Here is a 228,037-nt window from a genome sequence, read left to right on the forward strand (position 1 = left end):
TCCGGCACCCCGGCGATCATGCACACCCGGGGCAACGCGGACGGGCACCTGGTGCTGCGCGGCGGGGGCGGCCGGCCGAACTACGACGCGGAGTCGGTGGCCGGGGCGCTGGAGCTGCTGCGGGCGGCGGGCCTGCCGGAGCGGGTGGTGGTCGACGCCAGCCACGCCAACAGCGGCAAGGACCACCGCAACCAGCCGCTGGTCGCCGCCGACGTGGCCGCCCAGCTCGCCGCCGGTCAGCGCGGGATCGCCGGCATCATGCTGGAGAGCTTCCTGGTGCCCGGCCGGCAGGACCTGGACCCGACCCGGGAGCTGACGTACGGCCAGTCGGTCACCGACGCCTGCATCGGCTGGGACACCACGGCCGAGGTGCTGGAGCACCTGGCCCAGGCCGTCCGGGCCCGCCGGGCCACGCTCCCGGCCCGGGCCTGAGCGGGGTTGGGGCGAGTTTGACCGGTTCGGTGCCGGGTAGGTGGTCGGCGTGACCGATGACGCGCCCGTGACCGAGCAGCCCGACACGCGGCCGCTCGACGACCTGCTCGACGACATCTACCACGGCCAGGAGCGAATCACCCAGGCGGACATCTACCGCCGGGCGGTGGCCGCCGAACTCCCCGCGGAGCTGCTCACCCGGATCGCCGCGCTCCCCCAGGGCGAGTACGCGGCGGACGAGGCGGCCGATCTGCTGGGCGGCACGGTCGCCTGAGCCCCCCGCCGACGAGAGGACGCGAGATGACCCACCACGACCGCGAGCACGAGCACCTGGCGGCGCTCGGCCAGCCCCCGGAGGGCGTCGACACGCTGCCGGAGCCGGACTTCGCCAACGAGCACGACCGGACCGCCGTGGACCGGGACGTCGTCACCGGCGAGGACGAGGACGAGCGGGAGCCGGAGGCGTCGCGCGGCTGGGCCGGCGAGGACCACGGCACCACCCCCACCTGACGGTGGAGACAGACGAAAGGGGGCCGGCGCCCGCGCGCCGGCCCCCTTCGTGTCCGCGTGTCACGCCTCGTGGCGACCGCCCTCGGCCGCCTGCTGGGCGACCGCGTACCCCATCTGGAGGAAGTCGGAGGCGGCCACCGCGGTCAGCGCGGTGGCGACCAGCCGGGTCAGCCGGGGCGCCAGGACCAGGCCGCCGGTGAGCCCGGTGGCCACCCAGACCGCCAGGCAGAACGGGCAGCTCACCAGCTCGCCGAGCGCGTGCCGGGTCGGGCTGCCCTCGTCGCGGACCTGCTCCATCACCTCGCCGCTGCCGATCGGGTGGTCGTAGCGGGTGAACGGCGCCCGCAGCGGGCTGGTGATCGCATCCTTGGACAGCAGCCGGCTGAGCTTGTGCGTGGCGATCGAGAGCAGCACCACGTCCGCTGGCGTGGGCCGCTCGGGCACCGGCCGGCCGGTCGCCCGGACCAGGCCGACGAGCGCGGCCGTCACCCCCGCGTACGTGCCCATCGCCTTCAGGTAGCCCTCCAGCGGCCGATGCTCGTGCGGCGCGTACGCCTGGCGCAGGCGCGCCACCTTCTGCTTCAGGCCACTCCCGGTCAACCCGGCCTCCTCGTGCTCGTCGTGCGGGCCGGGCTCAGCCGGCGGTCAGGTTGTCGGCCACCTCGCGGTCGAGGTTGGCCAGGATCTCGTCGGCCAGGTCGTGGTCCGGCCCGGCCAGGTCCAGCCGCACCCGGGCGCCGCCCGCGCCGGCCGGCTCCACGTCGATCTCGGCGGACCAGTCCGCGGCGCTCCACCGGGCCCGCATGTCGTCGGCGTCGACGACCTCCACCCGGCAGGTGCCGGAGTTGCGCAGCCGCTCGGGCAGCCAGGCCGAGGAGCGGTCCGGATCAGTGGCGGTGTTGAACACCACCTCCGGCGGCGCGGACATGCCGCGCTCGGCGTGGCTGGCCATCAGGCGTCCCGCAGCCGGCTCGGGTCGACCTCCCGGCCGGGGTGCCGGGCCAGGTACTCCGTCTCCAGTTCGGCGGTGCGCCGCAGGTGGTTGGCGAGCGCCGAGTCGGTGGCGTGGCGCAGCGTGTCCAGCCGGGTGCGGTGCAGGCTCTGCATCTCCCGGACCAGGTCCTCGTCGCCCAGCTCCACCGGGTCCACCCCGAGCTGATCGCCGTCGACGGTGCGGGCGTGATCGCCGTCCCACTCCGCGACCCGCTGTTCCGGGCTCGCGTCCCGGCGTACCGATTCGGTCATCGTCGCCCCCTCGTCTCGTTCGGGTTGGCACCTGTTCGGATGCCCACCGGGCGTGTCACCAAACCACCGCCCGGACTACGACGCCGTGTCGGAGACACCCGGGAGTCCCGGTACTCTCGTCGGCATGGAACGGCTCTGGACACCGGCGTGGATCGTCCGCCACGTGGCCATGGTCGTGCTGGTGGCGGGTTGCCTCGGCATGGGCTGGTGGCAGGTCACCCGCGCCGCCGGGGGAAACGCGATCAGCTTCGGTTACGCGATCGAGTGGCCGGTGTTCGCCGGTTTCGTGATCTTCGTCTGGTGGCGTGAGGTCCGCCAGACGCTGCGGGCGACGCCGCCGGGCGACGCGCAGCCGGCGGCCGATCCGGCACCGTCGGCGGCCGCCGGCGCCGCGCCGGTCGCCACCACCCCTGCGGTACGCCGGCCGGTGCGCGTCGTGCGGGCGCCGGCCGCCCCGGCCGACGGGGCGGACGACGCGGAGCTCGCCGCGTACAACAGCTACCTATCCTGGTTGAACGCCAATCCGGGCGCCCGGCCCGGCGACTATCCCGGCTGAGGCCGGTGCGGAAGGACGGACGACGGTGGGCGGAGCCCTTACCCGGTACCGCGTGATCGCCTGGATCGTGGGCGTGGCGCTCGTGGTGCTGGTCCTGATCGGCATGCCGCTGAAGTACGGCTTCGACAACCCGAGCGTGGTGGGCGTGGTCGGCGTGGCGCACGGTTGGCTGTACATGCTCTATCTGGCGCTCACGTTCGACCTGTCCCGCCGGGCGAACTGGCCGCTGAAGCGGATGCTGCTGGTGATGCTCGCCGGCACCGTGCCGTTCGTCTCGTTCTACGCCGAGCGTCGGGTGAGCCACTGGGTGGCCGCCGAGGCCCGGCCGCGTACGCCGGAGCCGGTAGCGGGCTGACCGCCCGTCACCGGGCCGGCCGCCACGGCTCGGCCGCCGGCGGGTCGGCCCAGCCGCCCAGCCGCGCCGCCTCCCGGGCCCGCCCCAGCGCGCGGGCGACCTGGCCGAACTGCCGCTCGTCGTCGCTGCTGAACAGCAGCACCTCGGTGCCCCGCACCCGGCCCCACAGCTCGTGCGCCGGGGGCCGTACGCGGTCGCCGATCAGCACCAGCAGCATCGGCACCAGCCCGACGGCGCCGAGCAGGAGGTACGCCCCGGCGGTGAGCCGGTGCAGGCCGCCGGTGAAGCCGAGCAGCAGGCCGACCGCGGCGATCATCGCGGCGGACACGGCGACGGCCCGGATCGCGAGCCGGTCGTGCGGCCCGCGGTCGATCCGGAGCTGGGTGATCTCGGCCACCGGCCAGGTGTTGCGGCCGACGGTGAAGCGCTCGGCGGTGACCACGATGCCGGGCCGGGCGTAGAGCAGCCTGGGTCCGGCCGGTCGCGGCGAGCGGGGCGGCTGGGTGGCGGAGCGGTCGGTCTGCACGGCGGCCTCCCGGGAGCAGGGATCCCGTGGTGGGATTTCCCGTCCGGGCTTCATTGTGTTTGCCTCGCGCCACCTGACCTCGGGGTTTCGCCTGTCGCGGGTTGACCGGCCCGCGCGCGCCCGCCGGAAACAGAGAATGATTTCCGTCTTTGTCATGACTTCGCCTGGCGTGGCCTGGCGACATCCGCCCAGAACGACGAATCGGGCGAGTCGCCTCATCCACCCACCGGCTCCCCCTCATCACTTTCCGCCACTTTGCCAACTTTCGCCCCTGCTTGAACTCCCGGCTACTGCGATCACGGGTTAGGTTGTCCAGGTCGGCCCGGTCGACAGCCGTCCACCCGGACGGCCCCGGGCCGGTGTCGCCGGGTCGCGAACGCGCCCGGCGACCGGTGGGAGAGGAGCTTTCCGCTCTTGTCGTCCTTACGGATGCTGCTCCGCTCGCTGGCGGTGGCCGGCCTATCGGCCGCGCTGCTCGCCCCGGCGCAGGTGGCCCGGGCCGAGCCGACCCCCGCCGAGCTGACGAAGCAGATCGAGAAGTCCTCGACTGAGCTGGAGCGAATCGTCGAGTCCTACAACAAGCTCAACGAGGACATCAAGGCCAACAAGGCCACCGCGGCCAAGTTGGAGGCCCGCATCGGGCCGCTGCAGGAACAGGCCGAACGCAGCCGCGCCGATGTGGCCGTACTGGCCGCGACGGCGTACAAGACCGGTGGCATGCGCACCGCGGCGGCCCTGCTGGACCCGGGCGGCCAGGCCACCCTGCCGGAGCGGCTGGGCACGCTCGACCAGCTCACCCGCCAGCGGCAGCGCACCATCAACAGCTTCACCGCCGACCAGAAGCGGCTGATCGACCAGAAGACCGCGCTGGACGTCACGCTCGCCCGGGAGGCGGCGCAGGCCAAGCAGCTCAAGTCCGCGAAGACGCGGATCGAGGCGGACCTGTCCGACCTCTACGAGATGCGGCGCAAGGCGTACGGGCGGGCCACGGAGGCACCCGGCAACCCCAGCTCGGCGGGCAAGCCGCCGGCCGTCTCCGGCGACGCCGGCACGGCGGTGCGATACGCCTACGGTGCGGTCGGCAAGCCCTACGGCTACGGCCAGGACGGCCCCGGCAGCTACGACTGCTCCGGTCTGACGCTCGCCGCCTGGCGGGCCGCCGGGAAGTCGTTGCCGCACAGCGCGGCGCAGCAGTGGGGGGCCACCACGCGGATCAGCCGCAGCCAGCTGCAACCGGGTGACCTGGTGTTCTACTCCGGGCTCGGGCACGTGGCGCTCTACGTCGGCAACGGCCAGATCATCGACGCGCCCAGCGCCGGACGCAACGTCAGCAAGCGCGGCATGAACATCATGACGATCGCCGGCTACGGCCGGGTCTGAGCACCGCGAAGACGGCGAACGGCCGGCGTCCCCCTGTCGGACGCCGGCCGTTCGCCGTTCATTGTTACCAGGTCAGGCCGCCTGGAGCCCCTCCGCGCGAGCCAGCTCACGCAGCCGGCCGAGAGCCTGGATCTCCAGCTGGCGGATGCGCTCCCGGGAGAGCGAGAACCGCGACGCGACCTCGGTCAGCGAGTGCTCGCGCCCGTCCTCCAGGCCGTACCGGGCCCGCATGATGCCGGCGGAACGGTCGTCGAGGTGGTTGAGCAGACCCTCGATCCGCTGCCGCTCCAGGCCGGTGAGCACAATCTCCTCCGGCGACGGCGCGTCGCTGTCGGCGACCAGGTCACCGAGGTTGGTGTCGCCGTCGTCGCCCACCGGGGTGTCCAGCGAGACGGTGTCCTGCGACCAGCGGACCAGCTCGTTCACCCGCTCGACGGTGACGCCGAGCGCGGTCGCGATCTGCTCCGGCTCCGGGTCGCTGCCCAGCTCACGGGTGAGCTGGCGGGCCACGTTGCGCATCCGGTTGACGTCCTCGACCAGGTGCACGGGCAGCCGTACGGTCCGCTCCTGCTGGGCGATCGCCCGGCTGATGGCCTGACGGATCCACCAGGTCGCGTAGGTGGAGAACTTGAATCCGCGCTCGTAGTCGAACTTCTCGACCGCCCGGACCAGGCCGGTGTTGCCCTCCTGGATCAGGTCCAGCATGGGCATCCCGGAGCGCACGTAGCGCCGGGCGATCGACACGACCAGTCGCAGGTTCGCGCGGATGAACAGGTCCTTCGCGCGCTCACCCTCGACGACCAGCCGCTCCAGGTCCTCCCGGTCGGCGCCCTCGGGGATCCGGTCCTCGTCGAGCAGGTGCTCGGCGTAGAGGCCGGCCTCGATCGCCTTGGAGAGGTCGACCTCCCGGGCGGCGTCGAGCAGCGGCGTCCGGGAGATCTCGTGCAGGTAGACGCCGACCAGGTCCCGCTCCTCGGCGACCTCGTCGGTACGCATGCCGATGTTCTTGTCCACGATTGCCACGGTCCCCTCGCTCGCGCCGGTTGCCCGGTTCCTTGCCATCCCCACGTTCATCAGCCCTCCCCGTAACCTCCGCTGTGCCCGTAGGTGCTGACACCTACACAACAGATGTGACGCGTCGGGGATTCCATGTCGTGAGTCGAAACTGTCACGAATGCCTGAGTAGTAGCTGAGAGCCCGGTCCATGTTTCCTGTTACCGGCCCGGTTCGGGCGGCTCGTGGGCGCCGTTTTCGGCGCATACCGGAGCTGCGAAATCGCCGTTCGCCCATGGAATGGCACCATTGCCTGTTCCATGAACACAGCGAGCCGCGTCACCGAGTCGTTGCGATCCTGGTCACTGCGAGATACGCGCCTGGGGACCGGTCGGTTCAGCCATGCTCAAGGATTACCCTCCGCCTCGTTGAACAATCCGTGCCGGAGGAGTCGTCCCCCTCCCGCACGTGATACGCGTCGCACCCGCCGGGCGGATGCGCCGGGCGGGTGGATCGGGCGGACGGGGCGGGACGGACCGGGACGGGCCGGGCTCGCGGCGAGGCCGGAGACGTCAGGAGGCGAGCAGGGCGAGCGCGCCGCGTACCTGGTGGGCGGAGCGGGCCAGCGCGGCCCGGGCGGCGGGCACCTCGGCGCCGGACACCAGAGCCACGAGCGCGGTCTTGAGGTCGCCGTCGGCCTCCCGCAGGGCGACCCGGCACACCTCCTCGGCGCAGCCGGTGGCCTCCACGAGAATCGAGATCATGCGGCCGCGCAGTTTGGCGTTCGTCGCCACCATGTCGATCATGAGGTTCGAGTAGACCCGGCCCAGACGCACCATCACGGCCGTGGAGAACGTGTTGAGCACCAGCTTCTGCGCCGTGCCGGCCTTCATCCGGGTCGACCCGGTGACCACCTCCGGTCCGGTGTCCACACCGATGAAGACGTCCACCGACGCGGCGGCCTCGGCCTCCGGATTCGCGCAGAGCAGCACCGTACCGGCCCCCTGCGCCCGGGACGCGGCGAGCGCCCCGAGGACGTACGGGGTGCGCCCGCTGGCCGCGAGGCCCACCACGAGGTCGCCGGGGCGTACGCACTCGGCGGCGTCGGCGGCGCCACCGCGCTCGTCGTCCTCGGCGTCCTCGACGGCGCGCCACATCGCCTCCGGGCCGCCCGCGAGGTGCGAGCAGAACCAGTGCCGCGGCGAGTTGAACGTGGGCGCCAGCTCGGCGGCGTCGAGCACGCCGAGGCGCCCGGAGGTGCCGGCGCCGAAGTAGTGCACGCGGTGCCCGTCGCGCAGCGCGGCCACGGCCAGGTCGACCGTCTCGGCGATCTCGTCCAGCACCGCGGCGACGGCGGCCGGTACGCGCCGGTCCGCCTCGTTGATGACCGTGAGCACGTCCCGGGTGGACATCAGGTCGAGGTCGACGCTGTGCGGGTTGCGCCGCTCGGTCGGCGCGCCGACGCGCACCACCGGCCGTACCGCCGCCACGCCGTCCCGCTCCACCCGACCCGCCGTCATCCCCGCCTCCGCCCGGGACCGACCCGGTGCGACTGGACCGCCTCGGCGGTGGCCTCCAGGGCCTTCTTCGTGCGGGCCCGGCTGCGGGCGGCCACCCCGACGAAGAGGCAGTCGACCACTGTGAGCTGGGCCAGCCGGCTCGCTGTCGCGCCGGAGCGGTAGGTCGTCTCCCGGGCGGCGGTGGTGAGCACGTGGTCCGCGACCTCGGTGATCGGCGAGCGCGGGAAGTTGGTGAGCGCCACTGTGGTGGCGCCGCGCGCCCGCGCCTGCTCCAGCACCTCGATGACGTCGGAGGTGGTGCCGGTGTGCGAGATGCCGACCGCGACGTCGCCGCGGCCCAGCAGGGCGGCGGAGGTGAGCGCGGTGTGCACGTCCGGGAAGTAGAACGCGATGCGGCCGATGCGGTGCAGCTTCTGCTGGAAGTCGGAGGCGACGAAACCGCTGGCGCCCGCGCCGTAGACGTCGATCCGGCCGGCCGCGGTGATCGCCTCGACCACCTGCTCGCAGACCGCCGGGTCGAGCTGCTCGGCAGTCTCCTCGACGGCCCGGGCGTCGTTGAACGCGATCGTGGCGATGATCTGGGCGAGATCCGCGCCCGGCGGGATGTCGCCGCCGACCACCCGCGCGTCCGGCGGCTCGACCCGGCGGGCGGCCTCGGCGGCGAGCCGGATCCGCAGCTGCGGGTAGCCGTCCATGCCGACCGAGCGGCAGAAGCGGATCACCGTCGCCTCGGACGTCTCGGCGGCGGTGGCGAGGTCGGTGATCGTGCGCCGGGCCGCATCCGCCGGATCGGCGACGACCAGCCGGGCCACCCGCTGTTCGGCCGGGGACAGCGAGGGCAGCAGGCCGCTGATGTGGACGATCAGTCCACCGGGCTCGTGACTCGCAGAAATCTTCGGACTCTTCGCCACGGATGAAACTTACTTTCACGAGGCGTGAGCGTCAACCATGACACCGCGTATCGGGAAATTTACTGTCTTCCGTACCCGCCCCCGGGCCAAGGATCCCATTGTCGCAGCCCCACTGCCTCATCCGGTCCGGTCGAGTCACTCCTGCCGCCCGACGTGCCGGTCCGCCGTCGCGCGGCAGGTCCTGCCTGGTCGGCCTCGGCCGGGCGGGCCGGACGGCCCGTGCGGGTCACCGGTCGGTCGGCGCGACGGTTGGCTAGCGTGTGTGTCCATGACGGAACGCACGGTGCTGGTGACCGGAGGCACGGGTGGGCTCGGCGGCGCGGTCACCGCCGCCTTCCTCGACGCGGGTTGGCGGGTGGTCGTACCCCAGCGGGAGCCCGGGGCGGACGACGGCCCGGTCCGGGTCGTGGCCGACCTGCTGACGCCCGAGGGGGCCGCGCGGGCGGTCGAGGCGGCGACCGCCGAGCCGGCCGCGCCGCTGCGCGCGGTGGTCAACCTCGTCGGCGGGTACGCCGCCGGCGGCCTGGTGCACGAGACCCCGGTCGAGGACTTCGAACGGATGCTGCGGCTCAACCTGCGCCCCACGTACCTGGTCACCCGGGCCGCGCTGCCGCACCTCGTGGCGTCCGGCGACGGCGCGGTGGTCTGCGTCTCGGCCCGGGCGGCGCTCTCGCCGTTCCCCGGCGCCTCCGGCTACGCCACCGCCAAGGCGGCGGTACGGGCGTTCGCCGAGACGGTGGCGGTCGAGTACCGGCAGCGCGGCGTGCGGTGCAACACGGTACTGCCGAGCGTCATCGACACCCCGGCCAACCGCGCCGCCCAGCCCGACGCCGACCATGCACGCTGGGTGCCGCCGGCCGAGATCGCCGCGGTGATCCGCTTCCTGGCCTCCCCCGAGTCCGCGCCCACCAGCGGCGCGAGCATCCCGGTCTACGGGCGGGCCTGAACCGGCACCGGCCCGTCCCGCCCGGCGCCACCGGCCGGCGTCGGACCGGGACCGGCGGACGGGTCGTCGGGCAGCCACTCGCTCAGGTGCGCCCGGATCCGGCGGGCCACCTCCTCCGGCGGGCCGTTGCCGTCCACCACCACGAAGCCGCCGTACTCCGGCAGCTCGCGGTAGGCGGCGTCCGCGGCGGTGAGCCACGCCATCGTCTCGTGGTCGGTGCCGCGCCGTTCGATCCGCCGGTACGCCTCGGCGGGGTCGACGGTGAGCAGGAACGTCACCCTCGGCGCCGGGAAGATCCGGTACCCGGCCCGGGCCAGCCGCTCCCACCGCTGTCCGCCGTGCGCCCGGATGCTGGCGTACTGGCAGGCCGACCACCTGTCCATCACCGCGGTCCGGCCGGTCACCAGGCAGCTGAGCAGCGCGAGCGCGATGGCCAGCCAGCGCAGCACCGACTCGACCACGAGCAGGCCGTCGCGCCCGACGAGCCGCTGCGCGTCCGGACGGCCGAGCCGCTGCGCGATGCGGCCGAGCCAGCGCCGGCCACCGGCGTTGCGGTGGTACGTGGCCGGAAGGCCGGCGGCGGTGAGCGCCTCGGCGAGCCGGTGGGCCTGAGTGGTCTTACCCGAGCCGTCGATGCCGATCAGGGCGACGGCACGCAGTCGGGCCCTGCCCCGCCGCGTCCGCAGTGAGCTGGCCACCCTCCCGAGGTTATCCGACCGATGCTCACACCGGCCCGTATGTCGCTTTCCTGCCCTGACGGGCCGATCGCGCCGCAACAGGTGTGACCGGAGCGTCCGCCGGGTACGCATCGTGGTCCCACCGCCCAATGACGACGAGGGAGCCGCAGATGGCCGAGCGCGGGGACGAGACCCTGGTGCACACGCTGAAGAAGGTCGCCGCCGTGCTCAAACAGTCCGACATCCCGTTCGCACTCGGTGGCAGCTTCGCGGTGTACGCGCACGGCGGCCACTCCAGCGACCACGACGTGGACTTCCTGCTCCGCGAGGCGGACGTGGAACGGGCGCTGGAGGCGCTGGTCGAGGCCGGCTTCACCGCCGAGCGCCCGCCGGAGGACTGGCTGGTCAAGGTCTACGACGAGGACCGGATGGTGGACCTGATCCACCGGCCGGTGGAGACCCCGGTCACCGAGGAGACGTTCGCCGACACGATCGTGCGCCCGGTCGACGCGATCCACATGCCGGTGCTCTCGGCCAGCCAGCTCATGGTGCACAAGCTGCTCAGCTTCTCCCAGCACTACTGCGACTTCGCCCGGGCCCTGCCGCTGGCCCGCTCGCTGCGGGAACAGATCGACTGGGAACGGGTACGGAAGGAGACGCAGCACTCGCCGTACGCCGAGGCGTTCCTGGTGCTGCTCGACCGGCTGGACGTGCTGCCCGGCGGCGCGCCCGGAGGAAGGGAGACCCTGTGACCGGACTGTCCGGCGACATTCCCCCCGACGAGTACGTCGAGGCGGAGATCCAGAGCATGCTGGCCGAGGACCCGACGGTGGCCGAGCAGGGCATCACCGTGGTGCGGCGGGAGAACGGGCTGGTGCTCTACGGCGAGGTGGAGAGCCCGCACCGGCGGGAGGAGATCCTGCGCCGGGTGGCCGAGCGCTTCCCGGACACGCCCGTGACCAGCGACATCGGGGTGATCCGCACGCAGGCGCCCACCCAGGTCGAGGAGTTGCCGTGAGGGAGGTTCGATGGTGATCCGGATCGCCGCCGTGGGCGACGTGCATCTGGACCAGGACGTGGTGGGCCGGTTCCGTCCGGCGCTGGAGGAGCTGCCCGGCTGCGCCGACGTGCTGCTGCTCGCCGGTGACCTGACCCGGCACGGCACCGAGGCCGAGGCGCGGTGCGTGGCCCAGGAGTTCGGCGACCTCGGCGTACCGGTGATCACCGTGCTCGGCAACCACGACCACCAGTGCGACGAGGTGCCGCAGGTGGTGAAGGTGCTGGAGGACGCCGGGATCACGGTGCTGGAGGGCACCGGCACGGTGGTGGAGACCCCCGGCGGGCGGCTCGGGGTGGCCGGCGTGAAGGGGTTCGGCGGCGGGTTCGCCGGGCGGTGCGCCAGCGACTTCGGCGAGCCGGAGATGAAGGCGTTCGTACGGACCACCCGGGAGAGCGCCGACGCACTCACCGGCGCGCTGCTCTCGCTGGAGTGCGACGCGCTCGTCGCGCTCACCCACTACTCCCCCGTGCCGGACACGCTCGCCGGCGAGCCGCTGGAGATCTACCCGTTCCTCGGCTGCTACCAGCTCGGCCAGGCGATCGACTCCGCCCCCACCGCGCTGGCGCTGCACGGGCACGCCCACCACGGCACCGAGCGCGGTACCACACCGGGCGGGGTACGGGTCCGCAACGTGGCCCACCCGGTGATCAAACAGGCGTACAGCGTCTTCCACCTGGGCGGTGATCAGCTCGACTGACCGGGAGGTTTCCGGTATCGGGCGGCCGGGTATTCAGCCGACATGGAGCTGATTCTCTGGATTCTCGCAGTCGTACTGGTGGTCGCCGGAATTCTCGCCCTGTTCCGCCGGCAGATCCTCTGGGGCATCGTCCTCATCGTCGTCGGCCTGCTGGTCGGCCCGGGTGGCGTCAGCATCTTCAACACGTAACAGCGGTTCCCGTACCCGCCGGGGTCACCCGGCCCGGGTGTTCCGTCCTGCCGGACCGGAACACCCGGGCCGGGTGACCCCGGCTTTTCCGCGCCCGGCGGCTCCCGGGCGTTTGCCGGGCCGGTCGAGCGGAAACATCTCGACCATGGAGATGTCGCAGAGTGCCGCCCGGCGTACCACAGGCGCCCGCACGTGGTTGGCGCTGCTCGCCTTCGGCGCCGCCACCTTCACCGCCGCCGCGATCGGCGGGCTGGGTGTCCAGGGCACCTCCGCCGAGTACCAGAGCCTGGAGCAGCCCGCCTGGGCGCCGCCGTCGTGGCTGTTCGGCCCGGTCTGGACCGTGCTCTACGTGCTCATCGCGATCGCCGGCTGGCTGGTCTGGCGCCGGGCCGGGTTCGGCCCCGCGGTCTGGGCCTGGGTGGTGCAGCTCGTGCTGAACGCGATCTGGGCCCCGCTGTTCTTCGGCGCCGGGGCGTACGGGCTGGCGTTCGCCGAGATCGTGCTGATGTGGCTGGCGATCGGGGTGACGGTGGCCCTGTTCCGGCGGATCTCCCGGCCGGCCACGCTGCTGATGCTGCCGTACTGGGCCTGGGTGACGTTCGCGTCCGCGCTGAACTTCGCGGTCTGGCGGCTGAACTCCTGACCGGTACGGGCGCGGGGGCCGCTCGCCTCCGCGCCCGCCGGGTTCAGCAGCGGGGTACGCCCGGGATGTAGCCGTCGTACCCGGTGTAGACGTAGGCGTCGGAGATGAACCGGCCGGAGCCGATCCGGTCCCAGATCGAGCTGGTGCCGTACGTGCCGGTGACGCTGGTGCCGCTGGTCTGACACTGGATGGTCACCTTCGCCCCGTCGGCGACCGTGCCGACCGAGCTGTAGCCGGTGCCGGGGCCGGAGCGGACCGTCAGCGGGGAGCCGGCCGTGTTGACGGTGCCCTCGCCGGTGTTCGTCCCGCCGCAGCCGTTGTCACTGGTGTAGGTCTTGGTGCCCCAGTAGAGCGCCTGGACGCCGTTGAACTTGATCTTCACAGAGCTGCCGTCGATGCGCTGCTCGTAGTGCAGGTGCGGGCCGGTGGAGCCGCCTGTCGTGCCGACGTACCCGATCACCCGGCCGTAGCCGACGGTCTGCCCGACGGAGACGTTGAAGGCGTTCAGGTGGGCGTAGTAGGTGGTGTGACCGCCACCGTGGTTGATCCGGACGTACTTGCCGTAGCTGGTGTCGCCGAGGTTGGTGACCACGTCGACGGTGCCGGGCGCGCTGGCGACCACCGGGTCGCCCAGGTCGTCGGTGCGGTTGAAGTCGATGGCGTTGGCCGGGCTGTGGTTGGTCCGGGTCTGACCGGACCAGGACTGGTTGCACGGGAACGGGACCTTGAACGTCGGGGCGGCCATCGCCGGCGCGGCCGGCACGAGCGTCGCCGCCAGGACCGCGGCGCTCGCCCCGAGGGCGAGCCATCGCTTACGCATCCACTGCCTCCAATGTTGAAAGTCTTCAATGTGATGCGGACATCCTGACAGAAAGTTCCGTTCCCGGGAAGTTTCGTGGGAGCGCACCCACCGCCGGTGGCCAGGGTTTCGGGATTGTTACCGGGCCGTGTCCGGCCAGGGGTGGACCCGACACGATGCAAGCGCTTACATGTGAGGACGACCATCGGACCGGCGCGGGTTCGATCCCCCCACGCGCCGGCAAGGAAGGAGATCGGCATGGCGTTTGCCAGATCGCGCCAGGCGCTCGCGGTCGCCGGCGTCCTGGGGCTGGCGCTCGGCGTCGCCGCCTGCGGCACCGGCAACGACAAGAAGAGCAGCAACGCGGGCTCGGCCGAGTGCGGCGCATACGAGAAGTACGAGGGTCACGACGGCAAGAAGGTGACCATCTACTCCTCGATCCGTGACATCGAGGACGAGCGCCTCCAGCAGTCCTGGAAGCAGTTCGAGGACTGCACCGGCATCGAGATCGACCACGAGGGCTCCGGCGAGTTCGAGGCCCAGCTGCCGGTGCGGGTCGACGGCGGCAACGCCCCCGACCTCGCCTTCATCCCGCAGCCGGGTCTGCTGAAGCGGTTCGTCGACTCGGGCAAGCTCAAGCCGGTCGGCGCCGACACCAAGGCGATGGCCGAGCAGAACTACTCCGCCGACTGGCTGAAGTACAGCACCGTCAACGGCCAGCTCTACGGCGCCCCGCTCGGCTCCAACGTGAAGTCCTTCGTGTGGTATTCGCCGAAGACCTTCAAGGAGAAGGGCTGGACGGTCCCCACCACGTGGGACGACATGATCAAGCTCTCCGACCAGATCGCGGCGAGCGGCACCAAGCCGTGGTGCGCGGGCATCGAGTCCGGTGACGCCACCGGCTGGCCGGCCACCGACTGGATCGAGGACGTGCTGCTGCGCACCGGCGGCCCGGAGGTCTACGACAAGTGGACCACCCACGAGATCCCGTTCAACGACCCGCAGGTGGCTGACGCCCTCAACCGGGCCGGCACCATCCTGAAGAACGAGAAGTACGTCAACGGCGGCTTCGGCGGCGTGAAGAGCATCGCCACCACCTCCTTCCAGGAGGGCGGCACGCCGATCACCGCCGGCAAGTGCGCGCTGCACCGCCAGGCGTCCTTCTACGCCAACCAGTGGCCCGAGGGCACCAAGGTGGCCGAGGACGGCGACGTCTTCGCGTTCTACTTCCCGGCCATCGACCCGTCGAAGGGCAAGCCGGTTCTGGGTGGTGGCGAGTTCGTCGCGGCCTTCGCCGACCGTCCCGAGGTCCAGGCGGTGCAGACCTACCTGGCCTCCGGCGAGTACGCCAACAGCCGCGCCAAGATCGGTGACTGGGTCTCCGCGAACAAGAAGCTGGACCTGAACAACGTCCCGAACCCGGTGGACAAGCTCTCCGTGGGCATCCTCCAGGACGAGAAGACGGTCTTCCGCTTCGACGGCTCGGACCTGATGCCGGCCGCGGTCGGCGCCGGCACCTTCTGGAAGGGCATGGTGGCCTGGATCAACGGCAAGGACACCACCGCCGTCCTGAACGACATCGAGGGCAGCTGGAAGTGATCTGGCAGGTGGCCCGGTCCGGTTCTCCGGACCGGGCCACCTCTGCTAGCCGAACCCTTGAAGGAGGGTCGATGGAGTTCGACTTCGCGGCGGAGCAGCCGAAGTTCCTCATGCTGATGTACGGCTTGATCGCCTTCGTCGCGGTGGTGGGCGGGCTGCTCCTGCTCCTCGACGTGGTGCCGTCGTACTTCGCCCGGCGCCGGGAGGCGCAGCTCGTCGCGGCCTCGGCCAGCGGCGCGCCGCTGGCCCGGCCGCGCAAGCGGGGCGAGGGCGCGTTCGCGTTCTTCTTCCTGTTGCCGACGCTGCTGCTGCTCGCCGTCGGGCTGGTGGTCCCCGCCGTCCGCACCACGCTGCTCTCCTTCATGGACTCCGGCAGCAACAACTGGGTGGGCCTGGACAACTACCGCTGGATGTTCGCCGAGGACTCGATCGTCCGGGTCCTGATCAACACGCTGATCTGGGTGCTCCTGGTGCCGCTGGTGGCCACCGCGTTCGGCCTGATCTACGCGGTCCTGGTGGACAAGGCCCGGTTCGAGGCGGTCGCCAAGTCCCTGATCTTCCTGCCGATGGCGATCTCGTTCGTCGGCGCCTCCATCATCTGGAAGTTCGTCTACGCCTACCGGGGCGAGGGCGACCAGATCGGCCTGCTCAACCAGATCGTGGTGAGCCTCGGCGGCGAGCCGAAGCAGTGGCTGCTGGACTCGCCGCTGAACACGTTCCTGCTCATCGCGATCATGGTGTGGATCCAGGCCGGTTTCGCGATGGTGGTGCTCTCCGCGGCGATCAAGGCCATCCCGGCCGACATCGTCGAGGCGGCCCGGCTCGACGGCACCACCCCGTGGCAGATGTTCTGGCGGATCACCATTCCGAGCATCCGGCCGGCCCTGATCGTCGTGGTGGTGACGATCTCCATCGCCACGCTCAAGGTCTTCGACATCGTCCGGACCGCCACCAACGGCAACTACGACACGAACGTGATCGCGACCGAGATGTACAACCAGGCGTTCCGCTACCAGGAGAACGGTCAGGGCTCGGCGCTGGCGGTGTTCCTGTTCGTCCTGGTGATCCCGATCGTGATCTACCAGATCCGCAACCTGCGCAAGCAGCGGGAGGGCTGAGATGACCACCGCCACGCCCACCGTCGGAGTCGGCGCCCAGGCCACCGGACCGACCACCCGGGGCGCCCGGGTGCGCAAGCGCCTGAACAGCCGTACCGCCACGCTCGTGTCGATCGTCATCGCGATGCTCTGGACGATCCCGACCTTCGGCCTGTTCATCTCCTCGCTCCGGCCGGAGAACGAGATCAAGACCACCGGGTGGTGGACGTTCTTCACCAACCCGCAGATCACGCTGGAGAACTACCAGGAGGTGCTGTTCAGCCGCGGCTCGTCCGGGCAGCTGGCCAGCTACTTCATCAACTCGCTGGCGATCACCATCCCCTCGGTGCTCTTCCCCCTGGCCTTCGCGTCGCTCGCCGCGTACGCGCTGGCGTGGATGAACTTCAAGGGGCGGGACTGGGTCTACATCGGGATCTTCGCGCTCCAGATCGTGCCGCTGCAGATGGCCCTGGTGCCGCTGCTGCGGTTCTTCTCCACCGGTGTCACAGTCGCCGGCGTGCAGATCATGCCCGCGTGGGACCTGGTCGACGAACAGAAGTTCGCCCAGGTGTGGTTCGCGCACACCTGCTTCGCGCTTCCGTTCGCCGTGTTCCTGCTGCACAACTTCATCTCGCAGCTGCCCGGCGACCTGATGGAGGCGGCTCGGGTCGACGGCGCCACCCACCCGAAGATCTTCCGCACCATCGTGCTGCCGCTGATCATGCCCGCGCTGGCGGCGTTCGGCATCTTCCAGTTCCTCTGGGTCTGGAACGACCTGCTGGTCGCGCTGATCTTCGCCGGTGGCGGCGACGAGACCGCCCCGATGACCGTCCGGCTCGCGGAACTGGCCGGTACCCGGGGCAACGAGTGGCAGCGGCTGACGGCCGGCGCGTTCGTGTCGATCGTCGTACCGCTGATCGTGTTCCTGTCCCTTCAGCGCTTCTTCGTGCGAGGTCTGCTCGCCGGCAGCGTCAAGGGTTGATCCGGTGCCCCGCCGCCGGCACGGCCGGCGGCGGGGTCCGGGTCACAGCGGGGAGATCACGATGACCAGGATTGACGACGTCGCCCGGCTGGCCGGGGTCTCCACGGCCACCGTCTCGCGGGCGCTGCGGGGCCTGCCGACGGTCTCGGCCGCGACCCGCCGCCGGGTGCTCGCCGCCGCCGAACAACTCCAGTACGCGGTGTCGCCCAGCGCGAGCCGGCTGGCCGGCGGCCGGACCGGCACCGTGGCGGTGGTGGTGCCCCGGATCACCAGATGGTTCTTCGGCACCGTGGTCGAGGCGGTCGAGGAGTTCCTCCAGGACAGCGGCTACGACCTGCTGCTCTACAACCTCGGTGGCCGGGAACGGACCCGGCAGCGCGTGCTGCGCACGGCGAGCCTGCACAAGCGGGTGGACGCGATCATCCTGGTCGCCACCCCGCTGCGGGCCGCCGACGTGCACGCGCTGACGAAGCTGGACCTGCCGGGCGTGACGATCAGCTCCGGCAGCGAGGTGCCCGGGTGGCCCTGCGTCCGGATCGACGACGTGGCCGCCGCCCGCACCGCCACCCGCCACCTGCTCGACCTCGGCCACACCCGGATCGCGCACATCTCCGGCGACCCGGACGACGAACTGGCCTTCACCACCCACCTGGACCGGCGGCGCGGCTACCAGGAGGCGCTGCGGGCCGCCGGTCTGCGGCCCGACCCGAGCCTCGACGTCGAGTCGCGGTTCACCATCGACGGCGGCACCCGGGCCACCGCGGAACTGCTGGCCCGGGGCGAGCCGCCGACAGCCATCTTCGCCGCCTGCGACGAGATGGCGATGGGCGCGGTCACCGCGCTGCGCGACGCCGGGCTGCGGGTGCCGCAGGACGTGAGCGTGATGGGCATCGACGACCACGACCTCGCCGGTGTGCTCGGGCTCTCCACGATCGCCCAGCCCGCCGCCGACCAGGGCCTGCTCGCCGCCCGCATCCTGCTCGACCCGCTCGGCGTACGGGCCTCCGAGCCGTACCCCGGCCTGGTGCCCGCCCCGCGCGGCCCCGACACCGACGGCGGTACGCCGTCGCCGGTGATCCTGCCCACTCGCCTGGTGGTGCGCGAATCGACAGCGCCGCCCCGGGCACACTGAAGAACTCGCTGGTCCCGCACCACCCAGACAGGAGTAAGGCGCTGAACACCGACGCGACGCAGCAGACCCCGGGCACCGGCTGGTGGACCGAGGCGGTGATCTACCAGGTCTACCCGCGCTCGTTCGCCGACTCCGACGGCGACGGCATCGGTGACCTGCCGGGCATCACGTCCCGGCTCGACCACCTCGCCGAGCTGGGCGTCGACGCGCTCTGGCTGTCCCCGTTCTACCCGTCCCCGCAGGCAGACGCCGGGTACGACGTGTCCGACTACCGCGACGTCGACCCGCTGTTCGGCACGCTCGCCGACGCCGACAAGCTGATCGCCGAGGCGAAGGCGCGCGGGCTGCGGGTGATCGTCGACCTGGTGCCCAACCACACCTCCTCCGCGCACCGCTGGTTCACCGCGGCCGTGGCCGCCGCGCCGGGCAGCCCGGAGCGGCAGCGCTACGTCATCCGCGACGGCAAGGGCCCGGACGGCGCCGAGCCGCCGAACGACTGGGTGAGCGTGTTCGGCGGCCCCGCCTGGACCCGGCTGCCCGACGGGCAGTGGTACCTGCACCTGTTCGACTCCGGCCAGCCCGACCTCAACTGGGACAACCCGGAGGTGCGCGCGGAGTTCCTCGACGTGCTGCGTTTCTGGCTGGACCGGGGCGTCGACGGCTTCCGGGTGGACGTGGCGCACGGCCTGATCAAGCAGGCCGACCTGGCCGACTGGCAGGAGCCGCAGGAGATCCTCTCCGGCAGCGAGGTGGACAAGCCGCGCCCGCCGATGTGGGACCAGGACGGCGTGCACGAGATCTACCGGGAGTGGCGGCGGGTGCTCGACTCGTACCCCGGTGAGCGGATCCTCGTCGCCGAGGCGTGGGTGGAGCCGGCCGAGCGGCTGGCCCGGTACGTGCGCCCGGACGAGATGCACCAGGCGTTCAACTTCGAGTACCTGCTGGCCGCCTGGACCGCGCCGGCCCAGTACGCGGTGATCACCCGCTCGCTGGAGGCCACCGACTCCGTCGGCGCGCCCACCACCTGGGTGCTGTCCAACCACGACGTGGTCCGGCACGCCTCCCGGCTCGGGCTCGGCACCGGCGGCGGCCGGGCCAACGGCGTCGGCGTGGACGACCCGCAGCCGGACGCCGCGCTGGGCCTGCGCCGGGCCCGGGCGGCCAGCCTGCTGATGCTCGCGCTGCCCGGCTCCGCCTACCTCTACCAGGGTGAGGAACTGGGGCTGCCGGAGCACACCACGCTGCCCGACGAGGCCCGGCAGGACCCGACCTGGAAGCGCAGCGGGCACACCGAGCGCGGCCGGGACGGCTGCCGGGTGCCGATCCCGTGGGAGGCCGACGCCCCGTCGTACGGCTTCGGGCCGACCGACGCGAGCTGGCTGCCCCAGCCGCCGGTGTGGGCCGAGTACGCACTGGACCGGCAGCGCGGCGTTCCCGGCTCGACGTACGAGCTGTACCGGACCGCGCTTCGGTTGCGCCGCGAGCACGCGCTGGCCCGGGGGCCGCTGCGGTTCCTGTCCTCCGGCGACGAGGTGCTCACGTTCACCAACGGCGACCTCACCGTGCTGACCAACTTCGGCGCCGACCCGGCACCGCTGCCGGCCGGCGCGCAGGTGCTGGTGTCGAGCGCGCCGCTCGACGGCGACGTCGTGCCGACCGACGTGACGGTCTGGTTCCGGAGCTGAGGCAGTGGCCCCGCCGGGCGGTCACCGTCCGGCGGGGCCCTCGCTCTCCAGCCGACCGGCGCGGGCGTGCAGCAGGTCGTGCACCTGCGCGATGTCCCGGGGTGAGGTGCGGGCCGCGAGCCAGTACATGATCCCGGTCGGGATGAAGAAGAGCTGGAAAGCGGCCAGCCCGACCGCGTAGTTCAGCGGCGGCGGGAACGCCGCCCGCAACCCGGCGAACGCCACCCCGACCAGCCCGTTGCCCGCCGCCCGGCCGACGCCGTTGACCAGGTTGCCCAGGCTGTAGACGGTGCCCCGGTGCTCGGGCGGGTTGACGTCGGCGATCAGGGCGAACCAGTTCGGCGAGTTCGCCGAGGTCAGCGCCAGCGCCACCACGGCGGTGAGCAGGCTCAGCCCCACCGACGGTTCGGTCAGCACGCTGGACAGCACGGCCGTGACCACCGCGCCGGAGCTGGCGCCGTCCGGCACGTCGATGCGGATCGGCACGAAGAACAGGACCAGGTAGAACGGCAGCGCCGCGAGGATGCCGACGGCCGCGACCACGGCCCGGCCACTCGGCGTACGCCGTTGCAGCGCGTCGCCCACCAGTCCGCCCACGATGGACAGCACGCCGCCGAGCTGGAACAGGGTGGCGAAGACGCTGCCCACCACCACGGCCGTGGCCGGTGAGTAGCCCTGCGCCTCGGCCCGCTGACTGAACAGCACCGGCAGCCAGACCAGCGAGCCGAACGCGGCCTGAGCGGTCAGCCCCTGCAGGATCAGCCAGCGGTTGGTCCGGCGGGCCAGGATCCGGGGCAGGTCGGCGCGGCTGATCCGGTAGTCGTACTCGTTCCCGGCGTCGATCGCCCCGGCCAGCTCCGGTTCGCTCTGCCCGCGCCGGATGTCGTAGGTGAACAGGTACGCCACTGTGGCGGCCAGGCCCACACCGGTCAGCAGCAGGAACGGCCGCCGCCAGTCGGTCGCGCCGAGGACGCCGCCGAGCAGCGTTCCGGCCAGCGTGCCGACGCCCTGCGACAGCCCCCAGAAGCTCATCACCAGGCCGCGGCGGCGCGGTGAGATCAGGTCGGTGACCACGGAGAAACCGACCGAGCCCACCGCGCCGAGCCCGACCGCGCCGACCAACTGCGCGATCAGGAACGTCGCGTACCCCCCGGCGAGCGCGCTGCCGGCGGTGCCGGCGGCCCACAGCAGCGTGCCGACCATGAGCAGCGGCTTGCGGTTGGTGCGGTCCCCCACGTACGCCCAGCCCACCGCCGCCACCGCGCTGACCAGGAAGCTGACGGCGGTGACCAGGCCGAGCATCCGCTGGGGTACGTCGAGGGCGGCGGAGATCGGCCCGTACAGCGGGGGCACCAGGCCGATCGCCACGTTGTCCAGCGAGGCGAGCACCACGAAGACCACGACGCTGTAGAACCGGTGTGCCGCGTTCCCGCGCCGGGAGATCCTGGTGCCCGTCATGCCGGGCAGCAAATCAGGTGCGGGTCACCTGCGCAGCACGACCCCCCGTACCGGCGTCATCCCCGCGCCTCGGCGTAGCGCTCGCGGATGGCGGGGACCGCCTCGCCCGTGTACTCCTCGGTGTCGCCGATGGACCAGGCGGGCGGGGTGTCGCCACCGAGCGCCACCCAGGCGGCCTGCCGGGCCGCGCCGTCCGCCACGTACTCGCCGGGCGGCGGCACCACCACCGGGCGGCCGAAGACCTGCGGCGCGATCCGGCGTACCGCAGCGGACCGGGCGCCGCCGCCGACCAGGATGATCCGGTCGGCGCGGGCGCCCTGCGCGATCAGCGCGTCCAGGCCGTCGGCCAGCCCGCAGAGCATGCCCTCCACCGCGGCCCGGGCCAGGTGCGCCGGGGTCGAGGTGCGCAGCGTCAGGCCCTTCAGCTCGCCGGTGGCGTGCGGCCGGTCCGGTGTCCGCTCCCCTTCCAGGTACGGCACCAGCACCAGCCCGTCCGCGCCGGGCGGGGCGGACAGGGCCAGTTCGCCGAGCGTGTCGAGGTCGACGCCGAGCAGCGTCGCGGCGGCGTCCAGCACCCGGGCCGCGTTGAGCGTGCACACGAGCGGCAGGAACCGGCCGGTGGCGTCGGCGAATCCGGCCACCGCGCCGCTGGGATCGGCGGCCGGCGTGTCCGCCACCGCGAACACGGTGCCGGAGGTGCCGATCGAGACGATCACGTCGCCCGGGCCGGCTCCGGCACCGAACGCCGCGGCGGCGTTGTCCCCGGTGCCCGGCCCGAGCAGGACCGGGCCGGACGCCGCGCCGTCGCCGAGCACGGCCGGGTCGAGGTGCCCGGCCGCCTCGGCCGGGCCGAGCACGACAGGCACCGTCACGCGCCGGCCGAAGGCCCGTTCCAGCAGGTCCAGCCGGTACTCGCCGGTGCGCGGCGACCAGTAGCCGGTGCCGCTGGCGTCGCCCCGGTCGGTGCGCAGCGCGTCCAGGCCGGGAGCACCGGCGAGCCGCCAGGTGAGCCAGTCGTGCGGCAGGCAGACGGCGGCGACCCGGTCGGCGTTGTCCGGCTCGTGCCGGGCCAGCCACCGCAGCTTCGTCGCGGTGAAGCTCGCCACCGGCACCGCGCCGGTCGCCTCGGCCCAGAACCGGCGGCCGGTCTCCCCGCCGCCGGCCTCCTCGACCAGGTCCCGGGCCGCGTCGGCGGACCGGGTGTCGTTCCACAGCAGCGCCGGCCGGACCACCTCACCGGAGGCGTCCAGGCAGACCATGCCGTGCTGCTGGCCGCCGACCGAGACGGCAGCCACGTCGGCCAGGCCGCCGGCCTCGGTCACCGCCGCCCGCAGGGCCTCCCACCAGGCGTACGGGTCGACCTCGGTGCCGGGCGGGTGCGGCGCGCGGCCCTGCCGGACCAGCGCGCCGGTCTCCGCGTCCCGGACGACCACCTTGCAGGACTGGGTCGACGAGTCGACCCCCGCGACGAGCGGCATGGCGGCCCGCCTCAGCGCGCGCCGAGCACGTGCTCGACGGCGAGCTGGTTGAGCCGGACGAAGCCGAAGCCCTTCGCCCCGGCGGCCTCCGGGTCGAACTCCTCGAACGCGGTCCGGTCGGCCAGCAGCTCGCGGTAGCCCTCACCGGGGTTGAGCGTCGGGGTGGCCAGCTCGGCCACCCGGGCGGCGGCGAGCGCCTCGATCACCTCCGGGTCGGCGCGGAACGCCGCGGCCCGCTCCTTGAGCAGCAGGTACGTGCGCATGTTCGCCTCGGCGGAGGCCCACACGCCGGTCATGTCCTCGGTGCGGGACGGCTTGTAGTCGAAGTGGCGCGGGCCGTCGTAGGCCGGGCCGCCGTTCGGGCCGCCGTGCTCCAGCAGGTCGACCAGGGCGAACGCGTTGAGCAGGTCGCCGTGGCCGAAGACCAGGTCCTGGTCGTACTTGATGCCGCGCTGGCCGTTGAGGTCGATGTGGAACAGCTTGCCCTGCCAGAGCGCCTGGGCGATGCCGTGGGCGAAGTTCAGCCCGGCCATCTGCTCGTGCCCGACCTCCGGGTTGAGCCCGACCATCTCCGGGCGGGCCAGGGTGGAGATGAAGCCGAGCGCGTGGCCGACGGTGGGCAGCAGGATGTCGCCGCGCGGCTCGTTCGGCTTGGGCTCCAGGGCGAAGCGCAGGTCGTAGCCGTTGTCGACGACGTACTCGCAGAGCAGGTCGACGGCTTCGCGGTAGCGGTCCAGCGCTGCCTGGACGTCCTTGGCGACGTCGTACTCGGCGCCCTCCCGGCCGCCCCACATGACGAACGTCTTGGCGCCCATCTCGGCGGCCAGGTCGATGTTGCGCAGCACCTTGCGCAGCGCGTACCGGCGCACGTCGCGGTCGTTGCTGGTGAAGCCGCCGTCCTTGAACACCGGGTGGTTGAACAGGTTGGTGGTGACCATCGGCACGACCAGGCCGGTCTCGTCGAGGGCCTTGCGGAAGCGGCTCAGCCGGGCGTCGCGGGTGGCGGCGTCCGCGCCGAACGGGACCAGGTCGTCGTCGTGGAAGGTGATGCCGTACGCGCCCAGCTCGGCGAGCCGGTGCACCGCCTCGACGGCGTCCAGCTCCGGGCGGGTGGCGTCGCCGAACGGGTCACGGGCCGGCCAGCCCACCGTCCAGAGACCGAAGGAGAACTTGTCCGCGGGGGTGGGGCGGGGTGCCATGGCAGACCTCCAGGTGGTGGTGTCGTCCGCGATTTGTTCAGCGGTTGAATTAAATGGCGGCGATGTGGCAGTGTCAAGAGGTGACAAGCACCAGCACCGCCGGGGCGGTCCGGCAGGGCAGCCTGCGCGAGTTGAACCTCGCGGTGGTGCTGCGGCGGATCGCCGCCGCCGACCGGCCGCCCTCGCGCGCCGGAATCGCCGCCGACACCGGCCTGACCCGGGCCACCGTCTCCGCCGTGGTGGACGACCTGATCGCCGGCCGGCTGGTCGCCGAGGCGGAGCCGGAGCCGCGTACCGGGGCGGGCCGCCCGGCCCGGGGCCTGGTGCTCGCCTCCGACGGCCCGGCCGGGCTCGGCCTCGAGGTGAACGTCGACTACCTGGCGGCCTGCGTGGTCGACCTGACCGGCGCGGTCCGGCACCACCTGGTCCGCCGCGCCGACCTGCGCCCGGTCTCCCCCGCCGACGCGCTCGCCCGGCTCGCCGCGCTGGCCGCCGAGGCGCGCGCCGCCGCCGTACGCGACGGGCTGACCCTGGCCGGCGCGGCGCTCGCCGTGCCGGGCCTGGTGGGCGACGGCGGCCTGGTCCGGCTCGCGCCGAACCTCGGCTGGCGGGACGTGGACGTGCCGGCCCTGCTCGCCGGGCACCCGCTGGCCGAGCCGGTCGACGGGGTGCCGCCGCTGGTGGTCGACAACGAGGCCAACCTGGCCGCCCTCGGCGAGTTGTACGCGGGCCCGGGCGGCACGCGCAGCTTCCTGCATGTCACCGGCGAGATCGGCATCGGCGCCGGGATCGTGCTCGACGGCGCGCTCTACCGGGGCGCGCGCGGCTGGAGCGGAGAGATCGGTCACTTCCCGGTGCAGCCGCAGGGGCGGCCGTGCCGCTGCGGCGGCCAGGGCTGCCTGGAGCGGTACGCGGGCCAGGAGGCGATCCTCGCCGCCGCCGGGCTGCCCGGCGCGGAACTGCCTGCTGACACCGCCGCCACCCGGCTCGCCGACCTGGCCGAGGCCGGTGACCCGGCCACGCTGACCGCCCTGACCGACGCCGGCACCGCCCTCGGGGTGGCGGTGGCGGGCGTGGTGAACCTGCTGGATCTGGACACCGTGGTGCTCGGGGGCGGATACGCCCGGCTCGCGCCCTGGCTGCGGCCGACGGTGGAGGCGGAGGTCTCGCGGCGGGTGCTCACCGCCGCCTGGGCACCGGTGACGGTGCGCCCGGCAGTGCTCGGGGCGCAGTCCGCCGCGGTCGGCGGAGCCGGCTCGGTGGTCCGCCGGATCGTCGACCGGCCGGTGGGCTGGCTGGCCCGGGCCGGCTGACCGGATGACCGGATGACCGGATGATCCTCGACGGGCATTCCGTGCCTGCGCTCGGTACGCTTGCCGCCAGGCAACCTGTCCGCCGAGTGAGGGGTGCACCGACAGCATGCGCACGGGTCGACCGACCGAAGCGCCCGGCCACCGGAGGTGACCGCCGCGCGCCGGGGCGGTGTCGCGGGGCCGGTCAGCGGCGGTGGACACGCTTCGCGGAGACGGCCCCGGCGGATTGCCGAGGCCGCGCTACCGGCTGACGACCATCTGGCCCGGGAACTGCTCGACGGGCTCGCCGAGGCGGTCGTGACAGTCGACCACGCGGGCGTGGTGACGCTCGTCAACGCGATGGCCGCCGACCTGCTCCCCGAGGTGGCGCCCGGCGTCGACCTGGCCGCGTGCCGGGTGCCGGCGCTGGCCGACGCGGCCACCGCCGGATCGGACGCGTTCGAGACCGACCACCACGGCCGGCGGCTGCGCGGCGTGCGGCGGCCCCTGGCCGACGACCGCAGCGCCTGGTACGTCCGCGACGTCACCGAGGAACACGCGCGTACCGACGCACTGCTGGCCGAACGGTCGCGCACCGCGTTCCTCGCCGAGGCGGGCAGCCGGCTCGGGCTGTCCCTGCACCGCGAGCAGACGCTGCGTACCGCGGTGACGCTGCCGGTGCCCTACCTGGCCGACGTCGCGGTGGTGGTGCACCGCCCGCCGCCGCCCGCCGAGGACCAGCCGCACTGGATCCGGTACGCCACCGGCGATTCCGGCCCGGTCACCGGCCTGGCCGGCTGGCCGACTGTGGAGTCCGTACCCGGCCTGGTCGAGGCGCTCGACGGCGACCTCACCGAACCGAGTCCCTGGCTGGATGCCGAGCTGGCCGACCTGGCCGAGGTGCTGCCCGCCGGGTTCGGCCGTCCGGGCACCGTGTTGATCAGCCCGATGCCGAGCGCCGGTGGGCCGGCCGGCGCGCTGGTGCTGGCCCGGCGCCCGGAGCGGCCCGGTTTCGACAGGCGGGAGATCGGCCTGGCCCGGGAGTTCGCCGGGCGGGCCGGCGCCGCGCTGGCCGCCGCCGAGCTGTACGGCGAGCAGGCCCACCTGGCCCGGGTGCTGCAGAACAGCCTGCTCCCGCCGGAGCTGCCGCGCCTGCGCGGGATGACGCTGGCCGGCGGTTATCGCGCCGCCGGGGACAGCCTGCGCATCGGCGGCGACTTCTACGACCTGTTCCCCACCGGCGACGGCGGCCTGTTCGCGCTCGGTGACGTCTGCGGCAAGGGCGTCGGCGCAGCAGTGCTGACCGGCCGGGTCCGCCAGTCGCTGCAGACCCTGCGCCTGGTCGAGCAGCGCCCCCGGGAGCTGCTGGAGCTGCTCAACCGGGCGCTGCTGGACGCCCCCGACGCGGCCCGCCGGGCCCAGTTCACCACACTCCTGCTGGGTGCGCTGCGCCGCGAGGCGGACGGCGGGCTGCTGGTACGACTCGCCGGTGGCGGGCACCCGTCCCCGCTCGTCGTCCGCGCCGGCGGCGAGGTGGAGACGGTCCGGGTGGGCGGCATGCCGGTGGGCGCGCTCACCGACGCCCGGTTCACCGGCACCGAGGTACGGCTGGCGCCGGGTGACCTGCTGCTGGCGTACACCGACGGGGTGACCGAGGCCCGCGGCGGCCCCACCGAGCCGGCCATGTTCGGCGACGCCCGGCTGCGTCAGGCGCTCGCCACCGGCACCGGGCTTCCGCCCGCCGCGCTCGTCGAGCGGGTGCTCCAGCTCGTCGACGAGTGGCTGGACGGGCAGCCCCACGACGACATCGCCATGCTCGCCGTGGCGGCCGGGTGACACCGCCGCCGCCGGACCCCCCCGCCCCCGCGGCCGGGCGCCGGATCGGGCCGGACACGCTCGCCGCGTACCTCGAGCACCTGGACGCCGCCGACCGGACCGGCGCGGTCACGCTGGCGCGCGGCCTGCTCGCGGACGGCTTCTCGGTCGCGGACGTCCTGGTCGACCTGGTCGCGGTGGCGCAGCGGGAGGTCGGCCGGCGCTGGCTCACCGGCTCGTGGAGCATCGCCCAGGAGCACGCCGCCACCCACGTCAGCGAGCAGGTGGTGGACGCGCTGGGCGCGACGGTCGGCCCACCGCGACGCGGGCACGTGGTGATGGCGTGCGTGGAGGGCGAGTGGCACGCGCTTGCCGCCCGCATCGTCACCGAGGTGGTCCGGGCGGCCGGCTGGCGGGTGACGTTCCTCGGCGCCAGCGTGCCGGCCCGGCACCTGGTCTCCTACCTGCACCAGACCGGTCCGGACGCGGTGCTGCTGAGCTGCGTGCAGCCGAACCGGCTGGTCCGGGCGGCGCGGATGGTGGAGGCCAGCCGGGCGGCCGGGGTGCCGGTGCTCGCCGGTGGTCCCGGCTTCGGCCCGGACGGCCGGTGGGCCACCGCGATCGGCGCGGCGGGCTGGGGCGCCAGCGCCCGGGACGCGGTGGAGCTGCTGGAGCGGCCGCTGTCTACCGAGCACACCGGCGCGCCGCCGCCCCCGCCCGACGACGCGTACGTGGCGGTGCTGCACCGGCGACGTGAGCTGGTGCGGCTCGCGCTCGCCGCGGTGGACCCGCCGCCGGAGAACGCCGAGGACGTCGCCGCCGGTATCGCGCACCTGGTGGACGCGCTGATCGCGGCCGTGCGGGTGGACGACGACCGGCTGCTGCGTGACTTCGTCGGATGGCAGGAGGAGGCGCTGACCTCCCGCGGCGGCCGGGCCCTGCTGGACCGGGTGCTCGACACGCTGGAACGGGCGCTGACCGAGCATCCCCGGGTGGTGGCCCGGCTGCGGGCCGCCCGCGAAGCGGTGCCGGACGATCCAGGCCACGCCGGCTGAGTCAGGCGGTACGGGCCACCGGAGTTTCGCCGGACGGCCGGGCCGGGTCGCCGATCCGTTCCCCGGAGGGTTGCAGCATCGGCCAGCCCTCCGCCACGGTGGCCTCCCCGCGCCGGCCCACCTCGTCGAACTCGCGCATGCCGCGTACCAGCGCGGCCCGGCCCTCCGGGCTCATCCCGGCCAGGATCCGCTCCAGCCGGTGCCGCCGGTCGGCACGCAGCTCGGCGAGGAGCCGGAGGGCGGCGGGCGTGAGGTGCAGCGAGATCTCCCGCCGGTCGTAGCGGCCCGGCTCGCGCTCCAGCATCCCGGCCGCGACCAGCCGGTCGCACAGCCGGCTGGCGGAGGAGAGCAACATGTCGGTGAGCGTGGCGAGACGGCGGAGGTTGATGCCGTCATACTGCTCGACGACCATGATCGCGCGTAGCTGGGCACTCGACAGCCGGCTGGTGGTGCGCTCCCGGGCCGCCTCCCAGACGGCGAGCAAGGTGCCTGCCGCCTCGTCCAGGGCGGCGGACATACTCGTTACAGGTTCCCGGGTACTGCGCTCTTCGGTCATGGTGGGGCCGAGACTACTCCCCGGATCTGCCCGGCGACCTGTGCAAAGGAGCAAAGATGAGCGGAGCGGAGGGCCGCGCTCGCCGGGTCCTGACCGAGGCGCCGACGGATCTCATCGTGGACCGGCTCGCCGCCGAGCTCGCGCGCACGTACGGCGTCACCCACACCGAGCTCTACCAGGTCGACTACCGGCTCGCCGAGCTGCTGCCGCTGGACGACGGGCCGTCGGTCACCGGGCCCGGCCACCCGGCCTGGCGCGCCTTCGACCACCAGGAGCCGGTGATCGCCGACGGCGTCGGCTGGTTCCCGGTGGGCATGCGCGGCGAACGCCGGGGCGTGCTGAAGGTCTCGCCGGTGCCCGCCGACCCGGACGCCCGCCGGGAGCTGGACACCATCGCCACGGTGCTCGGGCACGAACTGAGCGCGGTCATGGCGACCACCGACATCTACCGGACCGCCCGGCGCAGCCGGCGGCTCACGCTGGCCGCCGAGATGCAGTGGGAGCTGCTGCCCGGGCGCAGCCGGATCCGGCCGTCGTTCAGCCTGGCCGGGCAGCTGGAGCCGGCGTACGCGGTGCGCGGGGACAGCTTCGACTGGTCCGACGACGGGCACCGGCTCTGGCTGGCGGTGCTGAACGGCTACGGCGAGGGGGTGGCGGCGGCGCTGCTCGCCTCGCTGGCCACGTACGCGCTGCGTAACGCACGCCGGGCCGGGCTGGACCTGGCCGACCAGGCCGCGCTGGCCGACCAGGCCATCTACGCCCAGCACCGGGGCGAACAGCACGTCTCGGTGCTCCTGATCGAGCTGGACCTGGCCTCCGGCGAGATGACAGTGGTGGACGCCGGTTCGCCGCGGCTGCTGCGGCTGCGGAACGGCGAGGTGACCGAGCAGGAACTGGAGAAGCAGTTCCCGCTCGGCATGTTCGAGGGCACCGACTACCGCCCGCAGCGGTTCCGGCTGGAGCGCGAGGACCGGCTCTTCGTGGTCAGCGACGGCGTGATCGATGCCGCCACCGAGCAGGTGCGCTACGGCGAGGTGGCGCTGGACCGGTTCCTGCGCCGGACCGGCCCGATGGAGCCGCTGGACGCGGTCCGGTCGCTGATCGGCGACCTGCGCGCGTTCGTCGCCGGGGACCTGGTCGACGACGCGGTGGTGGTCTGCCTGGACTGGCTGGGGCCGCAGCCCTGACCCGCCCGGTCAGTACGCGCCGCGGCTGTTGACCACCGCGCCGAACGTCTTCCACAGGATGGTCAGGTCGGCGGCCAGCGACCAGTTCTCCACGTAGTAGAGGTCGAGCCGGATGCCGTCCTCCCAGCTCAGGTCGGACCGGCCGCTGACCTGCCAGAGGCCGGTCATGCCGGGCTTGACCAGCAGCCGGCGTGCCACGTCGCCGTCGTAGCGGGCCACCTCGGACGGCAGCGGCGGGCGCGGGCCGACCAGGCTCATCTGGCCGAGCAGGACGTTTGCGAGCTGGGGCAGCTCGTCCAGCGACCACTTGCGCAGCAGCCGGCCGACCCGGGTGACGCGCGGGTCGTCGCGCATCTTGAACATCAGGCCGTCGGTCTCGTTGCGCGCGGCAAGCTCGGCGAGCAGGGCGTCGGCGTTGACCACCATGGTGCGGAACTTGAAGACGCCGAACTCCTCGCCGCCCTGGCCGACGCGGGTCTGCCGGAACAGCACCGGACCACGGCTGTCGATCTTGATGGCGAGCGCGATCACGATCAGCAGCGGCGCCAGCACGAGCAGCGCGATCGACGAGATCGACCTGTCGACGAAGCCCTTTACCAGCTTGCGGGCGCCGCGGAACTCGGGTGCCTCGACGTGGATCAGCGGCAGGCCGGCGACCGGGCGGGTGTGGATGCGGGGGCCGGCCACGTCGGTGAGCGCCGGCGCCACCACCAGGTCGACGCCGGTGCCCTCCAGCTGCCAGCCGAGGCGGCGCAGCCGCGTCGCGGTCAGCTCGCCGGAGGCGGTGACCGCCACGGTGTCGGCGCCGATCGCGGTGGCCGCCTCCGGGATGCCGCGGAAGCTGCCGACCACGGGCACGTCGCCCAGGCGTTGCGGCACCGGGGCGAGCAGCGCGTCCGGGATGCACGCGCCGACCACCTGGTAGCCGGCGTACGGTTCCCGGCGCAGCGTGTGCACCAGCTCCAGCACGTGTGCGGTGTCGCCCACCACGAGCACCTTGCGGGACCAGCCGGCGCCCCGGTCGCGGGCCCGGTGCAGCCGCTTGCGGGCCGCGAACCGCGCCACCTCCAGGCCGATCGTGCCGACCGCGAAGGAGATGGCCAGGAAGCCCCGGGAGACGCCGACGTCGGCGATGTACCCGGCGATGGCGATGCCGCCGGCGAGTCGCATGCTGGCCGCGCTGACCCGCCGGTACTCGTCGGCGCCGTAGCCGAGCACCTGGTCGTCGTAGCACCGCATCGCCTTGAGCGAGACGAGCCAGACCAGCAGCAGCGCCGGGGCGACCACCACGTACGGGATCTCGGAGCCGGTCGGTTCCTCGTCGCCGAACCGAGCCAGGTAACCGACCAGGATGGCCACCGCGAGCACGGCGGTGTCCAGCACCACCAGGACCCGGATGTAGGCCCGCTCCGCCGCTCGCGTCGTCTTGCCCGGGCGTTCACCACCGGGTCGCGACGACGTGGCAGGGGTCAACAGCGTCGCCGAGGTCACCGGCCCTCCCCACTTCGCTCAGGACCGCCCCGTCCCCGCCCGGCTCCGGTGTGGAGCCCACGGTCGAGGCACCCGGTCATCATGCCTGGACAATTATGGTTACCGATTGATTCGGACGCATTACCGTCAGTTCTCATCCCGTGTCTTGACCCGGGAAGCCTTCCGCCGTACCGGATTTCCGGTACGGCGGAAGACTAGCGCTGAGCTTCAGGTCAGCGGGGAGCGGGCGGCCGCAGCGCGATCGCCCGGAGGAAGATCTCGCCGATCTTGCTGGGGTCGGTGGTGACGAACGCGCCGCCGCCGGTGACCTTGGTGATCGACTCCAGCTCGGCCCGGTTCACCTCGGTGCCGATGCCGATGATGACGACCTGGACCGGCTGCTCGTCGTCCTTCAGCTTCTTCAGCTGGTCCAGCAGTTCCTTCTGCGAGATGCCGTTGTCGTCCTCGTTCTTGCCGTCGGTGAACAGCACGATCGAGTTGACCTTGCCCGGCTCCCAGTCCTGCTGCACCTTCTTGTACGCCGCGAGCATCGTGTCGTACAGGCCGGTGTCGCCGCTGGAGGGCTTGATCGAGGCCAGGCCGCGCTGGAGGGCGCCCCGGTTGCTGGACAGAGGCTTTATTCCGACCAACTCGCTCCAGTCCTGTGAGCCCTGCAGGTTGGTGGAGAACGTCCAGAGGCCGATCGACCAGGAGTCGTCGAACAGCCCGAGGCCCTGGCTCGCGGCGGCCACCGTGACCTGCTCCCGGCTGGCGCCGTTGGCGGTCGCGACCGGCTTCTTCATCGAGCCGGAGACGTCGATGACGCAGAGCATCCGGCCGGACTGGGTGGCCACCGACCAGGTGGTGGTGGCGGTCGAGATGGCACCGGGGTCGAGGTCGGCCGCGCCGCCCTGGCCCGACGGCGGCACCTGACGCTCGCCGCCGTTGGCCGGGCTCGGCGCGCCGGTCGGCGCCTGGAAACCCCGGCCCCAGTTGCCGTCCGGCGCGCGCAGCGCCTGCGCGGCGAGCCGGTCCTTGAAGCCCGGCGTACGCAGCACCTCGAAGAGCACCTTGGCGGCGGACGCCTTGGCCGGCTCGATGCCGGGCAGCACCGCGAACGGGTAGTCCAGCGAGATCGGCGGCGGCTGCAGGTACAGCGCGGCGAGCCGGATCGGCGGCTTGGTGCTGTTGTAGGCGATCACGTCCTCCTCGGACAGCGCCGCCGCCCCCAGCCCGTTGGCGATCGCCGTCGGGTCGGAGGAGCGCGGGAACCGCGCGAGGAGGTCCTGCCGCAGCGAGGACCGGTTGGTGGCAAGGGCCCGCAGCGCGCCGACCATCGCCTCCTGTGCCTTCGGCGAGCCGGACTCGCCGGCGGAACTGGCCGCGGCGGTCAGCGACAGCAGGCCGGACAGGCCGGCCGCGTCCTGGGTCGGCTCGACGATCCCGGCCCGCAGCGGCTTGCTGGCGGTGACCTGGGTGAGCAGGTCGGACCAGCGGAGTTCCTTGTCCGGCCACCCTATGCGGGAGGCCACCGGCTCGGGCAGCGCCACCACGACCGGGCTGCGTGCGATGGACGCGCCGTTGGTCGGCGCGAACGCGCTGGCCCCGCCGCTCTTGAGCCGGACCAGCCAGGTCGAGGAGTCCGGCACCCAGACGTCGGGGGTGACGGCGGTGCCGCTGGCCTGCCCGACGCCGGCGAGCGTGGCACCGTGCTTGCTCGCCACCGCGGCGGCCACCTCGACCGGCTCGGCCGAGGAGACGTTGACCGCGATGCAGGTTCCGCCCACCGCGGCGCCGTCGGAGACCCACTGGTCGGCGGCGGCGCGCACCGCGGGGGCGATCTCCGGGGCGGTCGCCACCGACAGCTCGACGCGGCCCGAACAGTTCGGGCCGGCCAGCTGCTGGTAACCGAACCAGGAGCCGGCTACGACGGCGACCAGGGCGGCCGCCACGGCGGCGGCACCTGCTCCGCGGAGGTGAGAACGCATGCGATGGCGGCCAGACACGGTGACCATCTTGCGTACCTCGTGGGGTTACCACCACAACCGTTCGGACGAAAGTTACGCAGCAGAAACAGTTGATCAGCTAACCCATACGCTAAGTTACCAGTCAGTCATTTATGGTGATGTCAATCCACTTCGGACTTTCACTTGGTGACCGTCCGGTCACGGCCGGACGCACGTCGGGCTCGCCATCGGCACCGGTTCCCCCACCGGCTCCGGCACCCCGCCGTCCGGATCGACCCGGAAGATCCTGATCATGTCGGCCCGCTCGTCGGCCACGTACAGGTGCTCCCCGGCGAACGCGAAGTGCCGCGGCCACTCGCCGCCGGTGTCGACCTCGGCCACCAGCTCCGGCGCCGGGCCGTCGAGCGCGAAGACAGCGATCGTGCCCACGCCGCGGTTGCCCACGTAGAGGAAACGCCCGCCCGGTCCGACAGTCACCTCGGAGGGCTGGACGTGCCCGGTCCGGCCGCTGGCGTCGACACGCGTCCGCTGCCGCGGCCCGTCCGGCGTCAGCTCGTACGCGGTGACGGTGGCGTCCAGCTCGCCGACCAGCCAGCAGCGCCGCCCGTCCGGGTGCCGGGCCAGGTGCCGGGGACCGGTTCCGGGCGCCGTCCGCAGCCTCGGCTCCCGCTCGGCCAGCCGGCCGGTGGCGTCGTCGACGTCGTACCGGTAGACCGAGTCGGTGCCCAGGTCGACGGCGAGCAGCCCGCCGCCGGCCGGGTCGGGCGAGACCATGTGGCAGTGCGCGTGCTCCTGCCGCTGCGGGTCGGCTCCCTGGCCGGAGTGCCGGACCAGGTCGGCGCGCTCCCCCGGCACGCCGTCGGCGTCCAGGCCGAACACCGCCACGCTGCCGCCGCCGTAGTTCGCCACGAACAGGTGCCGCCCGTCCGGGGCGACGGACACGTGGCACGGCTCCGCGCCGCCGGTCTCGCGGACGCCCAGCGGTGCGAGGTAGCCGTCCGGGGCCACCCGGAACGCGCTCACCTGACCGTCGGGCAGCTCGTTGCACGCGTACAGCACCGGCAGCGCCGGATGCCGCACCAGGAACGACGGCGACGGGGTGACCGCCACGACGCCCAGCGGGGTCAGTTCCCCGGTCGCCCGGTCCCGCCGGGCCGCCACGACGCCCTCGGCCCGCCCGCCCGTCTCCGCCGTGTAGCCGCCGATGTGGACGATCTCGTCCTGCCCGGTCACCGCACCCACCTCTCGTCGGTCCTGCCTGCGATCCAACCAGAGGCTTCCCGGTGGCGCGCCCGGTCAGTCCCACCAGGCCCGACGGATCGGGTACGGCGTGCTCAGCCCACCGGCACCGGCTCGCCGCGCTGCCGCGCCACGTGCTCGACGAGCGAGATCAGCACCAGCTTGCCGGACTGCCGGTCCCGGGCGTCGCAGAGCACCAGCGGGACGTCCGGGTCCAGGTCCAGCGCGTCGCGGACCGCCTCCATGCCGAACCGGCGGGAACCCTCGAAGCAGTTGACGCCCACCACGAACGGGATGCCCCGCTGCTCGAAGTAGTCGATCGAGGGGAAGCAGTCGGCCAGCCGCCGGGTGTCGGCGAGCACCACCGCACCGAGCGCGCCGAACGCCAGCTCGTCCCAGAGGAACCAGAACCGGTCCTGGCCCGGGGTGCCGAACAGGTAGACCTGAAGGTCGTCGTTGATGGTGATCCGGCCGAAGTCCATCGCCACCGTCGTGGTCGACTTCTGCTCGACCCCGGAGACGTCGTCGGTGCCGAGCCCGGCCCCGGTCAGGACCTCCTCGGTCTGCAACGGCCGGACCTCACTCAACGCGCTGACCAGCGTCGTCTTTCCGGCGCCGAAGCCACCGGCGATGAGGATCTTCAAAGCCAGCGGCACTCGTGGCGCCCCCGGCTCCCGGTCATAGCGCACGGAGTCCACTGACCACCGCCTTGAGGATGTTGTCGTCGGGCAGGTACGCGGTGGCCGGTGGCCGGTGCACCGCGACGAGCTCATGGGCGAGGAGGTCGCCGAGCAGCACCCGGACCACGCCGACGGCGAGGTCCAGGTCGGCGGCGAGGTCGGCCACGGCCTTCGGCCGCCGGGCCAGCTCGATCAGGCGGCGGTGCTCCGGCTGGAGACCGGGCGTGCCGGCCGGGTCCGCGCCGCTGGTGGCGAGCACGAACGCCAGCAGGTCGAAGCCGTCGACCGGCGGGCGCACCCGGCCGCCGGTGAGCGTGTACGGGCGCACCACCGGTCCGGCGTCGGCGTCCAGCCACTCGTGCTGCGGTCCCGGCGACTCAGCGCGCATCGGTCCGCTCCCCCGCCACCCGGCTCGGCGCGGCCAGGTTCTCCCCGACCCGGATGACGAGCATCGCCATCTCGTACGCCACCAGGCCGATGTCGGCGTCGGCGTCGCTCGCCACGGCGAGGCAGGCGCCCTGCCCGGCGGCGGTCACGAACAGGTAGGCCGACTCCATCTCCACCACGGTCTGACGGACCGCGCCGCCGCCCAGGTGCCGGGTGGCGCCCTTGGCCAGCCCGGAGAAGCCGGACGCCAGCGCGCACAGGTGTTCCGCGTCGGTGCGGTCCTGGTCGGTGGAGGCGCCGAGCAGGAGCCCGTCCGCCGAGAGCACCACCGCCTGACGGGCGGCGGGAACGCGCTCCACCAGGTCGTCGAGCAGCCAGTCGAGATCGGCGTTCTGCCGCGTCGTGTGCACCACTAGGCGTCCCTCTCAGTCGCGGTTCGTTGGTCCGGCGCCGGCGGGGCGGGCTGAACGGCCGGCCCCGCGGTGGTGGACGGCGTACCGGTGTCACGCGTTTCGGTGGCGGGGGTGGCCGGATCGGTTCCGGCGGCGCGGGAGCCGTCCCGGCGCCCGCGCGCGGTGCCGGCCTGCAACGCCGACATGGCCCGGCGGGCCTCCTCCGGGGTGCGGTGGGCCGGGGTGTCGGCGACGGCGGCGCGAGGACGCGCGGTCGCGCCGCGGCGCCGGATCCGGCGGGGCAGGCCGTCGTCGTCGGCGGGTGGCTCCACCGTCGAGGCCCGTGCCGACTGCAGCGGGACGACTGTGCTCTCCGACCGGTCCCGGCCCGGCCGGACCGGCCGCCCCGGCCGCGGCACGGTGGTCAGCCGGGTCACCTTGGCCAGGCGCCGCCGTTCCGGCCCGGCGGAGGCGTCCGCGCCCACCGGCGGCTCGTCGGTGATCAGTTCCGACGGTACGAACACCGCGGCCACGATCCCGGCCGGGCGGGACGGCCGCAGCTCCACCCGGACGCCGTGCCGGGCGGCCAGGCGCGCCACCACGAACAGCCCCAGCCGGGCGCTGCCGGCCGGGTCGAACTCCGGTGGCTCGGCCAGCTTGCGGTTGGCCTCGGCCAGGGCCGGCGCGGACATGCCCAGCCCTCGGTCGAGGATCTCGACGGTGTAGCCGCCCGGGACGCTCCGGCCGGTGACGTCCACCCGGGTGCCGGGCGGGGAGAACGTGGTCGCGTTCTCGATCAGCTCGGCGAGCAGGTGGATCACGTCGCCGACGGCGCGGCCCAGCACCCCGGCCGGTGCCACCTCGCCCACGTCGACCCGGTCGTACGCCTCGACCTCGGAGATCGCGCCGCGCATCACGTCGACGGCGGCGACCGGCCGGCGCCAGCCGCGTCCGGGCGCGGCCCCGGCGAGGATTACCAGGTCCTCGGCGTGCCGCCGCAGCCGCGTCGCCAGGTGGTCGACCTGGAACAGCCCGGCCAGCTCGTCCGGATCCTCGGTACGCCGTTCCAGCCGGTCCAGCAGCGCCAGTTGCCGGTGCACCAGCCCCTGGCTGCGCCGGGCCAGGTTGAGGATCACCTCGTTGAAGCCCCGGCGCAGCGTCACCTCGTCGACAGCGGCCCGGACCGCGGTCCGGCGTACCTCGTTGAAGGCGCGCGCCACCTGGCCGATCTCGTCGCCGCCGTGGTCCAGCTCGGGCGCCTCCCGGGCCACGTCGACCTCCTCGCCCCGGCGCAGCCGCGCGACCACGTCGGGCAGCCGGCGTTCGGCCACCTCGGTCGCGGCCGCCCGTACGCCGCTCAGCCGCTGCGCCAGCGACCGGCCGACCCGCAGCGCCACCAGCACGCACACCACGATCGCGACCAGGCCCAGCACACCGGCGGCGGCGAGCTGGACGAGGATCCGGGTGGCCATCGGCACCGACCGCTCGGCGAGGGCGTCCGCGCCGCGCAGCTCGAAGTCGCGCAGGCTCTGCCACACCTCGGCGTGGCCGGTCTCCCACGCCCGCATGTCGAACCGGGCGGGCAGCCCGGGCGAGCGGATCAGGCTGTCCTGGAGCGCGCGCAGCCGGAGGAACCCGGCGCCCTCGGTCATCCGCTGGTAGGCGGTCCGCTCCCCGGCCGGCAGGTCGGCGACCGCCGTCTCGGCCAGGAAACGCTGGTTCTCCACTGTGCGTACCAGTTGCTCGTGCTCGCCGTCGGCGTACCGCCCGGCCGTGACGGCGCCGGCCAGCAGCGCGTCGGCCTGCCCGAGCAGCTCCCGGGAGCGGCCCAGCGCGGTCAGCGCGGTGGCCTCCCGGTTGAGCTGCGCGTCGGGCAGCGCGGCCATCGCGCCGAACGCCTGGAACGCCGAGCCGATCATCCCGCTGTAGAGGCCGACGGCGCCGGCCCGGTCCACCTTGCGGTCGTCGATGAACGCGCGTCCGGCGGGCAGCGCGTCGAGCGCCGAGACGAGTTGGTCGAGCCGGTTGTCGAGCTGGGCGTCGGCGACGTCGCGCAGGTCGCCGCCGTCGACCTTGCGGCGCAGCTCGACGATCGCGTCGTCGGTGCGTACCCGCTGCTCGGTCAGCTCGGGGAGGGCGCGGTCGCCGGCGAGCTGGACCACCGACAGCCGCCGCTCGCGTTGCAGCTCGGCCACCACGGCCTCGCCGGGACGGCCCAGGTCGTAGAGGAGGGTACGCGCGGAGAGCAGATCGAGCGCGGGCCCGAAGGTGAGCGTGGTGGCGAAGATCCACAGGGCCAGCAGCCCGGTCACCGGGCCGATGACCAGCGCGGTCAGCTTGGCGCGGATCGGCCAGTCACGGGTGTTCAATCAGACCTCGCCCGGGAAGGTGTCGCTCGGTGGCGCCGGCAGCGGCCGTCACGTTCGCCGGCCACGACGCCGGGCCCCGGCCCGGACGCCTTGGGCAGGATACGTAATCCGGGGCGGATGCACTACCGGCCGTCTCGGCTCTCACTACGGTCCGAGACGGGCACGGCGGGCGCAGTCGGACACCGGTCCGGCACCGGACGGCGGTCGCGACACCGCGCCTATTTCCAGAAGCGGGGCGGAAAGTGCCGCACAACGGGATTGGCGATCACCCGCACGAGGGAATACCAGCGTGCGAAGGAGGAGCCATGTCGTCCACCCAGGTAGTCGTCATAGTCATCGTCGTCGCCGTCATCGCCGCGCTCGTCGCGGTCGCCGTGGTCGCCAGCCGCCGCCGGGCGCTGCGCGAGCGCTTCGGCCCCGAGTACGACCGGGTCGTCGCCGAGCAGGACAGCCGCAGCGCCGCCGAGCGCGAGCTGCGGGAACGCGAACGCCGGCACGCCGAGCTGGAGCTGACCCCGCTGAGCCCCGAGTCCCGGGCCCGCTACGCCGCCGCCTGGGAGGAACTCCAGGTGCGCTTCGTCGACTCCCCCGCGGAGACCGTCGGCGAGGCCGACGAGCTGGTCAGCCGTCTGATTGCCGAGCGCGGTTACCCCACCGGGGACTTCTCGGACCAGATCGCCCACCTCTCCGTCGAGCACGCCCGCACCCTCACCCACTACCGCGACGCCCACGAGATCCGGCAGCGCAACGAGCGCGGTGAGGCCGGCACCGAGGACCTCCGGCAGGCGCTCGTGCACTACCGGGCCCTCTTCGCCGACCTGCTCGGCGAGGAGCCGGTGCCCATGTCCACGCAGCAGCCGGAGCAGCGCCACCCCGACCACGACCACGACCACGACGTCCCGAGCCGCTGAGGAGGCCGCCGCCATGCGCCAGGATGAACAGCAGGTCACGCAGGACCACCCCGAGGCCGTCCGGTCCGCACCGGTGCCGGTGCCGCAGCCGGGCGAGCACGCCGACACCGACCGCCGCGACACCGACCGGGCCGACGTGCCCGAGGACGCGCTGGACGACCGCGGCACCTTCGACGACCCGGCGGTCACCGACGAGCGGCGCGACGCCGAGGTGGACGAGACCCGCGCCTACGACGCCGGGGAGCTGCGCGACGCGGCCGACCGGACCGACGACGACGGGCGTGCCCCGTACGCCGAGCCGGCGCCGCTGCCGACGGCGTTCGGCGCGGCCACTGTGGGCGACGCGGTGGCCGCCTCGGCCCTGGCCGGCGGCCGTCCGCAGGACGAGCGCGACGCGCGCGACGAGGACACGGCGGCGCCGGGCGACGGCGCGCCGGGACGCACCGACCCGCTGGACGACGAGCGGGCCGACCCGACCGCCGGGGACCGCCTGCACGACCGGGACCGCTGGGACGCCGAGCACCCCGGCGCCGGCGACCGTGACGTGGACGGCGACGGCCGGGACGACCGCACGGTGGACACCGACGCCCGGGACGACCGCATCGACGGCGTCGTCCGGGACGACGCGGCCGCCGACGGCGCGGTCGGGTACGGCAGCGCTGAGCCCGGCCTGGTCGACCCGGACGCCGAGCCGGTCCCCGCCACCGACGACGCCGACCGGCGGCACGACCGGGTGGACACCGCCACCGCGGCGGCGGGCGCGGCAGCCGCCGGCACGGCCGGCGCGAGCCTGGGCGGCGCGGACCGGCCCACGCCCGGCGCGGTACCCGCCGACGCGGCGACGCTGTTCGCGCCGGAGGCCGCCCAGGGCTTCCGGGACCGCTGGCGCGACGTGCAGCTGCGCTTCGTGGACGACCCGCGCGCCGCGGTCGGCGAGGCCGAGTCGCTGGTCGAGGAGGCGATCGAGGCGCTCTCCACGGCCCTGCGCGAGCAGCGCACCCGGCTCGGTGCCTGGCAGGAGTCCGGCTCCACGGACACCGAGCAGCTCCGGGTCGCCGTGCGCGGCTACCGCGACTTCCTGGACCGCGTGCTGGGCCGCTGAGAAACCGCCACGAAGCCCCGGCCGGTGACCCGGCCGGGGCTTCCGCACGTCCGGACCGAACAGCAGGTATGAAACTTCCCAATCGGGGTACGTGCGGTCAGCGGTGCACACGAGGGGAGCACGGTCATGGGCGGTGGCGGCCTGCGATTGAACATGAACGCCCTGGACTATCTGATTCTGGCGCTCTACTTCGTCACGGTGCTCGGCGTCGGTTTCGCCGCCCGGCGCGCGATCCGCACCAGCGTGGACTTCTTCCTCTCCGGCCGCTCGCTGCCCGCCTGGGTCACCGGCCTGGCGTTCGTCTCGGCGAACCTGGGCGCCCTGGAGATCATCGGCATGGCCGCCAACGGTGCCCAGTACGGCATCATGACCGTGCACTACTACTGGATCGGCGCCGTGCCGGCGATGGTCTTCCTCGGCATCGTGATGATGCCGTTCTACTACGGCTCCAAGGTCCGCAGCGTCCCCGAGTACCTGCGGCTGCGCTTCAACCGCCCCACCCACCTGCTCAACGCGATCAGTTTCGCGGTCGCGCAGGTGCTCATCGCGGGCGTGAACCTCTACGCGCTGGCCCTGATCATGCAGGCGCTGCTCGGCTGGCCGCTCTGGTTCGCGATCATCGTCGGTGCGGTGATCGTGCTGGCGTACATCACCGTCGGCGGGCTCTCCGGCGCGATCTACAACGAGGTGCTCCAGTTCTTCGTGATCATCGCCGGTCTGGTGCCGATCACGGTGATCGGGCTGGTCAAGGTCGGCGGCGTGAGCGGCCTGATGGACGCGGTCCGCGACTCCAGACTCGGCGAGGCCGGCCTGCACGCCTGGGAGGGCACCGGCAGCACCGGCAACCCGCTCGGCGCGCACTGGCTGGGCATCGTGTTCGGCCTCGGCTTCGTGCTCTCCTTCGGCTACTGGACCACGAACTTCGCCGAGGTGCAGCGCGCCCTGTCCGCGCGGAACATGAGCGCCGCCCGGCGTACGCCGATCATCGCCGCGTACCCGAAGCTGCTCATCCCGGCGGTCACCGTGATCCCCGGCCTGATCGCCCTGGTCACCGTGAAAGGGCTGGGCGCCGACGAGGGCGACCTGGTCTACAACAACGCGATCCCGCTGCTCATGCGCGACCTGCTGCCAAACGGCGTGCTCGGTATCGCGGTCACCGGCCTGGTGGCCTCGTTCATGGCCGGCATGGCGGCGAACGTCAGCGGCTTCAACACCGTGTTCACGTACGACATCTGGCAGGCGTACTTCCGGCGGGACATGCCGGACGAGCACTACGTGAAGGTGGGCCGGCTCGCCACCGTCGGCGCCGTGGTGATCGGCATCGGCACCGCGTTCATCGCGGCCGGATTCAGCAACATCATGAACTACATCCAGGCGCTGTTCTCGGTGTTCAACGCGCCGCTGTTCGGCACGTTCATCATCGGCATGTTCTGGCGGCGGATGACGCCGCTGGCCGGGTTCTGGTCGCTGCTGTCCGGCACCGTCGTCGCCACCGCCACGTACCTGCTCTACAAGGGCGGCGTGATCAGCTTCAACTCGGACCTGGAGGAGAGCTTCTGGGGCGCGGGCCTGGCCTTCGCCACCGTCGCGGTGGTGGCCGCGATCGTCACGCCGCTGACCCGGCCGAAGACCGACGACCAGCTGACCGGGCTGGTGTACGGCCTCAGCGACACCACGCTCGCCGACGACACACTGGCCGGCGACGCCGCCTGGTACCGCTCCCCGGTGCTGCTCGGCGTCGTCGCGGTGATCCTCGCCGCCCTGTTCTACATCCCGGTCTTCTGAAGGAGGGGACGCACACCATGCCAGACGACGCGGACCGCCACTACCAGGGCGGCGAGGCGCACGACCCGCTGGTCGACGAGACCGAGGACGCCCGGGAGGAACGCTCCGCCGCGGCCCGGCTCTTCGACATCCGCCGGGTCATCGGTGGCCTGTTCGTGGTGTACGGGCTGATCGTCGGGCTGATGGGGCTGTTCGACACGTCCGCCGAGATCGACAAGGCGCAGGGCGTCCGGATCAACCTGTGGGCGGGCGCGGCGATGCTGGTGTTCGGCCTGCTGATGCTGCTGTGGCTGCGGCTGCGCCCGACCGAGACGCCGGAGCCGCACCGCGACGAGTCCTGATCCCCGCCGCCCGCATGGCGCGGCCCGCACCGGGTACGCCTCGGGGATCAGGCGGAAGGGACAGGAGGGCAGCAGCATGACCGATCGTGACCGCGGTGGCGAGCGGCCGCTGGAGGAGACCCCCGAGGTGGCCGCGGCGGTGGACGACGACAGCACGGTGCCCCAGTTGCGCGGCGGCGGCACCGACCCGGACAACCCCGTCTTCACCGAGCCCGACGGGGCGGTGCCCGACACCGGGTCGCCGAACCTCATCGGTGACCCGTACGCGGCCGGTACCGGCGCGACAGGCACCGGCACCGGTGCCGCACCGGACGACATCCGCACCGGAGCCGAGCAGCCCTGGGATCCGGAGGACCTGGTGCAGGCCCGGGGTCAGGACGTGACGCCGGAGAACCTGGAGCGGGCCCGCCGCGACCTGGCCGAGCTGGGCCGGGCGGCGATCGAGCGCACCGTGCCCTGACACCGGCACGGCCGAGGGCCCCTGGCCGACGTGGGCGTCGACCAGGGGCCCGGGGAACCCGCGCGGCGGTGCCTCACTCCCGCCGCCGCGGGTGGCCCGTACCGCGGCTCAGGAGAGCGGCGGGTACGCGTTCTGCATGAGCTGCTGGAACTGGGCGGCGAACCAGGCGCCGGAGATCGGCGCGTCCGGCAGGGCACCGGACATGCTGTTGCCGTTGCGGGCGTTACCGGTGTAGGTCGGGTCGCACATCCGGTCGAAGCCCTTGCCCTCGTTGTTCGGGATCTCCTTGCTGGAGCCGTCCGACTCACCCGGAGGCTTCACCCAGACGTAGGCGTCGATCCCGGGCTCCGGGTTGGCCTGCGGCCGCTCGCCGAGACCCGCGCCGGCCTGGTTGCACCAGTTGCCGGTGTGGAAGCGGCGGTCGACCCGGCCGCCGTCGACGTACGCGTCCACGCTGGTCGACGGGCCGGGGCCGGTCGGCCGGGCGGCGCCGCCCCAACCGTTGCGGGAGGTGTCGATCAGCATGCCGATGTTGCTGTCGAAGCCGATCGAGACCAGCTTCTGCCGGAACGCCTGGGCGAACGACAGCTCGTCGAGGTACTGGTTCCAGTCGGCCCACTTGGACTGCCGGACGGTCTGGCCGTTCACCGTGTCGGTGATCTTGACGTACGGCTCCTTCAGCGCGGAGTAGTTCGCCGTGTTGACGATGAAGCCCTGCACGTTGGCGACGGTGCTGCCGGACGCCACAGCGGCGGCCTTGAGCTGGTCGGCGACCGGGCCGAAGTTGCTGTCCCAGCCGATCCAGCCGTGGTGGGCGGCGTCGATGTAGTTGTAGACGTTGCCGATCGCGCCCAGCTTCGCCAGGGCGTAGCCGACACCGTTCACGTACGCGCCGTTGGCCTTCACCGTGTCACACATGACGGTGCCACCCGCGTTGCCCGAGGTGTTGGTCACCAGGTTGGGCAGCGAGTCGATCTCGATGATGTTGACGATGCGCAGGTTCCGGTACTTCGCGTCGCCCTGGATCGCGGCGATCGGGTCGATGTACTCGGCCTTGTAGCGGGGCAGCTCGTCCGGGCCCAGCTCACCGTTCGAGGCGAGCGCGGAGCAGTCCCGGCCGGGCAGGTTGTAGATGACGAACTGGATGTAGCCGGCGCCCTGGGCGAGCGCGGCGTCCAGGTGGTCACGGACGCCCATCGCCCCGTTGGAGCTGCTGTCCGGCGTGCCGTTGATGGCGGCGATCCGGTCGATCCAGACGGCGGTCGGGTTGTTCGACACCCGGTTGCCGCCGGACACCGACTCGGCCTTGGCCTTCCACTCGGGGTTCACGTACCCCTTCACACCGGCGTACGGGTTGTCGACCCGCTGCCCGGGCGGCGGCGGAGTGGTCGTCGGCGGCGTCGAGGTCGGCGGGGTCGACGTCGGCGGGGTGCTCGTGGGGGGCGTGCTGGTCGGCGGCGTGCTCGTCGGCGGGGTGCTGGTGGTCGGCGTGCCGCCGTTGCACACGGTGCCGTTGAGCGTGAACTGGGTCGGCTTGGGGTTGCTGCCGCTCCAGGAGCCGTTGAAGCCGATGGTGGTGCTGGCGCCGCTGGCGAGCGACCCGTTGTACGACTCGTTCTGCGCGGTGACGTTCTGGCCGCTCTGGGACCACCGCGCGGACCAGCCGTTCACCACCCGCTGCGAGCTGTTCGGGAAGGTGAAGCCGAGGTTCCACGAGCTGAGCGCGTCACCGATGTTCTTGATGGTCACGGTGCCGGTGAATCCACCGGGCCAGTCGCTGGTCGTGTAGGTCACGCTGCACTGCGTGGCGGCCTGCGCCGCGGTGACCGGGAGGGTCACCAGTCCACCGGCTACCAGGACGCCGGCGCTGGTGAGCGCAAGCGTCCGGTTCCGGCCGGACAGCCTTCTCCACAGATTCATGCCACTGATCTCCTTGGGCGAGACCGGATCCGCGTACGGCCCGGCGCAATGGCGGCTGCGGGCGTCCTGCGGGAACGACCGTGCGCGCCACGGGTTACTTCGGGGGACGCCCGACCCGGACGGGCGTTGTGGGGGTGGTGGTGCCGACCGGTCCGCAGGACCGGCCGATGGAGCCGGACGTCGGCCGGTGGTGCCGGCTGCCCTCGACGTCTGAGCTCGCGGTGTGGCTCCCCGAACCGCGTGGAACGATTCTTGCATGGGAGCGCTTCCATGACAATGGCTCGATGCGCCTCGCCCCACCGTACCGCCCGCCCCCACTCGCGCCGCCCCACCGACGCCCCTCAGCTCGGGTGGAACACCACGGGTGTCAAAACGGCCCGGAGACACCCATGACGTTCCACTCGGCGCGCGGACCGCGGTCGCGGCGAAGGGCATTCGATCCGCGCGCGACGTCGGACAGGGCACGCATCCGCCCCAACGTCAGCAAATCCCTAAAAGCGAATCTTTCCCCGAATAACTCGCGAAAAGGTCTAACGTCGGTCTTAGCTCGACTGACGTCGGGCTCAGGACGAACAGGGATGGAGACGCTGGTCATGGCTAAGAAGATGCTCGGGAAGGTGGTCGCGGGCGCCGCTCTCGGCGGAGCGGGCCTTCTCGCGTTCACCCCGGGAATGGCCTACGCGGGCGGGCACGACGAGGGCAAGGTCATCGCCAAGCCGCACGTGGTGAAGGCGGGGGACACCGTCGAGCTGCTCGCGATCTGCTCCGAGCCGCAGAAGCACGCCACCGTCTGGTCGAAGGTCACCGGCAAGGTCGACCTGCACCCGGCCCGCGACGGCGAGCACGGCGACTGGGCCGACCGCGGCGGCGACTGGGGCGGCGACAAGGACTGGGGCTGGGACGACAAGGGCCCGGACGGCAAGGACGACCACGGCAAGGGCCCGGACGGCCGCGGCGAGCCGGGCGGGGACGGGCACGGCCCGGACGGCAACGGCCCCGGTGGCAACGGGCCCGGTGGCAACGGGCCCGGCGGGAACGGCCCGGGTGGCGACGGCATGCCGCAGCCTCCGGCGAACCAGCCCCAGCCGCCGGCCGGCCAGCCGGAAGGGCAGCCGCAGCCGGGTGGCGCGGGCGCCGGCGCGGCCGTCGACCCCGGCGACTGGCAGGGGCACGACGAGTACGGCCAGGACGCCGAGCCGGGCTGGGAGAAGGAGAAGCCGGGCGGGCCGGACTGGACCAAGGACGAGCACGGCCCCGACGGCAAGGACCGGCACGGCAAGGACGCCAAGGACGAGCACGGCAAGGACGACCGTGGCGCTCGGCCGGACGACAAGGGCAAGGACGGCAAGGACGAGCACGGCTCCTGGCAGGGCGGCAAGGACGACTGGCAGGCGAGCGGAGGCGCCTGGCAGGAGGACAAGGGCGACTACGGCAAGGACGCCGAGCGCGACTACGGCAAGGACGAGTGGGAGCACGGGAAGGACTTCGTCTACTACGGCGAGGCCACCGTGTCGCACGACGCCCGGCCGGGCCGGTACGAGCTGCGGGGCACCTGCGGTGAGGGCGAACTGGTGGTCCTGCCGCGCGGTGGGGTCGACGGCGGCGACGGCGGCATGACGACCACCGGCGTGGACCGCAACCTCGCCACCGGCGGCGCGGGCATGATCGGCGCCGCCGCGCTGGGCGGCCTGGTGCTGCTGCGCCGGCGGCGGGCCGGTGGCCTGGTCTGACCGGACGACGACCCGGGCCAGCGGCCGCCACGGAAGTCCGTGGCGTGCCGCTGGCACGGCCGTCGTCGTCCTGCTCGCCATGGCCGGGGCCGGTCTGATCGGCGCGTCCGTCCGGACCGTCCCGCCACCGTCACCGCCGCAGCCGCTCGGTCAGGCGGCCCCGGTCACCACCGGCCCGCAGAGCGATCCGGGTGGCGCCTACGCCGACCCGGACGCCGAGGGCCAACCCGCACCGGGCGCCGAGAGCCAACCGGCACCGGGCATCGGGCAGTCCACACCGGGTGGCACCGGCCGGCCGGCAGCGGGCCCCGCCGGGGGCGGCCCGGCGACGCCGGGCCCACCGAACGCCGCACCCGGCGCCACTCCGGGCGCCGCAGCCGTCCCGGGCGTCCCGAACACGACGGGCGCCGCCCCGGCCCCGCTGCCCCGGTCGGCGCCGGTCACCATCTCGATCCCCCGCATCGGGGTGCAGGCGCCGATCATGTCGCTCGGCACGAACCCGGACGGCACGGTCCAGGTGCCCCCGCTGGACCAGGCCATGAACGCCGGCTGGTACTCCCCCGGCGCCAGCCCGGGCGAGGCCGGCAACGCGGTGATAGTGGGTCACGTCGACTCCGCCCAGCTCGGCCCGGCGGTGTTCTTCAACCTCGGCGCGCTGGTGGCGGGCGACACGATAGTGGTCGCCCGGCAGGACGGCTCGTCCGCCACGTTCACGGTGCGGGAGGTCGCGTCGTACCCGAAGACCGCCTTTCCCGCCGCGCAGGTCTACGGCCCGTCGGACGTGCCCGCCCTGCGCGTGGTGACCTGCGGCGGGGTGTTCGACAAGACGGCCGAGAGCTACCTGAACAACATCGTCGTCTACGCCCCGATGACGAGCTGAGGGGCGGAAACGGCAGTGGCCCGGCGGTCGGGGAACCGACCACCGGGCCACTCGCGTCGAGCGGTCAGGCCGCCGCCGAGGTCCGGACCAGGGTACGGATCTGTCGCAGCAGCACCGACAGCGCGGACAGGTCGGCGCGGGACTCGTCGAACTCCCCCATCGCCCGGTGCGCCCGGTGGATCGAGGTGGCGTTCGCCTGCTCCCACTCCTGCACCCGCTCCACCGGCGGCACGTCCTCCGGTGTGGACCCGAGCACCTCCGCGGTGAGCGCGGCCAGCGCGGCGTACAGGTCGTAGCGCAGCGCCATCCGGGCCAGGGTCTGCCACCTGTCCTCGCGGGGCAGCAGGGAGATCTTCGACAGCAGCGCGTCGACCCGGAACCGGTCGGAGAGCACGAAGTAGACCGAGGCCACCTCGCTCACGTCCCGCCCGGTCGCCTGCGCCGTCTCGACGATGTCCAGCAGGCCGAAGCTGTACATCAGGCGAGTCGCCTGCTCGGCCAGGTCACGCGGCAGCCCGCGCTCGACAAGCGACTCGATGTGCGCCGCGATGGCCTCCCGCTCGGTGCCCCAGAACCGGTTCTCCAGGTCCGGCAGGAGCCGGGCCACACCGTCGCGCAGCCGGGCGATCTCCGCCGGCACGTCGATCGGCGAGCGCCGGTTGGTGACCAGCCAGCGCACCGCGCGGTCGAGCAGCCGCCGGGTGTCCAGGTAGACAGCGGTCTGCAACTCGGGCGAGACCTTGTTGTCGAGCGCCTCGACCGCGTCCCACAGGTCGCGCAGGCCGAACACCTCGCGGACCACCACGTACGCCCGGAGCACGTCGGCAGCGGACGCCGCCGTCTCCTCGACCACCCGGAAGACGAACGAGATGCCGCCCCGGTTGATGGCCTCGTTGACCAGGACCGTGGTGACGATGTCCCGGCGCAGCCGGTGCCGGCCCATCCGCTCGGCGAAGCGCTGCCGCAGCGGCGTCGGGAAGTAGTTGACCAGGACCTCGGTCGTCCACTCCTCGTCCGCCAGGCCCTCGCCGACGATCTCGCGCTCCAGCACGATCTTGACGTACGCGAGCAGCACCGCGAACTCCGGCGCGGTCAGGCCGCTCTCGGTGCGGACCGCCAGTTCCTCGTCCGAGGGCAACGCCTCCAGCGACCGGTTCAACGCGCCGGACCGCTCCAGCTCGTTGATCATCCGCCGGTGCACCGGGAGCAACGAGGCGGCCTGGGCCTGGGCGTTGTTGAGCGCCCGCGCCTGGTCGTAGTTGTCCCGCAGCACCAGATCGGCGACCTCGTCGGTCATCTGGGCCAGCAGCTCGTCGCGCTCCGGCCGGTCCAGCTCGCCGTCGGCCACCGCCGTGTTGAGCAGGATCTTGATGTTGACCTCGTGGTCGGAGCAGTCCACACCGGCCGCGTTGTCGATGAAGTCGGTGTAGATGCGGCCGCCGGTCGAGGCGTACTCGATCCGGCCCTGCTGGGTGAAGCCCAGGTTGCCGCCCTCGCCGACCACCCGGCAGCGCAGGCCCTTGCCGTCCACCCGGATGGCGTCGTTTGACTTGTCCCCCACCTCGGCGTTGGTCTGGCTGGACGCCTTGACGTAGGTGCCGATGCCGCCGTTCCAGAACAGGTCGACCGGCGCGGTGAGGATCGCCTTCATCAGCTCCTGCGGGCTGAGCTGCGTGACGTCCTCGTCGAGGCCGAGCACCGCGCGGACCTGCGGCGAGATCGGCACCGACTTCGCCGTACGCGAGTGGACGCCGCCGCCTTCGGAGATCAGCTCGCGGTCGTAGTCCTCCCACGACGAGCGCGGCATGTCGAACAGCCGCTTGCGTTCCTCCCAGGACCGGGCCGAGTCCGGATCCGGGTCCAGGAAGATGTGCCTGTGGTCGAACGCGGCCACCAGCCGGATGTGCTTCGACAGCAGCATCCCGTTGCCGAACACGTCGCCGGACATGTCGCCGACGCCGACCACAGTGAAGTCCTGCGTCTGGGTGTCGTGGCCCAGCTCCCGGAAGTGCCGCTTGACCGACTCCCAGGCGCCGCGGGCGGTGATACCCATCTTCTTGTGGTCGTAGCCGGCCGAGCCACCGGAGGCGAACGCGTCGCCCAGCCAGAAGCTGTGCGCCTCGGAGATCTCGTTGGCGATGTCGGAGAACGTCGCCGTGCCCTTGTCGGCGGCCACGACCATGTACGGGTCGTCGCCGTCGTGCCGGACCACGTCGTCGGGCGGCACGATCTCGCCGCTGACGATGTTGTCGGTGACGTCGAGCAGCGCGGAGATGAACTCCTTGTAGCAGATCACCGCCTCGTCCCGGTCGCCCGGCTTCTGCTTCAGCACGAAGCCGCCCTTGGCGCCGACCGGCACGATCACCGCGTTCTTCACCATCTGCGCCTTGACCAGGCCGAGCACCTCGGTCCGGAAGTCCTCGCGCCGGTCGGACCAGCGCAGGCCGCCGCGGGCCACCGGCCCGTACCGCAGGTGCACGCCCTCGAACCGGGGCGAGTAGACGAAGATCTCGAACTTGGGCCGCGGCGCGGGCAGGTCCGGGATGGCCTGCGGGTCCAGCTTGAACGCCACGTACGCCTTGGGCCGCCCGCCCACCGGCTTCTGGTAGAAGCTGGTGCGCAGCGTGGCCTGGATCAGCGTCAGGTAGGCCCGCAGGATGCGATCCTGGTCGAGGCTGGCCACCTCGTCCAGCGCCTCACCGATCGCGTCGACCAGCTCGCCGCTGCGCTGCCGCCGCTCGTCGAGCGTGGTCGCGCCCGGGGCGAACCGGGTCTCGAACAGCTTCACCAGCAGTTCGGCGATCTGCGGGTACGCGATGAACGTCTGCTCCATGTACTCCTGGGAGAACACGGTGCCGGCCTGGCGCAGGTACTTCGCGTACGCGCGCAGCACGACGACCTGCCGCCAGGTGAGCCCGGCCCGCAGCACCAGCTCGTTGAAGCCGTCCACCTCGGCCTCGCCCCGCCAGGCGGCGGCGAAGGCGTTCTCCACGTGCGGACGCACCTCGGCCAGGTCCTGGTGCCGCTCGGGCAGCTCCAGACCGAAGTCGTAGAGCCAGATCCGGCCGTCGACGCGCTCCACCTCGTACGGGTGCTCGTCGACCACCTTCACGCCGAGCGAGTGCAGCACCGGCAGCACGGCGGAGAGCATCATCGGCTCGCCGTACCGGTAGACCTTGAACCGCACGTCCATCGTCTCGTCGGCGTCGGCGGCGCGGGCGGCGTACGGACGCGGCGGTGCCTGCTTGCGGAACAGGTGCATCTCCAGCTGGCCGGGCTCCTCCAGCAGCTCCAGCTTCGCCAGGTCCTTCATCGCCTCGTACGGCGTGTGCCCGTCCTTGTAGCCCTCCGGGAACGCGTCGGCGTACCTGGCGAACAGGTGCTTGGCCTGCTCGTCGCCGAGCTTGCGCTCCAGCACCAGCCGGTAGTCGTCGTCCCAGAGGCGGGTCGCGTCGGCCAGCTCCTCGGCGAGCAGGTCGGCGTCGATGTCGCCGGGCGGGTTGTTCGGGTCGGTACGCACGATGAAGTGCACCCGGGCCAGCATCGACTCGGTCACCCGCGTGGTGTAGTCGACGCCGACGCCGTTCAGCTCGCGCAGCAGGATGTCCTGCATGCGCAGCCGGTTCTGGGTGGTGAAGCGGTCCCGCGGCAGGTAGATCAGGCAGGAGATGAACCGCCCGTACGCGTCGCGGCGCAGGAACACCCGCAGCTGCCGTCGACCCGCCATCCGCAGCACGCCGATCACCGCGTGGTACAGGTCGTCGGTCTTGATCTGGAACAGCTCGTCGCGCGGGTAGGTCTCCAGGATCTGCAGCAGGTCCTTGCCGGAGTGGCTGCGCAGGCTCAGGCCCGAGCGGTCGAGCACCTCGGCGACCTTGCGCCGGACCACGGGCAGCTCCTGCACGCTGGTCCGGTACGCGGCGGTGGAGAACAGACCCAGGAAGCGCCGCTCCCCGACCACCTCGCCGGCCTCGTTGAAGATCTTGAAGCCGATGTAGTCGAGGTACGCCGAGCGGTGCACAGTGGCACGCGAGTTGGCCTTGGTGATGATGAGCAGGCGCTTCTCCAGCACCTTCTCGTGCGCCTCGGGCGTCATCGAGTTCAGCGACCGGGCCTCCGGCGAGTCGGAGCGCAGGATGCCAAGCCCGGTGCCGAGCACCGCCTCCAGGGCCTGCCCGCCGCGCGCGCCGTCGGTGTCGACCAGGCGGTACTCCCGGTAGCCGAGGAACGTGAAGTGGTCGTGCGCCAGCCAGCGCAGCAGCTCCACCGAGTCGGTGATGTCCTTCTCCGGCACCGGCGGGCGGTTGTCCGACGTCCGGGCGGCGGCCAGCTCGTCGGCGAGCGCGAGGGCCCGCTGCCGCATCTTCGGCCAGTCCTCGACCGCCTCGCGCACGTCGGTGAGCACCCGCTGCAACTCGCGCCGCAGCGTCTCCCGCTCGGCCGGGTCACGGACCGGGTCGATCTCGATCCGCATCCAGCTCTCGACCAGGTCACCGGCGATGGCGTCGTCCGGTTCCACGTCCGCCGACACCTCGGTGAGCCGGCCCAGCGGCTCGCGCCGCACCACGACCAGCGGGTGCACAAGCAGGTGCACGTCCAGGTGGTGGGAGTTCAACAGGGCGGTCACCGAGTCGACGAGGAACGGCATGTCGTCGGTGACGATCTCCACGACCGTGTGGTGCTGCTCGGCGTCCGGCTCGTGGATGCGGAGCTTCAGCTCGCCCGGCACCCGCTGCTGGGCCAGGTCCCGGTGCGCCCGGGCCGCCTCCAGCATCTCCTCGGCGGTGAAGCCGATCAGCTCCTCGTCCGGCGCGAACCGCCAGAAGCGGTCCACCAGTGTGGCCGCGTCGTGGTCGTCGCCGGCCAGCGCGACCGCCTGGGCGACCAGCCGCTCCGCGTTGGGAACGGGCTCGTCCAGCTCGGCGTCCTCCGACTCGTCGGCCAGCGCCTGCGCAGGCAGGCCCAGGTCGTAGAGGGTGTCGATGCTGGAACCGGTCATCCCGGTCACTCCTGTGTCGAGACGGCTGAAACCGTCCCCGTCGGTCGCCGAATCGAAGCTGTCGTCGTCCCGGCCGGTGTCAGCCTGCCGGAGGTCGGGTCCCGGTTTGATCGCCGGACGCCGGTCCATCGGTGCCACTCCCCTCGACCCACCGCGTTGTGGGTCACTCTGCCGCCCAGCCTAGGCCCTACCGCGCGGTACCTCCCGCGGCGGATCACTGGCCGGACGTCCGGATCGGGACTCTGTCCTTTCACCCGTTGCGGGTCCGAGGTCGGCCGCTCGCGGAGTACCCCGACTGGCGATGTTCATCACACTGCCACACGCTGCTTCTCGCGCTGCCGGAGGCCGTGGCGGGGCGGTGGGGAGCGCCGGGCCGTACTAGCGTGCAGGGCAGTTGAGCACCGGAGGGACCGCTTCATGCCCGTGTCGTACCCCGTCCGCCCCCACCGCCACACCCGTCACCGCGCCCTCGCGGCACTGGCCGCAGTCCTGGTCACGGCCGGTGCGCTGACCGGATGCTCCGGGGACGACGGCCCGGAGACGGCCGTCGAGGCGTTCCTCGGCGGCTGGCGCTCCGGCGACCTGCAGGCGGTCGGCTTCGTCCAGCCGGCCGGCGGGCGGGTGCCCGCCGGCGACGTGACCAAGCAGATCCAGGCGCTCGCCGGCGCGCTCGCGGCGAACCCGCCGGAGCTGGCGCGCACCGGCGAGATCACCACCAAGGGCGACGTCGCCACCGCCCGGGTCAAGGTGAGCTGGGCGCTGCCCGGCGGCGGCACCTGGGCCTACGAGAATCCGGTACGCCTCAAGCGCGGCGGCGACGACCAGTGGCAGGTGATCTGGGAGCCGTCGGTGGTGCACGAGAAGCTGGAGAGCGGCGACCGGATCGCGCTGCGGCGGGAGCCGGCGCAGCGCGCCGGTGTGCTGGACGCGGCCGGTCAGCCGATCGTCGCACCGCGCCCGGTGGTCCGGGTGCAGCTCGTCCCCGGCGAGGTCACCGACGTGCCCGGCACGGTCAAGAAGCTGGACGCCGCGTTCAAGGCGATCCGGCCCGCGCTCACCCCGCCGGTCGACCTGGGCGACCTGCCCAAGCGGCTCAAGGAGGCGAAGGCGGACGGGCTCGTCGAGGTGGTGACGCTGCGCGACGAGGCGTACCGGCAGATCAAGCCGCGCATCTACGACCTGCCCGGCACCCGGTTCGTCTCGGAGCAGCTCATGCTGGCGCCGACCCGCGAGTTCGCCCGGGCGCTGCTCGGCTCGGTCGACCAGGCCACCGCCGACGACCTCCAGGCCCACCCGGAGCGGTACGCGCGCGGCGACCTGGTCGGCCACGGCGGCCTTCAGGGCCGGTACGACGAGCGGCTGCGCGGCGTCCCCGGCGTCACCGTGATCACCGAGCGGACCACCCCGGACGGCAAGGTCGAGCCGACCGGCACGGAGCTGTACCGCGCCGACCCGAAGCCCGGTCAGCCGGTGAAGACGACGATCGACGCGGCCACCCAGAACGCCGCCGACGCCGCGTTGCGCGGGCAGACCCGCCGGTCCGCCCTGGTCGCCGTGCGGATCAGCGACGGCGCGGTGCTGGCCGCCGCGAACGGCCCGGGTGCGGCGGGCGAGAACCTCGCCTTCACCGCCCAGGTTCCGCCCGGCTCGACGTTCAAGATGGTCAGCGCGCTCGGCCTGCTCGACCGCGGTGCGGTGACCCCACAGACGACTGTGAACTGCCCGAAGACGGCGACCGTCGAGGGCCGGGTCTTCAAGAACTCGGACAACTTCGAGCTGGGCGCGGTGCCGTTCGCCACCGACTTCGCCGAGTCCTGCAACACCGCGTTCGTGGCGCTGGCGCCGAAGCTCGGCCCGGACGGGCTCGCGCAGGCGGGCCGGTCGCTCGGCCTGGAGGCCGCGTGGGATCTGGGCACCGACGCGTTCACCGGCAAGATCTCCGCCAACGGCCCGGCCACCGAGCAGGCCGCCGCCGCGATCGGTCAGGGCACCACGCTGGTGAGCCCGCTGGCGATGGCCAGCGCCACGGCGGCGGTGGCCCGGGGCAAGTTCGAGCAGCCCAAGCTGCTGCTCGACCCGGCGCCGGCCAAGCCCGCGCCGGCCGGCGAGGCGCTCAAGCCGGAGTCGGTGGCGGCGCTGAAGTCGATGATGCGCGGGGTGGTCACAGCGGGCAGCGGCAGCGCGCTCGCGGACGTGCCGGGCGAGCCGGTGCACGGCAAGACCGGCACCGCGGAGTACGACAACAACCCGGCGCACACGCACGCCTGGTTCGTCGGCTGGCAGGGCGACGTGGCCTTCGCCGTCTTCGTCGAGCAGGGCGGGGCGGGCTCGAAGGTCGCCGCGCCGATCGCCGAGAAGTTCCTGCGCGGCCTCGCCGCGAGCTGAGCGGGTCCCGCGCCGCCCGGCCGTGAGCTGAGCCCGGTCCTGCGCGGCGGGACGGCGCGCTGAGGCGTACCGGTCAGGCGATGTCGATGCCGGAGCGGGCCGGGTCCGGCTCGTCTCCGGCGGAGGCGCGGCGCAGCAGACCGGGCCCGAGCGGGTCGTCACCGAGGTCGTCGTCGGCGGTCGGGTCGGGGCCGATCGGCTCCACCGCGACCGCCGGCGCCGGTACGGCCGCCGGGGCGGGCAGCGGCTCGGGCTTCGACCGGCTGTCGGCGGCGCGGGGCTGCGGTGCGACAGGTCCGGCCGGCAGCAGCCGGGGCGGCACGGCACCCGGCGCGACGACCGGGGCGAGCCCGGCCACCACCGTGTTCACGATCTCGGCGGCGTACGCCCCGTCCGGGTCGTAGTCGGGGTCGAAGACGGTCAGCTCGACGCCGAGGCAGTGCGGGGTGTCGACCAGCCCGGCGAGCAGGATCTCCAGCTCGGCGAAGGCGATGCCGCCCGGGTCGGGTGCGTCCACTGCGGGCATCACCGCCGGGTCGAGCACGTCCACGTCGATGTGCACCCAGTAGCCGGCGCAGTCGACGAGCTGCTCGTGCGCCCACTGGGCGGTCCGGGCGGCGCCCTCGGCGCGCAGCGCCGGCACCGGCCGGGTGGTGATGCCGGCGGCCTGGAGGTCGAGCCGGTACTCGTCCTGTGCCCGGATGCCGAGTACCACCACGTCGATGTCCCGGAAGTACGGCCGGCGGCCCTCGATCGCGGCCAGGTCGGGCTGCCCCCGGCCGGTGACCAGGGCGAGATCCTCCCCGGCGGCGGCGCCGACGTACGAGGCGTTGCCGGGGTGCCGGAAGTCGGAGTGGCCGTCGACGAAGACCAGCCCGATCCGCCCGCCGACCGCCTCGCCGAGACGGTGCATGGCCAGCGCCGAGCCGAGCAGCACCGAGCAGTCACCGCCGAGCACCAGCGGGAACTCGCCCCGGTCGATGATCGCGCCGATCCGGTCGGCGAGCGCCACCGAGTACGCGGAGATCTCCGGCGCGTGGCAGACGCCGTCACCGGGTCGCCAGTCGCCCGGGTCGTACCGGGGCGGGGTGAGGCAGCCGGCGTCGCGGGCCCGCAGCCGCGCGAGCAGGCCGTGGTCGCGCAGCGCACCCGGCGCCTTGCCGCACCCGGGGACGGAGCTCGCGGTGGGCGGGCGCAGTCCGAGGTTCGTCGGCGCGTCGAGGACGGCGATCCGGCGCATCATGGGCTCCCGTCCTCGGCGGTCGGGCGGGCCGGCGGTGCGCCGGCCCGCGCGGGTTGACTCAGAACAGCGCGCTGGCCAGGGCGCGTCGGGCGGAGGCCACGGCGGGGTCGTCCGGGCCGGCGATGGTGAACAGGCCGAGCAGGTGCTGGCGTACCCGGTCCCGGTCGTCCCCGGCGGTGCGCCTGACCAGGCCGACCAGCCGCTTGTACGCCTCGTCGGCGAGGCCGCTGAGCACCTCGATGTCGGCGGCCAGCAACTGGGCGTCCACGTCGTCGGGGGCGGCCGCAGCGGCGTCCAGCGCGCCCTGCGGGTCGGCGCCGGCCACCCGGCGGGCCAGCCCGACCTGCGCCAGGCCCGCCTCCGCCGCCGCGTCCGCCGGCGACTCGGCCAGGATCTTCCGGTACGCCGCCTCGGCCGCGTCGAGGTCACCGCTCATCAGCGCGTCGTCGGCGGCGTCGAGGCGCGGGTCCTCCGGTTCGGCGACTGTGACGCCACCGGCCTTGAGTACGGCCTGGAGCCACTGTCGCAACTGCGACTCCGGCACCGGGCCGGGGAAGGCGTCGATCGGGCGGCCACCGACGATGGCGTACGTGGTGGGCAGCGTCTGGAGCTGGAACATCTGCGCGAGCCGCGGCTGCTGCTGCACGTCGACCCGGGCCAGCAGCCACGCTCCGCCGCCCTCGGCGGCCAGCTTCTCCAGCACCGGGGCGAACTGGTCGCTCTCCGGGTAGCCGGCGGCACCGAAGAAGACCACCACCGGTGTGGTGAGCGAGCGTTCGAGCACCTCGGACTGGATGTTCGCCTCGGTCACGTCGATCACGGCGGCGGAGCCTGCGGGGCTGCCCGGCAGCCCGGTCGGCCCAGCGCCCTGGGACGGTGTGGCGGAGGAGGTGTCGGCCGGTGCGGGGGTGCGCAGCGCGCTGAGGTCGACCGCGCCGCGGGTGAAGATCGACGAGGTGATCCGTGGGTCGCTCATGGTTGTCTAGTCTCGCACGTACCCCGGGGATCTCCGACCACCCGCAACGCCCACGTCGCCACTCTCACCCCTGCTCAACCCCCGCGCCGCCCCCTCACCCCCACCTCCCCGCGATCTTGCACTTTCCGCCCCGGCAAATGCGACGAACTGCCACACGCGGAGGGCTCGAACTGCAAGATCGCGGGGGCGAGGGCGGGGGCGGGGGTGGGGGTGGGTGGGTCAGAAGCGGGCGGGTTCGCGGTAGACGCCCCACTCGGCGCGGAGTGCGTCGCAGATATCGCCGAGGGTGGCCTCCGCGCGGACCGCGTCGAGCATGGCGGGGATCATGTTCTCGCCGGTCCGCGCCACCTCGACCATCCGCGCCACGGCGGCGGTGACGGCGGCGTCGTCGCGGGCCGACTTGCGCTCGGTGAGCACCCGGCGCTGCTCCAGCTCCACCTCGTGCGAGATGCGCAGGATCTCCAGGTCCTTGGCGACGGTGCCGGTGTGGCAGTTGACGCCGACGATCTTCTTGTCGCCCTTCTCCAGCGCCTGCTGGTAGACGAACGCCGACTCGGCGATGTGCCCGGTGAACCAGCCGTCCTCGATGCCGCGCAGGATGCCCGAGGTCATCGGGCCGATGGTGTGCGGGCCCTCGCCGCCGAGCTGCTTGATCCGGGCGAAGATCTCCTCCGCCTCGGCCTCGATCCGGTCGGTGAGCGCCTCGACGTACCAGGAACCGCCGAGCGGGTCGGCCACGTTCGTCACCCCGGTCTCCTCCATCAGCACCTGCTGGGTACGCAGGGCGATCTCGGCCGACTCGTCGGTGGGCAGGGCGAGCGTCTCGTCGAGCGCGTTCGTGTGCAGCGAGTTGGTGCCGCCGAGCACCGCGGCCAGGGCCTCCACGGCGGTACGGACCACGTTGTTCACCGGCTGCTGCGCGGTCAGCGACACCCCGGCGGTCTGCGTGTGGAACCGCAGCCACTGCGCCTTCTCGCTGGTGGCGCCGTACACGTCACGCAGCCAGCGGGCCCAGATCCGGCGGGCGGCGCGGAACTTGGCGATCTCCTCGAAGAAGTCCACATGGGAGTCGAAGAAGAAGCTCAGGCCGGGGGCGAACGTGTTCACGTCCAGCCCGCGCGACAGGCCCAGCTCGACGTACCCGAACCCGTCGGCCAGCGTGTACGCCAGCTCCTGCGCGGCGGTCGAGCCGGCCTCGCGGATGTGGTAGCCGGAGACGGACAGCGGCTTGTAGCGGGGGATCTCCCGGGCGCAGTACTCCATCAGGTCGCCGATGAGGCGCAGGTGCGGCTCGGGGTCGAACAGCCACTCCTTCTGCGCGATGTACTCCTTGAAGATGTCCGTCTGGAGCGTCCCGTCCAGCGTGGACAGGTCGGCGCCCTGCCGCTCGGCGGCGACCAGGTACATGCAGAAGACCGGCACGGCCGGGCCGGAGATGGTCATCGAGGTGGTCACGCCGGCCAGGTCGATGCCGTCGAACAGCACCTCCATGTCGGCGGCCGAGTCCACAGCGACGCCACAGTGGCCGACCTCGCCGAGGGACTGCGGGTCGTCCGAGTCGCGGCCCATCAGCGTCGGCATGTCGAAGGCGACGGAGAGACCGCCGCCGCCGGCACCGAGGATCATCTTGTAGCGCTCGTTGGTCTGCCGGGCGTTGCCGAAGCCGGCGAACTGCCTGATGGTCCAGGTCCGCCCGCGGTAGCCGGTCGGGTACAGACCCCTGGTGTACGGGAACTCGCCCGGCCAGCCGATCCGCTCGAACCCGGGGTACGGGGTGTCCTCCGGCGGGCCGTACACCGGTTCGACCGGCATTCCGGACAGCGTGGTGAAGTCCGCGTCGCGCTTGCGGGCGGCGTCGTAGCGGGCCTGCCAGCGGGCCCGACCGGCGGCGATCTCGTCAGCGTCCATGCGCGGAGCTCCTTCTCAAGTCGTCGTCCCGAGTCCGAGTGTAGAGCGAGATCCTGAACGATCCTTAAGGGCTCGCGTACCGGCCGGTAACCCCGCCACTGCCCCGCCGGGACGACCCATCACCGTCGATCCGCAGGTCAGGGCGCTGTCTCACGTGGCGGACGACTGCCCGGCGCAGCCTCCCGGGGACCGGGTTCCCGTGCCAGACTCCGGCCGTGGGCAATCGAATCGCGACCCGGCTGATTACCTAGGCGGCGTACGCCTCCGCGTGCGTCGCCGGCCAAGCAATCCTGTCGGCTCGTCCTAGTGAGGCCCCCCGTGAGCGTGTCCGCATCCACCCCCGCAACCGTCGACCATCCCCGGCCCGCCCCCGGCCGCCCGTACGACGAGCCCGCCGCCGAGCACGGCACGCCGTGCACGATGGTGGTCCACCTCGGCGTGGGTCACTCCACGACCGGCCTGCTCAAGGTGCTGTCCGTGCTGCACTCCCGCCGGGTCGCCGTCTCACACGTCCAGTACGTGCAGTGCCCCGACCGGTCCGCGGTGATGATCGTGGAGTGCTCCCCCGCCACGGCGCCGATGGAGACGGTCCGCAAGAGCGTCGCGAACGCCGTACCTGTGGTCAGCGTCAGCGTGCACAGCGCGCCGGCCCGCGACGGCGTCCGGCGCCTGCGGTCGGGCCGCGGCACCCACAGATGACCGTCAGCCGGTGGGCTCCGGGCCACCGGCGCGCATGACGTCCCGGGCGGTGAGCGCCACGTGCAGCGACAGGCGCCGTTCGCTCGAGTCCAGGTCGACGCCGAGCACCCGCTCGATCAGCTCCAGCCGCTGGTAGAGCGCCGACCGCGACAGCGACATCGCGTCCGCCGCGCGCCGCTTGTTGCGCCCCTCCACCAGGTACGTCTCCAGCAGCGCGACGTGGTTCGTGCCGTGGCGCTGGTCGTACGAGAGCAGCGGGCCCAGCTCGCGCTCCACGAACGTCTGCAGGCGCACGTCGTCGCGCAGCAGGTACAGCAGGCCCCGGAGGCGGACGTCGTGCAGCCGGTAGAACGGGCGCGGTTCGGCGGTGTGCACTGTCGCGTCGGCCACCTGCGCCGCCTCGGCGAGTGAGCGCCGGGCCAGGTCGAGCGTCCGGACCACCGACCCGGCGGCGACCACCACGTCCGAGCCGGCCCGGTGGCCCGCCCGGGTGAGCGCGGCGGACAGGCCGCCCAGCGCCGCCTCGTCGGAGCCGGTCTCGTCGAGCGCGACGAGGAGGGTGACGCCGGTGCCGCCGGCCGCCTCGTCCACGTCGCCGGCGAGCGCGGCGAGCCCGCACTCGCGTACCGCCGTCTCCACCGCGTCGAGCAGTTCCCGCCGGTTCGCGGTCCCGTCGGCGCCGGTGCCCGGGGCCGGCCGGCGCCGCCGGACCACGACGCCGAACAGCCGGCGCTGGTCCAGGACGACACCGAGCCCGCGCGCCCGCAGCGCCACGTCCCGGGTGGGCGCCGAGTGGGTGACGATGCTCAGCAGCAGGCTGCTGCGCGCCTGCCGCTCGACCGACGAGGAGTCCCGGGCGACGAGCTGGTTCAGCGCGATGGTGGACGCGGCGCGTTCCAGCAGCACCCGGGTCCGGGCCGGTGGCTCCTGGTCGCACAGCAGCACGAGCCGCCCCCACCGGTTGCCGCGCGCCTCGACGCTCGTCACCAGCCAGCCCGAGCGCGGCTCGTAGCCGGTGCCGGACGGCATCTCGACCGCGCGGGAGCGGGTCTCCCAGCGGTCGAGCAGCTCCTCGGCGGTCAGCGGGCCGGTCTCGTACGCCAGCACCTGGTGGGCGAGGTTCTCCAGCACCGCGGGCCGCCGGGACAGGCGGGTGACCTCGCGGAGCACCTGGCGGGGCTCGGCGCCCTCCACCGACAGCTCGGTGAAGATGCGGTGGATCTCGTCCTTCGCGAGCAGATCCGCCGTCTGCTCCTCGACGATCACCGAGTGGACGACCTCGGTCACGGCCACGAACCGCATCTCGCGCCGCAGGGCGATCAGGGGCAGGTTCCGGCTGCGGGCGTGCTCGACCAGCCCGGCCGGCAGCGTGCCGCCGAACCGGCGGCCCAGCTCGACCACCACGCCCGCCACCCCGACGGCCGCGAGGCCGTCGATCCACCGGCGCAGCCCGTCGTCGTCGGGGGGCAGGCCGATGCCCGTGGTCAGGACCAGCTCGCCACCGCGGAGCAGGTCGGCGATCTCGGGGATCTCGGCGACGTGCACCCAGCGCACCGGCGCGTCCAGCCGGTCCCGGCCCGCCAGGACGCGCGGCCCGGCCTGCTGCAGAGCCGGCAGTTCCAGCACGTCACGGACGGTCATCGGCATCGGAGCGCCTCCCCCTTCCCTCCGGCGCACAGTATGTGCGCTTCCCGCGGACGGGAACGACACAGTGCCCATTGCCCGGACCTGGGGAAGCGCAGATGATCCCGGGCATGACCCAGACAGCACCCGGCACCGCGCCCGCTCCCGTCCCGCTGGAGCGGGTGACCCACTGGATCGACGGCAAGCCGTTCGCCGGAGTCACCGAGCGTACGGTCCCAGTCTACGATCCGGCGCTGGGCGCGGTCCGGACGGAGGTGCCGCTGGCCTCGGTCGACGAGGTGGACCAGGCCGTCGCGTCCGCCGCCGCCGCATTCGCCTCCTGGCGGACCTCGTCGCTGACCAAGCGCACCCAGGTGCTGTTCGCGTTCCGGGAGCTGGTCAACCAGCACAAGCAGGAGCTGGCCGAGCTGATCACGGCCGAGCACGGCAAGGTCGTCTCGGACGCCCTCGGCGAGGTCACCCGCGGCCTGGAGGTCGTCGAGTTCGCCTGCGGCATCCCGCACCTGCTCAAGGGCGGCTACTCGGAGGGCGTCTCCACGAACGTGGACGTCTACTCGATCCGGCAGCCGGTCGGCGTCTGCGCCGTCATCTCCCCCTTCAACTTCCCGGTGATGGTCCCGATGTGGTTCGTGCCCATCGCCATCGCGGCCGGCAACACCGTCGTGCTCAAGCCCAGCGAGAAGGACCCGTCCGCGTCGCTGCTCGTGGCCCGGCTCTGGGAGCAGGCAGGGCTGCCCGCCGGCGTGTTCAACGTCGTGCACGGCGACAAGGTCGCGGTGGACCGCCTGCTGGAGCACCCCGAGGTCAAGGCGGTGTCGTTCGTCGGCTCCACGCCGATCGCCCGGTACGTGTACGAGACCGGCACCCGCAACGGCAAGCGCGTCCAGGCCCTCGGCGGCGCCAAGAACCACATGGTGGTGCTGCCGGACGCCGACCTCGACCTGGCCGCCGACGCGGCGGTGAACGCCGGCTTCGGTTCGGCCGGCGAGCGGTGCATGGCGATCTCCGCCCTGGTGGTCGTCGAGCCCGTCGCCGACGACCTGGTGGCCCGGATCCGGGAGCGGATCGCCACGCTGAAGGTCGGTGACGGGCGGCGCTCCTGCGACATGGGTCCGCTGGTCACCAAGGAGCACCGCGACCGCGTCGCGTCGTACCTCGACGCCGGTGCCGAGGCCGGTGCCGAGCTGGTGGTGGACGGCCGCGAGGTGCAGGTCGACGGCGACGAGTCCGGGTTCTGGCTCGGGCCGAGCCTGCTGGACCGGGTGTCGCCGGAGATGAGCGTCTACACCGACGAGATCTTCGGGCCGGTGCTGTCGGTGGTGCGCGTCGGCAGCTACGACGAGGCGCTCGCGCTGGTGAACGCCAACCGGTACGGCAACGGCACGGCGATCTTCACGAACGACGGCGGCGCGGCCCGCCGCTTCCAGAACGAGGTCGAGGTCGGCATGGTCGGCGTCAACGTGCCGATCCCGGTGCCGATGGCCTACTACTCCTTCGGCGGCTGGAAGGACAGCCTCTTCGGCGACTCGCACGCCCACGGCGCCGAGGGCGTGCACTTCTTCACCCGCGGCAAGGTCGTCACGTCCCGGTGGCTCGACCCCAGCCACGGCGGCATCAACCTCGGCTTCCCCGAGAACGTCTGAGCAGCGGAGAGAGAACGCCGATGAGCAGCAGCGCACGCACCTACGAGCTCGACCGCGCGCACGTCTTCCACTCCTGGTCCGCCCAGTCGCTGCTCGACCCGATGGTGGTCGAGCGCGCCGAGGGGTCGTACTTCTGGGACGGCGACGGGAACCGCTACCTGGACTTCTCGTCGCAGCTCGTCAACACCAACATCGGCCACCAGCACCCGGTGGTGGTCGCGGCGATCCAGGAGCAGGCGGCCCGTCTGTGCACGATCGCGCCCTCGTACGCCAACGACGTTCGCGGCGAGGCGGCCCGGCTGATCACCGAACTGACCCCGGCGGGGCTCGACAAGGTGTTCTTCACCAACGGCGGCGCGGACGCGATCGAGCACGCCGTCCGGATGGCCCGGCTGCACACCGGCCGGCCGAAGGTGCTGTCGCAGTACCGCAGCTACCACGGCGGCACCCAGACGGCGGTGAACCTCACCGGCGATCCGCGCCGCTGGCCCAGCGACAACGGCACCGCCGGGGTGGTGCACTTCTTCGGCCCGTTCCTGTACCGGTCGGAGTTCGGCGCCACGACCGAGGAGGAGGAGTGCGCGCTCGCGCTGCGCCACCTCGAACGCGTCGTGGAGATGGAGGGCCCGTCCACCATCGCCGCGATCGTGCTGGAGACGGTGCCGGGCACCGCCGGCATCATGCCGCCGCCGCCGGGCTTCCTCGCGGGCGTACGGGAGCTGTGCGACAGGCACGGCATCCTCTACATCGCCGACGAGGTGATGGCGGGCTTCGGGCGTACCGGCGCCTGGTTCGCGCTGGACCACTACGGCGTGACGCCCGACCTGATCACCTTCGCCAAGGGCGTGAACTCCGGTTACGTCCCGCTCGGCGGTGTGGTGATCGCCGACCACGTGGCCGACACGTTCGCCACCCGCGCCTACCCCGGCGGCCTGACCTACTCCGGTCACCCGCTGGCCACCGCCGCCGCCGTCGCGACCATCAACGTGATGCGCGACGAGCGGATCGTCGAGAACGCCGCCACGATCGGCGCCGACGTGCTGGGCCCGGGGCTGCGCGAACTGGCCGACCGGCACCCGAGCGTCGGTGACGTCCGCGGGCTCGGCGTGTTCTGGGCGCTGGAACTGGTACGCGACCGCGAGACGAAGGAGCCGCTGGCGCCGTACGGGGCGTCGTCGCCGGAGATGAACGAGGTGCTGGCCGCGTGCAAGCGGGGCGGCCTGGTCGCGTTCGCGAACTTCAACCGGATCCACGTGGTGCCGCCGTGCACCGTGTCGGAGACGGAGGCCAAGGCGGGCCTGGCGATCCTCGACGAGGCGCTGACACTCGCCGACCGCCACACGGTCTGAGGCACTGCCCACCACCGCCCGCCGGGTCCACCCCGGCGGGCGGTCCCGTATCCGAGATCCGCGAGACGGCCGGCGACCCCGGTGACGCGGAGACCGACGCACCCAGAAGGTGACGAATGACTACCGTAGATCTCGCCGACCCACCGGTAACCAACCCCTTCGCCGGCACCACCGGCCTTCCGCGTACGTCCGAGGGCTGGACCCAGCTCGTCACCTCGGACGGGCGCCTGCACCCCGAGGTCGACGCCGACCGTGACGCCCTCGGCCGCCTCACCCGCGACCTGTACCGGGGGATGCGGCTCGCCCGCCGCCTCGACGACGAGGCGTTCGCGTTGCAGCGACAGGGCGAGCTGGGCCTGTGGCTGCAGTGCCGCGGCCAGGAGGCCGCCCAGGTCGGTTCGGTCGCGGCGGTACGCGCCGACGACTACGTCTTCCCGAGCTACCGGGAGCACGCCGCGGCCCTGTGGCGCGGCATCGGCCCGGCCGACCTGCTGCGCCAGTGGCGCGGCGTCGCGCACAGCGGCTGGGATCCGGAGCCGTACTCGTTCCACATCTACACGCTGGTCCTGGCCGCCCAGCTGCTGCACGCCACCGGCTACGCCCTCGGGGTGCAGCGCGACGGCAGCGACACGGTCGTCGTGACGTACTTCGGTGACGGCGCCGCCAGCGAGGGCGACGCGAGCGAGGCGATGAACATCGCCGCCGTCAACGCCGCCCCGATGGTGTTCTTCTGCCAGAACAACCAGTGGGCCATCTCCACCCCGACGGCGTCGCAGACGCGTACCCCGATCCACCGGCGCGGCGCCGGGTTCGGCCTGCGCAGCGAGTGGGTCGACGGCAACGACGTGCTGGCGGTGTACGCGGTGACGTCGGCGGTGACCGCGCACGCCCGGTCCGGCGCCGGCCCCGCGATCGTCGAGGCCACCACGTACCGGATGGGCGGGCACAGCACGTCGGACGACCCGACCCGGTACCGCACCGACGACGAGCTGGCGGCCTGGCGGGCGCGGGATCCGCTGGCCCGGGTGGAGGCGCTGATGCGTGCCGAGGGCTGGAGCGACGAGGCGTTCCTCGGCGAGATCCAGGCCGAGGCGGACGAACTCGCCGACCGGACCCGCCGGGAGTGTCTGGCCCTGACGGCGCCGGACCTCGCGGACGCCTTCGCCACGGTGCTGGCCGACGTGCCCCAGCTCCTGCGGGAGGAGCGCGAGGCGTTCGTCGCCTACCGCGCCTCCTTCCTCGACTGACGCCCGCCTGCGATCGGAGAACTCGTTCATGCTCACCCTCTGTCAGGCACTGAACTCCGGCCTGCGCCGCGCAATGGAGGACGACGACAAGGTCCTCCTGATGGGCGAGGACGTCGGCCGGCTCGGCGGCGTGTTCCGGGTCACCGACGGTCTCCAGAAGGACTTCGGTGAGGCCCGGGTGGTGGACACCACCCTCGCCGAGTCCGGGATCGTCGGCACCGCCATCGGGCTGGCGCTGCGCGGGTACCGCCCGGTCTGCGAGATCCAGTTCGACGGCTTCGTCTACCCCGCGTTCAACCAGATCGTCTCCCAGCTCGCCAAGATGCGGGCCCGCACCGGCGGCCGTACCGCCCTGCCGGTGGTGATCCGGATCCCGGTGGGTGGCGGAATCGGTGCGGTGGAGCACCACAGCGAGTCGAACGAGGCGTACTTCGCGCACACCGCCGGGCTGCGGGTCGTCTACTGCGCCAGCCCGGACGACGCGCACTGGATGATCCGCCAGGCCGTCGCCGGTGACGACCCGGTCATCTTCTACGAGCCGAAGCGCCGCTACTGGGTCAAGGGCGAGGTGACCCCCGCCGGGCCGCCGCTGCCGCTGGACCGCGCCCGGACCGTGCGGCCGGGCACCGACGTGACGCTGCTGACTTACGGCGGCACCGTCGCCACCTGCGTCGCCGCCGCGGAGGCCGCGGCGCAGGAGGGCCGCGACATCGAGGTGATCGACCTGCGGTCCATCTCCCCGCTGGACGTGGCGACCATCGAGGAGTCGGTGCGCCGCACCGGCCGGGCGGTGGTGGTCCACGAGGCCCCCACGTTCGCCGGGTTCGGTGCCGAGGTCGTCGCGCAGGTGACGAGCCGGTGCTTCTACTCGCTGGAGGCGCCGGTCGAGCGGGTCGGCGGCTTCAACCTGCCGTACCCACCGGCCAAGGTCGAGGAGGAGTACCTGCCCGACCTGGACCGGATCCTCGACGCCGTCGACCGCGTCCTGGCCGCGTGAAGGGAGAGGTACCCGTGACCGTTCAGCAGTTCCGTCTGCCCGACGTCGGCGAGGGCCTCACCGAGGCCGAGATCGTCACCTGGCGGGTCGCCCCCGGCGATCCGGTCGGCCTCAACGACGTCATCGTGGACATCGAGACCGCCAAGGCCGTGGTCGAGCTGCCCAGCCCGTACGCCGGTGTGGTGGACCGCCTGCTGGCCGAGGAGGGGCAGACAGTCGAGGTCGGCGCGCCGATCATCGCGATCCGGGTGCCGGGTGACGGCCCGGCGGCGCCGTCCGCCGACGAACCGCCGACCGGCGACGAACCGGCCGCCGAGGAACCGGCGGCGGAACGCACCGCGGTGCTCGTCGGCTACGGGGTGTCGGCCCAGGCGCGGACCCGCCGGCCGCGTCGCGGGCCGTCCGTCCGCCCGGCCGAGCCGACCCGCCCGGCGCACACGTCCCGGCCGCCGGTGCTCACCAAGCCGCCGCTGCGCAAGCTCGCCAAGGACCTCGGCGTGGCGCTGGCCGACGTGCGCGGCACCGGCCCCGGCGGCCGGATCACCCGCCAGGACCTGCTCGACCACACCACCGGCCCGGCACCCGTGGCCGACCAGCGGCGGGACGTGCGCCTGCCCGTGCGCGGGGTCCGCAAGGCGACCGCCGCCGCGATGGTCGCCAGCGCGTTCACCGCGCCGCACGTCACCGAGTTCCTCACCGTCGACATGACCGGCACCGTCGAGTTCGTGGACCGGCTGAAGCAGGACCCGGCGTTCCAGGGCGTGAAGGTCAGCCCGCTGCTCGTGGCGTCGCTCGCGGTGCTGGACGCCGTCCGCCGGTACCCGGACGTCAACGCCCGGTGGGACGAGGAGAACCAGGAGATCGTCCGGTTCGCCGACGTCAACCTGGGCGTCGCCGCCGCGACGCCGCGCGGCCTGCTGGTGCCGAACGTCAAGGCCGCGCAGAACCTTCCGGTACGGGACCTCGCGGTCGCGCTGAACGAGCTGGCGAGCACCGCGCGGGAGGGCCGTACCCGTCCCGCCGACCTGTCCGGCGGAACGATCACCATCACCAACATCGGCGTGTTCGGGGTGGACGCCGGCACCCCGATCCTCAACCCCGGTGAGGCGGCGATCCTCTGCCTCGGCGCACTGCGCCGGATGCCGTGGGTGGTCGACGAGCAGGTCGTTCCCCGGTGGACGGTGCAGTTGTCGCTGTCGTTCGACCACCGGCTGGTGGACGGGGAACTGGGCAGCCGGGTACTCGCCCACGTCGGGCGGTTCCTGGAGGACCCGCTGTGGGGTCTGGCCCTGCGCTGAGGCCCCGGCAGACGGACGGCGCGTGGACGGACAAGGAGGTCCGTCCACGCGCCGTCGCCGTACGCGGGGCGCGCGTCAGTCCACCACCTCGAACCCCACGCCGACGGACGGTCGCGGCGCGACGCCGCCCGCCGGGGCGATCGGTTCGCCGACCTCCTCGGACGCGGCGAGGCGGAACCGCACGTACTCCAGCTCGCCGGAGAACTCGTGCCGGGCCGGGTAGCTCGGCGACACCGGTGAGTGGATGCTGCGCCCGACGTCCATGCCCGCGAAGCCGTGGAAGAACGGCAGCAGTCGCGGGAACAGCGCCTCGCCCGCCGCCTCGCCGTCCACGTAGAGGCGGCCGGTGCCCTGGCAGTCGGCCGTCTTGGTCAGCTCGAAGGTCAGCTCCACCGGGCCCAGCGGCAACTCGCCCTCGGACCGCAGCACGTAGTGGGTGCCGAGGTGGTTGTACTCGTACACCAGGTGGTTGTCCTTGATGTGCAGCACGTAGCCGCCGCTGACGTTGCCGAGCACCACGATCACGCCGCCCTGCGCGGCGTCGGTGCGGTGCACCCGCGCGGTGATGGCGTGCGAGCGGTTCATCGTCGGCGGCACCGCCGCGCCGGAGATCGTCGGCACACCGGCCAGGTACGTGAAGTCCAGCCGGTCCCGCACCGATCCGGGTCGCGGCACCCGGGCCCGGATCGCGAACCCCCTGTCGTCCAGCGGCAGCACGTCGTAGCGGGCCGCCTCGATCCAGAACTCCTCGATGAGGCGCCGCAGCACCTCCGGATACTCGGCGGCCAGGTCCCGGCTCTCGGTCGGGTCCTCGTCGATCCGGTACAGCTCCCAGCGGTCCTCGTCCCAGGAGGTGCCCCGCTCGTGGAACGCGACAGCCTTCCAGCCCTGGTGGTAGATGCCGCGGTGGCCGAACATCTCGAAGTGCTGGCGGTTCCGCGACGGCGGCGCCGCCGGGTCGCGCAGCCCGTCGCGGAAGCTGCGGCCGTGCAGCGGCATCTGCGGGATGCCCCGGCGCACCGCCGGCGGCCGCACCCCGACCAGGTCCAGCACCGTCGCGGTGACGTCGATGCTGTGCTGGAACTGCGTCCGCACCTCCCCGCCGGGTACGTCACCGGCCGGCCAGCTCAGCACGAACGGCACTCGGACTCCGCCCTCGTGGGTGTGCTGCTTGTAGCGGCGGAACGGGGTGTTGCTGACCTGCGCCCAGCCCAGCGGATAGTTGCTCTGCGCCCGCGGGCCGCCGATCTCGTCGATCCGGTCCAGGCTGTCCTGGAGGTTCTCCGGCACCCGGTTCTGGAAGGCCGTCGGGTTGAGCGTGCCGAGCGGCGTGCCCTCGGGGCTCGCGCCGTTGTCCGACATGACCACGAAGATCGTGTCGTCCAACCGGCCGATCCGTTCCAGGAAGTCGACCAGGCGCCCGAGCTGGGCGTCGGTGTGGTCGACCATCGCCGCGTACGCCTCCTGCATGCGGGCGAACAGGCGCCGCTGCTCCGGCGGTACGTCGTCCCACGGCACGACGCCGGGGTTGTGCGGTGGCAGCGGCGCTTCCGGCGGGATGATGCCCAGCCCGATCTGCCGCCGGTGCCGGTCCGCCCGGATGACGTCCCAGCCGGCGTCGTAGCGGCCCCGGTACTTCGCCAGGTACTCCGGCGGGGCCTGGTGCGGCGCGTGCGCGGCGGCGTACGCCAGGTAGAGGAAGAACGGCTTCTCCGGGGTGAACGAGGTCTGGTCCCGGACGAACCCGATGGCCCGGTCGGTCAGGTCCTCGGTGAGGTGGTAGCCCTCCTCCGGGGTGGCCGGCGGGTCCACCTGGTGGTTGTCGTACACCAGCTCCGGATAGAAGTTGTCGGTCTCGGCCTCCAGGAATCCGTAGTACCGCTCGAAGCCGCGGCCCAGCGGCCACTGGTCGTACGGGCCGGACGGCGTGGTCTGCTCCAGCGGCGCGACGTGCCACTTGCCGACCGCCATCGTGTTGAACCCGGCGTCGGCGAGCATCTCCGCGACTGTGGCGGCGGCGTGGGTGATCCGCCCCCGCCCGCTCGGGAAGCCGCTGTCGAAGTTGGACAGCATGCGCATGCCGACGCTGTGGTGGTTGCGGCCGGTGAGCACGCTGGCCCGGGTCGGCGAGCACAGCGGCGAGGTGTGGAAGTTGGTGTACCGCAGCCCGGTGGCGGCCAGCCGGTCGATCGTCGGGGTGTCGATCTCGGCGCCGAAGCAGCCGAAGTCGGCGAACCCGACGTCGTCCAGCAGCACGTACACCACGTTCGGCGTACCCGCGGCGGCCGACGGCGGCGCGCTCCAGTGCTCCGTCGACTCGTCGTAGGTGCGTCCGATGGTCCCCTCGTACGGAGGGTCCGCCAGAGGTCCGGTCACGGTACGCCTCAGCCGGCCGTCGTGCCGCCGTCGAGGACGAGCGTGTGGCCCGTGATCATGCGCGCCTCGTCGCCGGCGAGGAACACCACCGCGTCGGCCGAGTCTCGTGGCGTCGCCATGCGGCCCAGCGGGATCGACGCCCGGAAGTTCTCCCGCGCGCTGTCCGGCACGTCGCCCATGCCGCCCAGGAACGCCGACAGCATCGGCGTCTCGGTCGCCGCCGGGGCGATCGCGTTGACCCGGACGCCGTGCGGCGCGAGTTCCAGCGCCAGCGCCTTCATCAGGCCGATGACGCCGTGCTTGGCGGCGGTGTACGGCGCGTACCGGGGGCGGGCGATGACGGCCTGGAGCGACGCGGTGAACACGATCGCGCCGCCACCGGCCTCGATCAGCGCGGGCGCGGCGGCCTGCGCGGTCCAGAACGCACCCTTGAGGTTGACGTCGACCACGCGGTCCAGCGTCGCCTGGTCCACCTCGTCCAGCGGGCCGGTGAACGGCGTACCGGCGTTTGCGTGCATGAGGTCGAGCCGGCCGAACCGCTCGACGGCGGTCTCGACGGCGGCGCGGCAGTCGGCGGCCCGGGTGACGTCGCAGGCCACGCCGACCACGGCGGACCCGAAGCCGGCGGCGGCCTCGGCGGCGCGGTCGCCGTCGAGGTCGGCGATGACGACTCGCGCGCCCTCCTCGACGAGCCGGCCGACGGTGGCCAGTCCGATGCCGCTGGCGCCTCCGGTGACGACGGCGACGCGGTCAACCAACCTCATGTGCTGCTCCTGTTGAATCGGTCCAGGAGGTCGCCGCTCAGGGTGGGCACCGCGGACAGCAGCCTCTGGGTGTAGGGGTGCCGGGGGTCGGAGTAGATCGATTCGGTGTCACCCGTCTCGACGATCCGGCCCTGGTTCATCACCGCGATCCGGTCGCACAGGTACCGGACCACGGACAGGTCGTGGGAGACCAGGATCAGGGTCAGCTTGAACTGCTCGGCCAGGTCGGTGAGCAGGTTGAGGATCTGCGCGCGGACCGAGACGTCGAGCGCGCTGACCGGCTCGTCGCCGACGATGACCTTCGGCCCGGCCGCGAGGGCGCGGGCGATGGCGATGCGCTGCCGCTGGCCGCCGGAGAACTGGTGCGGGTAGCGGGTCACCGCCTCCTCGGGCAGACCCACCGAGTGCATCAGCTCGGCCACGCGGGCCCGGTGGTCGCCGGGCAGGCGCAGCGCGCGCATCGGCTCCGCGATGATGTCCGCGACGCGCATGCGCGGGTTCAGCGACGACATCGGGTCCTGCAGCACCATCTGCACGTCGCGGCGCAGGAATCCGAGCCGCCGCTCCGGTACGCCGCTGATCCGCTGGCCGTTGTAGTACGCGGTGCCGGAGGTCGGCTGGTCGAGTGCCATGAGGATGCGCGACAGCGTGGACTTGCCGGAGCCGCTCTCCCCCACGATGCCGAACGCCTCGCCCTCGTGGACCTGCACGCTCACGCCGTCGAGCGCGCGGATCGGCCGGCCCGGCGTACGCAGCGACCGCCGCGGGGCGCGGTACTCGCGCACCACGTCGACGGCTTCCAGCAACGGGGTGGTGGTCATGCGCTGGCCTTCCCGCTTCCTAGGGGCTGGTCGCTCTCGATCGGGTGGTGGCAGGCCGCCCGCTGGGTGCTGCCGGGCGGCGCCGTCAGCAGCGGCACCGTGCCGCAGACGTCGTCGGCGCGCGGGCAGCGGTTGCGGTAGACGCAGCCGGTGGGGAACGAACCGAGCGACGGGACGCGGCCCGGGATCGTCGACAGCCGGCCGCTTCCGTCGGTGCTCTCCAGCACCGTGGACGCCCGCAGGCCCGCCGTGTACGGGTGCCGGGGCGAGTCGAACACCGTCGCCACGTCGCCGTGCTCGACGATCGAGCCGCCGTACATGACGAGCAGTTCCTCGCAGATGCTGGCGACGACCGGCAGGTCGTGCGTGATGAGCAGCAGCGACGCACCCTCCTCGCGCACCAGCGTGTCCATCAGCCGCAGCATCTCCGCCTGCACCGTGACGTCCAGCGCGGTGGTGGGCTCGTCCGCGACCAGCACGGCCGGGTCGCACGCCAGCGCGATGGCGAGCACGACGCGCTGGCGCTGGCCACCGGAGAGCTGGTGCGGGTACTTGCGCGCGGTCCGGTCGGGCTCGGGGAGCTGGACCCGTTCGAGCAGTTCGACGGCCCGGGCCGAGGCCGCCGCGCGGCTCATCCCCTTGTGCAGCCGCAGCGACTCGGCGACCTGGTTGCCGACCCGCATCAGCGGGTTGAGCGCCGTCATCGGCTCCTGGAACACCATGGCGATGTCGTTGCCGCGGACCGCGCACATCTCCTTGTCGGAGAGGTCGAGCAGGTTCCGGCCGTTCAGCAGCACCCGGCCGGACGCGGTCACGCCGTGGGGCAGCAGGCCCATCAGCGCGAGCGCGGTCAGGGACTTGCCGCAGCCGGACTCGCCGATGAGCCCCATCCGGCGGCCCCGCCCGATCTCGAACGAGACGCCCTTGACGGCCTGGATGTCGTGGACCTTGACGACGAGGTCCTCCACCACGAGCCCGCTCACGCCGCTCACCGTCCTCTCAGCCGCGGGTCGAGGGCGTCGCGCAGCCCGTCGCCCATGAGGTTGAAACCGAGCACCGACAGGGCGATGGCCAGACCGGGCCAGACGGCGAGCATCGGCTGCACGACGAAGTAGTTCTGGGCCTCCTGGAGCATCCGGCCCCAGGTGGGGGTCGGTGGCGGGGTGCCGTACCCGAGGTACGACAGCGCCGCCTCGGCGAGCACCGCGTGCGCGAACGACACCGACGCCTGCACGATGAGCAGTGCCGCGATGTTCGGCAGCACGTACCGGACCATGAGCACCACGCCCCGGCGGCCGTAGCTGCGCGCGGCCAGCACGAAGTCGCTCTGCAGCACCTGCATCGCGCCGGCCCGGGTGAGGCGGCCGAACACCGGCACGTTGGCGACGCCGATGGCGATCATGCCGGTGAGCGTGGAGGCGCCGAAGCCTGCGGCCAGGATGATCGCCAGCAGGATGGCCGGGAAGGCGAACACGATGTCCAGCGCCCGCATCACCGGCTCGCTGAGCCAGCGGTGCCCGGTGGCGGCGAGCAGACCCAGGGGTACGCCGACGGCGGCGGCGATCGCGACGGCGACGACACCGACGAACAGTGTGGTCCGCGCGCCGACGAGGAGCTGGCTGACGATGTCCCGGCCGAAGTGGTCGGTGCCGAGCCAGTGGTTCCCGCCCGGGGAGAGCAGCGTCTGCGACGGGTCGACCCGGGTGGGGTCGTACGGCGTCCAGAGGAACGACACGAGCGCGGTGAGGACGACCAGGCCCACCAGGCCGGCGCCGATCACCAGCGTGAGGTTCCAGCGGCGGCGCGGCTTGACGGGGCCGGCCGCGACGACGTCGGCGGTGGCGTCCGGTGGGGCGTCGGCGACCGATGTCATGCCTTGCTCCTCAGCCTGGGGTCGACCGCGTGGTACACCACGTCGACGACGAAGTTGATCAGAAGCACCGCGGCGGTCAGCACCATCACGGTGCCCTGCACCTTCAGCAGGTCGCGGTTGCCCACGTCCTGCAGCAGCATCCGGCCGAGACCGGGCAGGCCGAAGACGTTCTCGATCACGACGGTGCCGATGAGCAGCGTCGCGAGTTGCAGGCCGAGGACGGTGATGACCGGGATGGCCGCGTTGCGCAGCGCGTGCCGGGTCAGCGCCTGCGAGCGGCTGAGGCCCTTGGCGCGCGCGGTCTGGATGAAGTCCTCCTGCATGACCTCGACCACCGCGGACCGGACGTAGCGCATCAGGATCGCGCCCTGGGCCACGCCGAGGACGAGCGCCGGCATCAGCAGGGCCTGCACGGCGCCGCCGACGTCGTCCCATCCGGTGAACCCGCCGGCGGGCAGCCACTGCAACTTCACCGCGAACACGGTGATGAGCAGGATGCCCAGCCAGAACGACGGAACGGCGATGCCGACCTGGCTCAGCGCCGACAGCGCCGTCCCGATCGCGGTGCGGCTCTTCACCGCGGCGAGGATGCCCAGCGGGACGGCGATGAGCAGCGCCAGCGTCATCCCGGCCAGGATCAGCGGCACCGTCACGCCGAGCTTGTCGGCGATCTCCGAGCCCACCGACACCCCGCTGAGCGGCGAGATGCCGAAGTCACCGCGGATCAGGCCGCCGGCCCAGTCGAGGTACCGCTCGGTGAACGGCCGGTTCGTCCCGAACTGCTCCCGCAGCGCCTCCAGCGCCTCCGGCGTGGCGTTGACGCCGAGCATCGCCTGCGCCTGGTCGCCCGGCAGCAGCGACAGCATCGTGAAGACGAGGATCGACGCGGCGAACAGGGATACCGCGAGGATGGCCAGCCGCCGGACGAAGTAGATCACCATGCGTGTGTGCTCCCACTCCGAGTCATGGCCTGATCATCACCATCTTGGTCACGGTCAGCTCCTCCATGGCGAAGCGCGGTCCCTCCCGGCCGGTGCCGGAGTCCTTGACGCCGCCGTACGGCATGTTGTCGGCGCGGAAGCCGGGCACCTCGTTGACCAGCACACCGCCGACGTCGAGCCGGCGCACGACGTCCAGGGCCACCGCCAGGTCACGGGTGAAGACGGCAGCCTGGAGCCCGTACCGGGACCGGTTCACCAGCTCGACCGCCGCGTCCATGTCGGGCACCGACCGGACGCAGACCACCGGGCCGAAGATCTCCTCCGCCCAGCACTCGGCGTCCTCGGGGACGTCGACGAGCACGGTCGGCTGCAGCACCCGGCCCTGCGCCGTACCGCCGGCCAGGCAGCGCGCCCCGGCGGCGACCGCGCGGTCCACCCACGAGTGGACCCGCTCGGTGGACGCCTCGTCCACCAGGGCGGACACACGGGTGTCGGCGGACCGGGGGTCACCGGTGGTGACCGTCGCCAGCAGCGGCTGGAGGCGTTCCAGCAACGCCTCGCGGACCGGCTCCTCGACGATCACCCGCTGCACGCTGATGCACGCCTGACCGGAGGCGTAGAACCCGCCGCGTACCACCGCTTCGGCCGCCCGGTCGAGGTCGGCGTCGCGGCCGACGACGAGCGCCGCGTTGGACCCGAGTTCCAGCAGCACCTTGCGCGGGGCCGCGGCGCGGGCGATCTGGTGGCCGACCTGCGCCGACCCGGTGAACGACACGGCTGCGACGCCGGGGTGCGTGGTCAGGAGCTTGCCGACCTCGACGCCACCGGTGACGAGCTGGACGCCCGCCGCCGGGCAGCCCGCCCGCCGGAACAGGTCGACGAGCACCAGCGTGGCCAGCGGCGTGTTCGGCGCCGGCTTGACGATCACCGGGCAGCCCGCCGCTACCGACGGCGCGACCTTGTGGGCGGCCAGGAGCAGGGGGTAGTTGAATCCGGTGATGCCGACGACGACACCGACCGGGCGGCGTACCCAGAAGCCGAGCATGCCCTCGCCGGCCGGCTGCATGTCCAGCGCCACCGTCTCGCCGGTCAGGTGCCCGACCTCCTCGGCGGCCGTCTCCAGCGTGACAAGCGTGCGGGCGACCTCGACCCGGCAGTCGACCAGCGGCTTGCCGGTCTCCAGGACCAGCAGTTCGGCCAGCGAATCGGCGCGGGCGCGCACCTCGGCGGCGACTGCCGTCAGGATCGCGCGCCGCCGGTGACCGGGCAGCCCGGCCATCTCCGCGGCGACCCCCTGCGCGGCCTCGACAGCCGCCTCCGCGTCGGCGATGTCGCCCCACGGCGCCTGGGTCACTGTGCTGCCGTCGTACGGGAAGCGCACCGGCGCGGTCTGCGCGGTGCTGGTCCAGCCCGCGCCGATCGGCAGGCCGGCGGGCAGCGCGGTCAGCAGCTCCTGCGCGGTCACGACGCCACACCCGTCCGGGCGCCGGTGGCACCGGTGAGGAAGGCCAGCGCCGCCTCGGCGTACACCTTCGTCTTGCGGACGATGTCGTCGACCTCGACGTACTCGTCGGGCTGGTGGGCGATCCACTTCGGACCGGGGCCGTACACCACGTTCGGGATGCCGCTGTCGCGCCACAGGATGGTGCCGTCGGTCGCGCCGGGCACGCCGCCGAAGACGGGCTCGGCACCGGTGACGGTGCGGTGCGCGTCGGCCACGGCGAGCGAGATCGGGTGGTCCTCCGGGGTGACCGCGCACGGCCGGTCGTCGACGACCTCGACGGCGAAGGTGACGCCGTGCCGGGCGCCGATGGCGTCGGCGTCGGAGCGCACCCGCGCGGCGAGGGCGGCGTGGTCGACACCGGGTACGGTCCGGCAGTCCACGCCGAGGACGGCGCGACCGGGGATGACGTTGAGCTGATCGGCGGAGCCGGCGTCCAGGACCGTGGGGGTCAGGTACGTCGGGCCGAGGTGCACGTGCTCACCCGGGTCGGCCTGCAGTTCCTTCTGGTACCGGCCGAGCGCGGCGACCAGCTCGGCCACCGCGGGGACCGGGTTGCGGCCGTGCTGCGGCATCGCGCCGTGCGCCATCTTGCCGGTGCAGGTGACAAGCAGCCGGACGGCGCCCTTGGCGACCGCGCAGATCTCCTCCGCCTCCGGCTCACAGATGATCGCGGCGTCCACCTCGCGGGCCAGCGCGGTGGTGGTGAAGTGCTTCGCCCCGAGCATCTGGCCCTCCTCGTCCACCAGGGCCGCCACCACGATCCGGCCCGGGAACGGCCCGGCCAGCTCGACGGCCCGGGCCGCGTGGATCATCGCGGCGACACCGGCCTTCATGTCGGCGGAGCCGCGACCGTACAGGCGGCCGTCGACGATGTCACCGCCGAACGGGTCGACCGTCCACTCCTCGGGAGCGCCCTCGGTGACGACGTCGGTGTGCCCCTCGAACATCAGCGTCGGGCCGGGCAGGCCACCGTCCACCACGGCGACGACGTTGGGGCGCCCGGGGACGACCTCGGTGACCTCCGGCCGCCAGCCGAAGCCCCGCATGACCCGCGCGACGAGGTCCGCCGCGGGCTGCTCGCTTCGCCCCTGCGCGGCGTCCCAGGTCGAGGGGATGCGGACCAGGTCCTGGGTCAGCGACACGACGGCTTGCTCGTCCACGAGATGGCCGGCGCGGAGGGAGGCGTGGGTGTCCGACGTCATGGCGTCGGAGGTTACGAACTCCGCCCCCGGAGGGGAACGTCCAGTTTCCGGGTCGGTGGGGGTACCAGTCGCGGCCGGACCTGGTCTTCTACCGCCTCGACGACCCGTCGCACCCCCTCGTCGATGCGGTCCAGCGGCATCACCTGGTACCCCAGGCGCAGGTGGTGACGCGGTGCCGGCCGGGCAGCCCAGTACGGCGCGCCCGGGTCCAGCAGCACGCCCTGCCGGCGCAGTTCGCGGGCCAGTTCACCGGCGTCCAGCCCCGGCGGGCCGGTGATCCACCGGGCCAGTCCACCGCGCGGCACCGGCTGCGGTCCCCAGCGCACATGCCGCTCGACCGCCCGCACCATCTCCTCGTACAGCCCCAGGTAGTGGGCGCGGACGCGGCGCACGTGGCGGGCCAGGTCGCGGCTGGCGATCATCTGCGCGAGGGCGCGTTGCATCGGGCCGGGCGGGTGACGCAGCACGTAGCGGGAACGGGCCCGCATGGCGTCCACGAGCGCCGGGGACGCCACCACGTAACCGAGCCGCAGGCCCGGCGCCAGCAGCTTGCTGAAGCTGCCGAGGTAGACCACGCGGTCCTCGTCGTCGAGCGCCCGCACCGCCACCGCGGGCATCCCCCGGAACGTCATCTCCGGGTCGTAGTCGTCCTCGATCACGACCGTGTCCGCCGCCCCGGCCCGGCGCAGCAGCTCCTCCCGCCGGGACGCCGACATGGTCGCGCCGGTCGGGTACTGGTGGCTCGGCGTGACGTAGACGAGCTGGGCGCCGTGCAGGTCGGCCGGCAGGTCCTCGACGACCAGGCCGTCCTCGTCGACCCGGCCGGGCACCACGTCGGCGCCGGCCATCTGCATGATCGTCCGGGCGTCCGGGTAGCCGGGGTCCTCGACGAGCACCACGCTGCCCGGCCGGACGAGGACGCTCGCCAGCAGGTGCAGCGCGTGCGTCGAACCCAGCGTGATCATCACCTGGTCCGGGTGGGCGGAGATGCCGCGCGCGGGCAGCACGTGCTCGCAGAGCTGACGCACCAGCTCCGGGTCGTCGGCCTGGCCGGCGTCCCCGATGACCCGGGACAGCCCGTCCTGCCGCAGCGCCTCACGCTGCGCCCGCTCCCACGCGCCGATCGGGAACATGGACGGGTCGGGCTGGCCGACCACGAACGGGAACGGCGCCCGCGACCAGGCCGGATCCCGGTGTACCGGAGTGGGCGGCGGTTCCGGCAGCCGCGCCGCCCAGTCGATCGGCTGCATCGGCGAGCGGGCGGTCCGCCGCGCGGCCCGCATCCGCACCACCGCGTCGGAGGAGACGTAGAGACCGCGGCGCGGAACGGTCACGATCAGGCCCTGCTCCATGAGCCGGTCGTACGCGGTCAGCACCGTGTTCCGGGAGACGCCGAGCGCCTCGGCCAGGCGGCGCGTGCTCGGCAGCGGGCCGTCGTCGTACTGCCCGGCGAGGATGGCGTCCTCGAGCCCGGTGATGATCTGTTCGTAGAGCGGAACCGTGCTCTGCGGGTTGACCGGCAGCAGGAAATCCGCCACCTCGACCTCCCACTTCCGCGGGGGCCTCGCCTCGTCCCGTCGTCGTACGCCCTGCACACGCCCTGTGCGTCCCGCTGGTACCAGCCTAGCCGGAGACCTGGACCTGTTGCGGAGGGCCCGTTCCCGCCACGCTTGGCCGGGCGATGGCAGGTGACGGTCTCCTGCACGCGGACAGGGGTGGACTCATGAGCGCCCAGCGAATCGCGCTGGTGCCCGGCGACGGCATCGGACCGGAGGTCACCGCGCAGGCGGTCAAGGCGTGCGACGCCGCCGCCCGACGGTTCGGGATCGACCTGGTCTGGGAGGACTACGAACTCGGCGCGGACTACTGGCGGATAACCGGCCAGGTCGTACCGCCGGACGTGGAGCAGGAACTGGCAAAGGCGGACGCCATTCTCTTCGGCGCCGTCGGCGACCCGTCGGTGCCGCCCGGCGTGCTCGAACGCGGCCTGGTGATCCACCTGCGGACCGCGTTCGACCAGTACGTGAACCTGCGGCCGGTCAAGCTGCTGCCCGGGGTGCCCACGCCCATCGGCGGCCTGCGCCCCGAGCAGTGCGACCTGGTGATCCTGCGGGAGAACACCGAGGGCGCGTACGTCGGCGCCGGCGGCTTCATCCACCGGGGCGGGCCGGACGAGATCGCCACCCAGGAGTCGGTGAACACCCGCAAGGGGGTCGAACGCCTCATCCGGCACGGTTTCCGGCTGGCCCTGACCCGCCGCAAGCACGTGACCCTGGTGCACAAGGCGAACATCCTCACGTACGCCGGCGACCTGTGGCAGCGGACCTTCGAGGAGGTCGCCGCGGAGTACCCGGACATCGCTGTGGACTACGTACACGTCGACGCGATGTGCCTCTACCTGGTGACGCAGCCGGAGCGGTTCGACGTCGTGGTCACCGACAACCTGTTCGGCGACATCATCACCGACCTGGGCGCCGCCGTGCAGGGCGGTCTCGGTCTGGCCGCCAGCGGCAACCTCAACCCGACCGGGTCGGCGCCGAGCATGTTCGAGCCGGTGCACGGCTCCGCGCCGGACATCGCCGGCCGCGGCTGGGCCAACCCCGCCGGGTCGATCCTCAGCGCCGCGCTGATGCTGGAGCACCTGGGTCACCCGGAGGCGGCCCGCAGCCTGGAGGACGGCGTGAAGGCGGTGCTGCCGCGCCTGGGCGCCATGCGCGGGCCGGAGATGGGCATGTCGACCGAGGACTTCGGCGACGCGGTCGCCGCCGCCATCGGCGAGGGCGCGCACCAGGCGGACGCCCTGCCGGCGTGACACGGATGTGAGCACCGAACCGGTCGATCCGGGCGACGGCGGGGGCACTCCCCCGCCGTCGCCGTGTTGCGCGCCGAAACGCCCGCCCACCGCCGCCGACACCGGCGCCGCGGCGGGCGCGGTCCGCTCACCACACGGGGGTACGGACGACCTGATCGCGCTGCCCGGCGGCACCTTCCTCATGGGCACCGACGACCCGGAGGGCTTCCCGGAGGACCTGGAGGGACCGGTCCGGCCGGTGACCGTGGGCCCGTTCGAGATCGGCGCGACGCCGGTGACGAACCGGCAGTTCGCCCGCTTCGTCGACGCCACCGGCTACCGCACGGACGCGGAACGGTACGGCTGGTCGTTCGTCTTCCACCTGCTGCTGGCGCCGTCCGCGCACCGGTACGTGCTCGACGCGTCGGTGCCGCAGGCGCCGTGGTGGCTGGCCGTCGAGGGGGCGTACTGGGCCGCCCCGGACGGGCCCGGGTCGGACGTACGCGGACGCGAGCGGCACCCGGTCGTCCACGTCTCGCACCGGGACGCCGAGGCGTACTGCCTGTGGTCCGGCACCCGGCTGGCGACCGAGGCCGAGTGGGAGTACGCGGCACGCGGCGGCCTGTCGCAGGCCCGCTACGCCTGGGGCGACGAACTGACCCCGGGCGGGCGGCACCGCTGCAACATCTGGCAGGGCGCCTTCCCCACTGTCAACACCGCGGACGACGGGTTCGCGGGCACCTCTCCGGTGACCGCGTTTCCGCCGAACGGCTACGGCCTGTACGACGTCGCGGGCAACGTTTGGGAACTCACGGCCGAACCCTGGCGCGACCACCGAGGCCGCATCTCACCAGGTGAGAGCGTCATCAGGGGTGGTTCGTACCTGTGCCACGACTCCTACTGCAACCGATACCGCGTGGCAGCACGGAGTCGGACCACCGTCGACTCGTCGACCGGCAACACCGGGTTCCGGGTGGCCCGGTAGCCGGACGCTGATTGGTACCTGCCGACCCCGCTGAACTGGCCCTTTTGCATCGGGTACCACGCTCATAGTGTCCCGCCTCACAGGCTACGAGCGCCCTTGGCGTTCTTCGCGATGGGACACACGAATGAATCGGCTGAAGATAACGCTGCCCGCCGTGCTGCTCGCCACGGCGCTGGCTCTGACCGCGTGCAGTAGCGACGGCGACTCGGAGAGCACCACCGGCGGTGGTTCCGGCAACGGAACGGTCACCCTCGGCGCCTACCTCGAGCCGGTGAGCCTCGACCTGACCGCCGAGGCCGGCGCCGCGATCCCGCAGGTCCTGCTCTACAACGTGTACGAGGGCCTGGTGCGCCAGAACGCCGGTACCGGCGAGGTGGAGCCGCTGCTGGCCAGCGAGTGGAAGGTGTCCGAAGACGGCACCAAGTACTCGTTCAAGCTGCGCGACGGCGTGACCTTCCACGACGGCCAGAAGCTCACCGCGCAGGACGTGGTGTGGAGCTTCAAGCGGGTCACCGCCGAAGGCTCGACGAACCCGTTCAAGTCGCAGATGACAGTCGTGAAGACCGTCGAGGCGCCGGATGCCTCCACCGTGGACGTGACGCTGTCCCGGCCCAGCCAGAGCTGGCTGTTCGACGTCGCCGGCCGGGTCGGCGTGGTGCTCAAGGAGAACGCCACCGACCTGGGCACGAAGCCGAACGGCACCGGCCCGTTCAAGTTCGACAAGTGGAACCGCGGCGACAGCATCACGCTGGTGCGCAACGACGGCTACTGGGGCGAGAAGGCCAAGGTCGGCACCGCCGTCTTCCGGTACATCACCGACGCCAACGCGCTGAACAACGCGATGCTCTCCGGCCAGCTCGACATCGTGGCGAACATCCAGGCGCCGCAGCTCCTCGAGGTGTTCAAGGGCAACAAGCAGTTCGAGGTGGTCGAGGGCAAGACGACCGGTGAGGTCGTCCTGGCGATGAACAACGCCAAGGGCCCGCTGGCCGACGCCCGGGTGCGCCAGGCCATCCGCCACGCGATCGACCACGACGCGCTCATCAAGACCGTCTGGTCCGGCTACGGCACGAAGATCGGCAGCATGGTGCCGCCGAGCGACCCGTGGTACGAGGACCGCACCGGCGACTTCCCGCACGACCCCGCCAAGGCCAAGCAGCTGCTCGCCGAGGCCGGTCACGCAGGCGGGCTCACCCTGACCATGGACGTCCCGCCGCCCGGCTACGCCCGCGCCTCGGCGCAGTTCGTCGCCTCGCAGCTCGCAGAGGTCGGCATCAAGGTGACCCAGAACAACGTCGAGATGCCGCAGTGGCTCGACAAGGTGCTCGGCAAGGCCAACTACGACCTGTCGATCATCGCCCACGTCGAGCCGCGTGACCTGGTTCGCTACGGCCAGCCGGAGTACTACTACCGCTACAAGAACCCGGCCGTCACGCAGCTCATGAACGAGGCCGACACGGCCCTGGACGCGGCGACCCGGGACAAGAAGTTCGCCGAGGCCGCGAAGGTCATCTCGCAGGAGGCAGCCAGCGACTGGCTGTTCCTGCTGCCGAACCTCGCGGTGATCCGCGACGGCGTCGAGGGCTACCCGAAGGACGCGGTGACCCAGTCCTTCGACGTCACCAAGGTCTCCAAGAAGTAACTCGGTTCCACGCGCAGAAGGACCTGGTGGGCTCCGCCCACCAGGTCCTTCTGTCATCCCCCCGCTCCCCGCTCCCCGTCCCCGCTCCCCCCTCCCCGCGATCTTGCACTTGCGGCCCCTGGCGCGGGGGATTTGACCCCGTTCGCCGGGGCACCAAGTGCAAGATCGCGGGGCGGGGGGCCGAGGACGCCCGAGGAGCCGCGGTCGGTGCGGAGTGGACTGACGCGGTCGAGGTGCTGCCCGCGTGTAGCCCTGCGCGTCCGGGACCGCGGGGCGTCGACACAACGCACTGCCGAGCGAGGACTATGCCGCGGTGGACGTGTTCCGCCCGGCCGACGACCACGTCTGGCCCTACGGTGCGGCCTCTGCGTTGGAGCGCGATGCACCGGGCTGCCGAGGGACGGCGCAATCCCGCTCGCACTCCACACGCCAGGAGCTGACGTGCTGCGAAGTGGGTCGGCGTAGAACGCCCCGCGCCCCGTCGATCTTGGACTTGTGGCGCCTGGGATGCCCCGTATGCGAGCTGTGCGAGGTGCCACAACTCCAAGATCGGCGGGCTAGACCGAGCGCGGACGCGCCACCGGGCGGCGGGGCGGGAACGACGTGAGGCGGGCCCAGTCCGGGTGGACGGAGCCCGCCTCGATCGTCACGCGCCTACGGTGCCGGCGCGAGGTGAGACAGCGTGCGTGTCAGCTGAGCCGGGTGGAGGGCGTCCGGCGGCGTCCCCGCAGGTGCATCCCCAGCAGGCCGACACCGAGGATGGCGGCGGCCAGCAGGCCCGTGGTCACACCCGTGGAGAGCGTGGGGCCACCGGTGTTACCGGAGGCGAGAACCATGCCGTTCTGCGACTCCTGAGCGGCGTCGTTCGTGGTGTTGCCCGCCGGAGCGGCCTTGGGCTTGGGCTTGTCCTTGCCGTTGTCGGCACCGGCCGGCGCGGGGACCGGGGTCTGGGCCAGCGCCTGGGTCGCCTGGGCGAAGGTCTGCGGGGTCACGTCCGGGGCGTTGCCCTGCGTACGCCACTGCTTGAGCTGCTTCATGCCCTTGCAGGCCGAGGGGTAGCGGTCGCAGTAGCTGGTGGTGTTGCCGATGCTCTCGGACGAGAGGACAGCCTTGGCGATGGCCCGGGCGAGCGTGCTGGCGCCGGCGTTGAAGATGGCGTTGAGCTGGCGGCTGTCGGCCGGGTCGTTGATCTGGAGCGCCTCGCCCTTGCCGGTGGACACCGCGAACACGGTGTCACCGTCGCCGAGCGTGTGGATCGGGCTGATCGCGCGGGCCATGCCGTCGTGCGCGTTGCCGGACATGCGCTGCGCGGCGGCCTTCTCCAGCGGGGCGTTCGTGGCGACCACGGCGATCGTGGTGTTCGCCGGCTGCTCGGCGGCGGCGGCCGGCGGGGTCGGCGGGTTGCACTCCTTCTTCTTGGGAGCCTTGTACCCGGCGAACTCGTCGCCGATGCCGTACTTGACGCCGTACAGGGTGCAGTCGGCCGGGTCGACCGGGGAACCGGCCGGGTTCACGATCACCATCGCGCCGACGTAGATGCCGTCGCCGAGGTGGACGCTCGCGGTGCCGACGCCGCCGCGCATGCCGCCGCCCCGGGCGCCGGTGCCACCGCCGACACCGCCCTGGCGAACGGGACCGTCCGAGGTGGCCTGTGCCGCGAGGTAGCCCCACTCGGCGGAGGTGCGGGCCTTCGGGTCGCCGCCGCGGCCGAGGTCGAAGATGTCAGCGGCCGGCACGATCGGGGCCACACCGCCGGCGCCGACGCGTACGCCCTCGCCGCGGTCCTCCAGCCAGCGGATGATGCCGTTGGTGGCAGACAGCCCGTACATGCTGCTGCCGCCGAGCTGGATCGCGTTGACGCCCGGGTTGGAGTTGAGCGGGCTGAGCAGGTCGGTTTCCTTGGTGGCGGGGGCGCCACCACGCTGGTCCACACTCGCCACGGACATCTGCGGCATGTAGACGACCGAGGTGCCGGTCAGGTACGGAGCGGTGTCGGACTGGACCTGGCCGACCTGGATGCCGGGAACGTCGGTGATGGCATTGTGGGCGCCCGGGGCACCGGCGGCGGGGTTGGCCGACGCGGGCGACCCGACGAGCACGAGTCCCGGACAGACCAGGGCTGCCGCGGCGAACGCGGCGAATCTGGACGACTTCATGCAGCTTCTCCCATGTGAAGCGGTGCGACCTCCGCCCCGATCCGGGGCGGTCGATGCATTGGGCAACTGGTGGTCCCCCGTGGTACACGACGAGATGTGACGGAGGCTACTGGTCAGACCAGTTGAAGGGAAGAGCCTGCTCAGCTGATGGCCGACTCGAATAATCCGAGGTCAGGCCACATCAGGCGGATTCAGAGCAATACGTCCACCATCGAGCGGCGCGCCTCCGGCACGTACTCGGCGTAGTAGTGGTGCAGCTCCTGACGGGTCAGCCGGGCCACCTCGTCGGCCTCGCCCGCCCGCATCGCGTCGATGACGCGCCGGTGGTGCGCGAGCGTGCGCTCCATCAGGGCCTCCGGGTCCGGAGCCTGGGCGAGCTTGGTCGAGATCAGGTCCAGCACCATGCTCCGTACCGCGTCGAGGCAGAGCACGAGCAACTCGTTCCCGGACAGCCGGGCGACGTACTCGTGGAAGCGGAGGTCCGCCGCGCTGAACGCCTCGTATCCCTCGGCGACCGCGTCGCGCATGCCCGTCAGCGCCTGCTCCAGCTCGTCCAACTCGGACGGTGACGCCAGCCGGGCGGCGACCGACCCGGCCGCCGATTCGATGATCATGCGGAACTGGAGCAGCTCCGCCACGCCGAGCCGCCGACTGTCCACGACCCGGGCGAACAGCTTGCGCATCGCCGAGGCGGTCGACGCGATCACCTGCGGCCCGAGCGGGTCACCGGGGCGGGAACGGATCAGGCCGCTGCTCTCCAGCACGCGCAGCGCCTCACGCACAGTGGACCGGCTGACGTCGAACTGGGTCGTCAGTTCGCGCTCGCTCGGCAGGCGGTCCCCCGGCCGCAGATCCCCGGCGGCGATCCGCTCCTCGACCTGCCGGACGATCCCCTCGTACGCCCTCACGGTGCGCACTGGAGCGAACGAGACACCCTTCGGCATGGCGAACCTCCCGACGCACGGCGGCCTCGCGCCGCTGGGAACAACGGTACGGTGCATCGACCCGCGCGGTGGTCAGCCCCCGCCCGCCACGACGAGTGCGCAGGCCGCGCGGCGGGTCACCGGAGCAGCCGGCGGGCGCACGGGCCGTCGTGGTCGGCCCGCAGCAGGCAGCGCCGGCCGTCGCCCATCCGAAGATCGCAGAAGACCCGATGGCGTACGCCCTGCTCGTCCTCGGCCGAGACGGTGGTCTTGCCCGGGTCGGCCTGGGCGAGCACGCCCGACCAGCGGGCGACGACCCGGGCCAGGCGTACGGCGCCGGCCAGGTCACCGGCGACGACCGGCAGGTGGATGACGAACCGCTCGCGGGAACTCATCGACGGTACGCTCCCGCGTTCATCCGCCTCTGCGCCTGCTCGGACTGCCAGCACCGCAGCGCGTCCCGGACCCGCGCGGTCTCCTCCCGGCTGACGCCGAGCGCCCGGTAGACGTCGGCCAGGTCGAGCGCCACCCGGTCGAGGAACTCGTGCACCTCGGCCGGGTCGAGCCCGCGCCGGCCCCGCCGGGTCGTCCGGAACCGCCGTTCCCGCACCTGCCAGGGGCGCAACGGCGTGTAGTTGGCCGCCCGGTAGCAGCCCGGCTGGGTGGTGCCGCGACCGGCTCGCGCGCGCCGACCGGGCCACCGGAGGTTCCACCGCACGAACGCCTGCCTCTCGTGGTCGAAGGGACTGGAAGGGCGGGACCACCCGCCCGCCGCGCGCGGGCGGACCCGCCCGCCCCGCCACCGCAGCGTCACTTCGCGGTACGGCACCGGGGCAGTCGAGATTGAGCACTCGAAGGAGTCATGTGCGCCGGTTACCGCACGAACACGCTCCGACCATAGCAAGAATCCAACATGGCTACAACCCATCATCGCCATAAAGCCTTGATGGATCAGATCTACCGGGGCACAAGGCTTACGTCATGACCATCGATCCGCGCTCGCACACGCCGGTCTACGTCCAGCTCGCCGACCTGATCCGAGAGCAGATCGAATCGGGCGCGCTGCCGCCCGGGGCGAGCGTCGGCAGCGAGTCGCGGCTCAGCCAGGAGCACCAGATCGGCCGCGACGCGGTCCGGATGGCGATTTCGCTGCTGCGATCGGAAGGGCTCGTCACCACCAGCCGTCCGCTCGGCACGCGGGTCCGGGAGACGCCGCAGCGCAGGCAGGTGGAGCTGGCCGCGGGCGCGAGAGTCGTCGCGCGGATGCCTACCGGCGCCGAGCGCCGGAACATGCTGCTGGACGAGGGCGTACCGGTGCTCGAGATCCACGGCCCGGAGGGCGACGTGGAGTTGCTGCCGGGCGACGAGGTGGAGCTGACCCGCCCGGCACACGACTGAGCCGGGCGGCGCGCGTCAGGCGGTGGGCGTACCCATCGCCACGTCGTCGACCTTGATGTTGATCTCGGCGGCCCGCAGCCCGTACGCCTCGATCGCGGACGCCACCGCGGCCCGGACCTCACCCGTCACCTGCGGCACCGGGTACCCGGCGTCGATCACGAGGACGAGGTTGACCACTGCCGACCCGTCGGTGACGTGCGCCGAGCAGCCGCGCCGCGCGTCCCCGACCTGCTCCAGCCCGACCCGGTCCAGCACGGCGTTGAAGAAGCGGGCGATGTCGCCGCCCAGCTCGGCAACCCCGGGCACCGACTTCGCGGCGGCCACCGCGATCTTCTCGACCACCTCGTCCGAGACCGAAGTGCTCCCGCCCGCCACGGTCTCAGGCATCGCCGGCAGCTCCTGAGTAGCGTCGTGCTCCACGCGCCCACCCTCCTTCGTCCGAGGGAGCGTACATCGACCGTCGATCATGGAGTTACGGCCCCGGCACAAGCCGCGAAGCAGGCGCAACCGGGGCCGCAACTGCAAGATCGCGGGGTTTGTGGGAGCGCCTCCCGTCACGCGAGATCGGCGTTCCGTCAGGTGGCAGCGGTGGACGGGGCGGGGGCGGGTCAGGAGCCTAGCTGGGAAAGCAGCTCGTCCGCCGCCGCGTACGGATCGATCGCGCCCTCGGCCACCTTCGCGGCGAGCGTCGGAAGCTGCGTACCGTCGCGCAGTGAGCCGATCCGGGCGCGCAGCACGCCCAGCGCGATCGCCTCGATCTCGGCGGCGGCCCGCGCCTCCCGGCGGCGGCGCAGCTCGCCGTGGCGCGCCAGCCAGTCGCGGTGCTTGTCGATCGCGGCGGCGATGTCGTCGATGCCCTCGGCACGGGCGGCGATCGAGCGCACCACCTGCGGACGCCACTCCCCCGGCCCGCGCTCGCCCAGCGCGATCATGCCCTGGATGTCGCGGACTGTGGCGTCCGCGCCGTCCCGGTCGGCCTTGTTGACCACGAAGACGTCGGCGATCTCCAGGATGCCTGCCTTCACGGCCTGGATCGCGTCACCCATGCCCGGCGCGAGCAGCACGAGCGTGGTGTCGGCCAGCGAGGCCACCTCCACCTCGGCCTGCCCGACGCCGACGGTCTCGACCAGCACCACGTCGCAGCCGGCACCCTCCAGCACCCGCACCGCCTGCGGCGTCGCCGCCGAGAGCCCGCCCAGGTGGCCCCGGCTGGACATCGAGCGGATGTAGACGCCCGGGTCGGTCGCGTGGTCCTGCATCCGGACCCGGTCGCCGAGGATCGCGCCGCCGGTGAACGGGCTGGACGGGTCGATCGCCAGCACGCCGACCCGGTGCCCGCGCGCCCGCAGCGCCCGGACCAGCTCGTTCGTGGTGGTCGACTTGCCCACACCGGGCGAGCCGGTCAGGCCGACCACCTGGGCGTGCCCGGCGTACGGCGCGAGCGCCGCCGCCACCTGCGGCAGCACCTCGTCGCCGGACTCGACCAGGGTGATCAGGCGGGCCACCGCGCGGGGGTCACCCGCGCGGGCCCGCTCCACCAGCATGGGTACGTCCCGGCTGCGGCGCACCGGGCCGGTGGCCGCCGCCGGGGCGTTCTGTGCATCGTTCACAGGTATCAGCAATCAGCTCTCGGCGCCGTTCGGCACGTGGATGATCAGCGCGTCGCCCTGCCCGCCACCGCCGCAGAGCGCCGCCGCGCCGGTGCCGCCGCCGCGCCGCTTCAGCTCCATCGCGAGCGTGAGGACGAGGCGGGCGCCGGACATGCCGATCGGGTGGCCGAGCGCGATCGCGCCGCCGTTGACGTTGACCTTGTCGGGGCTGATGCCGAGGTCACGGGTGGACTGGATGCCCACCGCCGCGAACGCCTCGTTGATCTCGATGAGGTCGAGGTCCTCGATGCTCAGGCCGCCCTTCTTCAGGGCGTGGTTGATCGCGTTGGACGGCTGCGAGTGCAGGGAGTTGTCCGGGCCGGCCACGTTGCCGTGCGCGCCGATCTCGGCCAGCCAGGTCAGGCCCAGCTCCTTGGCCTTGGCCTTGCTCATCACGACCACGGCGGCCGCGCCGTCGGAGATCGGCGAGGAGCTGCCGGCGGTGATGGTGCCGTCCTTGGTGAAGGCGGGACGCAGCTTGCCGAGCGACTCGGCGGTGGTGTCCGGGCGGATGCCCTCGTCCTCGCTGATCACCAGCGGGTCGCCCTTGCGCTGCGGGATGACCACCGGGGTGATCTCGTCGCCGAAGTGGCCGTTCTTCTGCGCGGCGGCGGCGCGCTGGTGGCTGGCCGCGGAGAACGCGTCCTGCTCCTCGCGGGTGATGCCGTGCTTCGCGCCGTGCCGCTCGGTGGACTCGCCCATCGAGCAGCAGTCCCAGGCGTCGGTGAGGCCGTCGAGGGCCATGTGGTCCTTGACCGTCACGTCGCCGTACTTGTAGCCGGAGCGCTGACCGAGCAGCAGGTGCGGGGCGTTGGTCATGGACTCCATGCCGCCGGCCACCACGACGTCGAACTCACCGGCCCGGATGAGCTGGTCGGCGAGCGCGATCGCGTCCAGCCCGGAGAGGCAGACCTTGTTGATGGTCAGCGCCGGGGTGGACATCGGGATGCCGGCCTCGACGGCCGCCTGCCGGGCCGGGATCTGCCCGGCGCCGGCCTGGAGCACCTGGCCCATGATCACGTACTGGACCTGCTCGGGCGCGACGCCGGCGCGCTCCAGGGCCGCCTTGATCGCGATGCCACCGAGCTTGGTCGCGGGGAGGTCCTTGAGGTTGCCCAGCAGGCGCCCCATGGGGGTCCGCGCGCCGCTGACGATCACCGAAGCCATTGCCTGCCTCCGAGGGGGTGCCGACCTGTACGCCTTAACGATTGTTCGGTCAGACTAGCGTCATGGCTGAGAACTCCCCCGTCGAGCCCGCTGCCGAGTTTGTCACAGACATCGGCCTGCGCCGCATCGACCACGTCGGGATCGCCGTGGCCGACCTGGACGCCGCGATCGACTTCTACCAGCGCACGTTCGGGATGCGCTGCGTGCACACCGAGACCAACGACGAGCAGGGCGTACGCGAGGCGATGCTCGCGGTCGGGCCGGACGCCTCCGGCGGCATGGTGCAGCTGCTCGCGCCGCTCTCGCCGGACACCACGATCGGCAAGTTCCTGGACAAGCGCGGTCCGGGCATCCAGCAGGTGGCGTACACGGTGGCGGACATCGACGTGGCATGCGCGGCGCTGCGTGAGCGCGGCGTCCGGCTGCTCTACGACGCGCCCCGGCGCGGCACGTCGGACTCCCGGGTCAACTTCGTGCACCCCAAGGACGCCGGCGGCGTGCTGATCGAGCTGGTCCAGCCCGCCTGACGCGCGTGGAGGGGGCCGGTCGCGGCCCCCTCCCGGCATGTGAGAAGGCGCGCGGCAGTGCGCACTTGCACGTTCCCACGGACACCTCCACGCATCGGTGGATGCAGTTTTTCACAGAGGGGTTCCCGCTTTAGCTACCGTTCAGTAACGTCCGCCCGAACAGCAGCGGCGACCGGTTGCCGAATGTGTCGATTGCCGACATGGCGGTCCCGTCGCACCGGCGCCGACGATGGCAGCACCCCTGCCCGCGTCGTGCGGGTGTGGACAAACGGGAGGTCACCGTGCAGGACATCCTCGAAGCGATCATGGCGGCGGAGGGTTCGTCGCAGCCGGAGCGGGAGCTCGCCGGCCTCGCCGGCCTGCCCGTGCCGGAGAGCTACCGGGGCGTGGTGGTGCGTGCCGAGGACACCCGCATGTTCGAGGGCATGGCCACCCGCGACAAGGACCCGCGCAAGGCGCTGCACGTGCAGGAGGTGCCCACCCCCGAACTGGGCCCGGGTGAGGCGCTCGTCGCGGTGATGGCCAGCGCGATCAACTACAACACGGTGTGGACGAGCATCTTCGAGCCGCTGCCCACCTTCAAGTTCCTCCAGCGCTACGGCCGGCTCTCCGAGCTGACCCGCCGCCACGACCTGCCGTACCACGTGGTCGGCTCGGACGCCGCGGGCGTGGTGCTGCGCACCGGGCCCGGCGTGACCAAGTGGAAGGCCGGCGACGAGGTGGTCGCGCACTGCCTCTCGGTCGAGCTGGAGGACTCCGCCGGCCACGACGACACGATGCTCGACCCGCAGCAGCGGATCTGGGGCTTCGAGACCAACTTCGGCGGCCTGGCCGAGCTGGCGATCGTCAAGGCCAACCAGCTGATGCCGAAGCCACGCCACCTGAGCTGGGAGGAGGCGGCCAGCCCGGGGCTGGTCAACTCCACCGCGTACCGGCAGCTCGTCTCGCACCACGGCGCGAACATGAAGCAGGGCGACGTGGTGCTGATCTGGGGTGCCTCCGGCGGCCTCGGCGGCTACGCCACCCAGATGGCGCTCAACGGCGGCGCGATCCCGGTCTGCGTGGTCTCCTCGCCGGAGAAGGCCGAGCTGTGCCGCAAGATGGGCGCCGAGCTGGTCATCGACCGGACCGCCGAGGGGTTCAAGTTCTGGTCCGACGAGCAGACCCAGGACCAGGACGAGTGGCGGCGCTTCGGTGAGCGCATCCGCGAGCTGACCGGCGGCGAGGACCCGGACATCGTCTTCGAGCACCCGGGCCGGGAGACCTTCGGCGCCAGCGTCTACGTCGCCAAGAAGGGCGGCACGATCGTCACCTGCGCCTCCACCAGCGGCTTCAACCACCAGTACGACAACCGCTACCTGTGGATGCACCTCAAGCGCATCGTCGGCAGCCACTTCGCCAACTACCACGAGGCGTGGCAGGCCAACCGGCTGGTCGCGCTGGGCAAGGTGCACCCGACCGTGTCGAAGACGTACGCGCTGGAGCAGACCGGCCAGGCCGCGTACGAGGTGCACCGCAACGCGCACCAGGGCAAGGTCGGCGTGCGGTGCCTCGCCCCCGCCGACGGGCTCGGCGTCCGGGACACCGAGATGCGCTCGCGCCACGAAAGCGCCATCAACCGGTTCCGCGGTCACTGACCGTACGGTCGCACCGGATTGCCTTTCCGGCGGAGCCGGGCACCATTCGACCGGCGTACGCACAAAGGGCCGCGGGTACCCACCCGCGGCCCTTTTCGCGCCGCCTTCCCCGCAGAAGCCCGACCCGCCCCACCCGCCCGGGAGCTGCCAAGATCGCCAATTGGTCCGGTCTCACCGGCCGACCGAGTTGACCATGTAAACAGGACGCGAAAGGTGCCGACCGCTCTTGCGAACCACCCTGGGGCGTCTGCCAGTATGTCCCAATGCCCCAGCAGCAGTCCTCCCCTCTTGCGTTCTTCGATAACGCGAACTCACAGCCCGATTTCACCGTTGGCCTGCGTGGTTACAACACCAACCAGGTCGACGACTTCATCGGCCGCCTCAGCGCCGCCCTGAGCCAGTCCGAACAGGCCCGCGCCGAGGCCGAGCAGCGGATGAACGACGCCCAGCGCCGGCTGCGGCAGGCCGAGCAGCGCCAGAGCGCGCTGGAGCAGAAGCTCACCGAGACCAACAAGCAGCTCGAGGAGAACAGCCGGCCGACGCTCTCCGGCCTGGGCACTCGCGTCGAGCAGATCCTGCGGCTGGCCGAGGAGCAGGCCAACGACCACCGCAACGAGGCCAAGCGCGAGTCGGAGGGCATCCTCTCCGCCGCCCGCCTCGAGGCGCGTGAGATCACCGACAAGGCCCGCGCCGAGGCCGCCGCCATGAAGGCGACCGCCGAGCGTGAGGCCGGCAGCGTCCGTACCGCCGCCGAGCGCGAGGCCGCCGAGGTCCGCGTGCAGGCCCGCCGCGAGGCCGACACGCTGCGCGCCGACGCCGACCGGGAGACCAAGCAGCTGCGTACGGTCACCGCGCACGAGGTGGCCGAGCTGAAGTCGACCGTGGAGCGCGAGGTCGCCACGCTGCGCGCCACCGCCGAGCGGGAGATCACCCAGCAGCGGGCCAAGGCCGCCCGGGAGGCCGAGGAGAAGCGGGCCGAGGCGACCAAGCTGCTCACCGACGCGCGCGACAAGCGCGACAAGGACCTGCAGGCCCTGGAGCTCCAGCTCGCCGAGCGGCGCGAGAAGGCCGAGCGCGAGGAGTCGGAGCGGCACGCCGCCCAGGTCGCGCAGACCCAGAAGCTGGTGAACGAGGCCGAGCAGCGCGCCCGCGCCGCGCAGGAGCGGGCCAAGGAGATCGAGCAGCGGGCCGAGGCCCGGCGGGTCGAGTCCGAGCGCACCGCCAACGAGACCGTCGACAAGGCCAAGGCGCTGGCCGACAAGACGCTGAACGAGGCGCGCGCCGAGGCGCAGCGGGTGCTCAACGAGGCCCGCACCGAGGCCGAGCTGACCACGCAGGCGGCCCGCCGCGAGGTCGAGGACCTGACCCGTCAGAAGGACGCGGTCACCTCGCAGCTCGGGCAGATGCTGTCCGGCCTGGCCGGCATCGTGCCGGGCGTGCCGGCCGGCGGCAAGACCGAGGCGCCGAAGGGCGACGCCGCCGCGCAGAAGGTGACGGCCGAGTCGGCCGGCTGACCGTTACACCCGCTGTCGGGGGCATGAGCCACGGCGCGGGGTGACGCCGGGTGACCGGTGTCGCCCCGCGCCGTCATGCTTGTGCGGCCCGTTTCGCCAGGAGGGTGAAGTAGCTCCCAGAAGGGGCGTCCGTATCGCCCCAGCAGAGCCGGATGCGTGTGAGGATGGGGGCATGTCGCACGGCGAGGAACTGTTCGCGCTCGGCGGGGACGTGACGACGGAGCCCAGCTTCGAGTCAGCCCTGCGGGGATACGAGAAACGGCAGGTCGACCGCTACGTCGCTCGCGCGGAGCACGAGATCGCGGCGTTGACCACCGAGCGGGAACAGGCATACACCCAGATCCACAAGCTGGCCGGTCAGGTCGAGGTGCTCCAGCGCGACCTGGCCCAGGTGCGCAAGCAGGCGGCGGTGGTGGACCGGGCGTCGTTCCGGCACCTCGGTCCGCGCGTCGAGCAGATCCTCACCATGGCCGAGGAGCAGGCAGACGACATCCTGGCCGCCGCCAACGAGGAGATCGAGGCCCGCCGCGCCGCCGCCGAGCACATCGTCGAGGAGGCCCGGGAGCAGGCCGCCCAGGCGCTCAAGGACTTCGAGATCGCGCTTGCGGCCCGCCGGACCGAGGAGGAGCGGCACACCGCCGCCCGCAAGGCCGAGGCCGAGGCCACGCTGAAGGCCGCCAAGGACGAGTCGGCGAAGCTGCGCAAGGACGCGCAGGACGAGTCGACGAGGCTGCGGACGGCCGCCCAGGACGAGGCCGAGAAGCTGCGCCGGACCGCCCAGGACGCACTGGCGAAGGCCCAGCAGGAGGCCACCCAGCTCCGCGACACCGCCAAGGAGATCCACTCCCGGGCACAGCAGGAGGCCGCGCGGCTGCGGGAGTCGGCCAAGGAGGCGCTGGCCAAGGCCCAGCAGGAGGCGAACCAGCTCCGCGAGGCGGCCAAGGAGGTGCACGCCAAGGGCCAGCAGGAGGCCAAGCGGCTGACCGACGCCGCCGCCGAGGCCGGCCGGGCCACGCACGCCAAGGCGCTGGCCGAGGCCAAGAAGATCGTGGACGACGCGGAGGAGGCCGCCAAGGCCACCCGCGGCCGGGCCCGCAGCGAGGCCAACCGGCTCACCACCGAGGCCGCCGAGGCCGGGAAGCGCAACCGCGCCGAGGTCGAGGCGTACGTGCAGCGCATGCGCACCGAGACCGAGGCGTACGTGCAGCAGGCCCGCGCGCAGACCCAGCAGGAGCTGGGCGCATGGCGGGCCGGCGTGGAGAAGGAGGTCGCCGAGCGGCGGGACGGCGCGGAGAAGGAGCTGGCCCAGCGCCGGGCCGCCGCCGAGCAGGAGTTCGCCAAGCGCCGCGACGAGCTGGACAAGCAGCACGCCAAGCGGCAGGAGGAGCTGGAGCAGGCGTACACGACGCGGCGCGACGAGATCGAGCGCACCGCCGCCGACGTCCGGCAGGCCGCCGAGGCCGACGCGCTGAGCATGCGGCAGCAGGCCGAGCTGGAGGCCGCCGAGCTGCTGCGCCGCGCCGAGGCGGACGCCGGCGCGCAGCGCCGCAAGGCCGACGAGCACGTCGCGGCCTCGCGACGCCAGTTCGAGGAGTACGCGGCCACCACCCAGCAGCACCTCGCCACCACGCAGCAGCACCTGGCCGCCACCCAGCAGGAGGTGGCCGCCGGCCGGCAGCAGCTCGCCGGGGTCATGTTGGAGATCGCCAAGGCCCAGCAGGAGCTGGCCGACCTGCGTACCGAGACCTGGAAGTCGCGGCAGGAGTCCGACGACCTGCAGCGCCGCCTCACCGACCTGCGGCGCGACGCCGATTCGGCCGGGATCGCGGCCACCCCGGTCGACCCGGACGACCTCGCTGCCGCCTCCACCGGCCGGTCCACCGGCGACGGCACGCCGGCGGGCGAGGGCACGCCGGCGGGCGAGGGCACGCCGGTCACCAGCGGCGCGGAGAGCCCCGGCGACACCCCGGCCGGCGGCGGGGCGCCGGTGGCCGCGAAGGGCACCGCCACCGCGGTCCCCAACGGCGCCGGGCCGGCCAGGGGTGACGGCGAGCCCGCCGACGCGGGCAAGGCGAAGCCGGTCGGCGAACCGGTGACCACGATGGACTCCCCCGGCGGAGCGGGCGTCGACGGCGAGCCCACTGTTGCCGCCGTACCGGGTGAGGGCGGCCGGGGCGCCACCCCCACGAAGATCACCAGCACCGGTGAGAACGGCAAGCGCCCGACCAAGCCGACCACCGACGAGCGCAGCGCCAAGCCCAGCACGGTGACTGTCGACAAGGACTGATCCACCCACCGCGCCGGATCGGGGAGGTGGTGGCATCCGCCCCACCCGGACCACGCCACCTCCCCGACCTGGCGGACCCAGCGCCACTTCGGCGAAGTGGCGGCATCCGCCCCACCCGGACCCCACCACTTCCCCGACCTGGCGGACCCAGCGCCACTTCGGCGAAGTGGCGGCATCCCACCCACCCGGACCACACCACCTCCCCGAACTGGCGGGTGACCCGCGCCGGGACGGCCCGGCGGGAAGTGGTGGTGGGATGGTCGGGGCGGACGGCGAGGACTACCCTGCGGGCAGAGGGCCGCGCGTCGGGCGTGGACGGCACCGGCGGGCGAGCCGGGCAGCGCGGGAGCCGGGAGGCACGGGTGTCGCAGGAGGGTTCCGCCGTCCCGGGTGACGAGGCGGCGGCCGTGCACCCCACCGGCGAGGCGGAACCCGCGCGCGACGCCACGACCGCCGCCGGCGAACCGCGATCCGGCACGGACACGAGCAGCGGACGGCCGACCGACGTCGAGCCGGGTGAGTTCGAGCCGAGCGGGCGCTTCGGCGTACCGGGACGCCCGCTGCGGCGCAGCGCCTTCCTGGTCGGGTTCACCGGCGCGCTCGGCGTGCTGCTCGCGTACGCGTTGTTCCTGGGCATCCGCAACGCCGCCGGCATCCTGGTGCTCGTGGTGATCGCGCTGTTCCTCGCGGTCGGCCTGCACCCGGCGGTGGTCCGGCTGCGCAAGTGGGGCGTGCCGCGCGGGCTGGCGGTGGCGGTCGTGACGCTCACCCTGCTGCTGCTGATCGTGGCCGGGCTGCTGGCGCTGGTGCCGCCGGTGGTGACCCAGTCCGGTCAGTTCATCCAGCAGCTGCCCGGGTACGTCGAGGAGCTGCGCCGCAACCCCACGGTCAACGACCTGGTGATCCGGTACGACGTGATGGAGCGGGTCCAGGCGGCGGCGAACGCGGACAACGTCGGGCGGGCGCTCGGCGGGGTGCTCGGCGGCGCGCAACTGATCTTCGGGACGATCTTCCGTCTGCTCACCGTGCTGGTGCTGACGATCTACTTCCTGGCGTACTTCGACAAGCTGCGCGAACTCGGGTACGCGCTGGCGCCGCGCTCACGCCGGGAGCGGGTCCGGCTGATCGGCGACGAGATCCTCACCCGGGTCGGCGCGTACATGGTCGGTGCGCTCGCCATCGCGGTGCTGGCCGGGGTGAGCACGTTCGTGTTCGCGCTGGCGGTCGGCCTGCCGTACCCGTTCGCCCTGGCCGTGGTGGTCGCGGTGACCGACCTGATCCCGCAGATCGGCGCGACGCTGGGCGCGGTGGTGGTGACGCTCGTCGGGCTCGCCACGGACCTGCCGGTGGGCATCGCCTGCCTGGTGTTCTTCGTGCTCTACCAGCAGGTGGAGAACTACCTGATCTATCCGAAGATCATGCGCCGGGCGGTGTCGGTCAACGAGGTGGCCGCGTTGCTCGCCGCGCTGCTCGGGGTGGCGCTGCTGGGCGTGGTGGGCGCGCTCATCGCGATCCCGACGGTCGCCGCGTTGCAGCTGATCCTGCGCGAGGTGGTGCTACCGCGTCAGGACGCGCGCTGAGCCGTTACTCGGCGCGCCGCTGGGCCGGGCCGGGCACCGGGGTGTCGGCGAACGCGGCGACGGTGCGGTCGGCGTACGCGCTGACGTCGCCGGTCTCCATCGGGCCGTCCCAGGCGGTGGGCAGCGGCAGCGGTACGCCGGGGGCGACCCGCCGGACGATCTCGTCCAGCACCTTCTCCGCGTCGCCGACCCAGAGGTGCTTGGCGCCGTCCACGCCCACCACCTCGGCCTGCGGCACGGCGGCGAAGCGCTCCCGGGCCTCCTCCGGCCGCAGGTAGTCGTCGAACTCGGGGACCAGCGCGGTGAGCGGCTTGCCCGTCTCGGCCCAGACCCCCAGGTCCTCCGGGGCTGAGTAGCGCAGCGGCGGGGAGAGCAGGATCGCGCCGGCCACCGCCGGGTCGCAGCCGTACTTCAGCGCCAGGTCGGTGCCGAACGACCACCCGACCAGCCAGATGTTCGGCAGCTCGTGGAACTCGGCGTACTCGATCGCCGCGGCCACGTCGAACTTCTCGCCGACGGCGCCGTCGAACACCCCCTCGCTGGTGCCGCGGACGCTGCTGGTGCCCCGGGTGTTGAACCGGAGCACGGCCAGGCCGGCCAGCGCGGGCAGCCGCCACGCCGCCTTGCGGAACACGTGGCTGTCCATCATCCCGCCGTGGGTGGGCAGCGGGTGCAGGCAGACGAGTGTGGCGGCCGGTTCACGGTCCAGCGGCCGGGCCAGCTCACCGACGAGCGTCAGCCCGTCGGCGGTGTGCAGCTCGATGTCCTCCCGGCGGCCGGGCAGGATCGACGACGCGCGAATCGGAGTGCTCACGCCTGCCAGTCTCCCGCGTCGGCGGCCCCGCCGCCCAGCGGGACGGGAACCGGGTGATCCAGATCGCTCAGCCGTAGCGCGGGGCGCCCCGGCCGCGCTGGAGGTTCGGCCCGCGCCGGTCCCGGGCCCGCCAGCAGCCGGAGTGCCAGTGCCGGCGGTCGGTCAGGTCGCCCCGGTCGTCGGCCGGCCAGGCCACCACGTGCGCCACGCCGGGACGGATCTCCTGGTCACAGCCGGGACAACGGTACGTCTTGACCGATGCCCCGCCGCTGATCGCGCGTATCTGCCAGTCGCCGTCGCGCCACTGCTGCACTGTCGGCACGCCGTGGCGGGCACGCTCGGCGTCCAGGCCGGGGTTCTCCTCCCGGCGGGGGCGGTTGCGACGAGGGCTCACGGTCACCAAGCGTACGGTCCGCCGGCCGGACCCGGGTCGGGCGATCTTGGTACGGATGCGCCCTTCCCGGGGCCGTTCCGCACCAGGATCTGCTCGTGGTGACCGATCAGGGCCAGGTCTGCGGACGGGTGAGGTCTCTCGCCACCTTCGTCCCGACGAGCACCGTCGCCGCGTCGGCCTCGGTGAAGTTCACCTGGCCCGGGGGTCCGTAGCCGGGGAAGGGCCAGGCGAAGTCGACTGTCAACCGCACCTTGGGCAGGCCGAGCAGTTCCAGGCGGTTGCCGTCCGGATACCGGAAGCCCGGACGGCCACCGAGGTCGCGGTTGCTGGCGCGGCCCGTGTCCTCCCCCATCTCCGCCCCGTAGACCAGCTTGATCCACATGTTCGACGAAGGTGCCCGGAAGACGGTGAGCTGAACCGTGAGGCCCTTCGGGAAGGCGGCCGCGTCCACCGAGCATCCCGTCACCGCCGCATTCGCCGGCAACGTGGTCGGTCGGACCGGCCCGGTGCATCGCCGGGCTTCCTCCCAGCGCACCAGACCGGCCACCCGGTCCAAGGCGGCTACGTCACCGCGAAGCGTGGCCGCCCGGGCGTAGAGACCGGGGAAGGGCTGCCACGACTTGACCAGACCGTCGGTACCGGCGACCCGCAACACGGCACCGTCGAAGGTCAGCCGACCGCTGACGGCCTGCACCGGGAAGCCTTCGATCGGGGTGTCGTCGAGGGTCTTCGCCACCGGGCTCACCTCGAGCAGGACCGGGTGCCCGTCACCGACGCTGAACCGGATCGACTCGACCAGGTTGGCGCTGTGGACGGACCAGCCCAGATAGCGGGCCCGGGTGGTGTCGACGCCTAGGTGCAGCACCTGCGGGTCGGTACCCACCAGATCGGGACGCTGAAGCGCCCCGGGCACCCCGTCGGCGAGCGGCGGCACCGGCGGTGGCGCCGCCTCCGGGGTTGCGGCCGTCCAGGGCATCCGCCCGGCCAGCCCGCCCACGTCCGCGCGTATCGCGCCGGTGAAGCCGAGCACGCCGACCAGGGCGAGCGCGGTGCCGGCGATGAGTCGGCGGCGTACCTGCCGGCGCCGGCCGAGCGCGCGGGAGCGGCGCAGCAGGCGCCCGGTGTCTGTCTCGCCCTCGGCGTGCTCCCGCAGCACCGAGGCGATCCGCTGGTCGAGGTCGGTCACGGCCGGCTCCCCTTTGTCATCGGGACGCCGCAGCGCTCCCGGAGGTGGGCGAGCGCCCGCATCGCGTGGGTGCGGACGGTGACCGGGGAGCAGTCGAGGATCTGGGCGATCGTGGCGTCGTCCAGGTCCTCGTAGTAGCGCAGCACCAGCACGGCGCGCTGGCGGTCCGGGAGGGCGCGGATCAGCCCCCACATCTCGTCCCGGTCCGCCGCCTCGCCGCTCAGGTCTCCGCGTTCGGGCCGGTCGGCGAACGTGTCCACCGCCAGTTCGCGGTTGGACCGCCGCCGCCACCAGGACGTGTTGGCGTTGACGAGCATCCGGCGCACGTACACGTCGGGCCGGTCGATCCGGGCGATCTTCCGCCAGTGCACGTACGCGCGCGCCAGCACGTCCTGGGTCAGGTCCTCGGCCCGGTGCGCGTCACCGGTCAGCAGCCGGGCCAGACGCAACAGCGCCGGGCCGCGGCTGCCGACGTACTCCTCGAAGGTCACACCTCGAAGACGCCGTCACCGGGCCCGGCTGTTGACAGCGGTCAGCGCCGGGTGTGGTCGCGGAACCCGCGGCCGGACTTGCGGCCCAGGTAGCCGGCGGTGACCAGGTGCTCCAGCAGCGGCGCCGGGGCGAATCCGGGCTCGCGCAGCTCCAGGTACAGCTCCCGCTGGATGGCCAGCGAGACGTCCAGGCCGACCACGTCGAGCAGCTCGAACGGGCCCATCGGGTAGCCGCAGCCGAGCTTCATCGCGTAGTCGATGTCGTCGGCGGTCGAGTAGCTGGCCTCCAGCATCTTCACCGCGTCGTTCAGGTACGGGAACAGCAGCGCGTTGACGATGAAGCCGGACCGGTCACCGCAGACCACGCCGGTCTTGCCGAGCTTCGCGCAGACCGCGCGGGCGGTGGCCGACGTCTCGGCGGAGGTGCGGATGGTCTGCACGATCTCCACCAGCGGCATGATCGGCGCCGGGTTGAAGAAGTGCAGGCCGACCACGTCGGCGGGACGCTGGGTCGCCATCGCCACGTCGATCACCGGCAGCGACGAGGTGGTGGTGGCGAGCACGACGCCCGGCTTGCAGATCTCGTCGAGGCTGGCGAAAAGCGCCTTCTTGACGCTCAGCTCCTCGATCACGGCCTCGACCACCAGGTCGACGTCGGCCAGGTGCTCCAGCGTCGCGGACCAGGTGATCCGGCCGAGCGCGTCGTCCCGGTCGGTCTCGCTGAGCTTGCCCCGCACCACGCCCTTGTTCAGCGAGGTCTTCACCGCCTCGCAGACCTTCGCGGACTTCTCCGCGCCCCGGGTCACCGAGATGACCTCGTACCCGGCCTTGGCGAACACCTCGATGATGCCGGTGGCCATGGTGCCGGACCCGACCACGCCGACCTTCGCGATGGCGCGGGCGCCGTCGGCGAGCGCGGCGTCCGCGGCGAGCGGCGTGTACTCGTCGGGTACGACCTTCGGCGAACCCGGCCGCTCGTAGGTGTAGAAGCCGCGGCCCGACTTCCGACCCAGCAGACCGGCGGTGACCATCTGCTTGAGCAGCGGGGCCGGGGCGTGCCGGCGGTCCCGGCCGCCGCGCCGGTACATCGTGTCGAGGATCTCGTACGCGGTGTCCAGACCGATCAGGTCCATCAGCGCCAGCGGGCCCATCGGCAGACCGCAGCCGAGCTTCATGGCGGCGTCGATGTCCTCGCGGGTGGCGTAGCGGGCCTCGAACATGCCGACCGCGTGGTTCAGGTAGCCGAACAGCAGCGCGTTGGCGATGAACCCGGCCCGGTCGCTGATCGTCACGTCGACCTTGCCGAGCCGCTCGCAGAGCGCCTCCACGTCGGCGACCACGTCGGCGGAGGTGACCACCGTGCGGACCACCTCGACCAGCTTCATCACCGGGGCCGGGTTGAAGAAGTGGATGCCGATGACCTGGTTGGGCCGCGTGGTGGCGACGGAGATCTCGGTGACGCTCAGCGACGACGTGTTGGTGGCGAGGATCGCCTCGGGCTTGCAGACCCGGTCCAGCTCGGCGAAGATCCGCTGCTTGAGGTCCAGGTGCTCGGGCACCGCCTCGATCACCAGGTCCACGTCGTGCAGCGCGTCCAGGCCGACCCGGAAGTCGACCCGCGCGAGCAGGGCGTCCCGCTCGGCCTCGGCGAGCTTGCCCTTGGCGACGGCCCGGTCGGTGGAGCCGGTGAGCGTGGTCCGGCCGCGCTCCAGCGCCGCGTCGGAGATCTCGACGGCTGTGACGTCGACGCCGTTGCGGGCGAACACCTCCACGATGCCGGCACCCATGGTGCCCAGACCCACCACGCCCACCCTGGTGAACTCCCGCGCCACGACCGGCCTCCCCTGGCTCGACTCCGCCGTCCGCGACATGAACGGCCGCTAAGGTTATGCGCCGGAGTCTGCCACGTGACGCTGTGTTGTCGAGACGCCGTGGGATATTTCACGCACCGCGCCTCACCCGGTGGCGTTCTCCCCGGTCAGCGCCAGCAGTTCGGCGACGATCTCGGCCGGCCGTTCCAGGTGCGGGCTGTGCCCGCAGCCGGGCAGCACCACCTCGCGGTACGTCCCGCCGGCCGCCGCGTACCGGTCCAGCACCGCGCGGGTCTGCCCGACCATCGGCTGCGGCGGGCACTGGGCCTCGCCCGGCCAGCCGGGCACCACACCGAGCCGGCCGAGGTACGCCAGGTCGAACAGCGAGGTGTCCGAGACGATCACGTCGGCGTCGCCGCGTACCCAGGTCACCGGCGGCTTGACCGGCACGGCGACGAGCTCGTCGGCGAGCCGGAAGTGGGCCGGGGCCAGCGCGTTGAGCACGCCGCGCGGACCGGCGGCGGTCCCCGGCCAGTGGGCCGAGGCCACGGCGGTGCCCGGGTAGTTGTCGTCCCCGGTGGCGGTGGTCAGCATGCTCTCCAGCAGCAGGTCCTCGTCGTCGCCGAGGGACGCCGGGTCGGCCACGTACGCGGCACGCAGCACCGCACGTGGGCTGGTCGGGCCGTCCGCGCTCCGGTCACCGGCGGCGAGCCGGGCCACGAAGTCGGGGTTCGCGCCGCCGGCGCCGGTGCCCGCGAAGTCGGGCGTCGTCGGGGTGCCGTCGAGGTCCCGGGTGCCGCCGAAGCCGTACGGGGACACCGGCGCCTCCAGCAGCAGCCCTGCGACCCGCTCGGGGTGGCCGACGAGCAGCCGCATCGCCACGCCGCCGCCCAGCGAGTGCCCGGCCACCACCGGCCGGGCGCCGGGAAGGAACAGCCCCGGGGCGTCCAGCAGCGCGGCCACGTCGTCGGCGAAGTCGTCCAGCCCCCGGGTGGCGTCGACAGGCGCGGTGTCTGTCTCGCCGTAGCCGCGCAGGTCGGGCGCGACCACCCGCAGCGTCTCCGGCAGCCGGGCCAGCAACGGTTCCCAGAACGCGGAGGAGGAGACGTTGCCGTGCACCAGCAGGACCGGTACGCCGTCCGGTGGACCGGCCACGCGGACCGCCTGGGTGATGCCGTTGGCCTGGACCGTGAGCCGTGCGCTGCGCATCCGCGCATGCTGGCACGCGCCCCCACCCCCGGTCCATGTGCCCCACCCCCACACCGCCGCACGCGACGGTGGCGCACACCCCCGCCCCCTCACCGCGTCGATCATGAGGTTGGCGGCGACAAATCGGACGCGGACCGCCGCCAACTTCATGATCAACCGAGGGTCGCGGGGGGCCCGAGAGGGCGGCGGGTGGTGAGGGGCTAGCGGGCGTCGGCTGGCTGCGCCTCGCGCGCCTCGATCGGCTGGCGCGGCCCGGGGACGGGCAGCGGCACTGTGGGGCGCTGGTCGCGGCGCATCACGCCGAAGCTCATCCCGACCGGGTCGGTGCGGGCCACACCCGGGTCGTAGAGGCGCAGATCGGTGCGGCCGAGCCGGACCACGTCGCCGTCGGCGATCGCCACGCTGCCGGTGACCCGGGTGTCGTTGAGCCAGGTGCCGTTCGTCGAGCCGAGGTCGGTGAGCAGCACCCCCTCCGGGGTGGCCCGGACGGTGGCGTGCCGCCGGCTCAGGTGCGGATCGGCGAGCACGATGTCGGCGGTCGGCGCACGGCCGATCACCTGCGCCTCCTGGCCGACCCGGAACGTGAGCCCCCGCATCGCCCCGCCCGACACCGTCAGCAACGGCATCAGCTCAGGATGCTCCTCCATGGACAGTCCTCCACCCCACATCGCCCCGCGGCGTCAGCCTGCCACCTCACCGTAGTGGCTTGCACCACCGCGCGGTCACCCCCGCGACCCCGGCCGGTCATCTCCCGTTCGCCGTTTCGGACGGCACTTCCGTCGATGCGACGGCTGATCGTCCGCGCAGCGTACGGCGCATTCGACACCTACCGGCGAGTAATCCTCGGGTCTAGACTTCGGCCATGACCGCTGTACATGTGCCGGGCGCCCCGCTCATCTCCGAGGGTCAATTGGTGTCGACCAGCCCGGCCACCGGCGCCGAGGCGGGCCGATTTCCGCTGGCCACCGAGGCGGACGTGCGCGCCGCCGTCGACCGCGCCCGGGCGGCCGGTGACTGGTGGGCCGGGCTCGGCTTCGCCGGCCGGCGCGACCGCCTCCAGCGCTGGCGCGGCGTGCTCGCCCGGCGGATCGAGGAACTGGCCGACCTGATGCACACCGAGGGCGGCAAGCCGGTCGGGGACGCGGTGGTGGAGATCCTCACCGCGCTGGAGCACATCGACTGGGCGGCCCGCAACGCGCAGCGGGTGCTCGGGCCGCGCCGGGTCCGCTCCCGCCTGGTCCTCGCCGAGTTCAGCGGTCACCTCGAATACCAGCCGTACGGCGTGATCGGTGTGATCGGCCCGTGGAACTACCCGGTCTTCACCCCGATCGGCTCCGCCGCGTACGCGCTCGCGGCAGGCAACGCGGTGGTGTTCAAGCCCAGCGAGTACACGCCGGCGGTCGGCCAGTGGCTGGTCGACAGGTTCGCCGAGGTGGTGCCGGAGCAGCCGGTGTTCCAGGTGGTGCACGGCTTCGGCGCGGTCGGCGCGGCGCTGTGCCGCTCCGGGGTCGGCAAGGTCGCGTTCACCGGCTCGACCGCCACCGCGAAGCGGGTGATGGCCGCCTGCGCCGAGACGCTCACACCGGTGCTGCTGGAGGCCGGCGGCAAGGACGCGATGATCGTGGACAGCGACGCCGACCTGGACGCCGCCGCCGACGCGTGCGTATGGGGCGGGATGACGAACGCCGGCCAGACGTGCATCGGCATCGAGCGGGTCTACGCGGTCGACCAGGTCTTCGACGCCTTCGTGGAGAAGGTGGTGGCGAAGGCCGGGCGGCTCACCGTGGGCGCCGACGGCTCCGACCTCGGCCCGATCACCATGCCGTCGCAGATCGACGTCATCCGCCGGCACATCGACGACGCGATCGACCGGGGCGGCCGGGCGGTGCTGGGCGGCCCGGAGGCGGTCCAGCCGCCGTACGTGCACCCGACGGTGCTGGTCGACGTGCCGGAGGACTCGGCCGCCGTGCAGGAGGAGACGTTCGGCCCGACGCTCGTGGTCAACCGCGTCCGGGACGTGGACGAGGCGGTCGAGCGGGCGAACGCGCTGCCGTACGGGCTCGGGGGTTCGGTCTTCGGCCGGGCGCGGGCGGTGGCGGTCGCGCGGCGGCTGCGTTCCGGCATGGCCTCGGTCAACTCGGCGCTGACCTTCGCCGGCATGTCGACGCTGCCGTTCGGCGGCACCGGCGAGTCCGGCTTCGGCCGCATCCACGGCGAGGAGGGGCTGCGCGAGTTCGGCCGGCCCAAGTCGGTCACCCGCCGCCGGGCCCGGTCGCTGCTGCCGGCGATGACGTTCGAGCGCACCCCGGCCGACATCGCCCGCATTGTCAAGATCGCCAAGCTGATGTACGGCCGGGGCCGCTGAGGCGGCGCCTCAGAACAGCGTCAGCTCGTCGCGCTCGATGCCGCGCAGCTTGTCGTAGTCGACCACCACGCACCGGATCCCCCGGTCGGTGGCGAGCACCCGCGCCTGCGGCTTGATCTCCTGCGCGGCGAACACGCCGGCCACCGGCGCGAGCAGCGGATCGCGGTTCATCAGCTCCAGGTAGCGGGTGAGCTGCTCGACGCCGTCGATCTCGCCGCGCCGCTTCACCTCGACCGCCACCGCGCCGCCGACCGCGTCCCGGCAGAGCAGGTCGACCGGCCCGATCGCGGTCATGTACTCGCGCCGGACCAGCGTGAAGCCCTCCCCCAGCGTCTCCGGGTTCGCGGCGAGCAGCTCCTGCAGGTGCGCCTCGACGCCGTCCTTGCGCAGGCCCGGGTCCACGCCCAGCTCGTACGAGGTGTCCTGGAAGATCTCCTCCAGGGTGATGCGCAGCTCCTCGCCGGCCTTGTTGACCACCCGCCAGACGCCTGGCGCCTCCTCCAGCCGGCAGGGCGGGCTCATCCAGTTCAACGGCTTGTAGGCCCGGTCGTCCGCGTGGATCGACACCGACCCGTCCGCCTTCACCATCAGCAACCGGGTCGCCGGGGGCAGGTGGGCCGAGAGCCGTCCGACGTAGTCCACCGAGCACTTCGCAATCACCAACCGCACCCGCCGAGGGTAGCCGAGGCCCCGGCGGACGCCGACGAGCGCCACTGGCGTACCGGTGCCATATTGAGATCGTGCTCGAAGTCCTCACCGGTTCCGGCCTGGCCGCCTCGGCGGGCCTGAACGCCTACATCCCGCTGCTGCTGATGGGGCTGCTGTCCCGCTACACCGATCTGGTCGAGCTGCCGAGCGGCTGGCAGTGGCTCGGCAACGGCTGGGTGGTGCTGATCCTCGCCGTCCTGCTCGCGGTCGAGGTGGTGGCCGACAAGGTGCCTGTGGTCGACCACGTCAACGACGTGGTGCAGACGGTGGTGCGGCCGACCGCGGGCGGGCTCGCGTTCGGCGCGGGCGCCGGCTCGGAGACCGTCACGGTGAGCGACCCGGACACGTTCTTCTCCACCCACCAGTGGGTGCCGGTGGTGGTCGGCGTACTCATCGCGCTCGGCGTGCACCTGCTCAAGGCCGCCGCCCGGCCGGTCATCAACGCGACCACCGCCGGGGTGGGCGCGCCGGTGGCCAGCACCGCCGAGGACGCGACGAGCGTGGTCATGTCGGTGGTGGCGCTGCTGCTGCCGGTGCTGGTCCTGGTCTTCCTGGTCGCCCTGGTGTTCTTCGTACCGTGGCTGTTCCGCCGCCGCCGGGAGCGGCGCCGCGAGCGCGCCGCCGCCCGCGCGGCGGGCTTCCGCGTCTGACGCGCACCGACTCCCGAAACCTCTAAAATCGGGGCAAGACACCCAAGGAGGTACGGGAGATGACCGCGTCGTTGGAGATGCCCCGGGTCCAGGAGTGCGCCGTCCGGTCCTGCGCCTACAACCACACGAACGACTGCCACGCGTTCGCCATCACGATCGGCAGCAGCGACCACGCGCACTGCCACACGTTCGTGGAGATGCCGGTGCGCGGCGGTCTCGACCAGTTGGTCGCCCAGGTCGGCGCGTGCTCGCGCGCCGACTGCCGGCACAACGCCGACCTGGAGTGTCACGCCCCGGCCATCACCGTCGGCCCGGACATGGACATGGCCGACTGCATGACCTACGAGAGCCGCTGACCCACCCGCGAGGGCGTTCAGCTCAGCGCGTTGGCCTCGCGGATCACTGTGACCAGCTCGTCGATGATGCCGGTGAGCGCGAAGTCCTTCGGCGTGAACACCCGGGCCACCCCGGCGGTCCGCAGCGCCTCGGCGTCGGCGGCCGGGATGATCCCGCCCACCACCACCGGCAGGTCGCCCCGCCCGGCCGCGCGCAGCCCGTCCAGCACCGCCGGCACGGCGGCCAGGTGCGAGCCGGACAGCACGGAGAGGCCGACCAGGTCGACGTCCTCCTCCACCGCCGCCGCGACGATCTGCCCGGCGGTCAGCCGGATGCCCTGGTAGACCACTTCGAAGCCGGCGTCGCGGGCGCGTACCGCGATCTGCTCCGCGCCGTTCGAGTGCCCGTCCAGCCCCGGCTTGCCGACCAGCAGCCGCAGCCGGCCGCTGCCCAGCTCCCGGGCGGTCGCGGCGACCCGCTCCCGGACCCCGGCGAGGGTCGCGTCACCGGTTGTGCCGACCGCCCCGGCCAGGCCGGTCGGCGCGCGGTACTCGCCGTACACCTGGCGCAGCGCGCCCGCCCACTCGCCGGTGGTGACACCGGCCCGCACGCAGTCCAGCGTCGCCGGCATCAGGTTCGCCGTGGTGGCGGCGTCGGCGCGCAGCCGGTCCAGCGCCGCCTCGACCGCCGCCGCGTCCCGGTCGGCCCGCCACCGGCGTACGCCGTCGGTGGCGGCCTCCTCGACGGCCGGGTCGACCTGCTCGATCGCCTCGGCACCGGCCGCGGTGAGCGGCGACGGCTCGGTCTCGGTGAACCGGTTGACGCCGACCACCACGTCCGAGCCGGACTCCATCCGGCGGCGCCGGTCGGCGAGCGACGCCACCAGCGCGCTCTTGAGGTAGCCGGTCTCGACGGCGGTGACCACGCCGCCCATCTCCAGCACCTTCTCCAGCTCGACGCGGGCACCGGAGACGATGTCGTCGACGAGCGCGGTCATCACGTGCGAGCCGGCGAACAGGTCCGGGTACTCCAGCAGGTCCGACTCGTACGCCAGCACCTGCTGCATGCGCAGCGACCACTGCTGGTCCCACGGGCGGGGCAGGCCCAGCGCCTCGTTCCAGGCGGGCAGTTGCACGGCCCGGGCGCGGGCGTCGCGGGACAGCGTGACGCCGAGCATCTCCAGCACGATGCGCTGGATGTTGTTCTCCGGCTGCGCCTCGGTCAGGCCCAGCGAGTTGACCTGGACGCCGTAGCGGAACCGGCGCTGCTTCGGGTTCTCCACGCCGTAGCGGTCGCGGGTGATCTCGTCCCAGAGCGCGCCGAACGCGCGCATCTTGGCGATCTCCTCGACGAAGCGCACCCCGGCGTTGACGAAGAACGAGATCCGCTGGACCACGTCGCCCATCCGCTCGGGCGGCACCTGGCCGGAGTCGCGGACGGTGTCCAGCACGGCGACGGCGGTGGCCAGCGCGAAGCCCACCTCCTGCACCGGCGTGGCGCCGGCCTCCTGAAGGTGGTACGAGCAGATGTTCACCGGGTTCCACCGGGGCATCTCACGCAGTGTGTACGCGATCACGTCGGCGGTCAGCCGCAGCGACGCCGCCGGCGGAAAGATGTACGTCCCCCGGGACAGGTACTCCTTGATGATGTCGTTCTGCGTGGTGCCGGCGCAGCGGCTCAGCTCCGCGCCCTGCTCGGCCGCGACGGTGCCGTAGAGGCCGAGCAGCCACATCGCCGGGGCGTTGATGGTCATCGAGGTGTTCATCTCGGCGAGCGGGATGCCCTCGAACAGCGCCCGCATGTCGCCCAGGTGCGCCACCGGCACGCCGACCCGGCCCACCTCGCCGGAGGCCAGCTCGTGGTCCGGGTCGTACCCGGTCTGGGTGGGCAGGTCGAAGGCGACCGACAGGCCGGTCTGCCCCTTCGCCAGGTTGCGGCGGAAGAGCGCGTTGGTGGCCGCGGCGGAGGAGTGCCCGGCGTACGTGCGCATCACCCACGGGCGGTCCCGCTCGGGCAGCCGTCCCGGCATCGCGTCGTCCATGGCCGGAGTTTAAGTTACCGTTCAGTAAAAGAGAGTGTGGAAAACCACACAACCCGATGCCCGCACCGGTGGGCCGGCGTGCGGCCGGCCCACCGACGGGTCATTCGCTACGGGCGGTCTCCGGACCGGTGATCCGTTCCAGCAGCGGCAGGGTGGCCGCGATGACGGCGAGGCAGCCCAGCACGCCGAGGACCACCACGGCGGCGAACCCGATCCCCGGTAGGCGCAGGTCGTAGTCCATCTGCGCGCGCAGGAACAGCTGCGCGGCGACCAGTCCCATCCCGACCGCCACCACGGCGACGGTCAGCAGCGGCACCGCGCTCTCCAGGGCCACCACCCGGCGCAGCAGCCGCACCGGGGCGCCACTGAGCCGCAGCAGGCTGAACGGCCGCTTCCGTTCACTGAGGCCGGCCGCCACCGCGACCGCCAGGCTGCACCCGGCGAGCACGAGACCGGTCACCACGACGAGGTCGGCCAGCCGCTGCCAGCCCCGCATGGTGTCGGCGAAGTCGGCCTCGAAGTCGCCCGGCACGTTCGGGGCCACGAAGAACGTGGGGAAGGCGGCTTCGAGGACCGTCCGGACCCGCTCGACAGCGGCCGGGTCCGCCGCCTCGACCGCCACCGAACCGGCGGGCAGCCCGGGAAGCGCGGCCGGCTCCACCGGGGACGGCGGCCAGACCCGGTCGGCCGAGGCGGACTCCCGCCAGGGGATCAGGTCCGGCGGCACCTCGGCGACGCTCGCCCCGGCGGCGCACCGCCCGTACGCGGGTGGGATGTCCGCGCAGGCGATCACGCCGGAGTCGCGGCCGTCACCGCGTACCGGGTTCTCCCGGACGAGCACCGGGTTGCGGACCCCGGGAATCGCGGCCAGGTCGGCCACCAGCGTTCCGGGCACCGGCGGGTCGTCCGTCAGCACCATCGACACCCGACCGGCCTCCAGGGAGCCCTGGGGCGCGGGACCGCGCTCGTACGCGATCGTCCCCATCACGCCCACGGCCACCGTCGTGACGAACAGCGCGAGCATCACCCCGCCCACCGCGCGGAAGCCGGCGGCCGGGTTGTCGGCGAGCCGGCGCGCGGCGATGAGCGCGGCGGGCCGGGTGGCGCGAGCGGCCATCGCCCGGGCGCCGACCATGGTGAGCCACGGCCCGCCCGCGATCAGCCCGACCATGACCAGCAACAGCGCGGGCAGGAACAACGCGGTCTGACCGTCCGACGTGGGCGGCCGGTACACCAGGGCGAAGCCCAGCCCGGCCAGGCCGAGCGCGAGCGGGATCAGCCGGTACACCCGGGGCGGCCGGGGTGTGACGCGGCGGCTGACACCGAGTGGGGAGATCCGGACCCGGCGCAGCGCGACCCAGGCCGCGGCCGCCGCGCCCGCCGGCACGCCGAGCGCCACCAGGACGGCCTCCGGCGCACCGATGGCCATGTCCCGGGGGAAGAACGGCATGCCGGTGAACGGGATGCCGGCGAGCTGTCCACGGAACGCGAAGAACACCGCGAAGCCGACCGCCGCGCCGGCCGCCGCCGCGAGCGCGGCCTCGACGGCCGCGACCGCCGAGATCTGCCGGGGCGTGGCCCCGACCAGCCGCATCGCGGCGAACCGCTGCTCCCGGCGGGCGGCGCCGAGCCGGGTCGCCGTGCCGATGAAGACGAGTACGGGAAACAGCAGTCCGCCCGCGGCCACGCCGAGGATGAGGTCGATCGCCGCCCTCGGCAGCGGAGCCCGGTTGTCGTCGAGCCGGGTGACCTTCCTGACCTGGTCCAGCTTCCTCACCTGCTCCGGGGTGCCACCGACCAGGACGAGCAGGGTGTCCGGCGAGGTGAGCGCCGCCGGCCCGACGACGCCGAGGTCCCGGCCCGGGTAGCGGTCGGCGAGCTGGTCGGCGGGGGTGGTGGCCAGCAGCTTCCGCAGCGCCGGGGAGGCGTAGAACTCGCCGGGCCCCGGCGCGCGGGGGACGCCGATCGGCGTGGGCGCGTCCGGACCGGTCGCGGCGACGTCGATGCGAACGATCTGATCGCCCCGGAAGTAGTCAAACCGGGTCGACCACAGCAGCGGGTCGGCGGACCCGCCCGCCGTCTCCTGCGGGTACATCGACGCGTAGCGGGTGAGCTGGGCGTCGGTGGCGTGCACACCGGCGAGCGTGGTGAGCAGCAGCCCGGTGCCGACCGCGACGGCGGCGGCGATGGCGACCAGCCGGACCAGCGCCTCCCGGCCACCCGCGACGGCGAGCCGGAGCGCGAGCCCGATCACGAGGCGACCCCGGCGGGGGCGTTGACCCGGCCGTCGCGCACCATGACCTCCCGGTCGGCGTACGCCGCGATGCGCGCCTCGTGCGTCACCAGGACGACTGTGGTGCCCTTCTCGCGGGCGGCGTCCACCAGCAGCGTCATCACCTCCTCGCCGGTGAGCGAGTCGAGCGCGCCGGTGGGCTCGTCGGCGAACAGCACCCGGGGCTCGGCGACCAGGCCACGGGCCAGCGCGACCCGCTGGGCCTGCCCACCGGACAGCTCCCCGGAGCGGCGGTGCTCCATGCCGGCCAGGCCGAGCCGCTCGAACCAGCCCCGCGCGGCGCGCAGCGCCGGAGTGCGGCGGACACCGCGCAGCAGCAGCGGCAGCGCCACGTTCTCCGCCGCGGTGAGTTCCGGCACGAGCTGGCCGAACTGGAAGACGAAGCCGAAGCTGTCGCGGCGCAGCGCGCTGCGGTCGGCCTCGCCGAGCGTGTCGATCCGGGTGCCGTCGAACCGGACCTCACCGGAGTCGGGGCGCAGGATGCCGGCCAGGCAGTGCAGCAACGTCGACTTGCCGGAACCGCTCGGTCCCATCACGGCGACGACCTCACCGGCGGCCACGGCGAGGCTCGCGCCGCGCAGGGCCGGTGTCTCGCCGAACGCGTACGTGACGTCACGTGCCTCGATCATCGGGCTCATGGCCGTACCGCCTTTCTCAGGGCGTCCAGCCGGGCGCCCGTCGTCTCGATCCACCGCAGGTCCGCCTCGAGGTGGTAGAGGCCGTGGTCGGCCAGCATCACGTCGACGAGTTCGCCGCTGCGCTTGATCTCGGTGAGTTCGCGCATCCGGCGCAGGTGGGCGGCGCGCTGGGTGTCCAGGTACTCCTCGGCCGGGCGGTCGAGCATCAGCGCGAGCACGACCTTGGTGAACAGCAGGGTCTGCAGGTGCGGTTCCGGTTCGACCGGCTCGGTCAGCCAGTGCTCCACCTCGGTGGCGCCCACGTCGGTGATGACGTAGCGCTTGCGGTCCGGCCCGGCGCCGGGAGCGACGTCGCCGACCACCACCTTGCCGTCGCGGGCCAGCCGGCTCAGCGTCGAGTAGACCTGCCCGTACGGCAGCGGCTTGCCGCGTCCGAAGAAGGTGTCGTAGTCGCGCTTGAGGTCGTAGCCGTGGCTGGGTTCGCGTTCGAGCAGCCCGAGCAGGGTCAGGGGAACCGTCATGAGCAGAGACTACACCGAGTGTATACCTCGCGTATATAGCTGACCCGGCAGTGGAACGGGCTACCGCACGACGCACACTTGACGTCATGGAGAACGAGCTCGCGATTTCCGTGCGAGGGCTGCGCAAGGCGTACGGCGACAACGTCGCCGTCGCCTCGGTGGACCTGGACGTCCACCGGGGTGAGGTGTTCGCCCTGCTCGGCCCGAACGGCGCCGGCAAGACCACAACGGTCGAGATCCTGGAGGGCTACCGGCAGCGCGACGCCGGCGAGGTACGCGTGCTCGGCGCCGACCCCGCCCACCCCGACGCCGGCTGGCGTTCCCGGGTCGGCATCGTGCTCCAGGGCACCGGCGAGTTCGACGAGCTCAGCGTCATCGAGGTGGTCCGCCACTTCTCCGGCTTCTACCCGGGCGCCGACGACCCGGACAAGGTGGTCGAGCGGGTCGGGCTGGGCGCCAAGGCCAAGGCGCGCACGCACACGCTCTCCGGCGGGCAGAAGCGCCGCCTGGACGTGGCGCTGGGCATCATCGGCCGCCCCGAGCTGCTCTTCCTCGACGAGCCGACCACCGGCTTCGACCCGGAGGCCCGGCGCGAGTTCTGGGAGCTGATCCGGGACCTGTCCGCCGCCGGCACCACGATCGTGCTCACCACCCACTACCTGGACGAGGCCGAGGCGCTCGCCGACCGGGTCGGCGTGATCGCCGCCGGGCGGGTGATCGAGGTCGCGCCGCCGAACGCGCTGGGCAACCGGCAGGAGTCGCTGGCGACCGTCGCCTGGCGTACCCCCGACGGGACACCGGCCTCGGCGGAGACCGCGACGCCGACGGCGCTGGTGTACGACCTGGCCGCGCGCTTCGGCGGCGAGGTGCCCGGTCTCACCGTGACCCGGCCGACCCTGGAAGACGTCTACCTGCGGATGATCGGACACTCATGACCACCACGACCAACCCCGCGGCCCCGGTCACCGCCGCCGCGGCCCGGCGGCCCGGCGCGGGCGCGCTGGCGCTGCGCCAGGGGCGGCTGGAGATCACCCAGTTCCTGCGCAGCCGGGAGTCCGTCGTGTTCACGATGGGCTTCCCGATCATCATGATCCTGATCTTCGCGGCGATCTTCAGCGACGAGATCGCCCCCGGGGTCAGCTACACGCAGTACTTCATCACCGGCATGATCGCGACCGGCCTGATGACGGTGAGCTTCCAGAACCTCGGCATCTGGATCCCGATCGAACGGGACCGGGGCGTGCTCAAGCGCTACCGCGGTACGCCGATGCCGAAGTGGGTCTGGTTCGCCGGCAAGGTGATCATGGTGGTGGTCATCGGCATCGCCGAGACCGTGCTGCTGCTCGCCGTCTCGGTGGCGATGTTCGACCTGGACCTGCCGCAGACCACCGCCAAGTGGCTGACGTTCGCCTGGGTCTCCGTGCTCGGTGTCACCGCCTGCACGCTCTGCGGCATCGCCATCTCGTCGCTGGCCCGCACCGCCCGCAGCGGCTCGGCGGTGGTCACCCCGGTCGCGCTGGTGCTCCAGTTCATCTCCGGCGTGTTCTTCGTCTTCACCAGCCTGCCCACCTGGATGCAGCAGGTCGCGGCGATCTTCCCGCTCAAGTGGATGTGCCAAGGGCTGCGCTCGGTCTTCCTGCCGGACAGCTTCGGCGCCCGGGAGCCGGGCGGCTCGTTCGAGCTGGGCACCGTCGCGCTGGTGCTCGGCGCCTGGTGCGTCATCGGCCTGGTGCTGTGCCTGACCACGTTCCGCTGGACCACCAAGCGCGACGGCTGACGCCGCTCATCCGCCGTCGACGAGCGCCGCACCGAGCGGCGTACGCCAGTAGAGCACCTCGCGCCCGGACCGCCGCTTCGCGACCGCGCCCGCGTCGAGCAGCACCCGCAGGTGGTCGCTGACCGTGCCCAGGGACAGCCCGGTCACCACCACGAGCTGCGAGGTGCTCAGCGGAGCGTCCAGCCGGGCCAGGATCTCGGCCCGGTTCGCGCCGATCAGCCGGGCCAGGCCGTCCGGCGCCGGTGAGGTCGGATCGACCAGGATCCCGCGCGCCGGATAGACCATCCCGAACCGGGCCGGCGCGTCCCAGACCACCCAGCCGCGGCGGCAGTGGGCCGGCACGAACACCAGCTGTTCGGCCGCGTGCAGCGACAGCGGCGGTTCCGGGTAGTCGTTCACCTGGAGCCGGCCGTCACCCAGCCACCGCACGTTGCGGTTGATGTCGACGATCGCCCCGGCCAGGCCGCGCATGCTCAGGGCGGCGGTACGGGCCACGATGTCCGCCCGCAGCCGGCGTTCCCGCTCCGGCCACTCCGGCGCGACTGTGTGCGCCCAGATCCAGTCGAGCAGTTCCACGACCTGCCCGGTGAGCCCGTCCGCCAGCAGCTCGGCCGCCAGCGGGCCCGGCCGGGTGGCACGCAGGTCGGCCCGGATCCGCTCGTCGGACAACCGCTCGATCGCCGCCAGTTCCCCGGCGAACGTCGGATCCGCCGAGGCGGGCGCGATGGTGAGGAAGTCCGCCACCCAGCGAAGGCCGAACGACGCCTCCACCAGCGCCCGGACCACCGGCCGGGCAGCCAGCATCTCCCGGAACGCGTCCACGTGCGGCCGTCGCCAGGCCTGCTCCCAGGGGACCTTCGGATGGCGCAGCGCCTTCAGCGCGCCGACGGTCTCGGCCATCGGCGACACCGTGAAACGACTCCGCGCGACCAGGTCGGACGGCACCTGCCAGACGCCCACGTTTCGCCTCCAGACGTAAGTCTAGGGATTCCGCCGACGACCGGCCGACCATGCCCGGGTGAGAACGTACGCAGAACTGTTCGCGGTCCGGGAGTTCCGCAACCTGTTCCTGGCCAACTGCGCCGGGATCGCCGCCCACACCACGTCGGCGCTGGCCCTGGGCGCGCTGACCTACGCGTCGACCGGCTCGGCGCTGCTCACCGCGCTGAGCATGTTCGGGGCGCCGCTGGCCGGTGTCCTCGGCAGCCTGACGCTGCTGTCCGCCGCGGACAGCGTGCCGCCGCGCCGGGCGATGGCCTTCGCCGCCCTGCTCGCCACCGCCGGCGCGGCGCTCCAGGCGGTGCCCGGGCTGCCACTCTGGGCCCGCTTCGCGATCATCTTCGCCAACGCGTACGTGGGCTCGGTCGCTGCCGGCGCCAAGTGGGCCCTGCTCACCGACATCGTGCCGGTGAACGCCTACGTGCTGGCCCGGGCCACGATGAACACGAGCGTCGGCGTCATGCAGATCGCCGGGTTCGGGCTGGCCGGCGTCTTGCTGGTGTGGCTGAGCCCGTACCAGGTGTTCCTGCTGGCGCTGGTCCTGCGGGCGGTGTCCGCCGCGGTGGGATGGTTCGGGCTCACCGAGCGTCCGGCCCGGACCAGTGAGCGGGTGACGGTCGCCCGCACGCTGCGCGTGAACCGGGTGCTCTGGGCCGATCCGGGTCGCCGGTCGCTCCTGCTCAACCTCTGGGTACCGGGCGGCCTGATCGTCGGCTGCGAGGCGCTGTTCGTCCCGTACGCCGCCGACCGCGCCGGCTTCCTGCTCGCCGCCGCCGCGCTCGGCATGCTGGCCGGGGACGTGGTGGTGGGACGGTTCCTGTCCCCCGCCCTCCGCGAGAGGTGGATCCACCCGCTGCGGGTGCTGCTCCCCCTGCCGTACCTGCTGATCCTGCTGTCGCCGCCGCTGCCGGTGGCCGTGGCCGTCGCGCTCGTCGCGTCGGTCGGCTACGCCTCCACCCTGCCGATGCAGGAACGGCTGATCGCCCACTCGCCGTCCGAGGCCCGGGGCCAGGTGCTCGGCCTGCACGGCAACGGCATGCTCGCCGCGCAGGCGGTGTGCGCCGCGCTCGCCGGGGCGCTCGCCGACCTGACCACCCCGGCGCACGCCGTCGCGGTGCTCGCCGCCGTTGCGCTGGCCGTCACCGTCGCGCTCACCCCCGGCCTGCGCCGGACCACGCCGGGCGCCGGGGAGCCGGACAGCAGACCCACGGCGGCCGTCCCGGCACCGTGATGCCGCGCGGCTCCCCGCGACGCGTACCGGATGGCACACTCGCCGGCATGGCACACACGCTGACCCGGCGGACGGTGCTCACCGCCGCCGCCGGGATCGCCGGGGCCGGCCTGGTCGGCGGCCTCGCCGCCCGGCAACTGGCCGGCCCCCGCCCGGGACCGGCGCCGGCCCTGCCGGACGCCCCGCCCGGCGACGAACGGCTCATCCGCATCGCGTCCGGCGCGCGCGGCCGCGAGGTGGACTTCTGGACGGCGGTCCCCGAGGGGTACGGCGACGGCCGCGGCCTGCCCGTCTGCCTGGTGCTGCACGGCGCGTCGGCCACCCCGCGCGACTACGGCCGGTTCGGGCTGGCCCGCTTCCTCACCGAGGCGGTACGCCGGGGCGCCCCGCCGTTCGCGCTCGCCGGCGCCACCGGCGGGCGGCTGTCCTGGCGCGCCTCCGGTGACGACGACCCGCAGCGGATGGTGCGCGAGGAGGTGCCCACCTGGTGCGCCCGGCGCGGGTTCGACAGCAGCCGGCTGGCCGTGTGGGGCTGGTCGATGGGGGGCTTCGGCGCCTTGCTGCTCGCCGAGACGTACCCGAAGTGGCTGCGGATGGCTGCGGCCTTCTCCCCCGCGGTGAGCCCCGGCGACGCGGTCTTCACCGGCGCGGAGAGGCTGCGCGGCACCCCGGTGGGGCTGTGGTGCGGGCGGCAGGACAACTTCCTCAAGGACGTGCGCGCGCTGGCCCGGGCGCTGCCCGAGGAGCCGGTACGCGCCGCCTGGGCCGACGGGCGGCACAACTTCGGCTACTGGGGCACAGTCATCCCGGACGCGTTCGCGCTGATCGGCGCCGCGCTCAGCCCACCCCGGACGTGAACCGCCCCCGGCCGCGCGGGCCGGGGGCAGGAGGACGGGCCGGTCAGTACGAGTAGAAGCCCTGGCCGGTCTTGCGGCCCAGGTCACCGGCGGTGGCCATGCGCTGGAGCAACTCCGGCGGGAAGAACTTCTCGTCGGCGGTGTCGGTGTAGATGTTGCGGGTGGCGTTGAGCAGCACGTCCACGCCGGTCAGGTCGACAGTGGCGAGCGGGCCCATGGCGTGGCCGAAGCCCAGCTTGCAGGCGGTGTCCAGGTCCTCGGCGGAGATCACGCCGGATTCGACGAGCTTGACCGCCTCCATCGCCAGCGCGCAGATCAGCCGGGTGGTGACGAAACCGGCGATGTCCCGGTTGACCACCACCACGGTCTTGCCGATCCCCTCGGCGAACGACTTGACCGTGTCCATCGTCGCGTCGCTCGTCTTGTAGCCGCGTACCAGCTCGCAGAGCTTCATCATCGGCACCGGCGAGAAGAAGTGCGTGCCGACTACCGACTCCGGGCGCTCGGTGGCGGTGGCGATCTGGGTCACCGGGATGGCGGAGGTGTTGGTGGCGAGCACCGCGTCCGCCTTGCAGATCTTGTCGAGCGCGCGGAACACCTCGTGCTTGATCTCGATCTTCTCGAAGACCGCCTCGACCACGATGTCCGCGTCGGCGGCGGCCTCCAGCTCGGTCGTCGGGGTGATCCGGCCCAGCGTCGCCTCGACGTCGGACGCCTCGATCTTGCCCTTCTCGGCGAACTTCGTCAGCGACTTCCGGATGCCGTCCACACCGCGCTTCGTGGCCGCGTCGTCGATGTCGCGCAGCGTCACCTGCCAGCCCGCCTGCGCCGCCACCTGGGCGATGCCCGAGCCCATCAGCCCGGCACCGACGACCGCGAGTCGACCCGCCATCTGCTTCTCCCTCGCCGTGTTCTGCAACGTCTGGGAGAACCCTACTTAACGAGGGATAAGCCCCGGCTGTCAGATGGCCAGGTCCGGCTCCTCCGGCGCGGTGCCGCGCTCCACCTCGACGCCGAGCGCCCGCAGGTCGGCCACGAAATCCGGGTAGCCCCGGTCGACGTGGTGCACGTGCGAGACCTCGGTCAGCCCGTCCGCGCAGAGCCCGGCGATGATCAGGCCGGCGCCGGCCCGGATGTCGGTGGCCCGGACCGGGGCGCCGGACAGCCGCTCCCGGCCGCACACCAGCGCGTGGTGGCCGTCGGTACGGATCTCCGCACCCAGCCGCATCATCTCGTTGGCGAACATGAACCGGCCGTCGAAGATGTTCTCGGTGATCAGCGAGCCGCCCTCGCTCACCGCCGCCAGCCCGATCGCCATCGGCAGCAGGTCGGTGGCGAAGCCCGGATAGGGCAGCGTGACCACGTCGACCGCCCTCGGGCGGTCGTCCATGCGTACCCGGAAGGCGTCGCCCCGGGTCTCCACCAGGCCGCCGGCCGCGACCAGCTTGTCCAGCGCGACCTCCAGGTACGCCGGGTCCAGGCCCGTCACCGTCACGTCGCCGCGGGTCATCGCGGCGGCGAACGCCCAGGTGCCGGCCACGATCCGGTCCCCCACCGTGGCGTGCCGGACCGGGCGCAGCTCGGGTACGCCGACGATGTGCAGCGTCGAGGTGCCGGCCCCTTCGATCCGGGCGCCCATCCGGTTCAGCATCGTGCAGATGTCGACGATCTCCGGCTCCCGGGCCGCGTTGTCGATAGTCGTGGCGCCCCGGGCCAACACCGCCGCCATCACCAGGTTCTCGGTCGCGCCCACGCTCGGGAAGTCCAGCACGATGTCGGCGCCGTGCAGCCCGCCCGGCGCCTCGGCGATGACGAAGCCGTGCTCACCGGAGATCTCCGCGCCCATCCGGGCCAGCCCGGCGATGTGCATGTCCAGGCCGCGCGAGCCGATGGCGTCGCCGCCCGGGTGCGCCACCCGGACGTACCCCCGGCGGGCCAGCAGCGGGCCCAGCACGCAGATCGAGGCGCGCAGCCGCCGGACCAGGTCGTAGTCGGCCTCCGCGCCCGGCTGCTCCGGCACGTCGATGAGCACCGAGCGGGACCGCGCCACACCGCCGTGGGCCACCATCGGGTCGACCGGGTCGTCCGGCCCGAAACGTACGCCGCAGCCGAGCCGCCGCAGCACCTCGCCCATGATCGCGATGTCGGTGATCCGGGGCACGTTGGTGATCATGCTGCGGCCGGGCGCGAGCAGCGCCGCGGCCATCAGTTTCAGCGCGGAGTTCTTCGCACCCACCACGTGCACGGTGCCGGCGAGGCGGGCGTCACCGCGTACCCGGATGACGTCGACATCGCTGAGCGCCGGATCTCCCGCGTCCCCCGGCCCCACCGGGCTCGGCCGGGCCGGGATGGTCAGGTCCGGTATCCGTAGGCTGTGCGTCATGGCCGTCCACCTCACGCGCATCTACACCAAGGCCGGCGACGCCGGCATGACCAGGCTGAGCAACAACGAGCAGGTGCCGAAGACCGATCCGCGTATCGCCGCGTACGCGGACGTGGACGAGTGCAACGCCTCGATCGGCGTCGCGCTCGCCCTGGGGCAGCTCTCGGACGAGCTGCGGGCCGTGCTGGAGTCCGTGCAGAACGACATGTTCGACGTCGGCGCGGATCTGGCGACGCCTGTCGAGCCGGATCCGAAGTACCCGCCGCTGCGGGTGACCGAGGAGTACGTCGAGCGCCTCGAGGGCTGGTGCGACGAGTACAACGCGCGCCTGAGCAAGCTCGACTCCTTCATCCTCCCCGGCGGCACCGCTGGTGCGGCACTGCTGCACGTGGCACGGACGACCGCCCGGCGCGCCGAGCGTGCGGCATGGGCGCTGGTCGCACACGACCCCGATCGGACCAGTCCCCTCCCGGCAAAGTATCTCAACCGGCTCTCCGATTTGCTCTTTATCCTGTCAAGAACGGCAAATCCGGACGGCGACGTGCTATGGGTGCCGGGCGGGAAGCGCTGACCATCGGCGGCCTCCATCACGTGGAGGTCTGGGTACCCGACCTGGCGGCGGCCAGTCGTTCCTGGGGCTGGCTTCTCGGCGAGCTGGGCTGGACGCCCTACCAGGACTGGCCCGCCGGCCGCTCCTGGCGGCTCGGCGCGACCTACATCGTGCTGGAGGAGTCACCCGCGCTCACCGGCCGCACCCATGACAGGCGCGCGCCCGGCCTGAACCACCTGGCCTTCCACGCCGGCCCGCCGTCCGCCGTCGAGCGGCTGGTCACTGCCGCCGGAGAGTACGGCTGGACGCTGCTGTTTCCGGACCGGCACCCGCACGCGGGCGGCCCGGACAGCTACGCCGCTTACCTCAGCGACGGGCAGGGGTACGAGGTCGAGCTGGTCGCGGAGACGTGAAAAGGCCGGCACCCCGTTTGGGGTGCCGGCCTTTCGCTGTGTCTTGCTTGTTGGTCTTAGCTGTTCCAGTGCTTGGCGACGAGGTCGGCGGCCTGCTGCTCCCACTGGGCGTAGTGGTCCGGGTAAGCGGAGACCTGGACGGTCTGGGCGGCCTTGGTCAGCGGCATGTCCTGCCAACCGTCGACCTGCTTCAGACCCTTCAGGAACGCCGTCGTCGAGTACTCAGGATCGGTGATCTGCTCCACCGTGCCCCAACCACTGGAGGGACGCTGCTGGAACAGGCCCTGCGAGTCGTGGTCGTTACGGTCACCCAGGTGGCCCAGGTTCTCCAGCTTCGACTCCTGCAACGCCGTCGCGATCGACACCACCGCGGCACGCTCGTCCATACCGGCCTTCTTCGTCGCCGCGATGATCGCCTTCACGTTCTTGGTCTGCTCGTCGTTCAGGTCGATGCGCGACTGCTCACCCTGCACACCGTGCGGGATCAGCTTGTCACCCTGCACGCTCACACTCACCGGCTTCACGCTCGCGGTGGTGTCCGCCGCGTGGGCGGCCACCGGACCGGCGAACACGCCACCGGTGAAAGCCAGACCAGCAATACCCAGAACGCTCTTACGCAGAATCGTGTTCATCACAAGTGCTCCATTCGGGGGTCGACGCACCCGCCGGGGAACGGGATACGTGGGCACCGTCAGGCGCTCAAAAAGTCTTCGGGGGGATCTCCCGGCTGCTCGCGGGGGCGGGGGCCTCTACGCGGCGCCGGAAGCATGTCCAACGACCTGCGACCCGCCGTCATTCCCGGGCCGGCTCACGCCGTCGGAACCGCAACGACCGGCCGGGCCGGGGTGATTCCCCGCGGCTCACGTCGCCGGAACCGTACTCAACGACCAGCCGGCCACGTCCGTTCCCGCAGGCCGTGCGGCCCATCAGGGGCGGGGCCGGTGCTCGGTCGTTCACCCGGTTACAACGCCACCGGCCCGCCCACGATTCCGCCCCCAGAGTGCCGCCCACCACCCCCGAACCGGACACCCCACACACACGCTCGGACCCGGCACCACACCCACACGCGCCCGGCACTCCCGCCTCCCGCACCTCGGAGCACCTCGGAGACCTCCCGCCAGCACCTTCTTCCATCACCTGAGACACATGTCCGCATTCCAGGAACAGCCGTAGATCTCCGCACAAAAGTGCCCTCACGGGCTCCGTTTCGTACCAAGATCTAGAGATAGCTCGGTCGCAGGCTGCGGAGGGCGCGCGGGGCAGGCTCGCGTGCACGGGTGGCACCACAGCCCACCCGCCCCCCAGACCGTCGATCATGAGGTTATCGGCGGCAAACCGGACACCAGACGCCGCCAAGTTCATGATCGGCCCGACCCAGGCGGGGCTGGCCGGTCAGAGCTGGCCTGGGCGGGACTGACGCAGGGCGGGGCCGGCCCGAGCGGGGCTGGCCCGGTGCGGAGCGCGACGCCGCCGGTCGCCCGCACGACTGCCCGCGCGATCTTGCAGTTCGAGCCCTCCAGGCGTCCCGTTTGCGAGTTTCGCCGGGGCCCCAAGTGCAAGATCGCGGGTGCCCCCGGGAGGGCGCGGCGATCTTGGAGTTGTGGTGCCTCGCGAAGGGTGCGAAATGGGCATCTTGTGGCGCCACAACTCCAAGATCGGCGTCAGCGGCGGCGCCCCGGCACGCCCCCCGTAACCCGGGGAGGGGGCGAGGTCAGGCGGCGGGCCAGTCCTGGGAGGCCAGACGCGGCGAGACCGCCCCGGGTGGGGCGGCCTCGAGCCAGGACAGGAATCCGGTGACAGTGGATCGCGCCATCGCGATCTCGATCGGCGCGTGGTGGCTGGTGCAGCGCAGGATCACCCACTCGGCGGGCATGGACATGCGCTCCTGCCCCTCGGGCAGCCGGCGGCGCTCGACCGCCAGCCCCTTGCGGGAGAGCACCCGCTTGGGGCGCAGCGCGAAGCTGAACATGCGGTACCAGCGGAGTTCGTCGCCCACGAAGCGACCGAACCCGGGTGACCAGCCACGACCGTCGAGGATCGTGTTGACCCGGACGCTCAGCCGAATGATGCCACCGCTACGCGTGAACAGGGCCCGCCGGATGAAGAGGATCAGAAGCGCGACGACGACGATCGCGACGCCGATTCCGATCCCTTCGACGATCTCCATCGGCGGGTCGGCTCAGCGGGCCGGGGTGGCGGGGGTTGCGCTCTCGGCGAGTACCGTGACGCCCTCACCGGTCACCGACAGGAAGCCGCCGGCCACGTCGTACGCGACCTGCTGGCCGCCGGCCTGCTTGATACGTACCTGGCTGGGTTCGGCGAGCTGGCCGAGCAGCGGTGCGTGCCCTGGCAGCACACCGAGCTCACCCTCGGTCGTCCGGGCGACGACCATCTCGGCCTCGCCGGTCCAGACCTTCTCCTCGACGGCTACGAGCTCGACGTGAAGCTGCTGTGCCACGCTGTCTCCTTGCTGCGGCGGCGGATTGCCGAAAGTCTAGTCGCGCCCCCGCAGCCCACCCAACGCGGGTGGTGAGAGCCGGACCACCACGGCCCCGCACCCGCTCAGGCTACTTGGTCTTCTGGACGAAGTCGGGGTGCTCCAGGAGGAAAGCGTCGAGCTGTTCGGTACGCAGGGCGGTGAAGAAGTCCTCCGCCGGTTCGAGCAGTTGCTCACCCCGGTAGTTGCTGCCGGTGCCGATCCCCCCGCCCGGCAGCTTGATGGTCTCGATCGCGTCCGGGCGGATGTCCTTCAGGGCCAGCCCGAAGTCCACCACGCTGTTGCCGCGTCCGTTGAACACCAGCGACTTGCCGGCCGCGCGCAGCACCCGGTCCAGCTTGACCGGGTTGGTCACCACGTCGGCGCTGAACGCCTGGCTCGCCATCGCCTTGACGAACTGCTGCTGGTGCCGCTGCCGGCCGTAGTCGCCGTCGGGCACGCCGTTCTTCGGGTAGCGCTGCCGGACGTAGTCCAGCGCCTGCCAGCCCTCCAGGTGGGCGTTGCCCTTCTTGTACACCGCCTGCGGCCCGAGGTAGCCACCGCCGCCGGGCCGGAGCTGGCGTGGGGTGCCGTCCGGCTGGAGGTGCTCGGAGCGCACCTCCCGCTCGATGTACATGTCGACGCCGCCCATCGCGTCGACGATCTTCTTGAAGCCGCTGAAGTTGATGATCGCGCCGGCGTCGAAGCGCTTGATGCCGGTGACGTCCTGCACGGTCTTGGCGAGCAGCTCGAAGCCCTGTGCGGTGCTGGGGTTCTGCCCCGGCACGTTGCTGCCGTGCGACATGGCCGCGTTGAGCCGGTCGTTGGCGCCCGCGTAGTCGGCCTTGGGAAAGGCCGGGATGTCCACCCGCAGGTCACGTGGGAGCGAGAAGAGGTAGCCGCGGTCCATGGTGGCGGGCACGTGCAGGACCATGATCGAGTCGGCGAGCGGGCGAGCGGTCGACGTGCGGGGGTCCACACCGACGAGCAGGATGTTGAGCGGGCCCTTGATGTCGCTCTTCTTCTCGTTGGCGCCGGCCGCCTGGTCACCGAAGAGGTCGGCCTTGCCCACCGATCCCTCGTAGCGGGCGACCAGGGCGCGGGAGCCGATCAGCACGGAACCGCTGAGCACCACCATGACGATGCCCAGGATCGTGCAGACGCGGGCCCACCGGGGCACGCCGCGCCACATGGACCGCTTGCCGCGATCCGCGCCGCCCTTGTCACCCACGAGCATCTCCAATCGTCGCGCCCACGGGTAGGAAGACGGGCACGGGGGTCCGTTTGGTTGCAGAGATCAACGGCCAGGATGTGAAGTCGTGTCAGGAACGGTACCGCGCGATCCGGCGAACTGCTTTGCTGGAGAACCGGGCATCTGGTAGTGGAGTGGCCCGAAAAGGCGAAGGCCGCCCCGGCTTTCGCCGGGACGGCCCTCGTGGGTTGTGAGCGGGCTCTCAGCCCTCCTCGCCCATCAGCTCCTTGGCCTTGGCCCGAAGGTCGTCCAGGCCGCCGCACATGAAGAACGCCTGCTCCGGGAAGTGGTCGAACTCCCCCTCGCTGATCCGGCGGAAGGCGTCGATGGTCTCGGCGATCGGGACCGTCGAGCCGGGCACGCCGGTGAACTGCTCCGCCGCGTACGTGTTCTGCGAGAGGAACCGCTCGATCCGGCGGGCGCGGCCGACGGTGAGCTTGTCCTCCTCGGAGAGCTCCTCGATACCGAGGATGGCGATGATGTCCTGCAGGTCCTTGTAGCGCTGCAGGATCCGCTTCACCTCGGTGGCGACGGCGAAGTGCTCCTCGCCGACGAACTCCGGGGCGAGGATCCGGGACGAGGACGCCAGCGGGTCCACGGCCGGGTAGATGCCCTTGTCGGAGATCGACCGCTCCAGGTTGGTGGTCGCGTCGAGGTGGGCGAACGTGGTGGCCGGCGCCGGGTCGGTGTAGTCGTCGGCGGGCACGTAGATCGCCTGCATCGAGGTGATGGCCTGGCCCCGGACGGAGGTGATCCGCTCCTGGAGCTCGCCCATCTCGTCGGCCAGGGTCGGCTGGTAACCCACGGCGCTCGGCATACGGCCGAGCAGCGTGGAGACCTCGGAACCGGCCTGGGTGAAGCGGAAGATGTTGTCGATGAAGAGCAGCACCTCCTGCTTCTTCACGTCACGGAAGTACTCCGCCATGGTCAGCGCGGACAGGGCGACCCGCAGGCGGGTGCCCGGCGGCTCGTCCATCTGGCCGTAGACCAGCGCGGTCTTGTCGATGACGCCCGACTCGGTCATCTCGGCGATGAGGTCGTTGCCCTCGCGGGTGCGCTCACCCACGCCGGCGAAGACCGAGGTACCACCGAAGTTCCGGGCCACACGGGTGATCATCTCCTGGATGAGCACCGTCTTGCCCACGCCGGCACCGCCGAACAGGCCGATCTTGCCGCCCTTGACGTACGGGGCGAGCAGGTCGATGACCTTGATGCCGGTCTCCAGCATCTCGGTCTTCGGCTCCAGGTCCGCGAAGGCCGGGGCCTTGCGGTGGATGCCCCACCGGTCGTCGGCCTGGATGGTCTCGCCCTCGGTGAGGTTGAGGCACTCGCCGATCGCGTTGAACACGTGGCCCTTGACCGCGTCGCCCACCGGCACGCTGATCGGCGCGCCGGTGTCGCGCACCTCGGTGCCGCGGACCAGGCCGTCGGTCGGCTGCATCGAGATGGCGCGGACCAGGTTGTCACCCAGGTGCTGGGCGACCTCCAGGGTCAGCGTCTTCTCGCCGCCGGAGAGCGTCACGTTGACGTGCAGGGCGTTGAACAGCTCCGGCATGCCGTCGCGCGGGAACTCGGCGTCGACGACCGGGCCGATGACCCGGACCACGCGACCCGTGGCCGTCTTGGTCTCAACTGCGGATACAGTCATCACACTTCACTTCCCGACGCGGCCAGCGCGTTCGCGCCGCCGACGATCTCACTGATCTCCTGGGTGATGCCGGCCTGACGGGCCGAGTTCATCTCACGCGTGTACTTCTCGATCATCTCTTCGGCGTTGTCGGTGGCGCTCTTCATCGCTCGCCGACGGGCGGCCGACTCACTGGCCGCCGACTCCAGCAACGCCGCGTAGATCCGCGTGTTGATGTACTTCGGCAGCAGGGCGTCGAGCAGCGACTCCGGCTCCGGCTCGAACTCGTACGCCGGCAGCAGACCCTCGGACCGGGGCCGGTCCTCGACCTGCATCGGACCGACGATCCGGGTCACCGGGTTCTGCGTCATCAGGGACTTGAACTCGGTGTAGACGATGTGCAGTTCGTCCACGCCGAGGATCCCGTCGGCGCCGGCGTCGTTGTCGGTGTCGTCCGCGCCGGCGGTGAACGCCTTGATCAGCGTCTCACCGACCTCGCGGGCGTCCTCGAACGACGGCTGCTCGGAGAAGCCCGTCCAGCTGGCGGCGATCTGCCGGTTGCGGAACCGGTAGAACGCCACGCCCTTGCGGCCGATGACGTAGAGCACGGGCTCCTTGCCGTCGGCACGCAGGCGGGCGATCAGCGACTCGGCGGTCCGGATCGCGTTCGAGCTGTAACCACCGGCCAGGCCCCGGTCGGCGGTGACCAGCAGGACGCCCGCCCGCCGCACCCGCTCGCGCGGGGTGAGCAGCGGGTGGTCGATCCGCGCGTTCGAGGCCAGCGCCGTCAGCACGCCGGTGATCGCCTCGGCGTACGGCAGCGACGCCGCCACCTTGGCCTGGGCCTTGGCGATGCGGCTCGTCGCGACGAGCTCCATCGCCTTGGTGATCTTCTTCATCCCCTTGGCGGAACGGATCCGCTGCCGGAGAACGCGTACCTGGGCGGCCATCGGATCAGCTCTCGGCCGGGCGGTCGGTGGTGCCGTCGCGGAAGCGGGTCACCGTCTCGCGGGTCTGGTCGCCCTCCAGCGGCTTGGCCGGCGCGTCGTTGACCCGGACCTCGTCCTCCTTGCCCAGGAAGACCTGCTTGAACTCGGCGATCGCGGAGTCGAGCGAGGAGATGATGTCGTCGTCCCACTTGTTGTCCGCGATCCCGGCCAGGACGCCCTCGTGCTTGTGCCGGAGGTACTGGAGGAACTCCGACTCGAAGCGGCGGACCTCGCCGACCGGGACGTCGTCCAGCTTGCCCTCGGTGCCGGCCCAGACGGAGACGACCTGCTCCTGCACCGGGTACGGCGAGTAGTTCGGCTGCTTGAGCAGCTCGACCAGGCGGGAACCGCGGTCCAGCTGGGCCCGGGAGGCCCGGTCCAGGTCGGAGGCGAAGGCGGCGAACGCCTCCAGCTCGCGGAACTGGGCCAGGTTCAGCCGCAGCGAGCCGGCGACCTTCTTCATCGGCTTCACCTGCGCGGCGCCACCGACCCGGGAGACCGAGGTGCCGACGTTGATGGCCGGCCGGACGCCCTGGTTGAACAGGTCGGTCTCGAGGAAGATCTGGCCGTCGGTGATGGAGATGACGTTGGTCGGGATGAACGCCGAGATGTCGTTCGCCTTGGTCTCGATGATCGGCAGACCGGTCATCGAGCCGCCGCCCAGCTCGTCGGAGAGCTTGGCGCAGCGCTCCAGCAGACGCGAGTGCAGGTAGAAGACGTCACCCGGGTAGGCCTCGCGGCCCGGCGGGCGGCGCAGCAGCAGCGACACGGCGCGGTACGCCTCGGCCTGCTTGCTCAGGTCGTCGAAGACGATCAGGACGTGCTTGCCGCCGTACATCCAGTGCTGCCCGATGGACGAGCCGGTGTAGGGGGCGAGGTACTTGAAGCCGGCCGGGTCGGAGGCCGGGGAGGCGACGATGGTGGTGTACTCCATCGCGCCCGCCTCCTCCAGCGTCCCCTTGATGGAGGCGATGGTGGAGGCCTTCTGGCCGATCGCGACGTAGATGCAGCGGACCTGCTTCTTCGGGTCGCCGGAGCGCCAGTTCTCGCGCTGGTTGAGGATGGTGTCCAGGGCGACCGTGGTCTTGCCGGTCTTGCGGTCACCGATGATCAGCTGGCGCTGGCCGCGGCCGATCGGGGTCATCGCGTCGACGGCCTTGATGCCCGTCTGGAGCGGCTCGTCGACCGACTTGCGGGACATCACGTTCGGGGCCTGGAGCTCCAGCTCGCGGTAGCCCTCGTTGGCGATGTCGCCGAGGCCGTCGATCGGCTCGCCCAGCGCGTTGACCACGCGGCCGAGGAAGGCGTCGCCGACCGGCACGGAGAGCACCCGGCCGGTGCGCTTGACGCGCTGACCCTCTTCGATCCCGCCGAAGTCACCGAGGACGACGACACCGATCTCCCGGACGTCGAGGTTCAGCGCCACGCCGAGCGTGCCGTCCTCGAACTCCAGGAGCTCGTTGGTCATGGTCGAGGGGAGACCCTCGACGTGGGCGATGCCGTCACCGGCGTCGGCGACGGTGCCGACCTCCTCGCGGGAGACGTCGGCCGTGTAGGAGGAGACGTAGCGCTCCAGGGCGCCGCGGATCTCCTCCGTCGAGATGGTCAGCTCGGCCATCCTCTGCTTCCTTAAGTATCAGGGGCCCGGGATACCTAGTACCGACCGGTCCGATGGCGTCGAATCAGGGCTGCTAAGACGCTGGTCAGCGCTTCGCGAGCGCGTTGCGGGTCTCGTTGAGGCGGCGCAGGACGGTCCCGTCGTACAGGTCGGATCCGACCCGTACGCGCACTCCGCCGAGCACGTCGGGGTCGACCGTCTGCTTGACGGACACCTCCCGACCGTACATCTGGGAGAGGCGGGCGCCGAGGCGTCGCTCCTCCTCGTCGTTCAGCGGAGCCGCCACTGTCACGTACGCGACCTGACGGTCCCGCCGGTCGGCGGCCAACTCGACCAGCCGGGTGAGCGCACCGGTGAAGGAGCGCCCCCCGAAGCCGGCGAGCGCGGCCTCGACGAGGCGGACGGTGACCGGCCGGGCCTTGCCGGCGAGCAGCTGCCGGGCCAGTTCGGCCCGCCGCTCGACAGTGGCCATCGGGTCGGAGAGCGCGTTGGACAGCTCGCCGGAGCCGGAGACGACCTGCCCGAAGCGGAACAGCTCGTCCTCGACCTCGCCCAGCTCGCCGGTCGAGTCGGCGCTCGCCAGGAGCGCCTCCACGCCGAGCCGCTCGACGCCGTCGAGCAGCTCCGACGGGGCCGACCAGCGACCGGAGACCAGCGTGGCCAGCAGGTCGAGCGCGTCCGCGCCGACCTTGCCGCTCAGGATCCCGGTGAGCAGAGCGGTGCGGTCCTCACCCGAGCGCGCCGGGTCGGACAGCGCCCGGCGCAGCCGCGGCTCCCGCCGCAGCAGGGCGGCGACGGAGAGGATGTCGTCGGCGGTGGAGGCCACCGCCGACGGCTCCGCGCCGCGGGCGTACGCGTCGAGGCGCTCGGCCCCGGCGGAGTACGACTCCCGGCTGGCGGCCTGCATCAGCGGGCCCCCGTGCTCTCGAGACCGCTCAGGAACCGGTCGACGGTGCCCTTGCGACGCGCCTCGTCGGCGAGCGACTCACCGACGATCTTGCTGGCCAGGTCCACCGCGATGGTGCCGACCTCGGTGCGCAGCTCGCGCACGATGGTGGCCCGCTCCGCGGCGAGCTGCTCCTTGCCTGCGGCGATGATCCGGTCGGACTCCTCGCGCGCCTTGGCGAGGATGTCCTGGCGGATGCCCTCGGCGTCGGCACGGGCGTCGTCACGGATCTTGGCGGCGTCGGTACGCGCCTCCGCGAGCTGGGCCCGGTACTGCTCGAGCAGCTGGTTCGCCTCGGCCTGCGCGGCCTCGGCGCGCTTGATGCCGCCCTCGATCGCGTCCACCCGGGCCTGGAACGTCTGCTCCATGCGCGGGAAGACGAACTTCATCAGCACGAAGCAGAGGACACCGAAGGCGACCAGGCCGACCACGATCTCCTGCCAGAGCGGGATGATCGGGTTGTGGGTCGTCTCACCACCCTCAGCGGCGAGGAAGTACATGGGAAAACCTCCCGGTCAAAGGGGCTGGTTCAGCCGGCCCAGATGAAGCCGAAGGCGATGCCCAGCAGCGCCAGCGCCTCGATGACGGCGAAGCCGATCCAGACGTACGGAAGGGTCATCCGGGACGACTCCGGCTGGCGGGCGGTCGACTGGATGTAGGCCGAGAAGACCAGGCCCACGCCGATGCCCGGGCCGATGGCCGCGAGACCGTAGCCGATGGCGGCGGTGCTGCCCTCTACCGCGGCGTAGATGTCCATTGGTTGGTTCCTCCTGGTTATCACGCGTGACGGTCACGCGGGACGACAACGATTGGTGCGAAAGATCGGATCAGTGCTCGTCGGCGAGGGCGCCCTGCACGTAGCTGGCGGTCAGCACCGTGAAGACGTACGCCTGCAGACAGATCACCAGGAACTCGAGGAAGGTCAGCGCGATCGTCATCGTCCAGGACAGCACCGAGACCGGCGCCAGCCAGGCGTTCGCGCTGAGCATGGCGAACCCGCCGAGCGTGAAGACCAGCAGGAGCATGTGGCCGGCGAACATGTTCGCGAAGAGACGAACGGCCAGCGAGAACGGCCGGACCAGGAACGTGGAGAAGAACTCGATCGGGATCAGCAGCGGCAGGATGTACCAGGGCGCCGGCGGGACCAGAGAGTTCTTGAAGTACTTCACGAAGCCGTGGTGCCGGATGCCGACCCAGTTGAACAGCACGTAGCTGATCACGGCGAGGATGGCCGGGAACGCGATGTGCGAGTTCGGCGAGATCTGGAAGAACGGCACGATCGCGAAGAAGTTCGTCAGCAGGACGAAGCAGAAGAGCGTGGTGAAGTACGGCGCGAACCGCACCCCCGCGTGCCCGATCATGTCCACCGCGATGTTGTTGCGCACGAAGCCGTAGATGGACTCGGCGAACCACTGCTTCTTGGTGGGGACCAGCTGCGGGTTCCGGTAGCTGGCCAGGAAGAAGATGATCAGCACGCCGACGGCGATCCACACCATCGCCGTGATCTTGGTGAACCAGTACGAGTTCTCCGCACCCCAGGGCAGGATGCTGGGCAGGTAGAAGTCCCCCACACTGGGTGGGAATTCCGCCTGGCCCTGAGCCAGGACGTTCGCCTGTCCGAACACCGCGTCCCTTCCTAAGTAGGCGTGCCCAGTCGGCGGACGACCAGGATGATCCCCCCGGCCATGCCGAGCACGACCCCGATACCGGTGGCGACGCCGCCGGTATCGAGCCAACGGTCGACCAGCCAGCCGATGAAACCCCAGACGAGCATGCCCCCGATGAGGTATGAGAGCGCAGTCCAACCCTGACCGGCACCGGACGGAACGTCGCCCGGGCCGCCAGTGCTGGGGGGTTTCTGGTCACCGGCCATGACGGGGCGAACGATATCAGTCGAGCAGAAGAGGCTGTGCCTCACCCCCCGCACAACCTGGTTGTGTGGGACACGGGCGGGCGAAGTCGTCTGGAGGCACGGTACTCCTCCCCCGCCACTGAGAGAATGACCGATCGCGGACAGAACGGCGCGTCGCCCGAAGGGTGGGACGCCTCAGCGCGACATCCGTCGGGCATGGACGGTTGTGAGCCACCAGACGTGCACACCGGTCCACACCACGACACCCGCGGCGATGCCGAGCGCGAACGGGATCAGTCCCGGCCAGCCGGTCGACGCCACCAGCACCATCACGCCGCCGAGCGCGGTGATCTTGGCGACGTACAGGCCCAGGCCGAACGGCAGCACGAGCTGCGGGTCCTTGGAGTCCGCCCAGGCCAGAACCACTGTGGTGAGCGTGTAGCTGGCAGCTGTGACGGCCACCCCGGCCGCCGCGCCGAGCGCGCCGTCCGCGCCGCGCCACACCCCGCCGGCCACCGCCGCGGCAGCGGCGAGCACCGCCACCGCCGCCAGCAGCACCGGCAGGTGGCGCAGTCGCCAGCCGCGGTCCGCGGCCGCCTCCGCCGCGTGCGTCCCGGGCTCAGCCACGGGGGTACGCCGGGAACTCGGTGACCAGCTCGGTCACGTCGGCGGCGATCCGGGTCAGCTCGTCGCCGCCACCGGGAGACTCCGGATCGGTGCGCACCGCCCGCCCGATCAGCGCGGCGATCCGGCGCATCTCCCCCTCGCGCATGCCCTGGGTGGTGACGCTCGGCGAGCCCACCCGGATGCCGGAGGCCACGGCGGGCGGCTGCGGGTCGTACGGGATCGCGTTCTTGTTGAGCGTGATGCCGGCGGCGTCGCAGCGGGCCTCGGCCTGGGCGCCGGTCACGCCGGTCTCGCGCAGGTCGAGCAGGGCCAGGTGGGTGTCGGTGCCGCCGGAAACAGGCGGCAGCCCCTCCGCGGCCAGCCCGTCGGCGAGCGCGCGGGCGTTCGTCACCACCTGGGCGGCGTACGTGCGGAACTCGGGCTGCGCGGCCTCGCGCAGCGCGACCGCCTTGGCGGCGACGGCGTGCATCAGCGGGCCGCCCTGGGTGAAGGGGAAGACCGCCTTGTCGACCCGGGCCGCGAGCGGCTCGCGGGAGAGGATCATGCCGCCGCGCGGGCCGCGCAGCACCTTGTGGGTGGTCGCGGTGACCACGTCGGCGTACGGCACCGGGGACGGGATCGCGCCGCCGGCCACCAGGCCGATGAAGTGGGCGGCGTCCACCATCAGGTACGCGTCGACCTCGTCGGCGATCTCCCGGAAGCGGGCGAAGTCGATCAGGCGCGGGTACGCGGTCGCGCCGCAGATGATCATCTTCGGCCGGTGCGCGCGGGCCAGGTCGCGTACCTCGTCGTAGTCGATCCTCCCGGTGTCCCGCCGGACGGTGTAGCCGACCGGGTGGAACCACTTGCCGGAGAAGTTCACCCGGCTGCCGTGGGTCAGGTGCCCGCCGTGCGGCAGGTCCATGGCCAGCACCGTGTCGCCCGGCTGCACCAGGGCGGCGTACGCGGCCAGGTTGGCGCTCGCCCCGGAGTGAGGCTGCACGTTCGCGTGCTCGGCGCCGAACAGCTCCTTCGCCCGGGACACGGCCAGCTCCTCGGCCCGGTCCACCTCGGCGCAGCCGCCGTAGTAGCGCCGCCCCGGGTAGCCCTCGGCGTACTTGTTCGTGAGCGTGGAGCCCAGCGCGGCCAGCACCGCGGGCGAGGTCAGGTTCTCGCTGGCGATCAGTTGCAGGCCGCCGCGCAGCCGGTCCAGCTCACCCAGCACCACCTCGGCGATCTCCGGGTCGACGGTGCTGAGCTGCTGGAAGTCCGGTCCCCAGAAGGTGTCCCTCGCGTTCTCCACAGCGAAGGAGTCTACGGAGCCGCACACTGGAGGCCGTGAGATGCCTCGTCACCGGTGCTACCGGCTACATCGGCGGACGCCTCGCGCCCCGGCTGCTGACCGAGGGGCACACCGTACGCTGCCTGGCCCGGACCGCCGGGCGGCTGCGGGACGTGCCGTGGGCGGCCCAGGCGGAGATCGTCGAGGGTGACCTGCGCCGGCCGGAGACGCTGCCGGCCGCGTTCGAGGGCGTGGAGGTGGCGTACTACCTGGTCCACTCGTTGGGCCAGCGCGGGTTCGAGGCGGCCGACCGAGAGGCGGCGACGAACTTCGCCGAGGCGGCGCGCGCCGCGGGCGTACGCCGGATCGTGTATCTCGGCGGGCCGCAGCCGGCGGAGCGCGAGGGCCTGCCCTCGGCGCACCTGCGCTCCCGGGCGGAGGTCGCACGGATCCTGCTGGACAGCGGCGTGCCCACGGCGGTGCTGCGCGCCGCGGTGATCATCGGGTCCGGCTCGGCCTCGTTCGAGATGCTGCGCTACCTGACCGAGCGGCTCCCGGCGATGGTCACCCCGCGCTGGGTGCGCAACCGGATCCAGCCGATCGCGGTCCGGGACGTGCTGCGCTACCTGGCCGGCTGCGCCCACCTGCCGGCCGACGTGAACCGGGCCTTCGACATCGGCGGCCCGGACGTGCTGACGTTCGCCGAGATGATGCAGCGGTACGCCCGGGTGGCCGGGCTGCGGCGCCGGCTCATCCTGCCGGTCCGCCCGCTCACCCCGTCGCTCTCCTCGCACTGGGTCGGCCTGATCACGCCGGTGCCGAACGCGATCGCCCGGCCGCTCGTGGAGAGCCTGGTGCACGAGGCGGTGGCGCACGAGCACGACATCGCCCGGTACATGCCGGACCCGCCGGACGGGCTGATCGGCTTCGACCAGGCGGTCGCGCTGGCGCTGACGAAGGTGCGGGACGCGGAGGTGGAGACGCGCTGGTCGAACGCGAGCGGGCCGGACGCACCCGCCGAGCCGTTGCCGTCGGACCCGCACTGGTCCGGCGGCACCGCGTACACCGATCTGCGGGAGCGGACGGTGGACGCGCCGCCGTCGGCGCTGTGGCGGGTCATCGAGGGCGTCGGCGGCGAGCACGGCTGGTACTCGTTCCCGCTGGCCTGGTCGGTGCGCGGCTGGATGGACCGGCTGGTCGGCGGCGTCGGGCTGCGCCGCGGCCGGCGCGACCCGCACCGGCTGCAGGTCGGCGAGGCGCTGGACTTCTGGCGGGTCGAGGAGATCGTCCCGGGTGAGCTGCTGCGGCTGCGCGCCGAGATGCGGCTGCCCGGGCGGGCCTGGCTGGAGATGCGCGCCGAGCCGGACGGGGACGGCCGCAGCAGGTACGTCCAGCGTGCCGTGTTCCTCCCGCGCGGCCTGCCCGGCCACCTCTACTGGGCCTCGGTGGCCCCGTTCCACGCCGTCGTCTTCGGCGGCATGGCCCGCAACATCGCCAAGGGCGCCGAACACCCGGCCGGTTAGGCCGGAGAGCCGTTCTTCAGTGCGGGGCCGAGGAGCAGCCCTCCGTCGATGACGTACTCGGCGCCGGTGATGAAGGCCGCCTCCGGCGACACGAGGAACATCAGCAGCGCGGTGATGTCGGCGGGCTGCCCGAGTCGCGGGACGGCGAACGGCTCGGGCGAGTAGAAGTCGGCGATCGGGGCGTCGCTGCCGGCTGCCGGCTCGGTGATGAACGGGGTGGCGACCACGCCGGGGTGGATCGCGTTGACGCGGATGTTGTCGCGACCCAGTTCGAGGGCGGCGGTCCGGGTGAGCCCTCGAACCGCCCACTTGCCGGCCACGTACGGCGCGTAGAGGGCGGTGCCGCCGATGCCCATGGTGGAGCCGATGTTGACGATCGTTCCTCCCCCCGCGCGCCGCAGCGCCGGGGCGGCTGCCTTGATGCCGAGGAACGTGCCGGTGAGGTTGACGTCGAGGATGCGGGACCACGTGGCCCGGTCGGTGGACTCGATGAGGGCCGGCGGGTTCTGCACCCCGGCGTTGTTGACCAGGATCGTGAGCGCACCGAATGCCCTCTCGGTCTCCGCGACGGCGGCCGCCCACGACTCCTCCCGGGTGACGTCCAGGCGGACGGAGAGGGCCCGGTGCTCCAGCTCGGCGGCGAGGCCGGCGCCACGCTCGGCGTCGACGCCACCGATGACGACATTGGCGCCTTCGGCGTGCAGGGCGCGGACGTGGCTGGCCCCCTGCCCACCGCTGCCTCCGGTGACGAGAACTGTCTGATCGGCGAAGCGGGACATCGGATCCTCCGGTAAGCGCGATACGGGATGGCGAGTCGATCGACTCACCATCCCGAAGCTACGCCGCCGCGAGTGGTGAGTCAACCCACTCACCTCGCTATGATGGGCGCATGACTCCAGCGCCGTCGGCCTATCACCAGCGCGTGGCGGAGGAGAAGCGCGCGCTGATCGTGCAGGCCGCCACCGAGCTCTTCCTGGAGTCGGGCTACGACCGCGCGTCACTGGCGCGTATCGCCGAGAGTGCCGGCGTGTCGAAAGCGACGCTGTTCAAGCAGTTCCCGACGAAGGCGGCGCTGTTCGATGCCATCGTCATCGACTCGTGGGCCCGCGACGACGTCGCCGACGTGCCGCCCGCCGGTGACCTGACGGCCGGCCTGACGGTTCTCGGGCAGCACTACGCGACGCTGTTGAGCCGGCCGGAGATGAGCGACCTGTTCCGCATCGTGATCGCCGAACTGCCACGCTTTCCCGAGCTGGCCCGAGCGCATTTCTCCCAGGGCAAACTGCCGTACTTCGAGTCCGTGCGGACCTACCTCGTGGCCGAGCACGAGGCGGGAGCCGCGGACATCGACGACCCCGAGATGGCAGCTACGCAGTTCCTCGGGATGATCTCCAACTACCTGTTCTGGCCGCGCCTGGTCCTCCCGGACTGGACGGTCACTCCCGACCGCACGACAGCGGTGGTGGACGAAGCCGTCCGGACCACTGTCGCGCGGTACGGCAGGTCGACGAGCTGACTCTCAATTGCCGGTGCGCGGGCTGGTGTGCTGGAAGGCCACCGCCTGGCCGGGCGGCACGAAGTCGCGTACCGGCTCGTCGCGCAGCGACCACGCCAGGATGCGGCCCACGGCGGCGATCTGCCGCTTCTGCACGCCGCCGCCGACCGCGTCCCGGGGGTCGTCCGGGTTCGCCGCGATCGTCGCCACCGACAGCTGCGGGGTGAACGCGACGACCGTCTCGGTGGCGTTCCGCTCCGAGCTGCCGGTCTTGCCCGCCACCGGTCGGCGCAGACCGGGGGCCAGTTCCTCGGCCGTACCGCCGTCGCAGCGCCGGTACATCGACTGGTCGCCGACCGGGCAGCGGCTGGCGTCCGCCGCCGCGCGGGCGACCTCGGTGTCGAGCACCTGCCGGCAGTCGGTGTTGCCGGCCGCCACCTTCCGGCCGGCCGGGTCGGTGATCGAGGCGACCGGCGTGGGCCGGCACCAGGTGCCCTCGGCGGCCACCGCGGCGTACGCGCCGGCCAGGTCCAGCGGCGTGGTGGCGGAGACCCCGAGCGTGAACGGTCCCCAGCTCCTGGCGCCCTCGCGGGCCATCTCGGCGTCGGCCGGGGCACGGAACACGATGCCCAGCCGCTGGGCCATCTCGACCACCCGGTCCGCGCCGACGCGCTCGGTCAGCCACGCGAAGTACGTGTTCACCGACCGCCCGAACGCGTCCCACATGTCCCGGTCGCCGTCCATCCAGTAGGTGTTCGCGTTCTCCGGGCACCACCGGCCGCCGCAGCTCGCCGGGCCGGCGCCGACCGGGTACTGCGTCACGTAGACGCGCGGCGCGTCGAACTCGGTGTCCAGCGGCAGCCCCGACTCCAGCGCGGCCAGCAGCGCGAACAGCTTGAACGTGGAGCCCGCCTGGTAGCCGGTGATGCCGCCACCGCCGGCCACGAGCTGGTTGACCGTGTTCGGGTAGTTCTGCTGCCCGTCCGGGTTCGCGGCCGTGCCGTAGGTGCGGTTCACCGCCATCGCCAGCACCCGGCCGGTGCCCGGCTGCACCACGGCTGTCGGCGCCGCCCGCGCGATCGTCTCCGGGTAGATCGCCCGCACCTGCTCGCTGGCCTTGGCCTGCACGTCCGGGTCGAGCGAGGACACGATCTTCCAGCCGCCCCGGCGCAGCGTCCGCTGCCGCTCGTCCACGTTCTCGCCGAACGCCGGCTGGGCGTTCCACCACTGGGTGAACCAGTCGCAGAAGAAGCCCCAGTCGTTGTGGTCGGCGGGCACCGCCGCGCAGTCGTTCGGCGTGGTGTTGGGTTTGAGGGCCAGCTCGGTGGCCTTCGCCGCCTCGGCGTCCGGCGCGCTCACCCGGCCGGTCTCCACCATCCGGTCCAGCACGTACGCCCGCCGTTGCCGGGCCGCCTCCGCGTCGCCGTTGATCGGGTCGTCGGCCGGGGACCGGACCAGCCCGGCGAGCAGCGCGGCCTGGGCCAGCGTGAGCCGCTCCGGGGTGGTGGAGAAGTAGCGCTTGCTGGCCGCGGCGATGCCGTACGCACCGGCGCCGAAGTACGCGATGTTCAGGTAGCGCCCGAGGATCTCGTCCTTGCCGACCTGCCGTTCCAGCGTCAGCGCGTACCGCATCTCGCGGATCTTTCGCCCGACGGTGATCTCGGTGGCGGCGGCGCGCTGCTCCTCGGTCAGCCGGGTGTCACCGGCGAGCGCGTTGCGCACGTACTGCATGGTCAGCGTGGAGGCACCCTGGCGGGTGCCCTCGCGGCGGTTGGCCGTGAACGCCCGCGCCACGCCGCGCACGTCGACGCCGTGGTGCTCGTAGAAGCGCACGTCCTCGGCGGCCACGATGGCGTCGCGCATCACCGGCGCCACCTCGCCGACCGGCACGTCCACCCGGTCCTCGACGTAGAACGAGGTGATGAGCGTCCGCCCGTCGTTCGCGTACAGGTTGGACCGCTGTGCCGGCTGCGGCGTCTTGAGCGCCTCCGGCAACGCGGTGTACGGCATCAGGTTCTTCACGCCCAGCCCGAAGACCAGCGCGGCCGGCAGCGCGGCTGCGGCCAGGGCCAGTCCGGCGAGCACGCCGGCGAGCACAACGGTGAACAGCTTGTCGAGATAGGCCCGGTTCATCAGCTCTCCCCGCAGGAGCCGGCCGTACGGACCCGTTCAGAATGACCGGATTGGCCGCTTTCGCCGCCATCTTCCGCGAAATGCGCAGGAAGTTCGCGAGGAAGGATGAACCGCGATCAGGGGAGCAGGACGGCAGCCAGGGGCTGCACGGTCTCCTCGATCTCGTCGGCGACCCGGCTGAAGCACTGGTCGCCCCGGCCCCACGGGTCGTCCAGGTCGTCGGTGGGCAGCGCGGAGGCGTTCTGCCGCGCCGCGTCGACGGCCGCGACGAGCGCGGTGCCGCGGGCGTACACGGCGTCCGGCGTCGGCTCGGCCGGCGGCAGGGCGGACCGGTCCAGCCCGCCGAGCAGGCGGCCGAACTCACCGAGCACGAACGTACGCGCGGCGGCGTCCGGCCGCAGCGCCACCACGTACTCCTGCTGGTCGGCGGTGGCCGTGAGCACCAGGTCGGCGGCGTCGATCAGGTCGGAGCGCAGCCGCCGGGCGGCGAACCCCTCGGTGTCACCGCCGCGCGAGATCACCTGCCGGGCGGCGGGCGGGTTCATCTCCTCCCCCGCGTGCCAGCCGCCGGTGCCGGCGCTGTGGCTGTGCACGAGCGCGTCCGACCCGGCCGGGTCGACGTCGAGACGGACCAGCCGCTCCCGGACCGCGAGCAGCAGCAGCCGCTCGGCCATCGGCGACCGGCAGATGTTGCCCATGCAGACGTGCAGGACGGTGAAGGGCGGCACTCAGACCCCCCGCTCGTCGAGGATGTCCGGCACGACCTCGCGCAGCTTCGCCAGCGTCACCGCGCCCTCGCGCAGCACCCGCGGCACGTCGCCGGTCAGGTCGACGATGGTGCTCGGCACCGGGTCCACCGCCGGCCCGGCCTCCAGGTACGCCCGGACGCCGTAGCCGAGCTGGTCACGCGCCTCCTCGGCGGTGAGCGCGGCGGGCTGGCCGACCTTGTTGGCCGACGCGACGGCCATCGGCCCGGTCTCCCGCAGCACCTCCAGCGCGACCGGGTGCAGTGGCATCCGCACCGCCACCGTGCCGCCGTTGTCGCCCAGGTCCCACGCCAGGCTCGGCGAGTGCTCCACCACGATGGTCAACGCGCCGGGCCAGAACGCCTCGACCAGGTCGCGGGCCGCGCCGGGCAGCGAGAAGACCAGGCCGTCGAGCGTGTGCCGGGAACCGATGAGCACCGGGGGCGCCTGCCGGGCACCGCCCTTGGTGTCCGCCAGGGCCTTCACCGCGTACGGGGTGAACGCGTCCGCCCCGATGCCGTAGACCGTGTCGGTCGGCAGGACGACGAGTTCCCCGTTCTTGACCGCCTCGATGGCAGCGGCGATGCCGCGGTCCCGGTCGGCGGGCGACCGACAGTCGTAGAGCATCACGAGGAGTCAGTCTGCCACGCCCGGGCGGGCTCGGCGTGGGTGCCGTCCGCCCGCCGGGACGCGCTCGCCCAGCGCGGCCGCCCGGCGAGGTCCCGGTGCTCCTCGACCCGGTCGTAGCGGCCGTCGCCGCGCAGCAGCGCGGGCACCGCCGCGGCGTGCGTGTCGTCGTGCTCGATACCGATCGCGCCGCCCGGGCGCAGCAACGCGGCGGCCCGGCCGACCACCGGCCGGATCACGTCCAGCCCGTCCGCGCCGCCGAACACCGCCTCGTCCGGGTCGTGCCCGGCCACCTCCGGCGGCACCGGCACCGACCTCGGCACGTACGGCGGGTTGCAGAGCAGCACGTCGACCCGCCCGGCCAGGCCGGCCAGCAGCTCCGGGTCGGTCACGTCGGCGGACACCACCTCGACCGGCCGGTCCCCGGCGGCGGCCCGGTCCGCCGCGTTGCGCCGCAGCCACGCCAGCGCGGCCGGGGACCGCTCCACCGCCACCACCCGCGCCGTGGGCACCTCCTGCGCGACGGCGAGAGCGATCGCGCCGGAACCGCTGCACAGGTCGACAACGAGCGGCGCGGCGTGCTCCCGGGCCCGCTCGATCCCCCAGCCGGCCAGCAGTTCGGTCTCCGGCCGGGGCACGAAGACGCCCGGCCCGACCGCCAGTTCCAGATGGCGGAAACCGGCCGAGCCGAGCAGGTGCTGCAACGGCTCGCGGGTCACCCGCCGCCCGACCAGCTCGTCGAGGCGGTCACGCTGCGCCGGGGTGAAACCGTCGGCGAGCGCCAGCCGGCCCCGCGGCACGTCGAGCACGTACGCGGCGAGTTGCTCGGCCTCGGCGCGGGGCGCCTCGACGCCCGCCGCGGCGAGCGCACGCGCCACCCGGTTGATCACCAGCGAGGGCCGTTCGCGTTCTGTCCCTTCGGACGGGTGTTGCGGGAGTGCGGTCACGCAATAATCATGAGGCGTCGCGGCTCACCTCACGAGCGGGTGCGTCCGGGCGCACACCGCAGGGAGGTCGCGAGTGGGCTGGCTCGACCAGGTCGAGGACCAGGTTGACGCTCTCCGCCGCGCTCGGTCCCTCCAGGAGGCCAGCCGGTCCGCGGAGGCGTGCGCCCTGCTCGACCGCGTCATCCGCACCACAGACGACCCGTACGCCCGCGCCGACGCGCTCGTGCAACGCCTGTCCGCGCTGATCAACCTCGGCCGCACCGCCGAGTTCACCAGGGCCGTCGAGGACGCCTCCGCCGCCGTCCGCGACCTGGCCGAGCCCTACCTGCACGGGCACCTCAACGCGCTGGCCGCGCTCGCCGCCCACCATCAGGGCGCGCTGGACCGCTGCGTGATGCACCTGGTCCGGGCCGCCCGCGCGCTCGGCGCCGACGACGACCCAGACCGGGACACCGCCTGGGGCTGGCACGACCTGGCGATGGCGTACTCGTACCTCAGCTTCCACGGTCACGCGCTCGGCGCGATCGAGCGGGCCCGGGAGGTCGGGCTCAGCGTCGGCATCCCCGAGGAGACGTTCGCCGCGCCCGGCATCCGGCTGCGCAACGCGGTCGCGCTCGACCACAACGGCGACAGCGACGGCTGCCTGCGGGTGCTGCGCGACGTCGCCGGTGACCTGGCCCGGTTCCTGCGCGGCGGGCGGGCCGGCAACCTGCGGCCGAGCAGCCTGGCCGCGTACGGCTACGCCGCCGCCCGCCGGGCCGCGCTCGGCGACCGGGTGGAGTCCGCCGGAGACGCCGACCCGAACCGGCTGCTCGGCCACGGCGGGGACAGCGCACGCGCCCGCGACCTGCGCCAGCTCGGCCAGGTCTGCCTGGCGGTGGCGGCCGGCCGCCCGATCGAGGCGGTCACCCGGCTGGACGCGCTGCGGGTCTCCGACGAGACGCTCGGCGCGGCCGAGCCGCCCCGGCTGCGCAGCATCGCGCTCGCACGGGCCGGCGACCACGCGGGCGCGCACCGGGCCGACCGGCACGCGTTCCGGCTGGCGGCGCGGCGCAGCGATCGGCTACGGGACGTCTACATCGACGGCATCGCCGCCCGGATCGACCACGAGGAGATGCGCCGCGAGGCGGCCCGGTACGAGGGCGAGGCGCTCACCGACCCGCTCACCGGCCTGCCCAACCGGCGCCGGCTGGAGCGCTACCTGGGCGCCGTGGTGTCCCGGGGCGAGCGGGTGGTGATCGGCGTCTGCGACCTCGACGGGTTCAAGGCGGTGAACACCCGCCACGGCCACCACTCCGGTGACCTGGTGCTGCAACGGGTCGCCGGCGTGATCAACCGGGTGATGCGGCGGGGCGACTTCGTGGCCCGCTACGGCGGCGACGAGTTCGTCGTGGTGCTGCCCGACACCGGCATGCCGGAGGCGGTCGAGGTGGCCCGCCGGATCGAGGCGGCCGTCCGCACCGAGGACTGGGAGTCGCTGGTCCCCGGCACGCCGGTCGGGGTGACCATCGGCTTCGCCGAGGTCGACGGCAGCACCACGGTGAGCGTCCGGGAGGCGCTCGGCACCGCGTTCGAGCTGGCCGACCGGGAGATGCTGCGGGCCAAGGCGCGGTTGCGGGCGAGCTGAGCGGTAAGGAAGGGCCCCCTGTTAACGCATCCGGTAGAGGAAGGGCCCCCGCTTAACACCCCACCGGTCAGCGGCGGGACAGCTCGGTCTCGCCGGCCAGCCGGGCCGCGCGGTCCGCCTCGGTCAGCGCGTCGAGCACCGCGTCCAGCTCGCCGGCCAGCGCCAGGTCCAGGTTGTACGCCGTGTAGCCGATGCGGTGGTCGGTGATCCGGTTCTGCGGAAAGTTGTAGGTGCGGATCCGCTCGGACCGGTCCACGGTGCGGACCTGCGCCTTGCGGGCGTCCGAGGCCGCCGCGTCCGCCTGCTCCTGGGCGGCGGCGAGCAGCCGGGCGCGCAGGATGCGCATGGCCTGCTCCCGGTTCTGCAGCTGCGACTTCTCGTTCTGGCAGGAGACCACGATGCCGGTCGGCACGTGGGTGATCCGGACCGCCGAGTCGGTGGTGTTCACCGACTGCCCACCGGGGCCGGACGAGCGGAACACGTCGATACGCAGCTCGTTCGGGTCGATGGTGACGTCGACGTCCTCCGCCTCGGGCAGCACCAGCACACCGGCGGCGCTGGTGTGGATGCGGCCCTGCGACTCGGTGACCGGGACGCGCTGCACCCGGTGCACGCCGCCCTCCCACTTGAGCCGGGACCAGACGCCGTTGCCGCCCTCCGGTACGCCCTTGCTCTTGATCGCCAGCGAGACGTCCTTCACGCCGCCCAGGTCGGAGTCCTGCGCGTCGATCACCTCGGTGGCCCAGCCGTGCCGCTCGGCGTACCTGGTGTACATCCGCAGCAGGTCACCGGCGAACAGTGCGGACTCCTCGCCGCCCTCGCCGGCCTTGATCTCGACGATGACGTCCTTGGCGTCGTGCGGATCGCGCGGGATGAGCAGTTCCGCGAGCCGCTCCTCCAGCGCCGGCAGCGAGGCCGCGATGGCGTCCGCCTCGGCGCCGAACGTCGGGTCCTCGGCAGCCAGCTCACGGGCCGCGGCCAGGTCGGCGCGGGCCTGCTCCAGCTCACCGGCCGCCTTGTGCAGCGGGACCAGTTCGGCGTACCGACGGCCGACCCGCCGGGCGGTGCCCTGGTCGGCGTGGATGGCCGGGTCGGCCAGCCGCCGCTCCAGCTCGGCGTACTCGTCGAGGAGGGCGGCCAGACGCTCACTGCTCATGCTGCGGATGCTCCTTGGAGGTGGAACCGGCACAAACGGACGAACGCCCGTGCCCGGCAGGAGCCGGGCACGGGCGTCGTCGACGGAGCTACTTGGCCTTCTTGGCCTGAACCTTGGCGTACTTCTGCTGGAACTTCGCGACCCGGCCGGCGGTGTCCAGCACGCGCTGCTTACCGGTGTAGAACGGGTGGCAGGCGCTGCAGGTCTCGACGCTGATGGCGCCGCCCTTGGCGGTGCTGCGGGTCGTGAACGTGTTGCCGCAGGAGCAGCGGACCTCGGTGGTCACGTACTCCGGGTGGATGTTGGGCTTCATGTCGCCTCGGTCCTTTCGTCGGTGGTCGCCGGGTCGCCGTCGGTGCTCCCCGTCGTCACGACGGGCTCGGGCGTGAACCGGAACCGGTGGCCGATTGACCAGTCTGCCACGGGCGTCTTCCACCCGGCACAGGAGGTCCGCCACCTCCAACGCCGGCCCACCCGTCAGCATTCCCACCCCCACCCCACCCACTCCCCCACCGTCCCCGCCCCCCGCCCCCGGCCCGACCCCGGCGATCATGAAGTTAGCGGCGTTTCCTGTCGCTTTTGTCCGGGCCAACTTCATGATCACCGGGGCGGAGGGCGGGGGTTGGCTACCGGGTCGTAGTCACCTGGGTCTCGGCCTTCACTCCGTTCACCGTGACCGTCAGCTGGACCTGGGCACCGGGGCGCAGGGCGGTCAGCTTGCCGGTCAGTGGGTCGAAGCGGGCGGCGTGCCAGGGGCGTACGCCCGCCGCACCGCCGACGTGCAGGTTCGGCGAACCGGACCAGTCGGCGCTGACCGGCGCGGCCACCGGCACCTGCCGGCCGCTGGGCTGGGTGAGAGTGGCCGCGACGTCGGCCGGCGTATGCCGGGACACCTGCGCGGGCGCGGTCAGCGCGAGCCGGTCGACATGCGCGTGCATCTCCGCGCTCACCCACTTCGGCCCCTCGGCCAGCGGGTCACGGCGGGCCCGCTCGGCCTCCCCCGGCGTCACCGGGTCCACCCCGAACTCGGTCCACCCGGTGAACCCGCCGAGCGCCGCAGGGGTGGACGGATCCTTGCCCGAGTTGCCGTTGATCACGTACGGCACGCCGTCCACCCGGTCGGCGTGGAACGTGCCGACGTGGCCGTTGACCATGACCGCGCCCTTGCCGGTGCGGTGCTGGAAGTCGGCCAGCCACTGCTCGACCAGTGCCGCCTCCTTGCGGTCGCCGAGCTGGCTGGCCTTGGCCGGGCTCGGGTCGCGCGGCGGGTGGTGGAAGAACACCGCCACCGAGCCCACCGAGCGGTCGGCGGCGGCCTGGTCGAGCGTCCGGCGCAGCAGCTCCACCTGGTCGAACCCGCCGCCGCGCAGCGACCCGGTGGCGGTGCTCAGCGTGAGGAACCGGGTGCCCCGGTGGTCGAAGACGCGCGAGGTGTCCCCGAAGACGCTGCGGAAGTTGTCGATCGGCGCGCCCATGATCTCGTGGTTGCCGGGCACGTAGTGGTACGGCACCTCGCCGCCCAGTTCCTCGTCCAGGATGCGCTTGGCCAGCGTGAAGTCGGCCGGGTAGGCGGTGTCCACGAAGTCGCCGTTGATGATGAGGAAGTCCGGCCGCGCGGCGCGGACCTCGCGCAGCGTACGGCGGGCCTGGGCGACCAGGTCGCTGTCCGGGTTCGCGGCGACGAACTGGGCGTCGGAGAGCACCGCGAAGCGCCAGGGCGCCCCGTCCACAGTGCCGTCACGGACGACCACCCGATCGGTGCGGTTCGGCTCCGGCGGCGCCTGCACGTCCGGCGGCACCCGGGCCACCAGGTCGTCGATCACCACCTCACTGCGGTACTGCTTGGCCGGGTCGGTCTCGGCCACGTAGAACCGGCGTACCCGCACCGGGTACTGCACGCCCGGCGGTACGGCGAACTCGACGTACTTCCAGCCGGTCCAGTCCAGGTACGGGCCGCGCAGCACGAACTGGGTGTCCTGCGCGTCGTGCAGGTGCAGGCTGGGCCACTCGCCGGTGCCGTTCGCCTTGATCCACATGCCGAACGCCTGCGGCTGGCCGGGGACGTCGATCCAGGCGGGCGGGTCGGCGTACGCGGCCCGGGTGCCGGTGGACTGGCTGAAGTCGTACGACATCCGCAGCCCGCCGCCGGTGTGCCCCTCGGCCGGTGCGACCGACCCGGAGGCGCGGGCCTGGCTGAACTTCCAGGACGCGGCGTCGTCGAACCCGGCCACCGGCACGTCGGTCAGCCCGACGGTCACCGGCAGGACCGTGGTGCGGTTGCCGACCCGCGCGGTGACCAGCGCCGAGCCGGTCGCGGCGAGCGCCTTGACGGCCAGGTTGCCGTCGGCGGTGGGGGTGACGGAGAGCAGGTCGCTGTCGTACTCCAGCGTCAGGTCGGCCGGCTCGATCGGCGCGGTGTTGCCCTCGGCGTCGTAGCCGACGACGCCGAACAGGCCGCTGTCACCGGCCCGGTCCAGGCCGACCCGGTCGACGGTGCCGTCGATGCGCGCGAGCGGACCGAGCACCGTCAGCTCGATCGTGCCCCGGGCCCGGCCGCGGGCGGCGGTGACGGTGCTGCGGCCGGGGACGGCGGCCCGGAAGACGCCGTCGCCGTCGACCCGTCCGTGGGTGGCGTGCCAGCGCGGCTCGCCGGCGGCCGGGCCGTACGTCTCGTCGTATCCGGCGGCGGTGAGCCGGCGGGTGAGGCCGGGGAAGACCCGGTCCGGCCGGCCGCCGCGCACCGGCGCGACACCGGGTGCGGCGGTCGGGTCGCTGGCGGTCTCCAGCCAGTAGCCGGTGAGCCGGCCGCTGCCCTTCGGCGCGTAGACGGCGAGCCCGTTCGGCACCGGCCGCTCGCTGCCGTCGGACGGGCTGTTCTCCACCTGGACCGTGGCCGCGCCCGGCTCCCGGGCGAGCAGCGTGGAGGAGCCGCCGCCGTCGAGGTTGAGCGCGTTCGCGGCGCCCAGCTCGGCCATCATGCGGCCCATCTCGGTCTGGGTGACGCCACGGCTGTCCACCTGCCGGCCGTCCACGGTCAGCATGATCATCTTGCGGCCGTCGGCGGAGAAGCCGACGGCGGTGCGCGGGGCCAGCGACGCGTCGGCGATGCTCTGCACCACGCCGTCGCGGACCAGCACGTTGCCGCCACCCACGGCGGCGCGCAGGTCACCGCCGTCGGAGGCCCGCGGCCGCCAGGTCAGGTCCACCGCGTCGCCGGGACGCAGCGCGGCGAGCGCGTCGGCGCCGGCCTCGCGGCCGAGCAGCACGGTGGTGCCGGCCGGGATCGGCCCCTCGCCCGCCGTGGTGGCCACGCTCGCCACCCGGCCGCCGGTCACCGTCACCTCGACCGTCCGGGCCGCGCCCTCCACCGCCCGCGTGCGGGTGTACGCCCCCCAGAGCGGCGTGAACACTCCGACGCCGTCGCGCTGCACCATGTTGTTGAACTGGGTGAGCGGCACCGGCCCGGCGGGCAGCGTCGCGGTGCCCTCGAAGCCGACCTGGACGACCCGGCCGATGCCCTGGGCGCTGATGCCGGCCGCGTTGGAGTGCCCGGCGACGGGCGACTGCACCAGTTCGCCGGAGCGGATGCCGACGCCCTGGGCGGCACCGGAGTTGTTGATGTCGAAGAAGTCGCCGTTCACCGCCGCGACGGCACGGGAGCGGTCCACCGCGGCGCGCAGCGGCTCGTCCTTGGTGACCTCACCGGAGTTCACGTAGTCGACGGTGAGCCCGCCGGCCAGGTCCGCGGTGAGGGCGTCGGCGCGCAGCCAGCCGGCCGCGTCGTACCTGTCGAAGGAGGTCAGGTCGAGGCCGGGCGCGACCGGCCGGGTGGTCTTGGCGGTCTCCAGGCCGCCGGCCGGTTCCACACCGGCGAGCGCGACGGCGGAGTCGGGACGGGAGGAGGCGCGTGGCGCGTCCTCGGCGGCGGTGGCGCCCGGCGGTGCGACGGCCGACGGCGCGGCAGTCGCGGCGGAAGGTGGCGGCGCGGTGAGGGTCAGCAACGGCGTCAGCAGCAGGACGCCGGCGAGGCGGGCGGGTCGACTGCGGGTTCGCATGGACGACAGTCAACCCGACGGTGAACAGAAGTTTCAATACCTAGCGGCTTAACCGTAGAAAAACTTCACGACCTGCCACCCGGTACGCGACGAGGGGCACGGCCGATGCGGCCGTGCCCCTCGTTCGTCGGAACCGTCAGCTCACTCGCCCGGAGTGGACTTCGCGATCTGCATCAGGAACTCGATGTTGGTGCGGGACTGCTTGAGCCGGTCCAGCAGGAGGTCGAGCGCCGCCTGCGAGTCCAGCGAGTGCAGCACCTTGCGGAGCTTGTGGATGATCGCCAGCTCCTCCGGCGCGAGCAGGACCTCCTCCTTGCGGGTGCCGGAGGGGTTGATGTCGATCGCCGGGAAGACCCGCTTGTCGGCGATCTTCCGGTCCAGCTTCAGCTCGGCGTTACCCGTGCCCTTGAACTCCTCGAAGATGACCGTGTCCGCCATGGACCCGGTCTCCACCAGCGCGGTGGCGAGAATGGTCAGCGAACCGCCGTTCTCGATGTTGCGCGCCGCGCCGAGGAAGCGCTTGGGCGGGTAGAGCGCGGTGGAGTCGATACCACCCGACATGATCCGGCCGCTGGCGGGCGCCGCCAGGTTGTACGACCGCCCGAGCCGGGTCACCGAGTCGAGCAGCACGACCACGTCGTGGCCCAGCTCGACCAGGCGCTTCGCCCGCTCGATCGCCAGCTCCGCCACTGTGGTGTGGTCCTGCGGCGGACGGTCGAACGTGGCCGCGATGACCTCGCCCTTCACCGACCGCTGCATGTCGGTGACCTCTTCCGGCCGCTCGTCGACGAGCACCACCATCAGGTGGCACTCCGGGTTGTTGCGGGTGATCGCGTTCGCGATCGCCTGCAGCACCATCGTCTTACCGGCCTTCGGCGGCGACACGATGAGCGCCCGCTGGCCCTTGCCGATCGGCATGACCAGGTCGATCACCCGGGTTGTGAGGATGTGCGGCTCGGTCTCCAGCCGCAGGCGCTCCTGCGGGTAGAGCGGCGTGAGCTTGTAGAACTCCGGCCGGCGCTTCGCCTCGTCCGGCTCCATCCCGTTGATGGTGTCCAGCCGGACCAGCGGGTTGTACTTGTCGCGCCGCTGCTCGCCGTCCCGCGCGGCCCGCACGGCGCCGGTGATCGCGTCACCGCGGCGCAGGCCGTACTTCTTGATCTGGGACATCGAGACGTACACGTCGTTCGGGCCGGCCAGGTAGCCGGTGGTCCGGACGAAGGCGTAGTTGTCGAGCACGTCGATGATGCCGGCGACCGGGACGAGCACGTCGTCCTCGCCGACCTGCGGCTCACGGCCGCCACCGCTGTCACCCTCGCCCCGCTCGCCGCGGCCGCGACGACGGTCCCGGAACCGGCTGCGCCGGCCCCGCCGGCCGCCGCCCTCACCGTCGTCGTCGCCGTCGTTGTCCCGCTCCGCGCGCTGACCACGGTCGTTACGGTCACCCCGGTCGTTGCGGTCGTTACGGTCGCCGCGCTCGTTCCGGTCGTTGCGCTCGGCGCGCTCGCCCCGCTCGTTGCGGTCGTTGCGGTCGCCCCGCTCGCCACGCTCGGCGCGGTCACCACGGTCGTTGCGCTCACCGCGCTCGGCCCGGTCACCGCCACGGTCGGCCCGCTCGCCGCCACGCTCGGCCCGGTCGCCGCCACGGTCGGCCCGCTCGCCGCCACGCTCGGCCCGCTCGCCGCCACGCTCGGCCCGGTCACCGCCACGCTCACGGCCCCGGCCCTCGTTGCGCTCACCGCGCTCGGCCCGGTCACCGCCACGCTCGGCGCGCTCGCCGGTCTCGGCGGGCGCCTCCTCGGCGCGCGTCGTCTCGGCCGGCCGCGCCTCGGTCGCCGGCGCCTCGGCCGGTCGGGCCTCGGTGGTCGCGGCGGCGGCCCGGCTGCGGCGACCGCGGGTACGACCCTCGGTCACCTCGGCGGCCGGCGCCTGCTCGGCGGGGCGTGCCTCGGCCCGCTCCTCACGGACCTCCGCGTGCACCTCCTCACGGGCGGGAGCAGCAGCAGCCGCCACCTCGGCTCGCGGTCGAGGGGTTCCGGCCGCGCCGCCCTGCTGCCGCTCGGTGATGGCACTGATCAGCTCGCCCTTACGCATGCGAGCGGTACCAGAGATGCCGAGCGAAGCGGCCAGGCTCTGCAGCTCCGGCAGCAGCATCGCCGACAGACCGGTGCCGCTCCGCCGGCGGCGTGTGGGGGCGGCGGTGGTGGCATCGCCAGCGACGTTGGAAACATCCGACGTCACGTCGGTGGTGTCGCTCAATGGATTCCTTCCCTCGATAGGCCGGGCTGCCCGGAGTCGTGGAACCAGGTGGCCGGGCGGCCTCGGTGCACCCGCCTCGCATGGACGCGTCGCGGGAGTCTGTGACACAGCAGCCGGTGGTTTCCCGACTCACCACCATCGGTGAGCAGGTCTCGCCGTCTGCGGCGACCTGTGGAAACTGCGGTGCGGCGTGGGCCTTGAGCAGGGGTGACGGGCTACCGCCGAGAGCTTCGGGGGTGCGCCGAACCGCAGGAAGATCGCATGCTTCGCGGCTGTGCTAGGTCTAGAGCGTAATCGCCTCGTCCGACCTGCGGCAACAGGGCCCCGCTCGGCGTGTCAAAGTCTACCCCGGATGACCCGGGCACCGCTGACATCTATCGGCAACTCCCACCGGCGCCAATCTGTTCCCAGCCGGAATCCCGCCGGGACCTCGGAGAGCGCCAACACGGTCGGCCCCGCCCCACTGACCACAGCCGCCACACCCGCCGCACGCAGCTCAGCGACGAGCGCCGCCGTGGCCGGCATCCCCGGCGCCCGCTGCTCCTGGTGCAGCCGGTCGACCGTGGCCGGCAGCAGCAGCGCGGGATCGGCGGTCAGCGCGTGCACCAGCAGGGCCGCCCGGCCCGCGTTCGACGCCGCGTCGGCGTGCGGCACGGTGGCCGGCAGCGCCGCCCGGGCCACCGCGGTCAGACCCCGCTCGGCGGGCACGAAGACGGTCGGGCGCACGGCCGGCGCCACCGGCAGCGAGACCGCCCGCGCGCCACCCGGTTCGGTCCAGGCGATGGTGAAGCCGCCGAGCAGGCAGGGCGCGACGTTGTCCGGATGCCCCTCCAGCTCGGCCGCCAGGCGCAGCGCGGCGTCGTCGTCCATCCGCCGCTCGCCGCCGGCAACCAGCGCGCGGGCCGCCAGCACCCCGGCCACGATCGCCGCCGACGACGAGCCGAGACCGCGGGCCTGCGGGATGCGGTTGATGCACTCCAGCGCCAGGCCGGCCGGCTGCGCGCCGAGCACGTCGAAGGTGGCCCGCATGGCGGTGACGATCAGATGCCGCTCGTCCGACGGAAGCTCGCCGGCGCCCTCGCCGGTGACCGACACCCGTACGCCGCCGTCTGTCACCTCGGCCGTGACGTCGTCGTGGCGGCCCAGGGCCAGCCCGAGCGCGTCGAAGCCGGGGCCCAGGTTGGCGCTGGTCGCGGGCACCCGGACCCGCACCGGGCCGGTGGTGAATGTGGTCGGCACCGGCTCATGCTAGGACGTCACCCCGACAGCCCGGCCGGACCGCCCGGAGCGTGGGACCGGCGTGTCAGCCGGTGCGCTCGGGGGTCGGCGTGTCGACCGGGTCGGTGAGCGAGAGCCGCCGGGTGGCGAACCGCCAGCCGATCGCGTACACGACGGTGACCAGGCCGCAGCCGGCCAGCACGGTGCGCTCGTCCACCCGGTCCACCACGAGCGCCACCACGAGCTGGCTGACCGCGATGGCGAGCGTCGCCAGCATCATGTCGGTGGCGAAGACCCGGCCCCGGAGCCGATCCGGCACCTCGCCCTGCAATGCGTAGTTGGACAGCACCCAGTTGCTGCCGCCGCCCAGGTGGGCCAGGAACACCAGGACCAGCACCAGCGGGAACCAGGTCACCACCGACGCGCCCAGGTAGGCCAGGCCGTACAACGACATGGACATCGCCAGGCCGGTGAGCAGCCAGGCCCGGTTGCTCAGCACCCGGCGCATCATGATCGGGCCGACCAGCGCCCCGGCGCCGCGGGCGGCGAAGAGCAGACCGGCGCCGACCGCGCCGACCCCGTACACCCCGGCGAGCAGCGGGAAGACGGTCAGCACGCCGTTGCCCAGGCCGACCGCCGACTTGACAGTCACCAGCGCCAGCACGCGCGGGCGGTGGGCGATGTAGCGCAGCGCCTCCCGGATCGCCGCCCACGTGCGCGGCACCGTCGCCGTCGGGTCGCGCGGGGCCTGCAACGGCCGGCGGATCAACGCGGCCAGGCCCGCGGCGGCGACCAGGCCGACGGCGGCGACCCAGAAGCTGGCGTACGGGCCGGCCGCGGCGCTCAGGATCCCGCCGAGCGAGGCGCCGACCACTGTCATCGTGCCCCAGGCCGACCCGGCGACCGCGTTGCCGGCGGCCAGGTCCTCCGGGTCGACCACGTTCGGCAGCGCGGCCTGGGCGGCCGGCGAGTAGAACGCCTTCGCCACCGCCACCAGCGCGATCGCCGCCAGCGCCAGCCACGCCGTACCGGCGCTGCGCACGCCGAGCAACAGCAGCACCCCGGCCAGCGCGCCCACGTTGGCCACCATCATCACCTTGCGGCGGTCGAACCGGTCGGCGATCGTTCCGGCGTACGGAAGCAGCAACGCGGTCGTGCCGGTGTCCACCGCCAGCACCAGCGCGCCCCAGACCCCGCTGCCGGTCAGGTCGGGCAGCAGCACCAGCAGCGGCACCATGACGAACCAGTCCGCACCGAAGACGACCAGCTCGGCGAGGAACAGGTGGCGGAAGTCGCGGTTGCGGACCAGGACCGACAGGGTGGGTGACACGCGGGCACCCTACCGGGCCGCCCCTGTGGCGGCAGCGCGGCGCAGCAGGTCGGAGACCGTGACGAAGGTGTATCCCCGGGCCCGCAGACCGTTGATCATGTCGGGCAGGCCGCGGAGCGCGACGAGCCGGGTGTCGTTGCCGACGTCGTGGCCGAGCAGGACCGTGCCGGGGCGTACGTCGGCGACGATGCGCCGGGCGTGACCGGCCGGGTCGTGCGGGAACTCGCTCTCGACCATCTGAAGCGTCCAGAGCACCAGGCGGTAGCCCAGCCGGGCCGACGCGTACAGCACCGACCCGCCGAGGTGCCCCCACGGCGGGCGCAGCAGCCGGGGCGCCGAGCCGGTGGCCGCCGTGATCGCGTCGTGGCTGCGGCGCAGGTCGTCGTAGACCGTCGCGGCGTCCATCCGGGCCAGGTCGCGGTGCGCCCAGCTGTGGTTGCCGACCTCGTGGACGTCCATCCGGCCGCGGACCAGCGCGGCGTGCTCGCGGGCCCGTTCACCGACCAGGAAGAAGGTGGCCGGCACCCGGTGCTCGGCGAGCGTGTCGAGCACCATCGGGGTCCACTGTGGGCGTGGGCCGTCGTCGAAGGTGAGCGCCACCAGGGGTTCCTCGGTGCGGACGCCCCAGACGACCTGCACCCCGCCGGTGCCGACGTCCTGGTGGCGGTTGCCGAGCGTGGCGCTCGCCGGCCCGCCCGCGATCGGAAGCCGGCGGTCGGCCACCCAGGTGCTCTCGGCGGTCGCGAACGAGCCGACCACGGCCCCGCCGAGCAGCAGTGCGGAGCGGCGCAGCACGGCACGCCGATCCCACCGGCCCGCACCCCCCGCCATCGCACCCCCGAACCGAAAGTAGGCATCAGCTCACTGAGCGTACCGCCCGGCCCGGTTCCGGTGTGTCCCGCGCGCCGAGGTGCCGGGAGGGGCCCGCGCGGGCCCCTCCCGGTCCGTCACTCGGTCGGCGGCAGCGGCGACTGGCGGCTCTTGGGCAGGCGGAGCACCTCGAACTGGTCGGTGCCGTCGACCAGCGCGCCCGACGGGCGGGCCGGCGGCGGCGCCACCACGGCCCGCTCCTCGGCGCGCTCCCCGCCGCCGACCGTCACCGGCACCGGGTCCGGCTCCGGCTTCGGCCCGACCGGCTCGGGAGCGCCGCCCCGCCGCCGGTTCCGGAACGAGCCCTTCGTGTGCTCGACCATCGTGTAGAGCGTCGGCACGAGCACCAGCGTCAGCAGCGTCGAGCTGAGCAGGCCACCGATCACCACGACCGCCAGCGGCTTGGAGATGAAGCCGCCCTCGCCGGTCAGGCCGAGCGCCATCGGCAGCAACGCGAAGATGGTGGCAACGGCGGTCATCAGGATCGGCCGCAGCCGACGCCGGCCGCCCTCCACCACCGCCTCGGTCACGTCCATGCCCTGGGCCCGGTACTGGTTGATCAGGTCCATCAGCACGATCGCGTTCGTCACCACGATGCCGACGAGCATGAGCACGCCGATCAGCGCCGGCACACCCAGCGGCGTGCCGGTGACGAGCAGCAGCCCGATCGCGCCGGTCGCGGCGAACGGCACCGAGATCAGCAGGATCAGCGCCTGGGTCAGGCTGCGGAACGTGGCCACCATGATCAGGAAGACGATCGCGATGGCCGCCAGCACCGCGAGACCGAGGTCCGCGAACGCGTCCGCCTGGTCGGCGCTGACGCCGCCGATCACGTACGTGGCGCCCGGCACGTCCAGCGCGTCCAGCCGCTTCTGCAGCTCCTGCGTGGTGGCGCCCAGGTTCGAGCCGGTCGCCGTGCCGGTGACCGAGACGCTGCGCTCCCCGTCGATCCGGGTCACCTGCTGCGGGCCGTCGACCTGCTCGACGTCGGCGATCGCGTCCAGCGGCACCGCGCCGACCCGCAGCGCCTTCAGCTCGTCGACGGTCAGCGGCGGCCGGGCGCCGCTGCTCAGTACCACGCTCTGCGCCGTACCGTCGAGCGTCACCTGCCCGAGCGGCGCACCCCGGTACGTCTGCGCGACGAGCTGCCCGACTGCCGCCTCGGTGAGACCCGCGCGGGCCGCCGCCACCCGGTCCACAGTCACCTCGACGCGAGGCACCTGCGTGGCCAGGCTGCTGGTGACGTCCTCCACGCCCGGCGTGCCGGCCATCGCGCCCCGTACCGCCTCGGCCGCCCGGGTCAGCGTCTCCTGGTCGGCGGCCTGCACGACCACCTCGACCTGGTTGGCGGAGGCGTTCTGCCCGCCGCCGAACGTCAGCTCGCCCACCTCCGCGCCGAGCGCGTCGAACTCCTTGCGCAGGTCCTGCCGTACCGCCGCGGCGTCGGTGTCGTCGGACAGCGACAGCGACCAGGTGGCCCGGTCACTGCCGCCGCCCGCGAACGGGTTATCCCCACCACCGGCGCTGACCTGGTAGGTCTCCACCCCCGGCGTACGCCGCAGCACCTCCTCGACCCGCGCGGCGGCCCGGTCGGTGCCGGCGAGCGAGGTGCCGGCCGGCATCTCCTGCCGGATGGCGAGCGTGTCCTGGCCGGAGTCGTCCAGGAAGTTCGTCTCCAGCTTCTGCGCCAGGCCGAACGTGCCGAGCAGCACGAGCAGCCCGAGACCCACGGTGGCCCAGCGGGTCTTCCGCGAGCGGGTGGCGAAGTCGATCACCGGCAGGTACGCCCGCTGCAACGGGTTGCGCAGCTCCTTCTCCTCGGCTTCCCGCCGGGCCGCGGCGTCGTCGGCGCCGCCGCGCGGCCGCAGGAACCAGTACGCCAGCACCGGGATGACTGTGAGCGACACCAGCAGCGACGCGAGCAGCGCCACCGTCACGGTGATCGCGAACGGCGCGAACAGCTGCCCGACGAAGCCGCCCACCAGGGCGATCGGCGCGAACACGGCGACAGTGGTGAGCGTGGACGCGGTCACCGCGCCGGCCACCTCGCGTACCGCGGTCAGGATCGCGTCCCGCTTCGGTTCGCCGTACTCCAGGTGGCGTTTGATGTTCTCCAGCACCACGATGGAGTCGTCCACCACCCGGCCGACGGCGATGGTCAGCGCGCCGAGGGTGAGCAGGTTCAGCGAGTAGTCGCCGGACCAGAGCACGATCAGCGCGACCAGCACCGACAGTGGGATGGACACCGCGGTGACGACGGTGGAGCGCACCGACAGCAGGAACACCAGGATCACCACGACGGCCATGACCAGGCCCAGCAGGCCCTCGGTGGTCAGGCTCTCGATGGACTTCTCGACGAACGGGGCCTGGTCGAAGACCACCGTCAGCTCGGCGCCGGAGGCCTCCGACAGCTCGTCCAGCCGGTCCCGGATCTCGTGCGAGATCTCCACCGCGTTGCCGTCCGGCGCGGCGGTCACCGCGATGCCGAGGCTGGGCTTGCCGTTGGTCCGGGTGAACGAGGTGGCCGGGGCGAGCTGCTGCTCCACGGCGGCCACGTCGCCGAGGCGTACCGGGGCGGCGGGAGCCGTGGTCAGCACGATGCCGCGCAGGTCGTCGACGGTCCGGATCGGCGTGCCCACCTGCACCGGCAGCGACCGGTCGCCGTCGGCGAGCGCACCTGCCGGCACGGCCACACCGTTGCTCTTGAGCGCCGACGCGATCGCGGTCGGCGCCACCTTGGCGGCAGCCAGCTTCGCCGGGTCCGGCGTGATCGTCACGACCTGGTTGCGCGCACCGGTGACGTCCACCGAGCGGACGCCGTCCAGCGCCTCCAGCTCCGGTACGACGGCGTTGCGCAGCTTCTCCGCCAGCGCCCGCTCGTCGCCGTCACCGGTCGCGGCGACCACCACTGCGGGCAGGTCGTCGGTGCTGCCGGCGATGACCTGCGGGTCGACGCCCTCGGGGAGCTGGGAGTCGATCCGGTTGAGCGCGGTCTCCATCTTGTTCACGACGTCGTCCAGGTCGGTGCCGAACTCGTACTGCACCTGGACCGTGGCCGCGCCCTCACGGGAGGTCGAGGTGACCTCGTCGAGGCCCGGGATGCCCTTGAGGCTGTTCTCGATCGGCTCGGCGACCTGGGATTCCACGATCTCCGGCGCGGCGCCCGGGTACGTCGCCACGATGAACGCGGCGGGGAACTCCAGCGACGGCAGGAGCTGCTGCTTCAGCGACGGCACGGCGAACAGGCCGAAGGCCGTGGTCACCAACGCGACGAGGGCGATCAGCCCCCGGTTGGCGAGGCTGAATCTGGCGAGCAGCGACATCGGCGTTACTCACTCCTGGAGAGGTGTCCGGCAGGGGGGTGTCTGAGTCTGCCGCACGCCCCGACACTCCCGACATCCGCCCCAGCCGATGACACCGCCGCGCTGCGGGGGTCGTCCGTTGCCGCCTTGGTCGACGCCACTTCGCCGAGGTGACGGCGTCCAGCCCACTCCGATCCCGCCCGTGAGCACGTCACCCGGTTGTTGATCCACTCCACTTCGCCGAAGTGGTTGCATCCCACCCACCCCGACCCCGCCACCTCCCCGAACTGGAGTCGATCAAGGAAGGGGAACGTCGCGGGGAGGGAGAGATCAGACCAGGTCGAGGGAGCGGGCGGCGGCCAGCGCGTCGTTGGCGATGGTCACCGGCGCCGGCGCGGTCGAGATGGCCCACTCCGGGTCCTTCAGGCCGTGCCCGGTGACCGTGCAGACCACCCGCGACCCGGCCGGCACCCGGCCGGCCTCGGCCTGCTGGAGCAGACCGGCGACGCTCGCCGCGCTGCCCAGCTCGACGAAGACGCCCACCTCGCGGGCCAGCAGCCGATACGCCGACAGGATCTCCCGGTCGGTGACCGCCGAGATCAGGCCGTCCGAGGCGTCCCGCGCGTCGATGGCCTTCGTCCAGCTCGCCGGGTTGCCGATCCGGATGGCGGTGGCGATCGTCGACGGCTCCGGCACCACCTGACCGGTGACGATCGGGGCGGCGCCGGCCGCCTGGAAGCCGTACATCCGGGGGGCCTTCGTGGCGTTGCCGTCGCGCAGGTCCTCGGAGTAGCCCATCCAGTACGCGGTGATGTTGCCGGCGTTGCCGACCGGCAGGCAGTGGATGTCGGGCGCGTCGCCGAGCGCCTCGACGATCTCGAAGGCGGCGGTCTTCTGGCCGTGCAGCCGGTCGATGTTGACGGAGTTGACCAGCGCGACCGGGTAGTCCTGGGCGAGCTTGCCGGCGAGCCCGAGGCAGTCGTCGAAGTTGCCCTGCACCTGGAGCAGCTTCGCGCCGTGCACGAGCGCCTGGGCCAGCTTGCCCAGCGCGATCTTGCCCTGCGGCACCAGCACCGCGCAGGTGATCCCGGCGCGGGCCGCGTACGCGGCGGCGGAGGCGCTGGTGTTGCCGGTGGAGGCGCAGATGATCGCCTTGTCACCGGCCTCGACGGCCTTGGAGACCGCGACGGTCATGCCGCGGTCCTTGAACGAGCCGGTCGGGTTGGCGCCCTCGACCTTGAGCCACACGTCCGCGCCGACCCGGGCGGAGAGCACCGGCGCCGGCAGCAGCGGCGTGTTGCCCTCGTGCAGGGTGACGACGGGAGTCGCCCCGGTGACCGGCAGCCGATCCCGGTACGCCTCGATCAGTCCCCGCCACATGTCGTGCTCCTCGCCTCTGTCGCCCCGCTCCGGGGCCTGCCAACAGCGTGGACCAGCCTGCCCGCCCGGCCACCGGCACACCCTGCTCTAACCATCAGGCGGGACGCGTGGGTTACGCGCCGCCCTCCACCCGAAGCACACTCGTCACCGACCTGACGATGTCGAGTCCGCGCAGCTCACGCACGGTGGCCGCGAGCGCGGCGTCGGGCGCGACGTGGGTGACGATAACGAGTTCCGCGTCACCGCCGGCCGGGCCCTGACGGACGGTGGCGATGGACACCTCGTGCCGGGCGAAGACGCCCGCCACCCCGGCCAGCACACCCGGCCGGTCGGCCACGTCGAGGCTGATGTGGTAGCGGGTGAGCGCCTCGCCCATCGGCCGCACCGGCAGGTCCGCGTACGCCGACTCGCTCGCCGCGTGCACCCCGGCGAGGCGGTTGCGGGCCACCGCCACCACGTCGCCGAGCACCGCGCTGGCGGTGGGCGCGCCACCGGCGCCCCGGCCGTAGAACATGAGCTGCCCGGCGGCGTCGGCCTCGACGAAGACCGCGTTGAACGCGTCCCCCACGCTCGCGAGCGGATGCGTCAGCGGGATCATCGCCGGGTGCACCCGCACGTTGACGGTCTCCCGGCCCTCCGCGTCGACGCCCCGGGCCGCGATGCAGAGCAGCTTGATCGTGCAGCCCATGGCCTTGGCGCTGGCCACGTCGGCGGCGGTCACCTCGGTGATGCCCTCGCGGTGCACGTCGGCGGCGGTCACCCGGGTGTGGAACGCCAGCGAGGCGAGGATGGCGGCCTTCGCGGCGGCGTCGAAGCCCTCCACGTCGGCCGTCGGGTCGGCCTCGGCGTACCCCAGCTCGGTGGCCTCCTCCAGCGCCTCGGCGAACCCGGCGCCGGTGGCGTCCATCGCGGAGAGGATGAAGTTCGTGGTGCCGTTCACGATGCCGGTGACCCGGGTGATCCGGTCGCCGTGCAGCGACTCGCGCAGCGGGCGCAGCAGCGGGATGGCCCCGGCGACGCTGGCCTCGTAGTAGAGGTCGGCGCCACCCTCGGCGGCGGCGTCGTGCAGCGCGGCGCCGTCCTCGGCGAGCAGCGCCTTGTTGGCGGTGACCACGCTCTTGCCCGCGCGCAGCGCCTCGACCAGCCAGCCCCGGGCCGGCTCGATGCCGCCGACCACCTCGACCACCACGTCCACGTCGTCGCGCTTGATCAGCCCGAGCGCGTCGGTGGTGAACAGCGCCGGGTCGACCGGCAGGTCGCCGCGGTCACGGCCGATCCGGCGTACGGCGATCCCGGCGATCTCCAGCGGGGCGCCGATCCGGGCGGCGAGGTCTTCCGACTGCTCGTGCAGCAGCCGGACCACGTCGCTGCCGACAGTGCCGCAGCCGAGCAGCGCCAAGCGAACCGGTGAGGTCATCCCACATCCAATGCCAGCAGGTCGTCTTCGGTCTCCCGGCGGACGATCAGCCGCGCCCGACCTTCGCGGACGGCGACGACCGGCGGCCGCGGGACATGGTTGTAGTTGCTCGCCATGCTCCGGCAGTAGGCCCCGGTGCCGGGCACCGCGACAAGATCTCCGGGCTGCACGTCAGCGGGCAGGAATTCATCCTTCACCACGATGTCCCCCGACTCACAATGCTTTCCCACCACGCGGGCGAGCATCGGCTGTGCGGCTGACGTGCGGTTCGCCAGCGTGGCCGAGTACGAGGCGTCGTAGAGAGCGGTACGGATGTTGTCGCTCATCCCCCCGTCCACGCTCACGTACGTCCGCAGGCCATCCACGTCTTTGACGGTCCCGACCGCGTAGAGCGTGAACACTGCCGGGCCGACGATCGCGCGACCCGGCTCGACCGACAGGTGCGGCACGGCGAGGTTCTCCGCCGCGCACTCCCCGTCGACGATCTTGCGCAGGCGCTTCGCCAGATCGTGCGGTGACGCCGGGTCGTCCTGGGTGGTGTACGCGATGCCGAAGCCGCCGCCCAGGTCCAGCTCGGGCAGCTCCACGCCCCGGGCGTCGCGGATCTGCGACTGGAGGGCGAGGACCCGGCGGGCGGACACCTCGAAGCCGCTGGCGTCGAAGATCTGCGAACCGATGTGCGAGTGCAGGCCGCGCAGCTCCAGCACGTCATCGTCGAGGATCTTGAACGCGGCCGCCGCGGCGGCACCGCCCGCGAGCGAGAAGCCGAACTTCTGGTCCTCGTGCGCGGTGGCGATGAACTCGTGGGTGTGCGCCTCCACGCCGACGGTGACCCGGACCAGCACCTTCGGGCGTACCCCGCGCTCGCGGGCCAGCTCGGAGAGCCGGTCGATCTCGGTGAACGAGTCGACGATGATCCGGCCCACGCCGGCGTCCACCGCCCGGGTCAGCTCCGCCACCGACTTGTTGTTGCCGTGGAAGCCGATCCGCTCCGGAGGCATCCCCGCCGAGAGCGCGGTGGCCAGCTCGCCGCCGGTGCAGACGTCGAGGAACATGCCCTCCTCGGCGATCATCCGGACCACGGCGCGGCACAGGAACGCCTTGCCGGCGTAGTAGACGTCCGCGTCCGGGAAGGCCGCCCGGAACTCGCGGCAGCGCTCGCGCAGGTCGTCCTCGTCCAGCACGTACGCCGGGGTGCCGTACTCGACGGCCAGGTCGCGGACGTCCAGGCCCGCGACGGTGAGCGCGCCGCCGGGGCCGCGCGCCACGTTGCGCGGCCACAGTTGCGGCACCAGGGCGTTGACGTCGACCGGGGTACGCAGCCAGGCCGGCCCCCGGGTGCCGATCTCGCCGTGCAGCGCGCCCGCCTCGTGAGCCCGCACGGCGCTACATCCGCTCCGGCGCGGACACCCCGAGCAGGTGCAGGCCGTTGGCGATGACCACCCGGGTGGCGTCGTTGAGCCAGAGCCGCGCCCGGTGGGTGTCGGTGATCTCCTCGTCGCCCTGCGGGGCGATCCGGCAGTTGTCGTAGAACCGGTGGTACGCCTGCGCGACGCTCTCCTCAAGGTAGCGGGCCACCCGGTGCGGCTCGCGCAGCTCGGCGGCGGTCGCCACCACCGCCGGGAACTCGGCGAGCGCCTTGAGCAGCTCGTTCTCCTTGTCGTGGCCGAGCAGCTCCGGCTGGAACGCGGCGGCGTCGCCACGGGTCAGCCCGATCTCGGCCGCGTTGCGGGCCACCCCTGCGGTACGCGCCGCGACGTACTGCACGTAGTAGACCGGGTTGTCGTTCTTGGCCCGGGTCCACAGCTCCACGTCGATGTCGATGGGCGAGTCGGCCGAGTAGCGGGCCAGCGCGTACCGGGCGGCGTCCACGCCGATCGCGTCGACCAGGTCCTCCAGCGTGACCACGGTGCCGGCCCGCTTGCTCATCCGCACCGGGGCGCCGTCGCGGACCAGGTTGACCAGCTGGCCGATGAGGATCTCCAGGTTGCGCGCCGGGTCGTCGCCGAAGCACGCGGACATCGCCTTCATCCGGCCGATGTAGCCGTGGTGGTCCGCGCCGAGCATGATCACGACCCGGTCGAAGCCGCGCTCCCGCTTGTTCAGGTAGTAGGCGCAGTCGGCGGCGAAGTACGTCCACTCGCCGTTGGACTTGCGCAGCACCCGGTCCTTGTCGTCGCCGAACTCGGTGGTGCGCAGCCAGGTCGCGCCCTCGGACTCGAAGACGTGGCCCTGCTCCCGCAGCCGGTCCAGCGCCGCGTCCAGCGCGCCCCCGTCGTGCAGGTCCTTCTCGTTGAAGTAGGTGTCGAACTCCACCCCGAAGTCGCGCAGCGAGGACTTGATCTCGGCGAACATCAGCTGGACGCCCTCGTTGCGGAACACCTCCTGGGCGGCGTCCTCGGTGAGGTCGAGCACATCCGGCCGGCGCCGGACCACCTCGGCGGCGATCTCCGCGATGTACGCGCCGCCGTAGCCGTCCTCCGGCGCGGGCTCGCCCTTCGCGGCGGCCAGCAGCGAGCGGGCGAACCGGTCGATCTGGGAGCCGGCGTCGTTGAAGTAGTACTCCGTGCCCACGTCGGCGCCGGTGGCGCGGAGCAGACGGCTCAGCGCGTCGCCGACGGCCGCCCAGCGGACCCCGCCGATGTGCACCGGGCCGGTCGGGTTCGCCGAGACGAACTCCAGGTTGATCCGCTGACCGGCGAGGGTGTCGCTGCGCCCGTACGCCGGACCGGCCTCGACGATGACCTTGGCGAGCTGACCGGCGGCGGCCGCGTCCAGGCGGATGTTCAGGAAGCCGGGTCCGGCGATCTCCACCGACTTGATCCCCGGCGCCTTGGCCAGTTCGTCGGCCAGCGCTGTCGCCAGTTCCCGCGGCGGTACGCCCACCTTCTTGCTGAGCTGGAGCGCCAGCGTCGAGGCGTAGTCACCGTGATCGGGATTACGGGGTCGCTCGACGGTGGTCTGCGCGGGCAGCGCGGCGCGGTCCAGTCCCCGCTCGTCGAAGACGGCGTGGGCTGCGGCGAGGACGACCTCGGCGAGTTCTGCGGGAGTCACTGATCCATGTTATCGGGGGTAGACTCGGGCACCGCGGAGGCGACCCAGCATGTGAACCGGCCCCGCGCTCCCCTGACCGACCGACCTGACGAGGCACGATGAGCATCAGCACCCCGGGCGGCCCGGAGCGCCGTCCCACCGTGGTCAGCACCGGCAAGAAGCCGGCCGCCGGCCGGCCCTCGGCTGCCGACAAGCCCGCCGCGAAGGCCGGCTCGGGCAAGGCCGGGGGCGGCAAGGGCACGCCACGGCAGGGCGCCGGGGGCAAGGGCCGCAAGCCGGTCGCCCCGGTGAAGGTGAGCCAGGGCCGTTCGTGGGGCCCGATCGCCCTCTTCGTCGCGGTCGGCGTCCTGGCCGTGGGCATCATCGGTGTCGGCGCCTGGGCGGTCTACCAGGGCGGCCAGCCGTGGCAGAAGCGGGCCGAGGCGATCGACGGCATCGTCGACTACCGCGCGAAGGACAAGGACCTGGTCAAGGGCGGCAACCACCAGCCCGGCGCGATCAAGTACGACGTCCTCCCGCCGGTCGGTGGCCCGCACAACCAGGCCTGGCAGAACTGCATGGGTGACGTCTACGACGCCCCGATCGCCAACGAGCACGCGGTGCACAGCCTGGAGCACGGCACGGTGTGGATCACCTACCGCCCGGACCTGCCCGCCGACCAGGTGGAGAAGCTCCGCAGCAAGGTGCAGGGCAAGGAGAAGACGATGCTCAGCCCGTTCGAGGGGCTGGACAAGCCGATCTCGCTCCAGGCCTGGGGCTACCAGCTCAAGGTCGACAACGCCGACGACAGCCGGATCGACGACTTCATCAAGACCCTGCGGGTGAACGCCTCCATCGAGGGCCCGAACGCGCTCTGCGACCAGGGCGTCACCGCCACCGGCACCGCCCCGCGCGACAACCTGCAGAACACCATGCCCCAGCAGCCCACCCAGTGAGGACGCCGCGATGACCGCTCCGGTGACCACCGACAGCGAACTGGACGAGGCTCCGGCCGCCGACCAGGGCGGCCGGGGCGCGGTGCGCCGCTACGGCCTGCTGGCGGTGGCCGCCGCCCTCGTGGTCGGGCTGGTCCTCGGGTACGCGGGCGGCCTGCTCACGCCGACGCTCACCCGTCCGGGTGAGAACTCGGCGGAGGCCGGCTTCGCCCGGGACATGACCGCCCACCACAACCAGGCCGTGGCGATGGGTCTGCTGGCGTTCAGCCAGGGCCAGGACCCGGAGGTACGCCAGGTCGGCGTGGACATCGCCACCGGCCAGCAGGGCGAGATCGGCACGATGCAGACCTGGCTGCGGTCCTGGAAGCTGGACCCGACCGGCGAGCAGGCGCCGATGGCGTGGATGAAGGACGGCGGCGGGCTGATCAAGAACGGCCTGATGCCGGGCATGGCGACGCCGGAGGAGATGGCGAAGCTGCGCGCGGCGAGCGGCCGCGAGTTCGACGTGCTCTTCCTCCAGATGATGATCCGCCACCACATCGGCGGGGTGCACATGATCGACGGCATCCTCGACGAGGGGGGCGACGACGACGTGCTGGCGGTCGCCCAGATCATGAAGAACACCCAGCAGAACGACCTGACAAACCTGAACGCCGCCCTGAAGCGCCTGGGCGGCACCCCGTAACACCCGCCGCCCCGCACGATCCCGAGGCCCGGTCCCCTTCCCAGGGGCACCGGGCCTCCCCCGTCCCCACCCCCACCCCCACCCCCACCCCCGGCCCCGGCCCCGGCCCCGGCCCCGGCCCCGGCCCCGGCGATCTTGCACTTACTGCCTCAGCGCTGCCGGATTCGCCCCGTTATGGGAGGTCCGCAAGTGCAAGATCGCGGGAGCAGGGGGGCAAGGGCGGCCCGGGGTCAGCCCGACAGGGCATCCTCGCCGCCTCGCGCGTGCGCGCTTCCGGTTCCGCGCTCGCTCGACACCAGCTCGGGGAGGTGGGGTTATCCCCACTCTTGATCGACACCAGCTCGGGGAGGTGGCGGGGTCGGGGTGGGTGCGATGCAGCCACTTCGGCGAAGTGAAGTCGATCAGCAACGGATGAGGCGTTCGGGCGGGAGAGGCGGTCGAGTGGGGCGGGACGGGACGGGCGGCCGTGTCGAGGGTCAGGTGGCAGCCCGAGGGGTCGGCCCGACAGTGGCATTCCCGCCCACCTCGCGTACCCGCGCCTGCGGTTCGATGCTTGATCGACACCAGCTCGGGGAGGTGGTGGGGGTCGGGGTGGGTGCGATGCAGCCACTTCGGCGGAGTGGAGTCGATCAGCAACGGATGAGGCGTTCGGGCGGGCGAGGCGGTCGAGTGGGGCGGTGTGGCCCACGCGAGGGTTGGGTGATCAGGGATAGTATGTTCCGGTTTGGGTGTTTGTAACGGTTTGGGGTTAACGGGTCATTGTGGAGGTTGGAGAGTTTTCTACCCACATATCGTGACCAGTTGCGATTCGGGCTCGTTGCCCAAGACGTGGGGGTTGCACTCAGAGACGCAGGGCGGTCGGTGACCAGCTGGTGCCGACGCCACACCATCGGCGGTGACGGAGCGGTGGCAGCCGTCCGTCGCGGACTGCGGCAGGGCGAGCCGGGAACGCTCAGCCGCGAACAGGAACTCGAACTCATCGACGTGCTCCGGGGGGTCCACCCCGACGAGTTCGGCCTCGACGAGGAGCTCTGGACACGGCAGAGCCTGACCACCCTCATCGAGCGCCGATTCGGCCTGGCGATGGAGGCCGGCACCGTCGGGGCGTACCTCCGGGCCTGGGGTCTGGGGCCGCGCGAGCCGCGCGAGCGGGCCTGCGGCCTGTGCGTCGGCGCGGTCGAGCGCTGGGTACGCAGCGAGTACCCGGCGATCACGCGGGCGGCCCAGGAGCACGCCGCGGAGGTCTACTGGATCGGCCGGGTACGTCTGCGCGGCACCATGCCCGCCGCCGACGTGGTCTCGGCGGTGTCCTCGCGGGGACGGGTGCGGTTCATGGTGACCACGCCGTCGGTGGACCCGCCGCTGCCCCGGGACTTCGTGCTGCGGCTCAGCGGCGCCGAGGAGCGCACCGTGCACCTGATCGTGGACGGCTCGTGGCCGCGCAACGAGTGGCCCCGCCGGCTGCCCCGCCGGGTCGTGCTGCACCCGCTGCCGAGCTGCGGTCGCGCCGTCGCCGCGGCCTGATCCGACGAAGATCGACTCGCGGGGGTACCGATTCGGTGATCCGGGAGGGGGTTTGCTACTCTTCTCGGGTCGCTGAGCCCCCGTAGCTCAGGGGATAGAGCACCGCCCTCCGGAGGCGGGAGCGCAGGTTCGAATCCTGCCGGGGGCACCTTCCATGAACAGCACGAAAAGGCCCCTGACCAGGCGAAACCCGGTCAGGGGCCTTCATCATGTGTCCGGTCATGTCCGGCCGTCACCGGCCCGTGGCGGGCATCTGTGCCAAATGCGTGCCACGGAACGCGGGTGCCCTCAGCCGTGCCCGAGCGCTCTTTCGATGCGCTGCCGGAGAGCCGCGTCACCGCCGTCAAGGCACTTGGCATAGATCCTGAGCAGCACCTCCACGGACTGCCCCGCCCACTCGGCCACCTGCGTCGGCGGCACTCCCCCGTTGAGCCAGGTCGACACGGCAGCGTGCCGCAGGTCGTACGGGGTACGGGCCAGCGGCGAGGCATGCACCTCGGGCGTGAACACGGCGGCCCGCGCCCACCGCCACACACGGTTGATCGTGCCCTTGGGAAGTTCCTCCTTGTTGCGCTCCCCCACGAACAGGCGACCGTTCGGCCCGTAGCCGAACAGCCCGACGTGCGCGTGAATGATCGCGGTCAGCTCGGGCGGACAGGGAACCGTTCGCGTCTCCCCTCGTGCTCGCTGCTTGAGTTGTCGGCTGTCGCGGTTCTTTCCGCTGTCGGTCCATTCACGACCGGCGTGCGGATCGGCACCGTCAAGGGTGAATTCCCCCCAACCTTTATCGGGCAGGTGTAGGTTCGGTTTGGCGAGGCGCACGGCTTCCTCCGGGCGGAGTGCGGCGTAGTACAGGCAGGCGTAGAAAGCCACCATGCGCGGACCGATACGGCCCTGCTCTCGCACCCCTTCCAACAGGGTTCGCACCTGCACCGGGTTAGCGACCGAGCGCCGGTCGATGGTGGAGACGGTTCTCGGTGGCTTCCATTTCAGCTTTGGAAGCGGGTTTGCCGGCAAGAGTCGCCTCTCCACCGCGTATTCGATCGCGGTGTTGAATATCTTCCGGCGTCGGCTGATGACGCTCGGGGCGGCCGGCGCTCCGTCGAGTCGAACGGTGAGGCCGTCCAACACCGGGCGCAGCACTTCGGCGCGGCTGAGGCTTGCCACGTCACGGGTGTTCCGCCGCACCCAATCGAGCGTCTTCCGCACCTGGTCGGGCACGTTGTCGGCCGTGCGGCGCGGGGTGTTGAAGGCCCAGCGGCTGAGGGCGTAGCGGAGCACTTTGCCGTCTGGGCGACCCCTCGCGTTGGTCAGCAGGAGCACCGTTAGCGCCGTCAGGGCTTCCGCGTGTGTACGCCTGGTCGTGGCGGCCACGTGCGGCCATTTCATGTCGGCGAAAGCGCAAGCCAGGTCGTACCAGGACATGACGGCGGTGTCACGGCGCATTGAGATCGGATAGCCTGTTTCGATATCGAACGCCTCACCCTTGCGGGACGCGGTGACCAGCTCGGAGCGGAAGCCCTCCGCGAGAGCCTTTGTCTTGAAGACCTGCTTCTGTCGCCGCTCGGCCACGCGCCAGCGGACGCGATAGGTGCAGCCCCTCTGCCCTTCGTATGTTTCGATTGACCAGATACGCACTTCGTAGGTGGTGTTCAAGCAGCCTCCTCATAGAGCGATTCAAGCCAGGATTCGTAGTCGCGGCGTTCGATCCGAATCTCGCCGTTCGGCAGCTTGCGGGCCGGTGGCCCCTTTCGCTTTGCTCGCCAGTCGTAGAAGGTTGACCGGCTAATTCCGAGGTCGTCGCAAACATCGGCGATGGTGAGGTGACGAGCGGTGCGAGTCGTCCCCCGCTCCGGCCGCTTCGGGACAGTCATGGGCGGGTGTCCTCCCTCGGGGTGGCGTGGAGGTAGATGCGCTGGAACATCTGGGAGCGGCGGTCGGGGTAGGGGCGGCTGACCTGCTGGATGTGCAGCACTTGGGCGATGGCGGTGAGCGCTGCGGCTGTTTCAGCGGGTGTGCCGTGCAGCCTGATTCGCACGGTGAGCGCCTTTCGGTCGGTGCGGGTCGGGCGTGGAGGGTGTGGGTGGCGGTGCGGCAGAGCGGCGCAGGGCGGCCCGCTGAGAGCGACGGAGACGCGAGATCCGAACAGAGTTGGTGTAAGGCATAGGGCAGATCCGTCTGTGTGGCTCTCAGCGGGCCGGTCTACGTCGATGGGTTGCGGTCGATTGAGGCTCGTTGTGGGAGGGGCTGAACCATCTCCGCATCTCCGCATCTCCGCAAACATGGCTGTGAGCTGGGCGAATGCTTGCGGAGATGCGGAGTTCCACTGAGGGGGATCTCCGCAAGAGACCGTGATCTCCGCAAGATCGTGCGGAGATGCGGAGATCGATGATTCCTGATGGTTTGATCTCCGCAGGCTGTTTTCCCTGGTGGTGGCGGGTTGGTGCGGCGTTGCGGAGATGCGGAGATGGTTCAGCGGGTTTCAGCCGTGGTGGCGTTCGACCCAGAAGACGGCCCGGTCGCCGCGTTCGTTCTTCCCGGCGCGGATGACGTGATCGCCGCGCCAGCGTCCGGCTTGGCCGGTGAGCAGCCGGCCGAGTTGCAGGGGGTTGGGTAGGCGGCCGTTGTGGGTGGTGATGAATTGCCCGTCCCAGGGGTCGTGTTCGTCGCTGCCGAGGTGCATTGGTTCTGCGTCGCGGCGCAGGTCAGCGGCGGTCATAGGGCGACCGGCGTGGCGGTCGTGCCAGGTGGTGAGGAACGCGCGCCAGCGCGTTTCGTCTTCATCGATTTCCCGTACCTCGGCGGCGTTGGTGAGGAAGCCGTCGATGCCGTGGTGGGCCAGGAATCCGCCGAGGGCTTGCGCCCACGGGGTGAACTGCCGCATCGACAGCCCGGCGGCCCGGTGTGCTCCCTGCCGGGTCCAGCCGAGCACCAGCACCAGGAGGTGCCACAGCACGGTGAGCTGATTCGCGGGAGCGGTGATCCACTGGTCAAGGTGTGGAATGCCGAATCCGGTCTGGTCGCGTAGTTCGGGGCGGGGCATGTCCGGGTCGAGGTGCACCCGGACGGTGCGGGAGGCCATGTCTCCGCCGACTTGCAGGTTGTTGCCGGTGGCCATCCACAGCCGGTCGTTGACGGTGGCGATGTTCCGCGACGCGCCGAGCTGCCGGTCGGACCACACGCCGTTGGTGACGAGCTGGGCGAGCACGGCGGAGTCGATGACGGTGCCCTCGGCGAGGTTGTCCCAGATGACCACGCCGACCTGTTCGGCGAACACGGCGGTGATGGACTTGCGGAGTTCCTCGTCGGAGTAGGCCCAGTTCATGACGCGCTGTCCGTAGAGCATCCCCGGTCCGGCAGTGAGGATCGTCTTGCCGGATGAGGGCATGGTCGCGTCGATGAGCGCGAACGGGGTCAGGGATCGGGTGAAGTGCCGCAGGATCGGCGTGGCCAGCAGCGCCACGTAGTTAGCCCGATCGGCGGCGCTGGCCCAGGGGAAGTCGCGCAGGAACCGGCCGAGCAGGAACGTGCGCGCCGCGGCGACCTGCTCGGCGGTGGGCTCGTCGGGCACGGGCGGCAGCGCCACCCGGGTTGCCAGGTAGAGGCCGGTGGCCTTGTCGTAGCCGGGTTGCTGCAACAGGGTGCCGTCACGCCGCAGGACGGGTGCGCCGATGATCCCGCGCAGCGGCGCCACCCCCGGCCACGTTTTCCCTGCTAGGACGGATGACAGCGTGTCCCGGGGCGGGGTGACTTCCTCTTCGTACATCTCCGGGTCACCGCCGTCGCCCTTGCGGGTCTTCACCCGGTAGACGTAGGCGTGCTCGGCGAGCAGCCCGGCCAGCCCAGCCGGGGTGACCACGCTGGCGGACACCGGCAGCGGTGAGTCCTCATCGGCGGCTGGCGCGAGGTCACCCGAGACGGCTTCCATGTGCACCAGCTGCCCGGCCGACACGTACGTGTCGGGCAGCAACCCGCCGGTCAGGGCGGCTTTGAGGGTCCGGATGGTTTCCGGGCCGGTGCCGACCTGCAACCGCGTGCCGTTCATGCTGCCCTCCCCGTGTTGCTCAGGCGGCGCGGCTGGCGTGCGCCGACGCGCAGCCCGGACGCGATCGTGCGGGCGATTTCCCCGTGGCGCAGCCCGGTCGACAGCGCGGCGGGCTCCAAGACGGCGTACACGTCCGCGTCGGTGATCGCGCCCCCGGCGGCGAGCTGCCCGAGGGCCACCGCCGACGCGAACAGCGCGGCGTTCCGGCCGCCTTCGGTGGCGGCGGTGAGGTGAGCGACCTGACGGCGGATCGCGGCAGCGACGTACCGGCCGCGCCGGTCCGGCGGCAAGGCAACCGCGGTCGGCCGATACGCGGGCTGCGCCGGCACAGTGAGCAGTCCGGCCAGCCACGCGGGCAGCGGCGCGGGCTCGCAGTCCAGCGCCACCACGTATGGGCGACCGGCCACGGTGGAGCCAGCAGCGACGACGTAGCCGCCGTGGGCGCGGGTGTCGACCATCGGGCCGAGCGTTCCGGCGGTGTTGCGCAGCGCCGGGCCGGTGTCGGGGTGCCGGTAGTACAGGTGGGTGCCGCCCCGCCCGGTGGTCACGGTGTAGGTCGGGTCGATCGTGGCGTGTGCGGCGGCCAGTGCGGCGAGCGTTCGCAGCCCGTGGGGGCATCCCTCCTGGCCGGGCGGCATGGTCTGTCCGGGCTTGCGCAGGTCCAGGTCGACCACCACCAGACCGGACGGGCCGCACGCGACACCCACCCCGTACGGGCGCATCGACCACGCCCGCCGAATCCGCTCGGGGTCAGTGGTGGCGCGTTCCTCCCACCCAATGTGACGGCTGGCGGCCCGGCAGCGCGAGTCGGTCAGGTCGCAGCGCTCGGCAGTGCAGCGGGCCGGGAACGCCGGGCGCTTCGCCTCATCCGCGTCAGCGGGGTTCGGGCGGTCGGGACGTAGCGGGAACACATGCCAGCCACGCGCGGCACACGCCAGCGCGGCGGCCAGAAGATCAGGACGGGACACAAGGGCCTCCCTTCTAAAGGTCGAAGAATCAGGCGGCACGGCGGCGAGAGCGGGCGCTGCCGAGGTCGATCAGCACCCCGCCCGCCGGATCGGGCTGCCGGTGGGTGCGTTCGTGGCGCTCCTGTGCGCAGGCGGCGCAGTTACGTGGCAGGAGGTAGACCGGCCGACCGCTCAGGGCGTCGGCGGCGGCCAGCATCCGGCGGCAGATGTGCGGGTAGGGCTCGTCGTCGGTGACCGGTCGGCCGAGGATCGTGGACGCGGCGAGCCACTGTCTGCCGGTCACCGCGCGGCCCGCCTCGGCCGGGGCCGTGCGGTGATGGCGGCGCGGGTGACGGCCTCGCGCAGGTCGCCGAGCAGCCCGACCAACTGCCGCCGCGCGGCCACCTCGCCCGGGGCGAGTGCCACCCTGACGCGCACCTCGGCGTGTTCCCGCCCGGTGGTGGTCCGGACGCGTACGAGGACGGCGCGGGCGTGGCCGGGGATGTCGACCACGATTTCGTCGGAGCGGTGTTCGCCGAGGCCGCAGCGGTGGTCCCGCCCGCACCAGTTGGTGTGAGCGTTGCGGCGGTTCATCGGTGGGCCTCGGCGCGCAGGCGGTGGAGGACGTTGTAGATGCGCCGTCCGAGGCGTAGTCGCATGCCTCGGTCGCAGCGGCGGCAGGCGCGGGGTCGGTGGAGGATGCGGGTGGTGGTGTGGCCGGTGCCGGCGCATCGTTTGCAGGTTGTGAAGGGGATGACCCAGCACAGCGCGGCGTAACCGAGCGTGATCAGGGTGAGGATGGCGGCGGTGACGCTAGCGAGGGTGAGCAGGGGGTCCACAAGTGCCTCCCGGGCCGGTTTTTGGGTGTGAGCGGCCGTGAGCTGCTAGCTACTAGCGGGCAGCTCATGATTCGGATCGGGTGCTAGCGGGGGTGCTAGCGCTAGCAGCACGGGCCGCTAGCGCTAGCACCCCCGCGACGGGTTATCCGGCGGACCGCTTGCGGTCACGCTCCGCAATCGCGGCCAGGAGGTCGGCGTGCTTGATGCCACGCCGGGTCACCGGCTTGCCGTCGATCCGGCGGCCCACGTCGCCGACCTTGATCAGGGGGTGGGGCTTGAGCGCGGTGGTGAGCTGCGCCGCCTCCCAACCCCCGTACACGTCGGGCCGCAGCTCGGCCAGCAGGCCGCACAGGGTCTCGTTCCAGGCGGCCTTGTCGTTGCCCGGCCACACGCGGGCCAGGTCGCCGAGTACGTCGGCCACGGGCGCGATGTCGCGGGTCTGCTCGTCCGGCTTGGGTAGCGTGCCGGCGGTCTGGCGCAGGGCGACGGCGCGGGTGACGATGCGGGCGGCGGCGGTGGTGTCGACGTAGAACGAGCGCACCGCCGACGCCTTCGGCCCGAACCCCCGCAGGATGCCCCACCCCGCCTCAATGACCGGCTGGAACACGGTGGCGCGGTAGCCGTTCTTGTAGGCCGACGTTCCGAGGATCATGTCGTTTGCGGTCTGGTCCGCGACGGACAGGCAGAAGCGGCTGTTGACGTTGCGGGTGATGCCGGTGGGCAGGCTGTCCTTGTCGGGGATCTGCGTGCCGATCATGATGATCACGCCGAGCGCCCGGCCGAGCTTGATGACCTTTTCCAGGAGTTCGCCTGCGTCCTTGCCGTACTTGCTGGTCATCAGCTCTTGCAGCTCATCGAACCACGCGACGAGGGGGTGCAGCCCGGACCCCTTGAGCGACGCCAGTTCCGGGGTGACCTTGTTTTCCGGGGCCTTGCCGAGGCGGGCGTAGTGCTCGATGCGCTTGGAGCGGCGGCGGCACTCCTCGTACAGCCACTCGATAAAGCCGAAGCAGCGGGCGAGGGTGTCGTCATCGAAACCGTTGCCGTACTCGGCCATCACCGGCTCAAGGACGGCGAAGTCCCCGACACCCTTCAACTCGTAGCCTCGGATCTCGGCGCGCGGGTCGAGGGCAGCGGCCAGGATCAGATCCCGCAACGCGAACGTCTTCCCGGAACCGGGCTGACCACCGAACAGGAAGTTCCGGAACATCAGATCCACCGCCACGGTGTCGAGACGAGGGGTGGTGGCGAACGGGAACGCCTTGAACACGTCCACCTTCGCGCCAGCGGACAGCAGCGGCCACGGGGGTTGCTTCATCTGCGACGCCGGTTCGTAGCCGACCCACAGGGCGAGGCGGCCTGTGTGGCCGGGTGCGGGCTCGGGCCACACCTGATCGAGGGGCAGGCGCATGGCCGACGCGAGCTTCCCGCGCCGGGCGACCACCTCGGCGGCCTCCACCCCGTACGGGAGGTCGACCACCGCGAGGTGGCCGGGGCCGTCGCGGTGGATGTCGACCGGGAAGCTGATGGCCTTGGGGTCTTTGGCGACCGCGGAGTTGATGCCGCTCATTTGCAGCGACGTGAGCGCCCGGCGCACGAGGTCGGCGGTGAGCTTGCGGTAGCGGGTGCCCTCGGTCACCCGGTCGGTGAGCGGCTTGTCCGCCGGGCGGCCGAGCGTGGCCAGCAGCGGCACCACCACCAGCAGCGCGGCGTAACGCCACCACGCCGGGCCGAGCGCCAGCACGATCGCGCCGGCCACAGTGGCACCAGCACCGGCGGCGAGTACCCACCACCGCCACACCGTCTGCCGCTGGCGGCGGGCGTCGAGCTTCATCCACGTGTCCGCGTCGCCCCGGGAGGCGGCAGCCTGCCGCAGGTGCCAGTTGCCTTCCTCGGCGCTGGCCCAGTGCAGCGCCCGCCCGACACCCCGGAACAGGCCCAGCGGCGCGTACACGGCCGTCTTCACCGCGTACTTCGGCAGGCGCACCGCGTGGTAGGCGGTCACGTAACCGGCGTCCTTGACCTGATGCCGCACGGCGGCCCGCAGGGCACGCCACGACCTGGCCCAGTCGGCGAGGATCGGCCGGCGGTCCCGCTGCCGGGCCAGCACCTCACGGGGGATGTCGTCGGCGGTGTCGACCGGGCCGCCGTCGCGGTCCGGCCCGTCGTCCACGCTCTCCGCGTCGTCGGCGTCGTCCGGGCCGTCGTCGTCGGCCGGGGGACGCGGCCGGGGGATGCGGCGGGCGCGGGCGTCGTCCAGGTCGACCACCTCCGCATCCGGCCCGGTGGTGGTGGGGTCGGTCAGATCACGCTCGGCGGCGTGCCAGTCGAAACGGTCGTCATCGGGGGCAGTCATGATGAGGGTTCCTCCGGTCATGGATCGGTGGGGTCCGGCGGCACGGCGCGGTTTGCGAGGCCAGGGCCGTGCCGCCGGGCGCGCGGGCTAGTTCTTGACGGAGACGCGGTTGCCGCAGTCACCGCAGGTGGCGTAGGTGCGCCGGTCGTCGGCGGTGATGTCCCGCCAGTTGCTGTCGTTGCCGCAGGGCGGGCACCACAGCGTCGAGGTGCCAGTGGTGATGCGGCCGGTGGACCGGCCGATCGAGATGCGTGCCATTCGGGGGTGTCTCCTTCGCGGGGTGACTGTCGGCGGGGGCGGGGTTAGGCGGCGCAGAACAGGGCGGCGATGAACAGGAAGCCGTAGTGCCAGGACTGGTCGAGGGCGTACATGCCGCCGCCTCGGGTCAGCCAGTGCGGGTCTTTGCCGAGCACCTCGGCCAGGCGGCGCAGCGGGGTACGCCGGTCGGCGATGTAGTGCGACACCGCCGACACCGCCAGCCCGACCCCGACGCCCCACAGGTCCAGGCGCAGCCCGGTCGCCAGAACGACGGTGGTCAGGGTGACGGCGGCGGTGAAGGTGTAGGTGGCCACGTGCGCGGCGCAGGCCAGGCGGCCGAGCCACCCGGGCTCGCTCTTGCAGTCGGCCTGCCACTGGGTCTGCACCCAGTGATCGGCGACCTGATGCGCGACGTAGAGAGCGGCGAACACGGCGGCGAACACGGCAGCACGCGCGCCGGTCGGGTCTGCGAACATGGATGGTCTCTCCTTGAGGTCAATTGGCTGAGGGGTGGAGAACCGGCGGCACGGCATCGGTTTCCAGGCCAGGGGCCGTGCCGCCGGGCGGCGCTAGTCGTGGGTGCGGACCAGGTGGGCCAGAGCGGCGCCCATGCCGAGCACTGCCACCGGGAGGCAGGCCACGGCGGTGGTGATCCACCACGGGGCCGAGGTGACCCCGGCGGCTTCCAACAGGTGGTAGGCGACCTGGCCGAGCGCGCCGACCAGGAGTGAGGCGATCGCGGACCACTTCGCGAAGCGGCGTGCCCGCTGCGGTACGCGGCCGGACAGCCACACGTAGAGCGCGTACGCGCCGTAGGTCTCCACCCCGATCGGCAGGGTGATCGCGGAGTTGATGGAGAAGCTGTCCCAGATCCCCGGCAGCGGGTGAACCACGCCGAAGCCGGTGAGTCCGCCGAGTCCGACCCACCCGGACCAGATCGCCACGAACGCCGGAAGCGCCAGCAGCACCACCGGCCACACCACCGCCGAACGCACCGGCGCGGCCGGGGAGGGCGGGGTGGGCGTGTCCGGGCGACCGACCGGCGTGGCCTCGGCGTCCCGCTCCGGCGGCGTGATCTCCGGAACGGGCGTCGGGTCCGGCTCGACCGGCGGCGCGGGCTCGGGCACGGTCGGTACGTCGGCCGAGTCCGTGGCGTCCGGGGCGGTGCTGTCGGCCGACGGGGCGGTGGGCTCGGACTTGAGCAGGGCCAGGAGTTCACCGGCCTTCGGCGCGCCGATGCGGAACTCGCGCATCAGCCGGTTCCGGGACGGGAACCGCTGCCCCTCGGGCAGGTCCAGCCCTCGGGCGGCGGGCAACAGGTCTTCGATGGGCTGCGGGTAGCGGGTGCCGTTGATCGTGGGGGCGGTCATGCTGCGTCCTCCAACGGATAGGCGCACGCGAGGCATTCACCCAGCGAGCGCGGGATGTAGTAGGGCCGGACGTGCCGGCAGGTCGGGCAGGTACGGCGGGCGAGCAGCGCGGCGCGGACCGCGCGGAGTTGGGCGGGGGTGGCGGTGCGCTTCGGCCGGGCCAGGTCGACCCGGTAGAGGTAGGCGGCGCGGGTGCCGCCGACGCCGCGCCACAGCACTTGAGCGGCGATCGGCTGACCACCGGGCCGCAGCCCGGCAGAGCGGAGTTGGCGGCGGGTGGCGTAGCCAGGCGGGGCACCCTTCCACCAGAAGGTGGGGATGCCGTACCGCGCTCCGTCCGGATCGTGGAAGGCGGCGCGGATGCGGGACATCAGGCCGCGCGGTGCGGGGTGGGGTGGGCGGTCAGGTCGGCAGCGGCGCGGGTGACGCGGGCCTCGGCCCGGCGCAACCGCCGCCAGTCCAGCGGCGAGGGGCCGCCGTGGTCCTCGGCGTAGAGCATCGTGATCTCGGCGTCGAGCACGTCCAGCTCGGCGGCGATCAGCGGCCACTCCGTCTCGATCGCGGCCAGGTCGGCGGCGGTCGGCTCGGCGGCCACGGGGGCAAGGTGCTTCCTCACGGGAAACCTCCGGGAGAGTCGCTGTAGTCGGGGAGCCCGGGGTGCGACCAGACCGGCCGCACCCCGGGACGAACAGAGATCAAGAGGCAGAAGTCCATGCCGCGCGCCGGATCCGGCCCGCTCGCCCTGCTCGCTCGGGATCTACCGAGGTCGGCCACCGTGTGGCTCAAGGCGGGGATGCCGCAGACGGATCTACGCGGCGCTTCTGCTGTTCAGTTCTCAATGACCAAGTGCGCGGGTGGCTCGTGGGCGCGCAGCGCCGCGAAGCGCTGCCTTCCCCGGGACCAACCGGCGTAGCTGATTTCAGCGCTAAAATTAGCGCTGATGTTGTGCGGTGTCAACGAGGGTGGAGGAACTAGGATCAGCGGATCAGGCAGTCAGACAGGGAGGCAGTCGGTGGAGGATTGGCAGGCGGTAGCCAGTGCCATGAACAGCCGGATGACCGAGTTGCCGATGACCCAGCAGGAGTTGGCCGAGCGATCGAAGGTGTCGGTTGCGACCCTGCGTGAGCTGCAATACGCGACCGCGACTCGCAAGCGGTCCGCGCGGACGCTCGCCGCGATCTCTGAGGCTCTCGGCTGGCCGAACGACTACCTCCGCGCCGTACTGACCGGGGCCACCCCCCCGGGCGGCAGCGGGAAGGCAGAACGGGCGGACAGTTCCTCCTTGGTGCTCGCGCGGCTGGATCAGCTCCACGCCGAAGTGCGGCGGCTCGCGGATGCTGTTGAGCGGATCGCGGTCGATGTCGGTCATGGCGACAAGGACACCAGTTCCGGACGCGCATCCAAACGCCGTTCACCAGGCGAGTAAGCGCCGTTCACTAGGCACCAACTAGGCACGGGGTGGTGCGCGGCCCGGTGCCTATGCCAGCAAAGGAGGGCGGCTATGCCTGCTCGCGCCAGAGATGCCACCCCGAATTTCGCGCTCTACAACCTCCGCGACGCTGCGGGTGAAACTCAGCAGGACGTGGCGGACGGGCTCAATCACCTTGGGGCGGGGCGCGGGAAGCGACTGGCCGTCACCGCCAACCAGGTGAGCAGGTGGGAGCGGGGAATCACGTTCCCGTCGGCGCTCTACCGGCAGCTTCTTGCCGAGCACTTCGGCGTATCGGTGCAGGATCTTGGCCTGACGCGGCAGCGCGTCACGCCGCAGCAACGCGGTAATCCCGAGAACGACTCCGGAGGTTTCGCGATCCACCAGGAATCCGAGTCTCACCCGCACGCCGAGGAAAGCCAGGAAGAGTGGCGGGCTGTCCGCCGGAAGTTGAACATCCACCGGGTGCAGCTCGCGCGGGAGGCAGCGCGGCTCTACGACGCGAAGGACCGGGTAGGCGACACTGGCCTGATCGCGCCACCGGAATGGCTGCCGTCGACCCCCATCGAGTTGACGCAGTTCGGCATCGGCCTCGCGCCAGAAGGGACCACCCCTGCCGTCACCGGTACCGAAGACGCGTCGGCCTGCGTACGGCCGTTGGCGTCGGACGGACGGCGCCACCAGCGCTACAGCCTCGCTCTGCGGGACGTCGAACAGCCCCGGCTCTTTGAGAACCGGCTCGCCTGGCATCTCGCGGGAGTCGACTGGAGCCAGCCCGACCAAGCACTCACCTTCACCACCGGCACGTACTTCGGTGGTGTCGACGTCTCAGAGGCGCTCGCGCACGAGATGGCGATGTACCACGTTGCGGGCGACGGAAGCGGCGTCCTGCCAGCGTCCTGGCGGAACCTGGGCTTTCGGCGGCTTGTCGGTGACCCGTTCACGCCGAGCCGTCGGCCGACGGCACCGTCAACCGACACACTCACCCTGCGGGTGGACGAAGACGGGGTGTCCTTCGTGCTGCACAACCGGGCGGCCGGCAACGTAGCCGTGGCTGGGGGAATGCTGCACATCATGCCGGCGGGGGTTTTCCAGCCGTCGAGCGTCCTACCGGCGGCCTTGGCGGCGGACTTCGATCTGTGGCGCAACATGATGCGGGAGTACAGCGAGGAATTTCTGGGCACGGCCGAACACGGTGGTGACGGTGAGCCGGCGGATTACACCGCAGAGCCGCTGGCAAGCTTCCAACGCGCCTACGCGGCGGGTGGGATACGAGTCTTCTGCCTCGGCGTCGCGCTCGACGCGCTCACTCTCTGGGGCGAAATCTTGACCGTGGCCGTGTTCGATGGCCCTACCTATGACCGCCTATTCGCCGATATGGTCAGCGCCAACGACGAGGGAACCGTGGTAAAGACCGGGCGGGTACGGCCCACATCGGCACTGCCATTCACCCGCCACACCATCGACGAACTGACCGCCAGCGGGCGGCTAGCTCCGGCGGCAGCCGGCTGCATCCAGCTCGCGTGGGAGCACCGCCGCACGATCCTGGGGAGAGGCTGACGTGCACGTGCTGATAACCGGTGGCCTCGGATTTCTCGGCCGCGCCGTCGCCCGTGACCTACTCACCGCCGGACACCGGGTCACCGTCATGAGCCGGGGTCGCGGGGACCGCAACCCACCCGCTGATGTCGCGATCGTGACGGGAGACATCCGAGACCGCGCCCGGGTCGCCCAGATCTTCAAGGACGGCGGATATGAGGGAGTCGTTCATCTGGCTGCGTTGACCAGCGGCCGGGACTCGTTCGCCGACCCGCTGAGCTACTTCGACGTCAACGAGACCGGCACCCTGAACCTGCTCATGGCTCTCGACACCGCGCGGACGACCACCGACCCCGTCGCCCTGGTTTTCGCCTCCACCAACATCGTCTACGGATCGCAGCACCAAGGCGCGCTCTCCGAAGACCTCCCCCCGCACCCCGAGAGCCCATACGCGGCTTCGAAGGTCGCCGCCGAGCACATGGTCGCCGCCTACACGGCGACCGGGGCAGTCGGAGCGATCATCGTTCGGCCCTTTAACATCGCCGGAGCCGTCGACGGGGTCACCGACACCGACCGCGCACGGATCATCCCGAACGTCTTCCGTGCGATCAGCGGCCAGCTCGACCACGTCACCCTCAACGGCGACGGATCAGCAGTCCGAGACTTCGTCCACGTCGCCGACGTCGCCACTGCCATCCGGCAGAGTCTGGCTGCCTGCACCCCCGGCACCTGCCCGACCATCAACCTCGGCTCCGGTATCGGAACGAGCATGGCCACCGTGGTGGCCACCGCCGAGCAGATCACCGGCCTTCGGGTGACCGTCCACCGCCAGCCACCCAAGCCCGAGCCGCCAAACCTGATTGCCGACATCAGCCGCGCTCAAGCCCTTCTGGGGTGGATGCCGGCAAGGTCCAAGCTCAGCGACATCCTCACTGATGTATGGGAAGCGTGGCCTAACAACCAGTCGTGTCGCATAGGCTATCGCCGACATGAAGAGAGGTGAGGGCTAGTGGTCAGCGACGCTCCGACCTCGAAGCCTGCGAGGAAAGCGCGGCGCTCTGCCGTTTGCGTTATCAATGACTGAAATGAGCCGCTCGACTTGCTCTCGAAGATCGAAGCGGTCCAAATCCTTAACTCCTATACGCTTGCACGCCCTGTGCGCGATCGCCACCTTGTCCGGAACCGAGTTAGTCTTCATCTTCAACGGCTGGTCCCACTGCCCAAGCTGCGAAGCCAACTGAAGCCTTGGATGGACCGCACGAACGGCTTCGCGTAGGATTTCAGGGCTTATATAATTTTCAATTGTATAACACTTCGTGATCCACGCGAATCCCGGACCGCTTGATTCACTAAACCCTTCTTCGACTCGCTTCTTTGTGGGGTCTAGATGCTGGCGGGCGCTTGTTTTGTCACTATCAATAAGGACGACAAGGTGACGGTTTAGCCGTCGCAACGAGATGAACTCTTCAATCTCGGCCTGCTGCGACGCGCTCGCCAACCCGCCGCTGGCCGGATCCTTGGGACTTATATGACGAAGAAGCCTGCCGCCATAAAACATGATTGAATAATCAATACCCTCGACGAGATCAGGTGCAAGTAAGGTCAGCCAGCGATGCAAGTAGATTCGATCGGAGGGGCCCTCCACCCAGATCACGGAATTAGCTTGCAGCAGGTCTGAAGGCCTGTAGCCTAGATCGGCACACAGGCTGGCAATCTCGTGTGGAGTTACTGCCGCCTCCACTCGCGTTCCATCCTCGGGCCCATGCGTCAGATGAAAGATGCGTCCCGCATCATAGTCCAACAGGTGCGCAGAGTGGGTAGCAATAAGGTATTGATTCGTAGTCTCATGCGACAGGTACTTGATGAGTCGCCTCTGCAAAAGTGGATGCAGGTGGACTTCTGGCTCCTCGATGCAAACAATTTGCCGATCAAGCAAAGTCGCGGCAGCCGCAAGCATGATCACCTGCTGGACGCCAGTGCCCAAGCTCTCCAAGGGCAGCAGGTCTCCACTCCGCTCCACGAGAATAGTCTTGGCGTCATGAGGAATACTTAAAACGGCGCTGGCATCGTCGAGAATGTACTTAACGAATTCGTTGATCCGGTCAAATTTCTTCCGGTCACCGCTGTTATCCAGGTCAGGCCGCTCTAGCTGCTCAAGCCGTTCAACTAGTCCAACACCATTGAAATAACCCAAAAGCTCGGCACCATGCACGCTTGGTCGAACCTGCCTGAATGCCTCTATTGAACGCACTGTTGGCAACTTATCCGGATTAGGCACGAAGTGGGAAAGGATCACACCCACCGGTTGTTCTAGTATATTGCCACCCGAATACTGCTGCTTAGTGAGAAGGTTTCCCGCCAGTTGCAACGCATTAAAGTCGTCCCGTGTGAAGGTCGACGCAATTTCTTTAACCTGATCCGCCGGCACTTGCCATTTGTGCCTAAGTGGCTCGCCTGGCTGTCGATAGGCATTCGAATCGGCTACACTCTCAAATCGAAACCATAGCAACCCCCCGGGTCCAGAGAGTTGCGGGCTATCCATCAACCTCTTTAAAACATCCGCAGGGCTGCTGCGAGTGCCGTAGCTCGGAGACCGAAAATCTCTCTCAAGAATCTCGGTGGAGGGTCGGGGCGTTGCCAAATACAGTTGAGGCTTCCAATTCTGCGGCAATGTTCGCCTGGGGCGGTCGATCCCTTCGAACGGCTCTGGATCCTTGCGGAGATACTTGTTAACGAAACGCAGAACGTTAGACTTTCCGGCATTGTTCTGCCCTGCGAGAAGGGTAACGCTTCCAAGCGGCTGGAAATATTGTGGAACCAGGAAGCTCCGGTAGCCTGACACACCGAACGCCTTGATCAATGGTTCTTTGGCCACGATATCGTCCATCCCTCAACCCACCTCGGCCTGACAGCCTGACACACGTGCATGGCCACCCGCGTCCTCCTAACGAACAGAGGCGTGTCGTGTGCGTAGGTGCACCGCTCCTGTGCCATATGCGTGCCAAAGTCGCCCACGCCTACGCGCCCCTGCCAGCGCTTGCCCAGGTCAAAGGCAGGGTGCGACCAGCGCTCGTACCGCCCTCCGGAGGCGGGAGCGCAGGTTCGAATCCTGCCGGGGGCACACCTGCTAAGAACCCAGAACAAAAGACCTTCACGAGCCCGACAGCCACCTTGGCTGCCGGGCTCGTTTCGTTTCCGGGCGAGCCGGCCTCCTTGACCACCGACCCACCGCTTTACTACGTTACTAGTAAAGCAGTGAGGAGCACCGTGTTCGTCTTCCGGCTCGACACCCACTCCGGCGTGCCGCCGTACCTGCAGCTCGTCCAGCAGGTCCGCCAGGCGGTGCTGCTGGGCTTCCTCCAGCCCGGCGACCGCCTCCCGCTCATCCGCGAGGTGGTCGAGGACCTGGCGATCAACCCCAACACCGTGGCCAAGGCGTACCGGCAGATGGAGCAGGAGAACCTGGTCACCGGCCGGCCCGGCCAGGGCACGTTCGTCAACGAACAGCAGTCGGCCGCGATGTCCGCGTCGACGTACACGTCGCTGCGCCGCGGCCTGGAGACCTGGTTGCGCCGCGCCTACGCGGCCGGCCTCGACGAGCAGGCAGTCGACGCGCTCTTCACCTCCGTCCGCCGGCACACGAGGAACGAGGACGTGGCGTGACAGCGACCGGGTTCGCGCTGCGCACCGACGGTGTGGGCAAGCGGTACCGGAAGGGCTGGGCGCTGCGCGACTGCACCCTGGCCCTGCCGGCGGGCGGCGTGATCGCCCTGGTCGGGCCGAACGGCGCGGGCAAGACCACGCTGCTGCGCCTGGTCGTCGGGTTGCTGGCACCGAGCACCGGCACGGTGGAGGTCCTCGGCCGGGACGTCACTGCGAGCACCCCGCAGACGCTGTCCCGGATCGGGTTCCTGGCCCAGGACCACCCGCTGTACAAGCGCTTCACCGTCGCCGAGATGCTCCGCTTCGGCCGGGCCTGCAACAGGCGGTTCGACCAGGCACTGGCCGAGCGCCGGCTGGCGAAGCTGGGCATCCCGCTCGACCGCAGGGCCGGCACGCTCTCCGGCGGGCAGCAGGCCCAGGTCGCGTTGGCTCTGGCCCTGGCGAAGCGGCCGGACCTGCTCGTCCTCGACGAGCCGGTGGCCAGCCTCGACCCGCTGGCCCGGCACGAGTTCCTGCAGGTCCTCATGGGGGCGGTGGCCGAGGGCGGGGTGACAGTCCTGTTCTCCTCCCACGTCGTGCACGAGCTGGAGCGCGTCTGCGACCACCTGGTCGTGCTCAACCAGGGCCGGGTCACGCTCGCCGGTGACATCGACACCCTCCTCGCCGAGCACCGGCTGCTCGTCGGCCCGCGCACGGCGAACGACCTCGACCGGGCCGGCGCCGTCGTGGAGGCCGTCCACAGCGACCGGCACACGACCCTGCTGGTACGCGACGGCGGGCTCCCGGCCGCGCCCGGGTGGCAGGCCCAGCCGGTCGCGCTGGAGGACCTGGTGCTGGCGTACCTGCGCCGGCCGTCCGAGCCGGGCGCCGCGGTCACGCCGGGGGTGCCGGCATGACCTGGTTGATCTGGCGCCAGCACCGGACCGAGGTCTGCGTCCTGGGTCTGCTCGTCGGCCTGTTCGGCGTCGCCCTGCTCGTGCTCGGGGCGCAGGCCCACGACCTGTTCCCCGGCGGTCCCGCCCGGTGCGCCGGCGGAGCCGGTGTCGACGAGGCCTGCGCCGCCTCCTTCCGCCGGCTCGACGACGAGTACGGGTACGTCGAGAACCTCCTGGCGGCCTTCTACCTGGTTCCCGTCGTCATCGGCGCGTTCCTCGGTGCGCCGCTGCTCGCGCGCGAACTGGAGGACGGCACCTGGCAGCTCGCCTGGACCCAGGCCGTGCCGCGGATGCGCTGGCTGGCGGCCAAGCTCGTGGCGCTGGCCGGCGTCACAGTCGCGCTCACCGGGATGTTCACCGCGGTGCTCACCTGGTTCCGTCAGCCGTTCGACGCGTGGGAGGGGCGGTTCCAGTACGACGCCTTCGACCTGGAAGGGCTCGTCCCGGTGGCGTACGCGCTGTTCGCGTTCGGCGTCGCCACCGCCGCGGGGGCGATCCTGCGGCGCAGCCTGCCCGCGTTCGGCGTCGCGTTCGGCGCGTTCCTCGCCACCCGGATGGCTGTGGCGCTGCTGGCCCGTCCCGCGTACGCCACACCGCTCACCGCCACGGCGCCGGTCCCCGCCGGCGGTTCGACGGACCGGGCGGAGCACCTGCCCGGCGTCGCCGACTGGGTGATCGAACGCGGCTACGCGGACGCCACCGGGCGCCGGCTGAGCAGCGTCGAGTACTACGAGCTGGAGGACGCCGCCAACCGGGCTGGCACCAACCTCAACCAGTTCCTGCACGCGCGGGGCATCCAGCAGTTCGGCGTCTACCACCCGGCCGACCGGTTCTGGACGTTCCAGCTCGTCGAGGCGGCAATGTTCCTCGCCGTCGCGGCAGTCCTGATCGGTGTGGTGGTGTGGCGGGTCCGGCGCCGGATGATCTAGGTACCGGGCGAGCGAACCGCTTTCACCTTTGTCCCCCGATTCGGGGATGGGCAGGTCGTGACCTGGCTAACCTCGCGGTGAACGGGTCGAACCTCAGCACCTGCGAAGGTGAGCCAGTTGCCCGAGACACCGTTGACCAACCGCCCCAAGATGCACACCGGCGTACCCTCGTCGCTCACCACCGCGCAGCGGTGGGTACTGCGCGGCGTCGCCGTCGCGGACGCCCCCTGCGGCCTGTGGTTCCTCGAAGCGGTTGCCGAACGTACCGGCAGCACGCCGGACGAGCCGATCGACGCGACGGTGGAGGAGCTGATCGCGCGCGGGTTCCTCGTCGACACCGCGGCCGGGCTGCGACTGGCCTCGATCGCGCTGCGCGACGACGTCCTGCGGGACACGCCGGCCTCGGTGCGCCAGGCGCTGCGCGAGACGGCCGCCGAGGTGCTCGCCGACGCCGGACGCCCGGCCCAGGCCGCCCGGCAGCTCCTCCGGGTGCTTCCGGCGGTGAGCCGGTCCGCCCGGGCGCTCGCCACGCGGCTGGCGGCCGACCCGGCGGTCGGACCCAGCCTCGCCGCGGACCTGCTGCTGGCCGCCCCGGCACCCGGCCCGGCCGACGAGCGCCTGGCCTGGCTGGTCGACGTCGCCGACAACCTCTATCTGGCCGGTCGGGTGGACCATACGCTGCGCATGCTGCACCGGGAGGTCGCCGCCGACAGGTACGGGCCACGGCAGCGGGCGATGCTGCTCGGGCGGCTCGGCGCCTACTACGCGACGCAGCGCCCCTCGCTGTCCCTGACGTACCTCGGTCGGGCGCTCAACCAGGAACTGGACGCGGCCGGGCGGAGCTGGACGCTCACCATGCTGGCGTCGCAGGCGGCCCGGTTCGGGCACCCCGACGCCGCCGAGCTGGTGGCGGCGGCGGAGCGGGCCCACGAACGCAGCCCCTCCCCCGGCGGCGGCATCCGGCTGGCCCTGGCGCACGCGTCCCGGGCCAGCGCCACCGGCGACCTGCCCCACGCCGCGCGGATCCTCCGGGAGGTGGACGCGGGCGAGCCCACCGCCCGCACCCAGGCGATCTTCCTGCGCGTCGACCGGGTGGCGAACCAGATCGCGCTCGGCCGGTACGTCGACGCGGCGACCGCGCTCGACAGCGCGGCCACGGAGATCGACACGCTCGGTGCGGTGGCGCAGCCGCTGGTGACCGCGCTGGACTGCGTCCTGCGGCTGACCACCGGTGAGCTGGCCGAGGCCGAGGTCCGGGCCCGTCTCGCGCTCACCGGACGCGGTGGCGCCCTGCCGGCGCAGGCCCGGGTGGACCTGCTCGCCACGGTCGTGGAGGTGCTGCTGCGCCGGGGTGAGGTGGCCGCCGCCCGGGAACTGCTCGCCGGGGAACGCCCCGCCGTGGGCTGGCCGGACGAGATGCAGTGGTTCCGGCTCGGCTGCGCCGCCGCCGGCGACCCGGAACCGGGCCGGCACGCCGCGCTGCTGCGCGCCGCCTTCGCCATGCCGGACCGCTCGGTGGCTCCCCTGCTGCTGGTGCCGCACCACGGCCCGAGACTGCTCCGCGCGGCGCTGGCACTGGGCGACCGGCAGCGGGCCGAGGCCCTCGCCGACCACCTGAAACGGGCCGCCGGGACGGCGAACAACGCGCTCTGGCGCGGGGTGGCGCACCAGGCCGACGGGCTGCTGACCGGCGATCCGGCGGCGCTGCGCGCGGCGGTACGGCTGCTGCGCACCACCTCCGCCCGGCCGGCCCTGGCCGACGCGCTGTACGACCTGGCGCGGTCGCCCGGGCTGCCGTCGGCCGAGACGTTCGACCTGCTGGCCGAGGCCGACGCGATGTACACCCGGATGGGTGCCGGCGGGACACGGGAGCACGACGGCCCGGCAGGCGACGAGGCCCGCCGTCCGGCCGTGGCCGCGCTGACACCCGCCGAGGTACGGGTGGCCGAACTGCTCGCGGTCGGCATGACGAAGCGGGAGGCGGCCCGGGACCTGTTCGTCTCGTTCCACACCGTCGACACCCACCTGCGCTCGATCTACGCGAAGCTCGGTGTCCACAACCGGGTGGAGCTGGCGCTGGTCTGGGAGTCCCGGGAGGACGGCTGAACGCGGACGCCCCTGCGGCGTCCGCGCTCAGCGTCGTTCTCAGTGCCGCTGCAGCGGGCTCTTCGTCTTCGGAAGCGCCTCGACCAGCTCGCGTGGCACGTTGATCGTGTCGGCGACCACCTCCGGCGGGATGTTCGCCAGCCACTGCGCGAGTGACACGTCCTCGAACTTCGCGGTCCGGAACAGCTCCAGGTAGACGAAGGGCTTGTCGCCGATGTTCTCGATGTAGTGGCCCATCGAGATCGGCACGTAGCCGACGTCGCCGGTCTCCATGTTGAAGGTGCGGGCCGTGGCGTGGTTCGCGAAGACACCCATCCGCCCCTTGCCCGAGATGACGTACTGCATCTCCGCGCCGTTGGGGTGCCAGTGCAGTTCCCGCATCGCGCCGGGTTCGATCTCCACCAGCGCGGCGGTGGTGGTGACCGCCGCGGCGAAGTTGCTCGAGTCGGCGATCCGTACGCTGCCGCCCTCGAACTTCTCCGGTGTCTGGGCGAGCAGGCTGTGCTTGAACGTGCGGGGCACGTCGCCGGTGGGGCTGAACACCCGGTCCTCGGCCAGCGGTGGCGGGCTCTGGCCCGGGAAGATGTAGCGTTCCGACTCGGGCGGGAAGTTGGCCATCTGCTGCATCGTCCAGCCGAAGTTCTTGGCGATGACCTCCCTCGGCACGTGCGCGAAGAAGTCCGTGACCTGGAACGTTCCGTCCTCGGAGTAGCAGCCGTCGTCGAAGACGAGCAGGAACTCCACGCCCTCGTCGTGGGCCTGGATGTAGTGCGGGATGCCGGCCGGGAAATACCAGAGGTCACCCGCCTTGACGTCCTCCAGGAAGTTGCGGCCCTCCTGGTCCACCGCGGCGATCCGGCAACTGCCGGACAGGATGAAGGCCCATTCGGACTGGATGTGCCAGTGCAGTTCCCGGTAGGCGCCGGGGTCGAGCTTCATGTTCACGATCGCCAGGTCATGGGCGATCGGCAGCAGGCGGTTCGTGACCTCCCGGGTCCAGCCGCCGCTCTCCCGGCGGGTGTGGGCCAGCGAGAACGGGAACACCAGGTTCGGCATGAGGCCGTGGTCGGTCGACGGCGGGTTCACCAGGTCCGGGTGGGTGTCGTCGATCGCCGGGTTGCGCGGAACCGTGCCGACCATCGAGTGGTCCTTCGCCGATCCCTTGCCGACGGGGTCAGTGGATCTGGGCATGACGGATGTCCTTCCGGGTGAGGGCCGCCGGCTCGGTGGCCCGGGACGGGACGAACAACGCCCGCAGGTGCTCCGGGCTCTGAATGGCCACCGCGAGCGGAATCGCGACACAGAGGAACAGCGACGCCGCGATGCTCCAGAACGGAGCATCAGTGGCGACTCCGGCGACGGCCAGCGCCGCGATCGAATAGAACGTGACGCGGATTCTGGCGACGGGGAGCACGAACATGCGCTCGACCTCCTTCGGCTTCGAGTCTCGCCGTCGAGACGCAATTGCGATGCTGCCGAACCGGATGCCGATGGTGAATAACGCGATCGCGCCATTCACCGGAAACGACAGGAAACCCTTTTCCCGGCACTTGCGCGCAGCGCGCGTCGTAACGGTTTCACGGGTGCATCCAGGGGTAGGGAGGGCAATGTCCAACAACGCTGAGGATCGCTGGCGGGTGGGGGAATACGACTTCCACGTACCGTTTCTGGCACTTGCGCTCGCCACCGGCCTCGCCGGTGTTGTCGACGCGTTCTCGTTCCTCAGGTACAAGGTGTTCGTGGGTATTCAGACCGGCAATGTGGCGTTCGTCGGAATGGGGGCCGCCGATCACTTTCCGCCCTGGCCGGCCGCGGTGGCGTCGCTTGTCGCGTTCGGTCTCGGCGGCCTGCTCGGCGCCGGGATCCGCCGCCTCCGTCCGGCCGGTCCACTCACCCCGCCGGGCATGGAACTGCTCGCCATGCTGGCGCTGCTCGTGCTCTGGGGAGTGGTGGACCGGTCCCTCGACTCGGGGCGCGACTCGCTGACCGAGCGCACGATCCTGACCGCGCTGCTGGCCTTCCCGGTCGGCATCCTCGGCGGGCTCGTCGTCCGCACGTTCGGCGTGCAGACCGCCACGTCGTACCAGACCGGCACCGTGCTGCGCACCACGAAGGGCATCGCCGACTGGGTGTTCGAGCCGGAGGGCCGCAGCGCGGCCGGGCGCCTCGCCGCGACCGGTCTGCTCTGCCTGGTCAGCTACGCGATCGGCGGGTTCGTCGGCGCGGCCACCGAGACCCGCCCGATCTGGACGATGATCGTCAGCTGGGCCCTGGCCGTGGTGCTGATCGCGTTCACCTGGGGCAAGCGCCCACCGGCGACGGCAACCCGGCGCCGCTGACGCGGCGCGGCGTCACCCGGCCTCGCGGCGGGCCTTCGCGCGGCGCTTACCCTCGTGCATCGCCTGGACCCGGGCCACCGGGATGGTCCGGCCCTGCTCGACCAGGTCCGTCGGCAGGCGCTGCGGCGCGGGCAGCGCCTCCGCCCAGGGATCCCGGTCACCGAGCAGCGCGGGCACGGTCCGCACGGTGAAGTCGGCCGGGCTCGCCGCCTCCAGGTCGGTCCAGCCCACCGGGTACGACACCGGGGCGCCGGGCCGGATCCGAGGGCTGTAGGCAGCCACCACTGTCGCGCCGTACGCCCGGGTGGAGTCGACGAAGACGCGGCCACCGCGGTCGGCGACGATGAACGCGGTGGTCGCGGCCGCCGGGTCGAGCCGTTCGGTACGGGCGGCGAGCGCCCGGGTCGCGGCGGCGGCCTCCTCCGCCGTGGTGGCCGGGTCCACCGGCACGATCACGTGCACCCCCTTGGCGCCGCTCGTCTTCACCGCGCCGGCCAGCCCGGCGTCGGCGAGCGCCTGCCGCACCAGCAGCGCGACCCGCACCACGGCGCCGAACGCGTCCCCCTCCGGCGGATCGAGGTCGAGCACCAGGTGGGTCGGGTGCTCGGCCTGCCCGGCAGGAGCGAGCGTCGGGTGGTACTCCACGGCGCGCTGGTTGGCGAACCAGAGCAGCGTCCGCCGGTCGTCGCAGAGGGCGTACGAGATCCGCCGGTGCGACGCCTCCGCCCACACCTCGGTCCGGCGGACCCAGTCGGGCGTGTACTTCGGCAGGTTCTTCTGCATGAACGGCTCCTGGCCGGGCCGCACCCGCAGCACCGACAGCGGCCGGTCCCGCAGTTCCGGCAGGATCCGGTCGCACACGGCGTCGAGGTAGTCGACGAGGTCGCGTTTGGTCGCCCCGGCGCCGTCGAACAGCGGCTGGTCGAGGTTGGTCAGCGACACTCCGGCCCGGGTCTCGTCGGCGGCACCCATCGGACCACCTTCCCGGGCCGGGCCCGGCTCGGCAACCCCGACACGGCGCCCGGCGCGCCGTACCGGCCGGCACCTGCGACGATCGGGGGCGTGGGTGAGGCGGAGGCGGACCGGTGCGGACCGGACGCGGCGGGGCAGGCCAGCGCCTGCACCGTCCGGGAGGCGCTGGACCGGGTGGGCGGCAAGTGGGCCATCGGCATCCTGATCGCCGCCTCGGCCGGCCCGGTCCGCTTCACCGAGCTGGAGCGCCGGGTGGAGGGGATCAGCCGCCGGATGCTCACACTGACGCTGCGCAACCTGGAGCGGGACGGGCTGCTGGACCGGCACGTCCACCCCTGCGTGCCGCCGAAGGTCGAGTACACGGCCACCCCGATGGCCCGCGAGCTGTACGACTCGCTGGTGGCGCTGACGAGCTGGGCCGAGCGGCACCGCGAGGCGATCAGCGCGGCCCGGGCCGAGTACGACCGGCGGCACGGCGGCCCACCGGCCTGACCTGCGGAAACAGGCCGTTGTGGCGAACGCCACGCGGCGGATCTGACCGATCGGTCAGCACCTGACCGATCGGTCAGGCATGCTGGAGGACATGGCGCGACCCACCACCGCCACCCACGACGAGCTGCTGGCCGCCGCCGCTCGCCGGTTCGCCGTCACCGGATACAAGGGCACCTCGCTGCAGGACATCGCCCGCGACGTCGGCTGCTCCAAGGCCACGGTGCTCTACCACTTCGCCAGCAAGGACGCCCTGCTCTGCGAGCTGATGGCCCCGGCCATCACGATGCTGGAGGAGCTGGACGTCCGCATCGCCGCGCACACCGGCGCCGAGGCCCAACGCGTCGCGGCGGACGGCTTCGTCGACCTGGCGGTCCGCTTCCGCCGGGAGATCGCGCTGCTCCGGGGCGAGTTCCCCGACCTGCTCCAGCAGCCCGCGTTCGCCCACATCCAGCAGATCTCCGAACAACTCATCGCCGCCTTCTCCGGCTTCTCCGACCGTCCGGAGGCCCGCGTCGCGGCGCTCGTCGTGCTCGCCGGCATCGCCGAGACCTGCGGTGAGTTCCTGGACATCCCCGACGAACAGCTGCGACCCGCGCTGCTCGCCGTGGCGTACCGCGCGCTCGAAGTCACCACCTGAACCGAACCTGCGAGGACAAGGAAGGTCCATGGCGACCCTGCTGTACCGGCTCGGCCGGGCATCCCTGCGCCGGCGGCGACTCGTCGCCGTCGTCTGGCTCGTCGTACTCGTCGGCCTCGGCCTGGCCGCGGCCACGCTGCGGGGCCCGACGGCGAGCAACTTCACCATGCCGGGCACCGAGTCGCAGAAGGCGATCGACCTGCTCGCCGACCGCTTCCCGGCGGCCAGCGGCGCCACCGGCACCATCGCGATCAAGGCGCCGCAGGACGGCGCGCTGACCTCACCCGCCGGACAGGCGGTGGTCAAGCAGGTCACCGAGGAGGCGGCCACGCTGCCCGGCGTGGTCGGCGCGGTCGACCCGTACCAGGCGCAGGCGCTCACCCCGGACGGCCGGTACGCGCTGGTCCAGGTGCAGTTCGCCGGCGGCGCGGACGAGGTCACCGACGAGCAGCGCGACGCGTACGAGAAGGTCGGCGCGCAGGCCGAGGCGCAGGGCTGGCAGATCGCCCCCGGTGGCGAGGTGCTGAACGCCGAGCCGGAGGTCGGCTCGACCGAGGCGATCGGCGTGCTGGTCGCGGCGATCGTCCTGGTGATCACGTTCGGCTCGCTCGTGGCGGCCGGCATGACCATGCTGAACGCGCTCATCGGCGTCGGCGTCGGCATGGCCGGTCTGTTCGCGCTCAGCGGCGCGGTCGAGCTGACCAGCACCGCGCCGATCCTGGCGCTGATGCTCGGCCTCGCGGTCGGCATCGACTACTCGCTGTTCATCACCTCCCGGCACCGGCAGAACCTCCTCGACGGGCTCTCCCCGGAGGAGGCGGTCGGTCGCGCGGTCGGCACCGCCGGCTCGGCTGTGGTCTTCGCCGGCGCGACGGTCGTGGTGGCGCTCGCCGGCCTGGCCGTGGTGGGCATCCCGTTCCTCACCGTGATGGGCCTGGCCGCCGCCGGCACCGTCACGATCGCCGTACTGGTGGCGATCACGCTGGCCCCGGCGCTGCTCGGCTTCGCCGGCCACAAGGTGCTGCCGCGCAAGCTGCGTGACCGCAAGGCGGTCGAGGACCCGACCACCGGCTCCGAGGACCGCTCCGGCTTCGGCTTCCGCTGGGCGCGGTGGGTGACCAAGCTGCGCATCCCGGTGATCCTGGTCGGGCTGCTCGGCCTCGGCCTGCTCGCGATCCCGGCCCAGGACATGCGCCTGGCGCTGCCGGACGCCTCCGCCGCCGCCGAGGGCACCCCCGCCCGGGTCAGCAGCGACCTGATCCGTGAGGGCTTCGGCCCCGGCTTCACCGGCCGGCTCGCGGTCGTGGTGACCGCCGACTCGCCGCAGGACACCCAGGCCGCCATCCCGCAGGTGACCGCGCTGGTCCAGAAGACCGACGGGGTGCTGGCCGTGGCCCCGCCGCAGGTCGACCCGTCGGGGCGTACCGCGCTGATCGGGGTGATCCCGAAGACCGGACCGACCGACGAGGCCACCGAGACGGTGGTGCATGACATCCGCAAGCAGGTCTCCGGCATCCAGAACGCCGACGTGCTGCTCACCGGCGTCACCGCGGTCGGCATCGACGTGTCGGAGAAACTCTCCGACGCGCTGCCGGTCTACCTGCTGCTGGTGGTGGGCCTGTCGATCCTGCTGCTGATGCTGGTGTTCCGGTCGATCCTGGTGCCGGTCAAGGCGGCGCTCGGCTTCCTGCTCACCGTGGCGGCCACGTTCGGCATCACCGTCGCGGTGTTCCAGCAGGGCCACCTGGCCGACCTGGTCGGCCTGGACACGCCGGCCCCGCTGGTCAGCTTCCTGCCGATCCTGCTCATCGGCATCCTGTTCGGCCTGGCTATGGACTACGAGGTCTTCCTGGTCTCCCGGATGCGCGAAGACTTCGTGCACGGCGACACCGCCCAGCAGGCCACCATCAACGGCATGGGGCACGGCGCCCGGGTGGTCACCGCCGCCGCGCTCATCATGATCTCGGTGTTCGGCGGCTTCGTGTTCCTGGAGGACCCGATCATCAAGTCGATGGGCTTCGCGCTCGCGATCGGTGTCGCCATCGACGCGTTCGTGGTCCGGATGACGATCGTGCCGGCGGTGATGTCGCTGCTGAACAACGCCGCCTGGTGGCTGCCGCGCTGGCTGAACAAGATCCTGCCCAACGTGGACGTCGAGGGTGAGGGCCTGCGCGCCCACCTCGCCGAGAAGCAGCACGCGAACGTGTGATCGGTGCGGGTGGGGCCGCGCGGGGCCCCACCCGTCACACACCCGCCGGGTACGTCTCCATCTCGCCCGGCGTCACGCACGCCGGCAGCGGGTGCAGCGCGGTCGTCTCGTCGCACCAGATGAACGCGTCGTAGCGCTCGCCCAGCCGGGTCGGCACGTAGTTGCCCCAGGACTCGAAGCTCGGGTCGTACACCACCCCGATGGCCCGGTGGTCCGCCTCGCCGGTCACCCACTCCGGCTGGTCGTCGCCGCCGAACACGAGCACCGCCCGGTCCGGCATCAGCTCGTGCAGCCGGTGCTCCACCGAACCCTCCCGAGCCGGCGGCACCACCATCGTCTCGGCCGGTGAGCCCCAGCGCGGCGCGGCGACCACGCTGCCGTGCCAGCTGCCGAAGCCGATCAGCGCCACCGCGTCCCGGCCGTGCCGTTCCCGGCCCAGCTGCCCGATGTTGACCATGCCGTCCGCCGCCATGTCGGTGGCCCGGGCGTCGCCGACGTGCGTGTTGTGCGCCCACACGATGCCCCGCGAGTCCGGCCCGTACCGGTCGAGCAGCCGGTCGAGCGTGTCGGCCATGTGGACGTCGCGGACGTTCCACGACTCGGGGCCGCCACCGACCATCGCCCGGTAGTACCGCTCCGCGCCGGCCACCACCTCCGCGTTCTGCCAGGCCGAAAAGCGGTCCGGGCCGTCCGCGGCGGCCTGCTCCCGGGTACGCGCCAGCAGCCGGACCACCTCCTCCTCGCACCGGGCGGAGACGAACCGGCTGGCCATCCCGTACTCCTCGGGTCGCTTGCCGTACGGCTCGAAGCAGCGGTACGCCTCCTGGGCGGCCTCCAGCGAGGCCGGATCCTCCTCACCGAGGTAGTCGAAGATGGCCTGCATCGATTCCCAGAGGGAATACACGTCCAGCCCGTGGAAGCCGGCCCGCTCCCCCTCGGGGCGGTCCAGGTTCCACGCCCGCAGCCAGCGGCAGAAGCGGGCCACCTCGGCGTTCGCCCACATCCAGGTCGGCCAGCGTTCGAACCGTTCCAGCGCGACGAGCGGATCGGCCAGCCCGCCCGGCGCGCCGACCACCGACCGGTGCACCCGGTCGCAGTCCGGCCAGTCCCCCTCCACCGCCACGAAGTCGAACCCCTGTTCGGCGATGAGCCGCCGGGTCAGCTGTTCCCGCAGCCGGTAGTAGTCGTAGCTGCCGTGCGTCGCCTCGCCGATCATCACCACCCGGGCGTCCCGTACGCGGTCCAGCAAGGGGTCGAAGTCGCTCGGCGCGCCGAGCCGCTGTACCAGCATGTCCGCGGCTACCCGGGGCCCGCCGGGACAAACCGCAACCGCGGCCCGGCGGCAGCGGGCATGCCGCCGGGCCCAGCGGGTAGCCGAGCGGCATGACCGTCACCGGCGCGCAGTTGCAGGAGTTCCTGGCCGGGCTGGACTACCCGGTCTCCCGGGAGGACCTGGTCCGCTGGGGCCAGGAGAACGGAGCCAGCACCGAGACGCTCCAGCGGCTGCGCACGCTGCCGGCCGAGGAGTTCGACACCCCGGCCGAACTGGTCGAGGCGCTGGTCACGCTCGCCGGTTGAGCGGCGCGTGCAGCAACCGGAACAGCACCAGCCACTGTTCCGGCCAGACCAGCCCGACCGGGGTGTCCGGCGCGATCCGCGCGGCCCGCAACGCGCCGTCGACCCGCGGCCGGGGATGGCCCGCGCGCAGCGAGGCCGCGAGCGAGCCGCCGACTCCGCCGAAGCCCAGCTCCACCATCCGCCGGTACGCGGGCAGCATCGCCGGTGCCACGAGTGGCGTCGTCCGGCGCTCCAGCCGCAGAATGCCCCCGTCCACCCCCGGCACCGGCCGGAACGCGGCCCGGGGCACCCGCCCGGCCAGCCGCCAGTGGTGTTCGGGCCAGGTGAGCACGGTGAGCCGGCTCCACCGGCCGTGGTCGCCGGTGCGCTTACGGGCGTAGTCGAGCTGGGTGAGCAGCGTCGCGACACGCAACCCTGGTGCGGCCAGGCACCAGCGGACCACCGCCGCGGTGAGCGACCAGGGGATGTTGCCAGCCACCGAGAACGGCCCGGCGGGCGGGGGCGCGGCCAGGAAGTCGGCCGCCCGTACCTCGACGTTCGGCAGCGGAGCGCAGGCCGCTGTCAGCTCGGGCAGCACGGCCGGGTCGACCTCGTACGCGATCAGCCGCCCGCACCGCGCGGCGAGCGGCCGGGTCAGCCGGCCGCGACCGGCGCCGACCTCCAGCAGCAGGTCGTCCGGGCCGGGCCGGACCGCGCGGACCATCCGCGCGACGGCGGCCGGGTCGGCGAGGAAGTTCTGGGACAGTACGCGACGGGACCGGTCGCGTGCGGTGGTTCGGCGGGGCGCCACGGGTTCGTCCTGTCTGTCGCCGGACGGCGACGGGTACGGACCGCTGCGCTGGTGTCCCCCGCCGTCGAGGCGGCGTGGGGCGGATCGGGCGGGCGGTCCGAGCGGATCGGGACTCGGACGACCCTGGACGGTGGCCGGGACGCGGCGCATGCCTGAGAGGGCCACCTCGGCGAGGTGGCGTGGACGAACCACGGGTACCGCCACCTCGGCGAGGTGGCACGACCGGCGCCCCTCGGGGCGGGTCGGGAACCGGCGGTCGGGTCAGACGCGGGCGGCGTACCGGCCGGCCAGGGCCGGGCGCCGGAACCGCGGACGGGCGTCCAGGAGGAGCCCGTACGCGGCCGGCGCGGCGGCCACGCGGATCAGGGCATGCGTGAACATGCCGCCACGCTAACGACCGGGTCCAGCCCGAGCGACCGGTTTCCTACAGGTCGACGGTGCGTCCCTGCGCCCGGGCGGTCTGCGCGGCGTCCAGCACCGCCACCACCTCGCGGCCGAACCGCACGTCGCAGCGGTGGTCGCGGGTGCCCGCGTCGACCTCCTCCAGCAACTGGTCGAGCGCAGCGCCGAACGCCTGGAGCGCGCTGCCGTCGCCGGGCGGGACGGTCTCGGTGCCGTTCTCGCCGAAGAAGACGAAGTCCCGGGTGACCGCCTCGGACGGCGCGTCCAGGGTGAGCGAGAGCGAGCTGGTCGCGCCGCCGTCGTGGGTGAGCAGCAGGTGCACCAGACCGCTCGGGCCGTCCATCGCGGCGACCCGGGTGACCCGGCCGAGCACCGGCAGGATCAGCGACAGGGCGTGCGGGCCGATGTCCCACAGCGCGCCGCGCTCCCGCCGCCAGGTCGAGTCGCCGTACGGGTTCCCGGGCTGGAAGATCGACGCGAACATGGTGGCGCGGGCGTGCTGCCAGCCACCCGCCGCGGCGGTCGAGGCGAGGAACCCGGTGACGTTCGGGTGGAAGCGCTGGGTGAAGAAGACCACCGACGCCACCCCGGACGCCTGTGCCGCGTCGACCACCCGGTCGGCGTCGTCGAGGTCGAGCGCCAGCGGCTTGTCCAGCAGCAGGTGCCGCCCGGCGGTGGCGGCCCGGACGGCGATGTCGGCCTGCACGTCCGGCGGAAGCGCCACGGCGACCGCGTCGCAGGCGTCGATGAGCGCGTCCACGTCGGTGAAGACCGGTACGCCGTGCCGGGTGGCCAGCTCCTCCGCCTTCGCCGGGTTGCGCCCCCAGACGCCGGCGAGCCGTGCCCGCGGGTGCGCCTCGATGGCCGCGGCATGCGTCTCCGCCGCCCAGTAACCGGTGCCGAACAACCCGAACCGCACCCCGACCCCCTGCCGTCGACGTCCGCCACCGGCGTACGCCGGGACCGTGATCCACGCTAGTCCCCCGGCCCGTCCGGCGCGCCCCGACCCGGCGGGCGAGCCGCTACTACACCGGTTAGTAGGCTGTGCCGGTGAACGACACCGTGTCGACGACCAGCGCGGCGGCCGCCTCCGCCTCCCCGGTGGACGGGCCGCTCGCCACGGTCGCGATCGTGATCTCGCTGGCGGTCGCCGTCTGGGCCCTGGTGGCGGCGGTACGCCACCGGCCGCCGGACCGGATCCAGTTCGCCGGCCTGGCCGTGCTGGAGGTGGCGCTGCTCGCGCTCACCGTGACGGCTCTCGTCGCGCTCGGCGGCGGGGAGCGACCGGGCGAGCCGGGCGCGTTCTTCGGGTACCTGGCGACGCTCGTCTGCCTGCCGCCGCTGGCCTGGGTGCTGGCCCGGATGGAGCCGACCCGCTGGGGCTCCGGCATCGTCTGCGCGATCTGCCTGGTCACGCCGGTGGTGGCGGTACGGCTCCAGCAGACCTGGGAGGTCCTCGGTGGCTGACCCGACGACCGCGAACGAGCAGCGCGCCACCAACCGCGGCCCGGGCCGGCTGCTGATCGCCGTCTACATCGTCTTCGCCATCGCCGCGACCTCGCGGGCGAGCTTGCAGATCGCCACGAAGTTCGACGAGGCGCCGGTGGCGTACCTGCTCTCCGCGGTCGCCGCGCTGATCTACATCGTGGCGGCGGTCGGGCTGGCCCGGGCCGGGCACGCCGGCCGCCGGGTCGCGCTCGCCTGCTGCACGGTCGAACTGGTCGGCGTGCTCGGGGTGGGCGTGCTGAGCATCGCCGACAAGGAGCTGTTCCCGGACGAGACGGTCTGGTCCGACTTCGGCAGCGGCTACGGCTACGTGCCGCTGGTGCTGCCGGTGCTCGGCCTGTTCTGGCTCTGGCGCACCCGGCGCGACCCCGCCTGAGCGGGCCCGCGCCGGGTCGGGCCGGTCAGTCCTTCGGACCGCCGGCGACGTAGATGACCTGGCCGGACACGAAGGACGCGCCCTCGCTGGCCAGGAACGAGATGGTGTGCGCGACGTCCTCCGGGCGGCCGGGACGGCGGACCGGGATCTCGGCTGCGGCGTGCTTCTGGAGGTCGTCGAAGTCGACCTTCATCCGCGCCGCGGTGGCGGCGGTCATGTCGGTGACGATGAAGCCCGGCGCGACCGCGTTGACAGTCACCCCGAACGGGCCCAGCTCGATCGCCAGCGTCTTGGTGAAGCCCTGGAGACCGGCCTTGGCGGCCGAGTAGTTCGCCTGGCCCCGGTTGCCGAGCGCGGACGTGCTGGACAGGTTGACGATCCGGCCCCACTTCGCCTCGACCATGTGCTTCTGCGCGGCCTGGCTGAACAGGAACGCCCCGCGCAGGTGCACGCCCATGACCGTGTCCCAGTCGCCGTCGGTCATCTTGAACAGCAGGTTGTCGCGCAGCACGCCGGCGTTGTTGACCAGGACGGTCGGTGCGCCGAGTTCGGCGGCGATCCGCTCCACGGCCGCCTCGACCTGGGCCCGGTCGGACACGTCGGCACCGACGCCGAGCGCCCGGCCGCCGGCCGAGCCGATGGCGTCCACCGTCTCCTTGGTGGCGGACTCGTCGATGTCGACCACGGCGACGGCCATGCCGTCGGCCGCCAGCCGTCGGGCGGTCGCCGCCCCGATGCCGCGCGCGGCTCCGGTCACGATGGCGACGCGGGGCTCCTCCGACATGCTTACCTCCCGGTAACTTGTGGCTCGATCGAAGGAGCTTAACCCGCCGGTAGGCGCCCCCTACCGCTCGTGGCCCCGGCAGAGCCGGATCCACCGGTAGCCGTACCCGGCGAGCTTGAGCCGGTCGAGCTTGCCCACGTCCTCGTAGTTGCGGTCGTTGAGCACGTCGATCGGCAGGTCCGCCTCCGGCGCCAGCTTGCTCAGGTCCACCTCCACGTCCTCGGTCCCCAGGTTGTGCAGGAAGACCATGGTCCCGGTACGCCCGTCGGCACGGTGCGCGAGCACGCCCGGGGGCATCGGCACGTCGATGTGGGTGGTGCTGCCCGAGCCGGTCTCCGGCGCCTCCCGCAGCGTCCGGATCATCCGCTCGAACCAGCCGAGCAGCGACCGCGGGTCCTTGCGCTGGGCGGTCACGTTGACGTTCTGGTAGCCGTACTCACCCTTGTCGATCACCGGGCGGACCAGCTTCTCCGGCTCCGCGGTGGAGAAGCCGGCGTTGTCCGCGTAGGACCACTGCATCGGGGTGCGGATCGCGTCGCGCCCGTCCAGCGTCAGGTCCTCCCCCATGCCGATCTCCTCGCCGTAGCGCAGCACCGGCGTGCCGCGCAGCGAGAACTGCAGCGAGTACGCCAGCTCCATGTGCCGGCGGTCGTTGCCCAGCATCGGCGCGAGCCGACGGCGGATGCCCCGGCCGTAGAGCTGCATGTTCTCGTCCGGACCGAACTTCGCCAGCACGTCGTTGCGCTGGTCCGCGGTGAGCCGGGACAGGTCGATCTCGTCGTGGTTGCGCAGGAACGTGGCCCACTGGCCGCCGGTGGGCAGCTTCGGGGTGTCGCGCAACGCCTCGATGATCACCTCCGGGTCCTCGCGGGCCAGGGCGAGCATCAGCCGGCCGTTGAGCATGAAGTCGAACAGCATGTGGATCCGGTTGCCCGAGCCGCTGCCGTCGCCGAAGTAGACCGGCAGCTCGTCCGGCTCGACGTTCGCCTCGGCCAGCAGGACCGAGTCGCCGCGCCGCCACTGCACGTGCTGACGCAGATCGGTGAGGAAGTCGAAGTCCTTCGGCGAGTTCGGGTTGCCCGGTTCGGTGCGCTCGATGATGAACGGCACCGCGTCCATCCGGAAGCCGGAGACGCCGAGCTGGAGCCAGAACGAGGTGATCTTCTTGATCTCCGCGCGGACCTTCGGGTTCTCGATGTTCAGGTCCGGCTGGAACTTGTAGAAGCGGTGGTAGTACCACGCCTTGGCGGTCCGGTCGTAGGTCCACGTCTCGTGCTGCTCGCCCGGGAACACCATGCCCTGGTGGCGGTCGGCCGGCTCGTGGTCGGCCCAGACGTACCAGTCCCGGTACGGCGAGTCCGGCGACGAGCGGGCGGACTGGAACCACGGGTGCTGGTCCGAGGTGTGGTTGACCACCAGGTCGATGATCACCCGGATGCCCCTGTTACTCGCCTGGTGCAGCAGTTCGGCGAAGTCGCCGAGCGTGCCCAGCCGCGGGTCGACGTTGTAGAAGTCGGTGGCGTCGTACCCGTCGTCCTTGTTCGGCGAGGGATGGATCGGGTTGAGCCACAGGCAGGTCACGCCGAGCCGGGCCAGGTAGTCCAGCCGGCCGATCAGCCCCTGGAAGTCACCCACCCCGTCGCCGTCGGAGTCCGCGTACGTGTCGACGTCGAGGCAGTAGACGACCGCCTCCTGATACCACCTGTCACCCATGCGAGGACTACTTCTCCGAACGCGCGCGACGGCAAACCCGGTACGGTGCTCCGATGAGCGAGGAGGCGTACGACTGGTCCGCCGGCACCTGGCTGAACCCGCCGGAGCGGGCCGAGCCGGTAGACGGCGGCGGCCTGCTGGTCGAGCCGCACGGCGGCAGCGACTTCTGGCGGCGCACCAGCTACGGCTTCGTGCACGACGACGGCTCGGCGCTGCTCGCGCCGTTCGGCGTGGACAGCGCCGTGGAGGTGTCGTTCGTCCTCGACTACACGGCCCAGTTCGACCAGGCCGGCGTGCTGGTGCGGGTGGACGACCGGCGGTGGACCAAGGCCGGGGTGGAGGTGAGCGACGGCGCGCCGCAGGTGGGCGCCGTGGTCACGGACGAGTTCTCCGACTGGTCGGTGGCGCCGGTGCCGCAGTGGTCGGGCCGGGAGGTGACGGTCCGGGTGAGCCGGGCCGGGGACGCGCTCACCGTACGGGCCCGGTGCGCGGACGAGCCGTGGCGGCTGGTGCGCGTCGCGCCGCTCGACCCGGCGGCGGAGGCGTCGGCCGGCCCGTACTGCTGCTCGCCCAGCCGGGGCGGGCTGCTGGTCCGCTTCACCGGCTGGCGGCGGGGTCCGGCGGACGCCGCGCTGCACCCCGAGGGCTGAGTCACAGGTGTGACACCGGCCGGTCCGGGTAAAACCTTCGGATCTCCGGCTCTCGCGTGGAAGGACCGACATGGCCCTGGCCCAGGACGTCGACCCGAACCAGTTCACCGGGCTGACCGGCTGGGTGGCGAGCGTGATCGACTCGCTCGGCGCGGTCGGTGTGGCGCTGCTGGTGGCGCTGGAGAGCATCATCCCGCCGATCCCGAGCGAGATCGTGCTGGCGATGGCCGGCTACCTGTCCGCCGAGGGGCGGTTCAACGTGGTGGTGATCGTGGTCGCCGCGACAGTCGGCTCGCTGATCGGCGCGCTGGTGCTCTACTGGCTGGGCGCGGCGCTCGGAGAGGACCGGCTCAAGCGCTGGCTGGACCACATCCCGCTGGTCGACCTGGAGGATCTGGAGAAGGCCGACCGCTGGTTCGAGCGGCACGGCCGGTGGGCGGTGCTGATCGGCCGGGTGGTGCCTGTGGTGCGCAGCCTGGTCTCGATCCCGGCCGGCGCCAACCGGATGCCGCTGGGCGAGTTCATCCTGCTCACCACGCTCGGCAGCGGCGTGTGGAACGCCCTGATCGTCGGCGCGGGGTTCGCCCTCGGGTCGCGGTGGGAGGACGTCGACAGGTACAGCCAGTGGTTCAACTACGCGATCTTCGCCGTCTTCGGCTTCATGATCGTGAGCTGGGCGGTGAAGAAGGTGCGCCGGCGGCGCGCCCGGCAGTCGGTGACCACCGGGCGCTGACCGCCGCGCGGGCTCAGAAGCCCGCGGTGATGCCGGTGAACTCCCAGGTGTTCTGCGCGATGCCGGAGCAGTTTGCGACCACGCCGCCGCCGGGGCAGGGCCGGTCCCGGTTGACCGACCAGAACGTGAACCGGGCCAGGCCGCGGGCCTTGGCCCAGTCGCGGATCTGCGTCCACGTGGCCGGCGAGGTCAGTTCCTGCTGGTCGGAGAGGCCGTTCATGCCGGACAGGCCCATGTGGGCGTACGCGGTGGCGTCGGACCAGCCGAACGCGTTGCGCAGCGCGGTCTTCAGGCCCTCGGCCGCGTTCACGGTGTTCTGGTACATGTTCGCGCCGCCGCCGAAGTCGAACGGCATGATCGTGAACACGTCGATCCCGGTGCCCTTCGCGGCGGCCTGGTTGATCAGCCGGGTGCCGTAGTACGACGGCCCGGTGGTCGAGGTGCCGAACGTGATGATGGTCTTGATCCCCGGGTTGTTCTGCTTGACGATCTTCAGGGCGTCCAGGATGCGGTCCTGCACCACCTCGTTCTCGAACTCGTCGCTGTTCTCGATGTCGATGTCGATCGCCTTCAGCCCGTACGCATTGATGACCTGCTGGTACGCGCCGGCCAGGGCAGCGGCGGTCGAGCAGTTCGGGCCGAGCTTGTTGCCGCTCCACCCGCCGAAGGACGGGATGACGTCGCCGCCGGCCGCCTTGATCGCGGCGATGGTGGCGGCGTGCGTGCCGCCCGTCAGCGGCCCGGTGCCGTCCCAGGCCGGGGTGCAGCCGCCGCCGGAGAGCACGAACGCGATGGTGAACCACTTGATCCCGGTCGCGCCCATCACGGTGGCGGGCGCGGGCGGGTCGCCCCAGCCCGGGTAGAGGTAGGGCGCGGCGGCCATGACACCGCCGCCTCCACCGGTGCAGCCGCTCGTGGTGGCCGCGACCGCCGCCGACTTCGCCGACTCGCCGCTGCCGTTGTACGCGGTCACGGTGTAGCTGTGCCCGCTGCACGCGGCCAGCCCGGAGACGGTGGCCGAGGTGCCGGTGACGGTGGCCCTGACGGTGCTGCCCTCGTACACGCGGTAGCCGGTGACGGTCCCGGAGACGGCGTTCCAGGCGAGTGCGACGGAGGACGCGGTGGTGCCGGTGACCCGCAGGCCGCCGGGGGTGGCGGGCGCGCCCGGGTTGCCGGGGTTGCCGCCGGTGCAGGAGGCGCCGTTCACTGTGCAGTTCACCGGGTCGCCGGTGCCGCTGACGACGAAGCCGAAGCTGGTGCTGGCGCCCGGGGCGAGCGCGCCGTTCCAGGACTGGTTGACGGCGGTGACGTGCTGGCCGGAGGTGGTCAGGCGGGCGTCCCAGAACGAGCCGAGCGTGCTGCCGGACGGCAGGTCGAACTGGACGTTCCACGAGGAGATCGCGGCGGAGCTGTCGTTTGTGACGGTGAACCGGGCCTCGTACCCGCTGCTCCAGCTGGAGGTGCGGACGAAGGCCGCGGTGGCGGCGGAGGCGGGCGGGGCGGCGAGCAGGGCACCGGCGACCACTGCTGTGGTCAGCGCGGCGGCGAGCGTCGCCAGGCGGGGGCGGAGTCTCACGGCGTCCTCCAGGGGACGGGCGGGGGTGGAGAGGAATTCACAACCGTCGACGTGCGCCTATTATTAGGAGTGTTAACTGTTTCTGTCCAGCACCGGTTCGACGCGGCCCGGACCGGTGGGTCCGGGCCACGCCCGGCCGCGCTCAGCGGCGGAAGGTGAACCAGTTGACGTTGACGAAGTCGGACGGCTGGCCGCTGCTGAACGTCAGGTAGACGGTGTGCCGACCGGTCACCACGCCGACGTTGCCCGGCACCGAGCGCCAGGTCTGCCAGCCGCCGGTGTTGCCCACCGCGAAACTGCCGATCGGGGGCGCGGTCGGGCTGTCCACCCGGACCTCCACCAGCCCGCTCACCCCGGACGCCGCGCCCGAGGCGACCCGGGCCACGAAGTCGCGCGGCGGCGTGGAGCCGAAGTCGACGTTGTCGTAGCGGGCCCAGTCGCCGTTGGCGAGCCAGCCGATGTCCTGGCCGCCCTCGGAACACGTCTCCACCTGCACGCCGTTCTGCGCGTTGAACGACTCGGCCTGGATCGTCGCGTACGGGTCGCGTACCCCGCCCGGCGGCGGCGTGGTCGGCGTCGGCGACGGGTTGCTCCCGCCGCCGCGGGTGTAGACGGCCACGTAGTCGACGAGCATCGACCGGCCGGACACGGTCGAGGCGGTGGGCGTCGCCGAGCCGGCCACGCCGTCCGGGAAGCCGCCGCCCATCGCCACGTTGAGCAGCAGGAAGTAGCCGGCGTGGTTGGTCATCTGACTCCAGTACGGCTCACCGATCTGGTTCTGCCCGACGGTGTGGAAGAGCTGGCCGTCGACGTACCAGCGCAGTTGCTGCGGGCTGACCGAGGCGTCCCACTCGAACCGGTAGGTGTGGAACGCCGACTGGCAGGTGCTGCCCGGGCAGGCCCGGGAGGCGCCGATGCCGTTGAACTCCCCGCACGGACCGCCCGGCGCGACGCCGCAGTGCAGGACGCCCCAGACCGAGTTGATCCCGTTGACGTTCTCCATCACGTCGAACTCGCCGATACCCGGCCAGTTCTGGTAGTTGCCCCGGTACGGCGAGCCGAGCGCCCAGAACGCCGGCCAGTACCCGGACGCCGCCGCGCCTGTCACATTCGGCATCTGGATCCGGCCCTCCAGGGCCAGCACGCCGCCCGACGGCGGCTTGAAGTTCGCCCGTACCGTCTCGATCCGGGCCGAGGTCCAGCGGCCTGCGGAGTCCCGCAGCGGCGTGATGCGCAGGTTGCCCGAGCCGTCGTGGGCCAGGTTGGCGGTGCTGGACGTGTAGGTCTGGATCTCGCCGGTGCCCCAGTTGGCCGGGCCACCCGGATAGCTGGTGCCGGTGTCGATGATCCAGTTGGCGGACGAGGGCAGCGTGCCGGCGGAGCCGATGAAGTCGTCGCTCCACACCAGGTTCCACCCGGACGGCGTCGGGGGCACCGCGGCCTGGGCGGTCATCGAGACGCCCGCGAGGGCTGTGGTGAGCGCGAGGACGCCGGCGGCCAGGGCGAGCCGGCGGCGTGATCGGGGCACGGTGGCGGAGGCGGCCGCAGCCGCCGGGATCGGGTTCATTCGGGGTGCCTCTCTGCGGGGACGGGTCCGGGAGAGCGCTCTCTGAGAGCGATTTCTACGCGCCCGCCCCCGCACTTGTCAACGCTTGTCGATGGCCTCCGCCGGCTGCGGCCGACGCAGCACCACCTGCTCCAGCGCCGTCCACGCGGTGGTGGTGACCAGATAGAGCACCGCCGCCAGCGGCACCACGAGCGCCACCAGCACCGTGCCGTAAGGCAGCAGCGGCAGCACCCGCCCGAGCACCGCCGCGCCCGGACCCTCGGTCGGCGTCCCGGCCACCGTGCCGGTGGCGGCCGCCGCCCGGCGCATCCGCCGCGACGACCACCAGGCCAGCGCGAGCAGCGCGGCCAGCAGCACGCCGAACACCAGCGGCACCGGGCCGGCCAGGCCGTCGCCGAGGTGCCACCCCAGCGGTACGCCGGCGAGCCGCTCCCCCAGCAGCTGCGGCGCGCCGTCACCGGTGGCGAACAGGCGGTACATGACCAGGAAGAACGGCGCCTGCAACAGCGCCGGCAGACAGCCCGCGACCGGGCTGGCCCCGGCGTTGCGGTAGAGCGCGAACAGCTCGCTCTGGAGGCGGGCCGGATCGTCGGCGTACCGACGCTGGAGTTCCCGTACCTCGGGGGCGAGCGCGGTGCGGCGCCGCTCCCCGCGGATCTGGGCCACCGTCAGCGGCGAGATCAGCAGCCGGACGGCGACGGTGAACAGGACGATGGCGGCCGCAGTGGCGGCGCCGCCGGTGAGCGGGGCGAGCACGTCGGCGAGCCAGGTGACGACTGAGGCCGCGGCCGAGGCCGCGGAGTGCAACGGTGCGAAGGCGAGCATGGGTGGACCCCTCGATGGCGATTCCGGGTGTCCCGGGTGGCGACGTGCCGCACCTCGGGACGGATGACGACGGAATCGGCCGCGGAAGCCGGGGAGGGAGGCCCGCCGACGCGGGCCGGGAGGTGGCTACGCGGCCGAGGGGCGCAGGCCGGGTGCGCGGGGCCGCGGACGGCCCGGCGCGTCCGGGTCGACCTGCCGGGGCACCCCGCGACGGCGGGCGCGGGCACGCAACGCGGCGGCGAACCGGGTGCCGGGCGGCGTGGGCAGCGCGCGGACCCGCAGCGCGAGCAGGGTGGCGAGCAGCAGCGCGGCGACGACCGCCGCACCGGCGAGCAGCCCGGCCGGCCGGTCGGCGAACAGGGCGAGGGCGTACGCCCACGCCCCCGTCAGCACCGCCAGCATCCCCGCCACACGGCCACCCTAGCCCGCCGTGTCACGCCCCGCGGGTCCGTGCGCGCACACCGGTCCGGCGCCCGGCCGACCCGGCCGGCGTACCCCGAACGGGCGAACCGGCCGACACGCCCACCGGCACGTTTCCCGAAACGGACACGGTGGGTAACAGATCCTCGACCACGCGGCACGGTGCCGCGAGCGGTCCGGAGGAGACGGTGGTGACGATGAGTGGCTCAGTGGCGGAGCGGGAGCGGAGCGCCGCATCGGGCGGAACCGACCTGCTGACAGTCGGCGTCGAGGAGGAGTTCCTGCTCGCCGACCCGCACACCGGGACCGCCGTACCCGCCGTCGACCTGGTCATGGAGCAGGTGCCGGCCGAGCTGCGCGGTCAGGTGGAACGCGAGTTCCAGACCAGCCAGATCGAGATCGGCAGCCCGCCCGGGCTGGACCTGTCCTCGATCCGGCACTCGCTGTCGATGCTGCGCGCCGAACTGGCCGACGCTGCCGAGCGGGCCGGCGTACGGCTGCTCGCGATCGGCACCGGGCCGGTCGACGGGCCGGTGCCGCCGGTGGTGGACAAGCCGCGCTTCGACCGGATGATCGAGCGGTTCCGGCTGCTGGTGCCCGGTCCCGGCAACAACGGCATGCACATCCACGTCGGCATCCCCGATCCGGACACCGGTGTGCAGGTGCTCAACCACGTCCGGCCCTGGCTGCCGATCCTGCAAGCGGTCACCGCGAACTCCCCGTTCTCCCGGGGCGAGGACACCGGGTACGCGAGCTGGCGCTCGGTGGAGTGGGAACGCTGGCCGTCGGTCGCACCCACCCCGTTCCTGGAGTCGCACGAGCACTACGAGCGGTTGATCCGGCAGCTCATCGCCAGCGGCGTGATGCTGGACGAGGGGATGCTCTACTGGTACGCCCGCCTGTCCGCCAAGTACCCCACGGTGGAGATCCGCATCGGCGACGTCTGCCCGTCCGTGGACGACGCGGTGCTGGTGGCGGCGCTGGTCCGCGCGCTCGTCGCCACCGCGCTCACCGACATCGCCGCCGGCCGTCCGGCCGTCAACACCGACCACCACCTGCTGGTGGCGGCGCACTGGCGGGCCGCCCACGACGGGCTGGAGGGCGAGGGCGTCGACCTCACCGACGGTGAGCTGCGCCCGGCCTGGGAACTGCTGGACCGGCTCGTCGACCGGCTGCGCCCGGAACTGGAACGGCACGACGACCTGGACCGGGTGACCGACCTGCTGGGCGCGCTGCGGCGGCACGGCAGCGGCGCGGCGCGGCAGCGGGCGGTGTTCGCGCGTACCGGACGGCTCGTCGACGTGGTCGCGGACGTGGCACGGCAGACCCGTGGCTGAGCGGTCGTGCGGCCGCGGCCCGGCGTGACAGGATGGGCGACGTGGCCGAGCGCATGATCGTCATCGGTGGCGACGCCGCCGGCATGTCGGCGGCGTCGCAGGCGCGGCGCCGCCGCCGCGACCGCTCCGACCTGGAGATCGTCGCGTTCGAGCGAGGGCACTTCACCTCCTACTCGGCCTGCGGCATCCCCTACTGGGTGAGCGGCCTGGTGGAGGAACGGGACGAGTTGATCTCCCGTGATCCGCAGACCTTCCGCGACGAGTTCGGCATCGAGGTCCGTACCCGGCACGAGGTCACCGCCATCGACCTGGACCGCCGCGAGGTCCTCGCGCGGGACCTCGACGGCGGCGGCGAGGTCCGCGCCGGTTTCGACACCCTGGTGTACGCCACCGGCGCGTCCCCGGTGCAGCCGGACTGGGCACGCGACGACGTGTCGGGCGTGTTCGGCGTGCAGACGCTGGACGACGGCGCGGCGCTGATCGCCTGGCTCGAACGCGAGCCCCGGCCCCGGCGCGCGGTCGTCGTCGGCGGCGGTTACGTCGGCGTCGAGATGGCCGAGGCGCTCGTGCAGCGCGGGCTCTCCGTCCAGCTCGTGGAGCAGGCCGACCAGCCGATGTCGACAGTGGACCCGGACATGGGCGAGCTCGTGGCCGACGCGATGCGCGGCACCGGCATCGGCGTCCGCACCGGCCTCACGGTCACCGGTCTCCAGGAGCGGGACGGCCGGATCTCCGCCGTGGTCACCGACGAGGGGCCGATCCCGGCCGACGTCGTGGTGCTGGGTCTCGGCGTACGCCCCAACACCGCGCTTGCGGAGGCCGCCGGCCTGCCGATCGGTCCCTCCGCCGCGGTGCGGACCGACCGCCGGATGCGGGTGCCCGGCGTACCCGGTGTCTGGGCGGCGGGCGACTGCGTGGAGTCGCTGCACCGGGTCAGCGGCATGCCGGTGCACATCCCGCTCGGCACGCACGCCAACAAGCAGGGCCGGGTCGCGGGCATCAACATCGGCGGCGGGTACGCCACCTTCCCCGGCGTCATCGGCACCGCCGTCACCAAGGTCTGCGAGCTGGAGGTGGGCCGTACCGGGCTGCGCGAGCGGGACGCGCGGGAGGCCGGATTCGAGTTCGTGACGGTGCTGGCCCAGTCGACGAACCGGGCCGGCTACTACCCGGGCGCGCGGGAGATGACCGTCAAGCTGATCGCCGAGCGGCCCAGCGGGCGGCTGCTCGGGGCGCAGATCGTCGGCTGGTCCGAGGCGGCCAAGCGGATCGACGCGCTCGCGGTCGCGCTGTGGAACGGCATGACGGTGGACGAGATGACGGCGCTCGACCTGGGGTACGCGCCGCCGTACGCGCCGGTGTGGGACCCGGTGCTGATCGCCGCCCGCAAGGCCGTCGACGCCCTCGCCGCCGACGGCAGATGAGAAGTGTCGGTGGCCGGCGTTAGCGTGTGCGCGCTGTCGCGTTGCCGGTCCGGCACTTCCCCTCGGAGGTAACCCCCATGTCGCAGGAGACGACCTACCTCGAACTGTCCGAAGTGGACGGTGGAGCGCACAAGTTCTACGAGGTGGTGGTCGACGACACCGCGATGACAGTGCGCTACGGGCGGATCGGCGACCAGGGCCAGGTGAAGACCAGCACCTACCCGGACAACGCCCGCGCCCGCGCCGCCGCCGCGAAGAAGATCGGCGAGAAGGTCCGCAAGGGGTACGCCCCGGCGGTGCCGGGCGTACGCCAGAAGCGCACTGTGTCGCGCCGGCAGATCGTCAGCACCCGCTCGACCGCCCGCACCGCCCCGGTCCTCTGGCGGTACGCCTCGGGCGCGCCGGCCTTCGGCATCTTCGTCGACGACAGGCACTGCATGGTCGGCAACGAGCACGGCGTGATCACCACGCTCGACCACGACGCCCGGCTGGTCAACCAGGTCCGGCTGCCCGACGGGGTGAAGTGCATCGTCGCCGACGACGCCTGGGTCTACGCGGGCTGCGACGACGGCAACGTCTACGACCTGTCCGGCAAGGTGCCCCGCGCGGCGTACGCGATCGCACCCGAGATCGACATCTACTGGCTGGACATCCACGACGGCGTGCTGGGCGTGTCCGACCGGGACGGCGGCATCTCGGCGATCGACCACGAGGACGAGTTCCTCTGGCGCCGGCCGGGGCGGGGCCGGTCGGCGTGGATGGTGCGCTGCGACGCCGACGCGCTCTACCACGGCCACTCGCAGGGAGTCACCGGCTACGACTGGCGTACCGGGCGCGAGCTGTGGCACACCGGCACCGGGGCGGTGCTGTTCGGCTGGCAGGAGCGGGACGCCGTCTTCGCCGGTACGGGCACCCGCGAGGTGGTGCGCCTGCGCAAGGACGGCCGGGCCGAGCAGGTCTACCGCTGCGACTCGGCGGTCTTCTCCTGCGCCACCGCAGAGGGCGGCCGGTACGTGTTCGCGGGCGACAGCGCCTCCTCGATCTACTGCTTCGACCAGGCCGGCAACCGGCTGTGGAAGCTCGGCACCGGCTGCGGCTCGGCGTACTCGATGCAGTACCACGACAACCGGCTCTACGTGGTCACCACGAGCGGCTACCTGGCCTGCATCGACGCGAGCGAGACGGCGATCCGGGCGGCCGAGGCGGGCAGCGTGCCCGACGTGGTCGACGTCAAGGCGCCGGCCCGGATGCCCGAGACGGCCGCCTGGACCTCGGTCGAGGTGACCACCGACGCGCGCGACGGCGTGCTGGTGCAGTGCGTCGAGCAGGGCGGCCGGCTGCGCGTGCACGTGCTCGCCGACGGCTACCGGCGGGACTGGTCGGTGCAGTTCCCCAAGGGCATCCGCGAGCCGGGCGCGCGCTACCTGGTGACCGAGGTCCGCGAGTCCGGCCGGGGCGGCTTCTACCGGGCGTACGGGGACATCCGCCGGCTGCGCTGACGCGTACCGGCGAGGCGCGGGGCCCGCAACCGGCGAGCGCGAGACCGGCCCGGGGGCAGCGGATCGTCGCCCCACCGTTCAGGATGTCCGGATGCGGTGCGACATTCCCGAAGGGCTGCGCTGGGTCGAGCGGACGGAGGCCGGCCGGGCATGGCTCGCGGAGCTGCCCGGCCGGCTGGCCCACTGCGTCGCGCGGTGGGAGCTGACGGTCGGCCCGCCGTTCGCGTACGCGTTCGCCTCGCTGGCGCTGCCCGCGATGCTTCCCGACGGCACCCGGGCCGTGTTGAAGCTCCAGTACCCGGACGACGACAGCGTGCACGAGGCCACCGCGCTGGCGCACTGGGACGGGCGCGGCGCGATCCGGCTGCTCGGCCACGATCCCGGCCGGCGCGCGCTGCTCGTCGAGCGGTGCGACCCCGGCACGCCGCTGCACTCCCTGGCGGCCGACGCGGCGCTCGACGTCGCGGTCGGGTTGCTGCCAGGGCTCGCGGTGCCGGCCGGTGCGCCGTTCACGCCGCTGGCCGAGGAGGCGGCCGGCTGGGCGGAGCGGATGCCCGGCAACTGGCGGCGGACCGGCCGCCCGTACGAGCGACGGCTGCTCGACACCGCGCTCGGGCTGCTCGCCGACCTGGCGCCGAGCCAGGGTGAGCAGGTGTTGGTCAACCAGGACCTGCACGCGGGAAACATCCTGGCCGCCGGGCGCGAACCGTGGCTGGTGATCGACCCGAAGCCGCTGGTCGGTGAGCGGGAGTTCGCCGTGGTGCCGCTGGTGCGCGGCGCGGAGCTGGGCCACTCCCCCACGGCGGTCCGGCACCGGCTCGACCGGCTCAGCGCCGAGCTGGGTCTGGACCGGGAGCGGGTACGCGGCTGGGCGATCGGCCAGACGGTGGCCTGGAGCATCGGCGGCGACCAGGTCTTCCCCGGCAACGTCGAGGCGGCCCGCTGGCTGCTCGACGAGATGTGACAGCGCCGCCGCACCCGGAGCGGGCGCAGCGGCAGGTACGCCGAGAGGTCAGCCCGCCTGGCAGGTGGGGCACCAGTAGAGGTTGCGTCCGGCGAGCGCGCCCCGGCTGACCGGGGTGCCGCAGACGTGGCAGGGCGCGCCGGGGCGGCGGTAGACGTACACCTCACCGCCGTGCCTGTCCACGCGCGGCGCACGGCCGGTCACCTCCGGCAGGTCGGCGTCGCGCACCGTGTCGATCCGCCCCCGCTCGACCGCGCGGGCCATCAGCATCACGAGGTCCGCCCAGAGTTCGGCCCAGCCGGCCGGCGTCAGCTCCCGGCCGGGCAGCAGCGGCGGCAGCCCGGCCCGGAACAGCGCCTCGGTCACGAAGATCAGACCGGTGCCGGCCACCACCGACTGGTCGAGCAGCAGCGCGGCCAGCGGGGTGGGGCTGCGGCGGATCCGCGCGTACGCCCGGTCCGGGTCGGCGTCGGCGCGCAGCGGGTCGGGCCCGAGCCGGTCGCGCAGCGCCGCCGCCTCGGGTGGGGTCAGCAACTCGCAGGCGGTCGGGCCGCGCAGTTCCAGCCAGTGCCGGTCGCTGTGCAGACGCAACCGCACCTGCCCGACCGGGGCCGGCGGCTCCCCCGGCCCGTCGGCGAACTTGCCGTACAGACCCAGGTGTACATGCAGCGTCAGCTCGCCCGCGTAGTGGTGCAGCAGGTGCTTGCCGTACGCCTCGGTGCCGTCCAGGACGGTGCCGCTCAGGCGGGCCGCGCCCTCGGCGAAGCGCCCCTGCGGGCTGTCGGCGTGCACCTTGTCGCCCGCGAACAGCTCGGCGTGCCGGGCGGCGAGGCGGTGGATGCTGTGTCCCTCTGGCACAACGGCCAAGCGTAGCCAGCAGGCCGCGCCGCCGGCGACGTCGGGTGCCGGGACGGCATTGAATCGACGGTCGTCTACTGAAAGACTGGCGGCGGCAGCGCTCGGGAGCCAGTGCGAGCAGCTCGATCTCGCCGGAGGGACAAGCGCGGGGTGATGCGCCACCCCGGTGCCGGGCAGTCGTCTCCGGCAAGTCCGCCGTGCCGCCGCGGCGGCGACATCGCGGTCCACCACCACTCCGGCGCCGACCGCCCCCGGCGCCCCCAGCTCGGGAGAGACAGATGCTCCGTACCCTCGGCGCGGCGCTGGCCGCCACCCTCGCCCTGACCGGCCTGGCCGCCTCGGCCGGTGCCGACCGGTCGCCCACCACCACGGCGATGACGCCCGCCACCGCGGCGACGCCCACCCCGACGCCCACGTACGCCTGCCCGCCGGCGCTGCCGGTCACCGGTCAGGCCACCGGGGCCACCACGACCAGCCTCACCATCACCTACTGGATGGTGCTCAGCCCGCCCTGCGGTTACGACCCGCCGCTGCTCATCAGCCTCTTCACCAGCCGCGAGGACGCCACCGCGTGGCGCGATCCGGTGGCCGAGGCCGTCACCGGGCCGGAACGATCCGGCACGGTGACCATCGGCGGCCTGGCCCCTGGTAGCGAGTACTGGTTCCGGTTCGGCGACACCAAGGGCACGCGGGATCCGTACGTGATCGGTGGACCGGCGCGCACGCTGTCGCTCTGCTCCGCGACCGCCACTGTCGACAGCAGGTGGGGCGGCGGCTTCGTCGCCACGGTGACTGTGCGCAACGGCGGCACCGAGCCGGTCCCGGGCTGGCTCGTCTCGTGGCGGTGGCCCGGTGACGAGCGCATCCAGTCGGTCTGGGGCGGGGTGGCCGAGGGCTCCGGCCAGGACGCCGCGGTCCGCAACGCCTCCTGGAACGGGACGCTGGCACCCGGCGCGTCGACGACGTTCGGCCTGCTCGTGGCGAGCAGCGCGACGCCCGCCGCGATCACGCCGGCCTGCGGGCGATGACCGGCATGCGGTGGACGGCACGGCACGGCGGTGCCGGCCGCCTCCTGGCGGCAGGGCTGGCGCTCGCCGTGGCCGTCGCGGCGACGGTGGTTGGCCCGGCGGCGGGTGCGCTGGCGGCCCCGGTGACCGTCCCGAACGGCACCCAGTTCACCGACACCAGCGGCGCCGTGGTGCACGCCCACGGCGGCGGTGTGCTCAAGGTCGGCGACTACTACTACTGGTTCGGCGAGAACCGCAACCCGGACAACACGTTCCGGGCGGTGTCCGTCTACCGCTCGACGGACCTGCGCACCTGGGAGTTCCGCAACCACGTGCTCACCCAGTCGTCGGCCGCGGAGCTGCGGGTCGCCAACATCGAGCGGCCGAAGGTCGTCTACAACGCGGGCACCGGCCGGTTCGTGATGTGGATGCACAAGGAGAACGGGTCCGACTACAACGAGGCGCGGGCCGCCGTCGCCTCGTCTGCCACAGTGGACGGGAACTACACGTACCACGGCAGCTTCCGGCCGCTCGGCCAGCACATGTCCCGCGACATCACGCTCTACAACGACAACGGCACCGCGTACATGATCTCGGCGGCCGACGACAACTACGACCTGCACATCTACCGGCTCACCTCGGACTATCTCAACGTGGCCGCCCTGGTGGGCAACTTCTGGGACGGCGCGCACCGGGAGGCGCCGGCGATGTTCAAGCGGGGCTCGACGTACTTCCTGCTGACCTCGGGGGCGACGGGCTGGAGCCCGAACCAGGCCCGGTACGCCACCGCGCCGAGCATCTCGGGACCGTGGAGCGGCTGGACCGACGTGGGCAACGGCACCACCTTCAACTCCCAGCCGGCCTTCGTGCTGCCGATCCAGGGCACGTCCGGCACCAGCTACCTCTACCTGGGTGACAGGTGGGCGGGCGCCTGGGGCGGCCCGGCGAACGACTCCCAGTACGTGTGGCTGCCGATCGCCTTCCCGACCGCCACCAGCATGAGCCTGACCTGGTATCCGTCCGTCACCGTCGACACGGCGGCGGGCACCGTCACCGGCAACTCGCCCACGTACCACCGGGTGACCGCCCGGCACAGCGGCCGGGTGCTCGACGTGATCAACGGCTCCACCGCGAACAACGCCGAGGTCAAGCAGTGGGGCTGGAACGGCGGCGGCAACCAGCGGTGGGAGTTCCAGGACGCCGGTGGCGGCTGGTTCCGCCTCGTCAACGCGGCGAGCGGCAAGTGTCTCGACGTCGCCAACGCGTCCACCGCCGACGGCGCCAACATCATCCAGTACACCTGCGGCAGCGGCGCCAACCAGCAGTGGCAGTGGGCCGCGCTCGGCGGCTGGTTCCAGTTGCGGGCCCGGCACAGCGGCAAGTGCCTGGACGTGGTGAACGCCGGCACCGGGGACGGCGCGGACGTCCAGCAGTACGCCTGCGGTACGGGCACCAACCAGCAGTGGTCACGCACCGTGTCGTGACCGTGCGGCGCGCCTGAGTGTGCGGAGCGGACCCAGGGGTGTCGATTTCGGCACACCTGGGTACTTCCTGCTTGTCATGCGCGGCCTCCGCGCCTGGATCAGGAGGTGCCATAGTGAAGATCCTGTCCCGCCGGAACTCTCCGGCGACCAGTACCGATACCAACGGCGACGGCGTGGTCGACGAGCGCGACCGGGCCGCCGAGCAGCCGGCCGACCGGCCCGTGGTCACCGACCGCGACGAGGAGCGGACCACGTACCGCAGCGCCGCCACCGCTACCGACGACGAGCGCGCCCGGGACGCGGCGACCGACCGGGACGCCCGCGACCTCGACGCGACGGCGGCCACCGACGGCCGGACGACGGCGACGGCCACCGACGGCCGGATCGCGACAGCCGACGACGAGCGGGACGCGGAGGCGCGGCGGCGGGCCGCGGACCGGGGTGCGGCGGCGCGTGCGGTCACCGGCCGCCGGGTCGACGCCGACACGCGGACGGCTCCGGTGACCGACGCCCGGACCGCCGGCGCGGTGCCCGTCGCCGAGCGCACCGCCGACCTGGACCGCGACGGCCGTCCGGACCGCACCGACCTCGACCGGGACGGCCGGCCCGACGGTACGGACACCGACCGCGACGGCCGGGTGGACCGCCCGGAGCCGTACACGACCAAGCGTCCCCGGGCCAGCCTGCTCGCCACGCTGGGCCTGATCGTCTCCGTGGTCGGGGCGATGTTCGTGCTCTCCGGCACGCTCGCCGGGTACGGCATCGGCGTCGGCGCGGCCGGCGCGGTGCTGGCGGTGCTGGGCCTGATCGCCACCCGTCGGCGGCACGTGGCCGGCAAGACCGACGCGCTGATCGGCATCGCGGTCGGCCTGGCCGCCGTGGTGCTCGGCATCGTGGCGATGACCGGCCAGTTCGACTGGCCGACCACCGACGGCGACTGGGTGGGCCGCTTCCGCGAGTGGCTCGACTCACAGTTTGGCGACTGGTTCTGACGGGCACTGTCCCGATCGCCGACGCAGGGCGTCGGCAGCCTGATCAGCTCCGGTGGTTCACCGGCCGGGCAACACCTCTTTCGGGGGCGGCGGTTCGCCGCCCCCGAAGTGTGTCCGGCGTCGGCGCAACGATCGCTCGTCGTTGACCGATTCAACGCAACGATCCGCTGCCGAACGCAACTTCTCGCGGTGGATGTCGTCTACCCGGGCCGCATAACGTTGGATCACGGCGCCAGCCCGTGGGCCGACGGTGGCCGGGCGCGCCCGACCCTGGGAGCACGACATGACGATGGACGCCATCCGCCAGCGCTTTCTGATGTGCCGGCCGACGTACTTCGCCGTCGACTACGCGATCAACCCGTGGATGGACCCCACCGCCCCGGTCGACACCGACCTGGCGATCCGGCAGTGGGAGCAGCTCCGGCGCACGTACCTGGACCTGGGCCACGAGGTCGACCTGATCGAGCCGGTCGCCGGCCTGCCGGACATGGTCTTCGCCGCGAACGGCGGCACCGTGATCGACGGTAAGGCCCTGGCGGTGCAGTTCCGCGACCCGCAGCGCGCCGACGAGGCGCCCGCGTACCGCGCCTGGTTCGAGGGCGCCGGCTTCGAGATGTACGACCCGAAGCACGTCAACGAGGGCGAGGGCGACGTCCTGCTGGCCGGTTACCACCTGCTCGCCGGCACCGGGTTCCGCACCGCGCACGCCTCGCACGCGCAGCTCCAGGAGGTCTTCGGCTACCCGGTGATCACCATGCAGCTGGTGGATCCCCGCTTCTACCACCTGGACACCGCGCTGACGGTGCTCGACGAGCGCACCGTGGCGTACCTGCCGGAGGCGTTCTCCCCCGGCAGCCGGGCGGTGCTGCGCCGGCTGTTCCCGGACGCGATCCACGCCACCCTCGCCGACGCCGAGGTGCTGGGCCTGAACGCGGTGAGCGACGGCCGGCACGTGGTGCTGCCCGCGCAGGCCACCGACCTGGCCGCGAAGCTGCGCGACCGGGGTTACGAGACCATCGGGATCGACCTGTCCGAGCTGCGCAAGGCCGGCGGCGGACCGAAGTGCTGCACGTTGCGACTCCGTCAGGGAAAGGCGAGCAAGTGATCATCGACGACATGCTGCGGACTCCGTCCGCGGTCCGGGACGCGGAGCGTCACACGGCGCACAACTACCACCCGCTGCCCGTGGTGATCTCGTCGGCCGAGGGCGCCTGGCTGACCGACGTGGACGGCCGCCGCTACCTGGACTGCCTGGCGGGATACTCGGCACTGAACTTCGGCCACCGGCACCCGAAGCTGATCGAGGCAGCGCACACGCAGCTCGACCGGCTCACGCTGACCAGCCGTGCGTTCATCCACGACCAGTTCGCCGACTTCTGCCGCGAGCTGGCCGCGCTCTGCGGCAAGGACCTGGTGCTGCCGATGAACACCGGCGCCGAGGCGGTGGAGACCGGCATCAAGGTGGCCCGCAAGTGGGGCTACCAGGTCAAGGGCGTCACGCCGGGCCGGGCCAACATCGTGGTGGCGGAGGGCAACTTCCACGGCCGTACGACCACGATCGTCAGCTTCTCCACCGACGAGGACGCACGCGCCGACTTCGGGCCGTACACCCCGGGCTTCACTGTGGTCCCCTACGGCGACCTGGACGCGCTGACCGCGGCGATCGACGAGAACACGGTGGCCGTGCTGCTGGAGCCGATCCAGGGTGAGCAGGGCGTCGTGGTGCCGCCGGAGGGCTACCTGCCGGGTGTGCGCCGGGTCTGCACCGAACGCAGCGTGCTGTTCGTCGCCGACGAGATCCAGTCGGGTCTGGGGCGTACCGGCGCGACGTTCGCCTGCGAGCACGAGGGCGTCGAGCCGGACATGTACCTGCTGGGCAAGGCGCTCGGCGGCGGCATCGTGCCGGTGTCGGCGGTGGCCGCGAACCGCGACGTGCTGGGTGTGCTCCAGCCGGGCCAGCACGGCTCGACGTTCGGCGGCAACCCGCTGGCCTGCGCGGTCGCGACCGAGGTGGTCCGGCTGCTGGCGACCGGCGAGTTCCAGCGCCGCTCGGCCGAGCTGGGTGAGCGGCTGCACGCCGGCCTGCGCGGCCTGATCGGCAAGGGCCTGGTGGCGGTACGCGGTCGCGGGCTGTGGGCCGGGCTGGACATCGACCCGGCGCTGATGACCGGCCGGCAGGCGTGCGAGCGGCTGATGGAGCGGGGTGTGCTCGCCAAGGACACGCACGGCTCGACCATCCGGCTCGCCCCGCCGCTGGTGATCACCGAAGAGGAGATCGACCACGCGGTGGCGCAGCTCGCCGCCGTGCTCGCCGGCTGAGGCCGTACGCGAGAAGGCTCACTCCGTACGCGAGGAAGGCGCCGGGACCACGACGGTCCCGGCGCCTTCGCACGTGCCCGTCACTGACGCGGCAGCCGCATCGCCATCGTCGGTGCCTCGGCCATCACCGAGTTCGGGGTGTACTTCGCGTCGCTGGTCATGTCGTCGGCGCGGCCGACCTGCACGCCCGGGTACAGCTCGATCAGGTCGCCCTCGGCGAGCACCCGGGACTGCTGCGGCGCCAGCGCGATCCGCTCGTGCTCGGCCATCGAGCCGCCGGGGCGTACGCCGGAGCCGTTGGTGCTGGTGTCGGTGACCACCACCTCGCCCACCCGCAGCTCCAGGCGGATGTGGCTGCGGCTGATCCAGCGGCGGGCCTCGTCGTTGAGCCACTGGCCGAGCGTCACCCCGCCCGGGCCGTCCGGCGCCCGGCCGATCGCCACCGGCTCGGTCTCGGTGAGCACGAACCGCTTGCGGACCAGGCCGCCGATGCGCGCCGCGAGCACCGCGGTACGCGGGCGCGGGCCGGCGTCGGAGAGCCGCGCGCCGTGCCGGGGGCAGGTCGGCGCGCCGGTACGCAGCGTGGGCGGCGGCTGCTCGGCCGGCACCCGGTCCACGGCGGCCAGGTCGGCGAAGGCTCCGCCGCCCCCACCGCCGCCGAACAGCGCGCAGCCCGGCTCGGGACAGCGCCACTTCCGGGAGAGCACCTTGACGCCGGCGGGTGAGCGGCTCCCGGTGGCCGGGTCCTGGCCGCCGCCGACGTGCGCGATGAAGACCGGCCCGCCGGCGCCCGGCACCGGGGCGAGCACCCGGCCCGCCTGCGCGACCCACGGGTACCGCCCGACGAGCCCGTCCAGCCGCGCCCGGGTGAGCACCGGCAGGCCGAGCAGGTCGGCCACCTCCAGCATCCGGTCACCGGGCTGGTCGAGCACCTCCACCAGGCCGTCGTCGGCCCACCGGCGCACCACCATCCGCTCGTTGGACGTCAGGTCGGCGTCGGACAGCAGCGCCCGGTGCACGATCGCGTAGACCGGGACGCTGTCCTCGCCGATCTGCCGGGACAGCGCGTCGATCACCATGCCGAGCCGCAGCAGGCTGGCCGGGCGTCCGCCGTCCAGGTTCTGCCAGCGGATGACCTCGGCCAGGTCGACCACGGCCCGGGCCAGCGACGGGTCGGTGCAGACCCGACCCTCGATGGCGTCGAGCACCTTGCTGATCTCGAATCTCATGCCGCAGCTCCGCACGATGTCGTCCCGTGACGCGGCCGGGGCCGTTCACCCCGCCGCGCCGCGCGCCACCACCGCGACGCGCCCTCCACCATGCGACGACCCTACCGGCCACCCCCGCCGGAGGCCTCGCCGCGCACCGCGGAAAAGGGGCGCACGCCACCCGGCGGGTGCCGTTACATTGATCGTCCGGCCCCGGTGCGGGGCCCTCTTCGCGGAGGAACATCACTGATGACGAAACGACGGCTGGCGACCACGGGGGTCGCGCTCGTCGCGGTGCTCGGCCTCGGTCTGACCGGATGCGGCGACCGGACCGGAGCGGACGCGCCAGCCGAACGGGCCGCGGCTGCGGGCTCCGCGAGCCCGGCGACGACGCCGCGTGACGAACTGACCGCCGCCATCGGGAAGCTCAACGAGCAGACGCTGCGGGTCAAGCTGGACTCGGCCATGCTCACCGCGCACGGCGTCACCGATCCGCGGGCCCGCACCATGCAGACCACCCTGACGATGGCCGCGTTCGGTGAGGTGCGGATGCTGGTCATCGGCAACGACACCTGGGTCAAGTTCGACGGTGCGCTGGGCGAGCAGCTCGGCGGTTCCCGGAAGTGGCTGCGCATGGACACCGGCGACGGCGTGATGCCGGTGGACGACCCGGGCGGCGTCAAGAAGCTGCTCGCCGCGGTGGTCGACGTCCGCGGCTCGGGTGACCGCTCGTACGCCGGGACGCTCGACTACACGCGCAGCGGCGCCACCGGGAAGGCGCTCACGGCGGCGGGCGACAAGGCGAAGGCGCTGCCGTTCACCGCGACCGTCGACGAGCAGGGGCGCCTCAGCACGTTCAAGATGGACATGACTCCCATCGATGCGTCGCTCGGCGAGATGTCCGTCGCCTACTCCGAGTTCGGCACGCCGGTGAAGCTGAGCCCGCCCGCCCCCGGCGCGGTGGAGGAGGCACCTGCGGCAATCGCCGCGGCCTTCTCGGGGTCCGGGTCCTGACCTGACGCCGGGCGGAGGCGCCCCCACTCGCCCCCGCCCGGCCCGCCGCGCTCAGGCCGCGCGCAGCGGCCGGCCCACGTCGTGCAGGTGCGCCAGGGCCTGCCGGTACGACTCGAACAGCCCGGTCTCCGCGTACGGGACGCCCTGCTCGGCGCAGTACGCCATCACCAGCGGCCGGGCCCGGCGCAGGTTGGCGCGCGGCATGTTCGGGAACAGGTGGTGCTCGATCTGGTAGTTGAGCCCGCCCAGCGCCAGGTCGACGAACCGGCCGCCACGGACGTTGCGCGACGTCAGCACCTGCTTGCGCAGGTAGTCCAGCTCGTCGTCGGCGGTGGGCATCGGCATGCCCTTGTGGTTCGGGGCGAACGAGCAGCCCATGTAGAGGCCCCACAGCCCCTGGTGCACGGCGACGAACAGCAGCGCCTTCGCCGGTGACATGACCGCGAACAGCAGCCCGAGGTAGCCGGCGGCGTGCACGGCGAGCAGCAGCGCCTCCACGGCCCGGTGCCGCATCGGCACCCGCCACCGCCCGTCCGGTTCCCGGCCGACGAGCGCCTGCACGCTCGCCACGTGCAACGCCAGCCCTTCCAGCAGGAGCAGCGGGAAGAACAGCCACGCCTGGCGGCGGGCCATCCACCGGCTCAGGCCACGCGTGGCCATCGCCTGCTCGTACGTCCAGACCAGCGCGCCCGCGCCGACGTCCGGGTCCTCGTCGGTGTGGTTCGGGTTGGCGTGGTGCCGGTTGTGCTTGTCGACCCACCAGCCGTAGCTGAGCCCGACCGCGAGGTTGCCGGCGACCAGTCCGGCCGCCTCGCTCGGCCCACGCCGGCGGAACATCTGCCGGTGCCCGGCGTCGTGGCCGAGGAACGCCACCTGCGTGGTGGCCACCGCCATCACCACCGCCAGCGGCACCTGCCACCACGAGTCACCGACGAGCGCCACCACGACCCAGCCGGCCAGGAACGCACCGAGCGTGAGCGCGATCCGCAGCGCGTACCGGCCGGGCCGCCGCTCGAACAGCCCCGCCTCGGCGATCCGGCGGGACAGCCGCGCGTAGTCGCTGCCCCGCCGAGCCGCGGGTTCCGTCGACGTGGAAGTAGTCATGTCGCCCCCGATGCCGCGAGCCACGCTCCGTACGCGACTCTCCGTCACCGATTTTGCCGATGACCGTCGCCGTGGGTAATCCCGCAGGCCCCCGGCTCGGGGGTGGTGCTGTCCCTACCCCTCCGGGCCGACGCAGTGCAAACGATCTTCGTCACACCGCAGTGGACCCTCTCGCCGGTGGGCGCACCCCCTCTGACCAGCTAATCTGTACGTAAAGATGAGTGACACTCAGCCGAACGGCCGATAGGCCGGCTGCACGGTCATCGAGAGACGGGAGACAGCGCGGTGCGTGGATTGACGGACAAGGTGGTGCTGGTGACGGGCGGCGGTTTCAGCCCGGACCAGGTCGGCTCCGGACTCGGCATGTCCATGTGCGTCGAGCTGGCCGCCGAGGGCGCGAAGGTGGTCGTCTCCGACCTCTCCCTGGAACGTGCCGAGGCGACAGTCACCCGCGTCAAGGAAGCCGGCGGCGACGCGGTGGCGGTGGCGGCCGACGTCACCGACGAGGACTCGGTACGCGCCATGGTGAGCGCCGCCCTCGACGCGTACGGGCGCATCGACGTGCTGGTGAACAACGCCGGTGTGTTCGGCGCGTACGTGCCGCTGCTGGAGATCGAGAACAAGCAGTGGGACCTGGTCATGGAGGTCGACCTGAAGGGCGTCTTCCTGGTGACGAAGGCGACGCTGCCCCACATGCTGGAGCGCGGCAAGGGTGTCGTGATCAACGTGTCGTCGGCGTCCGGCGTGGTCGCCAGCGAGGTCGGCGCGGAGTACACCACCGCCAAGCACGGCGTCATCGGGCTCACCAAGCAGATCGCCTACGACTACGGCCACCAGGGCATCCGCGCTGTGGGCATCGGCCCCGGCGTGATCAAGACCGCCGCCTTCGAGGGTGCGGAGATCACCAGCGACTTCCCGTTCTACGACCTGACCATGCAGGCGCCCGCCGGCCGGTACGGCGAGCCGCACGAGATCGCCCGCGCGGTCTGCTTCCTCGCCAGCGACGACGCGTCATTCATCCACGGCCACACCATCCCGGTGGACGGCGGCTCGCCGATCAGGTGAGACGCACGGATGCGGCCCGGGCCGGGATCGTTCCCGTCCGGGCCGCATCCGTGCCGGTCAGCCGAGCCGGGCGACCGCGTCGCGCAGCCGGACCAGGTCGCGCCGGCGCCGCTCGTAGGTGGCGGCCAGCCCGATCAGCAGCAGCCCGCCCACTCCCAGGAAGATCCAGCGGGGCAGCAGGTCCCAGCCCCGGGCCAGCTCGTGCAGCGCCAGCGGCACCAGCGTGGCCGCGCCCAGCACCACAGGCGCCTGCCAGCGCCGGGTCGCCCCGCCGAGCACGACGACGAGCGCCGCCGCGCCGAGTGCCAGCCGCCGCCACGGCTGCGGCTCACCGGAGACCAGAACCGACACGAGGCTCGGCAGGAAAGCCGCACCGAGCCCCGGGCCGAGCGCCGGCCAACTGGTCAGCCCGGGCCGGCGCCGCAGCGCCAGCAGCCCGGCGCCCAGGGCGAGCGCCGCCGCCGGCAGCGTGTACGCCTCCAGCACGACCACCCCGCCCGCGGCGAGCAGCAGCCACGCCCCGACCAGCTCGCTGCCGGCGGCCACCGCCGCCAGCACGCGACGTCCGGCCGGCGACTCGCCCCGGCGCGGCACCCGGACCGCGACGGCCACCCCCCACAGCACGCAGACCGCCGCCGCGTGCCGCAACGAACCGCCGGCGAGCAGCAGCGCGAGCAGCGCCACTGCCTGCGCCGCCGCCTCCATCGCCCACACACCCGGCCGCCCGGATCGGCGCACGCGCAGCAGCGGCACCGCGTGCAGCGTCACCGCCGCGACGGCCAGGGCGGCGAACGCCGCGGTACGCAGCGGCAGCCCCGCCGCCAGCGACGCGGTGACCGCGAACCCGGTGGCAGTCGCGACCGCGCCCAGCCACCCCGCGATCCGGACCACCGCCGGCCGCCCGGCCGCCCCGGTCACGGCACCGGCCACCACCAGCGCCCCGAGTGCGGCGAGCGTCAGCGCCCGGGTGGCGAGCAGGCCACCGAACCCGGGTACGGCGAGCACCGCCCCGAGCGGCACGAGCACCGCCGGGCGGGCAGGGGTGAGCGCGGCGACCAGCAGCGCGCCCAGCCCGATGCCGAACGCGACCGCCGGCACCACCGGCCAGGGCGCACCGGCCGCCTCCGCCAGCACCGGCAGCGCGACAGCGCCGAACGGCAGCGCGGCGAGCCACCAGGCGACGCGGCGATCCGTCGCGGCGTACGCCCCGGCGGCGACGCCCAGGAACAGCAGCACCAGCCCGGCGCGGGCGGTCCCGGCGGACGCCGCCGCGGCGGCGGGCACCCCGGACCAGGGTTGCACCGGCAGGTCCACGAGCACTGTCAGCACCACCGGGGACACCGCCAGCAACGCCACGACGGCCAGCGCGCCGCCGACCGCGCGCAGCGCGACCGCCGGCCGGGAGCCGGCCCCGGCGGCGAGCGCCAGCAGCACCCCCGCCGTGGCGTACGGCGCCACCGGTTCCCCGCCCGGCGCGACGAGCGGCACGAGGCCGGTCCCGGTGAGCGCCACGGCGAGCCCCGTCGAGGCGTACCCGCTCAGGTCGGTCCACAGGCGACGGACGGCGAGGACGACGACGACCGGCACCACGACTGCGGCGAGGGCACCCCGCAGCTGCCACCAGAGCGGCGCGCCCAGGCCGAGCAGCGCGACCGCCACAGCCGCCGGTACGGCGAGCAGCGCCACCGCGAGCGCGAGGCCGCCCACGACCGGCTGCGCGTCCCGCCCGCGCCGGCCCAGCGCGGCGAGCGCCACGCCGAGCACCGCGGTCACGGCGAGCACGGCGACGGCCCCGCCCGGGGCGGCGCAGCCGACGAGCAGCGCGTGCCCGAGCAGTACCGCCCCGGCCGACGCGGTGACCGGGACGACGACCCGTCCCCCACGCGGCCGGGCCACCGCCGCCAGCAGCAGCGCGGCGGCGGTCGCCAGATCCACGACCAGCACCAGCGGCCACGGCGTCGCCGTCACGGCCGGCGCGGCGAGGGCGACCAGCCCGGCGGCGGCCACACCGGCGAGCGGCCGGACGGCCCGGGGCGTCAGCAGCGCGACCGCCCCGGCGGTCAGCAGCAGGGCTACCGGAAGCTGCCAGCCCCAGGACGGGACCGGCACGTCCCGGCCGCCCTGCCAGGCCGGGAGGCCGACGCTCGCGGTGGCCGCGCCGACCAGGCCGGTGAGCACGACCGCCACCTGGCCCAGCGCGGCGGCCACGGCGAGCGCGCCCACGAGCGGACCGGTCCGGACCGGCGCCGGCAACGCCCGGACCGCTCCGGCGAGCGCCGCCACCACGAGGCCGGCGGCGATCAGCAGCAGCCCGGGCCGCCACTCGGCGACCGGCCGGATCAGCGCGAGAGCGAGCACCGGCACCAGCAGCCCGGTGGTCGTCGCACGCCAGAGGCGGCCACCCGCGGCGAGCGCGCCGGCGACCAGCGCCAGCGCCACCACCAGCAGCGGGCCGCCGGCCAGCAGCGGCGTGCCCGCCGCGTGGCCGACCGCCAGCGGCACCAGCGCGCAGCCGGCCGCCAGGACCAGCGCCAGGCCGTGCCCGGTCCAGCCCAGCACCCGCCCGGCCGCGAGCGCCGTGCGGCTGCCGGAGGTACGGCGGCGCAGCACGACCACGACCGCGAGGTCACCGAGCGCCACGGCGGTCAGCACCAGCGCCCAGCCGGCGGCGGTGGGCCGGAACGCGGCAGCGGCCAGCGGCAGCACCGGCTGCGCGAGCAGCCACGCCGCGAACCAGGGTGCGGTGAGGCGACTGACCAGCGCGTAACCGGCGGCCACCGCGGCGCTGCCCGCCGCCACCAGCGCCGCGTACCGGCTGCCGGGCAGGCCGGTCACCCCGAACAGGTTTACCGACCAGGCGGCGGATCCGTCCAGGACCACCAGGAGCAGCGCCACCGAGGCGAGCGTCTCGGCGGTGCCGCGCAGCCCGCGGGCCCGGGCGACGAGCGGCGCGACCAGGGCCAGCGCGGTGACGGCGAGCAGGATCAGCGCCCGGCCGGCCACCCCGAACGTGCTCCAGGCGACGGCGGTGAACACCACGGCGGCGGTGCCGAGCAGCAGCCCGCCGAGGACGAACAGCAGGCCCTGGACCGCGCGGGTGGAGGTCTCCGCGCCGCCGGGGCGTACCGCGGCGGGGGCCTGCGGGATCTGACGCGGCGGCGCCGCCGGGAGCGGCGCGGGACCGGCGGCGCGCGGCGCGGGGATCTCCTGACGGACCCGGGCGGCCAGCGCCGCCCGTCGCTGCCGGGCCGTGACCAGCCGGCCGGACAGATCCTGGTACGCGAGCCGGGCCGCCTCGACGCGCGGCACCAGCTCGGTGATCTCCCGGTCCAGCCGGACCACCTCGGCGGCAGGCGGGTAGGGCGGACGGCCGCAGCCGCGGCATCCGGCGACGAGGTCGGCCGGGGCGCCGCAACCGGGGCAGGGGTAGCCGGTGTTCTCCACCCGGCCAGCTTCGCGGGCGGCGGAGCGGACGGACAGAGTAGGAGTACCTAGGGGCGGGTCTGCTCGCGCACCCAGGCGGTGTAGCCGGGGTTGCCGCTGTCCTCCCGGCTGACCAGGATCTCCGGCACCTCGTACGGGTGGTTGGCGCGGAGCTGGTCGACCAGGGCGTCCACCCGGTCCGGCAGGGTCTTGAACCGCACCTGCCACTCGGCGGTGGTCTGGATCGCCGACTGCCACCAGTAGGTGCTGTCCACCGGGCCGCCGACCTGGGCGCAGGCCGCCAGCCGGCCGGCCACGGCCGCGGCCGCCAGCACGTCCGCGACCCCGCGGGCGTCCACCACAGTCGTCACCACGCAGATCTGCTCCACGAGCGCACCCTACGCGGCCCGCTGCCACCGCGCCGAGCAGGCGCGGGGAATCGGCTCAGGCGTCGACGGTGCCGTCGCGGTTGTCCGCGATCCACCTGTCGATGCGGGCCCACCAGTCGAACAGCCAGTCGACGCGTTCCTGCTTGCCGGCCGGGATCTCCTCCGGCGGCACCGACCAGAACCGCATCACGATCCGCTTGTCCATCGGCAGCTCGCGCCACACGTCCGCGACGGTGAGCATCTGGTCCAGCCCGGTGTGCGCCACGAAGATCACGCCGGCGTCCGGCGCGGCGTCGAGCGCGGCGAGCAGCCCGCCCGGCTGCGGGGCGAGCACGTGCCGCATCCGCTCGGCGCGGCGCGCCATCCGTTCCAGGCCGAGCGACCGAAGCCGGTCGATCGCACGCAGCCGCCGCGCCGGGGTGAAGTTGCCGCCCTCCGGGAAGATCACGAAGGCGTCGTCGTCGTCCAGGCCGGTGGCCAGGTGCCCGACCTGCCGGGCCACCGACTCACGCCCGTCCGGCCCGGCCGCGATGAACCGGTTGGGCAGCCGGTTGAGCAGCACGTCGATCGCCGGATCCCACTGGAGGGTCTCCTTCAGCACGATCCGGGGTTCCCGGTTGAACCAGTTCACCAGCGCGTGGATCAGGATGAACGAGTCGCCGGGCCCGGCGTGCCGGCAGACCACCAGCTCGGGGCGGCCGGGCAGCGCGGTGTCCGGATCGGTGCCGACCACGTCGATGCTCAGCCGCAGCGTCCATCGCGCCTGCCAGAACATGATCCGCAGGAACCAGCCGGCCAGCACGTAGTGGGCCCGCTGGAAGGCCGGCGCGCGCTTGTACACGCCGAAGCCGGAGGCGAGCCAGAGCAGGAACAGGGCGAGCAGCGCGGCGGCGTCCCAGACCAGGTAGACGGTGCCGATCCAGAGCAGCCGCAGCGGCCGGAGCCGTCCCGGCACCAGCGGCGACGCGGCGAGCGCCAGCAGCGCCCAGCCGGGAAGCGTGGTCACCACGAGGAAGGCGAGCAGCACCACACCAGGGGCGAGCACCAACCGGCGTAGCCAGCGGGGTGGCAGCGGCATTCAGCGCTCCAGCGCGGTGTCCAGGTATCGGCGGGAGGCAGTGTACGCGCGACTGATCCGCCGTCCCACCGCCGCCGTGTCCCGGTACGCCCACGGGCTGTCGTCGCGCGGCTCCAGCCCGCCGGTGGGCAGCACGTGCACCTCGACGTCCTCGGGCAGCGCCGCCATCTCCCGCGCGAACCGGTGCCGGCGGGCGATCTCGAACGCCACCTGGGCGATCTCCCAGGGGCGGCGCGGCGGGGTCAGCTCGCGTTCGATCCGGCCCACCTGGAGTACGAAGATCTGCTTCGCGCCGAGCAGCACCGCCTCGCCGACCGGGATCGAGTTGACCACCCCGCCGTCGATGTAGTGCTGGCCGTCGATCTGGGTGGGAGGCAGCAGCCCGGGCACCGAGGCGGAGGCGAGCACCGCCGGCACCAGCGGTCCGGTGTGGAACCAGTGCTCGGCTGCGCGCTCGATGTTCGCGGCGCAGCAGCGGAACGGCACGGCCAGGTCGGCGAACGTGGTGCCCTCGCCCAGCGCGCTCTCCAGCAGGCGGTACAGCGGGCGGGGAGAGT

General features: G+C 72.5%; 206 protein-coding genes, 2 tRNA genes and 3 pseudogenes (2 of these 211 only partly in view). 88 read left to right on the top strand and 123 right to left on the bottom strand.

Features of this window, described 5'->3' with window-relative positions; translation table 11 throughout:
* The 3 genes in view from O7611_RS22425 to O7611_RS22435 are tightly spaced (at most 40 nt apart) and all read left to right on the top strand, a layout consistent with a single transcriptional unit that may run on beyond the window.
* Positions 1 to 432: the 3' portion of a 3-deoxy-7-phosphoheptulonate synthase gene (locus tag O7611_RS22425; RefSeq protein WP_194800736.1), read on the top strand. It extends 666 nt beyond the left edge of the window; 432 of the gene's 1,098 nt are visible here — the last part of the coding sequence; its start codon lies off the left edge, out of view; it ends in the stop codon at positions 430 to 432.
* Between the two features lie 40 nt (positions 433 to 472).
* Positions 473 to 706 carry a hypothetical protein gene (locus O7611_RS22430; protein ID WP_018786980.1) on the top strand — a complete coding sequence of 78 codons (234 nt, stop codon included), beginning with the start codon at positions 473 to 475 and terminating at the stop codon, positions 704 to 706.
* 26 nt (positions 707 to 732) lie between these two features.
* Positions 733 to 942, top strand: coding sequence for a hypothetical protein (locus O7611_RS22435; protein ID WP_194800678.1), 210 nt, complete (start codon positions 733 to 735; stop codon positions 940 to 942).
* Positions 943 to 1,002: 60 nt separating this feature from the next.
* Here O7611_RS22435 and O7611_RS22440 read toward each other — a convergent pair whose 3' ends face one another.
* The 3 genes from O7611_RS22440 to O7611_RS22450 are packed head-to-tail and all read right to left on the bottom strand — an operon-like array spanning position 1,003 to position 2,187.
* Entirely contained in the window at positions 1,003 to 1,542 is a 540-nt protein-coding gene (locus O7611_RS22440) for a DUF1360 domain-containing protein (protein ID WP_013288145.1), read from the bottom strand.
* A 34-nt stretch (positions 1,543 to 1,576) separates the two neighbouring features.
* Complete coding sequence (locus O7611_RS22445) at positions 1,577 to 1,894, bottom strand: SRPBCC family protein (RefSeq protein ID WP_030502250.1); 318 nt, start codon at positions 1,892 to 1,894, stop codon at positions 1,577 to 1,579.
* Positions 1,894 to 2,187, bottom strand: a complete 294-nt coding sequence (locus tag O7611_RS22450; protein ID WP_135241715.1) for a DUF6158 family protein — start codon at positions 2,185 to 2,187, stop codon at positions 1,894 to 1,896. Before O7611_RS22450 ends, O7611_RS22445 begins: the two co-directional genes overlap by 1 nt.
* 124 nt (positions 2,188 to 2,311) lie before the next feature.
* Here O7611_RS22450 and O7611_RS22455 point away from each other — a divergent pair, with 124 nt between their 5' ends.
* Positions 2,312 to 2,743 (top strand): hypothetical protein, encoded by a 432-nt coding sequence (locus O7611_RS22455; protein WP_194800677.1) that lies wholly within the window; start codon positions 2,312 to 2,314, stop codon positions 2,741 to 2,743.
* Positions 2,744 to 2,768: 25 nt separating this feature from the next.
* Positions 2,769 to 3,098, top strand: coding sequence for a DUF3817 domain-containing protein (locus O7611_RS22460; RefSeq protein ID WP_194800676.1), 330 nt, complete (start codon positions 2,769 to 2,771; stop codon positions 3,096 to 3,098).
* Positions 3,099 to 3,105: 7 nt separating this feature from the next.
* Here O7611_RS22460 and O7611_RS22465 read toward each other — a convergent pair whose 3' ends face one another.
* A complete protein-coding gene (locus O7611_RS22465; RefSeq protein ID WP_194800675.1) occupies positions 3,106 to 3,624 on the bottom strand; it encodes a DUF6232 family protein in 519 nt (172 codons plus the stop codon).
* A 414-nt stretch (positions 3,625 to 4,038) separates the two neighbouring features.
* Here O7611_RS22465 and O7611_RS22470 point away from each other — a divergent pair, with 414 nt between their 5' ends.
* Entirely contained in the window at positions 4,039 to 5,004 is a 966-nt protein-coding gene (locus O7611_RS22470; RefSeq protein WP_194800674.1) for a C40 family peptidase, read from the top strand.
* A 72-nt stretch (positions 5,005 to 5,076) separates the two neighbouring features.
* Here O7611_RS22470 and O7611_RS22475 read toward each other — a convergent pair whose 3' ends face one another.
* From O7611_RS22475 to O7611_RS22485, 3 genes are all read right to left on the bottom strand, one after another.
* Positions 5,077 to 6,066, bottom strand: coding sequence for a sigma-70 family RNA polymerase sigma factor (locus O7611_RS22475; protein ID WP_194800735.1), 990 nt, complete (start codon positions 6,064 to 6,066; stop codon positions 5,077 to 5,079).
* A gap of 503 nt (positions 6,067 to 6,569) precedes the next feature.
* Positions 6,570 to 7,517 carry an N-acetylmuramic acid 6-phosphate etherase gene (gene murQ / locus O7611_RS22480; protein ID WP_135241720.1) on the bottom strand — a complete coding sequence of 316 codons (948 nt, stop codon included), beginning with the start codon at positions 7,515 to 7,517 and terminating at the stop codon, positions 6,570 to 6,572.
* A complete protein-coding gene (locus tag O7611_RS22485) occupies positions 7,514 to 8,428 on the bottom strand; it encodes a MurR/RpiR family transcriptional regulator (protein ID WP_194800673.1) in 915 nt (304 codons plus the stop codon). Before O7611_RS22485 ends, murQ begins: the two co-directional genes overlap by 4 nt.
* 268 nt (positions 8,429 to 8,696) lie before the next feature.
* On the opposite strand from O7611_RS22485, the gene O7611_RS22490 reads away from it, so the two are divergent.
* On the top strand, positions 8,697 to 9,374 hold the full coding sequence (locus tag O7611_RS22490) for an SDR family NAD(P)-dependent oxidoreductase (protein ID WP_194800672.1): 678 nt from the start codon (positions 8,697 to 8,699) through the stop codon (positions 9,372 to 9,374).
* Here O7611_RS22490 and O7611_RS22495 read toward each other — a convergent pair.
* Positions 9,359 to 10,072, bottom strand: coding sequence for a dTMP kinase (locus O7611_RS22495; protein ID WP_269697525.1), 714 nt, complete (start codon positions 10,070 to 10,072; stop codon positions 9,359 to 9,361). The two genes, O7611_RS22490 and O7611_RS22495, sit on opposite strands and share 16 nt — an antisense overlap.
* Positions 10,073 to 10,221: 149 nt before the next feature.
* Between O7611_RS22495 and O7611_RS22500 the strand changes: the two genes are divergently transcribed.
* The 5 genes and pseudogenes from O7611_RS22500 (at position 10,222) to O7611_RS22520 (ending at position 12,640) form a co-directional block, all read left to right on the top strand.
* A complete protein-coding gene (locus tag O7611_RS22500; protein WP_194800670.1) occupies positions 10,222 to 10,803 on the top strand; it encodes a nucleotidyltransferase in 582 nt (193 codons plus the stop codon).
* A gap of 56 nt (positions 10,804 to 10,859) precedes the next feature.
* Positions 10,860 to 11,069, top strand: a complete 210-nt coding sequence (locus tag O7611_RS22505) for a hypothetical protein (protein ID WP_225853111.1) — start codon at positions 10,860 to 10,862, stop codon at positions 11,067 to 11,069.
* Between the two features lie 10 nt (positions 11,070 to 11,079).
* Positions 11,080 to 11,860: pseudogene (locus O7611_RS22510) on the top strand (metallophosphoesterase family protein).
* Positions 11,851 to 11,997, top strand: coding sequence for a GPGG-motif small membrane protein (locus O7611_RS22515; RefSeq protein WP_013288160.1), 147 nt, complete (start codon positions 11,851 to 11,853; stop codon positions 11,995 to 11,997). Before O7611_RS22510 ends, O7611_RS22515 begins: the two are co-directional and overlap by 10 nt.
* Before the next feature lie 145 nt (positions 11,998 to 12,142).
* On the top strand, positions 12,143 to 12,640 hold the full coding sequence (locus tag O7611_RS22520; RefSeq protein ID WP_269697526.1) for a TspO/MBR family protein: 498 nt from the start codon (positions 12,143 to 12,145) through the stop codon (positions 12,638 to 12,640).
* A gap of 43 nt (positions 12,641 to 12,683) precedes the next feature.
* Here O7611_RS22520 and O7611_RS22525 read toward each other — a convergent pair whose 3' ends face one another.
* Positions 12,684 to 13,460: a M23 family metallopeptidase gene (locus O7611_RS22525; protein WP_120573485.1), complete on the bottom strand. Its 777-nt coding sequence runs from the start codon at positions 13,458 to 13,460 to the stop codon at positions 12,684 to 12,686.
* A gap of 237 nt (positions 13,461 to 13,697) precedes the next feature.
* On the opposite strand from O7611_RS22525, the gene O7611_RS22530 reads away from it, so the two are divergent.
* The 5 genes from O7611_RS22530 (at position 13,698) to O7611_RS22550 (ending at position 19,934) form a co-directional block, all read left to right on the top strand.
* On the top strand, positions 13,698 to 15,038 hold the full coding sequence (locus O7611_RS22530; RefSeq protein ID WP_194800665.1) for an ABC transporter substrate-binding protein: 1,341 nt from the start codon (positions 13,698 to 13,700) through the stop codon (positions 15,036 to 15,038).
* A gap of 71 nt (positions 15,039 to 15,109) precedes the next feature.
* Positions 15,110 to 16,156, top strand: a complete 1,047-nt coding sequence (locus tag O7611_RS22535) for a carbohydrate ABC transporter permease (RefSeq protein WP_194800664.1) — start codon at positions 15,110 to 15,112, stop codon at positions 16,154 to 16,156.
* A gap of 1 nt (position 16,157) precedes the next feature.
* Positions 16,158 to 17,117, top strand: a complete 960-nt coding sequence (locus O7611_RS22540) for a carbohydrate ABC transporter permease (protein ID WP_194800663.1) — start codon at positions 16,158 to 16,160, stop codon at positions 17,115 to 17,117.
* A gap of 61 nt (positions 17,118 to 17,178) precedes the next feature.
* On the top strand, positions 17,179 to 18,249 hold the full coding sequence (locus O7611_RS22545) for a LacI family DNA-binding transcriptional regulator (protein WP_194800662.1): 1,071 nt from the start codon (positions 17,179 to 17,181) through the stop codon (positions 18,247 to 18,249).
* Positions 18,250 to 18,290: 41 nt separating this feature from the next.
* Positions 18,291 to 19,934 (top strand): glycoside hydrolase family 13 protein, encoded by a 1,644-nt coding sequence (locus O7611_RS22550; protein ID WP_194800734.1) that lies wholly within the window; start codon positions 18,291 to 18,293, stop codon positions 19,932 to 19,934.
* Positions 19,935 to 19,955: 21 nt separating this feature from the next.
* On the opposite strand, the gene O7611_RS22555 is transcribed toward O7611_RS22550, so the two are convergent.
* From O7611_RS22555 to xylA, 3 genes are read right to left on the bottom strand one after another with little or no spacing between them, the layout of a single operon-like run.
* Complete coding sequence (locus tag O7611_RS22555) at positions 19,956 to 21,392, bottom strand: MFS transporter (protein ID WP_269697527.1); 1,437 nt, start codon at positions 21,390 to 21,392, stop codon at positions 19,956 to 19,958.
* Between the two features lie 56 nt (positions 21,393 to 21,448).
* A complete protein-coding gene (gene xylB / locus O7611_RS22560) occupies positions 21,449 to 22,870 on the bottom strand; it encodes a xylulokinase (protein ID WP_194800660.1) in 1,422 nt (473 codons plus the stop codon).
* Positions 22,871 to 22,881: 11 nt separating this feature from the next.
* On the bottom strand, positions 22,882 to 24,069 hold the full coding sequence (gene xylA / locus O7611_RS22565) for a xylose isomerase (protein ID WP_194800659.1): 1,188 nt from the start codon (positions 24,067 to 24,069) through the stop codon (positions 22,882 to 22,884).
* A gap of 53 nt (positions 24,070 to 24,122) precedes the next feature.
* Between xylA and O7611_RS22570 the strand changes: the two genes are divergently transcribed.
* The 3 genes from O7611_RS22570 to O7611_RS22580 all read left to right on the top strand — a co-directional run bounded on the left by O7611_RS22570 (position 24,123) and on the right by O7611_RS22580 (position 28,231).
* Positions 24,123 to 25,382, top strand: a complete 1,260-nt coding sequence (locus tag O7611_RS22570) for an ROK family protein (protein WP_269697528.1) — start codon at positions 24,123 to 24,125, stop codon at positions 25,380 to 25,382.
* Between the two features lie 147 nt (positions 25,383 to 25,529).
* Positions 25,530 to 27,197 (top strand): PP2C family protein-serine/threonine phosphatase, encoded by a 1,668-nt coding sequence (locus O7611_RS22575; RefSeq protein ID WP_269697529.1) that lies wholly within the window; start codon positions 25,530 to 25,532, stop codon positions 27,195 to 27,197.
* Entirely contained in the window at positions 27,194 to 28,231 is a 1,038-nt protein-coding gene (locus tag O7611_RS22580) for a cobalamin B12-binding domain-containing protein (protein ID WP_269697530.1), read from the top strand. The genes O7611_RS22575 and O7611_RS22580 overlap by 4 nt, the downstream gene beginning before the upstream one ends.
* A gap of 1 nt (position 28,232) precedes the next feature.
* Here the strand turns inward: O7611_RS22580 and O7611_RS22585 are convergent, their stop codons facing one another.
* The gene (locus tag O7611_RS22585) at positions 28,233 to 28,748 is read right to left on the bottom strand and encodes a MarR family winged helix-turn-helix transcriptional regulator (RefSeq protein ID WP_194800656.1); all 516 of its coding nucleotides are present in this window, start codon (positions 28,746 to 28,748) and stop codon (positions 28,233 to 28,235) included.
* A 95-nt stretch (positions 28,749 to 28,843) separates the two neighbouring features.
* Between O7611_RS22585 and O7611_RS22590 the strand changes: the two genes are divergently transcribed.
* A complete protein-coding gene (locus O7611_RS22590; RefSeq protein WP_269697531.1) occupies positions 28,844 to 29,974 on the top strand; it encodes a PP2C family protein-serine/threonine phosphatase in 1,131 nt (376 codons plus the stop codon).
* Between the two features lie 9 nt (positions 29,975 to 29,983).
* On the opposite strand, the gene O7611_RS22595 is transcribed toward O7611_RS22590, so the two are convergent.
* The 7 genes from O7611_RS22595 to O7611_RS22625 form a co-directional block, all read right to left on the bottom strand.
* Entirely contained in the window at positions 29,984 to 31,465 is a 1,482-nt protein-coding gene (locus O7611_RS22595) for a sugar transferase (RefSeq protein WP_135241737.1), read from the bottom strand.
* 212 nt (positions 31,466 to 31,677) lie between these two features.
* A complete protein-coding gene (locus O7611_RS22600; RefSeq protein WP_269697532.1) occupies positions 31,678 to 33,432 on the bottom strand; it encodes a VWA domain-containing protein in 1,755 nt (584 codons plus the stop codon).
* Between the two features lie 177 nt (positions 33,433 to 33,609).
* Positions 33,610 to 34,644 (bottom strand): lactonase family protein, encoded by a 1,035-nt coding sequence (locus tag O7611_RS22605; protein WP_269697533.1) that lies wholly within the window; start codon positions 34,642 to 34,644, stop codon positions 33,610 to 33,612.
* Positions 34,645 to 34,745: 101 nt separating this feature from the next.
* Positions 34,746 to 35,348 carry a GTP-binding protein gene (locus O7611_RS22610; RefSeq protein ID WP_194800652.1) on the bottom strand — a complete coding sequence of 201 codons (603 nt, stop codon included), beginning with the start codon at positions 35,346 to 35,348 and terminating at the stop codon, positions 34,746 to 34,748.
* The gene (locus O7611_RS22615) at positions 35,329 to 35,718 is read right to left on the bottom strand and encodes a DUF742 domain-containing protein (protein ID WP_194800651.1); all 390 of its coding nucleotides are present in this window, start codon (positions 35,716 to 35,718) and stop codon (positions 35,329 to 35,331) included. Before O7611_RS22615 ends, O7611_RS22610 begins: the two co-directional genes overlap by 20 nt.
* Positions 35,708 to 36,130 carry a roadblock/LC7 domain-containing protein gene (locus tag O7611_RS22620; RefSeq protein ID WP_013288181.1) on the bottom strand — a complete coding sequence of 141 codons (423 nt, stop codon included), beginning with the start codon at positions 36,128 to 36,130 and terminating at the stop codon, positions 35,708 to 35,710. Before O7611_RS22620 ends, O7611_RS22615 begins: the two co-directional genes overlap by 11 nt.
* The gene (locus tag O7611_RS22625) at positions 36,130 to 38,478 is read right to left on the bottom strand and encodes a sensor histidine kinase (RefSeq protein WP_194800650.1); all 2,349 of its coding nucleotides are present in this window, start codon (positions 38,476 to 38,478) and stop codon (positions 36,130 to 36,132) included. Before O7611_RS22625 ends, O7611_RS22620 begins: the two co-directional genes overlap by 1 nt.
* 305 nt (positions 38,479 to 38,783) lie before the next feature.
* On the opposite strand from O7611_RS22625, the gene O7611_RS22630 reads away from it, so the two are divergent.
* The 5 genes from O7611_RS22630 to O7611_RS22650 all read left to right on the top strand — a co-directional run bounded on the left by O7611_RS22630 (position 38,784) and on the right by O7611_RS22650 (position 43,077).
* Entirely contained in the window at positions 38,784 to 39,389 is a 606-nt protein-coding gene (locus O7611_RS22630; RefSeq protein ID WP_194800649.1) for a hypothetical protein, read from the top strand.
* Between the two features lie 13 nt (positions 39,390 to 39,402).
* Positions 39,403 to 40,491, top strand: a complete 1,089-nt coding sequence (locus tag O7611_RS22635; RefSeq protein ID WP_194800648.1) for a hypothetical protein — start codon at positions 39,403 to 39,405, stop codon at positions 40,489 to 40,491.
* A gap of 126 nt (positions 40,492 to 40,617) precedes the next feature.
* Positions 40,618 to 42,276: a sodium:solute symporter family protein gene (locus tag O7611_RS22640; protein WP_194800647.1), complete on the top strand. Its 1,659-nt coding sequence runs from the start codon at positions 40,618 to 40,620 to the stop codon at positions 42,274 to 42,276.
* A gap of 17 nt (positions 42,277 to 42,293) precedes the next feature.
* Positions 42,294 to 42,617 (top strand): hypothetical protein, encoded by a 324-nt coding sequence (locus tag O7611_RS22645; protein WP_194800646.1) that lies wholly within the window; start codon positions 42,294 to 42,296, stop codon positions 42,615 to 42,617.
* Positions 42,618 to 42,693: 76 nt separating this feature from the next.
* On the top strand, positions 42,694 to 43,077 hold the full coding sequence (locus O7611_RS22650) for a hypothetical protein (RefSeq protein ID WP_194800645.1): 384 nt from the start codon (positions 42,694 to 42,696) through the stop codon (positions 43,075 to 43,077).
* Positions 43,078 to 43,185: 108 nt separating this feature from the next.
* Here O7611_RS22650 and O7611_RS22655 read toward each other — a convergent pair whose 3' ends face one another.
* Positions 43,186 to 44,997 carry a glycoside hydrolase family 6 protein gene (locus O7611_RS22655; protein ID WP_194800644.1) on the bottom strand — a complete coding sequence of 604 codons (1,812 nt, stop codon included), beginning with the start codon at positions 44,995 to 44,997 and terminating at the stop codon, positions 43,186 to 43,188.
* Between the two features lie 578 nt (positions 44,998 to 45,575).
* Between O7611_RS22655 and O7611_RS22660 the strand changes: the two genes are divergently transcribed.
* Together O7611_RS22660 and O7611_RS22665 are read left to right on the top strand one after the other, a co-directional pair.
* Complete coding sequence (locus O7611_RS22660) at positions 45,576 to 46,727, top strand: hypothetical protein (RefSeq protein ID WP_269697534.1); 1,152 nt, start codon at positions 45,576 to 45,578, stop codon at positions 46,725 to 46,727.
* A gap of 79 nt (positions 46,728 to 46,806) precedes the next feature.
* Entirely contained in the window at positions 46,807 to 47,607 is an 801-nt protein-coding gene (locus O7611_RS22665; protein WP_269697535.1) for a class F sortase, read from the top strand.
* Between the two features lie 64 nt (positions 47,608 to 47,671).
* Here the strand turns inward: O7611_RS22665 and O7611_RS22670 are convergent, their stop codons facing one another.
* Positions 47,672 to 52,735 carry an NAD-glutamate dehydrogenase gene (locus tag O7611_RS22670; protein ID WP_194800641.1) on the bottom strand — a complete coding sequence of 1,688 codons (5,064 nt, stop codon included), beginning with the start codon at positions 52,733 to 52,735 and terminating at the stop codon, positions 47,672 to 47,674.
* A gap of 288 nt (positions 52,736 to 53,023) precedes the next feature.
* On the opposite strand from O7611_RS22670, the gene O7611_RS22675 reads away from it, so the two are divergent.
* Positions 53,024 to 54,991: a penicillin-binding transpeptidase domain-containing protein gene (locus O7611_RS22675; protein ID WP_269697536.1), complete on the top strand. Its 1,968-nt coding sequence runs from the start codon at positions 53,024 to 53,026 to the stop codon at positions 54,989 to 54,991.
* A 73-nt stretch (positions 54,992 to 55,064) separates the two neighbouring features.
* On the opposite strand, the gene O7611_RS32015 is transcribed toward O7611_RS22675, so the two are convergent.
* The 4 genes and pseudogenes from O7611_RS32015 to O7611_RS22690 all read right to left on the bottom strand — a co-directional run bounded on the left by O7611_RS32015 (position 55,065) and on the right by O7611_RS22690 (position 59,118).
* Positions 55,065 to 55,196, bottom strand: coding sequence for a hypothetical protein (locus O7611_RS32015; RefSeq protein WP_370584924.1), 132 nt, complete (start codon positions 55,194 to 55,196; stop codon positions 55,065 to 55,067).
* Positions 55,197 to 55,206: 10 nt separating this feature from the next.
* A pseudogene (locus O7611_RS22680) lies at positions 55,207 to 56,234 on the bottom strand (arginase family protein); the annotation flags it as partial.
* Positions 56,235 to 56,292: 58 nt separating this feature from the next.
* Positions 56,293 to 57,210: a tetratricopeptide repeat protein gene (locus tag O7611_RS22685; protein WP_194800638.1), complete on the bottom strand. Its 918-nt coding sequence runs from the start codon at positions 57,208 to 57,210 to the stop codon at positions 56,293 to 56,295.
* Between the two features lie 219 nt (positions 57,211 to 57,429).
* Entirely contained in the window at positions 57,430 to 59,118 is a 1,689-nt protein-coding gene (locus tag O7611_RS22690; protein ID WP_269697537.1) for an acyl-CoA mutase large subunit family protein, read from the bottom strand.
* Positions 59,119 to 59,436: 318 nt separating this feature from the next.
* On the opposite strand from O7611_RS22690, the gene O7611_RS22695 reads away from it, so the two are divergent.
* A complete protein-coding gene (locus O7611_RS22695; protein ID WP_269697538.1) occupies positions 59,437 to 59,817 on the top strand; it encodes a hypothetical protein in 381 nt (126 codons plus the stop codon).
* Positions 59,818 to 59,820: 3 nt separating this feature from the next.
* Here the strand turns inward: O7611_RS22695 and O7611_RS22700 are convergent, their stop codons facing one another.
* Positions 59,821 to 61,464, bottom strand: a complete 1,644-nt coding sequence (locus O7611_RS22700; protein WP_269697539.1) for a PucR family transcriptional regulator — start codon at positions 61,462 to 61,464, stop codon at positions 59,821 to 59,823.
* A gap of 107 nt (positions 61,465 to 61,571) precedes the next feature.
* On the opposite strand from O7611_RS22700, the gene O7611_RS22705 reads away from it, so the two are divergent.
* From O7611_RS22705 to O7611_RS22725, 5 genes are all read left to right on the top strand, one after another.
* On the top strand, positions 61,572 to 63,104 hold the full coding sequence (locus O7611_RS22705) for a CoA-acylating methylmalonate-semialdehyde dehydrogenase (RefSeq protein ID WP_442929367.1): 1,533 nt from the start codon (positions 61,572 to 61,574) through the stop codon (positions 63,102 to 63,104).
* 20 nt (positions 63,105 to 63,124) lie between these two features.
* On the top strand, positions 63,125 to 64,453 hold the full coding sequence (locus tag O7611_RS22710; protein WP_194800634.1) for an aspartate aminotransferase family protein: 1,329 nt from the start codon (positions 63,125 to 63,127) through the stop codon (positions 64,451 to 64,453).
* Positions 64,454 to 64,569: 116 nt separating this feature from the next.
* Entirely contained in the window at positions 64,570 to 65,700 is a 1,131-nt protein-coding gene (locus O7611_RS22715) for a thiamine pyrophosphate-dependent dehydrogenase E1 component subunit alpha (protein ID WP_194800633.1), read from the top strand.
* A 28-nt stretch (positions 65,701 to 65,728) separates the two neighbouring features.
* On the top strand, positions 65,729 to 66,697 hold the full coding sequence (locus O7611_RS22720; protein WP_228531967.1) for an alpha-ketoacid dehydrogenase subunit beta: 969 nt from the start codon (positions 65,729 to 65,731) through the stop codon (positions 66,695 to 66,697).
* A 14-nt stretch (positions 66,698 to 66,711) separates the two neighbouring features.
* Entirely contained in the window at positions 66,712 to 67,995 is a 1,284-nt protein-coding gene (locus O7611_RS22725; protein WP_269697540.1) for a dihydrolipoamide acetyltransferase family protein, read from the top strand.
* A 75-nt stretch (positions 67,996 to 68,070) separates the two neighbouring features.
* On the opposite strand, the gene O7611_RS22730 is transcribed toward O7611_RS22725, so the two are convergent.
* The 9 genes from O7611_RS22730 to pdxR are packed head-to-tail and all read right to left on the bottom strand — an operon-like array spanning position 68,071 to position 79,014.
* Positions 68,071 to 70,371 (bottom strand): arylsulfatase, encoded by a 2,301-nt coding sequence (locus O7611_RS22730; protein ID WP_269697541.1) that lies wholly within the window; start codon positions 70,369 to 70,371, stop codon positions 68,071 to 68,073.
* A gap of 8 nt (positions 70,372 to 70,379) precedes the next feature.
* The gene (locus O7611_RS22735; RefSeq protein ID WP_269697542.1) at positions 70,380 to 71,135 is read right to left on the bottom strand and encodes an SDR family NAD(P)-dependent oxidoreductase; all 756 of its coding nucleotides are present in this window, start codon (positions 71,133 to 71,135) and stop codon (positions 70,380 to 70,382) included.
* Entirely contained in the window at positions 71,132 to 71,956 is an 825-nt protein-coding gene (locus tag O7611_RS22740; RefSeq protein ID WP_194800629.1) for an ATP-binding cassette domain-containing protein, read from the bottom strand. Before O7611_RS22740 ends, O7611_RS22735 begins: the two co-directional genes overlap by 4 nt.
* On the bottom strand, positions 71,953 to 72,939 hold the full coding sequence (locus O7611_RS22745; RefSeq protein WP_252450490.1) for an ABC transporter ATP-binding protein: 987 nt from the start codon (positions 72,937 to 72,939) through the stop codon (positions 71,953 to 71,955). Before O7611_RS22745 ends, O7611_RS22740 begins: the two co-directional genes overlap by 4 nt.
* Positions 72,940 to 72,944: 5 nt before the next feature.
* Entirely contained in the window at positions 72,945 to 73,829 is an 885-nt protein-coding gene (locus O7611_RS22750; RefSeq protein WP_269697543.1) for an ABC transporter permease, read from the bottom strand.
* On the bottom strand, positions 73,826 to 74,770 hold the full coding sequence (locus O7611_RS22755) for an ABC transporter permease (RefSeq protein ID WP_194800627.1): 945 nt from the start codon (positions 74,768 to 74,770) through the stop codon (positions 73,826 to 73,828). The genes O7611_RS22750 and O7611_RS22755 overlap by 4 nt, the downstream gene beginning before the upstream one ends.
* Before the next feature lie 22 nt (positions 74,771 to 74,792).
* The gene (locus O7611_RS22760; RefSeq protein WP_269697544.1) at positions 74,793 to 76,235 is read right to left on the bottom strand and encodes an aldehyde dehydrogenase family protein; all 1,443 of its coding nucleotides are present in this window, start codon (positions 76,233 to 76,235) and stop codon (positions 74,793 to 74,795) included.
* Positions 76,232 to 77,476 carry a M20 family metallopeptidase gene (locus O7611_RS22765; protein WP_269697545.1) on the bottom strand — a complete coding sequence of 415 codons (1,245 nt, stop codon included), beginning with the start codon at positions 77,474 to 77,476 and terminating at the stop codon, positions 76,232 to 76,234. Before O7611_RS22765 ends, O7611_RS22760 begins: the two co-directional genes overlap by 4 nt.
* An 11-nt stretch (positions 77,477 to 77,487) precedes the next feature.
* On the bottom strand, positions 77,488 to 79,014 hold the full coding sequence (gene pdxR / locus O7611_RS22770) for a MocR-like pyridoxine biosynthesis transcription factor PdxR (protein ID WP_194800624.1): 1,527 nt from the start codon (positions 79,012 to 79,014) through the stop codon (positions 77,488 to 77,490).
* Positions 79,015 to 79,199: 185 nt separating this feature from the next.
* On the opposite strand from pdxR, the gene O7611_RS22775 reads away from it, so the two are divergent.
* The 3 genes from O7611_RS22775 (at position 79,200) to O7611_RS22785 (ending at position 82,894) form a co-directional block, all read left to right on the top strand.
* Positions 79,200 to 80,288, top strand: coding sequence for a 3-isopropylmalate dehydrogenase (locus tag O7611_RS22775; RefSeq protein ID WP_269697546.1), 1,089 nt, complete (start codon positions 79,200 to 79,202; stop codon positions 80,286 to 80,288).
* Positions 80,289 to 80,295: 7 nt separating this feature from the next.
* A complete protein-coding gene (locus O7611_RS22780) occupies positions 80,296 to 81,252 on the top strand; it encodes a formylglycine-generating enzyme family protein (protein WP_269697547.1) in 957 nt (318 codons plus the stop codon).
* 124 nt (positions 81,253 to 81,376) lie between these two features.
* Positions 81,377 to 82,894 carry an ABC transporter substrate-binding protein gene (locus O7611_RS22785; RefSeq protein WP_269697548.1) on the top strand — a complete coding sequence of 506 codons (1,518 nt, stop codon included), beginning with the start codon at positions 81,377 to 81,379 and terminating at the stop codon, positions 82,892 to 82,894.
* A 689-nt stretch (positions 82,895 to 83,583) separates the two neighbouring features.
* Here O7611_RS22785 and O7611_RS22790 read toward each other — a convergent pair.
* The 4 genes from O7611_RS22790 to O7611_RS22805 form a co-directional block, all read right to left on the bottom strand.
* Positions 83,584 to 85,050, bottom strand: a complete 1,467-nt coding sequence (locus tag O7611_RS22790; RefSeq protein WP_269697549.1) for a P1 family peptidase — start codon at positions 85,048 to 85,050, stop codon at positions 83,584 to 83,586.
* 191 nt (positions 85,051 to 85,241) lie between these two features.
* Positions 85,242 to 85,958 carry a FadR/GntR family transcriptional regulator gene (locus tag O7611_RS22795; RefSeq protein ID WP_269697550.1) on the bottom strand — a complete coding sequence of 239 codons (717 nt, stop codon included), beginning with the start codon at positions 85,956 to 85,958 and terminating at the stop codon, positions 85,242 to 85,244.
* 152 nt (positions 85,959 to 86,110) lie between these two features.
* Positions 86,111 to 86,368, bottom strand: coding sequence for a hypothetical protein (locus tag O7611_RS22800; RefSeq protein WP_269697551.1), 258 nt, complete (start codon positions 86,366 to 86,368; stop codon positions 86,111 to 86,113).
* Entirely contained in the window at positions 86,365 to 86,691 is a 327-nt protein-coding gene (locus O7611_RS22805) for a DivIVA domain-containing protein (protein ID WP_269698153.1), read from the bottom strand. The genes O7611_RS22800 and O7611_RS22805 overlap by 4 nt, the downstream gene beginning before the upstream one ends.
* A gap of 263 nt (positions 86,692 to 86,954) precedes the next feature.
* Between O7611_RS22805 and O7611_RS22810 the strand changes: the two genes are divergently transcribed.
* Positions 86,955 to 87,371, top strand: coding sequence for a GntR family transcriptional regulator (locus O7611_RS22810; protein WP_030503874.1), 417 nt, complete (start codon positions 86,955 to 86,957; stop codon positions 87,369 to 87,371).
* Between the two features lie 15 nt (positions 87,372 to 87,386).
* Here the strand turns inward: O7611_RS22810 and O7611_RS22815 are convergent, their stop codons facing one another.
* From O7611_RS22815 to O7611_RS22825, 3 genes are all read right to left on the bottom strand, one after another.
* Positions 87,387 to 87,791 (bottom strand): Asp23/Gls24 family envelope stress response protein, encoded by a 405-nt coding sequence (locus tag O7611_RS22815; protein WP_194800617.1) that lies wholly within the window; start codon positions 87,789 to 87,791, stop codon positions 87,387 to 87,389.
* A 188-nt stretch (positions 87,792 to 87,979) separates the two neighbouring features.
* On the bottom strand, positions 87,980 to 88,981 hold the full coding sequence (gene meaB / locus O7611_RS22820; RefSeq protein WP_442929368.1) for a methylmalonyl Co-A mutase-associated GTPase MeaB: 1,002 nt from the start codon (positions 88,979 to 88,981) through the stop codon (positions 87,980 to 87,982).
* A gap of 12 nt (positions 88,982 to 88,993) precedes the next feature.
* Complete coding sequence (locus O7611_RS22825) at positions 88,994 to 90,187, bottom strand: acetyl-CoA C-acetyltransferase (RefSeq protein WP_194800615.1); 1,194 nt, start codon at positions 90,185 to 90,187, stop codon at positions 88,994 to 88,996.
* Positions 90,188 to 90,249: 62 nt separating this feature from the next.
* On the opposite strand from O7611_RS22825, the gene mce reads away from it, so the two are divergent.
* The 5 genes from mce (at position 90,250) to O7611_RS22850 (ending at position 97,732) form a co-directional block, all read left to right on the top strand.
* Positions 90,250 to 90,714 (top strand): methylmalonyl-CoA epimerase, encoded by a 465-nt coding sequence (gene mce, locus O7611_RS22830; protein ID WP_194800614.1) that lies wholly within the window; start codon positions 90,250 to 90,252, stop codon positions 90,712 to 90,714.
* A gap of 281 nt (positions 90,715 to 90,995) precedes the next feature.
* Positions 90,996 to 92,351: a crotonyl-CoA carboxylase/reductase gene (gene ccrA / locus O7611_RS22835; protein WP_194800729.1), complete on the top strand. Its 1,356-nt coding sequence runs from the start codon at positions 90,996 to 90,998 to the stop codon at positions 92,349 to 92,351.
* 263 nt (positions 92,352 to 92,614) lie between these two features.
* Positions 92,615 to 93,865, top strand: a complete 1,251-nt coding sequence (locus O7611_RS22840; protein WP_194800613.1) for a DivIVA domain-containing protein — start codon at positions 92,615 to 92,617, stop codon at positions 93,863 to 93,865.
* 172 nt (positions 93,866 to 94,037) lie between these two features.
* The gene (locus O7611_RS22845) at positions 94,038 to 96,152 is read left to right on the top strand and encodes a hypothetical protein (protein WP_269697552.1); all 2,115 of its coding nucleotides are present in this window, start codon (positions 94,038 to 94,040) and stop codon (positions 96,150 to 96,152) included.
* 362 nt (positions 96,153 to 96,514) lie between these two features.
* Complete coding sequence (locus O7611_RS22850) at positions 96,515 to 97,732, top strand: AI-2E family transporter (RefSeq protein ID WP_194800611.1); 1,218 nt, start codon at positions 96,515 to 96,517, stop codon at positions 97,730 to 97,732.
* 4 nt (positions 97,733 to 97,736) lie between these two features.
* Here O7611_RS22850 and O7611_RS22855 read toward each other — a convergent pair whose 3' ends face one another.
* The 7 genes from O7611_RS22855 to O7611_RS22885 all read right to left on the bottom strand — a co-directional run bounded on the left by O7611_RS22855 (position 97,737) and on the right by O7611_RS22885 (position 104,284).
* Positions 97,737 to 98,546, bottom strand: coding sequence for an alpha/beta hydrolase (locus O7611_RS22855; RefSeq protein ID WP_269697553.1), 810 nt, complete (start codon positions 98,544 to 98,546; stop codon positions 97,737 to 97,739).
* Between the two features lie 67 nt (positions 98,547 to 98,613).
* Positions 98,614 to 98,946, bottom strand: a complete 333-nt coding sequence (locus tag O7611_RS22860; protein ID WP_269697554.1) for a hypothetical protein — start codon at positions 98,944 to 98,946, stop codon at positions 98,614 to 98,616.
* Positions 98,947 to 99,046: 100 nt separating this feature from the next.
* The gene (locus O7611_RS22865; RefSeq protein ID WP_269697555.1) at positions 99,047 to 100,126 is read right to left on the bottom strand and encodes a hypothetical protein; all 1,080 of its coding nucleotides are present in this window, start codon (positions 100,124 to 100,126) and stop codon (positions 99,047 to 99,049) included.
* The gene (locus tag O7611_RS22870) at positions 100,123 to 100,617 is read right to left on the bottom strand and encodes a SigE family RNA polymerase sigma factor (RefSeq protein ID WP_194800608.1); all 495 of its coding nucleotides are present in this window, start codon (positions 100,615 to 100,617) and stop codon (positions 100,123 to 100,125) included. Before O7611_RS22870 ends, O7611_RS22865 begins: the two co-directional genes overlap by 4 nt.
* 41 nt (positions 100,618 to 100,658) lie before the next feature.
* Positions 100,659 to 102,449 carry a 3-hydroxyacyl-CoA dehydrogenase family protein gene (locus tag O7611_RS22875; RefSeq protein WP_194800607.1) on the bottom strand — a complete coding sequence of 597 codons (1,791 nt, stop codon included), beginning with the start codon at positions 102,447 to 102,449 and terminating at the stop codon, positions 100,659 to 100,661.
* Positions 102,450 to 102,572: 123 nt separating this feature from the next.
* Positions 102,573 to 103,637, bottom strand: coding sequence for an alpha/beta hydrolase (locus O7611_RS22880; RefSeq protein WP_269697556.1), 1,065 nt, complete (start codon positions 103,635 to 103,637; stop codon positions 102,573 to 102,575).
* Positions 103,638 to 103,837: 200 nt separating this feature from the next.
* The gene (locus O7611_RS22885) at positions 103,838 to 104,284 is read right to left on the bottom strand and encodes an FHA domain-containing protein (protein ID WP_269697557.1); all 447 of its coding nucleotides are present in this window, start codon (positions 104,282 to 104,284) and stop codon (positions 103,838 to 103,840) included.
* A 215-nt stretch (positions 104,285 to 104,499) separates the two neighbouring features.
* Between O7611_RS22885 and O7611_RS22890 the strand changes: the two genes are divergently transcribed.
* A complete protein-coding gene (locus O7611_RS22890; protein WP_269697558.1) occupies positions 104,500 to 106,002 on the top strand; it encodes an aldehyde dehydrogenase family protein in 1,503 nt (500 codons plus the stop codon).
* A gap of 9 nt (positions 106,003 to 106,011) precedes the next feature.
* Here O7611_RS22890 and nucS read toward each other — a convergent pair whose 3' ends face one another.
* Positions 106,012 to 106,671 (bottom strand): endonuclease NucS, encoded by a 660-nt coding sequence (gene nucS, locus O7611_RS22895; RefSeq protein WP_030503891.1) that lies wholly within the window; start codon positions 106,669 to 106,671, stop codon positions 106,012 to 106,014.
* Between the two features lie 71 nt (positions 106,672 to 106,742).
* Between nucS and O7611_RS22900 the strand changes: the two genes are divergently transcribed.
* On the top strand, positions 106,743 to 107,360 hold the full coding sequence (locus O7611_RS22900; RefSeq protein ID WP_013288236.1) for a DUF4126 domain-containing protein: 618 nt from the start codon (positions 106,743 to 106,745) through the stop codon (positions 107,358 to 107,360).
* Positions 107,361 to 107,419: 59 nt separating this feature from the next.
* Positions 107,420 to 107,716: a DUF1540 domain-containing protein gene (locus O7611_RS22905; RefSeq protein ID WP_013288237.1), complete on the top strand. Its 297-nt coding sequence runs from the start codon at positions 107,420 to 107,422 to the stop codon at positions 107,714 to 107,716.
* A gap of 17 nt (positions 107,717 to 107,733) precedes the next feature.
* Here O7611_RS22905 and O7611_RS22910 read toward each other — a convergent pair whose 3' ends face one another.
* The 4 genes from O7611_RS22910 to O7611_RS22925 all read right to left on the bottom strand — a co-directional run bounded on the left by O7611_RS22910 (position 107,734) and on the right by O7611_RS22925 (position 113,189).
* Positions 107,734 to 109,737: a protein meaA gene (locus O7611_RS22910; RefSeq protein WP_194800603.1), complete on the bottom strand. Its 2,004-nt coding sequence runs from the start codon at positions 109,735 to 109,737 to the stop codon at positions 107,734 to 107,736.
* A 100-nt stretch (positions 109,738 to 109,837) separates the two neighbouring features.
* Positions 109,838 to 111,991, bottom strand: coding sequence for an ABC transporter permease (locus tag O7611_RS22915; RefSeq protein WP_194800602.1), 2,154 nt, complete (start codon positions 111,989 to 111,991; stop codon positions 109,838 to 109,840).
* Entirely contained in the window at positions 111,988 to 112,668 is a 681-nt protein-coding gene (locus O7611_RS22920) for an ABC transporter ATP-binding protein (protein WP_194800601.1), read from the bottom strand. The genes O7611_RS22915 and O7611_RS22920 overlap by 4 nt, the downstream gene beginning before the upstream one ends.
* Complete coding sequence (locus tag O7611_RS22925; RefSeq protein WP_091422661.1) at positions 112,665 to 113,189, bottom strand: PadR family transcriptional regulator; 525 nt, start codon at positions 113,187 to 113,189, stop codon at positions 112,665 to 112,667. The genes O7611_RS22920 and O7611_RS22925 overlap by 4 nt, the downstream gene beginning before the upstream one ends.
* Before the next feature lie 86 nt (positions 113,190 to 113,275).
* Between O7611_RS22925 and O7611_RS22930 the strand changes: the two genes are divergently transcribed.
* Positions 113,276 to 114,124, top strand: a complete 849-nt coding sequence (locus O7611_RS22930; protein WP_194800600.1) for an ABC transporter ATP-binding protein — start codon at positions 113,276 to 113,278, stop codon at positions 114,122 to 114,124.
* A complete protein-coding gene (locus O7611_RS22935) occupies positions 114,121 to 114,966 on the top strand; it encodes an ABC transporter permease (protein ID WP_043328679.1) in 846 nt (281 codons plus the stop codon). The genes O7611_RS22930 and O7611_RS22935 overlap by 4 nt, the downstream gene beginning before the upstream one ends.
* 6 nt (positions 114,967 to 114,972) lie before the next feature.
* Here O7611_RS22935 and O7611_RS22940 read toward each other — a convergent pair whose 3' ends face one another.
* Positions 114,973 to 115,926, bottom strand: coding sequence for an ArsR/SmtB family transcription factor (locus O7611_RS22940; RefSeq protein ID WP_121685141.1), 954 nt, complete (start codon positions 115,924 to 115,926; stop codon positions 114,973 to 114,975).
* A gap of 58 nt (positions 115,927 to 115,984) precedes the next feature.
* On the opposite strand from O7611_RS22940, the gene O7611_RS22945 reads away from it, so the two are divergent.
* Positions 115,985 to 117,196, top strand: a complete 1,212-nt coding sequence (locus O7611_RS22945) for an MFS transporter (RefSeq protein WP_269697559.1) — start codon at positions 115,985 to 115,987, stop codon at positions 117,194 to 117,196.
* A gap of 47 nt (positions 117,197 to 117,243) precedes the next feature.
* A complete protein-coding gene (locus O7611_RS22950) occupies positions 117,244 to 118,053 on the top strand; it encodes an alpha/beta hydrolase (protein WP_269697560.1) in 810 nt (269 codons plus the stop codon).
* A 43-nt stretch (positions 118,054 to 118,096) separates the two neighbouring features.
* On the opposite strand, the gene O7611_RS22955 is transcribed toward O7611_RS22950, so the two are convergent.
* Both O7611_RS22955 and murA read right to left on the bottom strand, forming a co-directional pair.
* Entirely contained in the window at positions 118,097 to 118,945 is an 849-nt protein-coding gene (locus O7611_RS22955) for a 3-hydroxyacyl-CoA dehydrogenase family protein (RefSeq protein ID WP_194800597.1), read from the bottom strand.
* A 69-nt stretch (positions 118,946 to 119,014) separates the two neighbouring features.
* Complete coding sequence (gene murA, locus O7611_RS22960) at positions 119,015 to 120,436, bottom strand: UDP-N-acetylglucosamine 1-carboxyvinyltransferase (protein ID WP_194800596.1); 1,422 nt, start codon at positions 120,434 to 120,436, stop codon at positions 119,015 to 119,017.
* On the opposite strand from murA, the gene O7611_RS22965 reads away from it, so the two are divergent.
* On the top strand, positions 120,435 to 121,007 hold the full coding sequence (locus tag O7611_RS22965) for a cob(I)yrinic acid a,c-diamide adenosyltransferase (protein WP_013475364.1): 573 nt from the start codon (positions 120,435 to 120,437) through the stop codon (positions 121,005 to 121,007). The genes murA and O7611_RS22965 overlap by 2 nt on opposite strands.
* On the top strand, positions 120,983 to 121,399 hold the full coding sequence (locus tag O7611_RS22970) for a VOC family protein (protein ID WP_194800595.1): 417 nt from the start codon (positions 120,983 to 120,985) through the stop codon (positions 121,397 to 121,399). The genes O7611_RS22965 and O7611_RS22970 overlap by 25 nt, the downstream gene beginning before the upstream one ends.
* Positions 121,400 to 121,455: 56 nt before the next feature.
* On the opposite strand, the gene O7611_RS22975 is transcribed toward O7611_RS22970, so the two are convergent.
* The 14 genes from O7611_RS22975 to glyA all read right to left on the bottom strand — a co-directional run bounded on the left by O7611_RS22975 (position 121,456) and on the right by glyA (position 134,068).
* Positions 121,456 to 122,031 (bottom strand): hypothetical protein, encoded by a 576-nt coding sequence (locus tag O7611_RS22975; RefSeq protein WP_269697561.1) that lies wholly within the window; start codon positions 122,029 to 122,031, stop codon positions 121,456 to 121,458.
* Between the two features lie 1,079 nt (positions 122,032 to 123,110).
* A complete protein-coding gene (locus O7611_RS22980) occupies positions 123,111 to 123,566 on the bottom strand; it encodes a DUF2550 domain-containing protein (protein ID WP_120573385.1) in 456 nt (151 codons plus the stop codon).
* A 12-nt stretch (positions 123,567 to 123,578) separates the two neighbouring features.
* Positions 123,579 to 123,857 (bottom strand): F0F1 ATP synthase subunit epsilon, encoded by a 279-nt coding sequence (locus O7611_RS22985; protein WP_047893558.1) that lies wholly within the window; start codon positions 123,855 to 123,857, stop codon positions 123,579 to 123,581.
* Positions 123,858 to 123,966: 109 nt separating this feature from the next.
* Positions 123,967 to 125,112, bottom strand: a complete 1,146-nt coding sequence (locus O7611_RS22990) for an LCP family protein (protein WP_194800593.1) — start codon at positions 125,110 to 125,112, stop codon at positions 123,967 to 123,969.
* Between the two features lie 217 nt (positions 125,113 to 125,329).
* The gene (gene atpD, locus O7611_RS22995) at positions 125,330 to 126,775 is read right to left on the bottom strand and encodes a F0F1 ATP synthase subunit beta (RefSeq protein ID WP_194800592.1); all 1,446 of its coding nucleotides are present in this window, start codon (positions 126,773 to 126,775) and stop codon (positions 125,330 to 125,332) included.
* Positions 126,775 to 127,704 (bottom strand): F0F1 ATP synthase subunit gamma, encoded by a 930-nt coding sequence (locus O7611_RS23000; protein WP_194800591.1) that lies wholly within the window; start codon positions 127,702 to 127,704, stop codon positions 126,775 to 126,777. Before O7611_RS23000 ends, atpD begins: the two co-directional genes overlap by 1 nt.
* A gap of 4 nt (positions 127,705 to 127,708) precedes the next feature.
* Positions 127,709 to 129,361 (bottom strand): F0F1 ATP synthase subunit alpha, encoded by a 1,653-nt coding sequence (gene atpA / locus O7611_RS23005; protein WP_194800590.1) that lies wholly within the window; start codon positions 129,359 to 129,361, stop codon positions 127,709 to 127,711.
* Positions 129,362 to 129,446: 85 nt separating this feature from the next.
* A complete protein-coding gene (locus tag O7611_RS23010; protein WP_194800589.1) occupies positions 129,447 to 130,268 on the bottom strand; it encodes a F0F1 ATP synthase subunit delta in 822 nt (273 codons plus the stop codon).
* Positions 130,268 to 130,807 (bottom strand): F0F1 ATP synthase subunit B, encoded by a 540-nt coding sequence (locus tag O7611_RS23015; RefSeq protein WP_194800588.1) that lies wholly within the window; start codon positions 130,805 to 130,807, stop codon positions 130,268 to 130,270. The genes O7611_RS23010 and O7611_RS23015 overlap by 1 nt, the downstream gene beginning before the upstream one ends.
* 29 nt (positions 130,808 to 130,836) lie before the next feature.
* Positions 130,837 to 131,064, bottom strand: a complete 228-nt coding sequence (locus O7611_RS23020) for an ATP synthase F0 subunit C (protein ID WP_091422600.1) — start codon at positions 131,062 to 131,064, stop codon at positions 130,837 to 130,839.
* Positions 131,065 to 131,134: 70 nt separating this feature from the next.
* Complete coding sequence (gene atpB / locus O7611_RS23025) at positions 131,135 to 131,932, bottom strand: F0F1 ATP synthase subunit A (protein WP_194800587.1); 798 nt, start codon at positions 131,930 to 131,932, stop codon at positions 131,135 to 131,137.
* Between the two features lie 11 nt (positions 131,933 to 131,943).
* Complete coding sequence (locus O7611_RS23030; protein WP_194800586.1) at positions 131,944 to 132,180, bottom strand: AtpZ/AtpI family protein; 237 nt, start codon at positions 132,178 to 132,180, stop codon at positions 131,944 to 131,946.
* A 174-nt stretch (positions 132,181 to 132,354) separates the two neighbouring features.
* Positions 132,355 to 132,786 carry a hypothetical protein gene (locus O7611_RS23035; RefSeq protein WP_194800585.1) on the bottom strand — a complete coding sequence of 144 codons (432 nt, stop codon included), beginning with the start codon at positions 132,784 to 132,786 and terminating at the stop codon, positions 132,355 to 132,357.
* Positions 132,779 to 134,068: a serine hydroxymethyltransferase gene (gene glyA, locus O7611_RS23040; RefSeq protein WP_269697562.1), complete on the bottom strand. Its 1,290-nt coding sequence runs from the start codon at positions 134,066 to 134,068 to the stop codon at positions 132,779 to 132,781. Before glyA ends, O7611_RS23035 begins: the two co-directional genes overlap by 8 nt.
* Before the next feature lie 35 nt (positions 134,069 to 134,103).
* On the opposite strand from glyA, the gene O7611_RS23045 reads away from it, so the two are divergent.
* Positions 134,104 to 135,570 carry an SDR family oxidoreductase gene (locus O7611_RS23045; RefSeq protein ID WP_269697563.1) on the top strand — a complete coding sequence of 489 codons (1,467 nt, stop codon included), beginning with the start codon at positions 134,104 to 134,106 and terminating at the stop codon, positions 135,568 to 135,570.
* On the opposite strand, the gene O7611_RS23050 is transcribed toward O7611_RS23045, so the two are convergent.
* Positions 135,567 to 136,349: an SDR family NAD(P)-dependent oxidoreductase gene (locus tag O7611_RS23050; protein ID WP_194800582.1), complete on the bottom strand. Its 783-nt coding sequence runs from the start codon at positions 136,347 to 136,349 to the stop codon at positions 135,567 to 135,569. The genes O7611_RS23045 and O7611_RS23050 overlap by 4 nt on opposite strands.
* 110 nt (positions 136,350 to 136,459) lie before the next feature.
* Between O7611_RS23050 and O7611_RS23055 the strand changes: the two genes are divergently transcribed.
* Positions 136,460 to 137,086 (top strand): TetR/AcrR family transcriptional regulator, encoded by a 627-nt coding sequence (locus tag O7611_RS23055; RefSeq protein ID WP_194800581.1) that lies wholly within the window; start codon positions 136,460 to 136,462, stop codon positions 137,084 to 137,086.
* A 3-nt stretch (positions 137,087 to 137,089) separates the two neighbouring features.
* Here the strand turns inward: O7611_RS23055 and O7611_RS23060 are convergent, their stop codons facing one another.
* The 4 genes from O7611_RS23060 to prmC form a co-directional block, all read right to left on the bottom strand.
* Entirely contained in the window at positions 137,090 to 139,198 is a 2,109-nt protein-coding gene (locus O7611_RS23060; RefSeq protein ID WP_194800580.1) for a transglycosylase domain-containing protein, read from the bottom strand.
* 116 nt (positions 139,199 to 139,314) lie between these two features.
* Positions 139,315 to 139,926: an arsenate reductase/protein-tyrosine-phosphatase family protein gene (locus O7611_RS23065; protein WP_194800579.1), complete on the bottom strand. Its 612-nt coding sequence runs from the start codon at positions 139,924 to 139,926 to the stop codon at positions 139,315 to 139,317.
* On the bottom strand, positions 139,927 to 140,571 hold the full coding sequence (locus O7611_RS23070) for an L-threonylcarbamoyladenylate synthase (protein ID WP_194800578.1): 645 nt from the start codon (positions 140,569 to 140,571) through the stop codon (positions 139,927 to 139,929).
* On the bottom strand, positions 140,571 to 141,518 hold the full coding sequence (gene prmC, locus O7611_RS23075; RefSeq protein WP_194800577.1) for a peptide chain release factor N(5)-glutamine methyltransferase: 948 nt from the start codon (positions 141,516 to 141,518) through the stop codon (positions 140,571 to 140,573). Before prmC ends, O7611_RS23070 begins: the two co-directional genes overlap by 1 nt.
* A gap of 73 nt (positions 141,519 to 141,591) precedes the next feature.
* Between prmC and O7611_RS23080 the strand changes: the two genes are divergently transcribed.
* Positions 141,592 to 143,145 carry a GGDEF domain-containing protein gene (locus O7611_RS23080; RefSeq protein WP_194800576.1) on the top strand — a complete coding sequence of 518 codons (1,554 nt, stop codon included), beginning with the start codon at positions 141,592 to 141,594 and terminating at the stop codon, positions 143,143 to 143,145.
* A 67-nt stretch (positions 143,146 to 143,212) separates the two neighbouring features.
* On the opposite strand, the gene prfA is transcribed toward O7611_RS23080, so the two are convergent.
* The 12 genes from prfA to argS all read right to left on the bottom strand — a co-directional run bounded on the left by prfA (position 143,213) and on the right by argS (position 163,186).
* A complete protein-coding gene (prfA, locus tag O7611_RS23085) occupies positions 143,213 to 144,301 on the bottom strand; it encodes a peptide chain release factor 1 (RefSeq protein ID WP_269697564.1) in 1,089 nt (362 codons plus the stop codon).
* A gap of 88 nt (positions 144,302 to 144,389) precedes the next feature.
* Positions 144,390 to 144,614, bottom strand: a complete 225-nt coding sequence (gene rpmE / locus O7611_RS23090) for a 50S ribosomal protein L31 (protein ID WP_013288272.1) — start codon at positions 144,612 to 144,614, stop codon at positions 144,390 to 144,392.
* 313 nt (positions 144,615 to 144,927) lie between these two features.
* Positions 144,928 to 148,356 carry a phosphodiester glycosidase family protein gene (locus tag O7611_RS23095; protein WP_269697565.1) on the bottom strand — a complete coding sequence of 1,143 codons (3,429 nt, stop codon included), beginning with the start codon at positions 148,354 to 148,356 and terminating at the stop codon, positions 144,928 to 144,930.
* Between the two features lie 141 nt (positions 148,357 to 148,497).
* Positions 148,498 to 150,615, bottom strand: coding sequence for a transcription termination factor Rho (gene rho / locus O7611_RS23100; protein WP_269697566.1), 2,118 nt, complete (start codon positions 150,613 to 150,615; stop codon positions 148,498 to 148,500).
* A gap of 336 nt (positions 150,616 to 150,951) precedes the next feature.
* The gene (thrB, locus tag O7611_RS23105) at positions 150,952 to 151,854 is read right to left on the bottom strand and encodes a homoserine kinase (protein ID WP_194800572.1); all 903 of its coding nucleotides are present in this window, start codon (positions 151,852 to 151,854) and stop codon (positions 150,952 to 150,954) included.
* A 64-nt stretch (positions 151,855 to 151,918) separates the two neighbouring features.
* Complete coding sequence (locus tag O7611_RS23110; RefSeq protein WP_194800571.1) at positions 151,919 to 153,163, bottom strand: MFS transporter; 1,245 nt, start codon at positions 153,161 to 153,163, stop codon at positions 151,919 to 151,921.
* Positions 153,164 to 153,172: 9 nt separating this feature from the next.
* Positions 153,173 to 153,994 (bottom strand): polysaccharide deacetylase family protein, encoded by an 822-nt coding sequence (locus tag O7611_RS23115; RefSeq protein WP_194800570.1) that lies wholly within the window; start codon positions 153,992 to 153,994, stop codon positions 153,173 to 153,175.
* A 116-nt stretch (positions 153,995 to 154,110) separates the two neighbouring features.
* On the bottom strand, positions 154,111 to 157,356 hold the full coding sequence (locus O7611_RS23120; protein WP_194800569.1) for an efflux RND transporter permease subunit: 3,246 nt from the start codon (positions 157,354 to 157,356) through the stop codon (positions 154,111 to 154,113).
* Between the two features lie 309 nt (positions 157,357 to 157,665).
* On the bottom strand, positions 157,666 to 158,715 hold the full coding sequence (gene thrC / locus O7611_RS23125; RefSeq protein ID WP_135241817.1) for a threonine synthase: 1,050 nt from the start codon (positions 158,713 to 158,715) through the stop codon (positions 157,666 to 157,668).
* 112 nt (positions 158,716 to 158,827) lie between these two features.
* Positions 158,828 to 160,132: a homoserine dehydrogenase gene (locus tag O7611_RS23130; protein ID WP_194800568.1), complete on the bottom strand. Its 1,305-nt coding sequence runs from the start codon at positions 160,130 to 160,132 to the stop codon at positions 158,828 to 158,830.
* On the bottom strand, positions 160,129 to 161,514 hold the full coding sequence (lysA, locus tag O7611_RS23135) for a diaminopimelate decarboxylase (RefSeq protein WP_269697567.1): 1,386 nt from the start codon (positions 161,512 to 161,514) through the stop codon (positions 160,129 to 160,131). The genes O7611_RS23130 and lysA overlap by 4 nt, the downstream gene beginning before the upstream one ends.
* Before the next feature lie 4 nt (positions 161,515 to 161,518).
* A complete protein-coding gene (gene argS / locus O7611_RS23140) occupies positions 161,519 to 163,186 on the bottom strand; it encodes an arginine--tRNA ligase (protein ID WP_194800566.1) in 1,668 nt (555 codons plus the stop codon).
* Between the two features lie 98 nt (positions 163,187 to 163,284).
* Here argS and O7611_RS23145 point away from each other — a divergent pair, with 98 nt between their 5' ends.
* The 4 genes from O7611_RS23145 to O7611_RS23160 all read left to right on the top strand — a co-directional run bounded on the left by O7611_RS23145 (position 163,285) and on the right by O7611_RS23160 (position 166,478).
* Entirely contained in the window at positions 163,285 to 164,121 is an 837-nt protein-coding gene (locus O7611_RS23145; RefSeq protein WP_194800565.1) for a DUF3105 domain-containing protein, read from the top strand.
* Positions 164,122 to 164,131: 10 nt separating this feature from the next.
* Entirely contained in the window at positions 164,132 to 164,806 is a 675-nt protein-coding gene (locus O7611_RS23150) for a DUF305 domain-containing protein (protein WP_194800564.1), read from the top strand.
* Positions 164,807 to 165,634: 828 nt separating this feature from the next.
* Positions 165,635 to 166,330, top strand: a complete 696-nt coding sequence (locus O7611_RS23155; protein WP_194800563.1) for a winged helix-turn-helix domain-containing protein — start codon at positions 165,635 to 165,637, stop codon at positions 166,328 to 166,330.
* 76 nt (positions 166,331 to 166,406) lie between these two features.
* Positions 166,407 to 166,478: transfer RNA gene (locus tag O7611_RS23160), tRNA-Arg, on the top strand.
* A gap of 140 nt (positions 166,479 to 166,618) precedes the next feature.
* Here O7611_RS23160 and O7611_RS23165 read toward each other — a convergent pair.
* From O7611_RS23165 to O7611_RS23230, 14 genes are all read right to left on the bottom strand, one after another.
* The gene (locus O7611_RS23165; protein ID WP_269697568.1) at positions 166,619 to 167,986 is read right to left on the bottom strand and encodes a tyrosine-type recombinase/integrase; all 1,368 of its coding nucleotides are present in this window, start codon (positions 167,984 to 167,986) and stop codon (positions 166,619 to 166,621) included.
* Positions 167,983 to 168,204, bottom strand: coding sequence for a helix-turn-helix transcriptional regulator (locus O7611_RS23170; RefSeq protein ID WP_013475345.1), 222 nt, complete (start codon positions 168,202 to 168,204; stop codon positions 167,983 to 167,985). Before O7611_RS23170 ends, O7611_RS23165 begins: the two co-directional genes overlap by 4 nt.
* Positions 168,201 to 168,368: a hypothetical protein gene (locus O7611_RS23175; RefSeq protein ID WP_269697569.1), complete on the bottom strand. Its 168-nt coding sequence runs from the start codon at positions 168,366 to 168,368 to the stop codon at positions 168,201 to 168,203. The genes O7611_RS23170 and O7611_RS23175 overlap by 4 nt, the downstream gene beginning before the upstream one ends.
* A 444-nt stretch (positions 168,369 to 168,812) precedes the next feature.
* Positions 168,813 to 170,375: a hypothetical protein gene (locus O7611_RS23180; RefSeq protein ID WP_269697570.1), complete on the bottom strand. Its 1,563-nt coding sequence runs from the start codon at positions 170,373 to 170,375 to the stop codon at positions 168,813 to 168,815.
* The gene (locus O7611_RS23185) at positions 170,372 to 171,343 is read right to left on the bottom strand and encodes a bifunctional DNA primase/polymerase (protein ID WP_269697571.1); all 972 of its coding nucleotides are present in this window, start codon (positions 171,341 to 171,343) and stop codon (positions 170,372 to 170,374) included. The genes O7611_RS23180 and O7611_RS23185 overlap by 4 nt, the downstream gene beginning before the upstream one ends.
* A 28-nt stretch (positions 171,344 to 171,371) precedes the next feature.
* Entirely contained in the window at positions 171,372 to 171,626 is a 255-nt protein-coding gene (locus O7611_RS23190; RefSeq protein WP_269697572.1) for a hypothetical protein, read from the bottom strand.
* Entirely contained in the window at positions 171,623 to 171,916 is a 294-nt protein-coding gene (locus O7611_RS23195; protein WP_269697573.1) for a hypothetical protein, read from the bottom strand. Before O7611_RS23195 ends, O7611_RS23190 begins: the two co-directional genes overlap by 4 nt.
* Positions 171,913 to 172,161, bottom strand: a complete 249-nt coding sequence (locus tag O7611_RS23200; protein ID WP_269697574.1) for a hypothetical protein — start codon at positions 172,159 to 172,161, stop codon at positions 171,913 to 171,915. Before O7611_RS23200 ends, O7611_RS23195 begins: the two co-directional genes overlap by 4 nt.
* Positions 172,162 to 172,303: 142 nt before the next feature.
* On the bottom strand, positions 172,304 to 174,517 hold the full coding sequence (locus O7611_RS23205) for a cell division protein FtsK (RefSeq protein ID WP_269697575.1): 2,214 nt from the start codon (positions 174,515 to 174,517) through the stop codon (positions 172,304 to 172,306).
* 87 nt (positions 174,518 to 174,604) lie between these two features.
* Positions 174,605 to 174,775 (bottom strand): hypothetical protein, encoded by a 171-nt coding sequence (locus O7611_RS23210; protein WP_013475338.1) that lies wholly within the window; start codon positions 174,773 to 174,775, stop codon positions 174,605 to 174,607.
* A 44-nt stretch (positions 174,776 to 174,819) separates the two neighbouring features.
* Positions 174,820 to 175,251 carry a helix-turn-helix domain-containing protein gene (locus O7611_RS23215; RefSeq protein ID WP_269697576.1) on the bottom strand — a complete coding sequence of 144 codons (432 nt, stop codon included), beginning with the start codon at positions 175,249 to 175,251 and terminating at the stop codon, positions 174,820 to 174,822.
* A 93-nt stretch (positions 175,252 to 175,344) separates the two neighbouring features.
* On the bottom strand, positions 175,345 to 176,145 hold the full coding sequence (locus O7611_RS23220) for an ABC transporter permease (protein ID WP_269697577.1): 801 nt from the start codon (positions 176,143 to 176,145) through the stop codon (positions 175,345 to 175,347).
* Entirely contained in the window at positions 176,142 to 176,516 is a 375-nt protein-coding gene (locus tag O7611_RS23225) for an RRQRL motif-containing zinc-binding protein (RefSeq protein ID WP_269697578.1), read from the bottom strand. Before O7611_RS23225 ends, O7611_RS23220 begins: the two co-directional genes overlap by 4 nt.
* Complete coding sequence (locus O7611_RS23230) at positions 176,516 to 176,761, bottom strand: DUF6284 family protein (protein ID WP_269697579.1); 246 nt, start codon at positions 176,759 to 176,761, stop codon at positions 176,516 to 176,518. Before O7611_RS23230 ends, O7611_RS23225 begins: the two co-directional genes overlap by 1 nt.
* A gap of 396 nt (positions 176,762 to 177,157) precedes the next feature.
* On the opposite strand from O7611_RS23230, the gene O7611_RS23235 reads away from it, so the two are divergent.
* From O7611_RS23235 to O7611_RS23245, 3 genes are all read left to right on the top strand, one after another.
* Positions 177,158 to 177,571 (top strand): helix-turn-helix domain-containing protein, encoded by a 414-nt coding sequence (locus O7611_RS23235; RefSeq protein WP_269697580.1) that lies wholly within the window; start codon positions 177,158 to 177,160, stop codon positions 177,569 to 177,571.
* Between the two features lie 75 nt (positions 177,572 to 177,646).
* A complete protein-coding gene (locus O7611_RS23240) occupies positions 177,647 to 179,134 on the top strand; it encodes a helix-turn-helix domain-containing protein (RefSeq protein ID WP_269697581.1) in 1,488 nt (495 codons plus the stop codon).
* Position 179,135: 1 nt separating this feature from the next.
* Positions 179,136 to 180,116 (top strand): NAD-dependent epimerase/dehydratase family protein, encoded by a 981-nt coding sequence (locus tag O7611_RS23245; RefSeq protein ID WP_269697582.1) that lies wholly within the window; start codon positions 179,136 to 179,138, stop codon positions 180,114 to 180,116.
* A gap of 3 nt (positions 180,117 to 180,119) precedes the next feature.
* On the opposite strand, the gene O7611_RS23250 is transcribed toward O7611_RS23245, so the two are convergent.
* Positions 180,120 to 182,000 (bottom strand): AAA family ATPase, encoded by a 1,881-nt coding sequence (locus tag O7611_RS23250; RefSeq protein WP_269697583.1) that lies wholly within the window; start codon positions 181,998 to 182,000, stop codon positions 180,120 to 180,122.
* 136 nt (positions 182,001 to 182,136) lie between these two features.
* Here O7611_RS23250 and O7611_RS23255 point away from each other — a divergent pair.
* The 5 genes from O7611_RS23255 (at position 182,137) to O7611_RS23275 (ending at position 186,746) form a co-directional block, all read left to right on the top strand.
* A tRNA-Arg gene (locus tag O7611_RS23255) sits at positions 182,137 to 182,234 on the top strand.
* Between the two features lie 146 nt (positions 182,235 to 182,380).
* The gene (locus O7611_RS23260) at positions 182,381 to 182,776 is read left to right on the top strand and encodes a GntR family transcriptional regulator (protein ID WP_262013998.1); all 396 of its coding nucleotides are present in this window, start codon (positions 182,381 to 182,383) and stop codon (positions 182,774 to 182,776) included.
* Complete coding sequence (locus O7611_RS23265) at positions 182,773 to 183,672, top strand: ABC transporter ATP-binding protein (RefSeq protein WP_269697584.1); 900 nt, start codon at positions 182,773 to 182,775, stop codon at positions 183,670 to 183,672. Before O7611_RS23260 ends, O7611_RS23265 begins: the two co-directional genes overlap by 4 nt.
* Entirely contained in the window at positions 183,669 to 184,640 is a 972-nt protein-coding gene (locus O7611_RS23270; RefSeq protein WP_194800561.1) for an ABC transporter permease subunit, read from the top strand. The genes O7611_RS23265 and O7611_RS23270 overlap by 4 nt, the downstream gene beginning before the upstream one ends.
* A 108-nt stretch (positions 184,641 to 184,748) precedes the next feature.
* On the top strand, positions 184,749 to 186,746 hold the full coding sequence (locus tag O7611_RS23275) for a helix-turn-helix domain-containing protein (protein ID WP_269697585.1): 1,998 nt from the start codon (positions 184,749 to 184,751) through the stop codon (positions 186,744 to 186,746).
* 39 nt (positions 186,747 to 186,785) lie between these two features.
* On the opposite strand, the gene O7611_RS23280 is transcribed toward O7611_RS23275, so the two are convergent.
* Positions 186,786 to 187,937, bottom strand: coding sequence for a cupin domain-containing protein (locus tag O7611_RS23280; RefSeq protein WP_269697586.1), 1,152 nt, complete (start codon positions 187,935 to 187,937; stop codon positions 186,786 to 186,788).
* Positions 187,921 to 188,361: a hypothetical protein gene (locus tag O7611_RS23285; RefSeq protein WP_228531961.1), complete on the bottom strand. Its 441-nt coding sequence runs from the start codon at positions 188,359 to 188,361 to the stop codon at positions 187,921 to 187,923. Before O7611_RS23285 ends, O7611_RS23280 begins: the two co-directional genes overlap by 17 nt.
* On the opposite strand from O7611_RS23285, the gene O7611_RS23290 reads away from it, so the two are divergent.
* On the top strand, positions 188,354 to 189,085 hold the full coding sequence (locus O7611_RS23290) for a DUF1275 family protein (RefSeq protein ID WP_194800559.1): 732 nt from the start codon (positions 188,354 to 188,356) through the stop codon (positions 189,083 to 189,085). The two genes, O7611_RS23285 and O7611_RS23290, sit on opposite strands and share 8 nt — an antisense overlap.
* 12 nt (positions 189,086 to 189,097) lie before the next feature.
* Here O7611_RS23290 and ligD read toward each other — a convergent pair whose 3' ends face one another.
* Complete coding sequence (ligD, locus tag O7611_RS23295; RefSeq protein ID WP_269697587.1) at positions 189,098 to 190,057, bottom strand: non-homologous end-joining DNA ligase; 960 nt, start codon at positions 190,055 to 190,057, stop codon at positions 189,098 to 189,100.
* Between the two features lie 90 nt (positions 190,058 to 190,147).
* On the opposite strand from ligD, the gene O7611_RS23300 reads away from it, so the two are divergent.
* The 3 genes from O7611_RS23300 (at position 190,148) to O7611_RS23310 (ending at position 193,395) form a co-directional block, all read left to right on the top strand.
* Positions 190,148 to 190,549, top strand: coding sequence for a winged helix-turn-helix transcriptional regulator (locus O7611_RS23300; protein ID WP_194800557.1), 402 nt, complete (start codon positions 190,148 to 190,150; stop codon positions 190,547 to 190,549).
* Between the two features lie 91 nt (positions 190,550 to 190,640).
* Entirely contained in the window at positions 190,641 to 191,186 is a 546-nt protein-coding gene (locus tag O7611_RS23305) for a TetR/AcrR family transcriptional regulator (RefSeq protein WP_194800556.1), read from the top strand.
* A gap of 28 nt (positions 191,187 to 191,214) precedes the next feature.
* Complete coding sequence (locus O7611_RS23310) at positions 191,215 to 193,395, top strand: MMPL family transporter (RefSeq protein WP_194800555.1); 2,181 nt, start codon at positions 191,215 to 191,217, stop codon at positions 193,393 to 193,395.
* A gap of 34 nt (positions 193,396 to 193,429) precedes the next feature.
* Here O7611_RS23310 and O7611_RS23315 read toward each other — a convergent pair whose 3' ends face one another.
* A complete protein-coding gene (locus tag O7611_RS23315) occupies positions 193,430 to 194,686 on the bottom strand; it encodes an erythromycin esterase family protein (RefSeq protein WP_269697588.1) in 1,257 nt (418 codons plus the stop codon).
* Between the two features lie 92 nt (positions 194,687 to 194,778).
* On the opposite strand from O7611_RS23315, the gene O7611_RS23320 reads away from it, so the two are divergent.
* Positions 194,779 to 194,973, top strand: a complete 195-nt coding sequence (locus tag O7611_RS23320) for a DUF2795 domain-containing protein (RefSeq protein ID WP_091422483.1) — start codon at positions 194,779 to 194,781, stop codon at positions 194,971 to 194,973.
* Here O7611_RS23320 and erm read toward each other — a convergent pair.
* Together erm and O7611_RS23330 are read right to left on the bottom strand one after the other, a co-directional pair.
* Positions 194,957 to 195,763 (bottom strand): ErmE/ErmH/ErmO/ErmR family 23S rRNA (adenine(2058)-N(6))-methyltransferase, encoded by an 807-nt coding sequence (gene erm, locus O7611_RS23325; protein WP_269697589.1) that lies wholly within the window; start codon positions 195,761 to 195,763, stop codon positions 194,957 to 194,959. The genes O7611_RS23320 and erm overlap by 17 nt on opposite strands.
* Before the next feature lie 424 nt (positions 195,764 to 196,187).
* Positions 196,188 to 197,084 carry a Gfo/Idh/MocA family protein gene (locus tag O7611_RS23330; RefSeq protein ID WP_194800552.1) on the bottom strand — a complete coding sequence of 299 codons (897 nt, stop codon included), beginning with the start codon at positions 197,082 to 197,084 and terminating at the stop codon, positions 196,188 to 196,190.
* 131 nt (positions 197,085 to 197,215) lie between these two features.
* Between O7611_RS23330 and O7611_RS23335 the strand changes: the two genes are divergently transcribed.
* Together O7611_RS23335 and O7611_RS23340 are read left to right on the top strand one after the other, a co-directional pair.
* Positions 197,216 to 197,632 carry a hypothetical protein gene (locus O7611_RS23335; protein ID WP_442929370.1) on the top strand — a complete coding sequence of 139 codons (417 nt, stop codon included), beginning with the start codon at positions 197,216 to 197,218 and terminating at the stop codon, positions 197,630 to 197,632.
* A pseudogene (locus tag O7611_RS23340) lies at positions 197,625 to 198,100 on the top strand (hypothetical protein). Before O7611_RS23335 ends, O7611_RS23340 begins: the two are co-directional and overlap by 8 nt.
* On the opposite strand, the gene fabG reads toward O7611_RS23340, so the two are convergent.
* Both fabG and O7611_RS23350 read right to left on the bottom strand, forming a co-directional pair.
* Entirely contained in the window at positions 198,073 to 198,831 is a 759-nt protein-coding gene (gene fabG / locus O7611_RS23345) for a 3-oxoacyl-ACP reductase FabG (RefSeq protein ID WP_030271818.1), read from the bottom strand. The pseudogene O7611_RS23340 and the gene fabG sit on opposite strands and share 28 nt — an antisense overlap.
* Before the next feature lie 60 nt (positions 198,832 to 198,891).
* Positions 198,892 to 200,544: an alpha-amylase family protein gene (locus tag O7611_RS23350; RefSeq protein WP_269697591.1), complete on the bottom strand. Its 1,653-nt coding sequence runs from the start codon at positions 200,542 to 200,544 to the stop codon at positions 198,892 to 198,894.
* A 53-nt stretch (positions 200,545 to 200,597) separates the two neighbouring features.
* Between O7611_RS23350 and O7611_RS23355 the strand changes: the two genes are divergently transcribed.
* Together O7611_RS23355 and O7611_RS23360 are read left to right on the top strand one after the other, a co-directional pair.
* Positions 200,598 to 201,194, top strand: coding sequence for a DUF1349 domain-containing protein (locus O7611_RS23355; RefSeq protein ID WP_194800548.1), 597 nt, complete (start codon positions 200,598 to 200,600; stop codon positions 201,192 to 201,194).
* Positions 201,195 to 201,264: 70 nt separating this feature from the next.
* Complete coding sequence (locus O7611_RS23360; RefSeq protein ID WP_194800547.1) at positions 201,265 to 201,927, top strand: DedA family protein; 663 nt, start codon at positions 201,265 to 201,267, stop codon at positions 201,925 to 201,927.
* Between the two features lie 13 nt (positions 201,928 to 201,940).
* Here O7611_RS23360 and O7611_RS23365 read toward each other — a convergent pair whose 3' ends face one another.
* From O7611_RS23365 to O7611_RS23380, 4 genes are all read right to left on the bottom strand, one after another.
* Positions 201,941 to 203,503 carry a cellulose binding domain-containing protein gene (locus O7611_RS23365; protein WP_194800546.1) on the bottom strand — a complete coding sequence of 521 codons (1,563 nt, stop codon included), beginning with the start codon at positions 203,501 to 203,503 and terminating at the stop codon, positions 201,941 to 201,943.
* Between the two features lie 142 nt (positions 203,504 to 203,645).
* Positions 203,646 to 205,070 carry a carbohydrate-binding protein gene (locus tag O7611_RS23370; RefSeq protein WP_269697592.1) on the bottom strand — a complete coding sequence of 475 codons (1,425 nt, stop codon included), beginning with the start codon at positions 205,068 to 205,070 and terminating at the stop codon, positions 203,646 to 203,648.
* A 78-nt stretch (positions 205,071 to 205,148) separates the two neighbouring features.
* Positions 205,149 to 205,895 carry a YidC/Oxa1 family membrane protein insertase gene (locus O7611_RS23375; protein WP_269697593.1) on the bottom strand — a complete coding sequence of 249 codons (747 nt, stop codon included), beginning with the start codon at positions 205,893 to 205,895 and terminating at the stop codon, positions 205,149 to 205,151.
* A gap of 126 nt (positions 205,896 to 206,021) precedes the next feature.
* Positions 206,022 to 206,297, bottom strand: coding sequence for a DUF6412 domain-containing protein (locus O7611_RS23380; protein ID WP_030503186.1), 276 nt, complete (start codon positions 206,295 to 206,297; stop codon positions 206,022 to 206,024).
* A gap of 206 nt (positions 206,298 to 206,503) precedes the next feature.
* Between O7611_RS23380 and O7611_RS23385 the strand changes: the two genes are divergently transcribed.
* The 4 genes from O7611_RS23385 (at position 206,504) to O7611_RS23400 (ending at position 211,539) form a co-directional block, all read left to right on the top strand.
* On the top strand, positions 206,504 to 207,652 hold the full coding sequence (locus tag O7611_RS23385) for a carboxylate-amine ligase (protein ID WP_194800543.1): 1,149 nt from the start codon (positions 206,504 to 206,506) through the stop codon (positions 207,650 to 207,652).
* 41 nt (positions 207,653 to 207,693) lie between these two features.
* A complete protein-coding gene (locus O7611_RS23390; protein WP_269697594.1) occupies positions 207,694 to 209,076 on the top strand; it encodes an FAD-dependent oxidoreductase in 1,383 nt (460 codons plus the stop codon).
* 77 nt (positions 209,077 to 209,153) lie between these two features.
* Positions 209,154 to 210,575 (top strand): WGR domain-containing protein, encoded by a 1,422-nt coding sequence (locus tag O7611_RS23395; RefSeq protein WP_194800541.1) that lies wholly within the window; start codon positions 209,154 to 209,156, stop codon positions 210,573 to 210,575.
* A 91-nt stretch (positions 210,576 to 210,666) separates the two neighbouring features.
* Positions 210,667 to 211,539: an aminoglycoside phosphotransferase family protein gene (locus O7611_RS23400; RefSeq protein WP_194800540.1), complete on the top strand. Its 873-nt coding sequence runs from the start codon at positions 210,667 to 210,669 to the stop codon at positions 211,537 to 211,539.
* Between the two features lie 48 nt (positions 211,540 to 211,587).
* Here the strand turns inward: O7611_RS23400 and O7611_RS23405 are convergent, their stop codons facing one another.
* Positions 211,588 to 212,397 carry an Fpg/Nei family DNA glycosylase gene (locus tag O7611_RS23405; protein WP_194800539.1) on the bottom strand — a complete coding sequence of 270 codons (810 nt, stop codon included), beginning with the start codon at positions 212,395 to 212,397 and terminating at the stop codon, positions 211,588 to 211,590.
* Positions 212,398 to 212,675: 278 nt separating this feature from the next.
* Between O7611_RS23405 and O7611_RS23410 the strand changes: the two genes are divergently transcribed.
* From O7611_RS23410 to rocD, 5 genes are all read left to right on the top strand, one after another.
* Positions 212,676 to 213,425, top strand: coding sequence for a cellulose binding domain-containing protein (locus O7611_RS23410; RefSeq protein ID WP_194800538.1), 750 nt, complete (start codon positions 212,676 to 212,678; stop codon positions 213,423 to 213,425).
* A 5-nt stretch (positions 213,426 to 213,430) separates the two neighbouring features.
* On the top strand, positions 213,431 to 214,888 hold the full coding sequence (locus tag O7611_RS23415; RefSeq protein ID WP_194800724.1) for an RICIN domain-containing protein: 1,458 nt from the start codon (positions 213,431 to 213,433) through the stop codon (positions 214,886 to 214,888).
* A 113-nt stretch (positions 214,889 to 215,001) separates the two neighbouring features.
* Positions 215,002 to 215,880, top strand: coding sequence for a thrombospondin (locus tag O7611_RS23420; protein ID WP_194800537.1), 879 nt, complete (start codon positions 215,002 to 215,004; stop codon positions 215,878 to 215,880).
* Between the two features lie 289 nt (positions 215,881 to 216,169).
* Entirely contained in the window at positions 216,170 to 216,985 is an 816-nt protein-coding gene (ddaH, locus tag O7611_RS23425; protein WP_194800723.1) for a dimethylargininase, read from the top strand.
* Positions 216,985 to 218,199, top strand: a complete 1,215-nt coding sequence (gene rocD / locus O7611_RS23430; protein WP_269698155.1) for an ornithine--oxo-acid transaminase — start codon at positions 216,985 to 216,987, stop codon at positions 218,197 to 218,199. Before ddaH ends, rocD begins: the two co-directional genes overlap by 1 nt.
* 80 nt (positions 218,200 to 218,279) lie before the next feature.
* On the opposite strand, the gene O7611_RS23435 is transcribed toward rocD, so the two are convergent.
* Entirely contained in the window at positions 218,280 to 219,428 is a 1,149-nt protein-coding gene (locus O7611_RS23435) for an FHA domain-containing protein (protein ID WP_135241854.1), read from the bottom strand.
* Between the two features lie 228 nt (positions 219,429 to 219,656).
* Between O7611_RS23435 and O7611_RS23440 the strand changes: the two genes are divergently transcribed.
* Entirely contained in the window at positions 219,657 to 220,421 is a 765-nt protein-coding gene (locus tag O7611_RS23440) for a hypothetical protein (protein ID WP_194800536.1), read from the top strand.
* A gap of 51 nt (positions 220,422 to 220,472) precedes the next feature.
* On the opposite strand, the gene O7611_RS23445 is transcribed toward O7611_RS23440, so the two are convergent.
* On the bottom strand, positions 220,473 to 221,525 hold the full coding sequence (locus O7611_RS23445; RefSeq protein WP_269697595.1) for a fatty acid desaturase family protein: 1,053 nt from the start codon (positions 221,523 to 221,525) through the stop codon (positions 220,473 to 220,475).
* Between the two features lie 285 nt (positions 221,526 to 221,810).
* On the opposite strand from O7611_RS23445, the gene O7611_RS23450 reads away from it, so the two are divergent.
* Positions 221,811 to 222,590 carry an SDR family NAD(P)-dependent oxidoreductase gene (locus tag O7611_RS23450; protein ID WP_194800534.1) on the top strand — a complete coding sequence of 260 codons (780 nt, stop codon included), beginning with the start codon at positions 221,811 to 221,813 and terminating at the stop codon, positions 222,588 to 222,590.
* A 57-nt stretch (positions 222,591 to 222,647) separates the two neighbouring features.
* On the opposite strand, the gene O7611_RS23455 is transcribed toward O7611_RS23450, so the two are convergent.
* The 4 genes in view from O7611_RS23455 to O7611_RS23470 are tightly spaced (at most 55 nt apart) and all read right to left on the bottom strand, a layout consistent with a single transcriptional unit that may run on beyond the window.
* Positions 222,648 to 226,034: an SCO7613 C-terminal domain-containing membrane protein gene (locus O7611_RS23455; RefSeq protein WP_194800533.1), complete on the bottom strand. Its 3,387-nt coding sequence runs from the start codon at positions 226,032 to 226,034 to the stop codon at positions 222,648 to 222,650.
* Between the two features lie 47 nt (positions 226,035 to 226,081).
* Positions 226,082 to 226,402, bottom strand: coding sequence for a divalent-cation tolerance protein CutA (gene cutA / locus O7611_RS23460; RefSeq protein ID WP_194800532.1), 321 nt, complete (start codon positions 226,400 to 226,402; stop codon positions 226,082 to 226,084).
* 55 nt (positions 226,403 to 226,457) lie between these two features.
* Positions 226,458 to 227,480, bottom strand: a complete 1,023-nt coding sequence (locus O7611_RS23465) for a 1-acyl-sn-glycerol-3-phosphate acyltransferase (protein WP_269697596.1) — start codon at positions 227,478 to 227,480, stop codon at positions 226,458 to 226,460.
* Positions 227,481 to 228,037, bottom strand: partial view of a patatin-like phospholipase family protein gene (locus O7611_RS23470; RefSeq protein WP_194800530.1) — the 3' portion only. 277 nt of this gene lie beyond the right edge of the window; 557 of the gene's 834 nt are visible here — the last part of the coding sequence; its start codon lies off the right edge, out of view; it ends in the stop codon at positions 227,481 to 227,483.

This window comes from Micromonospora sp. WMMC273 (assembly GCF_027460285.1).
In the GTDB taxonomy this organism is placed as follows: domain Bacteria; phylum Actinomycetota; class Actinomycetes; order Mycobacteriales; family Micromonosporaceae; genus Micromonospora; species Micromonospora aurantiaca.

Bases quoted from the DNA above. Each gene is read 5' to 3' on its own strand.
- O7611_RS22435 (WP_194800678.1), top strand. From the start codon at position 733: ATGACCCACCACGACCGCGAGCACGAGCACCTGGCGGCGCTCGGCCAG.
- O7611_RS22445 (WP_030502250.1), bottom strand. From the start codon at position 1,894: ATGGCCAGCCACGCCGAGCGCGGCATGTCCGCGCCGCCGGAGGTGGTG.
- O7611_RS22450 (WP_135241715.1), bottom strand. From the start codon at position 2,187: ATGACCGAATCGGTACGCCGGGACGCGAGCCCGGAACAGCGGGTCGCG.
- O7611_RS22455 (WP_194800677.1), top strand. From the start codon at position 2,312: ATGGAACGGCTCTGGACACCGGCGTGGATCGTCCGCCACGTGGCCATG.
- O7611_RS22475 (WP_194800735.1), bottom strand. From the start codon at position 6,066: ATGGCAAGGAACCGGGCAACCGGCGCGAGCGAGGGGACCGTGGCAATC.
- murQ (WP_135241720.1), bottom strand. From the start codon at position 7,517: ATGACGGCGGGTCGGGTGGAGCGGGACGGCGTGGCGGCGGTACGGCCG.
- O7611_RS22490 (WP_194800672.1), top strand. From the start codon at position 8,697: ATGACGGAACGCACGGTGCTGGTGACCGGAGGCACGGGTGGGCTCGGC.
- O7611_RS22500 (WP_194800670.1), top strand. From the start codon at position 10,222: ATGGCCGAGCGCGGGGACGAGACCCTGGTGCACACGCTGAAGAAGGTC.
- O7611_RS22505 (WP_225853111.1), top strand. From the start codon at position 10,860: ATGCTGGCCGAGGACCCGACGGTGGCCGAGCAGGGCATCACCGTGGTG.
- O7611_RS22515 (WP_013288160.1), top strand. From the start codon at position 11,851: ATGGAGCTGATTCTCTGGATTCTCGCAGTCGTACTGGTGGTCGCCGGA.
- O7611_RS22520 (WP_269697526.1), top strand. From the start codon at position 12,143: ATGGAGATGTCGCAGAGTGCCGCCCGGCGTACCACAGGCGCCCGCACG.
- O7611_RS22525 (WP_120573485.1), bottom strand. From the start codon at position 13,460: ATGCGTAAGCGATGGCTCGCCCTCGGGGCGAGCGCCGCGGTCCTGGCG.
- O7611_RS22530 (WP_194800665.1), top strand. From the start codon at position 13,698: ATGGCGTTTGCCAGATCGCGCCAGGCGCTCGCGGTCGCCGGCGTCCTG.
- O7611_RS22535 (WP_194800664.1), top strand. From the start codon at position 15,110: ATGGAGTTCGACTTCGCGGCGGAGCAGCCGAAGTTCCTCATGCTGATG.
- O7611_RS22540 (WP_194800663.1), top strand. From the start codon at position 16,158: ATGACCACCGCCACGCCCACCGTCGGAGTCGGCGCCCAGGCCACCGGA.
- O7611_RS22545 (WP_194800662.1), top strand. From the start codon at position 17,179: ATGACCAGGATTGACGACGTCGCCCGGCTGGCCGGGGTCTCCACGGCC.
- O7611_RS22555 (WP_269697527.1), bottom strand. From the start codon at position 21,392: ATGACGGGCACCAGGATCTCCCGGCGCGGGAACGCGGCACACCGGTTC.
- xylB (WP_194800660.1), bottom strand. From the start codon at position 22,870: ATGCCGCTCGTCGCGGGGGTCGACTCGTCGACCCAGTCCTGCAAGGTG.
- xylA (WP_194800659.1), bottom strand. From the start codon at position 24,069: ATGGCACCCCGCCCCACCCCCGCGGACAAGTTCTCCTTCGGTCTCTGG.
- O7611_RS22570 (WP_269697528.1), top strand. From the start codon at position 24,123: ATGGCGGCGATGTGGCAGTGTCAAGAGGTGACAAGCACCAGCACCGCC.
- O7611_RS22585 (WP_194800656.1), bottom strand. From the start codon at position 28,748: ATGTCCGCCGCCCTGGACGAGGCGGCAGGCACCTTGCTCGCCGTCTGG.
- O7611_RS22590 (WP_269697531.1), top strand. From the start codon at position 28,844: ATGAGCGGAGCGGAGGGCCGCGCTCGCCGGGTCCTGACCGAGGCGCCG.
- O7611_RS22600 (WP_269697532.1), bottom strand. From the start codon at position 33,432: ATGCGTTCTCACCTCCGCGGAGCAGGTGCCGCCGCCGTGGCGGCCGCC.
- O7611_RS22615 (WP_194800651.1), bottom strand. From the start codon at position 35,718: ATGCGCGCTGAGTCGCCGGGACCGCAGCACGAGTGGCTGGACGCCGAC.
- O7611_RS22630 (WP_194800649.1), top strand. From the start codon at position 38,784: ATGTCGTCCACCCAGGTAGTCGTCATAGTCATCGTCGTCGCCGTCATC.
- O7611_RS22635 (WP_194800648.1), top strand. From the start codon at position 39,403: ATGCGCCAGGATGAACAGCAGGTCACGCAGGACCACCCCGAGGCCGTC.
- O7611_RS22640 (WP_194800647.1), top strand. From the start codon at position 40,618: ATGGGCGGTGGCGGCCTGCGATTGAACATGAACGCCCTGGACTATCTG.
- O7611_RS22645 (WP_194800646.1), top strand. From the start codon at position 42,294: ATGCCAGACGACGCGGACCGCCACTACCAGGGCGGCGAGGCGCACGAC.
- O7611_RS22650 (WP_194800645.1), top strand. From the start codon at position 42,694: ATGACCGATCGTGACCGCGGTGGCGAGCGGCCGCTGGAGGAGACCCCC.
- O7611_RS22655 (WP_194800644.1), bottom strand. From the start codon at position 44,997: ATGAATCTGTGGAGAAGGCTGTCCGGCCGGAACCGGACGCTTGCGCTC.
- O7611_RS22660 (WP_269697534.1), top strand. From the start codon at position 45,576: ATGGAGACGCTGGTCATGGCTAAGAAGATGCTCGGGAAGGTGGTCGCG.
- O7611_RS22665 (WP_269697535.1), top strand. From the start codon at position 46,807: ATGGCCGGGGCCGGTCTGATCGGCGCGTCCGTCCGGACCGTCCCGCCA.
- O7611_RS22670 (WP_194800641.1), bottom strand. From the start codon at position 52,735: ATGGACCGGCGTCCGGCGATCAAACCGGGACCCGACCTCCGGCAGGCT.
- O7611_RS22675 (WP_269697536.1), top strand. From the start codon at position 53,024: ATGCCCGTGTCGTACCCCGTCCGCCCCCACCGCCACACCCGTCACCGC.
- O7611_RS22685 (WP_194800638.1), bottom strand. From the start codon at position 57,210: ATGAGCGACCCACGGATCACCTCGTCGATCTTCACCCGCGGCGCGGTC.
- O7611_RS22690 (WP_269697537.1), bottom strand. From the start codon at position 59,118: ATGGACGCTGACGAGATCGCCGCCGGTCGGGCCCGCTGGCAGGCCCGC.
- O7611_RS22700 (WP_269697539.1), bottom strand. From the start codon at position 61,464: ATGCCGATGACCGTCCGTGACGTGCTGGAACTGCCGGCTCTGCAGCAG.
- O7611_RS22705 (WP_442929367.1), top strand. From the start codon at position 61,572: ATGACCCAGACAGCACCCGGCACCGCGCCCGCTCCCGTCCCGCTGGAG.
- O7611_RS22710 (WP_194800634.1), top strand. From the start codon at position 63,125: ATGAGCAGCAGCGCACGCACCTACGAGCTCGACCGCGCGCACGTCTTC.
- O7611_RS22715 (WP_194800633.1), top strand. From the start codon at position 64,570: ATGACTACCGTAGATCTCGCCGACCCACCGGTAACCAACCCCTTCGCC.
- O7611_RS22720 (WP_228531967.1), top strand. From the start codon at position 65,729: ATGCTCACCCTCTGTCAGGCACTGAACTCCGGCCTGCGCCGCGCAATG.
- O7611_RS22735 (WP_269697542.1), bottom strand. From the start codon at position 71,135: ATGAGGTTGGTTGACCGCGTCGCCGTCGTCACCGGAGGCGCCAGCGGC.
- O7611_RS22740 (WP_194800629.1), bottom strand. From the start codon at position 71,956: ATGACCACCACCCCGTTGCTGGAAGCCGTCGACGTGGTGCGCGAGTAC.
- O7611_RS22750 (WP_269697543.1), bottom strand. From the start codon at position 73,829: ATGACATCGGTCGCCGACGCCCCACCGGACGCCACCGCCGACGTCGTC.
- O7611_RS22755 (WP_194800627.1), bottom strand. From the start codon at position 74,770: ATGGTGATCTACTTCGTCCGGCGGCTGGCCATCCTCGCGGTATCCCTG.
- O7611_RS22765 (WP_269697545.1), bottom strand. From the start codon at position 77,476: ATGACGTCGGACACCCACGCCTCCCTCCGCGCCGGCCATCTCGTGGAC.
- O7611_RS22775 (WP_269697546.1), top strand. From the start codon at position 79,200: ATGAGCGCCCAGCGAATCGCGCTGGTGCCCGGCGACGGCATCGGACCG.
- O7611_RS22785 (WP_269697548.1), top strand. From the start codon at position 81,377: ATGAATCGGCTGAAGATAACGCTGCCCGCCGTGCTGCTCGCCACGGCG.
- O7611_RS22790 (WP_269697549.1), bottom strand. From the start codon at position 85,050: ATGAAGTCGTCCAGATTCGCCGCGTTCGCCGCGGCAGCCCTGGTCTGT.
- O7611_RS22800 (WP_269697551.1), bottom strand. From the start codon at position 86,368: ATGAGTTCCCGCGAGCGGTTCGTCATCCACCTGCCGGTCGTCGCCGGT.
- O7611_RS22810 (WP_030503874.1), top strand. From the start codon at position 86,955: ATGACCATCGATCCGCGCTCGCACACGCCGGTCTACGTCCAGCTCGCC.
- O7611_RS22825 (WP_194800615.1), bottom strand. From the start codon at position 90,187: ATGGCTTCGGTGATCGTCAGCGGCGCGCGGACCCCCATGGGGCGCCTG.
- mce (WP_194800614.1), top strand. From the start codon at position 90,250: ATGGCTGAGAACTCCCCCGTCGAGCCCGCTGCCGAGTTTGTCACAGAC.
- O7611_RS22840 (WP_194800613.1), top strand. From the start codon at position 92,615: ATGCCCCAGCAGCAGTCCTCCCCTCTTGCGTTCTTCGATAACGCGAAC.
- O7611_RS22845 (WP_269697552.1), top strand. From the start codon at position 94,038: ATGTCGCACGGCGAGGAACTGTTCGCGCTCGGCGGGGACGTGACGACG.
- O7611_RS22880 (WP_269697556.1), bottom strand. From the start codon at position 103,637: ATGCGCAGCGCACGGCTCACGGTCCAGGCCAACGGCATCACCCAGGCG.
- O7611_RS22885 (WP_269697557.1), bottom strand. From the start codon at position 104,284: ATGGAGGAGCATCCTGAGCTGATGCCGTTGCTGACGGTGTCGGGCGGG.
- O7611_RS22890 (WP_269697558.1), top strand. From the start codon at position 104,500: ATGACCGCTGTACATGTGCCGGGCGCCCCGCTCATCTCCGAGGGTCAA.
- O7611_RS22905 (WP_013288237.1), top strand. From the start codon at position 107,420: ATGACCGCGTCGTTGGAGATGCCCCGGGTCCAGGAGTGCGCCGTCCGG.
- O7611_RS22910 (WP_194800603.1), bottom strand. From the start codon at position 109,737: ATGGACGACGCGATGCCGGGACGGCTGCCCGAGCGGGACCGCCCGTGG.
- O7611_RS22920 (WP_194800601.1), bottom strand. From the start codon at position 112,668: ATGAGCCCGATGATCGAGGCACGTGACGTCACGTACGCGTTCGGCGAG.
- O7611_RS22925 (WP_091422661.1), bottom strand. From the start codon at position 113,189: ATGACGGTTCCCCTGACCCTGCTCGGGCTGCTCGAACGCGAACCCAGC.
- O7611_RS22930 (WP_194800600.1), top strand. From the start codon at position 113,276: ATGGAGAACGAGCTCGCGATTTCCGTGCGAGGGCTGCGCAAGGCGTAC.
- O7611_RS22935 (WP_043328679.1), top strand. From the start codon at position 114,121: ATGACCACCACGACCAACCCCGCGGCCCCGGTCACCGCCGCCGCGGCC.
- O7611_RS22950 (WP_269697560.1), top strand. From the start codon at position 117,244: ATGGCACACACGCTGACCCGGCGGACGGTGCTCACCGCCGCCGCCGGG.
- O7611_RS22955 (WP_194800597.1), bottom strand. From the start codon at position 118,945: ATGGCGGGTCGACTCGCGGTCGTCGGTGCCGGGCTGATGGGCTCGGGC.
- O7611_RS22965 (WP_013475364.1), top strand. From the start codon at position 120,435: ATGGCCGTCCACCTCACGCGCATCTACACCAAGGCCGGCGACGCCGGC.
- murA (WP_194800596.1), bottom strand. From the start codon at position 120,436: ATGACGCACAGCCTACGGATACCGGACCTGACCATCCCGGCCCGGCCG.
- O7611_RS22970 (WP_194800595.1), top strand. From the start codon at position 120,983: ATGGGTGCCGGGCGGGAAGCGCTGACCATCGGCGGCCTCCATCACGTG.
- O7611_RS22975 (WP_269697561.1), bottom strand. From the start codon at position 122,031: ATGAACACGATTCTGCGTAAGAGCGTTCTGGGTATTGCTGGTCTGGCT.
- O7611_RS22980 (WP_120573385.1), bottom strand. From the start codon at position 123,566: ATGGAGATCGTCGAAGGGATCGGAATCGGCGTCGCGATCGTCGTCGTC.
- O7611_RS22990 (WP_194800593.1), bottom strand. From the start codon at position 125,112: ATGCTCGTGGGTGACAAGGGCGGCGCGGATCGCGGCAAGCGGTCCATG.
- atpD (WP_194800592.1), bottom strand. From the start codon at position 126,775: ATGACTGTATCCGCAGTTGAGACCAAGACGGCCACGGGTCGCGTGGTC.
- O7611_RS23000 (WP_194800591.1), bottom strand. From the start codon at position 127,704: ATGGCCGCCCAGGTACGCGTTCTCCGGCAGCGGATCCGTTCCGCCAAG.
- atpA (WP_194800590.1), bottom strand. From the start codon at position 129,361: ATGGCCGAGCTGACCATCTCGACGGAGGAGATCCGCGGCGCCCTGGAG.
- O7611_RS23010 (WP_194800589.1), bottom strand. From the start codon at position 130,268: ATGCAGGCCGCCAGCCGGGAGTCGTACTCCGCCGGGGCCGAGCGCCTC.
- O7611_RS23015 (WP_194800588.1), bottom strand. From the start codon at position 130,807: ATGTACTTCCTCGCCGCTGAGGGTGGTGAGACGACCCACAACCCGATC.
- O7611_RS23020 (WP_091422600.1), bottom strand. From the start codon at position 131,064: ATGGACATCTACGCCGCGGTAGAGGGCAGCACCGCCGCCATCGGCTAC.
- O7611_RS23030 (WP_194800586.1), bottom strand. From the start codon at position 132,180: ATGGCCGGTGACCAGAAACCCCCCAGCACTGGCGGCCCGGGCGACGTT.
- O7611_RS23050 (WP_194800582.1), bottom strand. From the start codon at position 136,349: ATGTCCCGCTTCGCCGATCAGACAGTTCTCGTCACCGGAGGCAGCGGT.
- O7611_RS23055 (WP_194800581.1), top strand. From the start codon at position 136,460: ATGACTCCAGCGCCGTCGGCCTATCACCAGCGCGTGGCGGAGGAGAAG.
- O7611_RS23060 (WP_194800580.1), bottom strand. From the start codon at position 139,198: ATGAACCGGGCCTATCTCGACAAGCTGTTCACCGTTGTGCTCGCCGGC.
- O7611_RS23070 (WP_194800578.1), bottom strand. From the start codon at position 140,571: ATGCTCTACGACTGTCGGTCGCCCGCCGACCGGGACCGCGGCATCGCC.
- prfA (WP_269697564.1), bottom strand. From the start codon at position 144,301: ATGAGCAGTGAGCGTCTGGCCGCCCTCCTCGACGAGTACGCCGAGCTG.
- rpmE (WP_013288272.1), bottom strand. From the start codon at position 144,614: ATGAAGCCCAACATCCACCCGGAGTACGTGACCACCGAGGTCCGCTGC.
- O7611_RS23095 (WP_269697565.1), bottom strand. From the start codon at position 148,356: ATGCGAACCCGCAGTCGACCCGCCCGCCTCGCCGGCGTCCTGCTGCTG.
- O7611_RS23115 (WP_194800570.1), bottom strand. From the start codon at position 153,994: ATGGCGGGGGGTGCGGGCCGGTGGGATCGGCGTGCCGTGCTGCGCCGC.
- O7611_RS23120 (WP_194800569.1), bottom strand. From the start codon at position 157,356: ATGTCGCTGCTCGCCAGATTCAGCCTCGCCAACCGGGGGCTGATCGCC.
- thrC (WP_135241817.1), bottom strand. From the start codon at position 158,715: ATGTGGCGGGGACTGATCGAGGCGTACCGGGATCGGCTGCCGGTCACC.
- O7611_RS23130 (WP_194800568.1), bottom strand. From the start codon at position 160,132: ATGACCTCACCGGTTCGCTTGGCGCTGCTCGGCTGCGGCACTGTCGGC.
- O7611_RS23145 (WP_194800565.1), top strand. From the start codon at position 163,285: ATGAGCATCAGCACCCCGGGCGGCCCGGAGCGCCGTCCCACCGTGGTC.
- O7611_RS23150 (WP_194800564.1), top strand. From the start codon at position 164,132: ATGACCGCTCCGGTGACCACCGACAGCGAACTGGACGAGGCTCCGGCC.
- O7611_RS23170 (WP_013475345.1), bottom strand. From the start codon at position 168,204: ATGACTGTCCCGAAGCGGCCGGAGCGGGGGACGACTCGCACCGCTCGT.
- O7611_RS23180 (WP_269697570.1), bottom strand. From the start codon at position 170,375: ATGAACGGCACGCGGTTGCAGGTCGGCACCGGCCCGGAAACCATCCGG.
- O7611_RS23195 (WP_269697573.1), bottom strand. From the start codon at position 171,916: ATGAACCGCCGCAACGCTCACACCAACTGGTGCGGGCGGGACCACCGC.
- O7611_RS23205 (WP_269697575.1), bottom strand. From the start codon at position 174,517: ATGACTGCCCCCGATGACGACCGTTTCGACTGGCACGCCGCCGAGCGT.
- O7611_RS23210 (WP_013475338.1), bottom strand. From the start codon at position 174,775: ATGGCACGCATCTCGATCGGCCGGTCCACCGGCCGCATCACCACTGGC.
- O7611_RS23215 (WP_269697576.1), bottom strand. From the start codon at position 175,251: ATGTTCGCAGACCCGACCGGCGCGCGTGCTGCCGTGTTCGCCGCCGTG.
- O7611_RS23220 (WP_269697577.1), bottom strand. From the start codon at position 176,145: ATGACCGCCCCCACGATCAACGGCACCCGCTACCCGCAGCCCATCGAA.
- O7611_RS23225 (WP_269697578.1), bottom strand. From the start codon at position 176,516: ATGTCCCGCATCCGCGCCGCCTTCCACGATCCGGACGGAGCGCGGTAC.
- O7611_RS23240 (WP_269697581.1), top strand. From the start codon at position 177,647: ATGCCTGCTCGCGCCAGAGATGCCACCCCGAATTTCGCGCTCTACAAC.
- O7611_RS23250 (WP_269697583.1), bottom strand. From the start codon at position 182,000: ATGGACGATATCGTGGCCAAAGAACCATTGATCAAGGCGTTCGGTGTG.
- O7611_RS23270 (WP_194800561.1), top strand. From the start codon at position 183,669: ATGACCTGGTTGATCTGGCGCCAGCACCGGACCGAGGTCTGCGTCCTG.
- O7611_RS23280 (WP_269697586.1), bottom strand. From the start codon at position 187,937: ATGCCCAGATCCACTGACCCCGTCGGCAAGGGATCGGCGAAGGACCAC.
- O7611_RS23290 (WP_194800559.1), top strand. From the start codon at position 188,354: ATGTCCAACAACGCTGAGGATCGCTGGCGGGTGGGGGAATACGACTTC.
- ligD (WP_269697587.1), bottom strand. From the start codon at position 190,057: ATGGGTGCCGCCGACGAGACCCGGGCCGGAGTGTCGCTGACCAACCTC.
- O7611_RS23305 (WP_194800556.1), top strand. From the start codon at position 190,641: ATGGCGCGACCCACCACCGCCACCCACGACGAGCTGCTGGCCGCCGCC.
- O7611_RS23310 (WP_194800555.1), top strand. From the start codon at position 191,215: ATGGCGACCCTGCTGTACCGGCTCGGCCGGGCATCCCTGCGCCGGCGG.
- O7611_RS23315 (WP_269697588.1), bottom strand. From the start codon at position 194,686: ATGCTGGTACAGCGGCTCGGCGCGCCGAGCGACTTCGACCCCTTGCTG.
- O7611_RS23320 (WP_091422483.1), top strand. From the start codon at position 194,779: ATGACCGTCACCGGCGCGCAGTTGCAGGAGTTCCTGGCCGGGCTGGAC.
- fabG (WP_030271818.1), bottom strand. From the start codon at position 198,831: ATGTCGGAGGAGCCCCGCGTCGCCATCGTGACCGGAGCCGCGCGCGGC.
- O7611_RS23350 (WP_269697591.1), bottom strand. From the start codon at position 200,544: ATGGGTGACAGGTGGTATCAGGAGGCGGTCGTCTACTGCCTCGACGTC.
- O7611_RS23355 (WP_194800548.1), top strand. From the start codon at position 200,598: ATGAGCGAGGAGGCGTACGACTGGTCCGCCGGCACCTGGCTGAACCCG.
- O7611_RS23360 (WP_194800547.1), top strand. From the start codon at position 201,265: ATGGCCCTGGCCCAGGACGTCGACCCGAACCAGTTCACCGGGCTGACC.
- O7611_RS23370 (WP_269697592.1), bottom strand. From the start codon at position 205,070: ATGAACCCGATCCCGGCGGCTGCGGCCGCCTCCGCCACCGTGCCCCGA.
- O7611_RS23375 (WP_269697593.1), bottom strand. From the start codon at position 205,895: ATGCTCGCCTTCGCACCGTTGCACTCCGCGGCCTCGGCCGCGGCCTCA.
- O7611_RS23380 (WP_030503186.1), bottom strand. From the start codon at position 206,297: ATGCTGGCGGTGCTGACGGGGGCGTGGGCGTACGCCCTCGCCCTGTTC.
- O7611_RS23395 (WP_194800541.1), top strand. From the start codon at position 209,154: ATGTCGCAGGAGACGACCTACCTCGAACTGTCCGAAGTGGACGGTGGA.
- O7611_RS23400 (WP_194800540.1), top strand. From the start codon at position 210,667: ATGCGGTGCGACATTCCCGAAGGGCTGCGCTGGGTCGAGCGGACGGAG.
- O7611_RS23410 (WP_194800538.1), top strand. From the start codon at position 212,676: ATGCTCCGTACCCTCGGCGCGGCGCTGGCCGCCACCCTCGCCCTGACC.
- O7611_RS23415 (WP_194800724.1), top strand. From the start codon at position 213,431: ATGCGGTGGACGGCACGGCACGGCGGTGCCGGCCGCCTCCTGGCGGCA.
- ddaH (WP_194800723.1), top strand. From the start codon at position 216,170: ATGGACGCCATCCGCCAGCGCTTTCTGATGTGCCGGCCGACGTACTTC.
- O7611_RS23435 (WP_135241854.1), bottom strand. From the start codon at position 219,428: ATGAGATTCGAGATCAGCAAGGTGCTCGACGCCATCGAGGGTCGGGTC.
- O7611_RS23440 (WP_194800536.1), top strand. From the start codon at position 219,657: ATGACGAAACGACGGCTGGCGACCACGGGGGTCGCGCTCGTCGCGGTG.
- O7611_RS23445 (WP_269697595.1), bottom strand. From the start codon at position 221,525: ATGACTACTTCCACGTCGACGGAACCCGCGGCTCGGCGGGGCAGCGAC.
- O7611_RS23465 (WP_269697596.1), bottom strand. From the start codon at position 227,480: ATGCCGCTGCCACCCCGCTGGCTACGCCGGTTGGTGCTCGCCCCTGGT.